Here is a 206,268-nt window from a genome sequence, read left to right as displayed (position 1 = left end):
TCGCCACGCAGTTGCTCAATCTCCCCCAAGTCCACGCCCGCCAGGATGCCCGATGCACAGATCAGGATCAAGCCAAGTTAACGAAGTACTACTAGGGCCGGGTGGGACAAGCCCTGGCCCCTCGGGTCCCCGGCGGCGGCCGCCCGCGCACCGCGCAAGGGTCGGCGGGCGGCCGCCGCACGGGTACGGGCCGGGCTCCGTCACTGCCTCGACGGAGTCCCGGCCCGTTGTGGTGTCCGGCGGGGGCCGGAGGAACGGTCAGCGGCGGGCGGCGCGGGTGCGCCAGGGGAGCTCGACGGTGACCGTGGTCGGCCCGCCGTCCGGGCTCTCCACCAGGAACACCCCGTCCACCGCCCGGATCCGTTCGGCCAGCCCGGCCAGGCCGCTGCCCGGGTAGGCGGCCGCGCCGCCCTTGCCGTCGTCCCGGACCAGCAGCATCAGCTGGTCGCCGGCCCGCCAGGCGTCCACCGTGGCGGAGCGGGCGCGGGCGTGCTTCGAGATGTTGGTCAGCAGCTCGCTGACGGTGAAGTAGGCGATGCCCTCGACCGCCGAGTCCGGGCGCTCCACCGTGCCGTCGGCGGCGGTCAGCTCGACGTGCACCTTGACCCCGTCCGGCACCGTGCAGCGGGCCGCCACCGCGGAGAGCGCCGCGTCCAGCCCCCGGTCGGTGAGCACCGCCGGGTGGATGCCCCGGGCCAGGTCGCGCAGCTCCTGCAGGGCCAGCTTCACCTCGCCGTGCGCGGCGCCGACCATCCGGGCCGCGGCCGCCACGTCCTCGGGCGTCTCGGTCTCGCTCAGCTTCTCCTTGGCCATGCCGAGGTCCATCGCCAGGGCCACCAGCCGGGCCTGGGCGCCGTCGTGCAGGTCGCGCTCGATCCGGCGCAGGTCGGCGGCGGCGGTGTCGATCACCGTGCCGCGGTCGTCCTCCAGCTCCCGCACCCGCTCGGAGAGCGCGCCCGGGTAGAGCAGGACCTCCACCAGCATCCGGTCGATCGCCGCCTGGAAGCGGACCACCCAGGGCAGCACCGGCCAGCCGACGATGACGCAGATCAGCGTCACCGCGAAGCTCAGCAGGCCCCAGGGCAGCAGCAGCACGTTGTAGAGCGCCGAGCGCCAGCTGAGCGGGTCGGTGAGGTAGGCGATCGCGTAGCCGGTGATCCCCGGCCGGTTCCGGCGCACCGGCTCCGGCTCGCGCACCTCGGAGCCGAGCACCGAGCGGGCCCGGCGGCGGGCGAAGGCGCCCAGGAGTCGGCATCCGGCCAGCCCGGCGGCCAGCAGCGGCAGGCCGATCACGGTGATGGAGAGCGCCAGCCCGACGGAGAGCAGGACGACGGTGAAGACGAACCCGGCGAGGCCGAGCGGCAGATTGAGCATCAGCTGCCCGGCCTGCCGCCACATCCGCGCGCCGTACAGCGGGGCGCGCTCGGGGCCCGCGTCCTGCTCCTTGAGGGCATCCGCGGCGCGGCGGTGCAGTGGCTTCATGTCGGATCTACCGTCCCTTGGAGTCGAGCTGGTGATCCAAGCTTCCCCGGTCGGGGGCGCGCGGGGCCATGGGGGTGATACGTCTTCCCGCCCGGGGGTTATCCCCACCCCCGCCCGGGGCGGCCGGCGGGCCCGGTCGTCCACCGAATGTCCATCGGCCGTCTTGCGGATCGGGCGGGATGCGGTGCTCCACGGCCGTGCACTTAGACTCACGCATTGGCGATGGTTATGACCGTGTAAAGAAACGTCGTAGAACTGCCGTGAGGGCGGTTTTCCCAGGCGATGTGGAGGCGAGGGGCATGGAGGGGCAGCCGGCAGCTGCCGTCGCGGCCGACCCGGCCGCCGGCAGCGGCTACTTCGACGCGTACGCCGCGATGGGCCTGCTCGCCGTCGTCGGCGTGCTCTTCGTCGCCGTGGCGTTCACCGCCAACCGGCTGCTGCGGCCGGTGGTGTACTCGCCGGAGAAGCTCCTCGCCTACGAGTGCGGCGTGGACCCGGTGGGAGAGGACTGGGCGCACACCCAGATCCGCTACTACGTCTACGCCTTCCTGTACGTGATCTTCGCGGTAGACGCGATCTACCTGTTCCCGTGGGCGACCGTCTTCGCCGCCGCCGGCTACGGCGCCGGGACGCTGATCGAGATGTTCGTCTTCATCGGCTTCCTCGCGGTCGGGCTGCTCTACGCCTGGAAGAAGGGCGTTCTGGAATGGACGTGACCCACAACCACTCGCACGCGCACGGCGCCGGGGGCGCCGGGGGCCCGGTACCGCTCGGTCTGCCGGACCCGTCGCGCCCCGGTGCGGCCGTCGGGCGGAGCAGCCTCGGCCCGCTCGCCCGGCTGGCGCCGGACCCGGTCAAGGTCGTCCTGAACTGGGGCCGCCGCTACAGCCTCTGGTGCTTCAACTTCGGCCTCGCCTGCTGCGCGATCGAGTTCATCGCCGCGTCGATGGCCAAGCACGACTTCATCCGGATGGGTGTGATTCCGTTCGCGCCCGGCCCCCGACAGGCCGATCTGATGATCGTCTCGGGGACGGTGACCGACAAGATGGCGCCCGCCGTGAAGCGCCTCTACGAGCAGATGCCCGAGCCGAAGTACGTCATCTCCTTCGGCGCCTGCTCCAACTCCGGCGGCCCCTACTGGGACTCCTACTCCGTCACCAAGGGCGTCGACCAGATCATCCCGGTCGACGTCTACGTGCCCGGCTGCCCGCCCCGGCCGGAGGCCCTGCTCCAGGGCATCCTCAAGCTCCAGGAGAAGATCGCCGCCGAGTCGCTGCCCGGCCGGTACGCCGCGCCAGCGAGCGCGCTGCGCCGCCCGCTGGTGGCCGGCCCCGCGCCGTCCGAAGGAGGCGTCTCGTGAGCACCGCCGAGCAGTACGCGGCGTCGGTCGGCGAGTGGGCCACCGGCGCCGAGGCGTACGGGCTGGTCACCGTCGACGTGCCCGCCGAGCACTGGATCGAGGCGCTCACCGCGGCCCGGGACGTCCTGGGCCTGCGGTTCTTCGACTGGCTGAGCGCCGTCGACGAGCTGGCCGAGGGCTTCTCGGTGGTCGCCCACCTGGCCGCCGCGGACGGCCCCGGGGTGCGCCACCTGGCGCTGCGCACCAAGGTGGCGCGGGCGGGGGCCGCCCTGCCGACCGCCGTCGAGGTGTACGCGGGAGCCGGCTGGCACGAGCGCGAGACGCACGAGATGTTCGGCATCGACTTCCCCGGGCACCCCCACCTGGTCACCCTGCTGCTGCCGGACGGCTTCGAGGGGTTCCCGCTGCGCAAGGAGTTCGTGCTCGCGGCCCGGGTCGCCAAGGCCTGGCCGGGCGCCAAGGAGCCGGGCGAGTCCGACCACGGTGACGGACCGGCGCGGCGCAAGATGCAGCCGCCCGGCGTCCCGGACCCGAACGAGTGGGGCCCGCTCAAGGGCACCCTGCCGCCGGTGGCCGAGCGGCCCGCGCGCGGTGCGCGGGCGGCCGGCGCGGCGGCCCGTACGCCCCGGGCCGGTGCGGCCGCCGCAGGTGCGGCCGCCGCTTCGGCCGAGGGCGGGCCCGCCGTCCGGGCCGACCGGCCGCGCCGGACCAGGTCGGTCGACGCGGGCTCGGTGAGCCAGGCCGCCGAGACCGTCGCCGAGGGAACCACCGCCGAGGGAGCCGCCGCCGAGGCGGCGCCGCCGGTGCGGGCCGACCGACCGCGCCGGACCAGGTCCGTCACGGACGGCTCGGCGAGCCAGGCCCCCGCCGGGGAGCCCGTCGTGGAGAGCGCCGAGCCGAAGCCCGGGCGGCCGGCGCCGGCCCGGACCCAGTCCGCGGACGCGCCCTGGCACGCCCCGGTGCCCGCGCACGGCTCCGAGGCCGAGGCCGCACCTAAGGGCACCGCCGCACCCGAGACCGAGACCGAGACCGAGACCGAGGCCGCTGCCGCGCCCGAGGCGCCCGGCGAGGCGGTCGGTGCGACCGGACCGGAGGACGGGAAGCGCGCGGAGGACGGGACGAAGGAGACGCCGGCCGACCCGGCCGACCAGGACGGAGACAGCACGTGAACCTGCTCGACACGCTGCTGCGCTGCGTCGCCACCCTCGTCGTCTTCCTCACCTTCCCCCTGGTCATCGGCCAGACCGAGCACAAGGTGATGGCGCACATGCAGGGCCGGCTCGGTCCGATGTACGCCGGCGGCTTCCACGGCTGGGCGCAGCTCGTCGCCGACGGCGTGAAGTTCGCGCAGAAGGAGGACATCGTCCCGGCCGGGGCGGACCGCAGGATCTTCCAGCTGGCGCCCGCCGTCTCCCTGCTGCCCTACCTGTTCGTGCTGCTCGCCATCCCCGTCGGGCCGGACGGCCTCGTCGGCCAGGCGATCGACGCCGGCCTCTTCTTCGTGCTGGCCGTGATGGGCGTCGGCGTGATCGGCAAGCTGATGGCCGGCTGGGCCTCGGCGAACAAGTTCTCGCTGCTCGGCGGTCTGCGGACGGCCGCGCAGCTGATGTCCTACGAGCTGCCGATGGTGCTCGCGGCCGCCTCGGTGGCGATGGCGGCCGGCACGCTCTCGCTCCCGGGGATCCTGGACGCCTGGCAGTGGTACTGGATCCCGTGGCAGCTCATCGGCGCCTTCGTCTTCTTCACGGCCGGCCTGGCCGAGCTCCAGCGCCCGCCGTTCGACATGCCGGTGGCCGACTCGGAGATCATCTTCGGCGCGTACACCGAGTACACCGGGCTGCGCTTCGCGCTCTTCCTGCTCTCCGAGTACGTCGGGATCCTGGTGGTCTCCGGGCTGACCGCGGTGCTCTTCCTGGGCGGCTGGCACGGTCCGCTGCCGGACGAGCTCGGCTGGCTCTGGACGATCCTGAAGACCTTCGCGCTGGCCTTCGTGGTCATCTGGCTGCGGGTCACCTACCCGCGACTGCGGGAGGACCAGCTGATGCGCTTCGCGTGGCTCGTGCTGATCCCGCTGGCCCTCGTCCAGCTCGCCCTCACCGGCATCATCAAGGTGGCGATCTCATGACCGAGCGCAGCGAGCTCGTGGCCGACAGGCACGCAGGGGCCGACGCCCCGGCCCGGCGGAGCGGGGTGGGCGCATGAGCTTCCCCGGCTCCGGACTGGCCAAGGGCCTGGCCGTCACCCTGCGGACGATGACGAAGAAGACCGTCACCGCGCAGTACCCCGACGTGCAGCCCGCGCTGCCGCCGCGCTCGCGCGGCGTGATCGCGCTGCTGGAGGAGAACTGCACGGTCTGCATGCTGTGCGCCCGCGAGTGCCCGGACTGGTGCATCTACATCGACTCCCACAAGGAGACGCTGCCGGCCGCCGACCCGAACGCCCGCGCCCGGACCCGCAACGTGCTGGACCGCTTCGCCATCGACTTCTCGCTCTGCATGTACTGCGGGATCTGCATCGAGGTGTGCCCGTTCGACGCGCTGTTCTGGTCCCCGGAGTTCGAGTACGCGGAGACCGACATCCTGGAGCTGACCCACGAGCGGGACAAGCTCCGCGAGTGGATGTGGACGGTGCCGGCGCCGCCGGCGCTGGACCCGGCGGCCGAGGAGCCCAAGGAGATCGCCACCGCGCGCAAGGCCGCGGACAAGCTGGCCGCCGCCGCCTCGGCGGCGCCGGAGGAGGGTGACCCGCGATGAGTGCCGCCCTGCTGACCGCGGCCGGGTCGCTGGACCCGGCCGCCCGCTCGTTCCTCTCCCCGACCGGGGTCGAGATCGTCTTCCTGCTGGTCGGCGTCGCCGTGCTGGGCTCGGCCGTGATGGCCGTGACCACCAGGCAGCTGGTGCACGCCGCGCTCTGGCTGGTGGTCGCGCTCGGCGGCCTGGCGGTGGAGTTCCTGCTGCTCACCGCCGAGTTCATCGCGTGGGTGCAGGTGCTGATCTACCTCGGCTCGGTGGTCGTCCTGGTGCTGTTCGGGCTGATGCTCACCCGGGCGCCGATCGGGCGCTCGCCGGACGCCGACTCGGGCAACCGCTGGGTCGCCCTGGTGGTGGCGCTGGCCACGGCCGGGACGCTGGTGACGCTGCTCGTCGACGCCTTCCGGACGTCGTGGATCGACCTCGGCGGGGGCGGCGGTTCGGCGCAGGCGACGGGTACCAGCCTGTTCCGGACCTGGGTGCTGCCCTTCGAGGCGCTCTCGGTGCTGCTGCTGGCCGCACTGGTCGGCGCGATCGTGCTGTCCCGCGGGGCCGGTCGGCGGGTGCCGCCGCCCCGGGCCGCCAAGCTGCGCGCGGGCCGGCCGGTGGGCTCCAACGGGACGGTCGCCGCCACCGCGCCGAAGGCCCCGGCCGAGCCCGCGGCTCCCGCCTCGACGACCTCGGCGGAGGAGAGCTGATGCATCTCGCCTACCCCGTCGTGCTCGCCGCGCTGCTGTTCAGCGTCGGCGTGTACGGCGTGCTCGCCCGGCGCAACGTCGTCCTGGTGCTGATGTCCGTGGAGCTGATGCTCAACGCCGTCAACCTCAACCTCGTCGCCTTCGACGCCTGGCTGCGGGACTCCCTGCACGCCGGCCAGGCACTCACCCTGTTCACCATCACCATCGCCGCCGCCGAGATCGGCCTCGGGCTCGCCATCGTCCTGCTGCTCTTCCGGGCCCGGGGCACCGCGGACATCGACCGGGCCACCGCGCTCGGTGATCCCGCCGAGTCCGCAGAGGAGGCGCCGGCCGGCGCCGGGGCACCGAAGGGCCAGGCCGCCGCATGAACCTCGCCCTGCCCGTCCTCGTCCCCGTCCTGCCCGCGCTCGGATCGGCCGCCACCCTGGCCGTCGGCAGGCGCGCGCCCGGTCTGGCCCGGCCGCTGGCGATCGTGCCGGTCGCCGTCTCGGCCGTGCTCGCCCTGGTGGTCGCCCTCCAGCTGGGCACCGGCCAGGTGCTGGAGGCCGGCACCCGGCTCACCCCGACCGGCGGGCCGGACCTCACGCTCGGCGTCTACCTGGACGGCTACAGCTCGCTGATCTCCGTGCTGGTCGGCCTGGTCGCCACCTGCGTGCAGGTGTACTCGACCGCCTACCTCAAGGACGACCCGCGCTACCCGTCGTACGCGGCGCTGGTCTCGCTGTTCACGGCGGCGATGTTCCTGGTCGTCTACTCGGGCGACCTGATCGTGCTGCTGGTCGGCTGGGAGGTCATGGGCATCTGCTCGTACTTCCTGATCGGCCACCACTGGGAGACCGCGGACGCCCGGTCGGCCTCGCTGAAGGCCTTCCTGGTCACCAAGCTCGGTGACGTGCCGTTCCTGTTCGGCATCTTCCTGCTGGGCGCCGACGCCGGCAGCTTCCGGATCTCTGACGTCCTGGCGGCCGCCGCCGAGGGGCGGCTCGGCCACCCGACGCTGACCGCGCTGCTGCTGCTCGCCGGCGTGGCCGGCAAGAGCGCGCAGTTCCCGCTGCACACCTGGCTCCCGGACGCGATGGCCGGTCCGACGCCGGTCTCCGCGCTGATCCACGCCGCCACCATGGTCGCGGCCGGCATCTACCTGGTCGCCCGGCTGCTGCCGGTCTTCCTGCTCTCCGGCGCGGCGCTGGTGGTGCTCGCGGTGATGGCCGCCGTGACGATGATCGGCTCGGCGCTCTGCGCGCTCGCCCAGGACGACCTGAAGCGGGTACTCGCGTACTCGACGGTCGGGCAGCTCGGCTACATGGCCGGGGCCCTGGCCGCCGGCGACCGCGAGGCCGCCGTCTTCCACCTGGTCAGCCACGGGGCGTTCAAGGCACTGCTGTTCCTCGCGGCCGGTGTGGTGATCCACGCCGCGCACACCAACTCGATCTCCGCGATGTCCCGGATCCCGGGGCTGCGCAAGCGGGTGCCGGACGCCTACTGGACGATGGGCATCGCGCTCGTCGCCCTGATCGGGCTGCCGCCGTTCTCCGGCTTCTTCAGCAAGGAGGCGGTGCTGACCGCCGCCGAGCACGCGGCCAACGGCGAGGCGCTGACCAACGGCCTCGGCCCGGTGTCCGCGGTACCGCAGTCGGCCGGCTGGATCGTGCTGATCTCGGCCGCGCTCACCGCCCTGCTGACCGCGGCGTACGCGGCGCGGCTGTTCCTGGTGGCGTTCCACAGCCCGGCCGCCGCCGGCGCCGCCGCGCCCGCCTCGCCGGCGGACCACGAGGCCGACGCGCCCTACTCGCCCGAGGTGGACGAGGCCGACCCGGCCACCGCCGAGCCGCCCGCGATGCGCTGGCCGCTCTGGGTGCTGGCCGTCCCGACCATGGCCTTCGGCGTGACGAGCCTGCGCTCGGACTGGCTGCCCGCGCTGCTGGACGGCGGCTCGCTGCGGCCCTCGGCCGTCACCGCCGTGACCGGTACCGGCCTCGCCGTGGTCGGCGCGCTGCTGGCGTACGGGGCCTGGCGCTCCGCCACCGCGCGGCTCGGCGCCGGCCAGCCGCCCGCCGCACCGCTGGGCCGGGTGCCCGAGCAGGCCGGCGCCCCGGCCGCCGAGGTGATCGTCGCCGACCCCGGCCGCACCCTGCTCGGTCCGCTGTTCGGCCCGGCCCGGCACGGCTTCGGCGTCGACCGGCTCTACAGCGCGCTGTTCGTCCGGCCGGTGACCGCCGCCGCCCGGCTGGTCCGCTTCCTCGACCGCGAGGTCGTCGAGACGTACGTGCGCGGCAGCGGGACGGCGGCCGGCCTGCTCGGCCGGGCCGTCCGGCTCGCCCAGACCGGGAACGCGCAGACCTACCTCAGCGCGCTGCTCGCCGGCGTCGTCCTGCTGGCCGTCCTGGTGGCGGTGTAGCCGGATGGACCAGAACAGGCAGCCCCGCCGCCCAGCCCCGCCGACCGCAGCCCGTAGGAGCCCCCGATGAACGCAGTCCTCATCGCCCTCCTGGTGCTGCCGCTGGCCGGGGCCGCGCTGACCCTGGTACCGGCGTTCGGCGCCGACCCGGCCGCCGCCGACCGGCGCGCGCTGCGGCTGAACACCGTGGTCACCGGCGCCGTCCTGGTGCTCGGCATCGTCCTCGCGGCGGGCTTCGACCACGACGGGCCCGGCCGGATGCAGGCGACCACCGACGTGTCCTGGATCCCGGCCATCGGCGTGCGCCTCCACCTCGGCGTGGACGGCGTCTCGCTCCCGCTGATCGTGCTGACCGCGCTGCTCACCTTCCTCTGCGCGCTGTACTCGGAGAAGCGGCTGCCGACCGGGGAGGGCGTCCCCTCGGCCCGGGCCTTCACCGGGCTGTTCCTCCTGCTCGAAGTCGGCATGCTCGCCACCTTCGCGGTGCTGGATCTGCTGCTCTTCTTCCTGGCCTTCGAGATCGTGCTGATCCCGATGTACTTCCTGATCGCCCGCTGGGGCACCGGGGCGAAGGTGCCGGCCGCCAACCGGTTCATCCTGTACACGCTGCTCGGCTCGGCGGTGATGCTGCTCGGCTTCCTGCTGGTCGGCAGCAAGGCGGGCACCTTCGACATGCAGGCGCTGGCCGCCGCGCACGGCAGCGGCCTGAGCCACACCACCCAGGTGGTCGCCGCCCTGGCGATCATGGTCGGGCTGGTGGTCAAGGCCCCCGCCTGGCCGCTGCACAGCTGGCTCCCGGACGCGCACACGGCGGCCCCCACGGTCGGCTCGGTGCTGCTCGCCGGCGTGCTGCTGAAGATGGGGACGTACGGCCTGGTCCGGGTCCTCCTGCCGGTCGTCCCGGACGGTACCGCGACGCTCGCCCCCTACCTGGGCGCGTTCGCCGCCGTCGGCATCGTCTACGGCTCGCTGGCCTGCCTCGCGCTGGTCCGGCCCGGGGCCAAGGGCGACCTCAAGCGCCTGATCGCCTACTCCTCCGTCGGCCACATGGGCTTCGTGCTGCTGGGCATCGCCTCCCTCACCCCGGTGGGCGTCAACGGCGCGCTTTTCGCCAACATCGCCCACGGGCTGATCACCGGCCTGCTGTTCTTCGTGGTCGGGGCCCTGAAGGACCGCTACGGCACGGCGGACCTCGACACCCTGGCCGGCTCCACCGGGGCCGCCCTCTACGGACGGGCCCCGCGGATCGGCGCCCTGCTGGCCTTCGCCGCCGTCGCCAGCCTCGGCCTGCCGGGGCTGGCCGGCTTCTGGGGCGAGCTGCTCGCGATGTTCGGCGCGTTCGACCCGGCCGAGGGCCTCTCGCGCCCCGCGTTCGTCACCTACATGGTGCTGGCCGGCCTGGGCACCCTCCTCACCGCCGGGTACCTGCTGATGGTGGTCAAGCGCGTCTGCATGGGCGACCCGAAGCAGCTGGCCCCGGTGGCCGAGCTCGCCGACCTGCGCCCGTACGAGGCCGTCAGCTGGACCCCGCTGGCCGCCCTCACCCTGCTCGCCGGCCTCTGGCCCGCGCTCCTGCTCGGTCTCTCCGACCCGGCCGTCAAGCACCTCCTCGGGGGTGGCTGACATGCTCGGACCCCAGCTCGCCGCACTCGGACCTCACTCCACGGGGCAGCCCACTGTGACCTCCCTCGCCGTAGCTGACCCGGGCAGCCTGATCCAGTCCGTGGACTGGCTGGCGATCGCGCCCCCGCTGATCGCCGCGCTGGCCGCCCTCGCGGTGCTGGTCACCGACCTCTTCCTGCCCGCGCGCCACCGCAAGCTGCTCGGCGCCCTGGCCGTGGGCGGCCTCGCCCTCGCGCTGCTCGCCCTGCTCCCGCTCACCGGCGGCTCGCCCCGGAGCACCTTCTGCGTGCGGGACACCGGCTGCTCCTACGTCGCGGACCACTTCGCGCTGGTCTTCCAGCTGCTCGCGCTCGGCGGCGCGCTGATCGCCGCGCTGCTCTCGATGCACACCGTGGACGGCCCGGCATCGGACGACGGCTCCGCCGCGGGGCTGCCCGGCGGCGAGTACTGGTTCCTGCTGCTCTCCAGCGCCACCGGCGCCGCCCTGCTGCCCGCCTCCCGGGACCTCGCCACCCTGGTGGTCGCCCTGGAGGTGGCCTCGCTGCCGGCCTTCGCCCTGGTCGCGCTGCGCCGGGACGGCCGGGGCGCGGAGGCCGCGCTGAAGTTCTTCCTCTCCTCCGTCACCGCGACCGCGGTGATGCTGCTCGGCATCGGCTTCGTCTACGCCGCGAGCGGCAGCCTGCACCTGGGCGCCGTCGCCGAGGGCCTGGCCCACGCCCCCGCCCAGCTCAAGCCGCTGGCCGAGGCCGGCGCGGTGCTCACCCTGGTCGGCTTCGCCTTCAAGGTCGCCGCCGTCCCGTTCCACTTCTGGGTGCCCGACACCTACGTCGGCGCCCCGCTGCCGGTGGCCGGCTACCTCTCGGTGGTCGGAAAGGCGGCCGGCCTCTCCGGCCTGGCGCTGGTCACCACGATCGCCTTCCGGCCGTACGCGCACACCTGGGGCCTGGTGCTCGCGGTGCTGGCCGCCGTCACCATGACGGTCGGCAACGTGGGCGCGCTGCGCCAGCGGTTCGACACCCGGTACAGCGCGGTGCGGTTGCTCGCCTGGTCCTCGGTGGGCCAGGCCGGGTACCTGCTGGTGCCGCTCGCCGCCGCCGGCTACGCACGGACCGGGGCGGACAGCCTGGGCGCCACCGCCGCGTACGCGCTGATCTACGGCGTGGTGAACCTGGGCGCCTTCGCGGTGGTCGCCGCCGTCGGCCGCCGGGCCGGGACGAGCGTGGACGAGTTCCGCGGCCTGTTCGCCCGGCGCCGCTGGACGGCCCTGGCGCTGGCGTTCTTCCTGCTCTGCCTGGCCGGGCTCCCGCCCGGGGTGATCGGGCTGTTCGGCAAGGTGGTGGTGTTCCGCGCCGCCGTCGACGCCGGGCTGGGCTGGCTGGCCGTGGTGATGGCCGTCAATGTGGTCATCGCGCTGTACTACTACCTGCTCTGGACGGCGCGGCTCTTCGCCCCGGCGCCGTTGCAGGACGCGGTCACCGCCGTCGCCGAGCGCCGGCCGCCGGCCTCGCTGACGGCCACCCTGGGGCTCACCGCCTCGGTGGCCGTGGTGCTCTCGGTGGCCCCGCAGCTGGTCCTCCAGGTGGTCGGCGGCACGCTGTTCTGAGGCCGCCGGCCGGGGCGGGCGGCTGGGCGGTCCGGGTGTAGCGGTGGTCACAAGGGAACAAGGCCGCCGGGCTCGCCCGTTGAGCGGGCAGAGGGACGAGGCAGCGAGGGCTTCCCCACCGCACCATTGGAGGGCCTGCCGTGCACCGCCGGCACAACGGACTGAGGACCGCCGCACTGCTCGGCGGCCTCTCGGCGCTGATCCTGGTGATCGGCAGCTTCTTCGGCCGCACCGGCTTCGTGATCGCCCTGCTGGTCGCGCTCGGGACCAACGCCTACGCGTACTGGAACAGCGACAAGCTCGCCCTGCGCGCCATGCGGGCCCGCCCGGTGAGCGAGATCGAGGCGCCGCGGCTGTACCGGATCGTCCGTGAGCTCTCCACCTCGGCCCGCCAGCCGATGCCGCGGCTGTACATCTCCCCGACCCCGGCCCCGAACGCCTTCGCCACCGGCCGCAACCCGCGCAACGCGGCGGTCTGCTGCACCGACGGCATCCTCCAGCTGCTGGACGAGCGGGAGCTGCGCGGGGTGCTCGGCCACGAGCTGAGCCACGTCTACAACCGGGACATCCTGATCTCCTCGGTCGCCGGGGCGCTCGCCTCGGTGGTGATGTTCCTGGTGAACTTCGCCTGGCTGGTGCCGTTCGGCCGCAGCGACGACGACGACGGCCCCGGGCTCTTCGGGATGCTCGCGATCATGATCCTGGGGCCGCTCGCCGCCTCGCTGATCCAGCTGGCCGTCAGCCGCTCCCGGGAGTACCAGGCCGACGCCGACGGTGCTCGGATCACCGGCGACCCGCTCGCCCTGGCGAGCGCCCTGCGCAAGCTGGACGTCGGCACCCGGCAGCTGCCGCTGCCACCGGAGCCGCAGCTCCAGACGGCCAGCCACATGATGATCGCCAGCCCGTTCCGCCCGGGCGAGGCCGGGACGAAGCTCTTCTCGACGCACCCGCCGATGGCGGAGCGGATCGCCCGACTGGAGCGGATGGCGGGCTACCGGGGCTGACGGGGGCCCGCCTGCCCCGCGCCCCCGCCCGCCCGCTCGCTCGGCGGCCGACCGCGTTCAGCCGGTGAGACCCTCGTAGGCCCGGCGCAGCCGGTGGACGCCCTCGGCGATCCGGGCCGGGCTGTCGACGGCGGCATAGCTCAGCCGCAGGTGGGGCGCCGGGGGCTCGGCGGCGTAGTAGGGGCTTCCGGGGGCGACCAGCACCCCGGCGTGCAGCGCGGCGGTGGCCAGCGCGGCCTCGTCGGTGCCCTCCGGCAGCCGCAGCCAGAGGTGGTAGCCCCCGGGCCGGTGCGGGCCGAGCAGCCCGGGGAGTTCGCGGCGCAGCGCCGCCACCGTGAGCATCCGGCGGTCGCGCAGCTCGGCGCCGAGGGTGCGCAGGTGGCGCGCCCAGCCCGGGTCGGCGACCAGTTCCAGTGCCGCCTCCTGGAGCGGCCGGGGCACGAAGAAGCTGTCCACCACCTGGGTCGCCCGCAGCCGCCGCAGGGCCGGGCCGCGGGCGGTCAGCGCGCCGACCCGCAGATTGGGCGAGGTGGCCTTGGTCAGCGAGCGCAGGTGGACCACCACGCCGTCCGGGTCGTCGGCGGCGAGCGGGCGCGGCAGCGCGGGGGAGTCGGCGTGGACCAGCCGGCGGGCGAAGTCGTCCTCGACGACGAACGCGCCGGCCGTCCGGGCGATCCGCAGCACCTCGGCGCGCCGCTCGGGGGAGAGCACCGCGCCGGTCGGGTTCTGGAACAGCGGCTGGCAGACGAAGACCCGGGCCCGGGTGGCGTCGAAGGCCGCCGCCAGCAGGTCGGTGCGCACGCCGTCCTCGTCCACCGGGACGGGGACCGGCCGCACGCCCGCCGCGCGGGCGACCGCGAGCGTCCCGGGGTAGGTCGGCGACTCCACCAGCACGGGTGCGCCCGGGGCGGCCAGCGCGCGGATCGCGACGGTCAGCGCGCTCTGCCCGCCCGCCGTGACCAGGACGTCGCCCGCGCCCAGCGGCCCGCCGTTGCCGCCGATGTCCCGGGCGAACCAGGCGCGCAGTTCGGTCAGCCCGTCGACCGGCGGGCGCTCCCAGGCGCCGGGCCGCCGGCCGGCCCGGGCCAGGGCGGCGGCCAGCAGCCGCTCCGGCTGGAGCGAGGCGTGCGGGTAGCCGCCGTTCAGGTCGACCACGTCGGGCGGCGGGACGTTCAGGGTGGCGAACAGCGCGCCCGCGCCCCGGTCGCGCGGGCCCGCGTCGGCGCTCAGCGCGAGCTCCTGCCAGGAGAGGTCGCCGGGCCGGGCGGTCGGCGCGGCGAGCGGCGAACCGCCGCCGGTGGTGCCGCCGCCCGCGAAGGCGGCGGCCCGGAAGACCCCGGCGCCCGGCCGGGAGACCACCAGGCCCTCGGCCGCCAGCACGGCGATCGCCCGGGAGACCGTCACCGGGCTGACCTGGTGGCGCTCCATCAGGGCCCGGCTCGACGGCAGCTTGCGTCCCTCCGGGTAGCGCTCGACCTCCCGGCGCAGGCTGTCGGCCAGATCGGTCACGCTGCTACGCTCGTTCATGACGGCACAAGATAGCGCTACCCGCCCGATCGCGATAGCACCGCAGGCACCGATCGGCTCCGCCAGCTCCGCCAGCTCGGGCAGCTCCGGTACGGCCCTGGCGGCCCTCGGCGTCCTCTCCTTCTCCTTCAGCTTCCCCGCGACCGCCTGGGCCCTGTCCGGGTTCGGTCCGTGGACGGCGACCGGCCTGCGCGGCGCCGTGGCCGGGCTGCTCGCCGCGCTCTGCCTGGCGGCCGCCCGCGTCCCGCTCCCCGCGCGCCGGCACTGGCCCGGGCTGCTGGTGGTCTCGGCCGGCTGCGTGCTGGGCTTCCCGCTGCTCACCACGCTGGCGCTGCGGGCCTCCTCGACCGCCCACTCGGCTGTGGTCATCGGTGTGCTGCCGCTCGCCACCGCCGCGTTCTCGGCGCTGCGCACCGGCCGGCGCCCGTCCCGGGCCTTCTGGTGCGCGGCGCTGGCCGGTGCGGCGGCGGTGCTGGCCTTCACCCTGCTGCAGAGCCACGGGCGGCCGACCACCGCCGACCTCTACCTGTTCGCCGCGCTGGTGGTCTGCGCGGCCGGGTACGCGGAGGGCGGGCGGATCTCGCGGGAGCTGCCGGGGTGGCAGGTGATCGCCTGGGCGGTGGTCGCGGCGCTGCCGGTCACCGTGGTGACCACGGCGCTGGCGCTGCCGGGCGAGCCGGCGCACCCGGGGGTGAAGGCGCTGGCCGGGCTGGCGTACACGGCGGCGGTGTCGCAGCTCGGCGGGTTCGTGCTCTGGTACCGGGGGATGGCGGCGATCGGGGTGCCGAGGGCCAGTCAGCTCCAGCTCGCCCAGCCGCTGCTGACGCTGGTCTGGGCGGTGCTGCTGCTGGGCGAGGAGCTGCCGGTGGCGGCGCCGGTCACCGCGGTGGTGGTGCTGGTCTGCATCGCGGTCACCCAGCGCGCCCGCAGCTGAGACGGCCCGCGCCCGTACCGGCGGTGCGGTACGGGCGCGGGGCGGGTCGGTGCGGCCGGTCAGTACACGTCGTCCTCCGGCCGGTAGACGCAGAGCGCCCAGATGATGAAGACGTCCAGGGCGATCACCACGATCGACCAGAGCGGGTAGTACGGCAGGGCCAGGAAGTTGTCCAGGGCGCTCAGCGCGGTGAGGAACACACCGGCCCAGCGGGCCCAGGCGGCGCCCTTGAGGACGAAGGCACCGACCACCGCGACCAGGGCGCCGATGACGATGTGCACCCATCCCCACCCGGTGAGGTCGAAGCGGAAGACGTAGCGCGGGGTCGAGACGAAGATGTCGTCGTCGGCGACCGCCATGATGCCCCGCACCGCCTCCATGAAGCCGTTGATGAGCATCAGCACACCCGCGAACATCACCAGGCCGGGGGCCCAGTCACGGAACCGGTCGGCCGATGGCGGCGGGGGCGGCGCCCCGGTGCCGGAGCGCCAGGGCGGGGGCTGGTCGGGGGTGGGCGACGAGGTGCTCATGACTCCTCCTGGGCCGCAGGCCGGCGTCGTCGGCGGTTCCCGGCCGGAGCCGGACCGACGGCGAACAGGCGCACGGAAAGGGGTACGGACCTCGACCGTCCGCCGCGGCCGGGCGCCGGGCAACCGGACCGCGCCTGTTCGGGTGACCGGCCCCGCGCGCCCCCCGGCGGGGCCGGGCGGCGGCTGGTAGTCGTTGTCCGACTGCTGTCCGGGCCCGGGCCGGCGGGCTCGACCGGGGCCCGGCCCCGAGTACGGAAGGTGCGCCGCGTGACTCTCCTGCCGAAGGACGCCGTGGAGCGGGCTCCGCGCCCGTCGCGCACGCCGCGACTGGACCGTCGGCGGGCGGCCGCGCGCCGACGGCGCGGCCGGGCCCTGGTGGGCTGGCTCACCACCACCGACCACAAGCGGATCGGCACCCTCTACATCACCACCGCGTTCCTGTTCTTCCTGGTCGGCGGGCTGATGGCGATGCTGATGCGGATCGAGCTGGCCCGGCCGGGGCTGCAACTGCTCTCCAACGAGGAGTTCAACCAGCTCTTCACCATGCACGGCACGATCATGCTGCTGATGTTCGCGACCCCGCTGTTCGCCGGCTTCGCCAACTGGATCATGCCGTTGCAGATCGGCGCGCCCGACGTGGCCTTCCCCCGGCTGAACGCGCTCGCCTACTGGCTCTACCTGTTCGGCTCGCTGATCGCCCTCTACGGCTTCGTCACCCCGGACGGCGCGGCCGACTTCGGCTGGTTCGCCTACGCGCCGCTGAACAGCGCCGAGCACAGCCCGGGCCTCGGCGCGGACCTGTGGATCATGGGCCTGGCCTTCTCCGGCTTCGGGACCATCCTCGGCTCGGTCAACTTCATCACCACGATCGTCTGCCTCCGGGCCCCCGGGATGACGATGTTCCGGATGCCGATCTTCGTCTGGAACATCCTGCTCACCGCCGTCCTGGTGCTCTTCGCCTTCCCGGTGCTGGCGGCCGCGCTGCTCTGCCTGGAGTCGGACCGCAAGTTCGGCTCGCACGTCTTCGACGCGGCGAACGGCGGGGCGCTGCTCTGGCAGCACCTGTTCTGGTTCTTCGGGCACCCGGAGGTGTACATCATCGCGCTGCCGTTCTTCGGCATCGTCACCGAGATCATCCCGGTCTTCAGCCGCAAGCCGGTCTTCGGCTACTCCGGGCTGATCGCCGCCACCATCGCCATCACCGGCCTGTCGATCACGGTCTGGGCGCACCACATGTTCGTCACCGGCCAGGTGCTGCTGCCGTTCTTCTCGATCATGACGATGCTGATCGCGGTGCCGACGGGGGTGAAGTTCTTCAACTGGATCGGCACCATGTGGAAGGGCTCGCTGAGCTTCGAGGCCCCGATGCTCTGGACGGTCGGCTTCCTGGTCACCTTCCTGTTCGGCGGGCTGACCGGGGTCCTGCTCGCGGCGCCGCCGATCGACTTCCACGTCTCGGACTCGTACTTCGTCGTCGCCCACTTCCACTACGTGGTCTTCGGCACCGTGGTCTTCGCGATGTTCGCCGGCTTCCACTTCTGGTGGCCCAAGTTCACCGGACGGATGCTGGACGAGCGGCTCGGGCGGATCCACTTCTGGACGCTCTTCGTCGGGTTCCACGCCACCTTCCTGGTGCAGCACTGGCTGGGCGCCGAGGGCATGCCGCGCCGCTACGCCGACTACCTGGCCTCGGACGGCTTCACCACGCTGAACACCGTCTCCAGCATCGGCTCCTTCCTGCTCGGCATCTCCACCCTGCCGTTCCTCTACAACGTCTGGCACACCGCGCGGTACGGCCGCAGGGTCACCGAGGACGACCCTTGGGGGTACGGGCGGTCGCTGGAGTGGGCCACCTCCTGCCCGCCGCCGCGGCACAACTTCGTCACCCTGCCCCGGATCCGCTCGGAGTCCCCGGCCTTCGACCTGCACCACCCCGGGATCGCCGAGCTGGACCGGCGGCAGAACGCCCGTGAGCCGCTGGTCTGAGCGGGCCGGTGGGCGGCCGGGGGCCGGCGGTCGCTCGTTAGGATGAGAGCGCGTCCCGCCGGCTGCGGGGCGCGGCATCCGGAGGGAGCGGCCGTCATGGCAGAGGAGAGGCACGCCCCGGCGGCCGGGGATCCACGGGCCCGCCGGCGAGGCCAGGGCGAGCTGGAGGCCCAGGTGCTGGCGGTGCTCCAGCGGGCGCCCGGCCCGGCCACCGCGGTCTGGGTCCAGGAGCGGCTGGACGGCGGCCTGGCGTACACCACCGTGATGACCATCCTGTCCCGGCTGCACGCCAAGAAGGCCGTCTCGCGGACCCGATCGGGCCGCTCCTACCTCTGGCAGGCGTCCTCCGACGCGGCCGGGCTGGCCGCACTGCGGATGCGCCGGATGCTGGACGGCGAGCCGGACCGGGACGCCGTCCTGGCCAGCTTCGTCACCGCCCTGCTGCCGCACGACGAGGAGCTGCTGCGGACGCTGCTGGACAGCGCCGGTGCCGACCCGGCAGTGGCCGACCACGAGAGCTGACCCGTGGGCGTCTTCGTCTTCCTCCCGCTCATCCTGCCGCTGACCGCCGTCCCGATCGCCCGGCTCACCGAACAGCACCTGCATCCGCGCGGGGCGTCCCGGCTGCTGACCGTGATCAGTGCGGTGATGGCGCTGTGCAGCGCCGTCTGCCTCGGCCTGACCGGGGTGGTGGGCACCGCCCAGATCCCGGGCAACCCGCTGCCGGACAGCTGGTCCGACCCGGAGGTGCGGGCGGCGCTGCCGTACCACGAGACGGTCGGCACGGCGGCGATCTGCGTGCTGGCCGTGGTGGCCGGGGCCTGTCTGCGCACGGTGGTGCGACACCTGAGGATCCGGGCCCGGGCCCGCCGGGCGCTCGGCCGCGACCTCGGCGGCACGACCGGGTACGGACTCGGCGGCACGCCCGGCGGGCTCCCGGACGACCTCGCGGTGCTGCCGGACGACCGGCCCTACGCCTACGCGCTGCCCGGCTCGCCGGGGCGGGTGGTGGTCTCCACCGGGATGCTGGCCGGGCTGGCGGCCGACGAGCGCGAGGCGCTGCTCGCGCACGAGCGGGCGCACCTGGAGCACCGGCACCACCGCTATCTGCTGATCACCCAACTCGCGGGCTGCGTCAACCCGTTCCTGCGGCCCCTGCAGCAGGCGGTGGCGTACAGCGCGGAGCGGTGGGCGGACGAGGAGTCGGCCCAGGCGGTCGGCGACCGGCGGATCACGGCCCGGGCGGTGGCCCGGGCGGCGCTGGTCTCGCACCGGGCGCCCGCTCCCGGCTTCGCCGCCTTCGCCGCGCCGGGGGCCGTGCCCGGCCCGGTGCCGCGCCGGGTGGCCGCGCTGCTCGGCCCGGTGCCGTCCTCGCGGAACTGGCCGCCGGCCCACACCCGGGCGGGCCTCGCGGCCATGGTGGCGGCGATCGGAACGGCCGCGTCGGCGCTCTGCGCGGTCAACGCGGCGGTGGCGCTGCTGCTGGTGCTGAAAGCCGTCACCCCGCTGTAGGGGCCCGGCGCTGTAGGGGCCCGGCACCGGCGGACCGCCCGTGGCGGGCCGGTTCGGCGGTCGGTTCGGTCGTCGGTTCTCCGGTCGGTCCGGCGGGCGGGTCGGCGGGCGGCGGCGTAGACACGGCGGACAGCGGGCATGGCACGTCATAGGGGTCGGCCGTCCGTCGTGAGAGGGTGCCCACCATGAAGGTGATCGAGTTCGTCCTGAACGCCATCTGGCTGATCTTCTGCGGGATCTGGATGGCGCTCGGCTACGTCATCGCCGGCATCATCTGCTGCGTCCTCATCGTCACGATCCCGTTCGGCATCGCCTCGTTCCGGATCGCCGGTTTCGTGATCTGGCCGTTCGGCCGGACGACGGTGGAGAGGCCGGAGGCCGGGGCGGCGTCCTGCGTGGGCAATGTGATCTGGCTGGTGTTCGCGGGCTGGTGGCTGGCGCTGGCGCACATCGCGACGAGCATCCCGCTGTTCGTGTCGATCATCGGGATCCCGTTCGGCTGGGCCAACCTCAAGATGATCCCGATCTCGCTGATGCCGCTGGGGCGCGAGGTGGTACCCACCGACGAGCGGTTCGGCGCGCGCTGAACCGCCCCCGCGGGCCGGTCGTCGGCCCTCCGGCGGTCCCGGCCCCGGTCACTCCACGGCCTCGCGCAGCCGCCGGAACTCCCGCGCCAGCGCGTCCAGCGTGTAGTGCGCGTTGAGCCCGCTCGGGTTGGGCAGCACCCAGACCTCGGTCTCCCCGAGGCCCTCCGGCTGCCGACCGACCGCCGCCGTCCGCCGGCCGAAGGCCGTCCGGTACGCGCCGATGCCGAGCACGGCCAGCGCCCGCGGGCGCAGCGCCAGGACGCGGGCGGCGAGCGCGGCCCCGCCCTCGCGCAGTTCGTCGGCGGTGAGCTCGTCCGCCTTGGCGGTGGCGCGCGGGGCGACGTTGGTGATGCCGAGGCCGAGGTCGAGCAGCTCGCGCTGCTCGTCCGGGCGGAACTGGCGCGGGGTGAAGCCGGAGCGGTGCAGCGCGGGCCAGAACCGGTTGCCCGGCCGGGCGAAGTGGTGACCGGTGGCGCCCGACCAGAGGCCGGGGTTGATCCCGCAGAACAGCACCCGGAGCCCGGGGCCGGCGATGTCCGCGATGGTGCTGTCGCGAGCGGCGAGCAGCTGGTCCTGCGTGGGCTTCCTGGGCGTCTCGGTCACCCGCCCAGTCTGCCGGTGGCGGCCGCCGGCCGGGCACGGGGGTGGTGCGGTCCGCACCCGGCCGGGCGGCGCGGCTACCCCGGTACGGCCACCGCCAGCAGCCGGGCCCGGCGCCGTGCGCGCAGCCACCGCACGCCGTAGACCACAGCCGCCGCGTACGCCCAGCCGGCGAGGACGTCGACGATGAAGTGCTCAGCCCCGTAGATCAGGGTGAACGCCATCGCGAGCGGGTACGCGACCAGCAGCACGCGGACCCACCGCGCGGCCGTCGGCCAGAAGAAGAACAGCAGCATCGCCGGGTACGCGGAGTGCAGCGAGGGCATCGCGGCGACGTCGTTGGCGAACCGGCTGCCGTTCTCGAAGACCGACCCGGCCCGGGGCAGCCCGCTCTGCGTCAGCACGTCCGACACCACCCGGGTGAGCGCCGGCATGTGGCCCTCCTGCGCGGTGAGCCACGGCGGGTCGGCCGGGAACAGGAGGTACGTCGCGAAACCGGCGAAGGTCAGCGCGAGGTAGCAGGTGAGCAGGTGCCGGAACCGGTCGTGGCGGCGCCGCCAGAGCACGGCCAGCACCACGAAGATCATGAAGAAGTGCGACATGTAGACGAGGACCGCCGCGTAGTCGTACCAGTGCGGCGAACCGGCGGTGTAGAGCCCGTGCTGCAGCCGGACCGTCCAGGTCTCACCGAAGCCGAGCAGCTCGTCCGCCCGCAGCTGCGGCCGCCAGTGCGGGGCCCACGGGGTGTGCGCGCCGTACCCGCGCAGCAGCGAGTACGCCCAGACGACGGCCATCACCGGCACCCAGTCGCGCAGCACCAGCAGGAAGCCGCGCGTCCCGTGGCCGCTGTGCACCGCGGCGGCCAGCAGCGCGCCGATCAGCCAGCAGAAGACCACGTCGTTGGAGTACGGCAGGCCGTACGTGCGCACGTACCAGAGCAGGGCGACGAGGTAGAGCGGCCACGCCAGGAGCCGCAGCCGCGTCAGTGCGCTGGCGCGCGCACCGGGCAGCGGCCGGGTCACCGGACGCAGCCGCCCGGCGCTCGCGGGTGGGGGCGGCGCCGGGCGGAGCAGTTTGGTCATGCCAGCCGAAGCTAGCAAGGCATTCTTTGAGAACTCTTCACGCGAACGGCCTGTCGTCCAGCAAAGACTCAGAAAGACGCCGGACAGCGGAACGGCCCGGCCCGCCCGATCGGCCCCGTGCGGCGCGGTGCGGGCGGACTCCGCCGCAGGTCGCGGGGCCGGTCGGCAGTGGTCAGGAGACGGTGGTCAGGAGACGGTGCCCAGCTCGTGGGGCGTGTTGTTGAACCGCCGGCCGCCCTGGTCGGTCACCGTCACGATGTCCTCGATCCGCACCCCGAAGCGGCCGGGCAGGTAGACACCGGGCTCGATCGAGAAGCACATCCCCGGGACGAGCGGCTGCTCCTCGCCCTCGACCAGGTAGGGCGGCTCGTGCGTGGTGATGCCGATGCCGTGCCCGGTGCGGTGGATGAAGTACTCGCCGTACCCGGCCTCGGTGATCACCCGGCGGGCGATCCGGTCGATCTCCTGGCAGGTCACGCCGGGCCGGACCGCCTCGAACGCGGTCTGCTGCGCCTGCCGGACGACGTCGTGCACCGTCCGCACCTCGGCCGGGACGTCCGTGCCGACGTGCACCGTCCGGGTGGTGTCGGAGCCGTAGCCGTCCTTGAGGCCGCCGAAGTCCAGGACGACGGTGTCCCCGGCCTCGATGACCCGGTCACCCGCCTCGTGGTGCGGGTTGGCGCCGTTGGGGCCGGAGCCGACCACGGTGAAGTCGACCTGGCTGTGCCCGTACTGGATGAGCAGGGCGCTGAGGTCGGCGGCCACGTCGGTCTCCCGCCGGCCGGCGAACCGCACCTCCAGGATGCCGCGGTAGGCGGCGTCCGCGGCGCCGCCGGCCGCGGCCAGCCGCTCCAGCTCGTCGGTGTCCTTGACCGCCCGGAGCATCGGCAGCGCCTCGGTGAGCGAGGTCCAGCCGGCGCCCGGCAGGGCGGCCTGGAGGCCGAGCAGGTGCATCGCCCAGGCGTTGTCCGAGACGCCGTAGCGACCGGCGGGGTCGAGCAGCGGGACGGCGGTGTCGTAGGGGCTCTCGCCGTCCGTCCAGTCGAGCAGCAGCAGGCCGGGGGCGCCGGTGGCCCGTTCGGCGTCGGGCCGCTCCAACTTGGGGACGATCAGGGCGGGTTCGCGGCCGTCGGTGAGGAGCAGCGCGGTCAGCCGTTCGGTGATCGCGGTCGGCTGGTAGCCGCAGAGGTAGACCAGGTCGGGGCCGGGGGCGACGACCAGGCCGCTGAGTCCGGCGGCGGCCGCGTCGGCGGTGGCCCGGGCCATCCGGGCGGTGTAGTCCTCGGTGGTGAACGGTCGTGGCATGAGGGTTCCTCTCTGCGTCTGTCCCGTACCGGACGTGCTGCGTCTGCCCCGTACCGGAATTCCGCTTCTGTCCCGTTGGGTCTTCCCCGCTGTCTTTCCCGCTGTCTTCCCCTCTGTCTTCCCCTCTGTCTTCCCCGCCGTCCTTCCCGTTCTGGAACCGGTCCCGGACCGGTGGCCGTCCGGGTCGGGCCGGCCGCCGGGCGCGGGCTGTCGCGCGTACCGAACTCCCTCACGTCCGGGTGGACTCGGCGTAGTGCCGGAGGAACAACGCCTCGACGTGGGCCATGTGTTCGATCTCGCCGGGATCGACGCTCTCGTTGGGCGCGTGGATCAGGCAGCGCGGCTCCTCGACGCCCATCAGGATGATCTCCGCGTCCGGGTAGGTGCGGGCGAACACGTTGCAGAGCGGGATCGAGCCGCCCTGGCCGAGGAAGGAGATCGGCTTGCCGTAGACCTCCCGCATGGCCCGGTCGAGCGCCTGGTACGCCGGCCCGCCGGTGGAGGCCTGGAACGGCGAACCGACGCTCTCCGGCTCGACCGTGACCTGCGCGCCCCACGGCACGGCGGCCTTCAGGTGCGCGGTCAGCGCGTCCTGGGCGGCCCGCGCGTCGGTGCCGGGCGGCACCCGCAGGCTGACCCGGGCGCGGGCGGTGGCCGGGACGGCGGCCGCCGAGCCGACCACCGGGGGGCAGTCGATGCCGAGCACGGTGACGGCGGGCCTGGCCCAGAGCCGGTCGGCGACGGTGCCGGAACCGGTCAGCCGGACGCCCTCCCGGACCCCGGCGTCGGTGCGGAACTGCTGCTCGTCGTAGCCGACGCCGCGCCAGGTGCCGGTGGAGTCCAGGCCGTCGATCCGGGTGCCGCCTTCGGCGTCGCGCAGCGAGTCGAGGGCGCGGATCAGCGCGGCCAGGGCGTCCGGGGCGGGCCCGCCGAACATGCCGGAGTGCACGTCGCCGGCGAGGGTCGAGACGCCGACCACCACGTTGGTGACCCCGCGCAGCGAGGTGGTGGCGGTCGGCACGCCGACCGCCGCGTTCCCGGTGTCGCAGACCAGCAGGGCGTCGGCGTGCAACTCGCCCGCGTGCGGCGGCACGTACGCCTCCAGCCCGCCGGTGCCCTGCTCCTCGGAGCCCTCGGCGACGAACTTGATGCCGACCGGGAGGTCGTCGCCGAGCGCCCGCAGGGCGGTGAGGTGCATGACGATGTTGCCCTTGCAGTCGGCGGTGCCGCGTCCGTACCAGCGGCCGTCGCGCTCGGTGAGCTCGAACGGCGGGGAGGTCCAGGCGGCGTCGTCGAGCGGCGGCTGGACGTCGTAGTGGCAGTAGAGCAGGACGGTCGGGGCGCCGGGCGGCGGCGGGCGGTGGCCGATCACGGCGTGGCTGCCGTCCGGCGTCTCCTCCAGATGGACGTCGCGCAGGCCGGCCCGGGTGAAGGCGGCGGCGACCCACTCGGCGGCCTCGCGGCACTTCTCCGGCGGGTACTGGCGGGGGTCGGCGACGGAGGGGATGGCGACCAGCTCGGCCAGGTCGTCCTTGGCCCGGGGCATCAGGGCGGCGATCCGGCGGGCGAGTTCGTCGGTCATGGGTACGGCTCCTGGGCGATCGGTCGGTTCGGTGGGCTGATCGTCAATTGCGCACGGTGTCACGGAGCTTGAGGTCGTCGATCTTCTGCCGGATGTCGGCGAGCTTGTCCGGGCAGTACACCGAGAGCACGATCGACTCCGCGAACACCACCTCGCGGTCGGAGAGCACCGGCCGCTGCCCGGGACCGCCCGCGCCGTTGGACATCCCGTACTTCCACTGCGCCTGGTTCAGCGCGTCGGCCGGGGTCTCGCAGACCGCGCCGCCGTCCTCGCCCAGGGTGTGCACGATCTGGCTCTGGCTCGGCACCGGGTAGCCGGCCGCCGTCAGCGCGGACGAGAGCTGCTTGGCCTTGTCGTTGGCCTCGTTGGTGCTGTGCAGCTGGGAGTACGTCAGCAGACCGGTGATCAGCATGCCGACCAGCAGGACGATCGCGCCCAGGTAGATCCAGCGGTGGCGGGAGGCCATCATGGTGCCGGTCATGCCGCACCTCCGGTGGTGCCGCGCCGTTCCTCGGCCTCCTGCTCGGCCAGTTCGGCCTGGGCGTCGGGGTTGCGCCAGGAGGGCTTGCGCAGTCTCAGGAACAGGTAGGGGATCACCAGGCCGAGCAGCACCAGGCCACCGCCGACGATCGCGACGTACGACCAGACACTGCCGCTGCCGAACTGCGAGGACGGGACGAACCCGATCGCCATCGCTGCCGCCGAGGCGATCAGGCCGGTCACGCAGACCGGGACCAGCGCCGGGGCGCGGTAGCCGCGGGGGTGGTCCGGCTGGGTGCGGCGCAGCCGGATCGCGGCGGCGAACATCAGCAGGTAGACGATCAGGTAGACCTGCGTGGTGATCACCGAGAAGATCCAGTAGGCACTGGAGACGTTCGGGATCAGGGCGTAGGCGAGGGCGATGACCGTGGTGACCACACCCTGGGTGACCAGCAGGTTCTGCTGGATCCCCTCCTTGTTCAGCCGCTGCAGGAACGGCGGCAGGTAGCCCTCCTGGCGGGAGATCATCAGCAGGCCCTTGGACGGTCCGGCGAGCCAGGTGAGCATGCCGCCGAGGGAGGCGGCGATCAGCGCCACCGCGATCACCGGGGTGAGCCAGCCGATGTGGAAGTACTGGAAGAAGGAGTCGAAGGCCTGCATCACGCCGGCCGTCAGGCTGAGCTGGCTGGACGGCACCACCCAGCTGATCGCCAGCGCGGGCAGGATGAAGATCAGCAGGACCATCCCGGAGGCGGTGAACATCGACCGCGGGAACTCCCGGGCCGGATCGCGGAGCGAGGAGACGTGCACCGCGTTCATCTCCATGCCGGAGTAGCTGAGGAAGTTGTTGACGATCAGCACCAGGCTGGCCAGGCCGGTCCACTGCGGGAAGAGGTGCGCGGCGTTCATCGGGGCGGCCGAGGTGTTGCCCTGGCCGAGGAAGACGAGGCCGAGCACCACGAGCAGCGTGCCGGGGATCAGGGTGCCGATCACCAGGCCCCAGGAGGAGAGGCCGGCCACGGCCTTCGTCCCGCGCGAGGAGACCCAGACGCCGGTCCAGTACAGCACCATGATCACGACGGCGGTGTAGGGCCCGTTGCTGGCCAGCGCCGGGTTGACCACGTACGCGATCGTCGAGGCCACGTACGCGAGCAGCGACGGGTAGTAGAAGATCGTCATCGCGAACTGGCACCAGACGGCGAGGAAGCCCAGCGGCTTCGACAGGCCCTCCGACACCCACCGGTAGACGCCGCCCTCCCAGCCGGAGGCCAGCTCGGCGGAGACCAGCGCGGTCGGCAGCAGGAAGACGATCGCGGGGACGAGGTAGAGGAAGACGCAGGCCAGGCCGTAGACCGCCATGGTCGGCGCGGCCCGGAGGCTGGCCACGGAGCTGGTCGTCATCAGCGCCAGCGTCAGCCAGGACATCCGTGGTGCGCCGGCCATCCGGGTGGCGACCGCGCCGCCGCTCCTGCGGGCGGCGCTCGGGCCGGGGCTGCCCCGGCCGGGCGAGGGTGCCTCCATCGAACTCATGCGTCCTCCTCGGGTGCGGCCCGGGGTACGTCCACCGGGGGTCCGCTCCGGCGGTGGGGTTCGCCCCGGGAGAGCCCCGGGGGCGGGCCGTACCCGGCCAGTTCACCCGGTTGCCGGGGGTGTCGCATGCGGCGTGCGCCCGCTCGGGTGAGTGGCTGTCAGGGATGCGCGGCGGAGGTTTGGCCCGCGGGGCCCCGGTGCCCGGTTCGCCGCCCCGGTCGGCCATCCGGTCGGCCGTCCCGGTCGGTCATCCGGTCGGCCGTCCCGGTGCCTCCGGCGGTCAGGACCGCCTGGTCCGTCCGCGCGGGCCGTCCGCACGCCGCACCGCGGCCTCCGGCGGTCCGATGCGCCCGGGCCGTCCGATACGGGCGCATCGGACGGGCCCCTCCGGGGCGCGGTGCCGCCGCGTCCGGGGCCTGCCCGAAGCCCAGCCCGGGGCCTGCCGCGGGCGCCCGAACCCGGAGCCGTGCCGTCCGGGCCCTACCCGTCCGGGTACGGAATGGTAAATGCCGGGCGGAGTGTCAGTGCCTTGGTTCAGGATGACTGAATGTCGTACGAACTTCAGGCGCTGATCGGTTCGGCGGAGCTGCTCGCGGTGGCCGCCGCGGAGGTCCCGGCCGCCCGTCTCAGTCCGCTGGCCCAGGGGTTGGCCCTGATACCGGCCACCCCCGCCTTCCTGTCCGCGCTCCAGTTCGGCCGCGGTGAGCCCGGGTTCGGCGGTGAGTCCGGTTTCGACTGGTTCCCGGACGGCCTCGAACGCCGGCTCGCCGCGTGGTCCAAGGCCGGTCCGATCGCCTGCGTGGAGGCCGACTACTTCGGTGGCAGCGGCACCCAGCGCGCCGCCGTCTGGGCCGACGGCCGGCTCGACCTGGGCCCGCTCGTCAGCGGCGAGTTCGAACCCAGCCCGCCCGAGGGCACCCCGATCTCCCGCGCCCTGCGGCGCATCGGCGCCCGCGTCGTGGACGCCCACCACCACGACGAGTTCGAGGCGGTCGGCCTGACCGCCCACCGCCGCACCGACGGCTGGGCCGCTCCCGACGGGGCGTGAACCGTTCGGCGTACCCGCGGTGGCTGGGTCAACTGGCTTGCCCCAACGTGTGAATCAGGCATTTCGCCTGATTCGCATCGAGAGGAAGCATCACCCATGCGTGCCACTTGGATGGCCGCCGCGCTGACCGCAGCCATCGCGCTGACCCCGGTCGCCACGGCGTCCGCCACCGCCGCCGGCAACGAAGCCGCGGCCTTCACCCCCGCCAGCTCGCCCCCCGCGTTCCTCGCGGACGTCCCGCTGCCGGTCGGCGTGCCGCCGGTCGCGGCCCCGCCGGTCTCCGCCCCGGCTCCGGCGCTCCCCGCCGCACCCGACCTCGCCGCGGTGCCGGCCGCCGTGCCCGACCCGGCCGCCGCGCTCGGGGCGCTGGGCGGCCTCGGCGACGTCCTCAAGCTGGTCAGCGGCCTGCTCTCGGCCGCCACCCCGCCGACCGGCAGCCCCGACCTCGGCGTCCTCCAGCAGCTGCTCGCCACGCTCGACACGGCGACGAAGGGCCTGCTCGCCCAGCTGCCCGCGGCCCCGGTGGCGGCCCCCGTGCCCGCTCCGGCCCCGCTGGACCAGCAGCCGGCGGCGGAGCCCCCGCGCACCACCACCCCCGCGCTCCCGCCGCTGGCCCTGGAGGACCGGCTCGCCTCGCTCGGGACCAAGGCCAAGGCCCTGGTCGACGCCGCCACGGCCGCCAAGCCGGACCCGGCCGCCGTCCAGCAGGCCGTCACGGCTCTGGCTCCCGACACCGTCGCGACCACCACCGGCACGGTCACCCGCCTCACCGGCCCCTGACCCACCGCCCGACACGACGGCCCCCGGACACCACACGGTGTCCGGGGGCCGTCGCCACTGCGCGTCCCGACGGGACTAGCGGTAGTTCACGTACTGGAGCGCGAAGTCGAGGTCCTTGCCCTTGAGCAGAGCCTGGACGGTCTGCAGGTCGTCGCGGCTCTTCGAGGTCACGCGGAGCTCGTCGCCCTGGACCTGGGCCTTGACGCCCTTCGGGCCCTCGTCACGGATGATCTTCGCGACCTTCTTGGCATCGTCCTGGGAGATGCCCTCCTTCACGTCCGCGAAGATCTTGTACTCCTTGCCGGACAGCTGGGGCTCCTTGGCGTCCAGCGCCTTCAGCGACAGGCCACGCTTGATGAACTTGCTCTGCAGCACGTCCAGAATGGCCTTCACCCGCTCCTCGCCGCTGGCCTTCATCTCGATCGTTTCGCCGGAGCGGCTGATCTCGGCGCCGACGTTCTTGAAGTCGAAGCGGGTGGCGATCTCACGCGAGGTCTGGTTGATCGCGTTGTCGACCTCCTGCCACTCGACCTTCGAGACGATGTCGAAACTGGAGTCGGCCATGGGTGTTGGTCTCCTTGATGCTCTGGCTTCACTGACACGGCCCGCCCCACCGGACGCCCGCAGCCCCAGCCTATCCAGCACCACCCCGCCCCCGCCCCCGACAGCCACGCCACATCCGTTGATCATCACGTGACCAACCAGGTGGCGAACCACCCCCCGGCATCAGGTATCGTTTACGGAGTCGAACGGGGCAAGCCCCGCGAGACACCAAATCCTGGCTGGTTGCCCGAGCGGCCAAAGGGAGCAGACTGTAAATCTGCCGCGTAAGCTACGCAGGTTCGAACCCTGCACCAGCCACTGGATTACCAGACCGGCCCTGAACAGCGGAAACGTTGTTCAGGGCCGGTTTTGTCGTACCCGGGGGCGGGTCTCGGGCGTGGGCGTCCCGGTTCGGCGGTGCCGGGGGGTCAGAAGAGCGTGGGGGCCGGAGGGTCGGGGGTGACGCCGGGGAGGGCGTCCTGCCAGGCGGTGGCCCGGGAGAGCGGGAGGGGTCGCATGCTCGCCTCGCAGAGGAGGAGGGAGCGGCGGTCCCTCTTGTGGTCGTGGATGACGCCGTAGCCGGCCCGGCGGGTGGGCATCAGGGCGACCGGTCGGCCGCAGGCGGGGCACTGGACTCGTGGTGCGCGCATGGGTGAAGCCTGCCCGAGGGGGCCGACATCGGCGGGCGCCCGGTGCGGCTCAGGGGGCGGCCAGGAGGAGGGCGGCCGCCGTGGGGGTGTCGGGGGCGGTGTGGGTGGGGGCGGGGTGGGCCGGGGGGAGCGGCGGAGGTGGGGTGGGGGTGATCCAGATGGAGCGGAGGCCGCAGGCGTGGGCGCCCAGCAGGTCGGTGGCGGGGTTGTTGCCGACCATCCAGGTGTCCGGGGTGAGGGTGCGGCCGAGGCGGGCGGCGGCCAGGCGGAAGATCTCGGGGTCGGGCTTGCGGGCGCCGGCCTCCTGGGAGACGCAGACGGCGTCGACGGCGGGGAGCAGGCCGGTCCGGGTGAGTTTGGCGCGCTGGACGTCGGTGTAGCCGTTGGTGACGACTCCGATGGTCCAGCCGGCTTCGCGCAGGGCGGTGAGGGCGGCGGGGACGCCCGGGATCGGGTGGGTGCGGGCGGCCTCGTGGGCGACGTGTTCCTCCCAGAGGGCCTCGCCGGACTGCCGGAGGCCGTAGCGGGCGGCGATCCCGGCGAAGCCGGCCGGGGAGCGGTCGGCGCGCACCAGCGTGACGACGGTGGGTGCGCTGTCCAGGGGGAGGCCGTGGGCGGTGCAGAACGCGGTGGCCCAGGCGTCGGTGCCGCCGTCGCGTTCGACCAGGGTGTGGTCGAGGTCGATGAGGAGGAGCGGGCTCGCCTGCGGGGAGTGGTGATCCATGCGCGGAGCGTAGCCCGCCGGAGGGGTCGGCATTATTGCGCATTACTTGCAATTGCTTCCTGGGGGCAGCAGAGTGTTCTCCGAGGGGTGGGGCCGGGCCGTTCAGCCTCCCCGCCGAGAAGTTCCGGACGTGCCCAGGTGCGCCGGGAGTCCTCCGTCCGAGCTGATCGTCTTCCCAACCGGCGCCCGCCGGGACATCGGCCCGCCCACCCCGCGCAGAAACCCCCGACGAGGCATCAACGAGGCGTCAAGGGCGCCCGGTGGTGCGTCAGGAACGCGTAGGGAGACCGGGGACGGAGCTCCCGGGCCCGCAGGATCGGAGCAGTACCCGACTGCGGAGGTTCCGTTCGATGTCCAGCGTCACCACCCCGGTCGTCATCGCCGAGCCCGAGCCCTACCCCTCAGCCGAGCCCCCGGCCACCGGCGCGCCCCCGGAGGACCGTCACCGGCTGACCGCGCTGGGCGGGCTGGCGGCGCTGTCCCTGGACGCGATGGCCTCGGTGGCGTACGGCCCGGAGTCGATCGTGCTGGTGCTCACGGTGGCCGGCGCGTACGGGCTGGGCTTCACGCTCCCGGTGACGGCGGCGATCGCGGTGCTGCTGGCCGTGCTGGTGGCCTCCTACCGGCAGGTGATCGCGGCCTTCCCGGACGGCGGCGGCTCGTACGCGGTGGCCAAGGCGCACCTGGGGCGCCGGACCGCGCTGACGGCGGCGGCCTCCCTGGTCATCGACTACGTCTTGAACGTGGCGGTGTCGGTGACGGCCGGGGTGGCGGCGCTGACCTCGGCGGTGCCGGGCCTGTACGGCGACCGGGTCTGGCTCTGTCTCGGGGTGCTCGCCCTGGTGACGGCGGTGAACCTGCGCGGGATCGCCGAGTCCGCCCGCTGGTTCCTGGCGCCGACCGCGGTGTTCGTGCTGTCGATCCTGGCGATCGTCGTGGTCGGGCTGTTCCGGGACGCGCCGGCGAGCACCGAGGCCGCCGCCGGGCACGCGTCCGTGCTGGCCGGCAACGCCACCGCGGTGGGCGCGCTGCTGCTCCTCAAGGCCTTCGCGGCCGGCTGTTCGGCGCTGACCGGCGTGGAGGCGGTGGCGAACGCCGTCCCGTCCTTCCGCACGCCCGGCGTGAAGCGCGCGCAGCACACGGAGGTCGCGCTCGGCGCGCTGCTGGGCGTGATGCTGATCGGACTGGCCGTGCTGATCGGCCGCTTCCACCTCCAGCCGGTCGAGGGCGTCACCGTCCTCGCCCAGCTCGCCGACGCCTCGCTCGGCCACGGCGCCGGCTTCTACCTCGTCCAGTCCGCCACCGTGGTGCTGCTCGGGCTGGCCGCCAACACCTCCTTCGGCGGACTGCCCGTCCTGCTCCACCTGCTCGCCCGCGACAACCACCTGCCGCACGTCTTCGCCCTGCGCGCCGACCGCCAGGTCCACCGCCACGGCGTCCTCTTCCTCGCCGGGGTCTCGGCGGTGCTGCTGGTCGGCTCGGGCGGTGACGTGAACAGCCTGGTGCCGCTGTTCGCGATCGGGGTGTTCGTCGGCTTCACCGTCTGCCAGGTCGGCATGGTCCGGCACTGGTGGCTGGAGAGGCCGGCGCGCTGGCGGGCCAAGGCCGCCCTGAACGGCTTCGGCGCCCTGCTCACCGGGGTGGCCGCCGTCGTCGTCACCGGCACCAGGTTCGCCGAGGGCGCCTGGGGCATCTGCCTGGCCCTGCCGCTGCTGGTGCTGCTCTTCGAGGCGGTCCACCGCGGCTACGCCCGGATCGGCGAGCGCCTGGAGCTCGGCCGCGTCCCCGGCCCGCTCACCCCGCAGCGCAGCCTGGTCGTCGTCCCGGTCACCGCGATCACCCGCCTCACCCGCGACGCCCTCTCCGCCGCGCTCTCGCTCGGCGACGCGGTCATGGCCGTCACCGTGGTCCACGAGCCCGCCGAGGCCGAGGCGCTGCGCCGGGACTGGGAGCTCTGGCAGCCGGGCGTGCCACTGGTGGAGGTCCCGGACGACCACCGCCGGCTCGGTCCGCCGATCGCCGCCCTCGTCAACCGGCTCGCCGCCGAGCACGCCTACGACCGGCTCACCGTGCTGATCCCCGAGGTCGAGCCCGTCCGCCCCTGGCAGCGGGCACTGCAGAACCGGCGCGGCGCCGTCATCGACCGGGCCCTGCGCCGGCACACCGACGCGGTGGTCTGCCGGCTGCGGATGCGGATGTAGCGGCCGGGGAGCGGTGCCTCAGGAGCAGCTCGCGAATGGGGAAATTAAGAGCTTATGTCGTAAATGTCCTATCCGATCGTCATATCTTGACGATGTCTTAACGGCCCCCCTTGACGCCCCCGAAACGCCTCCGAGCCGCTCGGAGCACGCCCCCCATAGCGGCTTCCACCTGCGGGAACACCCCGCCCAAAGGGCGTGTCCGGCGCTCGCGGTACTCCGCTCGGGCCCATGGACGGTCCGTTTTCCGCCCTTACGCTCGCCCATGTGTTCAACCTGCCCCAGGCGCTCAAGCGCCTAGTGATCGGCCGAGCCATGCGCAGCGAGGAGCTGGGCGAGACGCTGCTCCCCAAGCGGCTGGCGCTGCCGATCTTCGCTTCCGACCCGCTCTCCTCGGTCGCCTACGCGACCCAGGAGATCCTGTTGGTGCTCACCGTCGGTGGCACCGCCTTCCTGTACCTGACCCCGTGGGTCGCGGCCGGTGTGGTCGCGCTGATGGCGGTCGTGGTGATGTCCTACCGCCAGGTCGTCCACGCCTACCCGAGCGGCGGCGGCTCGTACGAGGTGGTGTCCCGCAACCTCGGCGCCAACTCGGGCCTGGTGGTGGCGGCTTCGCTGCTGGTCGACTACGTGATGACGGTCGCGGTGTCGGTGGCCTCGGGCGTCGACAACATCATCTCGGCGCTGCCCTCGCTGGCCGACCACCGGGTCGAACTGGCGGTCGCCTTCGTCGTGCTGCTCGCGGCGATGAACCTGCGCGGGGTCCGGGAGTCCGGCAAGGCCTTCGCCGCGCCGACGTACCTGTTCATCGGCGGCATGCTGCTGATGGTGGTCACCGGACTGGTCAAGGCGCTCTTCGGGGAGACCCCGGTGGCGGCCAGCGCCTCGTACGGGATCCTGCCGGTGGACGGCAAGGACACCCTGGCCGGCCTCGGTCTGCTGATGCTGGGCCTGCGGGCGTTCGCCTCGGGCTGCACGGCGCTGACGGGCGTGGAGGCGATCTCCAACGGCGTACCGGCCTTCCGGGCGCCCAAGTCGAGGAACGCCGCCGCCACGATGGCCGTGATGGGCACCACGGCCGTGGTCATGTTCGTCGGCATCACCGCGCTGGCGCTGATGTCCAAGGTCCACATCGCCGACGACGCCTGCACGTTGACCGGCTTCGCGGGGGACTGCCACACCGCGCCGCAGCAGACCGTGATCGCCCAGCTGGCGGCCGCGATCTTCGGTGGCGACCGGAGCTTCCTCTTCTACTTCATCCAGGCCGTCACCGCGCTGGTGCTGATCCTGGCGGCCAACACCGCCTTCAACGGCTTCCCGCTGCTGGCCTCGATCCTGGCCGAACACCGCTACCTGCCCCGGCAGATGCACACCCGCGGCGACCGCCTCGCCTTCTCCAACGGCATCATCGCCCTCGCGGTGGTGGCCGGCGGGCTGCTCTGGCTGTACGAGGCGGACGTCACCAGCCTGATCCACCTCTACATCCTGGGTGTCTTCACCTCCTTCACGCTCTCCCAGATCGGCATGGTGAAGCACTGGAACCGGGTGCTGCGCACCGAGACCGAGCCGGGCGTGCGCGGCCCGGCCCAGCGCGCCCGGGTGATCAACGCCTTCGGCGCGGTCACCACCGCGCTGGTGCTGGTCATCGTGCTGCTCACCAAGTTCACCCAGGGCGCCTGGCTGGCCGTGGTCGCGGCGGTGGTGCTCTGGGTGATGATGCGGGGCATCCGCCGGCACTACGACCGCGTCGCCGAGGAACTGGCTGTGGACGACCCGGAGGCCGACTCGGTGCGCCCCTCCCAGGTGCACGGGATCGTACTGGTCTCCAAGCTGCACAAGCCCACCCTGCGGGCGCTCGGCTACGCCGAGGCGTTCCGGCCGGACTCGCTGGAGGCGCTGACCGTGGCGGTGGAGCGGGAGGCCACCGGCGAACTGGAGCGGCAGTGGGGCGAGCTGGACGTCCGGGTGCCGCTGAAGGTGCTGGACTCGCCGTACCGGGAGATCACCAAGCCGGTGGTGGCGTACGTGCGCGAGTACCGCCGGACCAGGCCCCGGGACGCGGTGGCCGTCTTCATCCCCGAGTACGTGGTCGGGCGCTGGTGGGAGCACCTGCTGCACAACCAGTCGGCGCTCTGGCTGAAGAGCAGGCTGCTCTTCACCCCGGGCGTGATGGTGATCAGCGTGCCGTGGCAGCTGACCTCCTCCAGCAAGGCGCACCACCCGTCCCGCCGGGCCCCCGGCGCGGTCCGCCGCGGCGAGCCGGCGACGCGGTCGGAGTACGAGCGGCTGCCGGCGCCCGAGAACGCCTGAGGCGTCGCCGCCGAGAGCCCCGGACCACGCCGGAGCCCCGGACCACGCCGAGAGCCCCGGACCACGCCGGAGCCCCGGACCACGCCGAGAGCCCCGGTCCCGGCCGGAGCCCCGATCCCACGCCGGGAGCCCCGGACCACGCGGTCCGGGGCTCCCGGCGTATCCGCGCGGCCGTCCCGAGGGACGCCCGGCAGCGCGACGGGCGAGGCGTGAAGGGCAGCGCGGGGAGTCACCGTATGGAGCCCGTCAACAATCGAACGGGCGCCGTATGGAGGGCGTCAAGAACGGCGGTGACGGTCCGTGGGCGCGGTTGGCTGGCGAGGCCGGCCCACCGCCGGTGCCGCGTCGACCGCCCGCAGGGGCCGGGCCGCGGCCACCTCCGAACCACTGTGGTGGAGCCCATGTCCGATCTCATCCACGTCGGTGTCACGGTCGCCGTGTTCGCCGTCATCGCCCTGATCGCGCGGGGGGTGGAGAAGCTGTGAGCGCCGAGAACGTCGCAGGTCTCCTCGTGGCCGTCGCCCTCGTCGGCTACCTCGTCGTCGCGCTGATCTACCCGGAGAAGTTCTGACATGGGTTCCGTTCTCGCGGGCTGGTCGCAGGTCGTCGCCCTGGTGGGCGCGCTGGCCCTGTGCTACCGGCCCCTGGGCGACTACGTCGCCCGGATCCTGACCACGTCCAAGCACCTCAGAGCCGAACGCGGCCTGTACAAGGTCATCGGGGTGGACGGCGACGCCGACCAGCGCTGGCCGGTCTACCTGCGCTCGGTGCTGGCCTTCTCGGCCGTCTCGGTGCTCTTCCTCTACGGCCTGATCCGGCTCCAGGGACACCTGCTGCTGAGCCTCGGGGTCCCGCAGATGTCGGGGCACCAGGCGTGGAACACCGCGATCTCCTTCACCGCCAACACCAACTGGCAGTCCTACAGCGGCGAGTCCGCGATGGGGCACCTGGCGCAGATGGCGGGCCTGGCGGTGCAGAACTTCGTCTCCGCCGCCGTCGGCATCGCCGTGGTGGCCACGCTGATCCGGGGCTTCACCCGCAACCGGACGGACCGGGTGGGCAACTTCTGGGTCGACCTGACCCGGATCACGCTGCGGCTGCTGCTGCCGGTCTCGATCGTCTTCGCGCTGGTCCTGGTGGCGAACGGGGTGGTGCAGAACTTCCACGGGTTCCACGAGGTGACCACCCTGGCGGGCGACCCGCAGGCGGTCCCGGGCGGGGCGGTGGCCTCGCAGGAGGTCATCAAGCTGCTGGGCACCAACGGCGGCGGCTTCTACAACGCCAACTCGGCGCACCCGTTCGAGAACCCCACCGGGTTCACCAACCTGCTGCAGGTCTTCCTGATCCTGCTGATCCCCTTCGCGCTGCCGCGCGCCTTCGGGAAGATGGTGGGCGACCACCGGCAGGGCTACGCGATCGTCGCGGTGATGGGCCTGTTCTGGGTCGCCTCGGTCGCGCTGATCACCCTCTCCGAGGCCCGGCACTCCGGTACCGCGATGCAGGCGGCCGGCGGCGCGATGGAGGGCAAGGAGCAGCGGTTCGGCATCGCGGCGTCCAGCCTGTTCGCGGCCTCGACGACGCTCACCTCGACCGGCGCGGTGAACTCCTTCCACGACTCGTACTCGCCGTTCGGCGGCGGGCTGACGATGTTCAACATGATGCTGGGCGAGATCGCGCCCGGCGGCACCGGTTCGGGCCTGTACGGGATGCTGGTGCTGGCGATCGTCGCGGTCTTCGTGGCCGGGCTGATGGTCGGCCGCACCCCGGAGTACCTGGGCAAGAAGCTGGGCGGGCGGGAGATGAAGTTCGCCTCGCTCTACATCCTGACCACGCCGACGCTGGTGCTGGTCGGCACCGGGGTGGCGATGGCGCTGCACGGTGAGCGGGCCGGGATGCTCAACTCCGGTGCGCACGGCTTCTCCGAGGTGCTGTACGCGTTCACCTCGGGCGCGAACAACAACGGTTCGGCGTTCGCCGGGATCACGGTGAACACCGACTGGTACGACACCGCGATCGGACTGGCGATGGTGTTCGGCCGGTTCCTGCCGATGGTCTTCGTCCTGGCGCTGGCCGGCTCGCTCGCGAGCCAGCAGCCCGTCCCCGCCACCCCGGGCACCCTGCCCACCCACAAGCCGCTGTTCGTGGGCCTGCTGTCGGGCGTCGTCCTGATCGTCGTCGGTCTCACCTACTTCCCGGCCCTGGCTCTCGGGCCGATCGCGGAAGGTCTCTCCTGATGTCCTCCACCCTTACCGACAAGCCGGCCGCGCAGCCGCAGGCGCCCGCGGCGGCGCCGCACAGGGTCTCCGGCGGACTGCTGGACCCGAAGCTGATCGTCTCGTCGCTGCCCGACGCGGTGAAGAAGCTCGATCCCCGGGTGATGGTCAGGAATCCGGTGATGTTCGTGGTCGAGGTCGGCTCGGTCGTGACCACGATCGCCGCGATCGCCGACCCGTCCGTCTTCGCCTGGTCGATCACCGTCTGGCTCTGGCTGACCACCGTCTTCGCCAACCTGGCCGAGGCGGTGGCCGAGGGCCGCGGGAAGGCGCAGGCGGACACCCTGCGCAAGACCAAGACGGACACCATGGCCCGCCGCCTCACCGACTGGCCGGCGAGCCGGGCCGAGGAGGAGGTGCCGGGGACGGCGCTGTGCCTGGGCGACCACGTGGTGGTCGAGGCCGGGCAGATCATCCCCGGTGACGGCGACGTCGTCGAGGGGGTCGCCTCGGTGGACGAGTCGGCGATCACGGGCGAGTCCGCGCCGGTGATCCGCGAGTCGGGGGGTGACCGCAGCGCGGTCACCGGCGGCACCAAGGTGCTCTCCGACCGGATCGTGGTGAAGATCGCCTCCGAGCCCGGCAAGTCGTTCATCGACCGGATGATCGCCCTGGTCGAGGGCGCGGCCCGGCAGAAGACGCCGAACGAGATCGCGCTCAACATCCTCCTGGCCTCGCTGACGATCGTCTTCCTGATCGCGGTCGTCACGCTCCAGCCGATGGCCACCTACGCGGGTGCGCCGCAGTCGATGATCGTGCTGGTGGCGCTGATCGTGGCGCTCATCCCGACCACCATCGGCGCGCTGCTCTCGGCGATCGGCATCGCGGGCATGGACCGGCTGGTCCAGCGCAACGTGCTGGCGATGTCCGGCCGGGCCGTCGAGGCCGCCGGCGACGTCAACACCCTGCTGCTCGACAAGACCGGCACCATCACCCTCGGCAACCGCCAGGCCGCCGAGTTCCTGTCCGCCACGGGCGTCTCCACCGAGCGGCTCGCGGACGCCGCCCAGTTGTCGTCCCTCGCGGACGAGACCCCGGAGGGCCGCTCGATCGTCGTCCTCGCCAAGACCGGCTACGGCCTGCGGGCCCGTGCCCAGGGCGAGTTGACGCACGCCACCTGGGTGCCGTTCACCGCGCAGACCCGGATGTCCGGCGTCGACCTGGACGAGGCCGACGGGGTCCACCAGATCCGCAAGGGCGCGGCCGCCGCGGTCACCCACTGGGTCACCGGCCACGGCGGCACGGTCACCGACGAGGTCTCCGCCCTGGTCGACGGCATCTCGGCGGCCGGCGGCACACCGCTGGTGGTGGCGACGCGCACGGCCTCGGCCCCGGCCCGGGTGCTGGGCGTCATCCACCTCAAGGACGTCGTCAAGGAGGGCATGCGGGAGCGGTTCGACGAGCTGCGCCGGATGGGCATCAAGACCATCATGATCACTGGCGACAACCCGCTGACCGCCAGGGCGATCGCGGAGGAGGCGGGCGTGGACGACTTCCTCGCCGAGGCCACCCCCGAGGACAAGATGGCCCTGATCAAGAAGGAGCAGGCGGGCGGCAAGCTGGTCGCGATGACCGGCGACGGCACCAACGACGCCCCCGCCCTCGCCCAGGCCGATGTCGGCGTCGCGATGAACACCGGGACCATGGCGGCCAAGGAGGCCGGCAACATGGTCGACCTGGACTCCAACCCCACCAAGCTGATCGAGATCGTCGAGATCGGCAAGCAACTCCTGATCACCCGCGGCGCGCTCACCACCTTCTCGATCGCCAACGACGTCGCGAAGTACTTCGCGATCATCCCGGCGATGTTCGCGGCGGTCTACCCGGGCCTGGACAGGCTCAACATCATGGGCCTGCACAGCCCGCAGTCCGCGATCACCTCGGCGATCGTCTTCAACGCCCTGGTCATCGTCGGCCTGATCCCGCTCGCCCTGCGCGGGGTCAAGTACCGCCCTTCGGACGCGAGTTCCCTGCTGCGCCGCAACCTGGGGGTCTACGGCTTCGGCGGTCTGGTCGTCCCCTTCGTCGGGATCAAACTGATCGACCTCGTCGTCCAGTTCGTCCCCGGCCTGAGCTGAGAGAGGAGAACCCAGATGTCCAAGCCCCTGCCCACCACCGTGCGCACGCACCTCACCGCACTGCGGATGCTGCTGGTGATGACGGTGATCCTCGGCCTCGCCTACCCGCTGCTGGTCACCGGCATCGGCCAGGTCGCCTTCGCCGACAAGGCCGACGGCTCGATCGTGAAGACCGCCGACGGCAAGGAGGTCGGCTCCAGTCTGCTGGGCCAGACCTACGACCTGCCCAAGCGGAACCCCGGCGACGAGAACGAGGCGGCCCGGCCGGACCCGAAGTGGTTCCAGCCCCGGCCCTCCGCCGGCGGGTACGACCCGAAGAGCTCCGGCGCCTCCAACCTGGGCCCGAACAGCGAGGACCTCGCCAAGGCGATCGAGGACCGCCGCGCCGCGGTCGCCGCGTTCGACGGCGTCGACCCGGCGAAGGTGCCGGTGGACGCGGTCACCGCCTCCGGCTCGGGCCTCGACCCGCACATCTCGGTCGCCTACGCCGAGGAGCAGGCCGCCCGGGTCGCCGGGGCCCGGAACCTGCCGGTGGAGACGGTGGAGAAGCTGATCGACAGGTACACCGAGGGCCGCTCGCTGGGCTTCCTCGGCCAGCCGGGAGTCAACATCGTCCTTCTCAACACGGCTCTGGCACACCAGAAGTGACGGCCAGGCAGGCAGCGCCGTGAGACAGGCCGACCCGGGCCGGGGCTCCACCCCGCGCCCGGGTCGGCCGCCGTACGCCCCGACCCCCGTACGACGACGAAAGCACCACGCCCCGACCCCGTACGAAGACGAAAGACGTAATTCCCGACCCCCGTACGAAGACGAAAGAGCAGCGCCCATGGCCCGCGACCTCGCCCCCGGCACCGGCCTCCGCCGCGGCCGGCTGAGGGTGTACCTCGGTTCCGCCCCCGGTGTCGGCAAGACCTACCGGATGCTGGACGAGGCCAGGCGCAGACAGGACCGCGGCGCGGAGGTGGTGGTCGGCTACATCGAGTGCCACGGCCGCCGCCACACCGAGGCCATGCTCGACGGCCTGGACGTCGCACCCCGGGCCCGACGGCTCTACCGGGACGCCGAGTTCGAGGAGATGGACCTCGACGCGCTGCTCGCCCGCCGCCCCTCCCTGGTGCTGGTGGACGAGCTCGCGCACACCAACGTCCCCGGCGGCCGGCACGCCAAGCGCTGGCAGGACGTCGAGGAGCTGCTGGCCGCCGGGATCGACGTCATCACCACCGTCAACGTCCAGCACCTGGAATCGCTGAACGACGTCGTCCAGAAGATCACCGGCATCCCCCAGCGCGAGACCGTCCCGGACGAGGTGGTCCGCCGGGCCGACCAGATCGAACTCGTCGACATGGCCCCCCAGGCGCTGCGCCGCCGGATGGCCCACGGCAACGTCTACCGGGCGGAGAAAGTGGACGCCGCGCTCTCGAACTACTTCCGGGTCGGCAACCTCACCGCCCTGCGCGAGCTCGCCCTGCTCTGGGTGGCCGGGCGGGTCGACGAGGGGCTGCGCGACTACCGGGCCAGCCACCGCATCGACCGCGTCTGGGAGACCCGCGAGCGGGTGGTGGTCGCCCTCACCGGCGGCCCCGAGGGCGAGACGCTGATCCGCCGCGCCGCCCGGATCGCCGACCGCACGGCGGGCGGCGACCTGCTCGCCGTGCACGTCACCCGCAGCGACGGCCTGGCCGGGGCGTCCTCGGGGGCGCTCGCCCAGCAGCGGCAGCTGGTGGAGGCGCTGGGCGGCAGCTACCACGTGGTGGTCGGCGACGACATCCCCACCGCGCTGCTGGCCTTCGCCCGCGCCCACGACGCCACCCAGCTCGTCCTCGGCACCAGCCGGCGCGGCCGGATCACCCGGCTCCTCACCGGCCCCGGCATCGGCGAGACCACCGTGGACGGCTCCGAGGACACCGACGTCCACATGGTCACCCACGCGTTCACCGGCCGCGGCCGGCTGCCCCCGCTCGGCCGCCGCCACTCCAGGCGCCGCACCGTCGCCGGCTACGCCGCCGGACTCGTGCTGCCCTGGCTGCTGACGGCCGGCCTCTCGCAGTCCCGCGGCACCGTCAACCTGACCACCGACGCGCTGATCTTCCAGCTGGGCGTGGTCGTCGTCGCCCTGCTCGGCGGCGCCACCTCGGCCCTGCTGGCCTCCCTCGTCGCCTCGCTGCTGCTGAACTACTTCTTCATCCCGCCCCTGCACACCCTGACCATCGGCGAGACCAACAACCTCGTCGCCCTGCTGGTGTTCGCCGCCGTCGCGCTCACCGTCTCCACCGTGGTCGACCACGCGGGCCGGCTCACCACCCGGGCCGCCCGGGCCACCGCCGAGGCCGAGACCCTCTCCACCCTGGCCGGCAGCGTACTGCGCGGCGCCGACGCCCTGCCCGCCCTGCTGGAGAAGTCCCGGACGGCCTTCGGGATGGACTCCGTCGCCCTGCTGGAACGCACCGGCGGCGCGGTGCTGGCCCGCTGCGACGGCGGGGGCGGGCCCGCCGGGCCCGGCGAGACCACCGAGGTCCCGGTCGGCGCCGACGCCCTGCTGGCGCTCACCGGCCGCCGGCTGCCCGCCGCCGACCAGCGCGTCCTGACCGCGTTCGCCGCCCACGTGGCCGCCGCGCTGGAACGCGACCGGCTCGCCGTGGTGGCCGCCGAGGTCGAACCGATCAGGGCCGCCGACCGGATGCGCACCGCCCTGCTCGCCGCCGTCAGCCACGACCTGCGCACCCCGCTGGCCGCCGCCCTGGCCTCGGTCGGCTCGCTGCGCAGCCCCGACGTCGAGTTCTCCGCCGAGGACCGGGCCGAACTCCTGGCCACCGCCGACGAGTCCCTGGTCAAGCTCACCCGGCTGGTGGACAACCTGCTCGACATGAGCCGCCTCCAGGCCGGGGCCCTCACCCTCCACCTCGCCGAGACCCACCTGGACGAGATCCTGCCCCGGGCCCTGGACACCCTCCCCGACCCGTACGCGCCGGTACGGCCGCTCGACCTCACGTTCGACATCGAGGAGGGCGTCCCGGCCGTCCTGGTCGATCCGCCGCTGCTGGAGCGCGTCCTGGCCAACGTCATCGCCAACGCCCTGCGCCACACCGCCCCCGGCACCCCGGTCCTGGTCGCCGCCAGCCACCTCGGCGACCGGGTCGAGGTCAGGGTGATCGACCGCGGCCCCGGCATCGCCGCCGAGGACCGCGACCGCGTCTTCCTGCCCTTCCAGCGCCTCGGCGACACCGACAACACCACCGGCGTCGGCCTCGGCCTCGCCCTCTCCCGCGGCCTCGCCGAGGCCATGGGCGGCGGCCTGGAGGTCGAGGACACCCCCGGCGGCGGCACCACCATGCTGCTCACCCTGCCCGCCGCCCACCCGGGAGGAGCGCCCGCATGAGCGAGATCCTGGTCGTCGACGACGAACCGGCGCTGCTGCGTACCCTGCGGATCAACCTGAGCGCCCGCCGGTACGCCGTCCGGACGGCCGCCAGCGGCGGCGAGGCCCTGGACCGCGCCGCCCGGACCTCGCCCGACGCCGTCCTGCTCGACCTGGGCCTGCCCGACCTGGACGGCCTGGACGTCATCCGGGGCCTGCGCAGCCGCAGCGCCGTACCGATCATCGTGCTCTCCGGCCGCACCGGCGCGGCCGACAAGGTGGGCGCCCTGGACGCCGGCGCCGACGACTACCTCACCAAGCCGTTCCTGATGGAGGAACTGCTGGCCCGGCTGCGCGCCGTCCTGCGCCGTCCGCCGGGCGGCCCGGCCCCGGCCGCGCGGGTGATCGGCGCCCACACCGTCGACCTCGCCGCCACCACCGTGACCGGCCCGGACGGCCCGGTCCGGCTCACCCCCACCGAGTGGCGGATCCTGGCGCTGCTGCTCGCCGACCCCGGCCGCCTGGTGCCCGGCCGGCGGATCCTGCGCGAGGTCTGGGGCCCGGCGCAGGAGGGGCGCGGCAACTACCTGCGGGTCTACCTGGCGGGGCTGCGCCGCAAGCTGGAACGCGATCCGGCCCGGCCGCGCCACCTGATCACCGAGCCCGGTCTCGGCTACCGGTACGAGCCCTGACGCCGGGACGGCGGCGGCGCCCCGACGGCCGCGCGTCAACGGAGCGTCAAGGGTGGGCCGCCGGGCGACAGGAGGGCGTCAGGACGGGCCGGACGGGGCGGTCGGCGGGCGTAGCGTCGTCGGTGAGCGAGCGGCCCTGCTCCATGTGGGGGATGCCGGGACCGCTCCGCCGCCTCGGCGGCCGACCGGTGGGGGAGGGGCGCGCGATCAACGACGCGCGCCCCTGTCACCCGCTCAGCCCTGCTCGGCCGCCCCGCTCGGCCCTGCTCAGCCGCCCCGGTCGGGCCGCCGCCGGCCCGCCGCTCAGCCCCCGCCCGTGCTCCCCGACTGCCGCGGCAGCGCCAGCGCCACCGTGTCGGCGAACTCCCGCACGGCACTCGTCCGGCTGACGATCCGCCCGCTGTGCACCACCAGCCGGCTGTGCCCGCCCGCGAGCGCCCCCGCCAGGCTGTCCCCGCGCACCGCCAGCAGCTCCGCCGGGAACCCGGCGTCCACCCGGACCGGCGGCAGCCCGAGCGCCGCCCGGGCCTGGTTGGCCACCGCGTCGTACGCCTCCTCCACGTCCAGCGCCCCGCTCGCCGCCAGCAGGTAGGCGGCCTCCAGCGGATCGGCCCGGCCCACCGGGTTGGCCGGGTCCCGCAGCGAGCCGCTGCCGGCCGAGAGCGGTACCCGGGCCTGCGCCAGCTCCCGCGGCAGCCCCGGCCGCATCCCGGCGGCCCGGCCCTCCAGACCGCTGCAGCCGCCGTTCTGCGGCAGGCAGACCACCCGGACGCCGCTGCTGGCCAGCACCGCCGGCCCGCCCGGCGCCAGGGCGCCGCACGGGCCGAGCACCACCCGGGGCCGCAGCGGGGCGAGCGCGCTCGCCAGCCGGGCGAGCTGCGCCGCGTCGGCCCCGGTGGTGTGCAGGTCCACCGGGCAGTCCGCCTCCCGGGCGGCCTCCAGCAGCACCTGGACGTACCCGGCCGGGTCAGGGTCCAGCTCCGGACAGCCGCCGGCCGCGGTGGCGCCGAGCTTGAGCGCGTCGCGCAGCTGGGCCCGGCCGTCCGCGCCGGCCAGACCGGTGAGCAGCCGGGGCATCGCGACCGCCTGCAGCTCCGCCAGGCCGCGCAGCGCCTGCCGGGCGGTGAGCACCGCCTCCAGCCGGCGCAGCCCGTGCACGTCGCCGATCCGGACGTGGGTGCGCTGCGCCGTGGCGCCGTAGCCCAGCGAGGTGAGCGCGGCCTCGGTGACCCGGCGGGTCAGGTCGCCGGAGGTCTCCGGCGGCGGTGCGGGCAGCGCGGCCGAGAAGGCGACGTCGTAGTGGGCGTGTGCCTCGGCGGGGGCCGGCAGCAGCAGATAGCCCTTGAGGTCGATCCGGGCCCCGGTGGTCGTGGTGGGGGCACCGGGCAGGGCCGGCAGCGGGCCGAGGCTGCCGGTGGTTCCAACGGCCTGGATCCGGTCGCCGCTGATCCGTACGTCCACCACCCGGCCGTCGGCGAGCCGGGCGTCGGTGAGCAGCAGGACGGGGCCGTGCCCCAGCGGGTTGGCGGCCGGCCCGGACCCGGGGTGGGGCCCGTCGGAGGGTGCGCTGTCCATCGCCCGGTTCCTCCCTCGCGCCGGCCGGTGCGGATCCCCGGCCCGTCCCGATCAATGAGCGACGAGCCTATGGCGCGGGGGCACGGGGTGCGGGGACGCGGGCAATAGTCGTATCGGGTCGGGCCGCGCCCCACCGGGGCCGATCGAACGCCCTGCCTTCGATCGCTCGCCCGTGCACCTCGCCCACCTGCGGTCTTCGCGCCGGGATACGGATTTCACCTCTGGGCGCGGAACGTGTAATCTCTTCCTCGTTCGCCCCTATAGCTCAGTCGGTAGAGCGTCTCCATGGTAAGGAGAAGGTCTGCGGTTCGATTCCGCATGGGGGCTCTGGTGAGAAGGAGTCGGCTTCGGCTGTGCTCCGGATCACTGTGGCGGTGTAGCTCAGTTGGTAGAGCAAGCGGCTCATAATCGCTGTGTCACCGGTTCAAGTCCGGTCACCGCTACCCCGCGTAGTCGGTCGGGAGATCGCACTCCCGGTCGGCTACTCTTGTTGTGTTCTTATTCAATGTCCAAGGAAGGCACTCCCGTGGCTGCCACCGATGTCCGCCCGAAGATCACGCTGGCCTGCGTGGAGTGCAAGGAGCGGAACTACATCACCAAGAAGAACCGGCGTAACGACCCGGACCGTCTTGAGATGAAGAAGCACTGCCCCCGCTGCAACTCGCACACCGCGCACCGCGAGACCCGCTGACCCTGTCGCGTGTCCGCGGGCCTGTGTGATCACAGGTCTACGACTCCGGGCCGTACCCCTCACAGGGTGCGGCCCGGAGTCTTTTCGTCATTCACCGCGCTCTTGAGGAGCTGCCATGGCACTCGACCCCTCCTTCATCGGGCGGACGTACCCGCCCACCGAGCCGTACGAGGTCGGCCGGGAGAAGATCCGCGAGTTCGCCGTCGCCGTGGGCGACGCCAACCCGGCGTACACCGACCCGGAGGCGGCCAAGGCGTTCGGCCACCCGGACGTCATCGCCCCGCCGACCTTCCCGTTCGTGCTCACCTACCGGGCCGCCGGCCAGGTGGTGGAGGACCCGCAGCTGGGCCTGGACTACAGCCGCGTGGTGCACGGTGACCAGAAGTTCGTCTACACTCGCCCGGTGCGGGCCGGCGACCGGCTCTCCGTCGCGGTGACCATCGACAACATCAAGTCGCTCGCGGGCAACGACGTGCTCACGGTGCGCGGCGAGGTGACGGACGCGACCGGCGAGCACGTGGTGACGTCGGTCATGACCCTGGTGGCCCGGGCCGCCGACGAGGCGGGGGAGTAACACCATGGCGATCAGCTACGACGAGGTCGCGGTCGGCACCGAGCTGCCGGCGCGGTCCTTCCCCGTGACGCGCGCCACGCTGGTGCAGTACGCGGGCGCCTCCGGGGACTTCAACCCGATCCACTGGAACGAGAAGTTCGCGCTGGAGGTCGGCCTGCCCGACGTCATCGCGCACGGCATGTTCACCATGGCCGAGGCGGTCCGGGTGGTCACCGACTGGGTCGGCGACCCGGGCGCGGTGGTCGAGTACGGCGTGCGCTTCACCCGGCCGGTGACGGTGCCCAACGACGGCGTCGGCTCCGTGATCGAGGTGACCGGCAAGGTCGCCAAGCTGCTGGACGACCGGAAGGTGCAGGTCGACCTGCTGGCGACCTTCGGCGGCCTGAAGGTGCTGGGCATGTCCCGCGCCGTCGTCCGGCTGGCCTGAGCGCCCGGAGCCTGAGCGCCCGGCGGGGAGGGGCGGACCGGCCCCTCCCCGTACGCTGGGGGCGTGCTGGTAGAACTCGACGCCCCCCTCGCCCCGCTGACCACCCTGCGGCTCGGCGGTCCCGCCCGCCGGCTGGTGACCGCGCAGACCGACGAGGACGTGATCGCCACCGTCCGGGAGGCCGACGCGGCCGGCGAGCCGCTGCTGGTCCTCGGCGGCGGCTCCAACCTGGTGATCGGCGACGCCGGCTTCGCCGGGACGGTGCTGCGGATCGCCACCACCGGCTTCGTGCTGGACGGCACCACCCTGGAACTCGCGGCTGGTGAGGTGTGGGCCGACGCGGTGACCAGGACCGTGCTGGAGCACGGCCTGGCCGGGATCGAGTTCCTGGCCGGGATCCCCGGCTCGGCCGGTGCCACCCCGGTCCAGAACGTGGGTGCGTACGGCCAGGAGGTCGCCCAGTCGATCACCGAGGTGGTCGCCTACGACCGCCGGAGCGACCGGGTGGTCACCCTCACCAACGCCGAGTGCGGCTTCTCCTACCGGCACAGCCGCTTCAAGGCCGACCCGGACCGCTACGTCGTGCTCCGGGTCCGCTTCGGCCTGGAGGACGGCGGCGGGCTCTCCACCCCGGTCGCCTACGCCGAGACGGCCCGGCACCTGGGCGTGCTGCCGGGTGAGCGGGTCGACCTCACCACCGCCTGGAACGCCGTGCTGACGCTGCGCGCGGGCAAGGGCATGGTGCTCGACGCGGCCGACCACGACACCTGGTCGGCGGGCTCCTTCTTCACCAACCCGGTGCTGACCGCCGAGCAGTACGCCGCCTTCCTGGCGCTGGCGGCCGCGCGCGAGCTCACCGCCCCCGCCTACCCGGCGCCGGACGGCCGGACCAAGACCTCGGCGGCCTGGCTGATCGACAAGGCCGGCTTCGGCAAGGGATACGGCAGCGGCCCGGCCACCCTCTCCACCAAGCACACCCTGGCCCTGACCAACCGCGGCGCGGCCACCGCCGAGGACCTGCTGGCGCTGGCCCGCGAGATCCGCGACGGCGTCCGGTCCGCGTTCGGCGTGGAGCTGGTCAACGAGCCGGTGATGGTGGGCGTCGAGCTCTAGCCGGCGGCGCGGCCCGGGTGCTGGGCGGCCGGGAAGCCCCGGGCGGCCGCCACCCCCGGGGTGGTGCCGTCCCCGAGCCAGCCGTCGACGTCCGCCAGCAGCTCCTTGCGGACGCTGTCCGGCGCGCGTGAGCCGCGCACCGACTGGCGGGCCAGCTCGGCGAGTTCGGCGTCGGAGAAGCCGAGCACGTCGCGGGCCAGCTCGTACTGGGCGGCCAGCCGGGTGCCGAACAGCAGCGGGTCGTCGGCGCCCAGCGCCAGCGGGACGCCCGCGTCGAACAGTCGCCGCAGCGGGACGTCCTCGGCCCGCTCGTAGACGCCCAGCGAGACGTTGGAGGACGGGCAGACCTCGCAGGTGACCTGCCGGTCGGCCAGTCGCTGCATCAGTCGGGGGTCCTCGGCGGCCCGGACGCCGTGGCCGATCCGGCCGGCGCCCAGGTCGTCCAGGCAGTCCCGGACCGACTCGGGCCCGGCCAGTTCGCCGCCGTGCGGGGCGGCCAGCAGCCCGCCCTTGCGGGCGATGTCGAAGGCCCGGTCGAAGTCCCGGGCAAGGCCGCGCCGTTCGTCGTTGGAGAGGCCGAAGCCGACCACCCCCCGGTCGGTGTAGCGGACGGCCAGCCGGGCCAGCGTCCGGGCGTCCATCGGGGACTTCATCCGGTTGGCCGCGACCAGCACCCGGATCCCGACGCCGGTCGCCCCGGCGGCCTGCTCCACCGCGTCCAGGATCAGTTCGAGGGCGGGGATCAGACCGCCCAGCCGGGGCGCGTACGAGGTCGGGTCGACCTGGATCTCCAGCCAGCGCGAGCCGTCCCGCCGCTCGTCCTCGGCGGTCTCCAGCACCAGGCGGCGGATGTCGGACTCGTCGCGCAGCACCGAGCGGGCGGTGTCGTAGAGGCGCTGGAAGCGGAACCAGCCGCGTTCGTCGGTGGCCCGCAGCCTGGGCGGCTCGGCGGAGCTGAGCGCCTCCGGCAGCCGGACGCCGTGCTTGTCGGCCAGCTCCAGCAGGGTGGCGGGGCGCATCGACCCGGTGAAGTGCAGGTGCAGGTGGGCCTTGGGGAGGTCCCTGACGTCTCGCGGATTCAGCAGGCGTTCCATTCGCCGATACTGCCGTATCGGGCCCCGATACGGGAACCGCCCCCTTCCCGTCCCCCGAAGGGGTGAAAAGGGGGCGGTCCGCGGTGGAGCGGGACGGTCGGGACCGTCAGGCGGTGGCCTCGGCGAGCAGCTTCTGCATCCGGCCGACGCCCTCGACCAGGTCGGCGTCGCCGAGCGCGTAGGAGAGCCGCAGGTAGCCCGGGGTGCCGAAGGCCTCGCCGGGGACGACCGCGACCTCGACCTCGTCCAGGATCAGCGCGGCCAGCTCGGCGGAGCTCTGCGGACGGGTGCCGCGGATCTCCTTGCCCAGCAGGCCCTTGACCGACGGGTAGACGTAGAACGCGCCCTCGGGCTCGGGGCAGAGGACGCCCTCGATCTCGTTCAGCATCTTCACGATGGTCTTGCGGCGCCGGTCGAAGGCGGTGCGCATCTCGTGCACGGCGGCGAGGTCACCGCTGACGGCGGCGAGCGCGGCGCGCTGCGCGACGTTGGAGACGTTCGAGGTGGCGTGCGACTGCAGGTTGGTCGCGGCCTTGACGACGTCCTTGGGGGCGATCAGCCAGCCCACCCGCCAGCCGGTCATGGCGTAGGTCTTGGCCACGCCGTTGACCACGATGGTCTTGTCCGCCAGCTCGGGCAGCAGGGCCGGCAGCGAGGTGAACTTCGCGTCGCCGTAGACCAGGTGCTCGTAGATCTCGTCGGTCAGCACCCAGAGGCCGTGCACCAGGGCCCACTCGCCGATGGCCCGGGCCTCGGCCTCGGTGTAGACCGCGCCGGTCGGGTTGGACGGCGAGACGAAGAGCACCACCTTGGTGTTCTCGGTGCGGGCGGCCTCCAACTGCTCGACCGAGACCTTGTAGCCGGTGGTCTCGTCGGCCACGACCTCCACCGGCACACCGCCGGCCAGCTGCACCGACTCCGGGTAGGTGGTCCAGTACGGGGCCGGGACGATGACCTCGTCGCCCGGGTCGAGGATCGCGGCGAAGGCCTCGTAGATCGCCTGCTTGCCGCCGTTGGTCACCAGCACCTGGGAGGCGTCCACCTGGTAGCCGGAGTCGCGCAGCGTCTTGGCGGCGATCGCGGCCTTCAGCTCCGGCAGGCCGCCCGCCGGGGTGTAGCGGTGGTTCTTCGGGTCGCGGCAGGCCTCGACGGCGGCTTCGACGATGTAGTCCGGGGTGGGGAAGTCCGGCTCGCCGGCGCCGAAGCCGATGACCGGCCGGCCGGCCGCCTTGAGGGCCTTGGCCTTGGCGTCCACGGCGAGGGTCGCGGACTCGGCGATCGCGCCGATCCGGGCGGAGACCCGGCGGTCGGCGGGGCGGACGGAACTGTCGGGCTGCGGGGTGGAAGCGCTCATGCCTGCATGGTCGCAGAACCGGGACGGACCGGGCATGGGGGTTTCACCATATGTACGGGCTCGTCCGGATGGTGGCCCGAAGCGGGGCCGGTCCGTGGTCGTCGGGCGGCCGGTTCGGTGGTCGGACGTGAAAGAAGAGGTTCGACCAAACGCCTCTCGACCACGTACACTCACTCCTCGACGGCCACCGAGAAGCCACGCTTCCACCGCCTGTGCATGCAGCGGCGGGAGATGCGGTAGGTTGGTGGTCGCTACAGGGGCCGAGAGGCACCGTAGGGCAATAGCTCAATTGGTAGAGCACCGGTCTCCAAAACCGGCGGTTGGGGGTTCAAGTCCCTCTTGCCCTGCTGCTTGATCCGTATTCAGCCCGTTCGCTCCACAGAGCGAGCGGGCTTGATGCGGAGAGGGCTCCGAACAGCACCGCTTTAGCCGGCCGCTCGTGCCCTCTCGGGCACGCAGGTGATGCTCGGCAGGACCCGGATTCAGGTGAGGACGAGTGACGGAGACCACGGGCTCCACCGCAACGCCTGAGAGCGGCAACCCCGAGGGTGCCGACGGCGCTGACGAGACCACGCCTGCCGAGGGCGGGGACGAGGGGCAGTCGCGCCGCGACCGCAAGCGGGCAGGCCGCGCGGACAAGAAGTCCGGCAAGCGTGCCAAGAAGGGCGCCTTCGCCCGGCTCGCGCTGTTCTACCGCCAGATCATCGCGGAGCTGCGCAAGGTCGTCTGGCCCTCCCGCAACGAGCTGGTCAACTACACCACCGTGGTGGTCGTGTTCGTCGTGGTCGTGATGGCGTTCGTCGCCGGCCTCGACTACGGCTTCTCGAAGCTCAGCCTCTGGGTCTTCGGCTGACCGAGCGGTCCCACCTTCGAAACAGCTTCCCGACCCGGGCCGATTCTTCGGCCCGGGTCGAGCTGTCGGCGCCGGACGTACGAGGCCGCTACCGTTGACTCGGTACTGTTGAAGTCTCCGAGTCATCTCCTGGCGCCCGTGTGAAGCAGAGCGGCGCCGGAAAGGTCCCGGAGCGCGCCACCTTCACCATCTCCAGGAAAGAAGCAGCCACCGTGTCTGAGTCCCCCCTGTACGACGCCGACGAGACCGTCCGCGAGGCGGATGTCGCCGCCGAGCTGGACGCGGCCGAGCTGGCTGACGAAGCCGAGGCCGCCGAGCAGATCGTGGACGCCGCGGACAGCGACGAGGACGAGGTCGCGGCGGACGACGAGGCCGAGGCCGGCGAGCCCGCCGAGGAGGCCGCGCTGCACGCGGAGTCCGCCGAGGAGCTCGACGCCGAGGCCGCCGAGGACCAGGACGAGGACGAGGCGGCGGACGAGGCCGGCGCCGAGGCGGCGGCCGAGGAGGAAGCCCCCGAGGAGGCCGTCGAGGTCGACCCGGTCGCCAAGTTCCGCGAGGACCTGCGCTTCATGCCCGGCGAGTGGTACGTGATCCACACCTACGCCGGCTACGAGAACCGGGTGAAGCAGAACCTGGAGCAGCGCGCGGTCTCCCTCAACGTCGAGGAGTACATCTTCCAGGCCGAGGTGCCGCAGGAGGAGGTCGTCCAGATCAAGAACGGCGACCGCAAGACCATCCGCCAGAACAAGCTCCCCGGCTACGTGCTGGTGCGCATGGACCTCACCCCGGAGTCCTGGGGCGTCGTGCGCAACACCCCCGGTGTCACCGGCTTCGTCGGCAACGCCTACGACCCGTACCCGCTGACGCTGGACGAGGTCGTCAAGATGCTCGCCCCCGACGTCGAGCGCCAGGCGGCCAAGGACGCCGGCAAGCCGTCGCCGGTCAAGCCCAGCGAGATCCAGGTCCTGGACTTCGAGGTCGGCGACTCGGTCACCGTCACCGACGGCCCCTTCGCCACCCTCCAGGCGACGATCAACGAGATCAACCCGGACTCGAAGAAGGTCAAGGGCCTGGTCGAGATCTTCGGCCGGGAGACCCCGGTCGAGCTCTCCTTCGACCAGATCCAGAAGAACTAGTACGGCGCGGGGACTCGGACGAGTCCTCGGGTTCGGGGCGGGGCTTCGGCTCCGCCCCGAAGTCGTTTTGGTCCAGCGGCGCATCCGCGTTAGCCTGGTCCGATGTGTGTGCTGGCGGCTGGGTGTCGCCCCGGTTCCGCACGCACCAGCAATCACCTCTCGGAAGGACCCGGAGAGAAATGCCTCCCAAGAAGAAGAAGGTCACGGGGCTTATCAAGCTCCAGATCAACGCCGGTGCGGCCAACCCGGCGCCGCCGGTCGGCCCCGCGCTGGGTCAGCACGGCGTCAACATCATGGAGTTCTGCAAGGCCTACAACGCCGCGACCGAGTCGCAGCGCGGCATGATCGTGCCGGTGGAGATCACGGTCTACGACGACCGTTCCTTCACCTTCATCACGAAGACGCCGCCGGCCGCGCGCCTCATCCTGAAGGCCGCGGGCGTGGACAAGGGCTCGGCCGAGCCGCACAAGACCAAGGTCGCCAAGCTCACGGCCGCCCAGGTCCGCGAGATCGCCACGGTCAAGCTCCCCGACCTGAACGCCAACGACCTGGACGCCGCGTCCAAGATCATCGCCGGCACCGCCCGGTCGATGGGCATCACGGTCGAGGGCTGATCACCCTTCTCGTCCTTGTGGTAGGGCCTGCGCGGCCCGTCCATACCACGACTCCATTCCCCATTCAGGAGCAGCAGTGAAGCGCAGCAAGGCTCTGAAGGCCGCGGACGCACAGGTCGACCGCGAGCGCCTTTACGCCCCCCTCGAGGCCATCCGCCTCGCCAAGGCGACCAGCACCACCAAGTTCGACGGCACCGTCGAGGTCGCCATGCGTCTGGGCGTCGACCCGCGCAAGGCCGACCAGATGGTCCGCAGCACCGTGATCCTCCCGCACGGCACCGGTAAGACCGCTCGGGTCCTGGTCTTCGCGACCGGCGAGCGTGCCGAGGCCGCGCGTGCTGCGGGCGCCGACATCGTCGGCTCCGACGAGCTCATCGACGAGGTCGCCAAGGGCCGCCTCGACTTCGACGCCGTCGTCGCCACCCCGGACCTCATGGGCAAGGTCGGCCGCCTGGGCCGCGTGCTCGGTCCCCGTGGCCTGATGCCGAACCCGAAGACCGGCACCGTGACCCCGGACGTGGCCAAGGCCGTGAACGAGATCAAGGGCGGCAAGATCGAGTTCCGCGTCGACAAGCACTCGAACCTGCACTTCATCATCGGTAAGGCCTCCTTCACCGACGAGCAGCTGGTCGAGAACTACGCCGCCGCGCTGGACGAGGTGCTCCGCGCCAAGCCGTCCGCCGCCAAGGGTCGCTACATCAAGAAGACCGCGATCAGCACCACGATCGGCCCCGGCATCCTGGTGGACCCGAACCGCACCCGCAACCTCCTGGTCGAGGAGGACCCGGCCTCCGTCTGAGCCCTGAGCTCCGACCGGTAGCCGCGTCCTGGGCGCAGCAGCAGTCCGCACGACGGGCCCGTACCCCCTCTCCGGGGGTGCGGGCCCGTCGTCGTGTCCGGATCGAGATCCCGGCGGTGGGGAACTCCCGGGCGGCTCGTCGTACGCTCGGCCGGTCCGATCATCTGATCGATGCCCGACCGAAGCCGACCGCCGGAGTGTGCCGTGCCGCCCGCCCTTCGCCCCGCCGCCTGGGGGGCGGCCCTCCTGGTGCTCGCCAGCGGCCTGACGGCGTGCAGCCTGCTGGCGGTCTCGGGGGACCGCACGCCGCTGGGCGCACCCGCGACGGTCCGCCCGCCCAAGCAGGTGCTGCTCTCGGCCGCCCAGACACTGGACGACACCGGCGGCGCGCGGGTGCGGACGGTCGAGGAGGGCCCGGCCGGGCGGCGCACCGCCGCCGGCACCGTGGTCTGGGGCCCCCGGGACGCGGCCGAGCTGACCGTCACCGACGAGCGGGGCACCGGCCGGCTGCGCAGCCAGGACGGCACGGTCGACCTCGGGTACGAGGGGGCGGCGCCGCTGCGGGCCGAGCGGGCCGAGGCCGAGTCGCTCGACCCGCGAGCCGTCCCGGGCGCGGGCGGCTACGCGGGCGGCTGGATGACCGGGCTGATATCCAACCCGGGCGACTCGGCGCACACCATGGCACTGGCCGGCCGGCTCACCTCGCTCGGCGGGGAGGAGCTCGCCGGCACCACCGTGGCGCACTACCAGGGGAGCGCGCCGGTGGCCGAGTACTTCGCCGCGGACCAGGGCCTCACCCCCGAGCGGCTCGCGGTGGTCCTCGGCTACTACCGGGAGCGCGGCGTGACCGCCATCGGGTACGACGTCTGGATCGCGCCCGGCGACCGCCTGCTGCGGCTGCGCGCCACCGCCGTGGGCAGCGCCGGAACCGTGGTCACCACGACGGACGTCTCCGAGCTCGGGACGGGCACCGAGAGCCCGGCCCCCGCGGGCTAGGCGGCGCCACCGCACGCGGTGGGGAAGGCGCCCGGTGATCCATTAGAGTCCGCTGGGTATTTTCTGATGATCAGGTCTTTGGGGGGCTCCTTATGCGCGTTCTGCGCCATGCGTGCGTCACGGTCGCGGCGACCGTCCTGGCCGCCGGGCTGGCGGCCTGCGGCAGCGACGGTACGACCGGCACCAAGGCGGCCGGTGACGCCGTGGCCGGCGCCGCGGCGGGACTCGACCCGCGGGCGGCGCTGGCCGCCTCGGCCGTGGTGATGCAGCGGGCCGGCAACGGCTCGCTCGCGCTGACCGCGGAGGCCGGCCCGATGGCCGGTACCGCCGAATGGCAGCAGCGGACCGTCGTCGACGTCGCGGCCAAGACCGAGTCGGGCACCAGGGCGAGGATCATCGGTGACGAGGTCTACCTCGGCGGCGGCCTGCAGACCACGGCCGTGCTGGGCGGGAAGCACTGGGCCAGGATCGAGCCGAAGGACCCGGTCGTCGGCTCGATGTCGGTGATGTTCCTGACCGTGGCGCAACTGACGAACCCGGTCCTCCAGTTGTCGGCGGCGGCCCAGGGCGGCAAGCTCACCAAGGTCGGCGCGGAGGCGGTCGGCGGGGTCCAGACCACCCACTACCGCGCCGTCGAGGAGGTCGCCAAGCTGGCCGACAGCCTGAGCGCGCTCGGCGGCGACCAGCGCGCGGCCGTCCGCCAGACGCTCGACACCGGCGGCAGCACGCTGACCGTGGACTTCTGGATCAACGACAAGCAGGAGCTCGTCCAGCTCCGGGAGTACGGCGACAAGGGCGGCGAGTCCTCGGCCGTCACCGTCACCTACTCGGGCCTCGGCGCCGCGCCCAGGATCGAGGCACCGGCCGCGGGCGACGTCGGCAAGGGGGCCGACTTCGCCAAGGTCTTCCGCAGCTGACCCCACCGGGCGCCGGCGACACCGCCCGACGGGCCGAGGGGGTCGCCGCAGGTCGGTCCGGTCCCTGGTGGCAAGGTGGCTGGAACAGCACGGCCGGTCCACGGCGGCCGGGGACGGGGCGGCCCGCAGCGGGACCGCCGCAGTGGTGACCGGACGGAAGGAGAGGGGGCATGGCGGTGCGGCAGCGACTGGCGGCCATCACGGCCGCGGTGCTCCTGGCGAGCGGTCTCACCGCGTGCGGCAGCGGCGGGGGCGCCTCGCCGGTGCCGTCCGGCACCCCGTCGCCGAGCACCGTCGCCGCGACCGGGCCGGCCAAGCCCACCGACCGGTCGCCGCACGGCGTCCTGCTCTCCGCCCAGCTCACCATGCAGACCGCCCGCCGGGCCAAGGTCAGCTACCGGCTGGGGGCGGACGCCGGCTCCGGCCCGCTGTTCTGGCAGCCGAAGACCGCGCTCCAGGTCAAACGTTCCACTTCGGCCGAGGCCGAGCAGCTGATCGTCGTGGACACCGTCGCGTACCAGGGCGGTGACGCGGCCACCGCGGCCCGGCAGGCCGGCCGGCACTGGGAGCGGTTCTCCGTGGCGCCGACCGCGGACGGCCACCGGGAGATCCCCTACGCCGGGCTGATCGACCTGCTGAACCCGGTCGAGGCGCTGGCCGCCGCGACCGCCGACGGGATCGAGGCGCAGTACCTCGGCGAGGAGAAGTTCGAGGACTCGGCGGTCGAGCACTTCCGGGTCACCACCGACGCCGAGCGCTACGCGGCCGCCCAGGTCCAGCTGGGCCAGGCCCGCCGGGACGGCCTGCGGGCCGCGCTGGCCCCCGGCGGCTCGGTCTCGCTGACCCTGGACCTGTGGCTGAACGACAAGGACCAGCTGGTCCGGCTGCAGCGCACGGGCACCGGGGCGAGCGGCCGGGCGGACGACGCGGTGCTCTACAGCGACTTCGCCGGCACCCTCTCGGTGCAGGCCCCGGCCGAGGCGGACACCGTGGACGTGGGCACCCGAAGCATCTCCCCGCTGGCCCGCTGAGGGCCCCGGGTGGGCGATTTGCCCCGGACGGACGAGTCCGGCTAGTGTTACCGAAGCCAAAGACCGCCGGTTGTCGCCGTGCACTCGCAAGAGGCGCGGGGACCGAAGGATCTGCGATTCGTCGCAGGCAGCCCGCGCAGGATTGTTTGGAGCTTGGACTTCCGGGACCCGCGTGTTCGCACGTGGACCCGTCGAGGTCGAACTGAGCCCCGTGCGCCTGCGCACCGGGGCTCATCTGCTTTTCCGCAGGAGCTTTCCTTCCGTCCGGTGGTCCGAGGTTCGAATGGTCGACTTTCGCGGTCGGCCTGACTTCGACATCACGGAAGGAGGCGTAAGCCTATGGCTAGGCCCGACAAGGCTGCCGCCGTCGCCGAGATCACGGAGCAGTTCCGTGCCTCGAGTGCGGCCGTGCTGACCGAGTACCGCGGTCTGACGGTGAAGCAGGTTAAGACCCTGCGTCGCTCGCTGGGTGACAACGCCCAGTACGCCGTGGTGAAGAACACGCTGACCAAGATTGCGGCCAATGAGGCCGGGATCACGGAGCTCGACGACCTGTTCGCCGGTCCGACGGCTGTCGCCTTCGTCACCGGTGACCCGGTGGAGTCGGCGAAGGCTCTGCGTGACTTCGCCAAGGAGAACCCCGCTCTCATCATCAAGGGCGGTGTCCTTGACGGTAAGGCGCTGACCGCCGATGAGATCAAGAAGCTCGCGGACCTCGAGTCCCGCGAGGTGCTGCTCGCCAAGCTGGCCGGCGCGCTGAAGGGCAAGCAGTCCCAGGCTGCCGCGCTCTTCCAGGCCCTGCCGTCGAAGCTCGTCCGCACTGTGGACGCGCTGCGCGACAAGGTCGAGCAGGGCGGTGCCGGTACGCCGGCTCCCGCCGCCGAGGACGAGGCCGCGGAGTAATTCCGCAGGCTCACGCCTCGCTGCGGGCCCGTACGCCCGCCAACCCGTACATACGGCACCACCTGCCGAATTAGTGGAAGGACGCCAATCATGGCGAAGCTGACCCAGGACGAGCTGCTCGCGCAGTTCGAGGAGCTCACCCTCATCGAGCTCGCCGCCTTCGTGAAGGCGTTCGAGGAGAAGTTCGACGTCACCGCTGCCGCTCCGGTCGCCGTTGCCGCCGCCGGTGGCGCTGCCCCGGTCGAGGCTGTTGAGGAGCAGGACGAGTTCGACGTCATCCTCGACGGTGCCGGCGACAAGAAGATCCAGGTCATCAAGGAGGTGCGCACCCTGACCTCCCTCGGCCTGAAGGAGGCCAAGGACCTCGTTGACACCGCTGGTGCCAAGGTCCTGGAGAAGGTTGCCAAGGACGTTGCCGAGAAGGCCAAGGCCGCCCTCGAGGCCGCTGGCGCCAAGGTCACCGTCAAGTGACTCCTCCCCGGCCCTGAGGGCCGGGAGGCAGCCGCACGCCCTCACTGAGGGCGGAGGATGCCACGGGCCGGGCCGATCACCCTCGCGGGTGGTCGGCCCGGCCTTTTTCGTGTTCCCGGGCCCCGGGAGGGTCCGGACCGGGCGCCGGCGCCGGGGGCCGGGCAGAGGCGTCCGGAGCGGGCCCTCCCGGGGCCCCGCGGCGGCCCCCGCGGCCCGGCGGCACCGGAGTGGCCGAGAGCGCACTCGGCACCGTCGGTGCGGGCGGGTATGGTGATCGCTGTCATCGAGCGTGGCCCTCACCACGGCTTCTGTAACGCCGGGCGGGTCCAGGGCGATGGACGGGTCGAGGTCCGTGCCGGAGGCGGGCTCTTGACGAACCGGGCGCGGCGCGCGATTCTCGTGGCGCGAGTCCGCCCCGGTTGGTTCGCTGGTGGATGCATAACCAGCGGCTCCGGAGGGAAGTGACTCCACGTGAGTCGAGGCGGCCCGGCGGTGTCCGGGCCAGTGCAGTACCCGGCGGGCGTTCGCGTTCGCCGGCTACCGGGAGGAGTCTCCGATTCGGTTTCCGAATCAGAGCTGGACAGCAGTGTGCCGTTTGGCTACACTGTCCCTTTGCGCTGCCTGTTAGCTGCTCCGTGACTCGTCGCCCGGAGTTTGCGTTGCCCTGAAGGGGTCTGGCACCGCCTCCGCAAAACGGCTCTGACCTCGGGTTTCACGACCCGGCAGAGGCCAGTGGCGAGGGAGGTGGGACCAAGCCTTTCCAGGCCCGGCCGGTACGCGCGCAGTGAGCTCCGAGCCCTCGGAAGGACCCCCCTCTTGGCCGCGCCGCGCAACGCCTCGAACAATTCCGCCGCATCCACCGCCCCGCTCCGCGTTTCGTTCGCGAAGATCAAGGAGCCCCTCGAGGTCCCGAACCTCCTGGCCCTGCAGACCGAGAGCTTTGACTGGCTGCTCGGCAACGCGGCCTGGAAGGCCCGGGTCGAGGCGGCCCTGGAGAGTGGTCAGGACGTCCCCACCAAGTCCGGTCTGGAGGAGATCTTCGAAGAGATCTCGCCGATCGAGGACTTCAGTGGGTCGATGTCGCTGACCTTCCGCGACCACCGTTTCGAGCCGCCGAAGAACTCCATTGACGAGTGCAAGGACCGCGACTTCACGTTCGCGGCCCCGCTCTTCGTCACGGCCGAGTTCACCAACAACGAGACCGGTGAGATCAAGTCTCAGACGGTCTTCATGGGCGACTTCCCGCTCATGACCCACAAGGGCACGTTCGTGATCAACGGCACCGAGCGTGTCGTCGTCTCGCAGCTCGTCCGCTCCCCGGGTGTGTACTTCGACTCCACCCTGGACAAGGTGTCCGACAAGGACATCTACTCCTGCAAGGTCATCCCCTCGCGTGGTGCCTGGCTGGAGATGGAGATCGACAAGCGCGACATGGTCGGCGTCCGCATCGACCGCAAGCGCAAGCAGTCCGTCACCGTGCTGCTCAAGGCGCTCGGCTGGACCAACGAGATGATTCTCGAGGAGTTCGGCGAGTACGAGTCGATGCGCGCCACCCTGGAGAAGGACCACACCCAGGGCCAGGACGACGCGCTGCTCGACATCTACCGCAAGCTGCGCCCGGGCGAGCCGCCCACCCGCGAGGCCGCGCAGACGCTTCTGGAGAACCTCTACTTCAACCCGAAGCGCTACGACCTCGCCAAGGTCGGCCGTTACAAGGTCAACCGCAAGCTGGGCAACGCCGAGTCGCTGGACTCCGGCGTGCTCACCGAGCCCGACATCATCGGTGCGATCAAGTACCTGGTGAAGCTGCACGCGGGCGAGACCGAGTGGCGTGACACCGAGGGCCGCGACATCGTGGTCGAGGTCGACGACATCGACCACTTCGGCAACCGTCGTCTGCGCAACGTCGGCGAGCTCATCCAGAACCAGGTCCGTACGGGTCTCGCCCGTATGGAGCGCGTCGTGCGCGAGCGCATGACCACCCAGGACGTCGAGGCGATCACGCCGCAGACCCTGATCAACATCCGGCCGGTCGTCGCCTCCATCAAGGAGTTCTTCGGCACCAGCCAGCTGTCGCAGTTCATGGACCAGACGAACCCGCTGTCGGGCCTGACCCACAAGCGCCGTCTGTCCGCCCTCGGTCCCGGTGGTCTCTCCCGTGAGCGCGCCGGCTTCGAGGTCCGTGACGTGCACCCCTCGCACTACGGGCGCATGTGTCCGATCGAGACCCCGGAAGGCCCGAACATCGGTCTGATCGGGTCGCTGGCCTCGTACGGCCGGGTCAACGCGTTCGGCTTCATCGAGACCCCGTACCGCAAGGTCATCGAGGGTGTCGTCACCGAGCAGGTCGACTACCTCACGGCCGACGAGGAGGACCGCTACGTCATCGCGCAGGCCAACGCCCCGCTGACGGCGGAGCTGACCTTCGCCGAGCCGCGTGTCCTGGTCCGCCGCCGTGGCGGCGAGATCGACTACATCCCGGGCACCGAGATCGACTACATGGACGTCTCGCCGCGCCAGATGGTGTCGGTCGCGACCGCCATGATCCCGTTCCTCGAGCACGACGACGCCAACCGCGCGCTCATGGGCTCGAACATGATGCGCCAGGCGGTGCCGCTGCTGAAGAGCGAGGCTCCGCTGGTCGGCACCGGCATGGAGTACCGCTGCGCCGTCGACGCCGCGGACGTCATCACCGCCGAGAAGGCCGGTGTCGTCCAGGAGGTCTCGGCCGACTACGTCACCGTGGCCAACGACGACGGCACGTACACCACGTACCGCGCCGCCAAGTTCACCCGCTCCAACCAGGGCACCGCCTTCAACCAGAAGGTGCTCGTGGACGAGGGCGCCCGGGTCGAGGTCAACCAGGTGCTGGCCGACGGCCCGTGCACCGACGAGGGCGAGATGGCCCTCGGCAAGAACCTGCTCGTGGCGTTCATGTCGTGGGAGGGTCACAACTACGAGGACGCGATCATCCTGTCGCAGCGCCTCGTGCAGGACGACGTCCTCTCCTCGATCCACATCGAGGAGCACGAGGTCGACGCCCGTGACACCAAGCTCGGCCCCGAGGAGATCACCCGGGACATCCCGAACGTCTCCGAGGAGGTCCTCGCCGACCTCGACGAGCGCGGCATCATCCGGATCGGCGCCGACGTCGTCACCGGTGACATCCTGGTCGGCAAGGTCACGCCCAAGGGTGAGACCGAGCTGACCCCGGAGGAGCGCCTGCTCCGCGCGATCTTCGGTGAGAAGGCCCGTGAGGTCCGCGACACCTCGCTGAAGGTGCCGCACGGTGAGTCCGGCAAGGTCATCGGCGTGCGCGTCTTCGACCGCGAAGAGGGCGACGAGCTGCCCCCGGGCGTCAACCAGCTGGTCCGCGTCTACGTGGCCCAGAAGCGCAAGATCACCAACGGTGACAAGCTCGCCGGCCGTCACGGCAACAAGGGCGTCATCTCGAAGATCCTGCCGGTCGAGGACATGCCGTTCCTGGAGGACGGCACCCCGGTCGACATCATCCTCAACCCGCTGGGTGTCCCGTCCCGAATGAACCCGGGACAGGTCCTGGAGATCCACCTCGGGTGGCTCGCCAAGCAGGGCTGGGACGTCTCCGGCCTCGCCGACGAGTGGGCCCAGCGCCTCCAGGCGATCGGCGCCGACACCGTCCAGGGCGGCACCAACCTCGCCACCCCGGTCTTCGACGGCGCCCGCGAGGACGAGATCACCGGCCTGCTGGACAACACCACCCTCACCCGTGACGGTGAGCGCCTGGTGAACTCCACCGGTAAGGCCCGGCTGTTCGACGGCCGCTCCGGCGAGCCGTTCCCGATGCCGGTCTCGGTCGGCTACATGTACATCCTCAAGCTGCACCACCTGGTCGACGACAAGCTGCACGCCCGTTCGACCGGCCCGTACTCGATGATCACCCAGCAGCCGCTGGGTGGTAAGGCGCAGTTCGGTGGTCAGCGCTTCGGTGAGATGGAGGTGTGGGCCCTTGAGGCGTACGGCGCCGCCTACGCGCTGCAGGAACTCCTCACCATCAAGTCCGACGACGTTCTCGGCCGCGTGAAGGTCTACGAGGCCATCGTCAAGGGCGAGAACATCCCCGAGCCCGGCATTCCCGAGTCCTTCAAGGTGCTCATCAAGGAAATGCAGTCGCTCTGCCTCAACGTGGAGGTGCTGTCCTCGGACGGCCAGTCCATCGAGATGCGGGACTCCGACGAGGACGTGTTCCGCGCCGCCGAGGAGCTCGGCATCGACCTGTCCCGGCGCGAGCCGAGCAGCGTCGAAGAGGTCTGACGGAGGCAGGGCCGGCTCTTCACCACTGGGAGCCGGCCCGCCCCCAGGCCCCCCTCAGACCACATGAACGACTCTCGACTTACGAAAGAGGGCTTGACGACCAGTGCTTGACGTCAACTTCTTCGACGAGCTCCGCATCGGCCTGGCCACCGCCGACGACATCCGCCAGTGGTCGCACGGCGAGGTCAAGAAGCCGGAGACCATCAACTACCGCACCCTGAAGCCCGAAAAGGACGGACTCTTCTGCGAGAAGATCTTCGGTCCGACCCGGGACTGGGAGTGCTACTGCGGTAAGTACAAGCGCGTCCGCTTCAAGGGCATCATCTGTGAGCGCTGCGGCGTCGAGGTGACCCGCGCCAAGGTGCGCCGTGAGCGGATGGGCCACATCGAGCTGGCCGCCCCGGTCACCCACATCTGGTACTTCAAGGGTGTCCCGTCCCGCCTGGGCTACCTGCTCGACCTGGCGCCGAAGGACCTCGAGAAGGTCATCTACTTCGCCGCCTACATGATCACCTGGGTGGACGACGAGCGTCGCCAGCGCGACCTCCCGTCCCTGGAGGCGCACGTCTCGGTCGAGCGCCAGCAGATCGAGAACCGCCGCGACTCCGACCTCGAAGCCCGCGCCAAGAAGGCCGAGACCGACCTGGCCGAGCTGGAGGCCGAGGGCGCCAAGGCCGACGTGCGCCGCAAGGTGCGCGAGGGTGCCGAGCGCGAGATGAAGCAGCTGCGCGACCGCGCGCAGCGCGAGCTCGACCGCCTCGACGAGGTGTGGGCCCGCTTCAAGAACCTCAAGGTCCAGGACCTGGAGGGCGACGAGCTGCTCTACCGCGAGCTGCGCGACCGCTTCGGCACCTACTTCTCCGGCTCGATGGGCGCGGCGGCCCTCAAGGACCGCCTCGAGACCTTCGACCTGGCGGAGGAGTCCGAGCGCCTGCGCGAGATCATCCGCACCGGCAAGGGCCAGAAGAAGACCCGTGCGCTGAAGCGCCTCAAGGTCGTCTCCGCGTTCCTGCAGACCACCAACAAGCCCAACGGCATGGTGCTGGACTGCGTCCCGGTCATCCCGCCGGACCTGCGTCCGATGGTGCAGCTGGACGGTGGCCGCTTCGCGACCTCCGACCTGAACGACCTGTACCGCCGCGTGATCAACCGCAACAACCGCCTGAAGCGCCTTCTCGACCTCGGTGCCCCCGAGATCATCGTGAACAACGAGAAGCGCATGCTCCAGGAGGCCGTCGACGCGCTGTTCGACAACGGCCGTCGTGGTCGCCCGGTCACGGGCCCCGGCAACCGCCCGCTGAAGTCCCTCAGCGACATGCTGAAGGGCAAGCAGGGTCGTTTCCGTCAGAACCTGCTCGGCAAGCGAGTCGACTACTCGGCCCGTTCGGTCATCGTCGTCGGCCCGCAGCTCAAGCTGCACCAGTGCGGTCTGCCCAAGGCCATGGCGCTGGAGCTCTTCAAGCCGTTCGTGATGAAGCGCCTGGTGGACCTGAACCACGCGCAGAACATCAAGTCGGCCAAGCGCATGGTCGAGCGTGCCCGCCCGGTCGTGTGGGACGTGCTCGAAGAGGTCATCGCCGAGCACCCGGTGCTGCTGAACCGCGCACCCACCCTGCACCGCCTCGGCATCCAGGCCTTCGAGCCCCAGCTGGTCGAGGGCAAGGCCATCCAGATCCACCCGCTCGTCTGCACCGCGTTCAACGCGGACTTCGACGGTGACCAGATGGCCGTCCACCTGCCGCTCTCCGCGGAGGCGCAGGCCGAGGCCCGCATCCTGATGCTGTCCTCGAACAACATCCTGAAGCCGGCCGACGGTCGCCCCGTCACCATGCCGACCCAGGACATGGTGCTGGGTCTGTTCTTCCTGACCTCGGACCGCGACAACGTCAAGGGCGCCGGCCGCTCCTTCTCCTCGACCGCCGAGGCCGTCATGGCCTTCGACGCCAAGGAGCTGGACGTCCAGGCCGTCATCGACATCCGCCTGCCGATCGGCACCGTCCCGCCCCGTGGCTGGACCCCGCCGGTCGACGAGGACGGTCAGTCGAACTGGTTCGAGGGCGAGTCCTTCCGCCTGAAGACCACCCTGGGCCGCGCGCTCTTCAACGAGCTGCTGCCCGAGGACTACCCGTTCGTCGACTACGAGGTGGGCAAGAAGCAGCTCTCCGCGATCGTCAACGACCTGGCGGAGCGCTACCCCAAGGTCGTCGTCGCGGCGACCCTGGACAACCTGAAGGCGGCCGGCTTCCACTGGGCCACCCGCTCGGGTGTCACGGTCTCGATCTCCGACGTCGTCGTCCCGCCGAGCAAGCCCCAGATCCTCGAGGGCTACGAGGCGAAGGCGGAGAAGGTCCAGCGTCAGTACGAGCGCGGCCTGATCACCAACGACGAGCGCAAGCAGGAGCTCATCGGCATCTGGACCCAGGCGACCAACGAGGTCGCCGAGGCCATGAACGCGAACTTCCCGAAGACGAACCCCATCTTCATGATGGTCGACTCGGGTGCTCGTGGAAACATGATGCAGATGCGTCAGATCGCCGGTATGCGTGGTCTGGTGTCCAACGCCAAGAACGAGACGATCCCGCGTCCCATCAAGGCGTCGTTCCGTGAGGGCCTCACCGTTCTCGAGTACTTCATCTCGACCCACGGTGCCCGTAAGGGTCTGGCCGACACCGCGCTGCGTACCGCCGACTCCGGCTACCTCACCCGTCGTCTGGTCGACGTCTCCCAGGACGTCATCATCCGCGAGGAGGACTGCGGCACCGAGCGCGGCCTCAAGCTGGCGATCGGCACGGTCGAGAACGGCGTCCTGCGCAAGACGGACGACGTCGAGACCAGCGTCTACGCCCGCATGCTGGCCGAGGACATCACGGTGGACGGCAAGCTCCTCGCCACCGCCAACACCGACCTCGGTGACGTGCTGATCGACGAGCTGATCCGCCACGGCATCAGCGAGGTCAAGACCCGCTCGATCCTGACCTGTGAGTCGGCCGTCGGCACCTGTGCCTTCTGCTACGGCCGCTCGCTGGCCACCGGCAAGCTGGTCGACATCGGTGAGGCGGTCGGCATCATCGCCGCCCAGTCCATCGGTGAGCCCGGTACCCAGCTGACCATGCGTACCTTCCACACCGGTGGTGTGGCCGGTGACGACATCACGCAGGGTCTGCCCCGTGTCGTCGAGCTCTTCGAGGCCCGTACCCCCAAGGGTGTGGCCCCGATCTCGGAGGCGCAGGGCCGGGTCCGCATCGAGGACACCGAGAAGACCCGCAAGCTGGTCGTCACGCCGGACGACGGCACCGACGAGATCGCCTACCCGGTCTCGAAGCGTGTGAAGCTGCTCGTCAGCGAGGGCGAGGCGGTCGAGGTCGGCCAGAAGCTGACCATGGGTGCCACCAACCCGCACGACGTGCTGCGGATCATGGGCCAGCGTGCCGTCCAGATCCACCTGGTCGCCGAGGTCCAGAAGGTCTACAACTCGCAGGGCGTGTCGATCCACGACAAGCACATCGAGATCATCATCCGGCAGATGCTGCGCCGCGTGACGATCATCGAGTCGGGCGACGCCGAGCTGCTCCCGGGCGAGCTCGTCGAGCGCGGCCGCTTCGAGACCGAGAACCGTCGTGTGGTCTCCGAGGGCGGTCACCCCGCCTCCGGCCGTCCGCAGCTGATGGGTATCACCAAGGCCTCGCTGGCCACCGAGTCCTGGCTGTCGGCCGCCTCCTTCCAGGAGACGACCCGGGTCCTCACCGACGCGGCGATCCACGCCAAGTCGGACCCGCTGCTGGGCCTCAAGGAGAACGTCATCCTCGGTAAGCTCATCCCGGCCGGTACGGGTCTGCCCCGCTACCGCAACATCCGGGTCGAGCCGACCGAGGAGGCCAAGGCCGCGATGTACTCGGCCGTCGGCTACGACGACTACGACCTGTCGCCCTTCGGCGCCGGCTCCGGCCAGGCGGTGCCGCTGGACGACTACGACTACGGCCCCTACACCGGCTGAGTCGACGGTCCCTGAACCGCCGGGCGGTCACCCCTCACGGGGGTGGCCGCCCGGCGGCGTTTCCGGGGGCCTTCCGGGGGCCTTCCCGGGGGCCGGCGGGGTCGGAGAGGACGCGGCGGGGGCTCCGCACCGGCTCCACGGGGCCGTTGGCGGGGGCGAATATCAAAGCGATTAGGTTCCCCGGACGAAGTCGCGTAGAGTCGTGTTTACCGACGCGGGGTGGAGCAGCTCGGTAGCTCGCTGGGCTCATAACCCAGAGGTCGCAGGTTCAAATCCTGTCCCCGCTACACAGTGAAGGGCCCGAAGGCATTCAGCCTCCGGGCCCTTCGGCGTTCCCGGGTGGCCCGGCTCCCTCGCGCGGGGGAGCCGGGGGAACCGCTCGGGAGGGCGAGGCGCCGGCCGGGGGCGGCGGGGGAGGCTGGGCGGCGTCGGAACGACGGACGTGGAGGGGAGCCGGCGATGAAGCGGGTACTGGGTGCGATGGCGGTCACCGGGGCGGTGCTGGCCGGGGTGTCGGGCTGTCTGCCGGGCGACGAGCGGCGGCGGGACGTCGGCTACGGCGTGGACGGGCCGGTGCGGGAGCTGGTGGTCGAGGGGCGCACCGGCGGGGTCACGATCCGCGGCGGCGGGGAGGCGTTGCGGGTCACCGAGCACCAGAACTACCGGGGCGCGGCGCCGACGAGCAGCCACGAGGTCCGGGACGGCACCCTGACGCTGCGCTACGACTGCGACGACTGCGGGGTCGGGTACGAGGTGGACGTGCCGGCCGGCACCCGGGTGCGGGTCGGCACGGAGACCGGCGGGGTGCGGCTGACCGGGCTGGCCGCCGAGGTGGAGGTGAAGGCCGGCACCGGTGGTGTGGAGGCGAGCGGGATGACCTCGCCGGTGGTGCGGCTGAGCACCGGGACGGGCGGGATCGAGGCCTCCTTCGCGGGGAGCCCGACCACCGTGGAGGCCCGGGCGCGTACGGGCGGGGTCCGGGTCCGGGTGCCGGCGGGGCAGGCGTACGCGGTGGACGCGAGCGCCGGGACGGGCGACGTCTCGGTGGAGGTGCCCCGCGCGGCGGGGGCGGCGCGCAGCATCACGGCGCGGGCCGAGACCGGCGGCGTGACGGTCGGCGGTGCCTGACGAGCCGGTGCCCACGGTGCTGCCGGTAGGGCATGATCTTCTCCGCGGGGGCGGGGTCCCCGGGTACGGGGGGTACGTGGACGAGGACCGGTTCGTGCCGGGGCGGGCCTGGCGGGCGCGGTTCGCCGGGGTAAGCCCCTACGTGCTGGACACCCTGCTGGCCGTCGGATCGGCCGGGGTCTCGTTCTGGGCGGTGTACCACGACGACGTCACCCGGCCCTGGTGGGTCTATCTGCTGGCGCTCGGCACCGCGCTTCCGCTGCCCTGGCGGCGGCGGGCCCCGCTCGCCGTGATGGCCGTCAGCGGCGGGGTGTCGGCGGTGCTCTCGGTGGTGGCGCACCCGGTGATGCCGCAGCTGCCGCTGTACGCGGTGATCACCGTGTACACGGTGGCCGAGCGCGCGCCGGACCGGCAGCGCTGGGCGGTGCTGGCCGTGGTGGTGGCGGCCAACGTGGTGGGGACCCACTCGCTCAACGGCATGCTGTTCTCGCTGCTGACCTCGGTCGGTGCCTTCGTCTTCGGCTCGCTGGTGCGCGAACTGCGCCGGCTGGCGCAGGTGGAGGCGGAGCGGGCCCGGGAGGCCGGCCGGCGGGCGGCCAGCGACGCGGCGCGCGCGGTGGCGCAGGAGCGCGGCCGGATCGCCCGGGAGATGCACGACATCCTGGCGCACGCCGTGTCGCTGATGGTGATCCAGGCGGAGGCCGGCCCGCTGGTGGTGCACAAGGACCCGGAGCGGGCGATCAGGACCTTCGACACCATCGCCGACTCCGGCCGGGACGCCATGGTGCAGCTGCGGCGGGTGCTCGGGGTGCTGAAGGAGGACGGCGCGGCTCCGGAGCTGGCGCCGCAGCCGCGGCTGGCCGAGCTCGCGGGCCTGGTCGAGCGGGTCCGCGGGGCGGGACTGCGGGTGGAGCTGGAGCTGGACCCGGAAGGCTCGCCGGGCCCGCTGCCCGCGGACGTGGAGGCGGCCGCCTACCGGATCGTGCAGGAGGCGCTGACCAACACGGTCAAGCACGCCGGGGCGGACCGGGCGGCCGTGCGGGTGGTCCGCTCGGGCCGGGTGCTGGAGGTCGTGGTGTCCGACAACGGGCGCGGGGTGCGCCGGCCGGCGGACCGTGCGGCGGACTGGTCCGGCGGGCGCGGGCTGGTCGGCATCCGGGAGCGGGCCGCGGCCTGCGGCGGGCGGGCCGAGGCCGGGCCGGGACCGGAGGGGAACGGCTTCCTGGTGAGTGCCAGGCTGCCGCTGGGCGAGGGTGCGTCGAGGGAGGGGGTGGGCCGGTGAAGCCGATCCGGGTGGTCGTCGCGGACGACCAGGAGCTGGTGCGGGCCGGGTTCGGGATGATCCTGGACGCACAGCCGGACATCGAGGTGGTCGCGGAGGCGCGCGACGGCGCCGAGGCGGTCGAGGCGGTGCGCGAGCACGGCCCGGACGTCCTGCTGCTGGACGTCCGGATGCCGGTGATGGACGGCCTGGAGGCGGCCCGCCGGGTCTGCGCGGACCACCCGGAGACGAAGGTGATCATGCTGACCACCTTCGACATCGACGACTACGTCTTCGACGCGCTCTACGCCGGGGCGAGCGGGTTCCTGCTCAAGGACGTCCGCCGGGACGACCTGGCGCACGGCGTGCGGATGGTGGCCTCGGGCGAGGCGCTGCTGGCGCCGTCGGTGACCCGCCGGCTGATCGGCGAGTTCGCCGCCCGCCGGCCGGGCGGGGCCAGGCCGCCCGCGCAGGGCGTCCGGGCGCCGTCCCGGCTGCTGGAGCAGCTGACCCTGCGGGAGCGGGAGACGCTGCGGCTGCTGGCCCGTGGGCTCTCCAACGCGGAGATCGCCGCCGAGCTGGTGGTCAGCGAGCACACCGTGAAGACGCACGTCAGCAATGTGCTGAGCAAGCTGGGGCTGCGGGACCGGGTGCACGCGGTGGTGTTCGCGTACGAGGCGGGAGCGGTCGTCGCGGGGGAGGGCTGACGGCGGCCCGGCCCGGGGGAGTCCCCCGCGCGGGGGAGCCGGCGGGATCGCCGGTGCGGGTGATCCGCGACGAGGGGCCCGGCGGACAGCATCCGGAGTGTCGGAAACGCACTCGCGGAGCGGAGAACACCCATGACCGTCACCAGGCTCGACCGCCTCACCCCGATCGCCGCCGTCGGCGCCCCCGTCCTGATGGCGCTGTACGGCGGTGTCCGGCTGCTGGAGGGCTCACGGGAGCCCGGCCCCGGCTGGACGGCGGGCCACGCCCTGATGCTGGCGGGGCTGCTGCTGTTCGGTCCGCTGCTCGCCGCGCTGCGCGGGCTGCTCGCGCCGCGCCGTCCGGCCGGCCGGATCGCCGCGAACGCGGCCACGGCGGTGGCCTTCGCGGGACTGGCGGCCTCGGTGGTCCAGATCGGGATCGACCTGTACGTGGGGGCGGTCGCCGTGGACAAGGCCGACCAGCACCGGCTGTTCGACGGCATCCAGAGCCGGCCGGGCGTGCTGCCGGCCTTCTACTCGGTCGGGCCGCTGCTGTTCTACGTCGGCCTGCTGGCGCTGCTGGTCGCCGCCTCGGCCGGGGCGACCCGGGCGCTGCGGTGGTGGAGCCCGGTGCTGGTGCTGGTCGGGACGGCGATGACGGCCGCCGACCTGGCGCTGATCCCGCCGGCCGCCGCGCTCTACCTGGCGGCGCTGGCACCGCTGGCGGGGTTCGGCGGGGTGCGTCGCCCGGTCGCGGCCTGAGCGGGCGGGCCGTTCGCAGGGGGGGTGGGGCGGCCGGCCCGTCGTGCCCGGGGAATTCCGGTGGCGGCGCGCGGCGGCGGGCCCGTAACGTCCCGGGCATGACCGCCAAGCGCCCGCTGATCGCCGTTCTCACCGGCGCCGGCGTCTCCACCGACTCCGGCATCCCCGACTACCGCGGCCCGAACGGCCTCTGGCAGCGCGATCCGCGGGCCCAGGAACTCGTCACCATCGGCCCCTACCTGGCCGATCCGGACGTCCGCCGCCGGGCCTGGCTGCTGCGCCGGGACACCGGCGCACTGGCCGCCGAGCCGAACGCCGGCCACCTCGCGCTGGTCGAGCTGGAGCGCAGCGGTCTGCCGGTGCGGGTGCTCACCCAGAACGTGGACGGCCTGCACCAGCGGGCCGGGCTGCCCGCCCGCAAGGTGCTCGAACTGCACGGCACCGCGCGGGAGGTGGAGTGCGTGCGCTGCCACGTCGTCGGCCCGACGGCCGAGGCGCTGGAACGCGTCGCCGCCGGTGAGCCGGACCCGGCCTGCCGGGCGTGCGGCGGGGTGCTCAAGCCCCGCACGGTGATGTTCGGCGAGGCGCTGGACCCGGTGGTGCTCCAGCGGGCCGACGCCGTGGCCCGGGCCTGCGACCTGTTCGTCGCCGTCGGGACCAGCCTCCAGGTGTACCCGGTGGCCGCCCTCCCGCAGATCGCGCTGGAGTCCGGTGCCCGGCTGGTCGTCGTCAACGGCGAGCCCACGCCGTTCGACGCGGCGGCGGACGAGGTGATCCGGGAGCCGATCTCCACCGCGCTCCCCGCCCTGGTCCGCCGGCTGGTGGCCGAGCAGGCCTAGTGGACCGGACCGGCCGCCTGCGTACGATGATCACCCCGGCTCCCCCTCACGGCCAGGAGTGATCGACCGATGACGACGACGGCGAAGTTCGACCCCTGGTCGGCGGCGTTCGTGGCCCACCCCTACGACGCGTACACCGAGCTGCGCGAGCACGCCCCGGTGACGTACTACGAGCCGACCGGACAGTGGCTGGTGTCCCGCCACGAGGACGTCAGCGCGCTGCTGCGGGACCGGCGGCTGGGGCGGACGTACACCCACCGCTTCACCCACGAGGAGTTCGGCCGGCCCGCGCCCGACCCGGCGCACGAGCCGTTCCACACCCTCAACGACCACGGGCTGCTCGACCTGGAGGCGCCGGACCACACCCGGATCCGGCGGCTGGTCTCCAAGGCCTTCACCCCGCGCATGGTCGAGGGGTTGCGCCCGACCGTCCGGCGGCTCGCCGCGGAACTCGTGGACGGGCTGCTCGCGGCCGGCGGCGGCGACCTGGTCGCCGCCGTCGCCGAGCCGCTGCCGGTCGCGGTGATCGCCGAGATGCTGGGCGTACCGGAGGGCGACCGGCACCTGCTGCGGCCGTGGTCCGCCGACATCACCGGCATGTTCGAGCTCAACCCGACCGAGGAGGCCGCCCGCCGGGCCGTCACCGCGAGCACCGAGTTCTCGGACTACCTGCGCGCCCTGATCCGCGAGCGCCGGACCGAGCCCGGTGGCGACCTGATCAGCGCGCTGATCCAGGCCCAGGAGGGCGCCGACGCGCTCAGCGAGCAGGAGATGGTCTCCACCTGCGTGCTGCTGCTGAACGCCGGCCACGAGGCGACCGTCAACACCACCGGCAACGGCTGGTGGGCGCTGTTCCGCAACCCCGGTGAACTCGCCCGCCTGCGCGGCTCGGTGGACGAGCTGCTCCCCCCCGCGGTCGAGGAACTGATGCGCTGGGACACCCCGCTCCAGATGTTCGAACGCTGGGTGCTGGAGGACATCGAGGTCCGCGGCGTCACCGTCCCGCGCGGCTCCGAGGTCGCGCTGCTCTTCGGCTCCGCCAACCGGGACCCGGCCCGGTTCGCCGACCCGGACCGGCTCGACCTCGGCCGTGCCGACAACCCGCACGTCACCTTCGGCGCCGGAATCCACTTCTGTCTCGGCGCCCCGCTCGCCAGACTGGAGCTCACCGAGTCCTACGGCGCACTGCTGCGCCGGGCGCCCGGCCTGCGGCTGGTCCGCGAGCCGCGATGGCGCCCGGGCTACGTGATCCGGGGGCTGGAGGAACTGCTGGTCGAGATCTGAGGGGGAGCCGTGGACAAGGCGACCGGAACACTGCTGGGCCTGGCGCTCGGCGACGCCCTGGGGCGGATGACCGAATTCCGCACGATCGAGCTGATCGCCGCCCACGACCCCGACTGGCTGCTGCCCGACGACCCGGTGGCCGCCGTGCGCCGGGCCGCCTGAGGGCGAGGGAGCCGGTCGGGCGGGGGAACCGGTCCGGCGGGCGCCGCGTCGAACCGCCATGACGAGTCGCACGCGCAGCACCCGCAGTCGCACCCGCCGCCGCCCGGCGGCCCCGCTCCTCGCCCCGGTCCTCGTCGCCGCGCTCGCCGCACCGCTGCTCACCGGCTGCGGCAGCACCGGCGTCGCGGACCAGGTCGTCCGGGCCCCCGCACCCACCTCCGCCCCGCCGACCGACCCGGCTCAGGTCGCGGCGACCGCCGCCGCCACCAACGCCTTCGGCCTGGACCTGCTGCACACCCTCACCGCCACGCCCGACGGGACCGGCCGCAACCTCGTGCTCTCGCCGTCCGGCCTGGCCACCGTGCTCGCCATGGTGCTGCCCGGTGCCCGCGGCGCCACCGCCGACGAGCTCGCCAGGGCCCTGCACACCGGGCTCACCCCGCAGCAGTACGCCCTCGCCACCGGCGCCCTGAACCGGACCGGCCCGCCCACCGACGGCCTGACCCTGCGCCAGGCGGACGACCTCTGGGTCCAGCAGGGCTTCCCGCTCGACCAGGGCTACCTGGCCACCCTCGCCGCCGCCTTCGGCACCGGCGTGCACACCGCCGACTTCCGCAAGGACCCGGAGAGCGCCCGCAGGACCGTCAACGCGACGGTGGAGAAGGCGACCGAGGGCCGGATCAAGGACCTCTTCGCCGAGCGGACGATCAACCAGGACACCCGCCTGGCGCTCACCGACGCGCTCTACCTGAAGGCGAGGTGGGCCACCCCGTTCAAGGCCTCGCAGACCTCCGACCGGCCGTTCCACCGGCCGGACGGCTCGACCCCGTCCGTCGCCACGATGGCCCGGACCGGCACCCTGCGCTACGCCGACGGCTCCGGCGGGATCCTCGGCCAGCCCTGGCAGGCCGTCGAACTGCCCTACGCGGACGGCGGGATGGCGATGGACCTGCTGGTGCCCGCCCAGGGCGGGTTCGAGGCCTTCCGCAAGGGCCTGGACCAGGCCCAGCTCACGATGATCCTCGACTCGCTCACCGAGCGCTCGGTCGACCTCACCCTGCCGCGCTTCCACTTCGAGACCGCCAACGAGCTGACGCCGACCCTGCGGGCGCTCGGGGTCGCCGCGGCCTTCGACGCCGCGGACCTCGGCGGCATCCCCGGACCGGGGACGGACGAGCGGCTGAAGGTCGGCACGGTGGTGCAGAAGGCTACCGTGCAGGTGGACGAGGACGGCACGGTGGCCGCCGCCGGAAGCGGCGTCGGGATCGAGGCGGCGGCCGGGGCGGTCCCCAAGAGGGCCGAGGAACTGCACATCGACCGGCCGTTCCTGTTCCTGATCAGGGACACCACGACCGGCCGCCCGCTCTTCCTCGGCCAGGTCACCGACCCGCAGGCCGGGTGACCGGCGCCGTCGGCGCCGCCGCCGGGGCCGTGCGGCGGCCCGCCCGCCCGGTCACCAGGCCCGCCCGGGTCACCAGGCCGGGTAGCGCCCGTCCAGGGCCGGGTGGGTCGGCTCGCGGCTGCCGAACAGCACCAGCAGGTCGTCCGCCACCCGCAGCAGCGTCTCCGTGCCCTCGACCGCCTCGGTCCAGGCCGTCGGCAGGGCCGCCGCGCCGTACGCCGCGCCCACCAGGTTGCCGCAGACCGCGCCGGTGGAGTCGCTGTCCCCGGAGTGGTTCACCGACAGCAGCAGCGCCGTCCGGGCCGGGTCCGGCCCGGACGCGGCGGCCAGCAGGCAGTACACCGCGATCGCCAGGCACTCCTCGGCGATCCAGCCGAGCCCGACCCGCTCCACCGCCTCCGCCGAGGGCTCGGCCTCCTCGGCCACCCGCACCGCCCGGTGCAGCGCCAGGACGGTCTCCTTGGAGCCCGGCCAGTCCCGGGTCTGCTCGACGACCTGCCCGACCGCCGTCCACGGCTCGACCCCGTCCACCAGCCGCTCGACCAGCGACGCGAACGCGCCCGCCGCCAGGTAGCCGGTCGGGTGCCCGTGGGTGAGCTGCGCGCACTGCGCGGCCAGCCCGAAGGACTGCTCGACGCCCAGCCGGGCCAGCCCGAACGGCGCTGAGCGCATCACCGTGCCGCACCCCTTGGAGTGCGCGTTGATCGGCCCCGGCTGCCCGAACGGCGCCGGTGCCCGGAACTCCGGGTGGTACGACACCCCGCTCAGGCAGGCGTTGCCCGGCGCCCGCCGCGCGTACAGGAACGGCTGCCGCAGCAGCCAGCCGTCGTACGGGCGGGGGAGCGGGCCCTGGTCCGGAGCGCCCTGCTGCTGCGTCAGCAGCCAGCGCCGGTAGGCGCCGTGGACGGCCTCCGGCACCGATCCGCCGCCGCCCGACCAGCCCCGGACGAAGCCGCGGATCAGCCCCTCGGCGGTGAACAGCGTCATCTGGGTGTCGTCGGTGACCTCGGCGATCCGGCCGCCACCGGGCAGCCCGGTCACCCCGGCCCGGCCGTACTGCTCCCGGATCTGCTGCAGCTGCTGGAACTCCACCGGCCAGCCCAGGGCGTCGCCGACGCCCCCGCCGAGCAGCGCCCCGCGTACCCGGTCGGCATACCCCGACTCCGTCACCGCCACCGTCGCTCCCCCTTGCTCCCGGGGCCCGCCCGGCCGGTCGGGCCGAGGCCGGACCGGCCGGACCGGCCCTGCCGACGTCCGTTCTATCAGGCCCGACCGCTACCGCCGGATCTCCCCGGCCCGGCCGTGCAGGGCGGCCCGGTCGGCCGCCGCCCGGCCCGCCACCCAGCCCTCGCCGTCGCTCACCCGGACCCGCTGCGAGACCAGCTTCGGGAACATCCGCCCGACCTGCTGGTCGACCGCCTCGGTCCGGGCCGCCAGCGCCGGCAGCAGCCGCTCGTCCGGCACCAGCTGCTCCTCGGTGCCGTCCTCGCGCAGGTGCCGGCCGGCCGCCGCGTCGCTGGTGGCCTGCTCGGTCGCGGCGGTCAGCCGCTCACGGATCCGCGCCGCGTACGCGACCAGGAAGGAGTGCCGGAACGCCTTGGTGCGCGAGGCGCCGTCCAGGTGCTGGCGCGAACCGGCCTTGTTCATCGCGTGCGTCGCCTGCACCAGCAGCGAGGTGTAGAGCAGCTCGACGCCGTCCAGGTCGCCGTCGAAGCCGATGATGGTGCAGAAGCCGAACTCCTTCGCCCAGACCACCCGGCACCGGTTCGCCGCCGCCACCGCGTCCAGCAGCATCGTCTTCGGGACCTCGTAGGGGTTGTCCACGCCGATCCGCAGCGCCGCCGGGGCGTCGCGGTCCTCGCCGCCGACCGCCAGCAGCGCGTCGTCGATGCTGTGCTGGGCCATCAGCTGCTGGGCCTTGGCGGTCAGCGCCTCGGCCTCCTCCGGGTACTCGGTGGACTCGGCCTTCGCCAGCAGCGCCCGGATCCGGGACAGCATCCGCGGCTCGCCCGGCACCGGGCCCGCGGCCCGCCGCTCCGTCCGGGGGGCCTGCCCGCCCGGCCCGGGAGCCGGGCCGACCGGGGCGATCGGGGGCAGCCGGCCCCAGCTGCGCAACAGCTCCAGCACGTTGGTGGCCAGCGCGAACCGGTCCAGCCGGTGGCGGTCGGCGAAGGCACCCAGGTACGCCTCGTCGCCCGGCCACCACACCGCGGTCTCCAGCTCGCGCAGCTGCTCCTGCCAGCGCCGGTCGGTGGTGGCCGCCGGGTGGCGGCGGTTCTCGGCGGCGATGAGGTCCACCGCGAGGGCCAGGTGCACCGGCTTCAGCTCCCGCCGCACCACCCGGGCCAGGTCGGCCGGCCGCCAGCCCGCCGACCAGCAGCGCCCGACCGCCGTGTCCGCGTACCCGAGCAGTGCCCGGCTCACCGCCGGCCACTGGGCGGGGGAGGCGGCCAGCAGCGAGGCGCCGGTGTCCAGGGCGAGGTCCAGCCCCTCGTCCGGTGCGGTCAGCACCGCTCGCACCGCCTGCTCCAGTAGCGGTCCGGCGCTCCCGTCCGCCCCGGTCCCGCCCTGCTGCCTGCGCTTGCCCACGGTGTCGCCTGCTCTCGTCGTGCCCGTCCCGCGGTCGGGGCGGCCTCCGCCCATGATGCCGGAGCGCCCGGCCCCGACGACGGGGACCGGGCGCTCGCGGGGGTGTCCGACGGGCTGGCCGTCAGCGTTCGACGGCCTTGGCCAGGATCTCCGGGGCACGCTCCAGCAGGCGGCCGGCGGCCAGCCGGATGCCGAGGAAGGCGACCAGCGCGCCGTACAGCGGGCCGAGCGCCAGCACCGGCCAGGCCGGGCCGTCGGAGAGCAGCGCCCAGCCGAGGTAGCCGGAGACCGGCAGGCTGAGCAGCGCGGCGCCGAACATCGAGCCGAAGCTGTTGAGCATCACCAGCCCGCCCTGGCCGGGGGCGGCGTTGCGCATCGGGTTGTTGTCGGACGGCATGGTGTACGGGGCCAGCACGCTGAGCACCGCGCCGATCGCGATGCCGCAGCCGAGCAGGCCGAGCGCCAGGCCGAACGCCGGCGCCAGACCGGCCCAGTCACTGGTGACGGCGGCCAGCAGCAGCGCCAGCACCAGGGTGACCGGCACCGCGTAGGAGAGGATCGCGAACGCCCGCCCGCGCAGCTCCTCGCGGGCGTCGGCGGGGGTCAGCAGGGTCGCGGCGACCATCCAGAACGCCGAGCCGTCCATGCCGAACAGGTTGAGCATCTGCAGACCGAGGAACATCCCGGTGGCGGCCACCAGGTAGACGGTCGACCAGCCCTGGACCACCGAGAGCACGCAGATCACCACCGTCATCCCGATGCTGGTGAAGACGGCGGCCTTGGCGCGCGGCTCCCGCCAGGCGTAGCGCAGGTGGCGCTGCATCACCGCGCCGGTCCGGCCGGCGGGCAGGAAGCCCCAGCCGCGCGAGGCCTGCACGCCGCGCGCCACCTCCAGGGTGGAGGCGTCGGCGGTGACCATCAGTTGCTGGAGGCTGGCCCGCCACCAGCGCAGCAGCAGTGCCAGCACGACGGCCGTGGAGGCCAGCTGGAGCAGCGCCAGCCCGTACCGCCCCTCACCGGCGGTGCGTCCGGCGTCCGCCGCGCCGACCGGCGGCACCCAGCGCAGCACCGAGGCGATCGGTGCCAGCGGGCTGAGGTCGAGGCCGTCCTTCCCCGGCTTGCCGAAGACGCTCTGCGAACCGACGTTGGCGACCTGGATGAGCAGCGCGAAGAGCAGACCGCCGAAGATCGCGAAGTCCTTGCCGCGCCGGCTGGAGAGCAGCCGGGCGTTGCCCGCCGCGACCGCGCGGGAGAGCGTCACCAGGGTGAGCACCGTCAGCGGGACGCCGACCACCGCGGCCGCCGCCGAGGCGGCGCCGTCCGCGCCGGACAGCGCCGCGCCGGTGACCAGCACCAGGGCGACCAGCGGGCCGGGCCCGAGCAGCGCGGCCAGCGCCGAGCCGCGCAGCAGCGGGCCGGGGCGCAGCGGCAGCATGGTGAGCCGGGTCGGGTCGGCGCTCTCGTCGCTGGCGAAGAGGAACAGCGGCAGCGCGGCCCAGCTGATGGTGAGGGCGCCGACCAGCATCACGCCCGCGTCGCCGGCGCCGGCGTGCCCGTTCAGCAGGGCCAGCAGGAACGCGATCAGCGAGGCGAACAGCAGGCCGGCCACCGTGCCGACGACGTAGAGCACGGCGCGTCCGCGGCTGCGCCGCAGGCCGTTGCGGAGCAGCCGCAGCTTGAGCGACACCAGGGTGCGGACGACCACGCGCCCGTCGGGCACGGTCGCGCGGGCGGTGCGGACCCCGGTGTCGGCGCGGGTGGAGCTCACCGCTCGCCCCCGAGCCAGCCGAGGGCCTGGCCGTCGTCCTCGCGGACGCCGATCAGGTCCAGGAACGCCTCGTGCAGGCTGCGGTCGCCGCGCACGGTGTCCAGCGGGCCCTGGGCGATCACCCGGCCGGCGTTGACCACGGCGACCCAGTCGCAGAGCTGCTCGACGAGTTCCATGACATGGCTGGAGAAGATGACGGTGGAGCCGGCCGCGGCGTAGCGCTTGAGCACGCCGCGGATGGTCTGGGCGGAGACCGGGTCGACGCCCTCGAAGGGCTCGTCCAGGAAGAGCACGTCGGGGTTGTGCAGCAGCGCGGCGGCCAGGCCGATCTTCTTGCGCATCCCGGTGGAGTAGTCGGCGACCAGCTTGTCGGCGTCACCGGCGAGGTCCAGGACGGCCAGCAGCTCCTCGGCGCGGCGGTCCACCTCGGCCCCGGGCAGGCCGCGCAGCCGGCCGTTGTACTGCAGCAGTTCGCGGCCGCTGAGCCGTTCGAACATCCGCAGGCCCTCGGGCAGGATGCCGATCCGGGCCTTCGCGGCGACCGGGTCGGCCCAGACGTCGGCGCCGTGCACCAGGACGGTGCCCTGGTCGGGCCGGAGCAGGCCGGTGACCATGGAGAGCGTGGTGGTCTTGCCGGCGCCGTTCGGGCCGACCAGGCCGATGAACGCGCCGGCCGGCAGCTCCAGGCTCAGTCCGGCGACGGCCGCCTGGCTGCCGAAGTGCTTCCACAGCCCCTGGATGCTGACGGCGGCGGGGACCGGGGACGCGGGGACCGGGGACGGCGGTGCTGACGCCTGCATGGCGGCCTTCTCTGCTGGGAAACGGGTGAATGTCCAGGCCAGCCTGCCATCGCCCGGGGCGGGCTGTCGTCCGGATTGATGATCTTGGGCTGGGCTGGGCCGAACGGGTGAGTGTGAGGTGCTCCTCGGGGCCGCCGAGGCAGGTCGCGGAAAGTGGCAACTACTCAGGCCCCCTGTTCGTCCTGCACTATGAAGGCCAGTGAGCGCGCACGGCGCGCCGGGGTGTCGGAGGTGGCGGATGGCCGTTCAACCGTGGGGCGAGCAGGGCCCCGGGTACGGAGGACGGCCGCCCCAGGTACCGGCCAAGCCGTACGCGCAGCCGCAGCCGTACGCCCAGTCCTACGCGCAGCCGGCGCCGATGCCGCAGTCGGCGATGCGGGCGGCCCACACCGACCGGGACCGCACCGTCGACGTGCTGAAGGCCGCGTACGCCGAGGGCCGGCTCTCCGCCGACGAGTACGGCCAGCGCTTCGACGCGGCGAGCGCCGCGCAGACGTACGGCGAGCTGGCCCGGCTGGTGGCCGATCTGCCCTCCGGCCCGATGGTGACGCCGATGCCGCCGATGACGGCGGTCGGCCAGCCGGTGCCGCAGACCTTCCTGCTGCCGCCCCCGCCGGTGCCGACCCGCCCGACCAACAGCACGGCCGTGGCGTCGATGGTGCTCGGCCTGATGGGGCTCGGGCTGCCGGCCGTGATCACCGGGCACATCGCCAAGGCCCAGATCAGGGAGCGCAACGAGGAGGGCGACACCATGGCCACGGTCGGCCTGGTCTTCGGCTACCTGGCCAGCGCCGTCTACACCCTGCTGATGCTGGCCCTGATCGCCTGATCGCCTGATCGCCTGAGCGCCTGAGCGCCTGAGCGCCCTCGCCCGCCCGGCCCCCCCGGCCGGCGCCCGCCCCGGTGGCGGCGCCCGCCGGGGTGTGGTAGAGCGGCAGAAGAGCGGTTCGTCACCGGGAAGTCGTGCGCGCGACACCCCGGCGCCGCCCGGCCACCGCCGCGACCTGCGGCGTTGCATTTGTTTTGACCGAGCCCGATGCGCTAGGTACGCTCTGACCTTGTGCCTGGGGTGTCCCCGGGTCCTTGTGCGTGCATGCACACCGGCCGCCGCGCCGAGCCGGAGCGCCTCCCAGCGCTCCGCGCGTTGAGCGCCGTCGCTGTACATCAGCTCATGGGATTCCGTGTCGGAATAAGCCCAACACACCCGACCGCGTGGGTCGACCACGGGGTCGTGTGCGATGGAGACACCGCAGGTTAGTTTTACCAAGCCTTGGCACACAGAAAACGGAGAAACGGTGCCTACGATCCAGCAGCTGGTCCGAAAGGGCCGGCAGGACAAGGTCGAGAAGAACAAGACTCCCGCGCTGAAGGGCTCGCCCCAGCGCCGCGGCGTCTGCACGCGTGTGTACACGACCACCCCGAAGAAGCCGAACTCGGCGCTTCGTAAGGTCGCCCGTGTGCGCCTCACCAGCGGGATCGAGGTCACCGCTTACATCCCGGGCGAGGGCCACAACCTGCAGGAGCACTCCATCGTGCTGGTGCGCGGTGGTCGTGTGAAGGACCTTCCTGGTGTCCGCTACAAGATCATCCGCGGTTCGCTCGACACCCAGGGTGTCAAGAACCGCAAGCAGGCTCGCAGCCGCTACGGCGCCAAGAAGGAGAAGTAAGAATGCCTCGTAAGGGCCCCGCCCCGAAGCGCCCGGTCATCATCGACCCGGTTTACGGCTCCCCGGTCGTCACCCAGCTGGTCAACAAGATCCTGCTGCACGGCAAGCGCTCCACCGCCGAGCGGATCGTCTACGGCGCCCTTGAGGGCGTCCGCGAGAAGACCGGCTCCGACCCCGTCGTGGCGCTGAAGCGCGCGCTGGAGAACGTCAAGCCGGCTCTTGAGGTCAAGTCCCGCCGTGTCGGTGGCGCGACCTACCAGGTTCCGGTCGAGGTCCGTCCGGGCCGCGCCAGCACCCTGGCGCTGCGCTGGATGGTCGGTTACTCCCGCGCCCGTCGCGAGAAGACCATGACCGAGCGCCTGATGAACGAGATCCTCGACGCCAGCAACGGCCTGGGCGCTTCCGTGAAGCGTCGCGAGGACACCCACAAGATGGCCGAGTCCAACAAGGCCTTCGCGCACTACCGCTGGTAGTCCGAACCCCGTCACTAGACAGAGAGAGAACGAGCCACCATGGCTGCAACCTCCCTTGACCTCGCCAGGGTCCGCAACATCGGGATCATGGCGCACATCGACGCGGGCAAGACCACCACCACCGAGCGGATCCTGTTCTACACCGGTGTCTCGTACAAGATCGGTGAGGTCCACGATGGCGCTGCCACCATGGACTGGATGGAGCAGGAGCAGGAGCGCGGCATCACGATCACGTCGGCCGCGACGACCTGTCACTGGACGCTCGACGGCGTCGACAACACCATCAACATCATCGACACCCCGGGTCACGTCGACTTCACCGTCGAGGTGGAGCGTTCGCTGCGCGTCCTCGACGGTGCCGTCACGGTGTTCGACGGTGTCGCCGGCGTGGAGCCCCAGTCCGAGACCGTGTGGCGGCAGGCTGACCGCTACGGCGTCCCGCGCATCTGCTTCATCAACAAGCTGGACCGCACGGGCGCGAACTTCTTCTTCTGCGTCGACACCATCGTGGAGCGCCTCGGCGCCACCCCGCTGGTGATGCAGCTCCCGATCGGTGCCGAGGCGGACTTCCAGGGCGTCGTCGACCTGGTCCGCATGAAGGCGCTGGTCTGGACGGCCGAGGCCGCCAAGGGCGAGATGTACGACATCGTCGACATCCCGGCCGACCTGGTGGACCAGGCCGAGGAGTACCGCGAGCAGCTGCTGGACACCGTGTCGACCGTCAGCGACGAGGTGATGGAGCTCGCCATGGAGGGCGAGGCCGTCCCCGAGGAGCTCCTGATCGCCGCGATCCGCAAGGGCACGCTGAACTCGGACTTCACGCCGATCTTCTGCGGCACCGCCTTCAAGAACAAGGGCGTTCAGCCCCTGCTCGACGCGGTCGTCAACTACCTGCCGTCGCCGCTGGACATCGAGTCCATCGAGGGCACCAAGCCCGGCGACGACACGGTCAAGATCTCCCGCAAGGCGTCGGACGACGAGCCGCTCGCGGCTCTGGCGTTCAAGATCATGTCCGACCCGCACCTGGGCAAGCTCACCTTCGTCCGGATCTACTCCGGGCGCCTTGAGGCCGGCACCGCCGTCCTCAACGCGGTGAAGGGCCGCAAGGAGCGCATCGGCAAGATCTACCGCATGCACGCGAACAAGCGTGAGGAGATCGAGTCGGTGGGCGCCGGCGACATCGTCGCCGTCATGGGTCTCAAGCAGACCACCACCGGTGAGACCCTGTCCGACGAGAAGCACCCGGTCATCCTGGAGTCCATGGACTTCCCGGCCCCGGTCATCCGCGTCGCGATCGAGCCGAAGTCCAAGGGCGACCAGGAGCGGCTCGGTACCGCCATCCAGCGCCTGGCCGAGGAGGACCCGTCCTTCCAGGTCAACACGGACGAGGAGACCGGCCAGACCATCATCGCGGGTATGGGCGAGCTGCACCTCGAGGTGCTGGTCGACCGTATGAAGCGTGAGTTCAAGGTCGAGGCCAACGTCGGCAAGCCGCAGGTCGCGTACCGCGAGACGATCCGCAAGGCCGTCGAGCGCATCGACTTCACGCACAAGAAGCAGACCGGTGGCTCCGGCCAGTTCGCGAAGATCCAGATCGCGATCGAGCCGATCGAGTCCGGCGAGGGCTACGAGTTCGTCAACAAGGTCACCGGTGGCCGCGTGCCGAAGGAGTACATCCCTTCGGTCGACGCCGGTTGCCAGGAGGCCATGGAGTTCGGCGTGCTCGCCGGCTACCCGCTCCAGGGTGTCCGCGTGACGCTGCTCGACGGTGCCTCGCACGACGTCGACTCCTCCGAGCTCGCGTTCAAGATCGCCGGCTCGATGGCATTCAAGGAGGGCGCCCGCAAGGCCTCTCCGACCCTGCTGGAGCCGATGATGGCCGTCGAGGTCACCACGCCCGAGGACTACATGGGCGATGTGATCGGCGACATCAACTCTCGCCGTGGCCAGATCCGGTCCATGGACGAGCGTTACGGTGCCCGCGTCGTTTCGGCGCTGGTGCCCCTCTCCGAGATGTTCGGCTACGTCGGTGACCTGCGCAGCAAGACCTCTGGTCGCGCAAGCTACTCGATGCAGTTCGACTCGTACGCCGAGGTTCCGCGGAACGTGGCGGACGACATCATCGCCAAGGCCAAGGGCGAGTAAGGACCGGCGCGAGCCGAGTCCTTGCCCGAGCTCGCAGGACATCCCGACATTCGGGACGATTGCGAACCCTTAGGCTATTAGGAGGCGAACCCGGGGGAACCCACTCGGATTCCCCCGGGGGCCTCCGCCCCCACCCGCGGGACGGCATGGGGCGCACTCCAGCGCCGCATACCCAACCCGATCAAAGACCAACTGACGTCAGCACGGCGTACAGAACTGTCCTCAGGAGGACTGCAGTGGCGAAGGCGAAGTTCGAGCGGACGAAGCCCCACGTCAACATCGGCACCATCGGTCACATCGACCACGGTAAGACGACCCTTACCGCGGCCATCACCAAGGTGCTGCACGACGCGTACCCGGAGATCAACCCCTTCACGCCGTTCGACCAGATCGACAAGGCGCCGGAGGAGCGGCAGCGCGGTATCACCATCTCGATCGCGCACGTCGAGTACCAGACCGAGGCGCGTCACTACGCCCACGTCGACTGCCCGGGTCACGCGGACTACATCAAGAACATGATCACCGGTGCGGCCCAGATGGACGGTGCGATCCTCGTCGTCGCCGCCACCGACGGCCCGATGCCGCAGACCAAGGAGCACGTCCTCCTGGCCCGCCAGGTCGGCGTCCCCTACATCGTCGTCGCCCTGAACAAGGCCGACATGGTGGACGACGAGGAGATCCTGGAGCTCGTCGAGCTCGAGGTCCGTGAGCTCCTCTCCGAGTACGAGTTCCCGGGCGACGACCTGCCGGTCGTCCGCGTCTCCGCGCTGAAGGCGCTGGAGGGCGACAAGGAGTGGGGCGAGAAGCTCCTCGGCCTGATGCACGCGGTCGACGAGGCCATCCCGACCCCGGCCCGCGCCGTGGACCAGCCGTTCCTGATGCCGATCGAGGACGTCTTCACGATCACCGGTCGTGGCACCGTCGTCACCGGTCGTATCGAGCGTGGCATCCTCAAGGTCAACGAGACTGTCGACATCATCGGCATCAAGGAGACCAAGACCACCACCACGGTCACCGGTATCGAGATGTTCCGCAAGCTGCTCGACGAGGGCCAGGCCGGTGAGAACGTCGGTCTGCTCCTCCGTGGCATCAAGCGCGAGGATGTCGAGCGCGGCCAGGTCATCATCAAGCCCGGTTCGGTCACCCCGCACACCGAGTTCGAGGCCCAGTCCTACATCCTGTCGAAGGACGAGGGTGGCCGTCACACCCCCTTCTTCAACAACTACCGCCCGCAGTTCTACTTCCGTACCACGGACGTGACCGGCGTCGTGACCCTCCCCGAGGGCACCGAGATGGTCATGCCGGGCGACAACACCGCCATGACGGTCGTGCTGATCCAGCCGATCGCCATGGAGGAGGGCCTGAAGTTCGCCATCCGTGAGGGTGGCCGCACCGTCGGCGCCGGCCAGGTCACCAAGATCCTCAAGTAATCGAGGCTCTGGACCTGCCTGTGTCACACAGGTGAAGTCCGAAGGGCCCCGCACACCTCGGTGTGCGGGGCCCTTCGGCGTGTCGCGCGGAGCGCGCGGGGGTCCTGTGCGTAGGGCGATCGCGCTGCGGATAGACTGAGCCACCCGCAGCCGTCGCCAGGGCGAGGCTGACCGAGGCTCTCCGCCCCACTCGCTGAAAGCGCTCCGGAATGACCTCTGCCCCCCTTCTCACGAAGCCCTCGCTTCTCCGGCGCCGTTCGGCCGCGCGCGGGGGCCAGTCGCCCGACGGTCGCGCCAAGCGCCCGCGGCTGTACGCGCTCGACGGGATGCGTCTCTTCGCGGCCCTGAGCGTGCTCTCCTTCCACTGGACCGCCTACGTCGGCATCTCCGGGGTGTGGCAGGGCGTCACTCCGAAGGACGTACTGCCGACGGTGAACCGGATGGCGGCCTACGGCTGGCTCGGGGTGGAGCTGTTCTTCGTCATCAGCGGCTTCGTGATCTGCATGAGCTGCTGGGGGAAGCGGCCGGGGGAGTTCTTCGTCTCCCGGGTGGTCCGGCTGTACCCCGGCTACTGGGCGGGCATAGCGCTCACCAGCCTGGTGGTGCTGAACCTCAAGCAGTTCGCCCGTTCGGGGGCCGGTGACGGGCTCAACGCCGGCACCATCCTCGGCAACCTGACCATGCTTCAGACTCCGCTGGGGATGCGGCACGTCGACGGCGTCTACTGGACGCTCTGGGTGGAGATGCGGTTCTACCTGCTCTTCGCGATCGTCGTGGCGACCGGCCTCACCTACCGCAAGGTGGTGGCGTTCTGCGGGATCTGGACGATCCTCGCGGTGCTCGCCCCGCAGGCGGACCTCCCGCTGCTGACCACCCTCGCCATGCCGAACGAGTCGCCGTTCTTCATCGCCGGCGTCGGCATGTTCCTGATGTACCGCTTCGGTCAGAACCTGCTGCTCTGGGGGATCGTCGGATTCTCCTGGATCCTCGCGCTGACCCGCCTGACCTCCATCCAGGAGGTGTACGTCAACGTTCTCGGCCACCCCCTTTCGTGGAACGTCATGGCCGGTGCGGTGACGGCCGCGTTCGCCCTGGTGCTGGGTGCCGCGCTGGGCGTGTTCGACTGGGTGCAGTGGAAGTGGCTGACGGTCGCCGGTGCGCTGACCTACCCGCTCTACCTGATCCACCAGGAGATCGGCTGGACGCTGATCCACTGGCTGCTCACCAAGGACTTCGGTGTCCGGGCGGCCCTGGGGACGACCCTGCTCGCGGTGATGGTGGCGGCCTGGCTGATCCACCGGTTGGTCGAGCGGCCGGTCTCGAAGATGATGAAGAACGCCTTGGACCGTTCGATGGCGACCCTGCGCCGGGCCTCGGACGAACCCGCGCCGGTGAAGCACTGACAATGCAGGGGGACGCGTGAATTCGGCGTCCCAAGAATCATTCATGCAATCGCAAAATCCTGCTGCTAGCCTGGCCGCCATCACGGGGTGGACCCAGGCCGCGCACCCCTCCTTCGCAACCATCAGCTCGGTCGTCCGGGCCACCCGGCCGCACTCCGGGATCGATCGATCGTTCTCAAAGACATAAGGGACAGGCGACAACTGATGTACAACGCAGCAGTATCGGCAGAGCAGGCCGTCCCGCCGGCGCCGCTGTTGTCGGTCGTGATGCCGATCTACAACGAGCAGGAGGCCCTGCCGTTGACGGTCCAGCGCCTGCGCCCGATCCTGGACGAGCTGGGGATCGACTACGAGGTCGTCGGTATCGACGACGGCAGCACCGACGCCACCCCGGCGATCATGCAGAAGATCCACCAGGACTGGCCGGAGTTCCGGATCGTCCGCTTCGCGCGCAACTCCGGTCACCAGGCGGCGCTGACCGCGGGCATCCACCGGGCCTACGGCGACTACGTGGTGTCCATCGACGCCGACCTCCAGGACCCGCCGGAGAAGATCCCCGAGATGCTCGCGCTCGCCCGCGAGAAGAACCTCGACATCGTCTACGGCGTGCGCGGCGACCGCGGCACCGACACCTTCTTCAAGCGGCGTACGGCCGGCGCCTACTACTGGCTGATGCGCAAGCTGGTCGGCAAGAACATGCCGAACCAGGCCGGTGACTTCCGCCTGCTCAGCCGCGCCGCGGTGGACGCGCTCAAGGCGATGCCCGAGCACCAGCCGGTCTACCGCCTGCTGGTCCCGTGGCTGGGCTTCCCCAGCGGCGAGGTCGTCTACGTCCGCGAGGAGCGGGTCGCGGGCAGCACGCACTACCCGCTGTCCAAGATGGTCCGTCTCGCCATCGACAGCATCACCAACTTCTCCGCCAGCCCGCTGCGGCTCGCCACCTGGCTCGGCCTGCTGAGCTTCGTGCTCTGCTTCTGCCTGGGGATCTACACCACGGTCGAGTACGCGCTCGGCAAGACCGTGCCCGGCTGGTCCTCGCTGTTCGTCGGCATGCTCTTCCTCGGTGCCGTCCAGCTGGTCTGCATCGGTCTGCTGGGCGAGTACGTCGGCCGGATCTACTCGGCGGCACAGGCCCGCCCGGCCTACTTCGTCGGGTACGACTCGGCCGAGGACCGCGCGAAGGCGGCGAAGGTCTCCGAGTACGCGGTGTGACCCCCCGGTCCGTCCCGCGGCGCCGGCCGCCGCGGGACGGACCGGCCGCCGACCGCCAGGAAGCCGACGCACAGCCCGCAGGAGAAGAAGAGCGATGGGCACTACCGACAGCACCGCGCCCGCCCTGGGCACGCCGACCCCGCCCGCGGGGCGGACCGGCAGTTCCGCGCCGGACGCCGGCGGTGCCCCGCTGAGCCCGCGCGACCGGGTGGTGGCGTTCCTGCCCGCGCTCGCGGCCTACCTCTTCCTGGTCGTCCTGCTGCTGGCCGCCGACACCTCGGTCAGTGACATCGCGCGGTACACCTTCTACGTGCTGTGGGGCGTCATGCTCCCGGGCACGCTGGTCTTCCGCCTGCTGCGGCGCCGTCCGCACACGCTGGTCGAGGACCTGGCCTTCGGCGCCGTGGTCGGCCTGGTGCTGGAGCTGGCCGCCTGGGCCGTCCTGGTCGGGCTCGGCCTGCAGTCGGTGGCCACGGCCTGGCCGCTGGCGGTGGTGATCCCGTTCGCCGCCGTGCCGGGGCTGCGGCGGCTCTGGCGGCCGCGCGGCTACCGCCGCACCTCGCCGGGCTGGTCCTGGTCGGTCGCCGGCACCGTCGCGTTCACCAGCGCCTACATGTACGGGGCGGTGCTCAGCCGGAACCCGGTCGTGCCGGACAGCGAGACCACCCGGCAGTACATCGACCTGCCCTACCTGCTGTCGCTGGCCGGGAACGCCAAGCACAACTTCCCGCTGACCTTCCCGCAGGCCGCCGGGGAGCCGCTGCACTACCACTGGTTCACCTTCGTCCACATGGCGATGACCGACCTGGTCGGGCACATCGACCTGACCGTGGTCCAGATGCGCCTGATGGTCCCGGCGCTCGCCGCCCTGGCCATGGTGATCACCGCCGTGGTGGCGCACCGGCTGACCGGGCGGCCGTGGGCCGGGCCGGTCGCCGCCCTGCTGATCTTCGCGGTCGGCGAGTTCAACGCGATCTACCCCAACAACGTCGGCCACTGGACCTTCGGGGCTCCGGCGGTACCGCTGATGTCCTGGGCGAGCCTCTCGCTGACGTACAGCCAGCCGCTGCTGATGGCCCTGATCGGGGTGGTCGGTGACGCCCTGCGCGCGCGCGGCGGCGAGGCGCGCGCCGAGGAGGACGGGCCCGCCCGGATCCCGGCGCTCGGTCGGGGCGCGTTCGTCCTCACCGCGCTGTTCGCGGTGGCCTCCAGTGCGGCGAAGGCGAGCTCCCTGCCGGTGACGCTGGCCGCGCTGGCCTTCGCCGGTCTGATGGTGCTGATCGGCACGCGGCGCATCCCGTGGACCATCGTCGGCCTCGGCGCGGTCATCGCCGGCGCCCAGGTGTTCGCCACCGCGGTGCTGTTCCGCTTCGAGAGCTACGGCCTCGAAGTGGTGCCCTTCGGCAACATCGAGAAGTACTGGGCCGATCCGCAGCAGAGCCGGACGGCGGTGACCCAGAGCGTGGTCGTCGCCGCCACGCTGATCGCGTTCCTGCTCAACCACCAGCTTCGGATGGTCGGCATGATCCCGCTCCTGTGGCGCCGCCGGCTCCGCCTGGAGCAGACCCAGTGGTTCCTGCTCGGCGGGGCCATCGCCGGCCCGGCCGTCTACCTGGTGGTCAACGGCTTCAACGCCAGCTACTTCACCCTCGCCGGCCTCTCCTTCGGCGTGCTGCTCTCGGCCTGGGGCTACTGCGAGGTCTTCGAGCGGGCCGCGCTGCCCACCCGGGGCAAGTTCGCGCTCGGCGCCGGCACGGTGGCCTTCGTCCTCCTGCTCACCCTCGGCATCTACCACTACGCGGACGACTGGGCGGCCTTCGCGCTCAAGGCGGTCGGCGACGCCGACGGCACCGAGTCCTACACGGCGCTGGTGCCGGCGCTGGCCGCGGCGGCGGCGCTGGCCGGGGCCGCGGCGGTCTGCGGCCTGCTCTGGTGGGTGGCCGGCCGGGCGCTGCCGGCGCTGCGCGGCCGCGGCGCCGTGGTGCTGCTCACCGCGGCGCTGGCGGCCGGCGCCCCCTCCCTGCTGCTCGACGTCCAGCAGTCCCGGCAGGTCCCGTGGGACGGCGCGTGGCCGCTCCCGGCCAGTCAGGTGGAGGCCGCGCGCTGGGTCCGCGCGCACAGCGACCCGACCGACGTCCTGGTGACCAACGGCCACTGCCGGTCGGAGAGCGACTACACCGTCCCCGGGGAGAACTGCTGGAACTCCCTGTCCTTCTACCTGAGCGCCTACTCCGAGCGCTCGGTGCTGGTGGAGGGCTGGGCCTACTCGCCGCGGCTGATGTCGGCGAAGTCCGCGTCCTTCTGGGACCAGGAGCTGCTCAAGCTCAACGAGGACTCCGTCTACCGGCCGACGGCCGCTATCCTCGACCGGCTGAGCGAGCGGCACCACGTCCGCTACGTGGTGGTGAACCGCAAGGTGGCGCCGGAGTCGCCGGACCTGAAGACCCTCGCCAAGCCGGTCTTCGACAACGGCCGGATGGCCGTGTACGAGATTTCCTGAACCGCCGAACCGATCGCATGGGTGCTCACATGGTTTCCACCGACCAGCCGACCGAAGCGGCCGAGGTGCCGCCGGCCGGCCAGGGCCCGCGGCCCTCCGACACCGGGACGGCCAAGCGCCAGGTCCCGTCCTTCCTGGTGATCGGGGTCCTGAGCACCCTCTTCTACCTGCTCCTCTACGTGGTGGCCCGGCGCTTCGTCGACCCCCAGGCGGCCAATCTCATCGCGCTCGCGGTCAGCGCGGTCGCCAACACCGCGGCCAACCGCCGGTTCACCTTCGGGATCACCGGCAGTGAGGGCGCGCTGCGTCACCAGCTCCAGGGCGCGGTGGCCTTCCTCATCGGCCTCGGTCTGAGCTCCGGGGCGCTGGCGCTGCTCGACCTGGCCGCGCCGAACGCCTCGAAGGCGGTCGAGGTGGCCGGGCTGATCGCCGCGAACGGTCTGGCGACGGTGGTCCGGTTCCTGCTGATGAAGATCTGGGTCTTCAGGGAGAAGTGACCCCGGGCGGCTTCGGCGGCGGCCGGGACGGCGTCCGGGGCTGCCGCGGCGGTGCCGGGGGCCGGGGCCCGCGCCCGGCGGCCCGCCGCCGCTGCCCCGGGATCCAGGACCGCAGCCGCAGCGCGGGCGCCTCGACGAGGTGCCAGGAGAGCGCCGCCAGCAGACCGGTCACGGCCAGCGCGCCGGCCAGGAAGCCGAGCGGACCGGAGCGGGCCGCGCCGGTCAGTGCCAGCGCCTGCTCGACGGGGAAGCCGAAGACGTACACGCCGTACGAGTAGTCGCCGCGCACGCCGATCGCCCGCCAGCGGCGGGGGAGCGCCGACGCGGCCCAGAACAGCAGATAGACCAGCGCGGGGACGCCGAGCACCGCGAAGCCGCCCCAGCGGGCCGAGCCGGTCAGGACGAGCGCGGCGGTCAGCGCCAGGGCGTCGTGGAGCGGGATCCGCTCGGCGTAGAGCCGCAGCACGCCGCCGATCAGGAAGGCCAGGCCGAGGGTGGCGGCGAGGTGGAAGGTGACCAGGCCCAGCAGCGGGAGCGCCACCCCGGGCCCGCCCGCCGGGGGCACCTCGGCCGGGAGGTCCACGGCGCCGCTCGCGACCAGGAGCCAGAGCGCGAGCGCCGCCGAGGCGACGAACGCCCGCCGGCGCAGTAGCCCCAGGGCGGCCAGCAGCCCCGCCGCCAGGTAGCAGAGCAGCTCGTACTTGAGCGACCAGAGGGCGCCGTTGAGGCTCCGGTCGAAGTTGGTCCCGCTGCGGACGCCCTCGGCGATCACGCCCGAGACGTCCCAGCCGGTGGTGGGCGCGGCACTGCCGAGGCTGGTCAGATAGCTCAGCGGACCGTCCGGGCGGGTCCAGAAGCCGCCCAGGGTGCCGTGCTGCCACCAGTACAGGGCGGGCATCAGGACGGCGGCCGAGAACAGCAGCGAGCCGCCGAGGCCGGGCCCGATGCGCAGGGCCCGGTGCCAGAGGTAGCGGCCGGGCGGGAGCCGTCGGGCGCTCTCGGTGATCACGAATCCGGAGAGTGCGAAGAACCCGAGGACGGCGGCCTTGCCGAGGTCGGTCTGCCGGCCGCTCCAGAGCCAGAGCGGATCGGGGTGTCCCCAGCCGAGCGGGAAGACGTGCGAGACGACGACGGTGGCGGCCAGCAGGAGGCGGAGCGCGCCGAGCCCGTTCGCCCGGTCGTCGAGGATCCGCGCGAGGGTGCCGCGCGGGCGGAGCACTGCTGGTCGGCTGATGGCTCCCCCGGCGGATCGGCCGGGCGGCGCCCGCGGTCGTCGCGGACGCCGCCCCGTGGTGGCGTGCGGTGCTCGTCGGACGCGGGCCGGGGCCCTACGCCTGCGGAGCGGCGATCTGGGCCTCCCAGAGGTCGCGGACGGCCTCGCGCAGGGTGCGCCGGGGCTCCCAGCCGAGCCGCTCGCGGGCGACGGTGATGTCGAGCTGCTGCCACTCCGTCTCCGGGCCGGTGCCGTCCGGCGCGGGGACCTCGGTGATCTCGGTGGGCACCCCGCTCTCCTCGATCAGCAGCTCGACCAGCAGCCGGGCGGAGGACGCGGCGCCGGTGCCGATGTTGACCACCGGCGGCACGTCCGGGCGGACGGCGGCGAGCAGCACGGCGTCCAGGGTGTCGCCGAGGTCGACGAAGTCGCGCTGGGCGGTGAGCGGCTGCAGCGAGAGCTGAGCGGTCTCGCCGGCCCGGCGGGCGGCGTCCAGCTTGGCGGCCATCACACCGAGCAGGCTGTGACCGGGCTGGCCGGCGCCGACCACGTTGCCGAGCCGCAGCGACACCGCGTCCAGCCGGCCGGCCTCGACGGCGCGGACGACGGCCTCGGTGGCGGTGAGCTTGAGCTTGCCGTACTCCATCACCGGCGCGGCGGGGTCGCTCTCGCGCTGGCTGGTGCCGACCGGCGCCATGCCGTACTCGTGCACGGTGCCGAGGTGGACCAGGCGGGCGGGGGAGGCCATCGCGCAGACGGCCTCGATCAGGCGGTCCACCAGGACCACGTTGGCCTGGTACATCTGCTCGTCGTTCAGGCCCCACATGCCGCCGGCCGCGTTGACGACGGTGTCGATCCGCTCGCGGTCGAGCAGCGCGGTGAGGTCGGCGGCGGCGTCGGAGGAGATGTCGAAGGCGACGAACCGGCCGGGCGCCGGCACGGCCGGGGCCTTGCGGGCGAGGCTGACGACCTCGGTGCCCTGCTCCAGCAGGCGGGCGCCGACCACGCGGCCGATGAAGCCGGTGCCGCCGAGGACGGCGACCCGGGAGGGGGCCGGGTGCGGTGCGGTCATGTGCGGTGACTCCCTGGGGCGGTGATGGGCCCGGGGCGGTGACGGGCCCGGGACGGTGGCGGCTGGGTCAGCGGGGGCGGGCGGCGGTGCTGGTGGCGTTGCGCAGCAGGGCCTTCGCCCCGTCCCACTGGCCGGCGCGCATCGCGCCCGGGACCAGGGTGAGGGCGTGGATCCGGGCCGAGAGGTGCATCCGGGAGGCCTTGGCGGCCCGCGGCCAGCCGTGCGCGTCCAGGCGGTCGGCGGCGTCCAGGAAGTACCGGCGGGCCTCGGTGAACCGGGTGCCGCTGTAGGCGGACTTCGAGGAGATGCTGACGGTGTGCCGGCGGTACTGGAACGCCCGGACGTCGTCGACGACCATGTGCTCGCCGGCCTGGAGCAGGTCGATGACGAGCGCGAGGTCCTGGATGATCTCCAGGTTGTCGCGGAAACCGGTGGTCCGCACGGCCTCGGTGCGCCAGCAGATCGACGGGAAGTACAGCCAGTTGCCCTTGAGCAGGCTGACCGCGAGCTCCTCGCCGCCCCGCAGGGTGCGGCCCTGCTGCTTGGGCGCGTAGATCCGGCGCTTGGCCTCGTCGGCCAGCGAGCTGGTCGGCTTCCCGTCGCCGTCGATCACCTGGACGCCCGGCTGGATCATCGCGACGCCGGGGTACTGGGCCAGGATCGCGCGGATGGTGGCGACGTAGTTGGGCAGCATGATGTCGTCGGTGCCCATGAACATCATGTACTCGTACTCGGCCATGCCCAGGCACTTGCGGTAGTTGCCGGTGACGCCGAGGTTCTGCTCGTTCCGGAAGTACCGCACCCGCGGGTCGCCGAGCTCGGCGAACCACTCCGGGACGCCGGGCTCCCGGCCGTCGTCGACGACGGTCAGCCGCCAGTCGGGATCGCTCTGCGCCAGCACGCTGCGGACCGCGGCCTGCATCAGCGCGACGTCGCCGTAGTACGGAAGCAGGATTTCCAGAGTGGTCATGGTGGAGGGCACATCCGCTGGTCTGAGTCGGGGCCGAGTGCGGGGCGAGGACCCCGCGGCGGGCCCATCATACTGAGCCGGTCGGCGGCTCCCGCCGGGGCGGACGACGATGCCCGGGCCCGCGCCGGAGGGCGGCGGGCCCGGGCATCGGGCGGTTCAGCGGGTGCGCAGGCTCTCGGTGAAGGCGAGGCACTTCTCGTAGTCCGGCAGCAGGCCGGTGGCGAGCGCCTCGGCCAGCGAGGGCGCGGCGTCGTCCCGGGCGGACAGCTGCGGGGCGTCGGTGGGCCACTCGATCCCGAGGTCCGGGTCCAGCGGGTGCACCGCGTGCTCACCGGTCGGGTTGTAGGTCTCGGAGCAGACGTAGGACAGCGTGGCGTCGTCGGTCAGCGCGCAGAAACCGTGGCCGAGGCCCTCGGGGATGTAGACCGACCTGCGCTCGGCGTCGTCCAGCCGGACGAACTCCCAGCGGCCGAAGGCGGGGGAGCCCACCCGCAGGTCCACGATCACGTCGAGCACGGCGCCGCGCACGCAGCTGACGTACTTGGCCTGGCCGGGCGGGACGTCGGCGAAGTGGATGCCGCGCACGACGTCCTTGGCGGACACCGACAGGTTGCCCTGGGCGAACTTCAGCGGGTGGCCGACCACCTCTTCGAGCCGGTCGAAGCGGTACCACTCCATGAACAGGCCGCGCGGGTCGCCGTGCTGCTGCGGGGTGACCTCGAAGGCGCCGGGGATCGAGAGCTCACGGAACTTCACCGGGCCGCCTCCTCTTCGAGCAGCGCGATCAGGTAGTCGCCGTAGCCGCTCTTGCACAGCGGCTCGGCCAGCTCGCGCAGCTGCGCGTCGTCGATCAGGCCGGCCCGCCAGGCCGCCTCCTCGATGCAGCCGATCTTGAAGCCCTGGCGCTCCTCGATGACCCGGACGAACTCGGAGGCCTGCACCATCGACACGAACGTGCCGGTGTCGAGCCAGGCGGTACCGCGGTCGAGGATGGTGACGTGCAGCTCACCGGTCTTGAGGTACTCCTCGTTGACCGCGGTGATCTCCAGCTCGCCGCGCGCGCTCGGGCGCAGGCCGGCCGCGATCTTGACCACGCGGTTGTCGTAGAAGTACAGGCCGGGCACCGCGTAGCGGGACTTGGGCTGGGTGGGCTTCTCCTCGATGGAGATGACCTGGCCGTTGTCGTCGAACTCCACCACGCCGTACGCGGTCGGGTCGGCGACCGGGTAGGCGAACACCATGCCGCCCTGCGGCGCGGTGCGCTGCGCGAGCCGGGTGCCGAGGCCGCTGCCGTGGAAGATGTTGTCGCCGAGGATCAGCGCGACGGGCTCGTCACCGATGAAGTCGGCACCGAGCACGAAGGCCTGGGCGATGCCCTCCGGCTTCTCCTGGACGGCGTACTCCAGCTTGAGGCCGAACTGGGAGCCGTCGCCGAGCAGCCGCTGGAACTGCTCCTGGTCCTGCGGGGTGGTAATGATCAGGATCTCGCTGATGCCCGCCATGACCAGGGTCGACAGCGGGTAGTAGATCATCGGCTTGTCGAAGACGGGGAGGAGCTGCTTCGAGACTGCTCGGGTCAGCGGCCACAGTCGTGACCCGGTGCCGCCCGCCAAGAGGATTCCACGCATGCGCGCAGCTTATGTGAGGTTCGGAGCCCGCCGCTGACCCGGGGCGAGGGCCCCGGGGCACACCGGTAGACTGCCCGCACTATGCGCATCCTCGTCACCGGCGGCGCCGGCTTCATCGGTTCAGAGTTCGTCCGCCAGCTGCTCGGCGCCGACGCAACGGATCAGATCACCGTCTTCGACAAGCTCACCTACTCGGGCGTCGAGGCCAACCTGGCGCCCGTCGCCGGTCACAGCGGCTACTCCTTCGTGCGTGGCGACATCTGTGACGCGGAGGCCGTCGACCAGGTCATGCCCGGCCACGACGTGGTCGTCCACTTCGCGGCCGAGTCGCACGTGGACCGCTCCATCGAGGGCGCCGGCCCGTTCGTGGTCACCAACGTCCTGGGCACCCAGGTGCTGCTGGACTCGGCCAAGAAGCACGGCGTCGGCCGCTTCGTCCACGTCTCCACCGACGAGGTCTACGGCTCCATCTCCGAGGGCTCGTGGACCGAGGAGTGGCCGCTGGCGCCCAACTCCCCGTACTCGGCCTCGAAGGCCGGCTCGGACCTGCTGGCGCTCGCCTACCACCGCACCCACGGCATGGACGTGGTGGTCACCCGCTGCTCCAACAACTACGGGCACTACCAGTTCCCGGAGAAGGTCATCCCGCTGTTCACCACCAACCTGCTGGACGGCAGGAAGGTGCCGCTCTACGGCACCGGCGGCAACATCCGGGACTGGCTGCACGTCTCCGACCACTGCCGCGGCATCGAGCTGGCCATGCGCAAGGGCCGCTCCGGCGAGGTCTACAACATCGGCGGCGGCACCGAGATCACCAACAAGGAGCTCACCGAGCTACTGCTCCAGGCGGCCGGCGCCGACTGGTCGATGGTCGAGCCGGTCGCCGACCGCAAGGGCCACGACCTGCGCTACTCGCTGGACATCACCAAGATCAGCGAGGAGCTCGGCTACGCCCCGCAGGTCCGCTTCGAGGACGGCCTCGCCGCCACCATCGCCTGGTACCGCGAGAACCGCGCCTGGTGGGAGCCGCTGAAGGCCAAGGCCACCCTGCGATGACGAACCCGGTGGCCAAGCTGCTGGGGGCGCTGCCCCCCGGTGTGCGGCTCGTCGCGGGGGGCACCGTGGTCCTCGGTGTCTCCTCGTACATCTTCCTGGCCCTGGCCGGGCACAGCTTGGACACCACCCAGGTCGCCGGCGTCTCGATGCTCTGGACCGTGGTCATGTCCGTCGGGTACGGGCTGTTCTCCCCGGTCGAGCTGGAGCTGACCCGCCTGGTGGCCGCCCGTGACGTGGCGGGACAGGGCCCCGGACCGGCGATCCGGCGGGTCCTGCTGGTCACCGCCGGGGTCCTGGTGGCTGTGCTGGCCGTGATCGCGGCCGCCGCCCGGCCGATCGCGGACCGCTTCTTCTCCGGCGACCTCGGCCTGGTGGCCGGCCTGGGCGGCGCCCTGGTCGGCCTGGCCGTGAGCTCGGTGGCCCGCGGGGCACTGGCCGGCCTGGGCAACTTCGGCGCGTACGGCATGCAGCTCGCCGTCGACGGCGGGCTGCGGATCGGGCTCGCCGCGCTGATCCCGGTGTTCGGCGCGCACTCCGCGTTCGCGTTCGCGCTGATCCTGGTCGCCGCACCGCTCGCCGCCTCGGCGATCGGGATGCGTTCGGTCCTCGCGGACCGGCGCGGCGGTCCGGCCCCGGTCTGGCGCGACGTCGTCACCGGGCTCGGCCTGCTGACCGGTTCGACGCTGCTGGCCCAGCTGATGGTCAACGCGGCCGTGGTCAGCGTCGGCGTGCTCTCGCCGTCCTCCAAGGCGCTGATCGCCGCCCTGCTGAACGCCGTGGTGCTGGCCCGGGTGCCGCTCTTCGCCTACGCGGCGATCCAGGCCTCCCTGGTCTCCTCGCTCTCCGGCGCCGCCGCGGCCGGCAACCACGGGGAGTTCCGCAAGGTCCTGCTGCGCACCGGCGGCATCGTGGTGCTGATGAGCGCCGCGGCCGGCCTGCCGACGGTGATCCTCGGCCCCTGGGCGATCCGGCTGTTCTTCAAGGCGCAGGACGTGCTGGGTTCGGTGGACTTCCTCTGGCTGGCCCTCGGCACGCTCTGCTACATGCTGGCGACCGTCTTCGGCCAGGCCCTGCTCGCGCTCGGGCGCCACCAGCGCCAGCTGCTCTCCTGGCTGGCCGGTTCCGTGGTGCTGGTGGCCGTCACCCTGGTACCCGGGGCGATCGCCACCAGGGTCGAACTCGCCTACCTGGCTGGTGCGGCGGTCAGCGCTGCTGCCATGCTGTGGGCGCTGGCCCGCTCGCTGTCCGCCCCGGCCCGGCCCGTGGCGGAACACCGGGCACCACTGGCGGCACACCAGTCGTCGGAGGTATGACGCCCGTTCGCCGGGCCCACAGCCGGCGGCGGCGGGACGTTCACGCCGCGCCTTTAATATGTGATTACCCTTGGCCACGCCACTGCCGCTGAAAGGCGCCTCCAGTCGTGCATCTCACCGTCATCACTTCGATCACCGGCGTGCTGGTGCTCGTCTACATCCTGGAGTTGCTGCGCCGACAGCAGCTCCGGGAGAAGTACGCGGCTATCTGGCTCGCGATCGGCGTCGTCGTGGCGCCGCTCGGGTTCTTCCCGACGATCCTCGACTCGACCGCCCGCCGGCTCGGCATCGCCTCCGGCGTGAGCCTCGTGCTCTTCGCGGGCTTCGTCCTGGTCCTGATGGTCTCGCTGCACCTGAGCTGGGAGGCCTCCCGGCTGGAGGCGGAGACCCGGACCCTGGCCGAGGACGTCGCCATGATGCGGGCCCACCTGGCCGAGCACCACGGGTACCCGATCGCACGCAGCAGCAACGACGCCGGCAAGGCGACGGACTCCGGGGTGACGGCATGATCGACGGCAAGCGGGTTCTGATCATCCTCCCCGCCTGGAACGAGGCGGAGGGTCTGCCCAAGATCCTCCACGAGATCCAGCAGAAGCTCCCCGGCGTGGACACCCTGGTGGTCGACGACGGCTCCGTGGACAACACCGCCGCCGTGGCCGCCGCGGCCGGCTCCCGGGTCGCGCAGCTGCCGTACAACCTCGGTGTCGGCGGCGCCATGCGGTTCGGCTACCGCTACGCGCACCTGCACGGCTACGACGTCGCCATCCAGTGCGACGCCGACGGCCAGCACGACCCCGCGTACGTGCCGGCGCTGCTGGAGAAGCTCCAGGAGGCCGACCTGGTCATCGGCGCCCGGTTCGCCGGCCAGGGCAGCTACAAGGTGCGCGGCCCGCGCAGCTGGGCGATGAAGCTGCTCTCGGTGGTGCTGTCGAGGGTCACCCGGACCCGCCTCACCGACACCACCTCGGGCTTCAAGGCCTGCAACAAGCCGATGATCGAGTTCTTCTCGCAGTGGTACCCGGTCGAGTACCTGGGCGACACCATCGAGAGCATGGTCGGCGCCGCCCGCTGCGGCTTCGTCATCCGGCAGGTCCCGGTGGCGATGCGCGAGCGGACCACCGGTACGCCCAGCGCCTCCCCGATCAAGGCGACGATCTACCTGGCCCGCGCCGGCCTGGTGCTCCTGCTCGCGATGATCCGCCGGATGCCCAAGCACCTGAAGACCATCGAGCCCGCCACCCGTACGGCGGCGGCGAACCGGCGCGAGCTGGTCGGCAAGGCCTAGCGGCACCGCGATCGACACGACTCCGGCGGTCGGCCCCACGGGCCGGCCGCCGGTGGTCGTCGGGGCACCTCCGCCGCGTGCCGCTAGGCTGAGCGCTGCGCGGAGTGTGCTATGGGTGCCGGGTCCACCGCAGCGGTGAGGTCCCGGCACGTGCCGCGGGCCGGGGCGCCCGGGCACGGGCCCTCCGCGAGTTGTTAGCGTGACCTCCACCATCGAACGGGCCGGGCGGCCTGCCGGATCCACCTCAGAGCCGGGCTACCAGGGGAAGAGTCGGAGTTCAGTGCAGACTTCAGCAGAGACCGTCGACGAGCAGCTGGACGGTGTCCAGGGGACGAGACGGGTCGGCGCCTCGCGCTCGGCGGGTCTGGCGGCCCGGGCGGTGCGGCGGTTCGAGGAGGCCCGCGGGCGGCGCTGGTTCTGGCCGGCCGCGCTGGTGGCCGGGTACGCCGCGGAGGTGCTCTTCCGGCTCGTCCTCGTCCGGCACATGAGCTACCCCTCCGTCCACGCGGACGAGGACGGGTACCTGGTGCTGGCCCGCGTGCTGGCCGGCCGGCCGACCACCGAGATGCCGGTCGGCGTGGTGATCCCGGGCGGCTACCCGCTGCTGATCTCCCCGGCGTTCCGGATCGCCGACGACCCGGTCACGGCCTATCACCTGATCATGGGGATCAACGCGCTGCTGAACGCGCTGGTCTTCCCGCTGGCCTACCTGGCGCTGCGCCGGCTGGGCCTGCGCCGGCTGCTGGCGTACGTCTTCGCGGGGGCCACCGCGCTGCTGCCGCCGGTGATCTTCTACTCCGAGTTCGTCATGTCGGACACCGTGCTGCCGGTGCTGATCCTGGCCTGGCTGCTCTGCATGCACGGCTGGCTGAGCGAGGGCCCGGTCAAGCACCGCTCCTGGTGCGCGGCCGGCACCGGCGCGGCCGCCGCGTACACGATGGCCACGCACGACCGCGGCGGTGTCGTGGTGGCGCTCACCGGAGTGGTCCTCGTCGGCGTCCTGGTGCTGCGCTGGGCCCCGTGGCGCACCACGCTGGTCGGCCTGGGCGCGCTCGCCGTCGGTTCGGTCGGCGCCAAGGCGCTGTCCTGGTGGCTCGACCGCCAGTTCACCGTCGAGCCGAGCAAGGTCGGCAGCTACCTGATCGACGGCCTGAAGAACCCCGACATCCTGCAGCGCACGCTGACCAGGACCACCGGGCAGATCTGGTACTTCATCGTCTCCACCTGGGGGATCGGCGGCCTGGCGGTCGTGGTCTGCCTGTTCGCGCTGTTCAGCGGCCGCTTCCCGCGCCCGCACCGGATCGTCGGCGGCGTGATGGTGGCCCTGCTGGTCGGCACCGCGCTCGCCTCGGCCGCCGCCCTGCCGGACGACGCCCGCATCGACAACTGGGTCTACGCCCGCTACGTGGCCTACCTCGTCCCGGTGGCCTTCGTGGCCGGGGTCGCGGTGCTCGCCCGGTTCAGCCTGCGCAACGTCGTCCTGACGGTGGCGGGCTCGGTGGCGCTCACCCTCGTCCTCGCCAAGCTGGTGATCTGGTCCGCCGGCAAGCTGCTCCACACCCAGGTCTTCATCGGCTGGGGCATGCCGGACGTGACCTTCCTGGCCGCCGACTGGTCCAGGCTGAACATGATGCGCTCGACCGCCGCGGCGTTCATCATCCTCGGCGCCGTCGCCCTGATGCTGGTGGCCGGCGGGCGCCGGGTGCTCTGGGCGGTCGGCCTCTCGCTCGCGCTGTTCGCCGGATTCGCCACCGCGACCATCACCGAGCAGGTCGCCTACCCGCACTCGGACTGGCGCAAGCCGCTCGCGACGGGCTTCACCAAGGCCGCCGGGATCAAGCCCAAGGACAACCTGGTGCTCGCCTGGGACCTCGACGGAAGCCTGCGGATGGCCCAGGCCTTCGAGGTCTACGACGGCCGGGTCTGGTACCTGGACCCGCGCTGGCAGCCCGTCCCGGCCGCGGCGACCGCGATCGTCACCCCGCTCGCCGAGGAGGGGAAGGCGCCGGAGTCCTACTGGAAGGAACATCCGGACGAGTGGTACGTGGAGCGGACCAACAAGCAGCAGGGCTGGATGATCTGGCGCAAGCGCTGAGCGACCGGGCGCACCGGGTGACCGGACGCGCCGGTTGACCGGGACGGACCCCATCGGGGCCGGCGGGGGAGATCCCCGCCGGCCCCGATTGGCTTTGTCGCTGCTCCATGTGGCAGTATGTCCAAGTTGCTCGGTTGAGTGCCGATGCTACGCGCCTCCCGCCGGGAGGACTGGAAGCGAGTCCCATGTACTCGTCGTTCCCGTGATGGCCGTTCATGTGTTCACGTGAGGTATGTGGACGCAGTGGTGTGAAGGCGACACCGCGGCAGCTGCGGGGCGGACGTACGGGAATCTTCCGGGAAGCGTGGGCGGGGCCTCGATCCGGCGCCTGGTGGATGCAAGACCTCACCGATCCGTAGGAAAATCCGCAGAGGGAAACCTCTTCGCGGACTTTTTGCAAGCGACAGGGCGACACGCCCGACCGCGTGGGTCGGAGGAAGCCATCCACAGGCACCACCGGACACAGTCCACCTGGATGAATCCGGCCGTAGAAGCAGCAGACGACACAAAGGACTACTGAGTAGCCATGGCGGGACAGAAGATCCGCATCCGGCTCAAGGCCTACGACCACGAGGTGATTGACTCCTCGGCGAAGAAGATCGTCGAGACCGTCATTCGCACTGGTGCGCAGGTCGCGGGCCCGGTGCCGCTGCCCACTGAGAAGAACGTGTACTGCGTCATCCGCTCGCCGCACAAGTACAAGGACTCGCGCGAGCACTTCGAGATGCGCACTCACAAGCGTCTGATCGACATCCTCGACCCCACGCCGAAGACGGTTGACTCGCTGATGCGTCTCGACCTGCCGGCTGGTGTCGACATCGAGATCAAGCTCTGAGAGGCACACCGAAGATGGCTAAGCAGATTAAGGGCATCCTGGGCGAGAAGCTCGGCATGACCCAGGTCTGGGACGAGAACAACCGGATCGTTCCGGTGACCGTCGTCAAGGCTGGGCCCAATGTCGTGACCCAGGTCCACACCGCCGACAGCCCGGCCGGCTACGACGCCGTCCAGATCGGCTTCGGCGAGATCGACCCCCGCAAGGTGAACAAGCCCCTCGCGGGTCACTTCGCCAAGGCCGGTGTCACCCCGCGCCGGCACCTGGTCGAGCTGCGTACCACGGACGCGTCCGAGTACACGCTGGGCCAGGAGATCACCGCCGAGCTGTTCGAGGCGGGTGTCAAGGTCGACGTGACCGGCACCTCCAAGGGCAAGGGCTTCGCCGGTGTCATGAAGCGCCACAACTTCCGGGGCCTCGGCGCCGGTCACGGTGTGCAGCGCAAGCACCGCTCGCCCGGCTCGATCGGTGGCTGCGCCACCCCGGGTCGTGTGTTCAAGGGCGTACGGATGGCCGGCCGGATGGGCCACGAGCGCGTGACCACCCAGAACCTGACCATCCATGCCGTTGACGCGGAGAAGGGGCTGCTCCTGATCAAGGGCGCAATCCCGGGCCCGAACGGCGGCCTCGTCCTCGTCCGCACCGCGGCGAAGGGGCTGTGAGGATATGAGCACCATTGACATCCTGTCGCCCTCGGGCGACAAGACCGGCAGCCTTGAGCTGCCGGCCGAGATCTTCGACGCGAAGGTCAGCGTTCCGCTGATGCACCAGGTCGTCGTGGCGCAGCTCGCTGCGGCCCGTCAGGGCACCCACAAGACCAAGACGCGTGGCGAGGTCCGCGGTGGCGGCAAGAAGCCGTACCGCCAGAAGGGCACCGGCCGCGCCCGTCAGGGCTCGACCCGCGCGCCGCAGTTCGCCGGCGGTGGCGTCGTGCACGGTCCCGTGCCGCGCGACTACTCGCAGCGGACCCCGAAGAAGATGATCGCCGCCGCCCTGCGCGGTGCGCTCACCGACCGGGCCCGCCACAACCGCATCCACGTCATCACCGACGTGACCGCGACCGAGGCGCCGTCGACCAAGGCCGCCAAGAGCCTGTTCGGCAAGATCACCGAGCGCAAGAACGTCCTCCTGGTCGTCGAGCGCGCGGACGAGCTGGGCCTCAAGTCCGCTCGTAACCTGCCGCACGTGCACATCCTGGACGCCGGCCAGCTGAACACCTACGACGTGCTCGTCTCCGACGATGTGGTCTTCACCCAGGCCGCCTTCGAGCGTTTCGTGGCGGGTCCCGCCGCGTCCGCCAAGGCCGTGGCTGCTGAGGGCGAGCTCGAAGGGAGCGCCGCCTGATGGCTGCAGAGATCACGAGCAAGACGTTCACGGACCCCCGTGACGTCCTGGTGAAGCCGGTCATCTCGGAGAAGAGCTACTCGCTCCTCGACGAGAACAAGTACACGTTCGTCGTGTCGCCCGGTGCCAACAAGACCCAGATCAAGCAGGCCGTCGAGTCGGTCTTCTCGGTCAAGGTCGAGTCCGTCAACACGCTCAACCGTCAGGGCAAGCGCAAGCGCTCCAAGACGGGCTTTGGCAAGCGCAAGGACACCAAGCGCGCCATCGTGACGCTGGCTGAGGGCAACCGCATCGACATCTTCGGTGGTCCGGTCTCCTAACGGAGATCGTGATCGTCGATAAGGACGAGGACGAGAGAGCCAAATGGGCATCCGCAAGTACAAGCCGACTACGCCGGGCCGTCGTGGCTCCAGCGTGGCCGACTTCGTAGAGATCACGCGGTCCACGCCGGAGAAGTCGCTGGTTCGCCCCCTGCACAGCAAGGGCGGCCGTAACAACGCCGGTCGGATCACCGTTCGCCACCAGGGTGGCGGTCACAAGCGCGCCTACCGCGTGATCGACTTCCGTCGTCACGACAAGGACGGCGTGCCGGCCAAGGTCGCGCACATCGAGTACGACCCGAACCGCACCGCGCGCATCGCGCTCCTGCACTACGCGGACGGCGAGAAGCGCTACATCATCGCGCCGCGCGGCATCGCGCAGGGCGACCGGGTCGAGAACGGCCCTGGCGCCGACATCAAGCCCGGCAACAACCTGCCGCTTCGCAACATCCCGGTCGGTACCACCATCCACGCGGTGGAGCTGCGTCCCGGCGGCGGTGCCAAGATGGCCCGCTCCGCCGGTGCCGGCATCCAGCTGCTGGCGCGTGAGGGCAAGATGGCGCACCTGCGCATGCCCTCCGGTGAGATCCGCCTGGTCGACGCGCGCTGCCGCGCGACCGTCGGCGAGGTCGGCAACGCCGAGCAGTCGAACATCAACTGGGGCAAGGCCGGCCGTATGCGCTGGAAGGGCGTTCGCCCGACCGTGCGTGGTGTGGCCATGAACCCGATCGACCACCCGCACGGTGGTGGTGAGGGTAAGACCTCCGGTGGTCGCCACCCGGTCTCGCCGTGGGGCCAGAAGGAGGGTCGTACCCGTCGCCCGAAGAAGGCGTCGGACGCTCTCATCGTGCGCCGCCGCAAGACCAACAAGAAGCGCTAGGAGCAGGTCAGATGCCGCGCAGTCTCAAGAAGGGCCCCTTCATTGACGGCCACCTTCTCAAGAAGGTGGACGCTCAGAACGAGGCGGGTACCCAGAACGTCATCAAGACCTGGTCCCGTCGCTCCGTGATCTTCCCGGCCATGCTCGGCCACACGATCGCGGTGCACGATGGCCGCAAGCACGTCCCGGTGTTCGTCACCGAGTCGATGGTCGGCCACAAGCTCGGCGAGTTCGCGCCGACGCGTACCTTCCGCGGTCACGTCAAGGACGACCGCAAGTCGAAGCGTCGCTAGTCGCCAGCGAGATTACCGACTCAATGACTTACACCAGCAAGGGGACAACCATGGAAGCCAGGGCCCAGGCGCGGTACATCCGCGTCACGCCCATGAAGGCCCGCCGCGTGGTGGACCTCATCCGTGGCCTGAACGCCACGGAGGCCCAGGCGGTCCTGCGTTTCGCTCCGCAGGCCGCTACCGTGCCGGTCAGCAAGGTGCTCAACAGCGCCATTGCCAACGCCGCGCACAACTACAACCACTCCAACGTGGACGACCTCGTCATCAGCGAGGCGTACGTTGACGAGGGCCCGACCCTGAAGCGGTTCCGTCCGCGTGCCCAGGGCCGTGCCTACCGGATCCGCAAGCGGACCAGCCACATCACCGTGGTCGTCAGCAGCAAGGAAGGGACCCGGTAATGGGCCAGAAGGTTAACCCGCACGGGTTCCGCCTCGGCATCAGCACGGACTTCAAGTCCCGCTGGTACGCCGACAAGCTGTACAAGGACTACGTCAAGGAAGACGTCGCCATTCGTCGCATGATGACGAAGGGCATGGAGCGCGCCGGCATCTCGAAGGTTGAGATCGAGCGCACCCGCGACCGCGTCCGCGTCGACATCCACACCGCGCGCCCCGGCATCGTCATCGGTCGCCGTGGCACCGAGGCCGACCGCATCCGCGGCGACCTGGAGAAGCTGACCGGCAAGCAGGTCCAGCTGAACATCCTCGAGGTCAAGAACCCCGAGCTGGACGCCCAGCTCGTGGCTCAGGGCGTCGCGGAGCAGCTGTCCTCCCGCGTCTCCTTCCGCCGTGCCATGCGCAAGTCGATGCAGGGCACCATGAAGTCCGGCGCCAAGGGCATCAAGGTCCAGTGCTCCGGTCGTCTCGGCGGCGCCGAGATGAGCCGTTCGGAGTTCTACCGCGAGGGCCGTGTGCCGCTGCACACCCTGCGCGCGAACGTCGACTACGGCTTCTTCGAGGCCAAGACGACCTTCGGCCGTATCGGCGTGAAGGTCTGGATCTACAAGGGCGACGTCAAGAACATCGCCGAGGTCCGCGCTGAGAACGCCGCTGCCCGCTCGGGCAACCGTCCGGCCCGTCCCGAGGGTGGTCGTCCCGCCCGCGGTGGCGAGCGCCGTGGTGGCGAGCGCGGTGGCCGTGGCCGTCGTCCCGCCGGCACCGAGGCTCAGGCCCCGGTCGCCGCCGAGACCCCGGCTGCCGAGAACACCGGAACGGAGGCCTGACCCAAATGCTGATCCCCCGTCGGGTCAAGCACCGCAAGCAGCACCACCCGAAGCGCCGCGGCGCCTCCAAGGGTGGCACCGAGCTCGCCTTCGGCGAGTACGGCATCCAGGCCGTTACCCCGGCCTACGTGACGAACCGGCAGATCGAGTCCGCTCGTATCGCCGTCACCCGTCACATCAAGCGTGGCGGCAAGGTCTGGATCAACATCTACCCGGACCGTCCGCTGACCAAGAAGCCGGCCGAGACCCGCATGGGTTCCGGTAAGGGTTCGCCCGAGTGGTGGATCGCGAACGTGCACCCGGGTCGGGTCATGTTCGAGCTGTCGTACCCCAACGAGAAGGTGGCTCGTGAGGCGCTGACCCGCGCAGCTCACAAGCTCCCGATGAAGTGCCGGATCATCCGGCGCGAGGCAGGTGAGAGCTGATGTCGGCCGGCACCAAGGCTGCTGACCTCCGCGAGCTGGACAACGAGGGTCTCGTTGCCAAGCTCCGTGAGGCCAAGGAGGAGCTGTTCAACCTCCGCTTCCAGGCGGCGACCGGGCAGCTCGACAACCACGGACGGCTCAAGCTCGTCCGTAAGGACATCGCGCGGATCTACACCCTGATGCGCGAGCGCGAGCTGGGCATCGAGACGGTGGAGAACGCCTGATGACTGAGAACACCAACGAGACGCGCGGTTTCCGCAAGACCCGTGAGGGCCTCGTCGTCAGCGACAAGATGGACAAGACCGTCGTCGTCGCCGTCGAGGACCGCGTCAAGCACGCTCTGTACGGCAAGGTCATCCGCCGTACGAACAAGCTGAAGGCGCACGACGAGGCGAACGCCTGCGGCATCGGCGACCGGGTCCTCCTCGCGGAGACCCGCCCGCTGTCCGCGACGAAGCGCTGGCGCGTCGTCGAGATCCTCGAGAAGGCCAAGTAACGAAGTCGATGTGGTACGGCCGTATGTGCAACGGGTCCCTCGCGGGCGCCGGTGTGAGCAGCGGCCGGCCCGTCAGCTCTCGTTGACGATCAGGAGAAAGCTGTGATCCAGCAGGAGTCGCGACTGCGTGTCGCCGACAACACGGGCGCGAAGGAAATCCTTTGCATCCGCGTTCTCGGTGGTTCCGGTCGCCGCTACGCCGGTATCGGGGACGTCATCGTCGCGACCGTCAAGGACGCGATCCCCGGCGGTTCGGTCAAGAAGGGTGACGTCGTCAAGTGCGTCGTCGTCCGTACCGTGAAGTCGCGCCGCCGTCCCGACGGTTCGTACATCCGGTTCGACGAGAACGCCGCCGTGGTTCTCAAGAACACCGATGGTGACCCCCGCGGTACCCGCATCTTCGGCCCGGTGGGCCGCGAGCTGCGCGACAAGAAGTTCATGAAGATCATCTCGCTGGCGCCGGAGGTGCTCTAACCCATGGCGAACAGCATGAAGATCAAGAAGGGTGACCTGGTCCAGGTCATCACCGGCAAGGACCGCGGCAAGCAGGGCAAGGTCATCCAGGCCATGCCCGCCGAGAACAAGGTCCTGGTCGAGGGTGTCAACCGGGTCAAGAAGCACACCAAGCCGGGCCCGGGTACTCAGGGTGGCATTGTCACCGTCGAGGCCCCGGTGCACGTCTCCAACGTCCAGCTGGTCGTGGAGAAGGACGGCAAGAAGGTCGTCACCCGCGTTGGCTACCGCTTCGACGACGAGGGCAACAAGATCCGCGTTGCCAAGCGAACCGGTGAGGACATCTGATGTCTGAGACGTCTGTTGAGAAGGTGACCCCCCGTCTCAAGGAGCGTTACAACTCCGAGATCAAGGGTCAGCTGCAGGAGCAGTTCTCGTACGAGAACGTCATGCTGACGCCCGGCCTGGTCAAGGTCGTCGTCAACATGGGTGTCGGCGAGGCCGCCCGTGACAGCAAGCTGATCGAGGGCGCGATCCGCGACCTGACCGCGATCACCGGTCAGAAGCCGGCCGTGACCAAGGCTCGTAAGTCCATCGCGCAGTTCAAGCTGCGCGAGGGCCAGCCGATCGGCACCCACGTCACCCTCCGTGGTGACCGCATGTGGGAGTTCCTGGACCGTCTGGTGTCGCTGGCTCTGCCGCGTATCCGTGACTTCCGTGGTCTCTCCCCCAAGCAGTTCGACGGCCGTGGCAACTACACCTTCGGTCTGACCGAGCAGGTTATGTTCCACGAGATCGACCAGGACAAGGTCGACCGTCAGCGCGGTATGGACATCACCGTCGTGACCACCGCTCAGACCGACGACGAGGGCCGGGCGCTCCTGCGCGCTCTGGGCTTCCCGTTCAAGGAGGCGTGAGCCAATGGCGAAGAAGTCCCTCATCGCAAAGGCCGAGCGGAAGCCGAAGTTCGGCGTCCGGGCCTACACCCGGTGCCAGCGCTGCGGTCGCCCGCACTCGGTGTACCGCAAGTTCGGCCTCTGCCGTGTGTGCCTCCGTGAGATGGCGCACCGCGGCGAGCTGCCGGGCGTGACCAAGAGCTCCTGGTAGTCCTCTTCCCTTAGAGGGCAACCGCTCTAGTCGCATCACGCGAAGCAGGGTGCCCGATCCCACATCGCCCGTTTTTGGGCTCCCGTACGGAATCCCGTAAGGTAGTGGGGTCGGGCCCCCTGTCACGGTCGCTCCGTAGCGGCCGCTGACCCTCTTCGAGGGCTCGCACCCAGACTTACTACGTCGCAGGTCCCCTGCGCCTGTGCCCCGTGTTCCTCAGGAACACGGGGGACCTGGTGCGGAGAAACCACGGCGAGAGAGGCCTGAGGCCATCATGACCATGACCGACCCCATCGCAGACATGCTCACGCGTCTGCGTAACGCTAACTCGGCGTACCACGACTCCGTGGCGATGCCGGCCAGCAAGATCAAGGCGCACGTCGCCCAGATCCTGCAGCAGGAGGGGTACATCTCCTCCTACAAGGTTGAGGAGCCCGTCGAGGGCGAGGTCGGCAAGAAGCTGACCATCGAGCTCAAGTTCGGTCCCAACCGTGAGCGCTCGATCGCTGGCATCAAGCGGATCAGCAAGCCGGGCCTGCGGGTCTACGCAAAGTCCACCAACCTGCCGAAGGTGCTCGGCGGCCTGGGCGTGGCGATCATCTCCACGTCCTCCGGTCTCCTCACCGACAAGCAGGCAGCCAAGAAGGGCGTAGGCGGAGAAGTTCTCGCCTACGTCTGGTAATTCGGGAAACGGAGGTACAGCAATGTCGCGCATTGGACGGCTGCCCATCCCGGTTCCCGCCGGCGTGGACGTCACCATCGATGGCCAGGCGGTCTCGGTGAAGGGCCCCAAGGGCTCCCTCACCCACCATGTCGCCGCGCCGATCGAGATCGGCAAGGGCGAGGACGGCACGCTGCTCGTCACCCGCCCCAACGACGAGCGTCTGTCGAAGGCCCTGCACGGCCTTTCCCGCACGCTGGTGGCGAACATGATCACCGGCGTGACCGCGGGCTACCGCAAGTCGCTGGAGATCAGCGGTGTTGGCTATCGAGTCCTGGCGAAGGGCTCCAACATGGAGTTCCAGCTCGGCTACAGCCACCCGATCCTGGTCGAGGCCCCGGAGGGCATCACCTTCGTCGTCGAGTCGGCCACCAAGTTCCACGTGGACGGCATCGACAAGCAGAAGGTCGGCGAGGTCGCCGCGAAGATCCGCAAGCTGCGCAAGCCCGACCCGTACAAGGCCAAGGGCGTCAAGTACGCGGGCGAGGTCATCCGCCGCAAGGTCGGAAAGAGTGGTAAGTAAGCGATGAGCGTCTCTGTCAAGATCGGCAAGGGCAACGCCTACAAGAGCGCCGCTCGCAAGCGCCGCGCGATCCGCGTTCGCAAGCGCGTCGTCGGCACCGAGGTGCGTCCGCGCCTCGTTGTGACGCGCTCGAACCGTCACATGGTCGCCCAGGTCATCGACGACGCCAAGGGTCACACCCTGGCGTCGGCGTCCACCCTCGACGTGTCCATCAAGGGCGTCGAGGGCGACAAGACCGAGCTGGCCAAGAAGGTCGGGAGCCTGGTCGCCGAGCGCGCCAAGGCCGCCGGCATCGAGTCGGTCGTCTTCGACCGCGCGGGCAACCGGTACGCAGGCCGCATCGCCGCTCTGGCCGATGCTGCCCGTGAGGCCGGGCTCGACTTCTAAGCCGCTCGTCGGCTCAGTCGACGGACGTAATCGAGAGAGGTAATTCCAATGGCTGGACCCCAGCGCCGCGGTAGCGGCGCCGGCGGCGGCACCGGCGGTGGCGAGCGGCGTGACCGTAAGCGTGACGACCGGGGCAATGCCCCCGCCGTCGAGAAGACCGCTTACGTCGAGCGCGTCGTTGCGATCAACCGTGTCGCCAAGGTTGTCAAGGGTGGTCGTCGTTTCAGCTTCACCGCGCTGGTCGTGGTGGGCGACGGTGACGGCACCGTAGGTGTCGGTTACGGGAAGGCGAAGGAGGTTCCGGCCGCCATCGCCAAGGGTGTTGAGGAGGCCAAGAAGAACTTCTTCAAGGTCCCCCGTATCCAGGGCACCATCCCTCACCCGATCCAGGGCGAGAAGGCTGCCGGTGTCGTGCTCCTGAAGCCGGCTGCCCCCGGTACCGGTGTTATCGCCGGTGGCCCGGTGCGTGCCGTGCTCGAGTGCGCCGGTATCCACGACATCCTGTCGAAGTCGCTCGGCTCCGACAACGCGATCAACATCGTGCACGCCACGGTGGCCGCTCTGAAGGGCCTCGTGCGCCCCGAGGAGATCGCCGCCCGTCGTGGCCTGCCGCTGGAGGACGTGGCTCCCGCCGCTCTGCTGCGGGCTCGTGCTGCAGGGGTGAGTGCCTGATGGCTCGCCTGAAGATCACGCAGACCAAGTCCTACATCGGCAGCAAGCAGAACCACCGCGAGACGCTGCGCTCGCTGGGTCTGAAGCGCATGCACGATGTGGTCGTCAAGGAGGACCGTCCCGAGATCCGCGGGATGGCCCAGACCGTGCGTCACCTCGTCACGGTCGAGGAGGTGGACTGATTATGGGCGACTCGCCGATCAAGGTTCACAACCTGCGTCCCGCCCCGGGTGCCAAGACCGCCAAGACCCGTGTCGGTCGTGGTGAGGGCTCCAAGGGTAAGACCGCCGGTCGTGGTACCAAGGGCACCAAGGCCCGCTACCAGGTTCCGCAGCGCTTCGAGGGTGGCCAGATGCCGCTCCACATGCGCCTGCCGAAGCTGAAGGGCTTCAAGAACCCGTTCAAGATCACGTTCCAGGTTGTCAACCTCGACAAGCTGGCCGAGCTCTACCCGCAGGGTGGCGAGGTCACTGTCGAGGACCTGATCGCCAAGGGCGCGGTTCGCAAGAACTCCCTCGTCAAGGTGCTCGGCACCGGCGAGATCTCGGTCGCGCTGCAGGTGACGGTCGACGCCGTCTCCGGCTCCGCCGCCGAGAAGATCACCGCCGCCGGCGGTACCGTCACCGAGCTCGTCTGAGCCCGCTGACTCCCCACGAGCCCCGCACCTCCTTCACGGAGGTGCGGGGCTCGTGCGTTGTCCCGGTGGTCCGTAGCCGCACTCAAGTGGGTACGGGCCTCGTTCTTTTGTGTGGCAAACCCGGGCATCCCGTACCCCGTGAGTGGGGGAGGGGCCGTACGCGCTTCTTTCGAGCGGCCGCGCACTGTTAGAGTCCGTGGAGTTCCCTTGTAGGCTGCGCGTAGGCTCGCCTGTGCCGTCTGTACGGGGGCCCGAACCGCAAACTCCCCATTCAGGACCGACCCTCCCGCCGACGACGCGCGGGAGGCGCAGGAGGCACCGTGCTCAGTGCGTTCGCGCGGGCGTTCCAGACGCCCGACCTGCGCAAGAAGCTGCTGTTCACGCTGGGCATCATGGTGCTGTTCCGGCTGGGCTCCCACGTCCCGGTACCCGGGGTCAGCTTCCAAGCTGTCAACGAATGTGTGAAGGACACCAAGAGCAGCGGATTGTTCGGGCTCGTCAACCTGTTCAGTGGTGGCGCGCTCCTCCAGCTCACGATCTTCGCGCTCGGCATCATGCCGTACATCACGGCCAGCATCATCCTCCAGCTCCTCACCGTCGTGATCCCGCGGCTCGAGGCGCTGAAGAAGGAGGGGCAGGCCGGTACCGCGAAGATCACCCAGTACACGCGCTACCTGACCATCGCGCTCGCCGTGCTCCAGGGCACCGGCATCGTGGCGACGGCCTCCAGCGGCGCGCTGTTCTCGGGTTGCGTCTACGCCAACCAGATCGTGCCGGACCAGTCGGTGTTCCGGATCGCCGTCATGGTGATCACGATGACCGCCGGCACCACGTTCATCATGTGGCTGGGTGAGCTGATCACCGACCGCGGCATCGGCAACGGCATGTCGATCCTCATCTTCACCTCGATCGCCTCGGGCTTCCCGGGCTCGATGTGGGCGATCAAGACCTCCGGCACCATCGGCGGCGGCTGGGTCGAGTTCCTCTCCGTGGTCGCGGTGGGCGTCATCGTTGTGATGCTGGTCATCTTCGTGGAGCAGGCGCAGCGCCGGATCCCGGTGCAGTACGCGAAGCGGATGATCGGGCGCCGCGCCTTCGGCGGCACCTCGACCTACATCCCCCTCAAGGTGAACCAGGCCGGTGTCATCCCGGTCATCTTCGCCTCGTCGCTGCTGTACATCCCCGCCCTGGTGGTCCAGCTGACCAGCAGCCAGGCCGGCTGGGCGACGTGGATCAGGACCAACTTCGTCAAGGGTGACCACCCGGTCTACATGGCCACCTACTTCCTGCTGATCGTCTTCTTCGCCTTCTTCTACGTCGCCATCTCCTTCAACCCCGAAGAAGTTGCCGACAATATGAAGAAGTATGGTGGGTTCATCCCGGGCATCCGGGCCGGCCGGCCGACGGCCGAGTACCTGAACTACGTGCTCACCCGCATCACGTGGCCGGGTTCGCTCTACCTGGGCCTGATCGCGTTGATCCCGATGATCGCCCTGGTGGCCTTCGGGCAGCAGACCAACTTCCCGTTCGGCGGCACCAGCGTTCTCATCGTCGTCGGCGTCGGACTCGAAACTGTGAAGCAGATCGAGAGCCAGCTCCAGCAGCGCAATTACGAAGGGTTCCTCCGCTGATGCGTATCGTCCTCGTCGGACCTCCCGGGGCCGGGAAGGGTACTCAGGCGCACCTGCTCGCCAAGACCCTGTCCATTCCCCACATCTCCACCGGCGACCTGTTCCGCGCCAACATCGGTCAGGGCACCCCGCTGGGGCTCGAGGCCAAGAGCTTCATGGACGCGGGTCGCCTGGTACCGGATGAGGTCACCATCGGGATGGCCAAGGACCGCATGCTCCAGCCCGACGCCGGCAACGGCTTCCTGCTCGACGGCTTCCCGCGCAACCTTGGCCAGGCCAAGGCGCTGGACGAGTTCCTGGCCGAGCAGGGCATCGCGCTGGACGGCGTGCTGGACCTGGAGGTTCCCGAGGACGAGGTCGTCCGCCGGATCGCCGGCCGTCGCCTGTGCCGCAACGACGGGGGCCACGTGTTCCACGTGGACTACAACCCGCCGAAGGCCGAGGGCGTCTGCGACGAGTGCGGCGGCGAGCTGTACCAGCGCTCGGACGACACCGAGGAGAAGGTGCGGACGCGGCTGGAGGTCTACCACACCGAGACCGAGCCGATCATCGACTACTACGCCCAGCAGGGCCTGGTGGCGACGATCCCCGCGCTCGGCAAGGTGGACGAGGTGACCCAGCGCGCGATCGAGGCGCTGAAGCAGGACAACTGACATTACCGAGCGACGCCGTACGGCCGCGCCGCCCCTCGCCGGGGCAGCGCGGCCGTACGGCGTCGTACGGTGGAACGAGTGCACGGCCGTCCGGCAAGGACCGGGCGGGAACCCTAGGAAGGCGTGACCAGATGGTGGAGATCAAGACCCCCGAGCAGATCGCGAAGATGCGAGTGGCCGGGCTGGTCGTCGCCGAGGCGCTCAAGGCCTGCCGGGAGGCGGTCGCTCCGGGGGTGACCACCCAGGAGCTCAACGACATCGCGGACAAGGTCATCACCGACCACGGCGCCACCTCGAACTTCCGCGCCGACCACGGCGGGCTCTGGTTCCCCGGGGTGATCTGCGCCTCGGTGAACAACGAGGTCGTGCACGGCATCCCCGGTGACCGGGTGCTCCAGGAGGGCGACGTCATCTCGATCGACTGCGGCGCCATCGTGGACGGCTGGCACGGCGACGCGGCGATCACCGTGGCGGTCGGCGAGGTCCGCCCCGAGGTGGAGATGCTCAGCCGGGTCACCGAGGGCTCGATGTGGGCCGGCATCGCCCAGATGAAGAAGGGCAACCGCCTGGCGGACGTCTCCAAGGCGATCGAGGGCTTCATCCGGCGCCAGCCGCTCCCGCCGAAGGGCAAGTGGGGCATCACCGAGGGCTACGGCGGCCACGGCATCGGCACCGCGATGCACATGGAGCCGCACGTGCTGAACTACGTCGAGCGGGGGCGCGGCAAGGGCCCCAAGCTGATCCCCGGCACCGTGCTGGCGATCGAGCCGATGGTCTCGCTGGGCACTCCGCACACCACCGTGCTGGAGGACGACTGGACCGTCGTGACCACCGACGGCACCTGGGCCTCGCACTGGGAGCACTCGGTGGCCGTCACCGAGCAGGGCCCGCTGGTCCTGACGGCCTTCGACGGCGGCCGCGCCGAACTCGCGAAGCTGGGCATCACCGCAGCTCCGGACCCCCTCGGGTAGTCGCGGAGGCGGTCAACTACCGCGTCCGACAACGGATCAGAGCCCTGGGGGTTTGGACCTCCAGGGCTTTTGTCCTATTTTTATCGGCTGGCAGTGGCTTCACTGGCTTCAGCGGCTTCGATCAAGCAGGAGAGTGCAGTGCTCAAGGGATTCCGCGACTTCATGATGCGCGGCAACGTGGTCGACATGGCCGTCGGTGTCGTCATCGGTGCGGCCTTCACCGGCGTGGTGACCGGCTTCGTGTCGGCCTTCCTCACCCCGCTGGTCGGCGTGGTGGTCGGTGCCGCCGGGGACTTCAGCTCCTACAAGGCCAACCTGGGCGGGGTCATCTTCCCGTGGGGGCAGTTCCTCAACGTGCTGATCGCGTTCCTTATGACCGCCGCGGTGCTGTACTTCTGCGTCGTGCTGCCGGTGACCAAGGCCACCGCCCGCTACCTGCCGAAGAAGCCGAAGTCCCCGAAGCGCCCCTGCCCCGAGTGCCTGACCGAGATACCGCAGGCCGCGCGCCGCTGCAGCGCCTGCACCGCCCACGTCGAGCCGCTGGTGGTCAGCCCCGGCCTGTGACGGCCGGACGGGCGGCGCCGGCCGCGTCCGGCGGCCTCGTTTTGGCCCATCGGGCGCACTGGCGTAGGATGGACCGTCGGCTCACTCGTAGCGTGCTCCAGCACGCCCTCTTCCCTCTCGGGGGACGGGGTGGACCCAGGTTCGCACGAGCGTGCCGCATACGGTAGCCGGTCCCGGAAGGTGGATCTCGCAGTTCATGGCTAAGAAGCAAGGCGCCATTGAGATCGAGGGCACCGTGATCGAGTCTCTTCCGAACGCGATGTTCAAGGTCGAGCTGCAGAACGGTCACAAGGTCCTCGCGCACATCAGCGGCAAGATGCGCATGCACTACATCCGCATCCTGCCGGACGACCGGGTCGTGGTGGAGCTCAGCCCCTACGACCTCACGCGCGGCCGGATCGTCTACCGCTACAAGTAAGAACGTCAGATCTAGACCCGGAGAACCTGAAGCATGAAGGTCAAGCCGAGCGTCAAGAAGATCTGCGACAAGTGCAAGGTGATCCGCCGTCACGGCCGGGTCATGGTGATCTGCGACAACCTGCGCCACAAGCAGCGCCAGGGCTGATCAGTTCTCCCCAGCATTTCTCGTAGTACTTCGCGCGACGCGAAAACGTCATAAGCGGGCTACCCGATCCGCCCTTCGCAGGGCGGACTGCCACCCCCGGTCAGAGGCCGGGGCTCCCACACCGTGAGGTGTCGGAGTAGGTAGCACGCAAGACCTCTGAAGAAACACAGGAGCCTTGAATGGCACGCCTCGCCGGCGTTGATCTCCCCCGTGAGAAGCGGATCGAGATCGCCCTTACCTACGTGTACGGCATCGGTCGTACCCGCGCCCAGCAGACCCTGGCCGAGACCGGTGTCAGCCCGGATGTCCGCGTTCGCGACATCTCCGAGGAAGACCTCGTCAAGCTGGGTCAGTACATCGACGCCAACTACACGGTCGAGGGTGACCTCCGCCGTGAGGTGGCCGCCGACATCCGCCGCAAGGTCGAGATCGGCTGCTACGAGGGTCTGCGTCACCGCCGCGGCCTGCCGGTCCGCGGTCAGCGCACCCACACCAACGCGCGTACCCGCAAGGGCCCGCGTCGCGCGATCGCCGGCAAGAAGAAGCCGGGCAAGAAGTAGTCCGTCCCGTCACCGGACATCCCTCCGGCCCGCGGGTCAGCGGACCGACCACCTCAGTAGGAGAACAGACTTATGCCCCCCAAGGGTCGTCAGGCTGCCGGCGCGAAGAAGATCCGCCGCAAGGAAAAGAAGAACGTCGCTCACGGCCACGCGCACATCAAGAGCACGTTCAACAACACCATCGTTTCGATCACCGACCCCGCGGGCAACGTGATCTCCTGGGCCTCCGCCGGCCACGTCGGCTTCAAGGGCTCGCGCAAGTCCACCCCGTTCGCCGCGCAGATGGCCGCCGAGGCCGCTGCCCGTCGCGCGCAGGAGCACGGCATGCGCAAGGTCGACGTCTTCGTCAAGGGTCCGGGCTCCGGCCGTGAGACCGCGATCCGCTCGCTCCAGGCCACCGGCCTGGAGGTGGGCTCGATCCAGGACGTCACCCCCACCCCGCACAACGGCTGCCGTCCGCCGAAGCGCCGCCGCGTCTGACGCAGCGCCTTCGGGCACTGGTGTTCGCTTGACACCGCGTACGGGGTCCCGGTTCGTCCGGGACCCCGTACGCTGGTTCTGTTCGGCATCAAATAGTGGGTGCCGAAGACAACTGGAGGATCTGAAAACATGCTGATCGCTCAGCGTCCCTCGCTGACCGAAGAGGTCGTCGACGAATTCCGCTCGCGGTTCGTGATCGAGCCGCTGGAGCCGGGCTTCGGCTACACCCTCGGCAACTCCCTTCGCCGCACGCTCCTCTCCTCGATCCCCGGTGCCGCTGTCACCAGCATCCGGGTCGACGGCGTCCTGCACGAGTTCACCACCGTGCCGGGCGTCAAGGAGGACGTCACCGACCTCATCCTCAACATCAAGCAGCTGGTCGTCTCCTCGGAGCACGACGAGCCGGTCGTGATGTACCTGCGCAAGCAGGGCCCGGGTGTGGTCACCGCCGCCGACATCGCGCCGCCGGCCGGTGTCGAGGTGCACAACCCCGAGCTGGTCCTCGCCACGCTGAACGGCAAGGGCAAGCTGGAGATGGAGCTGACCGTCGAGCGCGGTCGCGGCTACGTCTCCGCCGTGCAGAACAAGGCTTCCGGCCAGGAGATCGGCCGCATCCCGGTCGACTCGATCTACAGCCCCGTGCTGAAGGTCACCTACAAGGTCGAGGCGACCCGTGTCGAGCAGCGGACCGACTTCGACAAGCTGATCGTCGACGTCGAGACCAAGCCCGCCATGCGCCCGCGCGACGCCATGGCCTCGGCCGGCAAGACCCTGGTGGAGCTGTTCGGTCTCGCCCGCGAGCTGAACATCGACGCCGAGGGCATCGACATGGGCCCGTCCCCCACGGACGCCGCCCTGGCCGCCGACCTGGCGCTGCCGATCGAGGAGCTCGAGCTCACCGTTCGGTCGTACAACTGCCTCAAGCGCGAGGGCATCCACACCGTGGGTGAGCTCGTCGCCCGCTCCGAGGCCGACCTGCTCGACATCCGCAACTTCGGTGCGAAGTCGATCGACGAGGTCAAGGCGAAGCTGGCCGGCATGGGCCTGGCCCTCAAGGACAGCCCGCCCGGGTTCGACCCGACCGCCGCCGCCGACGCCTTCGGCGCCGACGACCTGGACGACGCGGGTTACGCGGAGACCGAGCAGTACTAAGAGTTTGCTGGTGGGGGCGGTTCCCCGGAGCCGCCCCCGTCATCATGAAAGCCGTACGGGCACCGTGCCCGTACGCCCGCTGCGGTACCTGGTACGGCCGCAGTCGGAGATTCAAGGAGTAATTCCATGCCGCGTCCCACCAAGGGTGCCCGCCTCGGCGGCGGCCCCCACCACGAGCCGCTGCTGCTGGCCGGCCTGTGCCGGGAGCTGTTCCAGTACGGCCGCATCACCACGACCGAGGCCAAGGCCCGTCGGATGCGCCCGCTGGCGGAGAAGCTGATCACCAAGGCGAAGAAGGGCGACATCCACAACCGTCGTCTGGTTCGCAAGACGATCACCGACATCTCCGTGCTGCACACCCTCTTCACCGAGATCGCGCCGCGCTACGAGAACCGCCCGGGTGGCTACACCCGTATCACCAAGATCGGTCCCCGTCGTGGCGACAACGCCCCGATGGCCGTGATCGAGCTGGTCGAGGCGCTGACCGTCGCGCAGACCGCCGTCGGCGAGGCCGAGGGTGCCACCAAGCGCGCCGTCAAGGAGGCCGAGGCCAAGGTCGAGGAGACCAAGGTCGAGGACACCAAGGCCGACGAGGCCGAGGCCGAGCAGGCCTGACGCCTTTGGGTGCAGTGCGGGCCCGCTCTCCCATTCCGTGGGGGAGCGGGCCCGTTCCTTCTGTCTGGAGTGAAGCAGTGATCGACGATTGCGCCGAGCGTCCGCCGGTGAAGGACGGCCCGGCCGACGGGTACGTCCGGGTCCGGCTCGACCTCGCCTACCAGGGCGCGGAGTTCTCCGGCTGGGCCCGCCAGCGCGGTGGCCGCCGCACGGTGCAGGAGGAGATCGAGAGCGCGCTGCAGATCGTCACCCGCAGCACCGAGCTGTACCCGCTGACGGTCGCCGGACGGACCGACGCCGGCGTGCACGCGCGCGGCCAGGTCGCGCACGTCGACCTGCCGGCCGAGCTGTGGGCCGCGCACCGCGAGAAGCTGCTGCGCAGGCTGGCCGGGCGGCTGCCCGGGGACGTCCGGATCTACCGGATCGGCGAGGCGCCGGCCGGCTTCGACGCCCGTTTCTCGGCGATCTGGCGCCGCTACGCCTACCGCGTCGCCGACCACCCCGGCGGGGTGGACCCGCTGCTGCGCGGCCATGTGCTCTGGCACGACCGGCCGCTGGACGTCGAGCGGATGAACGCGGCCGCGGCGCTGCTGCTGGGGGAGCACGACTTCGCCGCGTACTGCAAGAAGCGCGAGGGCGCGACGACCATCCGCACGCTGCTGGAACTGCGCTGGGACCGCGTCCCGGTCGACTCCTACGCCTCGCAGGAGGGCTCGCTGGCGGTCGCCACCGTCCGCGCCGACGCCTTCTGCCACAACATGGTGCGGGCCCTGGTCGGCGCGATGCTGCTGGTCGGCGACGGGCACCGGCCGGTGGAGTTCCCCGGCGAGGTGCTGGCCGGCGGGGTGCGCAACTCCGCGGTCAACGTGATCCGGCCGTACGGGCTGACGCTGGAGGAGGTCGGCTACCCGGCCGACGACCAGCTCGCCGAGCGCAGCCGGCTGGCCCGCCGGATCAGGACGCTGCCGGGACAGCCGGTGGTCGGCTAATCCGTTTTGGTCCTGGGCCGCGGCTTGGGAGAATCGTCCGCATGGGACACGTCGAGATTTCGCACCTTGAGTACTACCTGCCGGACGGGCGGGTGCTGTTCGACGACGCGTCCTTCCGGGTCGGCGAGGGCTCCGCGGTCGCCCTGGTGGGCGCCAACGGCGCCGGCAAGACCACCCTGCTGCGCATGATCGCGGGCGACCTCCAGCCGCACGGCGGCTCGGTCACGATCAGCGGCGGCCTCGGCGTCATGCGCCAGTTCGTCGGCACCACCGGGCGCGAGGCGAAGCAGGACGACGAGGACCGGCAGGGCCCGGCCCCGCTGGCCGCCGACGCCTCCGTCCGCGACCTGCTGGTCTCGGTGGCCCCCGAGCGGATCGCCGTCGCGGCCCGCGCGGTCGACGCCGCCGAGCTGGCGATGATCGCCCAGGACGACGAGAAGACGCAGATGGCCTACGCCCAGGCGCTCTCCGACTGGGCCGACGTCGGCGGCTACGACTACGAGACCGACTGGGACGTCTGCACCACGGCGGCCCTCGGGATGCCCTTCGACAAGGCCCAGTGGCGCGGGCTGAACACGCTCTCCGGCGGGGAGCAGAAGCGCCTCGTCCTGGAGGCCCTGCTGCGCGGCCCCGAAGAGGTGCTGCTGCTGGACGAGCCGGACAACTACCTGGACGTCCCCGGCAAGCGCTGGCTGGAGGAGGCGATCAAGGCCACCTCCAAGACCGTGCTCTACATCTCGCACGACCGCGAACTGCTCTCCCGTACCGCCGAGAAGATCATCAGCGTCGAGTCCGGCGCGGCCGGCAGCAGCGTCTGGGTGCACGGCGGCGGCTTCGACTCCTTCCACGAGGCCCGCAAGGACCGCTTCGCCCGCTTCGAGGAACTCGGCCGGCGCTGGGACGAGGAGCACGCCAAGCTCAAGAAGCTGGTGGTCACCCTGCGCCAGGCCGCCTCGGTCAGCCACGCGCTGGCCACCCGCTACGCCGCGGCGCAGACCAGGCTGAAGAAGTTCGAGGAGGCGGGCCGCCCGGAGGAGCCGCCCCGCGAGCAGAACATCACCATGCGGCTCAAGGGCGGCCGGACGGGCGTCCGGGCCTTCACCATGGAGCAGCTGGAGCTCACCGGCCTGATGAAGCCGTTCGACCTGGAGGTCTTCTACGGTGAGCGGATCGGCGTGCTGGGCTCCAACGGCTCGGGCAAGTCGCACTTCCTGCGGCTGCTCGCCGGCGACGGGACGGTCGCCCACACGGGTCAGTGGAAGCTCGGCGCCCGTGTCGTGCCGGGCCACTTCCGGCAGACCCACGCCCACCCGGAACTCTTCGGCCGCACGGTGCGCTCGATCGTCGAGGAGGAGCACGCGCTCAGCCGCGGCGCCGCGATGGGGGCGCTGCGGCGCTACGAGCTGGACCGCCAGGAGGAGCAGAAGTTCGAGTCGCTGTCCGGCGGCCAGCAGGCACGGCTGATGATCCTCAAGCTCGAACTGGACGGCGTGACGGCGCTGTTGCTGGACGAGCCGACCGACAACCTGGACCTGGAGAGCGCCGAGGCGCTGCAGGCCGGCCTGGAGGCCTTCGACGGCACCGTGTTGTGCGTCACGCACGACCGGTGGTTCGCCAAGACCTTCGACCGCTTCCTGGTCTTCGGCGCGGACGGCCGTGTGTACGAGTCCGCGGACCCGGTCTGGGACGTCACCCGGGTCGAGCGCGAGCGCTGACCGGAGCCCCGCCCGGGCGGTGCGGGAGCACCGATCGGGGGCCGTCCGGGCCGCTTTCCGGCCCGGACGCCGAGGGGGGATTTTGACCGACCCCGGCGCGCCCGGTAGCCTGGGGGCTTGTTGTGCGTATTGGCTCGCTCTATCTCACGTGAGAGGTCGGTACGCCGGAGATATCAGGTCGACGACCCAGCGGCTCCCCTTGAATTGCGTCCAAGGCGGCCAGGCTGATGCCCTCGACCGGGTGCTCCTGTCAGGACTCACTCACTGAAAAGCAGAGGCTACGACCGTGCGTACGTACAGCCCCAAGCCCGGCGACGTCCAGCGTCAGTGGCACGTCATCGACGCGACCGACGTCGTGCTCGGCCGCCTGGCCTCCCAGGCCGCCAACATCCTCCGGGGTAAGCACAAGGCGATCTACGCGCCGCACGTTGACACCGGTGACTTCGTCATCATCATCAACGCGGACAAGGTGCACCTGTCGGGTAACAAGAAGACCCAGAAGCTGGCGTACCGCCACAGCGGCTTCCCGGGCGGTCTCCGCTCGGTCCGCTACGACGACCTCCTGGCGAACAACCCGGAGAAGGCCGTCGAGAAGGCCATCAAGGGCATGATCCCCAAGAACACCCTGGGTCGCCAGATGCTCTCGAAGCTGAAGGTCTACTCGGGCGACCAGCACCCCCACGCTGCGCAGCAGCCGGTGCCGTTCGAGATCACCCAGGTCGCGCAGTAACTCCGGCCACCTAGCCCCCCAACACTGAAAAGAGCTGAGGAACACCGTGGCCGAGACCACTGAAACCCTTGAGGTCGACTTCGACGAGACCGTCGTCGAGGGCGAGTTCACCTCCGAGGAGAGCTACACCTCCGAGTCGCTGGCCGGCCGCTTCGGCGAGGCCGTCCCCGGCGCCGGCCTTGGCCGCCGCAAGGAGGCGATCGCCCGCGTGCGCATCGTCCCGGGCACCGGCGTCTGGAAGATCAACGGTCGCACCCTGGAGAACTACTTCCCCAACAAGGTGCACCAGCAGACCGTGAACGAGCCCTTCAAGCTGCTGGAGCTGGACGGTCGTTACGACGTCGTCGCCCGCATCTCGGGTGGCGGTACCTCCGGTCAGGCCTACGCGCTGCGCCTCGGCGTGGCCCGCGCACTGAACGAGGCCGACGTGGACAACAACCGCGCCGCCCTCAAGAAGGCCGGCTTCCTGATGCGTGACGCGCGTGCCGTCGAGCGCAAGAAGGCCGGTCTCAAGAAGGCCCGTAAGGCCCCGCAGTACAGCAAGCGCTAGTCGCGCCCGAGGGGGTGTGTGCCGCCCTGGTGGTGCACACCCCCGGTTGCGCTCTCACGCCCCGGAGTACCCCGTGTACTCCGGGGCGTCGTGCTCCCCGCGCATGGTGCGAAGGCCGGGGATTCGATCGAATGGACTGCCGGGTTTACCTGCCAGCAGCGGTGATGGAGGACGGGACAGTGGGACGACTCTTCGGTACGGACGGCGTACGCGGTGTGGCCAACGTGGGGCTGACGGCGGAGCTGGCGCTCGGGCTGTCCGTCGCGTCGGCGCACGTCCTCGGTGAGGCGGGGGCCTTCGACGGCCACCGGCCGGTCGCGGTGGTCGGCCGCGACCCGCGCGCCTCGGGCGAGTTCCTGGAGGCCGCGGTCATCGCCGGCCTGGCGAGCGCGGGCGTCGACGTACTGCGGGTCGGCGTGCTGCCGACCCCGGCGGTGGCCTACCTCACCGGCGCCCTCGGCGCCGACTTCGGCGTGATGCTCTCCGCCAGCCACAACGCGATGCCGGACAACGGCATCAAGTTCCTCGCCCGGGGCGGCCACAAGCTGGACGACCGGATCGAGGACGCCATCGAGGCGCACTACCGCGCCCACGCCGTCGGCGGCGAGGAGTGGAAGCGCCCGACCGGCGAGGCCGTCGGCCGGGTCCGCGAGTACACCGAGGGCTTCGACAAGTACGTCGCCCACCTGATCGGCGTGCTGCCCAACCGCCTGGACGGCATCCGGGTCGTCATCGACGGCGCGCACGGCGCGGCCGCCTACGTCGCCCCCGAGGCGTTCGCCCGGGCCGGCGCCGAGGTCGTCCACACCCTGGGGGCGGAGCCCACCGGTCTCAACATCAACGACGGCGTCGGCTCCACCCACCTGGACCGGCTGCAGGCCGCGATGAAGGAGTACCGGGCCGACCTCGGCATCGCGCTCGACGGCGACGCCGACCGCTGCCTGGCCGCCGACGCGGAGGGCAACGAGGTCGACGGCGACCAGATCATCGCGATCCTGGCCGTCGCCATGAAGGAGGCCGGCACCCTGCGCGGCAACACCGCCGTCGCCACCGTGATGTCCAACCTGGGCTTCAAGCTGGCGATGGAGCGCGAGGGCGTGGACCTGGTGCAGACCGCGGTCGGCGACCGCTACGTGCTGGAGGCGATGAAGGAGCACGGCTTCGCGCTCGGCGGCGAGCAGTCCGGCCACGTCATCCTGCTGGACCACGCCACCACCGGTGACGGCACCCTGACCGGTCTGATGCTGGGCGCCCGGCTGGCCGCCACCAAGCAGCCGCTGGCCGACCTGGCCGCCGTGATGACCCGGCTTCCGCAGCTGCTGATCAACGTCAAGGGCGTGGACAAGGGCCGGGTGAACTCCTGCGTCGAGCTGTCCGCGGCGGTCGCCGAGGCCGAGGCCGAGCTGGGCTCCACCGGCCGGGTGCTGCTGCGCCCCTCGGGCACCGAGCCGCTGGTCCGGGTGATGGTCGAGGCCGCCGACCAGGTGCAGGCCAAGGCCGTCGCCGAGCGGCTGGCCGAGGCCGTCCGCACGTACCTGGGCTGACGCCCGCTCAGCGTGTGAGCAGGGCCCCCGCCGTGACGAACGGCGGGGGCCCTGCGGCGTTCTGTCGGGGCGGCCCAGGTCAGAGCTTGCGCAGCAGCGCGCGGCGGACCTTGTGGTCCTGGCCCTTCTGCAGGACGAGGGTCGCGCGGCCGCGGGTGGGCAGCACGTTCTCCAGCAAGTTCGGCTTGTTGATGGTGCGCCAGACCTGGCGGCCGTACTCCATCGCCTCCTCCTCCGGCACCTCGGTGAAGCGGCGGAAGTAGGAGTTCGGGTCCTGGAAGGCGGTCTGCCGCAGCTTGCGGAAGCGGTCCAGGTACCAGTTCTCGATGTCGTCGGTGCGGGCGTCGACGTAGATGGAGAAGTCGAAGTAGTCGGTGACCGCGAGCCTGGTCCGGCCGTCCGTTCCGGGCAGGGCCGGCTGGAGCACGTTCAGGCCCTCGACGATGAGGATGTCCGGACGCTCCACGGTCAGCCGCTCGTCGGGCACGATGTCGTACACCAGGTGCGAGTACACCGGCGCGGTGACCAGCTCCTTGCCGGCCTTCACGTCCGCCACGAAGCGCATCAGCGCACGGCGGTCGTAGGACTCCGGGAAGCCCTTGCGGGCCATCAGACCGCGCCTGCGCAGCTCGGCGTTGGGCAGCAGGAACCCGTCGGTGGTGACCAGCTCGACCCGGGGGTGCTCGGGCCAGCGGGCCAGCAGCGCCTGGAGCAGACGGGCGGTGGTGGACTTGCCGACCGCGACGGAGCCGGCCACGCCGATGATGAACGGCGTGCGGGTGCGTTCGGTGTCCGGCGTGTCCAGGAAGGTGCCCAGCGCGCCCCGCAGGTCGTGGGTGGCGTGGATGTAGAGGTTCAGCAGGCGGGACAGCGGCAGGTAGACGTCACGGACCTCGTCCAGGTCGAGGGCGGTGCCGAGACCGCGCAGCCGTTCCACCTCCTCGGCGGTCAGCGGCAGCGGCGTACGCTCGCGCAGCGCGCTCCACTCGGCCCGGCTGAGGTCCACGTAGGGGGACGGCGACGGGCCGGGCGTGGCGGCGCCCCGCGTACAGAGTTCGGTCAGCACATGCTCCATTGTGGGCCGTAGCGGCGTTCACGGTGGCTGTGGTGTCGGTCACGCACGGTGGGGGAAGGGTGCGAATGGGGCGTCCCGGGCGCCCTTATGCTGGCACGCATGTGCGGAATCGTTGGATACGTGGGCTCTCAGCCCGCCCTTGATGTAGTAATCGCAGGCCTGCAGCGACTGGAGTACCGGGGCTACGACTCGGCCGGTGTCGCGGTGCAGGTGCAGGGCTCCGACGGGCAGTGGAGCCTCGCCACCGACAAGCGGGCGGGCAAGCTCGCCAACCTGGAGAAGTCGCTCGCCGAGACCCCTCTTCCCGGCGGCACCACCGGCATCGGCCACACCCGATGGGCCACCCACGGCGGCCCGACGGACGCCAATGCCCACCCCCACCTGGACGACGCCGTCCGGGTGGCCGTGGTCCACAACGGCATCATCGAGAACTTCGCCCAGCTGCGGGCGGAGCTGACCGAGCGCGGCCGGACGCTGCGCTCCGAGACCGACACCGAGGTCGTCGCGCACCTGCTGGCCGAGGTGTACGAGGGCGACCTCGCGGAGGCCATGCGGATCGTCTGCCGCCGGCTGGACGGCGCGTTCACCCTCGTCGCCGTGCACGCCGACGCGCCGGACGTCGTGGTCGGCGCGCGCCGCAACTCGCCGCTGGTGGTCGGGCGCGGCGAGGGCGAGAACTTCCTCGCCTCGGACGTGGCCGCGTTCATCGCCCACACCCGTGAGGCGATCGAGCTCGGTCAGGACCAGGTCGTCGAGCTGCGCCGGGACGGCGTCACGGTGACCGACTTCGACGGCAACCCGGCCGAGGTGCGCGAGTACCACGTCGACTGGGACGCCTCGGCCGCCGAGAAGGGCGGCTACGACTACTTCATGCTCAAGGAGATCGCCGAGCAGCCGAAGGCCGTCGCCGACACCCTCCTCGGCCGGATCGGCACCGACGGTCGGCTCACCCTCGACGAGCTGCGGATCTCCGACGCCGACCTGCGCTCGGTGGACAAGGTCGTCATCGTCGCCTGTGGCACGGCCTTCCACGCCGGCATGATCGCCAAGTACGCGATCGAGCACTGGACCCGCATCCCCTGCGAGGTCGAGGTGGCCTCGGAGTTCCGCTACCGCGACCCGATCATGGGCCCGGGCACGCTGGTCATCGCGATCTCGCAGTCCGGCGAGACCATGGACACCCTGATGGCGCTGCGGCACGCGCGCGAGCAGGGCGCCAAGGTGCTGGCGATCTGCAACACCAACGGCTCGACCATCCCGCGCGAGTCGGACGCGGTGCTCTACACGCACGCCGGCCCGGAGGTGGCGGTCGCCTCCACCAAGGCGTTCCTGACCCAGCTGGTCGCCTGCTACCTGGTCGCGCTCTACCTGGGCCAGGTGCGCGGCACCAAGTGGGGCGACGAGATCTCCGCGGTCATCAAGGAGCTCGGCGACGCGCCCAAGCAGGTCGAGCAGGTGCTCCAGACCATGGAGCCGGTGCGCGAGCTGGCGCGTTCGCTGGCCGACGCCAAGTCCGTGCTGTTCCTCGGCCGGCACGTCGGCTTCCCGGTTGCCCTGGAGGGCGCGCTCAAGCTCAAGGAGCTGGCGTACATGCACGCCGAGGGCTTCGCGGCGGGCGAGCTGAAGCACGGGCCGATCGCGCTGATCGAGGAGGGGCTGCCGGTCGTGGTGGTCGTGCCGTCGCCGCGCGGGCGGTCGATCCTGCACGACAAGATCGTCTCCAACATCCAGGAGATCCGGGCCCGCGGTGCGCGCACCATCGTCATCGCGGAGGAGGGCGACGAGGCGGTCGTCCCGTACGCGGACCACCTGATCCGCATCCCCGTGACGCCGACCCTGCTGCAGCCGCTGGTCTCCACCGTGCCGCTGCAGGTCTTCGCCTGCGAGCTGGCCACGGCCAAGGGCCACGAGGTCGACCAGCCGCGCAACCTGGCGAAGTCGGTCACCGTCGAGTAGCCGATCGCCGTTCTGACTCGGGTGGTGCCCCTGCGGTGGTTGCGTCCCACCGCAGGGGCACCGTGTCGAGCTGCGGGGGGAACGGGGCGGGTCGATCAGCTTCGCTGAACGGGCGTAGCGTCGGCGGTAGTCGTTGCCGAGGGTCAGCCGAGGGTTAGGGGCTTGCGCATGCGCCGTGCTCACCGTGTCGAACAGGTCCGGGCCGCCGAGGCCGAACTGATGGCCCGGCTGCCCGAGGGCACCCTGATGCAACGGGCCGCCGCCGGTCTCGCCGCCACCTGCGCCCGGCTGCTGACGCGCCGTCGCGGCCGGGTGTACGGGAGCCGGGTGGTGGTGCTCGCGGGCAGCGGGGACAACGGGGGTGACGCGCTGTACGCCGGCGCGGCACTGGCCCGGCGGGGCGCGCGGGTGACGGCGGTACTGCTCGCGCCCGAGCGCGCGCACGTGGACGGGCTGGCCGCGCTGCGGGCCGCGCGCGGGCTGGTCGTACTGGAGCAGGAAGTCGGCCTGGCCGACTTCTCGCGCGCGGACCTGGTGCTGGACGGCATCGTCGGCATCGGCGGCCGGGGCGGGCTGCGCCCCGAGGCGGAGCCGTACGCACGGGCGGCGCGTCGGGGTGTGGTGGTCGCGGTGGACGTGCCCAGCGGTGTGGACGCCGACACCGGTGAGGTGGCGGGAGTGGCGCTGCGGGCGGACGTCACGGTCTGCTTCGGCACCCACAAGCCCGGGCTGTTGATCGATCCAGGAGCCTCCTACGCCGGTGCGGTGCAGCTGGTGGAGATCGGGTTGGAGCTGCCGACGGCCGACGTGGAGGCCCTGCAGCACGCCGAGGTGGCGGCGCTGCTGCCGGTCCCGGGAGCGGAGAGCGACAAGTACCGGCGCGGCGTCGTCGGGGTGGCGGCCGGCTCGGCGACGTATCCGGGGGCCGCACTGCTGGCGGTCGCCGGGGCGCTGCGCGGTGGCGCGGGGGCGGTGCGGTACGTCGGCACGGCGGCCGAGGAGGTGGTGCGACGGTTCCCCGAGGTGCTGGTCACCGAGGGCGGACCGGCCGGGGCCGGGCGGGTGCAGGCCTGGGTGGTCGGCCCGGGTGGCGGGGACGGAGCCCGGCAGGCGCTCGGCGAGGCGCTGGCGAGCGACGTGCCCGTGCTGGTGGACGCGGACGGGCTCACCGAACTGGGCCGACTCGGCCCGCAGGCCCTGACCGGGCGGACGGCGCCCACGCTGCTCACCCCGCACACCGGTGAGGCGGCCCGGCTGCTGGCGGGGGCGGGGGCTGCGGGCACCGCACCGCCGCCCGCCGACGACCTGGCCGCCGCCCGGCTGACCACCGCGCGCCGACTCGCCGCCGCGTACCGGGCGACGGTCCTGCTGAAGGGCTCCACCACGGTGATCGCGGACCCGGGAGGCGCGGTGCGGGTCAACCCGACCGGCACCCCGTGGCTGGCGACGGCCGGGAGCGGCGACGTCCTCGCAGGCCTGGCCGGCGCCCTGCTGGCGGCCGGCCTGTCCGCGCTGGACGCGGCATCGGTGGCGGCGTACCTCCACGGCCTGGCCGGCCGCCGCGCAGCGGGGTTGGCGGGGGGTGTTGGCGCAGGTGTCGGCGTGGCGAGCGACGAGGGGGCGCTGGGCGTGCCGGGTGCGCCAGTCACCGCGTTGCAGGTGGCGGACGCCCTGTCGGCAGTCTGGCGCGATGTGCGGGCGTCCGCGGGGGCTGGCGAGGAATAGGTTGACCGGTCTACATAGTGGGCGGATTGCGTGCGCTGGCCTCGCCCGGAGCGGAGTGGGAAGTCGGCCGGGCCGACTTCTCGTGCAGGTGGGCGGAGAGTGACTGAATATGTAGACCGGTCTAAATGTTTGGTCGGCGGATGCCTGAGAGCCTCTGAAGAGCGGGGGCCGGAGTGGGAAGTCGGCCTGGCCGACTTCCTACTCCCACGCAGGTTCAAGCCCGGCCGCCCCGCCCGCCCCGGCGGCGCCCGCGCCCCCGTGCCGCAGGTGCCGCGGGTGCTCCGGCCCTGGCGGGAACCGGTGGTGCTTCGGGGGCGTCGGGGACGAGGTGGCGGGGTGTAGGGGCGGGTCGGCGGGTGGGGGCCGGGCCGCCGCGCCGACGGGCCGTTCGGCGAGGACCATGAGACGTCTGGGAGACTGACCCTGATGACAACTGCGAACACGACCGGCACGGCCACTCTCACCGACGGCGTACGGGCTGAGGCGACCATCGATCTGGCCGCCCTGCGCGGCAACCTCGCCGCGTTGCGCGAGCGCGTCGGCGCCGCCACGGTGATGGCCACGGTCAAGGCGGACGCCTACGGCCACGGCGCGGTCCGCTGTGCCCGCGAGGCGGTCGCCGCAGGCATCGGCTGGCTCGGCACCGCCCTCCCGCAGGAGGCGCTGGCTCTGCGCGCCGCCGGGATCCGCCCCGACGAGGCCCGCATCCTCTGCTGGCTCTGGACGCCGGGCGGCCCCTGGCGCGAGGCGCTGCTCGCCGACATCGACGTCTCCGTCAGCGCCCAGTGGGCGCTGGACGAGCTGCTCGCCGCCGTCCGCGCGACCGGTGTCCCGGCCCGGGTGCATCTGAAGGCCGACACCGGCCTCGGCCGCAACGGCTGCCAGCCGCACGACTGGCCGGAGCTGGTCGGCGCGGCGCGCCGCGCCGAGGCCGAGGGCCTGCTCACGGTGGTCGGCGTCTGGTCGCACTTCGCGGCGGCGGACGAGCCCGGCCACCCGTCCATCCAGGCCCAGCTGGACGCGTTCCGCGAGGCGCTCGCGTACGCGGAGGCGGCCGGGCTGCGCCCCGCGGTGCGGCACCTCGCCAACTCCCCGGCCACCCTGCTGCTCCCGCAGTCGCACTACGACCTGGTCCGTACCGGCCTGGCGATGTACGGGCTCTCGCCCGTCCCGGAGGTCGGCTCGCCGGCCGACTTCGGGCTGCGTCCGGTGATGGCGCTGACCGCCCGGCTGGCCCTGGTCAAGCACGTGCCCGGCGGGCACGGCGTCAGTTACGGCCACCACTACACCACGCCTGGCCCGACCACCCTGGGGCTGGTGCCGGTGGGCTACAGCGACGGCATCCCCCGGCACGCCAGCGGCACCGGCCCGGTGCAGATCGCGGGCAAGTGGCGCACGGTGGCCGGTCGGGTGGCGATGGACCAGTTCGTCGTCGACCTCGGCGGCGACACCCCCGCGGTCGGCGACGAGGTGCTGCTGTTCGGCAACGGCGAGCAGGGCGAGCCGACCGCCGAGGACTGGGGCCGGGCCTGCGGCACCATCTCCTACGAGATCGTGACCCGGATCGGCGCCCGGGTGCCGCGCCGCTACCTGGGCGCGACCGCCGAGGCCCCGACGGCCGACGCCCCTGCCGCGGAGGGCGTGCCGACGGCGGGCGCGGCGACCGAGGGCACGAGCGTATGAGCGAGGAGGCCGGCTCCGGTCCGGTCGCGGCGGTGGCCAAGGCGGCCGGTGCGGCCTCCGGGGTGAGCCGGGCCGGTCTGATCGGGATCTCGGTCGGCGTGGTCGCGGCCGGCGCGGCCGCCGGTGTGGCGATCGAGCGGCTGACCGTCGGCCGGGCCACCCGCCGCCGGGCCCGCGCGGAGCTGGACGCCAACGCCCCGTACGGCTCGCTCCGCGGGCGCCCGTGCACGGTGACCGCCGCCGACGGCACCGAGCTGTACGTCGAGCTGGACGGCACCGGCTGGCCCGAGCCCGTCAGCGTCCGGCCCGAGGAGGGCGCGGAAGAACGCCCGGACGACGAGGTCGTCGCAGCCCCAGGCCCAGGCCCAGCCCCCGGTACCAGTGCCGCCGCCCGCCGCGGCTGGTTCGTCCGCCGCCGGACGGACGGCCCCGGCACCGCTACCGGCTCTGGCGCCGGCACCGCTACCGGCACCGGCGACGGACCGGTCGACCGGAGCGGGCTGCCCGGTCTGCTGGGCGGCTCCGGCGCGCTGGTGCGGGCCGGCCGACGCTCGGGCCTCGGCCCCGCCGCCGCCGTCGGGCGGCGCGAACCGCTGACCGTGGTGTTCTGCCACGGCTACTGCCTCAACCAGGACAGCTGGCACTTCCAGCGGGCCGCGCTGCGCGAGGGCATGCGCCTGGTCTTCTGGGACCAGCGCAGCCACGGCCGGTCCGAGCGCTCCCGCTCGTTCCTGGCCGGTGAACTCGCGAGCATCGACCAGCTGGGCGGGGACCTCAAGGCGGTGATCGACGCCGTCGCGCCGACCGGCCCGCTGGTCCTGGTCGGCCACTCGATGGGTGGGATGACGGTGATGGCGCTCGCCGACCAGGAGCCGGAGCTGTTCCGGGAACGGGTCGCCGGGGTCGCGCTGATCGGCACGCTGGCGGGGGACTGGGAGGCCGTGACGCTCGGTCTGCCGGCGGTCGGCGCCAAGCTGTTCAAGAAGGTCGCACCCGGCGTGATGAAGCTGCTCGGCCGCCAGGTCGAGCTGGTGGAGGCGACCCGGCGGCTCGGCGCGGACGTCAGCGCCGTCTTCTACCGGAAGTTCTCCTTCGGGGGGAAGGACGTCGACCCGGGCGTGGTGCGGTTCGCCGAACAGTTGCTCGACGCCACGCCGATCGACGTGGTGGCCGAGTTCTACCCGGTGTTCGGCGCGCACGAGAAGACCGCCGCGCTGGCGGCCCTGCGGGGCATCCCCACCCTGGTGCTCGCCGGCACCAAGGACCTGCTGACCCCGCCCGCGCACAGCGAGGCGATGGCCGAGCAGCTGCCCGGTGCCGAGCTGCTCCTGGTGGAGGACGCCGGGCACCTGGTGATGCTGGAGCGCCCGGACCTCGTCGACCAGCGGCTGGTCGCGCTGCTCAAACAGGCGGTCGACTACCACGGCGCGGCGCCGCTGCCCTCCTCGGTGGGCGAGACGCCGTAGCGGCCCAGGGCCACCGGCGCACGCCCGGCCGGGGATGTGGCACCGTAGCGGAGGCGCCCGGCGGTCGGTGCGCCGCAGTACGGATCGAAGGGCTTGAATCGCGCATGGGCTCGCACGCCACTCTCACCGTCGCCACTCCCGAGCGGATGGGCCGACTCGGCCGGGAGCTGGCCGCGCTGCTGCGGCCGGGGGACCTGGTGCTGCTCTCGGGGGAGCTGGGGGCCGGGAAGACCACGCTCACCCGGGGCCTGGGGGAGGGCCTCCAGGTGCGCGGGGCGGTCACCTCGCCGACCTTCGTGATCGCCCGGGTGCACCCGTCGCTGGTCGGCGGCCCGGCGCTGGTGCACGTGGACGCGTACCGGCTGGGCGGGGACCTGGACGAGATGGAGGACCTCGACCTGGACGTCTCGCTGCCGGAGTCGGTGGTCGTGGTCGAGTGGGGCGAGGGCAAGGTCGAACGGCTCGCCGAGAGCCGGCTGGAGGTCCGGATCGAGCGCGCCATCGGCGCCGAGGCGGACGACGACGATCTGGACCCGCGCCGGGTGCTGCTGAACGGGATCGGGTCGCGCTGGACCGGGGTGGAGCTGGCCGCGCTGGCCTGAGCCGACGAGCGCCGGCGGGCCCGGACACGGGCCGATACCGACGGTTGCCGACAGGCTGTCGGCAAAGTGTTGCGGGCGGGGTGCCGGGCGTGATGGGATGGGTGTCGCGGTTAGGTCTGCCTAACTAGGGAGGCGCCATGTCGAGCACCACCCCCGCCCCGGAGCGCGCGCCGCGCGGTACCGGGGCCGGAGAGCCCGCCCGCAGCGTCCAGGGCGCGCCGATGCGGGCCCTGCTGGCCGCGTGTGCGGCCGCGGAGGCGGTCTCCACTCCGCCGGAGCGCCGGGAGAGCGCGGCACCGGCCGAACCGGTGGCCGACACGCCCCGCGCGGCCTGACACTCGGCACCCGCCCCGAACCGGGGGCCGCACCCGAGCCGGATACCGCCTCGGGCCCGCCGCCCGCCCCGGCCTGCGGGTCGCGCGTCCTCAGGCGATCACGACGACCTTGGTGCCGCTCGGCGCGAAGTCCCAGAGCAGCTGCCCCTCCGCCCGACCGCTGCGGATCCCGCCGGTCTTGGTCTTCGGGTCGGCGGCGGGGGTGGCGCCGTCCACGGCCGCACTGAAGCCGAACACCACGCCGTTCTGCTGGGCGAAGCGCACCACGTGCTCGATCTGCCGTCCGTCCGTGCCCGTGCTGGTGGCGGCCCGGCTGTACACCGGGTAGCTGCCGGGGGTCGGCTCCACCGATCCCGGGGTGACCGCGAAGGAGGCCACCACCTGCGGGTTCTTCTTGGGGTCGACCAGCCAGACGTAGTGGCTGCCGGCCGAGTAGACGACCCGCAGACCGGCCCCCGAGGTGGTCGGGAGCGCGGGGACGGTCGGGGTGGCCGAGGCGGTCGGGGTGGCCGACGCGGACGGTCCGCCGGACGAGGCGGTGGTGCTCGCGGTCGGCCCGGTGGCGCCTGCGCGGTCCTGTGCGCCGTTGGCCTGGAAGGCCAGCAGGCTCACCACCGCCAGGGCCCCCAGGGTCAGCCCCGTGACCACCACTCCAGGACCCATCTTCGCCACGTGTCGCTCCCACCGCCGTCCCAAAACCCGTCGGCCCCATCGTGCCAGGTCCGCTCGTTCCCGCCCGCACCCCGTAGGACGTGTGTTCCGAACCAGGACACCTTGTCGATCGGGCGGACCAGGACCGGAGGCGGTCCACGGCTCCGACCGGTCTAACCTTGACCCGTGCTGCTGCTCGCGTTCGACACCGCTACCCCCGCCGTCACCGCCGCCGTCCACGACGGCACGGCCGTCCTCGCCGAGACCGACCAGGTCGACGCCAGGCGCCACGGTGAACTGCTCCTCCCCGCCATCGACCGGGTGCTGCGGGAGGCCGGTGTCGACAAGCACCGGCTGACCGGCATCGCGGTGGGCGTCGGCCCCGGCCCCTACACGGGCCTGCGGGTCGGCCTGGTGACCGCCGCCGCGCTCGGCCACGCCCTGGGCGTCCCGGTGCACGGCGTCTGCACCCTGGACGCGATCGCCCACCGGGCGCGCGCCGAGGGCCTCGCCGGGCAGCCGTTCACGGTGGCCACCGACGCGCGCCGCAAGGAGGTCTACTGGGCCTCGTACGACGCGGCCGGCCGTCGCGCCGAGGGCCCCGCCGTGGACCGCCCGGCCGAGCTGACGCCGCGGCCGCGGGCCGTCGGCGCCGGTGCGCTGCTGTACCCGGAGGCCTTCCCCGGCGCGCACGGGCCCGAGCACGTCTCGGCCGGCGCGCTGGCCGACTTCGCCGCCGCCGAGCTGGCCGCCGGGCGCGAGCTGCTGCCCAACGTGCCGCTGTACCTGCGCCGCCCGGACGCCCAGGTGCCCGCCGGCTACAAGGCGGTGCTCCCGGCGTGACCGGCCCGAACGGCGCGCACGGCCTGAACGGCGCGCACGGCCCGAACGGCCCGAACGGCGCGCACGGCCTGAACGGCGCGCACGGCCCGAACGGCCCGAACGGCCTGAACGGCGCGCACGGCCCCGACGGACCGGGCCACGGCACCACGCTGCGCCCGATGCGCTGGTGGGACATCGCGCCGGTGATGGAGCTGGAGCTGGCGCTCTTCCCCGAGGACGCCTGGTCGACCGGGATGTACTGGTCCGAGCTGGCCGAGGCCCATCGCGGCGGCACCCGCCACTACACCGTGGCCACCACCCCGGACGGCGCGATCGTCGGCTACGCCGGGCTGATGGCGGTGGCCGGCGAGGGCGATGTGCAGACCATCGCCGTCGACACGCGGCACCAGGGCACCGGCCTCGGCGCGCTGCTGCTCACCGACCTGATCCGGGAGGCCGCCCGGCGCGACTGCGCGGAACTGCTGCTGGAGGTGCGGGTGGACAACCCGCGCGCCCAGCGGCTCTACGAGCGCTTCGGCTTCGAACCCGTCGGCATCCGGCGCAACTACTACCAGCCGGCCGGCATCGACGCGCTGGTGATGCGCCTCGACCACCCCAGTACTGACCCGAAGGACCTGAAGGAAGACCGCCATGGCTGACGAACCGCTCGTCCTCGGTATCGAGACCTCCTGCGACGAGACCGGCGTCGGCATCGTGCGCGGCACCACCCTGCTCGCCGACGCGGTGGCCTCCAGCGTCAACGACCACGCCCGGTTCGGCGGTGTGGTGCCCGAGATCGCCAGCCGCGCGCACCTGGAGGCGATGGTCCCGACCATCCAGCGCGCCCTGGACACCGCCGGCATCAAGGCGAGCGACCTCGACGGCATCGCCGTCACCGCGGGCCCCGGCCTGGCGGGTGCGCTGCTCGTCGGCGTGAGCGCCGCCAAGGCCTACGCCTGGGCGCTGGACAAGCCGCTCTACGGGGTCAACCACCTGGCCTCGCACATCTGCGTGGACCAGCTGGAGCACGGCCGCCTGCCCTCGCCGACGATGGCCCTGCTGGTCTCCGGCGGGCACTCCTCGCTGCTGCTCAGCGAGGACATCACCCGTGACGTCCGCCCGCTCGGCGCGACCATCGACGACGCGGCCGGCGAGGCCTTCGACAAGGTCGCCCGGGTGCTCGGCCTCGGCTTCCCCGGCGGTCCGGTGGTCGACCGCACCGCCCGTGAGGGCGACCCCAAGGCGATCGCCTTCCCCCGGGGCCTGAGCGGCCCGAAGGACCCGGCGTACGACTTCTCGTTCTCCGGCCTGAAGACCGCCGTCGCCCGCTGGGTGGAGGCCAAGCGCCGGGCCGGCGAGGAGGTGCCGATCGCGGACGTCGCGGCCTCGTTCCAGGAGGCGGTGACCGATGTGCTGACCCGCAAGGCGGTCAAGGCCTGCAAGGAGAACGGCGTCGACCACCTGATGATCGGCGGTGGCGTGGCGGCCAACTCCCGGCTGCGCGAGATGGCCCAGCAGCGCTGCGACAAGGCGGGCATCCGGCTGCGGGTGCCGCGTCCGGGCCTGTGCACCGACAACGGGGCGATGGTCGCCGCGCTGGGGTCCGAGATGGTCTGGCGCGACCGCGCGCCCTCGTCCTTCGACCTGTCGGCCGACTCCTCGCTGCCCGTCACCGAGGTGCACGTCCCGCACACGGACGTGCACGGCCAGGCGTACCAGGCGCTGGGCGGCGGTCGGTGACCACCACCGCCGCGATGTGGGAGGCGCGGGCCGCCGACGGCCGCGGGGCCGAGCTGTCGGCCTGGGTCCGCGAGGTCGCGCTGCCCGCGCTGCGCGGCTCGGCCGGTCTGGTCCGCGCCGAGCTGTTCGGTGCGCCGGGCGACCGGGTGCTGCTGATCACCTGGTGGACGGCGGAGCCGGTGCCCGTCCCCGAGCCGCCCGCCGCACTGATCGGCCGCCCGGTGCACCGCTGGTCCTTCGCCAGCGAGCACCTGGAGTCCAGCGAGTACCCGGAGTCCAGCGAGCACCCGGAGACCGGGGCGGGCCCGGAGACCTGCGCGAACCCGGCGTCCGGGCCGGACCCGGAGTAGCGAGCTGCCGGGCCTGTCCGGGAACCGAACGGCCGCCCACTACCGTGCATAGCTGAGAGCATGCTGGACGGTAGCTGGGAGCGCGGCGCGGTGGAGCGGTACGGGCGGGGCAGGACGAGGACGTACGCGGTGGGGGCGCTGGCGCTGCTGGCCGCCGCCACCGGCTGTGGCAGCGGCGGCACGGGCGCCGGGCCCGCGGCGACCGCCGCGACGACGCCGGCGGTCGGGCAGCGGCCGTCCGCCGCGGCGAGTCCGACTCCCACGGCGACGCCCGCCGCGGTGCCCGCCGCCGGGGACGCGGCGGCCTGGGCGAAGTGGAACCTCAAGCCGCTGCCGCCCGCCCCGCCGGCGCCGGCCGACAAGCCGGTCAAGCTCGAACGGACCGGCCCCGTACCGGTGTTCAGTGAGGTGAAGACCACCGACAAGGTCGTCTTCGTCACCATCGACGACGGCGCCGAGAAGGACCCGAAGTTCGTCGAGATGCTGACCGACCTCAAGGTGCCGGTCTCGATGTTCCTGACCCGGGACATCGTCAAGGACGACTACGGCTACTTCAAGCCGCTCCAGGCGCTCGGCAACCACATCCACAACCACACCGTCGACCACGCCCAGATGAGCAAGGTCGCGCCGGAGAAGCAGAAGTCCGAGATCTGCGACGCCCAGTCCGCGCTGACCCAGCAGTACGGCACCGCGCCGCTGCTGTTCCGCCCGCCGTACGGGGACGGCGCCAACACCCCGGCGCTGAACACCTCGGTGCAGCAGTGCGGGCCGCGCGCGATCGTGCTCTGGCGCGAGTCGATGCAGATCCACGACATGCAGTACCAGGCGGCGGACAAGAAGCTGCGGCCCGGCGACATCGTCCTCGCCCACTTCCGGGGGCCCAAGGACCTCAAGGGCGAGACGATGACGCAGATGTTCGGGGAGCTGCTGGCCCGCATCCAGGAGCAGGGTTTCGCGGTGGCCCGGCTGGAGGACTACATCCGGCCGCCCGCCGGCTGACCGGGAGTCCGCCTACGGGAGCGCCACCGGCCGGCCGAGCATCATCAGCGGGCCCTGGTCGGTGCGGCAGAGGATCACGGTGACGCTGTTCGGCCCGCTCGGCTTCAGCTGGCGGCGCAGCTCCTCCGGGGTGATCGCCATCCCCCGCTTCTTGATCACCACGGCGCCGACGGCCCGCTCGCGCAGCAGCGCCTTCAGCTTCTTGATGTGGAACGGCAGCACGTCGGTCAGCTCGAAGGCGTGCGCGTACGGGGTGGCGACCAGCCGGTCCGAGGTGAGGTAGGCGATCTTCGGGTCGATCAGCCGGCCGTGCACCCGCTCGGCCACCTCGGCGACCAGGTGGGCCCGGATCACCGCGCCGTCCGGCTCGTAGAGGTAGCGGCCGACCGGTCCGGCCGGCGGGTCGGGCAGGTCGCCGCCGGTCAGCGAGTCGCCGTGCGGCAGCAGGGTGGCGCGGTGCGGGCGGTCGGCCCCGGTGCCGAACCAGAGCACCGCCTCCTTGACGTCGCCGTGGTCGGAGACCCACTCGGCCTCCGCGTCGCCCGGCACGGCCGTGTGCGGGATGCCGGGGGCCACCTTGAGCGCGCCGATCGGGGTGCGCCGGCCGGCCTCGATCGCCCAGGACAGCGGCGGGGCGTACGCCTCGGGGTCGAACACCCGGCCGCGCGAGGTGCGGCGGGCCGGGTCGGTGAAGACCGCGTCGTAGCCGGTGACGTCGACGTCGGCGACGTCCGCGCAGCGCACCTCGACCAGGTCCGCCAGGCCCAGTGCGGCGGCGTTGGCGGCGGTCGCCGCGCAGGCCGCCGGGTCCCGGTCCACGGCGAGCACCTCGATCCCGGCCCGGGCCAGCGCGAGGACGTCGCCGCCGATCCCGCAGCAGAGGTCGGCCAGCCGCCGCACGCCCAGCTCGGCGAAGCGCCGTGCCCGCCACTCGGCGACGCTGCGCCGGGTGGACTGCTCGACGCCGTTGGGCGTGAAGTACATCAGGTCGGCGTCCGCGCCGAACTTCGCCCGCGCCCGCTGCCGCAGCCGGGCCTGCCCGAACGCCGCCGAGACCAGCTCCGCCGAGTGCTCCCGGCGCAGCCTGGTCGCCAGCGCCAGCTCCTCCTCGGGCGCGAACTCGCGCAGCTCGGCGAGCAGGGACTGCCCCTCGGGGGTCAGCAGGGGCTGCAGGTTCTCGGTGTCCACCCGCTCATTCTCCCCGGTCGGCGCGGCGGGCCGCCCGGGGCCGGCCCGCCCGGGGCGGAGGGGAGAGCGCACTGGTGGAGTGGGCCCTGATCGGACGCACGCGCGTGCGGATCATCGGCGGCGTCGTACGGGAGTGCGGCCCGGCAGCCGCCCGCGAGAACCGTTTCGGGCGCGCCGTTGGCACTCTGGTTGACTGAGTGCTAACCGCGGCCTATGGTCGTCCTTGGCACTCACCACCAGGAGAGTGCTAACGCGAAGAAGCGTGTCTGACCCCCGCGACGGCAGGCCCGTAGGTTCGCCACTACCCGTTAGACAACCCCGTAATCTCCGAAGGGGAGCTCGGACGTGACCACCAGCAGCAAGGTTGCCATCAAGCCGCTCGAGGACCGCATCGTGGTCCAGCCGCTCGACGCCGAGACCACCACGGCCTCCGGCCTGGTTATCCCGGACACCGCCAAGGAGAAGCCCCAGGAGGGCGTCGTCCTGGCTGTCGGCCCGGGCCGCTTCGAGGACGGCCAGCGTCTGCCGCTCGACGTCGCCGTCGGTGACATCGTCCTGTACTCGAAGTACGGCGGCACCGAGGTGAAGTACCAGGGCGAGGAGTACCTCGTCCTCTCGGCGCGCGACGTTCTCGCCATCATCGAGAAGTAAGCAGCACCGAGAAGTAAGACGTTCCAGCCCGCCCCGGATCCGTGTCCCAGTGACAGGGGCCCGGGGCGTGGTTGTTGGTTCACGTAGTCCGGTGGCCGGCGTGCCGGTCGCAGCCCCGAGGGAATAGGGAACATGGCGAAGATCCTGCAGTTCGACGAGGACGCCCGCCGCTCGCTGGAGCGCGGTGTCAACAAGCTGGCCGACACCGTCAAGGTGACCATCGGCCCCAAGGGCCGCAACGTCGTCATCGACAAGAAGTTCGGTGCGCCGACCATCACCAACGACGGTGTCACCATCGCCCGTGAGGTCGAGCTCGACGACCCGTACGAGAACCTTGGCGCGCAGCTCGTCAAGGAGGTCGCCACCAAGACCAACGACGTCGCGGGCGACGGCACCACCACCGCCACCGTGCTGGCCCAGGCCCTGGTCAACGAGGGTCTGCGCAACGTCGCCGCGGGCGCCGGCCCGGCCGCCCTGAAGAAGGGCATCGACAAGGCCGTCGCCGCGGTCTCCGAGCACCTGCTGTCCATCGCCCGCGAGATCGAGGGCAAGGACGACGTCGCCGCCGTCGCGTCCCTCTCCGCGCAGGACACCCAGGTCGGCGAGCTCATCGCCGAGGCGATCGACAAGGTCGGCAAGGACGGTGTCATCACCGTCGAGGAGTCCAACACCTTCGGCGTGGAGCTGGACTTCACCGAGGGCATGCAGTTCGACAAGGGTTACCTGTCGCCGTACTTCGTCACCGACGCGGAGCGGCAGGAGGCGGTCCTGGAGGACCCGTACATCCTGATCAACCAGGGCAAGATCTCCTCCATCCAGGAGCTGCTCCCGCTGCTGGAGAAGATCCTGCAGGGCGGTGCCTCGAAGCCGCTGCTGATCATCGCCGAGGACGTCGACGGCGAGGCGCTGTCCACCCTCGTGGTGAACAAGATCCGCGGCACCTTCAACGCGGTCGCCGTCAAGGCCCCGGGCTTCGGTGACCGCCGCAAGGCGATCCTGGGCGACCTGGCCACCCTGACCGGTGCCACCGTCATCTCCGAGGAGGTCGGCCTCAAGCTCGACCAGGCCGGTCTGGACGTGCTGGGCACCGCCCGCCGCGTGACCATCACCAAGGACGAGACCACCGTCGTCGACGGTGCCGGTGACACCGAGGCCGTCGCCGGCCGCGTCGCCCAGATCAAGGGCGAGATCGCCAACACGGACTCCGACTGGGACCGCGAGAAGCTGCAGGAGCGCCTGGCCAAGCTGGCCGGCGGCGTCTGCGTCATCAAGGTCGGCGCCGCCACCGAGGTGGAGCTGAAGGAGCGCAAGCACCGCCTGGAGGACGCCATCTCGGCGACCCGTGCCGCGGTCGAGGAGGGCATCGTCGCCGGCGGTGGCGCCTCCCTCGTCCACGCCGCCAAGGTGCTGGAGGGCGGCCTGGGCCTGTCGGGCGACGAGGCGACCGGTGTCGCGGTCGTCCGCAAGGCGCTCGCCGAGCCGCTGCGCTGGATCGCCCAGAACGCCGGCCTCGAGGGCTACGTCATCACCCACAAGGTCGCCGAGCTGGAGGCCGGTCACGGCTTCAACGCCGCCACCGGTGAGTACGGCGACCTGCTGAAGGCCGGCGTCATCGACCCGGTCAAGGTCACCCGCTCCGCGCTGGAGAACGCCGCGTCGATCGCCTCCCTGCTGCTCACCACCGAGACCCTCGTGGTGGAGAAGAAGGAAGAGGAGGCCGACAACGGCCACTCGCACGGCGGCCACGGCCACTCCCACTGACGCCTGATCAGTGACCGCAGGCCCGGTCCGCGCCCCTCGGGGTACGGGCCGGGCCTGCGGCGTGTGGGGCGTTTGACTCTTCAACTATCAGTTGAATTTTGCATAAAGCAAAGATTGCCTTATAACTGAGGCATGATCGAGGCCCGCCACCTGCGCGTTCTGCGTGCCGTCGCCCGCACCGGCTCCTTCTCCGCCGCCGCCCGTGAGCTGGGCTGTACGCAGCCCGCCATCAGCCAGCAGATGAAGGCCCTGGAGAAGTCCGTCGACACCCCGCTGGTGGTCCGTTCGGGGCGCGGCATGCAGCTGAGCGAGGCCGGGCGGGTGCTCCTCAAGCATGCCACCGGCATCCTGGCCGGGCTCTCCGCCGCCGAGGAGGAGGTCGCGGCGATCGCCGGACTGCGGGCCGGACGGGTGCGGCTGGTCTCCTTCCCCACCGCGAGTTCCACCCTGGTGCCGCCGACCGTCGCCCGGCTGCGGGACAGCCATCCGGGGGTGCGCGTGTCGCTGGTCGAGGCCGAACCGCCGGAGTCGCTGGCGATGCTGCGCGGCGGCGAGTGCGAGATCGCGCTGGCCTTCAGGTATCCGCAGGCCCCCGGCGGCGCGCCGACGCCCCTTCCGGCGTCCGCCCCCGGGCACGGCACGCCGCGCGAGGCGCGGGCCGAGGCCAATCTGGAGGCCCAGCAGCTCAGCGCCACCACCGACTGGTCCGACCTGGTGGTCACCCCGCTGCTCGACGACCCGATGGTCGGCCTGCTGCCCGCCGCGCACCCGCTGTCGGGGCGCGGCGACGGGCGCGAGCCGGTGGAACTCGCCGAACTGGCGGGGGAGCAGTGGATCGCGGGCTGCCCGCAGTGCCGGGGGCACCTGGTGGAACTCTGCGCGGGGGCGGGCTTCGAGCCCCGGATCGACTTCGCGACCGACGACTACCCGGCGGTGGTCGGCCTGGTGGCGGCCGGGCTCGGGGTGGCGGTGCTGCCGGGGCTGGCGCTGGAGTCGGTGCGCCCCGACGGCGTGTCGGCGGTGCCGGTGCGGACCGCCTCGGGGGCGCCGGCGGTGCGGCAGGTGGTCGCCCTGACCCTGCCGGACCTCGCCGAGGTGCCAGCGGTGGCGCTGATGCTGGAGCGGCTGGCGGGCGCGGCGGCCGGGCGCTGACCGGGCGTTCGCCCGGGCGCACCGGCGGCTCGAAGCGCCATGAAGAAACGTTTCTTCATGGCGCGGAGCGGGTGCGTGCCTAGCGCGGCAGCCCCGTCGGCGCGACCAGCGGTACTTCCACGAGGCGGTTGCGCGAGCGGCCCATCATCTCCTCGCGCTCATCCTCGGTCAGGCCTCCCCAGACGCCGTACGGCTCGCGGACGGCCAGTGCGTGCGCCGCGCATTCGGTGCGTACCGGGCAGCGCATGCAGACCTCCTTGGCGCTCGCCTCACGCGAACTCCGCGCGGCGCCGCGCTCCCCTTCGGGGTGGAAGAAGAGCGAGCTGTCCACGCCGCGGCAGGCCGCGGAGAGCTGCCAGTCCCAGAGATCGGCGTTGGGGCCGGGGAGGCGGGAGAAATCTGCCATGGCTCATTCCCTTCAGAGGCTCGCGGCCGCGGACCGGCCATCGGCGGGCGGGGCTGCACGGCACGGCGAGGCATCGATGCGCTGGTGTGGACACCTGGAAATATGACTTACGGCAACTCCATGGACAAGTCACCCACAGAGTGGCACAACAGTCAATGACCATACAAAAGCTATAAAAACGGGCAAAGTGGGCATGGAGTTCGGCGGGCGCAGACGTGGCAATCGGGTGGCCGACGGGCGCGCGACGATCCGTGCCGGTGTGCGGGTGGTGCGCCCACCGCGCGCGAGCTGCACAAAAGAGCGGCGTGTGCACCGCGAGGTAGCTGATCGGTAACGGGTTGGCCACGTACAGTGGTGGAGATGGCCCTGAAAGCCGTAACTCATTCGAGTGACGGTCGTTGGAAGTGCGGAGGCGGTTAGCGGGCGCCGGACGTCGGGAACGATCGCGGGGAAGTTCAGGCGATCGGCACGGAGTCCGTCGCCAATCGGCCGTGTCGGAGAGATTCGTACCAGCCAGGAGGCTCAACGTGACGCGGATCAGCTGCGGAGGACGACGGTCATGACTTCCGTTCTCGTTTGCGACGATTCCCCGCTCGCCCGCGAGGCGCTTCGCCGCGCGGTCGCGACCGTACCCGGCGTCGACCGGGTCACCACCGCGACGAACGGGGAGGAGGTCCTCCGCCGCTGGGTGGCCGACCGCTCCGATCTCGTTCTGATGGACGTCCGGATGCCCGGCCTCGGCGGGGTCGAGACGGTCCGGCGGCTGCTGTCCGCCGACCCGGGCGCGCGGATCATCATGCTCACCGTCGCCGAGGACCTCGACGGCGTCGCCCTCGCGGTGGCCGCCGGTGCCCGCGGGTACCTGCACAAGGACGCCTCGCGCGCCGAGCTGCGGGCGACCGTCACCCAGGCCCTCGCCGACCCGACCTGGCGGCTCGCCCCGCGTCGGCTGCGCAGCCCCGACATGGGCGCCGCGCCGACGCTGACGGCGCGTGAGATCCAGGTGCTGGAGGGCATGAGCCACGGCCGCAGCAACGCCGAGATCGGCCGCGAGCTCTTCCTCTCCGAGGACACCGTGAAGACCCACGCCCGACGGCTGTTCAAGAAGCTCGGCGCCTCGGACCGCGCGCACGCGGTGGCCCTGGGCTTCCGGTGGGGCCTGGTCCGCTGACCACCGCCGGCTCCGCCGGCTGCGGCGCGCTCGTCGCGGTTCCCCCCGCAGGGGCGTGTGACGTTACGGTCCCGAGGTTGCACCATGGAGGTGTGGAGCACCTCGGGGACCAGCGGACAGGCACTGCGGCGAACCACGGAGCCGCAGCGCATTCGGCGGACGGCGCGACGGACGGGACCACCGACGGCAGCGGGGCGGGAGGTGGCACGGTGCAGGAGGGGCCGGTGGTGCGCGACGGCGCGGTGCCCGGCGTCGCACCGCATAACGTTCCGGTGCACAACTCCGGACGCGGTGCCGCGTTTTCCCGTTCGACCAGGCACCATGGACCGATGCGTGACGACGTTGCCGGTACTCCCGGCGAGGCTGACCCGGTGGAGGCCGAGCCCTCCGGTCCGGGCCGCGGTCCGTCGTACGCGGATCTCGGTGGCGGCGAGCCGGACCACGGCTCCGGCCAGGGCCCCGAACACGGTCCCGACGACATCGGCCCCGGCCGCCCCCCGGTGCTCGGCACCGGCAGCTCCCCGTTGGTCGGCGAGCTGGTCGCGGCCGCCGTCCGGGGCGAGGGCCCGGCGATCGACGCGCTGCTCGCCTACGTCCACCCGCTGGCACTGCGCTACTGCCGCGGCCGGCTGGTCCGGCTGCCGGGCGGGGCCCGGCACCACGTGGACGACGTCGCCCAGGAGGTCTGCGTCGCGGTGCTCTGCGCACTGCCGCGCTACCGGGACCAGGGCCGCCCGTTCGAGGCCTTCGTCTACGGCATCGCCGCGCACAAGATCGCCGATCTGCAGCGGGCCGCGATGCGCGGTCCCGGCTCGACGGTCGTCCCGCAGGACGACCTGCCGGAGGTGCCGGACGAGGCGCTCGGCCCCGAGGAGCGGGCGCTGCTCAGCAGCGACGCGGCCTGGGCCAAGGAGCTGCTCTCCAACCTGCCGGCCCGTCAGCGTGAGCTGGTGCTGCTGCGGGTGGCCGCCGGGCTGTCGGCGGAGGAGACCGGCGAGATGCTCGGGATGTCGCCCGGCGCGGTCCGGGTCGCCCAGCACCGGGCGCTCAGCCGGCTGCGGGCGCTCGCGGAGGAGTCCTCCTGATCGTCCGCCCTGGTGGGGGGCCGGAATGGCCCATGGGCGGTCGGTGTTGTCAAGGGCACACGAGGACACATTCGCGGTGCCAGTACCATGGGGTATCGGCGCCTGGGCGGGTCGCCAAAGTTCCGTGGGTGCGAGCGGGGTTTCCCTGGAGGTTCCTCCAATGGCACCGAGCTTTCGGCGGCCTGAGCGAGTGAGCGATGGAGTGCGCCCCCACCCTCAGGGCGCGAGCGGATTAGGCCGGCCACGGAAGGTACCCCCAAATGTCCTACAACGCCGCAGGCGTACCCGAGAAGTTCGCGATGCTCGGGCTCACGTACGACGACGTGCTGCTGCTGCCCGGGGCCTCCGAGGTGCTGCCGAACCAGGTCGACACCTCCTCGCGGGTCTCCCGGAACGTGCGCGTCAACATCCCGCTGCTGTCCGCGGCGATGGACAAGGTCACCGAGGCGCGGATGGCGATCGCGATGGCCCGGCAGGGCGGCGTCGGCGTCCTGCACCGCAACCTCTCGGTCGAGGACCAGGCCAACCAGGTCGACCTGGTGAAGCGCTCCGAGTCCGGCATGGTCACCGACCCGATCACGGTCGGCCCGGAGACCACCCTGGCCGAGGCGGACGCGCTCTGTGCCAAGTTCCGGATCAGCGGCGTGCCGATCGCGGACGAGTCGGGTCGGCTCCTCGGCATCGTCACCAACCGTGACATGGCCTTCGAGTCGGACCGCACCCGCCAGGTCCGCGAGATCATGACCCCGATGCCGCTGATCACCGGCAAGGTCGGCATCTCCGGTGAGGACGCGATCGGGCTGCTGCGCCGGCACAAGATCGAGAAGCTCCCGCTGGTCGACGACGAGGGCCGAATCAAGGGCCTGATCACCGTCAAGGACTTCGTCAAGGCCGAGAAGTACCCGAACGCCGCCAAGGACGCCGAGGGCCGGCTGCTGGTCGGTGCCGCCGTCGGCGCCAGCGCCGAGGCGTTCGACCGGGCCCAGGCCCTGGTCGAGGCCGGCGCGGACTTCCTGGTCGTGGACACCTCGCACGGCCACAGCCACAACGCGCTGGCCTGGATCGCCAAGATCAAGGCCGCCGTCGGCATCGACGTGGTCGGCGGCAACGTCGCCACCCGTGACGGCGCCCAGGCGCTGATCGACGCCGGCGTGGACGGCGTCAAGGTCGGCGTCGGCCCCGGCTCCATCTGCACCACCCGCGTGGTCGCCGGCATCGGTGTCCCGCAGGTCACCGCCATCTACGAGGCCGCGGTCGCGTGCCAGGCGGCCGGCGTGCCGGTGATCGGTGACGGCGGCCTGCAGTACTCCGGCGACATCGGCAAGGCGCTCGCCGCCGGTGCCGACACCGTGATGCTGGGCTCGCTGCTGGCCGGCTGCGAGGAGTCCCCGGGCGAGCTGCTGTTCATCAACGGCAAGCAGTTCAAGTCCTACCGCGGCATGGGCTCGCTGGGCGCCATGCAGTCCCGCGGCCAGGGCCGCTCGTACTCCAAGGACCGCTACTTCCAGGCCGAGGTGGCCTCGGACGACAAGCTCGTCCCCGAGGGCATCGAGGGCCAGGTGCCCTACCGCGGGCCGCTGTCCGCGGTGCTGCACCAGCTGGTCGGCGGCCTGCGCCAGACCATGGGCTACGTCGGTGCGGCCACCATCGCCGAGATGGAGAGCAAGGGCCGGTTCGTCCGGATCACCTCGGCGGGCCTCAAGGAGAGCCACCCGCACGACATCCAGATGACCGTCGAGGCACCGAACTACACCAGCCGCTGACACCGCCCGACACCGAGGGACCCACCGCCACCCGGCGGTGGGTCCCTCGCGCTTGTCCGGGGTGCGGACCGGTGCCGCAGGGGCGCGCCCCGCTGCTGCCTGCCCGAGCCCCGGCCGAACCGACCCCCACCGAGCCGAAGGGGCGCGCCGGTGCCGAAAGGGAGGAGCGAGGACGACCCGGCCCGCCCCGAGCCGAAGGGGCGCGCCGGTGCCGAAAGGGAGGAGCGAGGACGACCGAGGTACGAGGGCGTTGGAGTGACGAGTGTCGGCGCCGGGTCGAGCGCCCCGGAGGCGAGCGGGCGAAGATGCGGGGGGCGTTGGAGTGACGAGTGTCGGCGCCGGGTCGAGCGCCCCGGAGGCGAGCGCGCGACCACCACGGTGTGCGGGATACTGGGGGCGGCCGGGGTGACCCGGCGGGTATGAGCAACAAACCAGAAGGGCTCGAACGAAGTGACTGAGATCGAGATCGGGCGAGGCAAGCGCGGCCGCCGGGCGTACGCATTCGACGACATCGCCGTCGTCCCCAGCCGCCGCACCCGGGACCCGAAGGAGGTCTCGATCGCCTGGCAGATCGATGCCTACCGCTTCGACCTGCCGTTCCTGGCCGCCCCGATGGACAGCGTGGTTTCCCCGCAGCAGGCCATCGCGATCGGCCGCCTCGGCGGTCTGGGCGTGCTCAACCTGGAAGGCCTCTGGACCCGCTACGAGGACCCGCAGCCGCTGCTGGACGAGATCGCCACGTTCACCGACGAGGCCGCCGCCACCCGCCGCCTGCAGGAGATCTACGCCGCGCCGATCCAGGCCGACCTGATCAAGCAGCGGATCCAGGAGGTCCGCGACTCCGGCGTGGTCACCGCCGCCGCGCTCTCCCCGCAGCGCACCGCCGAGTTCTCGAAGGCCGTCGTGGATGCCGGTGTCGACGTCTTCGTCATCCGCGGCACCACCGTCTCCGCGGAGCACGTCTCCAGCGGCGCCGAGCCGCTGAACCTCAAGCAGTTCATCTACGAGCTGGACGTCCCGGTCATCGTCGGCGGCTGCGCCACCTACACGGCCGCGCTGCACCTGATGCGCACCGGTGCGGCCGGCGTGCTGGTCGGCTTCGGCGGCGGCGCCGCCCACACCACCCGTGGCGTCCTCGGCATCCAGGTGCCGATGGCCACCGCCGTCGCCGACGTCGCGGCCGCCCGCCGCGACTACATGGACGAGTCCGGCGGCCGCTACGTGCACGTGATCGCGGACGGTGGGGTCGGCTACAGCGGCGACATCCCCAAGGCCGTCGCCTGCGGCGCCGACGCGGTGATGATCGGCGCGGCGCTGGCCCGCGCCACGGACGCCCCGGGCAAGGGCTTCCACTGGGGCATGGAGGCCGTCCACGAGGAGCTGCCGCGCGGCAAGCGGGTCAACCTCGGCACCGTCGGCACCACCGAGGAGATCCTCACCGGTCCGTCGCACACCCCTGACGGCACCATGAACCTGTTCGGCGCGCTGCGCCGCGCGATGGCCACCACCGGCTACACGGAGCTCAAGGAGTTCCAGCGGGTCGAGGTGACGGTCAACCCGGCGCTCAACCACCGCTGAGCCGCCCCGCTGTGCGGGAGGCCCCCGCCGGAACGCGTCCGGCGGGGGCCTCCCGCGTTCAGTCCCGGGCGGCCGCGCGGCGGGTGAGCAGGAAGCCGCCGATCAGCGCGATGCCGTAGAAGACGGCGTCCAGCGGGTGGCGGTCGGCGCGCCAGTGGGCGAGGGCGTCCCGGAGCAGCGCGTCGTACGGACCGGTCGGCCCGGGCAGCCGGCGGGCCTCGCCGATCAGCTGGCCGAGGAAGAGCGCGCCGGCGGCGAGCAGCGCGCCCAGCGGGGGCAGGGTGTGGCCGCGGCCGCCGAGCCGGCCGAGCGGCAGGGCGACGGCGGCGGCCGGGGCGATGGCCAGCCAGCCGACGGTGCTCGCCGCCCGCGCCGGGGCGAGACCGTAGGCCAGCGCGCCGGCCAGCATCGCGGCGACGGCGAGGGCGATCGCGACGGTGGTGCGGCCGCCCCGGCCGCCCCGGCGGCCCCGGCGCCGCCGGCCGTGCGGAGCGGGCTCGGGCGCGGGGGCGGGGTGGTAACCGGCCACCGGGGCCCCGGGCATGCCCGGGGCGACATAGCCCTCGGGGGTCTCCGGTTCCGGTGCGACGGAGTAGTGCGTGGCCGTACGCGGCCGGTCCGACCGGCCGTCAGTGCCCGGTGCGGGTGCGGTCATGGGCGTCGAATCCCCCCGGGAAAGACGGTGAGCTGCCGAACGCTAGCAGCGCCCGGGGGCGGCCGGACAGAGTTTTCGATCACAGATCGGGCACGGAGCGCCGGGGCCGTTCCGGTCCGTCTCCAGGCTGGCCGGGGGCCGGGTGGTCGCGGGCCCTCGGGACAGGGGATGATGGAGGCTTGGCGTTCGGGCCCGCGCCGGGCCGACGCGCCGTCACCTCGACCGCCAGCAGCACATGGGGGAACGTTCCGAATGACCCAGGCGCAGGGCTCCACCGGCCGCCTCCTGGCCGGACGCTACCGGCTGGACGCGGTGCTCGGGCGCGGCGGCATGGGCACCGTGTGGCGTGCCGAGGACGAGATGCTGGGCCGGATCGTCGCGGTCAAGGAACTGCGGATGAACGGCAGCGTCGACGAGGACGAGAAGCACCGGCTGATCGTCCGGACACTGCGCGAGGCCAAGGCCACCGCCCGGATCCGGCACAGCTCGGCCGTCACCGTCTTCGACGTCGTCGAGGAGGACGACCGGCCGTGGATCGTCATGGAGCTGGTGGAGTCCCGCTCGCTGGCGGACGTGATCAAGGAGGACGGGCCGCTGTCGCCCGGCCGGGCCGCCGAGATCGCGCTGGACGTGCTGGGGGTGCTCGTCGCCGCGCACGCGCACGGCATCCTGCACCGTGACGTGAAGCCGTCGAACGTGCTGATCGGCGAGGACGGCCGGGTGGTGCTCACCGACTTCGGCATCGCCAGCGTGGAGGGCGACGCCTCGGTGACCTCGACCGGCATGCTGGTCGGCGCGCCCTCGTACATATCCCCGGAGCGGGCCCGCGGGCAGAAGCCCGGGCCGCCGGCCGACCTCTGGTCGCTGGGCGGCACGCTGTACGCGATGGTCGAGGGCCGGCCGCCGTACGACCGGGGTTCGGCGCTCGCCACCCTGACGGCGGTGATGACGGAGGAGCTCGGCACGCCGTTCAACGCCGGGCCGCTGCGGCCGGTCATCGAGGGGCTGCTGGCGAAGGACCCGGCCGAGCGGCTGGACGCCTCGCAGACCCGCTCGCTGCTCAAGCGGGTGGTGGCCGACGCGACCACCCGGGCGGAGTCGACCACCGAGCACGCGATGCCGGTGAAGGCGGCCGCCGGGGAGCCCGCGGCCGACGAAGCCGGGGGAGGCGACTCCGAGGGCGGCGCCACGGCGAAGCCGACGGGCGGGGAGACCTCCCGGCGCACGATCGGCGGGCTGCTCGGCACCGTCCGGGTGGGCAGCCGGGCCAAGGACGCCGAGCCCGCCGAGGACAGCGCGAAGCCCGCCGCCGGGGCCGCCGCCGCGCCCGCGGCGGAGCCGATCCGGCCGGTGACCAGCGAGTGGACCCTCGGGGCGACCCAGGCCGCCGGCGCCGATCCGCGCAAGGGCCGGCGGCGGCTCGCCGTGGTGACCGTCGTGGTGGTGCTGCTGCTGATCGCCGGGGCGGTGGCGATGGTCCGGGCCTTCGGCGACGCCGACGGCGGCGCGGCCAACGGCGCGGGCGCCACCTCCCCGGCCGCCGTGACCGGTTCCTCTGCACCCGACACTCCGGCGGCCGCCACCGCGGGGCCCGGCAGCGCCGCGCCGGGTACGCCGGCGCCGGGGGCACCGGCCGCGACGACCCCGGCGGGGAGCGGGGCGGCTCCGGCCGAGACCACTCCGGCCGCCGCGCCCGCGACCCAGCCCGCCGCCGTGCCGCCCGCCCCGGCGGCTCCCGGCGCGGCGGTACCCGCCGGGTACCACGAGTACAAGGACCCGACCGGCTTCTCGATCGTCCTGCCGGACTGGCTGCAGCCCGCCGGCTCGGAGTCCATCCGCCGGGTCTTCAAGGGCAACGGCAGCACCCTGAAGATCGAGTGGACCACCACCCCGGGCCCGAGCGCGGTCGCCGACTGGCAGGAGTCCGAGCCGGGGCTGCGCGCCCAGGTCAGCAACTACCAGCGGGTGCAGCTGCAGGCCATCACCTACCGGGACTGGGCCAACTCCGCCGACTGGGAGTGGACCAACGGCACGCCCAGGATGCACTCGCTCAACCGGGGCTTCGTGACCGGCACTCCGGCCAAGTACGGGTACTCGATCTACTGGATCACCCCGGACGCGGACTGGGGCACGCCGGCGAGCGTGCAGGCCCGTCAGGTCGCCTTCGACACCTTCCAGCCCGCACCGTAGGCGGCTCCGCCGGCCGGGCCCGAGGCCGGGCCCGGCCGGCGGTGGTCAGCCGATCAGGCGCTGCTTGGCGCGGCTGAACTCCTCGTCGGTGAGCGCCCCCGCGGTGTGCAGGGCGGCCAGCCGTTCCAACTGGTCCAGCAGCTCGGTGCCGGAGGCGGCCGGCGCGACGGCCGGGGCGCCGGCGGGTGCGGCCGGGGACTTCGCCGCGGCCTCGCGGACCAGCCGGGCGGTGGCCCGGATCTGCTCGGCGAACACCTCGGCCTTGACCACGTCCTCGAAGCGGTGCGAGCCGGTGAGCGCGACCACCAGCAGCACCTCGCCGTTGAGCCTGCTCCGGTTGACGGTCGCGTCCGTCACCGCGGAGAGCGGAACCGGGACGGGCGGCTTGCCGTCCTTCAGGAAGAGCAGCCGCTGGGTGGTGAGGACCAGTACGCCCTTGCGGAAGTGGTCGGGGTGGCGCCCGGCCGTGGAGGCGACCGGCTTCTCGTCGGGCACGACGTTCGCCTCGACGGTGCGCAGGGCCTCGGCCCGGTTGTCACGGTTGCTGTTGCCGGCCACGTCGAAGGCCGCGTCGATCAGATCGGTCCAGTCCATGGAACGAGCGTAATGCGGTCGTCGACGCGGCCCCGTTGGGCCGGTCGCCGCGCACCCGGCGAGGTTCGGCCGGTCAGGGCCTAGGCTGGGCGGTGAGCGAGAGGAACACCCATGCGAGCGGGTCCGGGTCAGGTACTGGCGGGGCGTTACCGACTGACGGACCGTCCGGAGGCGCTGCGGGCACTCGCGGTGGACGAGCGGACGGGAGCCACCGTCCTGCTGCGCGCGCTGGAGCTTCCCGCGCTGCTGACGAGCGGTCACGACTCGGACGATCCGGACGGCCCGATGCCCGAGCAGAGCGAGCGGCTGGTCCGCCGGGTGGCCGAGGTCGGTTCGGCCGCGCCCGTGCACCCGAGGCTGCTGCAGGGCGTCGGCGCGTTCGTCGAGGGTGACCTGCTCCGGACGGTCGAGGAGTGGCCGGCCGGGGTGCTGCTGGCCGACCTGGCCGCCGCCGGACCGGTCGCGCCGTACCGGGCGGCCGAGTTGGCGGCGGACCTGGCCGGCGCGCTGCGGGCGCTGCACGAGGCCGGGCTCACGCACGGCAACCTGACCGCCGAGTCCGTCCTGGTCTGCGAGGACGGTGCGGCCCTGCTGGGCGGGCTGCTCCCGGGGGTGGCGGAGGAGGCGCTGGCGGAGGAGCTGGGCGGGCCCGGCGGCCGCCGCCGGTACGAGGTCCGGGCCACCCTGGTCGGTGCGGTGGCGGAGCGCTGGCCGCTGGACGGCGGCCCGGCCGGGGACTGCTGGGCGCTCGGCGTGCTGCTGCACCGGCTGGTGACGGGCCGCTCGCCGTACCCCGACCAGGGGGTGCCCGAGTTGGTGACCGCGGTGCGCGACGGCCGGCGGGAGCCGTCGACGGTCTGCGGGCCGCTGGCGCCACTGGTCGAGCGGCTGCTGCAGCCCGATCCGGCGCTGCGGCCGGGGGCGGAGGGGATCCGGCGGGAGCTGGCGGACCTGCTGGCGGGTGCCCCGGAGCCGGTCGACGAGGAGCGCGCGGCCCGGGCGCTCGAACTCCGGCCGGAGGGACCGCTGGTACCGCTGAACCCGCGCCGGCGCGGCCGCGGCGCCCCGCGCCCGGAGGCGGCGCCCGACGCCGGTCCGCCACCCGCCCGGAAGCCGTTGCTGCCACCCGCCCTGCTGGGCCCGGTCCTGGTCGGCGGGGTGTTCCTGCTGCTGGTGCTCGGGGTGGCCGCCGTGGTGATGTTCGCAGGCTGACGGTGCCCGCCGGGCCGCCCCCGTCCCTCCTGCGGCCGGGGGAGGTTACCGGGGGCCGGGCGGTGCGCCTAGGGTGTGCCGTGAGAGCTGTTCGAAATGTGGTCTGTACCGGGCCCTCCGTCGCGGTGACGGCAGGTGGAGGAGGGGGAGCGGTCGCCGATGGGCGTGCAGGACCGGCCGGGGACGGCCGAGGGTGAGCGGCTGCTGGCCGGGCGCTACGAGCTGGGCGACCGGCTCGGCCGGGGCGGCATGGGCACGGTCTGGCGGGCCTGGGACCGGATGCTGGACCGCGAGGTCGCGGTCAAGGAGCTGACCGTCAGCCACCTCCCCGAGGAGGAGCTGCAGATCCTGAACGCCCGGATGAAGCGCGAGGCCAGCGCCGCCGCCCGGATCAAGCACCCCGGCGTGATCACCGTCCACGACGTGCTGGAGCAGGACGGCAAGCCGTGGATCGTGATGGAGCTGGTCGACGGCCGCTCACTGGCCGATGTGATCAGCCAGGACGGCACCCTCTCGCCGCGCGCCGCCGCCGAGGTCGGCGGCCAGGTGCTGGCCGCGCTGCACCGCGGGCACCAGCTGGGCGTGCTGCACCGGGACGTGAAGCCGGCCAACGTGCTGCTGGAGCGCGGCACCGGGCGGGTGGTGCTGCTGGACTTCGGCATCGCGACCTTCGAGGGCTCGACCGAGCTGACCCGGCCGGGCGACCTGGTCGGCTCGCCGGACTACCTGGCGCCGGAGCGCGCCCAGGGCGAGCGGCCGGGCCCGGCCTCCGACCTGTGGGGCCTCGGGGCGACGCTGTACGCGGCCGTGGAGGGCGACTCGCCGTTCCGCCGGACCTCGCCGCTGACCACGCTGGCCGCGGTGGTCGGCGAGCCGCTGCCGGAGCCGCGGCGGGCCGGGGCGCTGGGGCCGGTGCTGGCCGCGCTGATGGCCAAGGACCCGGCCGAGCGGCCGAGCGCGGACGAGGCGGCCCGGATGCTGGCCGAGGTGAAGGCCGGGCACACCATGGGCTTCAAGCCCGTCGCGCCGGTCAAGACGCCCACCCAGTCGGTGCCGGTGGTCGACCGCACCGACGCGCCGGCCGGGCCGGTCCCGGCCGTCGACTCCGAGGGGCCGACCACGCCGCAGCCACCGGTACACGCCGCGGTGGACGCCGAGCGGCCGGGTACGGGGCCGCTGGGGCCCGCCGGACCGGCCGTGCTGTCCGGGGCGCACGCCGCCACGCCCATGTCGGGAGCGCACGCCGCCACCCCCATGTCGGGAGCGCACGCCGCCACGCCCACGCCGGGAGCGCACTCCGTTTCGCCCGCGCGTGGCCCGGCGAGGCGCCGGGCCGTGCTGCGGGTCGTCGCGATCGCCCTGACCGTCGCGGTGGTGGCCGCCGGGGCGACCTTCCTCGCGACCCGTGACCGGGGAGCCCCGGAGCCCGGTCCCTCCCCGACCGCCACCGGCTCCGGGACGCCGCAGCCCACCGCGTCCGGCGACACCGATCCCCCGCCCACCGGCTACCGCTGGGTGGACGACCCGGCGGGCTTCCGGTTCCCGCTGCCGGTGGCCACCCCGGCCTGGCAGCGCAGCACCGACACCGCGAACCAGATCTTCTACAGCCCGGACAACAAGACCCACTACCTCCAGTTCGCCGTCACCGTCGGCCAGTCGGTCAAGCCGCTGGAGCACCTGCGGCAGATGGAGACCACGGTCTCGAAGCTGAAGGAGTACCGCCAGCACAAGCTGACCAGCGTCCTGGTGAACGGCCACGACGCGGCGGTCTGGGAGTTCAGCTACGCGGCCAAGGAGGGCGGCCGGCGGCGGGCGATAGAGGCGGAGTTCATCGACCGCGACGGGACGGGCTACGCCATCTACCTCTCCAGCCCGGACACGGACAAGGACTGGCCGGAGGGGGAGCAGCGGTTCAACGCGGTGCTCAAGGACTTCACGCCCACCCGCTGAGCCGTCGCCCCACCGGGTCGGCGGGCTCCCGGCCGCGCCGCGGCGCGCCGACATTCTTGTTACCGACGGGTACCGAACCGGCCGCCGAGCGCCTAGGCTGCGCCCCATGACGGACCTCACAGCAGATGCCACGGTCTCCGAGCAGCCCGGCGCCGGCGCCGCGGACCGCAACCCCGCCGCCCCCGGCGGCGGCCGTACCGTCGCCACGGCCGTTCCGCCCTCCCTGGTCACCCGCCTCGCCGCCGGGGTCACCGCGGCGGGCGAGCCGGACCTGGTGGAGACCGTCGCCCCGCTGACCGGTGAGCCGCTGGCCGCCCTGCCGCGCTCGACCCCGGCCGACGTCGAGGTCGCCTACGAGCTGGCCCGGCGCGCCCAGCCGGTCTGGGCCGCGCTGCCGGTCCGCCGCCGCGCCGCCGTCCTGCTGCGCTTCCACGACCTGCTGCTCAAGCGCCAGGAGGAGGTCCTGGACCTCATCCAGGCGGAGACCGGCAAGGCCCGGCTGCACGCCTTCGAGGAGGTGCTGGCCGTCGCCATGGCGGCCCGGCACTACGGGCGCGCCGCGCACGGGTACCTGCGCGACAAGCGGCACGGCGGGGCGCTGCCGGTGCTCACCCGGGCGGTCGAGGCCCGCCGCGCCAAGGGCGTGATCGGGCACATCTCGCCCTGGAACTACCCGCTGGAGCTGTCCATCGGCGACGCGTTGCCCGCCTTCGTGGCGGGCAACGCGGTGGTCAACAAGCCGGACACGCAGACCGCGCTGACCGCGCTCTGGGCCCGCGAGCTGCTGATCGAGGCCGGGCTGCCGGCCGACCTCTGGCAGATCGTGATCGGTGACGGCCCGGTGGTCGGGCCGGCCGTCGTCGAGCACGCCGACTACGTCTCGTTCACCGGCTCCACCCGCACCGGCCGCGAGGTCGCCCAGCGCGCCGCCGCCCGGCTGGTCGGCGCCTCGCTCGAACTCGGCGGCAAGAACGCCATGCTGGTGCTCGCCGACGCCGACCTCGACCGGGCCGCCGAGGGCGCCGTCCGGGCCTGCTTCTCCTCCGCCGGCCAGCTCTGCATCTCGATCGAGCGGCTGCTGGTGCACCGCTCGGTGGCCGACGCGTTCCTGGCGAAGTTCGCCGCGCGCACCCGTGCGCTGCGGCTGGGCGGCGGCCTCGCCTACGGCGCGGACATGGGGTCGCTGGTCTCGGTGCGACAGCTGGACGCCACCACCCGGCACGTGGAGGAGGCGGTCAAGGCCGGCGCCACGGTGGTGGCCGGTGGCCGCGCCCGGCCGGACCTCGGCCCGTTCTTCCACGAGCCGACCATCCTGGACGGGGTCACGCCGGAGATGGCGGTCTGCTCCGAGGAGACCTTCGGCCCGGTGGTCTCGGTGTACCGCTTCGACACTGAGGACGAGGCGGTGGCCATCGCCAACTCCACGCCGTACGGGCTCAACTCCAGCGTCTGGACGAAGGACGGCCGGCGCGGCCGGGCGATCGCGGCGCGGCTGCGTACCGGCACGGTCAACGTCAACGAGGGCTACGCGGCGGCGTACGGCTCGGTCGGCTCGCCGATGGGCGGGATGGGCGAGTCCGGGCTCGGCCGGCGGCACGGTGCCGAGGGCATCCTGCGGTTCACCGAGGCGCAGACCATCGCCAGCCAGCGGGTGATGCCGCTCGCGCCCGCCTTCGGCCTGGACGACCGGCAGTTCGCCGCGGTGTTCACCGGCGGGCTGCGGGTCCTGAAGGCGCTGCGGTTCAAGTAGTCCCCTCCGGTCCGGCCCGAGGGCCGGACCGACCGGCGGAGCCGCCCGGCCCGGGCGCCCGGCCCCGAAGTCCGTTCGTATCCCGAAGGAGCAGTGGCACATGGTGGCGTCCCGCGACGAGGCGGACTTCGACTACGACGTGGTCGTGATCGGCTCGGGCTTCGGTGGTTCGGTCTCCGCGCTGCGGCTGACCGAGAAGGGCTACCGGGTCGCCGTCCTGGAGGCCGGGCGGCGCTTCGAGCGCGACGAACTGCCCCGGAACTCCTGGGACCTCGCCAAGTACCTGTGGGCGCCCAGGCTCGGCCTGTACGGCATCCAGCGGATCCACCTGCTGGCCAATGTGATGATCCTGGCGGGCGCCGGGGTCGGCGGCGGCTCGCTGAACTACGCGAACACCCTGTACGTGCCGCCGAAGGCGTTCTTCGAGGACCGCCAGTGGCGCCACATCACGGACTGGCAGGAGGAGTTGGCGCCGTTCTACGACCAGGCGCAGCGGATGCTCGGGGTCCGGCTCAACCCGACCGTCACCCCGTCCGACGTCCATCTGAAGGCGGCCGCCGAGAAGATGGGCGTCGGGGACACCTTCCACCTGGCCCCGGTCGGGGTCTTCTTCGGCGACGGGAAGGACTCCGACGGCGCGGTCGGGGCGGCGCCCGGCGAGGAGGTGGCCGATCCGTACTTCGGCGGGGCCGGCCCGGCCCGGCGGGCCTGCGTGGAGTGCGGCGAGTGCATGACCGGGTGCCGGCACGGGGCCAAGAACATGCTCACCGAGAACTACCTGTACCTGGCCGAGCGCGGTGGCGCCGAGATCCACCCGCTCACCACGGTGGCCCGGATCCGCGAGCACGGAGAGGGCTTCGCGGTGGACGTCCGCCGGACCGACGCCCGCTCCACGACCGACCGGGTCAAGGCGGGCGCGCGGACGATCACCGCCGCCCGGGTGGTGGTCGCGGCCGGCACCTACGGCACCCAGTCGCTGCTGCACCGGATGCGCGACGGCGGCCACCTGCCGCGGCTCTCCGCCCGGCTCGGCGAGCTGACCCGGACGAACTCCGAGGCGCTGGTCGGCGCGCAGACGACCGACCGGCGCTACGGCAGCCGGGCGGACTTCACGAAGGGCGTCGCGATCACCTCCTCGATCCACCCGGACGCGAACACCCACATCGAGCCGGTGCGCTACGGCAAGGGCTCCAACGCGATGGGCGCGCTGTCCATCATGCAGGTCAAGGGCGGCGGGAAGGGCCCCCGCTGGCTGCGCTACCTGGGCACGGCGGCCCGCCACCCGGTGACCTTCGCGCGGTCGATGAACCAGCACCGCTGGTCGGAGAAGACCATCATCGGCCTGGTGATGCAGTCGCTGGACAACTCGATCACCGTCTCGCTGAAGACCAAGGGCCTCGGCAAGGGCCAGCTGACCTCCACCCAGGGCCACGGCGCGCCCAACCCGAGCTGGATCCCGGCGGCCGAGCAGGGCGCCCAGGCGCTGGCCGCCGAGATCAACGGGTTCGCGGGCAGCACCGTCGGCGAGATCTTCGACATCCCGATGACCGCCCACTTCCTCGGCGGCTGCCCGATCGGCGACTCCGCCGAGACCGGCGTGGTCGACCCGTACCACCGGCTCCACGGCCACCCCGGGATCAGCGTGGTGGACGGTTCCGCGGTCTCCGCCAACCTCGGGGTGAACCCCTCGCTGACGATCACCGCGCAGGCCGAGCGGGCCATGTCGATGTGGCCCAACAAGGGCGAGGCGGACGGCCGCCCGGCTCCGGGCGAGGCCTACCGGCGGGTCGCGGCGGTGGCGCCGGTGCGTCCGGCCGTGCCGGCCGAGGCCTTCGGTGCGCTGCGACTGCCGCTGCTCGCCGTTCCGGTGGTGCCCAAGAAGGGTGACCCGGAAGTCTCCTGACGCTCCGCCGGTCCGAGTGGCAGCCGTGGCCGGTGCCGGTTGACAGCCGTCCGGGCACGATGGGATAAACGGGCTCCCTGGGGGGACCAGGGAGCAACCGTTCACGGGGGGTTCGGGGTCCATGGCCATCTGCGCATCGTGCGGCGCGGCTTCGGGGGAGGGGGCGCTCGGCTGTGCCTCGTGCGGGCGGCCGCTGCTGCCGCCGCCCCCGCCGCCGCCCGCCCCGCCCGCGGCACCGCCCGCCGGGTTCACGCCTCCGCCGCCCGCCGCACCACCGGCCCCGCCCGCCTTCGCGCCGCCGGCGGTGGGCAGTTGGGGCACCGGCCGGCCCTACGACCCGGCCACCGCGCGCCCGGCCGTCCTGCGGGGGCTGACCGGCGCGGACTGGCGGCCGGCGTTCAAGGTGATGGTCGCGCCGACCGCGGTGCTGTTCCTGGCGGCGCTGATCGCGGCGGTCCCGGACGACTACACCTTCTTCTACCTGTTCCGGGCGCCGTCCTTCGGCGAGCGCTTCGGTGGTGCGCTGGCCCTCGCGCTGGCCGCCCTCGGCGCACCGTTCGAGTTGGGCTTCACCGGCGGGGGCCGGTACGGGGACGGTGGCGGCGAGGCGCTCGTCCGGGCGGTGCCGATGACGGTCACCGCGCTCTGGCTGCTCGCGCTCTGGATCGGTCTGCGGTCCGCCGCGCGCCGTCGCCAGGCCGGTACCGGTGAGCAGTGGACCAGCCGGCAGGCGGCCGCCGAGGCGCTGCGGACCGCGGTGGCCGCGGCGGCGGTGACCCTGCTGATCGGCCTGGTCGCCGGCGCCGACTGGCACCCGGGGACCTCCGACGGCCGGTTCGACGTGGACGACTACGCCGGCTCGTTGGGCGGTGTGACGTACTCGGCCGACTCCGGCTGGCTCCAGGCGGTCGGCTGGACGGCGCTGCTGGCCGGGCTGGTGGCGTTCGCCGTCCACGGGACGGACGCGCTGCGCTGGGCGGCCTGGCGCAACCGGGCGGTACGCGGCTGGGCGGTGGCCGCGCTGGCGGCGGGCCGTGCGCTGACGATGACGATCGGACTCGCCTCGCTGGTCGGCTTCGTGCTGATCGCCGTCCAGGGCGAGGGCGGCGAGGCCGGCGCCTCGCTGGCCGTGCTGCCGAACGTCGGTCTGCTGCTGCTCGGCCTGGGGTCGGCGGCGACGCTGAAGGTGGACAGCGGTGGGAGCCCCTCCACCGCGGACCCGGACTGGGAGTCCGGCTCGCGTGACAACGGCGAGTTCTCCTTCTTCGACCTGCACGGGGAGAGCGCCGACTGGCGGTGGACCGGCCTGCTCGCGCTGGCCGCGGTGGCCTTCCTCGGGTGGACGGCGTACCGGCGGCGGCTGGACGCGGCCGACCGGCTCCGGCTGGCGGTGGTGTACGCGGCGGGACTCAGCCTGCTGATGGCGATCGCCGGCGCGGTGGTCTCGACGAGTTCCACCACGACGTACTCCGGGCGGCAGCGGGAGTTCGGCGCCGAGTACGCGGTGGGGCTGGCCTTCGCCACCGTGCTGGCGGTCAATGTGATCTGGGCGGCGATCGGCGCGCTGGCGGTGCCGCCCTTGCTGGCGGCCACGGGCGGCGGCCGGGCCCAGGCGGTGCCCGGCGCGGCGCCGCAGGACGCGCCGTACCAGGGGGCGCCCGCTCCGGCCCGCGCGCCGCAGGAGTCGGGGATCGCGCCGGCACCCGATCTGCGGCCGGGGGTGAGCGAGGTGATCGGTTCGCACGAGGAGCCGCCGGCGACGCCGTCCGGCGGGGTGCCGCCCGCGCGGTCGCCGGGCGAGGACGAGCCGGTCGACCCGAGCGTCTGGCGCAAGCAGCAGTAGCGGTCGAGGGGCGCGTGGCCAGCAGCCGCGCGCCCCTCACGTGTCCGTGCGGCTCGGCCGACCGCCGCCGGAACGCGGTCGCGGGCCGGCGGCGGTGGCGTGGCCGGCAGCGGTGGCGCGGCCGGAGCGGTGCGGAACCGGGCGCTCCGCCCCCGAACAGGGCAAAGGGCCCCGCGGGGGAACGGGGCCCTTTGTCGCTCAGCACTCGGCGTCAGGGCTGCGCCGGTGCTGGGGGTGACGGCGCCGGGGGAGGAGCGCCGTCGCGTCGAATGGCTTCTGGGTGGTGCCGGCGCGGCACCGGCATGAGGTGGGCCGGTCGCGCAGGGCGGGTACGCACGCGGCGGGGCGGGCCGGCGCGCATGCCTGCACCGGACTCTCGCTCACGGAGCGTGAGGTGATAATCGTTGCCATCGCGGGGCTCGGAGGCATCGGGACGGCACTCCGCGGGGGCCTTCGGTTGCCGGGAGAACCTCTTCCAAGCAGCATCGTGCTGGACGAAGGGCTTGCTCTGCAACCGATTCGGCATGATTCGGCACAGTCCATTTTCGTCCCGGCCGGGGCGCGGCGGCCGTTCGGACCGGCTCGGCGGTCCGCCGGGAGGCGCGGGGCAGGCGCTGTCGATGATCACCGTGCGTAGTGGTGGTGCTGCAGCGCACAGGGAAGCGCACGGTGGCGCGGGGACGGTGAACGGTGCGCGCCCGGGGCGCGCCGGGGTGCGGCGGCCGGTACCCGGGCGTCCCCGGGGCCGGCCGCCCCACCTCCTTGGGTGTCCAGTCACGGCCGGGGTCGCTGTCCCCTGCTGGCCGGCCGCTGCACCCGCGCGCGGTCCCACGGCGCAGCGCTCCCGGCGGGGCCGGGACAGCGGCTGCGCCACGCGCGCCGGTGGACTGGGATGAGCTCCACGCGTGGTCCTGCTAGCCCGCACGGCGGCGCCCCTGCCGGGGCGGAGGCGGCGCACCTGGCGGGCGCGGCGCGGTCGTGCGTTCGTCAGATGCAACGAAGCGGCCGCCCGGCCGGTCACGGTCTCCTGGACGTGCAGACGAGTGAAACCGGCCAGCCCGGTAGACTCGTGCCCAGACCCCCGCCCGTCGCCGCCGTCCCTCCGGGGGCGTGCTCCGCGACACCTCTAGATACCGCTGCCGGAAGGCCGTCCGTGTCCTCTGCTATTCCCGACCAGTCCGCGCCTGAGACCGACACCGTCCTGGTCGTCGACTTCGGTGCCCAGTACGCCCAGCTCATCGCCCGTCGGGTGCGTGAGGCCCGGGTCTACAGCGAGATCGTGCCGAGCAGCATGCCGGTCGCGGAGATGCTCGCCAAGAACCCGAAGGCGATCATCCTCTCCGGCGGTCCCTCGTCGGTCTACGAGCAGGGCGCGCCGCAGCTCGACCGCGCGATCTTCGAGGCCGGGGTGCCGGTCTTCGGCATGTGCTACGGCTTCCAGCTGATGGCCAAGACGCTCGGCGGCACCGTCGACAACAGCGGTGCGCGTGAGTACGGCCGCACCCCGCTGACGGTCTCCCGCACCGGCTCGACCCTGTTCGAGGGCGTCCCGGCGCAGCACTCGGTGTGGATGTCGCACGGCGACGCCTGCTCCGCCGCGCCCGAGGGCTTCACCGTCACCGCCTCCACCGGGGTGGTCCCGGTCGCGGCCTTCGAGAACGACGAGGCCCGCCTCTACGGCGTGCAGTACCACCCCGAGGTGCTGCACTCCGACCACGGCCAGCAGATCCTGGAGCACTTCCTCTACCGCGGCGCCGGCATCGCGCCGACCTGGACCACCGGCAACGTGGTCGACGAGCAGGTCGCGCTGATCCGCGCCCAGGTCGGCGACAAGCGCGCCATCTGCGGCCTCTCCGGCGGCGTGGACTCCGCGGTCGCGGCCGCCCTGGTCAACAAGGCCATCGGCACGAAGCTGACCTGCGTCTACGTCGACCACGGCCTGATGCGCAAGGGCGAGACCGAGCAGGTCGAGAAGGACTTCGTCGCGGCCACCGGTGTGCAGCTGAAGGTCGTCGACGCGCAGGAGCGCTTCCTGAACGCGCTGAAGGGCGTCAGCGACCCGGAGGAGAAGCGCAAGATCATCGGCCGGGAGTTCATCCGGGTCTTCGAGCAGGCCCAGGCCGAGATCGTTGCCGAGGCCGGCGAGCACGGCGAGTCCGTGGACTTCCTGGTCCAGGGCACCCTGTACCCGGACGTGGTGGAGTCCGGCGGCGGTACCGGCACCGCCAACATCAAGTCCCACCACAACGTCGGCGGCCTGCCCGAGGACCTGCAGTTCCAGCTGGTCGAGCCGCTGCGCAAGCTCTTCAAGGACGAGGTCCGGATGGTCGGCCAGGAGCTCGGCCTGCCGGAGGAGATCGTTCAGCGCCAGCCGTTCCCGGGCCCCGGCCTGGGCATCCGGATCGTCGGCGAGGTCACCGAGGAGCGCCTGGACCTGCTCCGCGAGGCCGACGCGATCGCCCGCGAGGAGCTGACCGCGGCCGGCCTGGACCGTGAGATCTGGCAGTGCCCGGTGGTGCTGCTCGCGGACGTCCGCAGCGTCGGCGTCCAGGGCGACGGCCGGACGTACGGCCACCCGATCGTGCTGCGCCCGGTCTCCTCCGAGGACGCCATGACGGCGGACTGGTCGCGCCTGCCGTACGACGTGCTGGCGAAGATCTCCACCCGGATCACCAACGAGGTCGCCGATGTGAACCGCGTGGTGCTGGACTGCACCAGCAAGCCGCCGGGCACCATCGAGTGGGAGTAGGCACTCCCCGCCGGCCCTGAACCGGCGTTGAACGGCCGCGCCGTCGTTCCCGTACACAAGGGAGCGACGGCGCGGCCGTTCGCGGTGGCGGACCGGGGCACCGGGCGCCCGCCGGGTGGGATCTCCCACCGAAAGCGCTCACGAGCGTGCAGAATGCGGACCGGACCTGTCAGGTGATGGCGGGCCGTGAAGGAAGGTGTGAGGGATGTCGGAGGCCAGCAGCTCCGTGGCGACCAGCAGCTCCACGGCGGCGGGCGACTCCACGGTGACCGGCGCGGTGGCGGCGGGCGGCGGCAGGGCCGGGCGACTGGCCCAGCGCAAGGCGGCCGCCTCCCGGTACGCGCTGCTGCCGCTGCGGATCTTCCTGGGCGTCACCTTCGTCTACGCGGCGCTGGACAAGCTCGCCGACTCGCACTACCTGGCCGGCGCGGGCGACCCGGCGTCGTTCGTCTCGCAGACCCAGGCGGCCAAGGGCTCCAGCCCGATCTCGTTCCTGCTCGGAGCCGCGCTCGACGCGCCGACCCTGTTCGCGCTCGCCGTCGCCTTCGGCGAGCTGGCGGTCGGCCTCGGCACCCTGCTCGGCCTCTGGGGCCGGGTCGCGGCGCTCGGCGGCGCGCTGATCAACCTGAGCCTCTGGCTGACCGTCAGCTGGAACGTCTCGCCGTACTACCTTGGCAACGACCTGGCCTACCTGATGGCCTGGACCCCGCTGGTGCTGGCCGGCACCCCGTACCTCTCGCTGGACGGCTACCTGGCCCGGCGGGCCGCCCGGGACCGCGAGCGCGGGCTGCGCGAGCAGCACGTCCGGCGGCGGGCCCTGATGGACGGTGGGATCGCGGCCGTCGCGATCGGCGGCGCCGGGCTGCTCACCGGCTCGCTGACCGCCACCTTCGGCCGGGACAAGAAGGCCGTCGGCCCCTCGGCCGCGCCGGCGCCCGCCGGACCGCCCGTCTCGGTGGACGCCGCGAGCGTCCCGGTCGGCGGCTCGGCCCAGGTCAAGGACCCGGCCACCGGTGACGCGGTCTACATCGTCCAGCCCAAGGCCGGCCAGTACTGCGGGCTCTCCTCGATCTGCACGCACTCCGGCTGCGCGGTCGACGCGCCGAAGAACGGCCAGTTCTACTGCCCGTGCCACGGCTCCCGGTTCGACGCGGCCACCGGCGCGGTGGTCAACGGCCCGGCCACCAAGCCGCTGCCCCGGTACGGGGTCACCAAGGACGGCGACAAGCTGAACCTCGGGCCGCTGCAGAGCTGAGCTGCGCGGCCCCCGCCGGGGCGCGCCCGTCAGGGCGCGTCCTGGTCCCGCGGCTCCGGACGGCCGCGCCGCACCGCCGCCGCGACCGCCCCGGCCAGCCCGCCGACGCCGAGCACGATGAAGGTCACCGGGATGACGATCCGGCCGTTCACGGAGACGTCGTTGATCGCCGCCACCAGGTAGAGCACCGCGATCACGGTGAACAGGCCTCCCGCGATCAGCGAGAACAGGTCGAGCTGGTGCTTCCTCACGACTGGACCACCTTGATGTCGCCGAGCCCGACCCTCAGCGAGAGGACGAGCGTGCCCTTGGATGCCTGACCGTTCACCGGGTGCAGTTGGAAGCCGCGGGAGCTGTTGCCGCTGACCTCGTCCGACCCGGGCACCTTGACGTTGCCCAGCCCGACCCTGGTGTCCAGGCTCACCGTCACGTCCGGCGGCACCACCACGGTGAGCTGCCCCGCGCCGAGGTCGACGGTGCTGTGCAGGGTGGCACCGGCCGGGTCCAGCCCGCTGAGGTCCAGCCGGCCGTTGCCGAGTCCGAGCGTGTACCGGTCGTCCAGGTCGCCCGCCGAGACGACCGTCCAGTCGCGGTCGCCGACGGCGTTCTGGACCGAGAACGACGAGCCGTGGGTGAACGCCAGCGCCAGGGTGAGCAGCAGGCCCGGGACGACCAGCCGGCGGGCCCGGCCGAACTTGGCGGCCACCAGCAGGGTCAGCCCGACCACCAGCAGCGCGGTGGCCAGTACCGTGCCGGTCACCACTTCGGCGCCGCCGTGGGCGGAGGCCGACCAGACCGCGCTGGCCGCGCCGACCGCCAGGAGCAGCCCGATCAGGCCGAGCGGCGAGCGCTCGTGCCGGCGGTGCACCACCACCGGCCGCGGCGGCGCCGGGGCGGCCGGACCGCCCTTGCGCAGCGGGTCGCCCTCGGGCAGGTCGGGGCGCTGCCACCAGGGCTGCGCGGGGCCGCCGGGAGGAGGCGTGGCGGTTGCGCCGTACGGGTTGCGCTCGGGGTGGCGGGGGTCCCACAGGTAGCCGCTCGGGCCCGCGTGCGGGGTGTCGGCCGGCACCGTGCCGGATGCCCGCTCCCGGGCGTGCCGCTCGCGGGCCCGCTCGCCCTCGTCGGTGCGCGGCCAGGAGTGGTCGGCGGGGGCCGGCTCGGCCTCCGGGAACCACCGGTCGTACGGGCCGTGCCGCCGGTCCCGGCCGCGCCGGCGCCCGCGCGGCCGGCCGTGGCGCCGCTCCGGGTCGTAGCGGACCGCCAGGAAGACCAGGGCCCCGAGCAGCAGCAGCGGGAACATGGTGTCCCCGTCGCCCATCGAGGCGAAGAAGACGCCGGTGCCGATCACGGTCAGCAGCACCGCGCCGATCGACTGGCCGTCCACCCGGCCGGTGAGCACCCGCTGGAGCTCGGTGCGGCCGCCCTTGCTGCCGCCCCGGCCGTCCGGGACCGGCTCGGTCGGGATGATCAGCCAGGCCAGCCCGTACAGGAAGAGCCCGAGGCCGCCGGAGAGGCAGAGCACGACCGTCACCACCCGGAAGACCACCGGGTCGATGTCCAGGTGCCGGCCCAGACCGCCGCAGACCCCGGCCACCACGCGGTGGTGCTCGGTGCGGTTCAGCGGCGGGCGGTCGGGTGCCGGCGGGGCGCTCGTCCCGGTCTCCTGGATGCGGTGGTCCTCGGTCATGCCCACCATCCTGGTGGCTCCGGCGGCGCCGCCCAACCGGTGCGAGCCCTGTCCGTACCCTGACTTGTCCCTGAGAGGGATGGGGGCTCCACCCTGATGCGCCCGGGCCCGCGTGCGTGGAACCATCGGTGCCGTGGCAGCACCCGGTACCGATCCCCGCCCCCTCGTCCCCGACCCCGTGTCGGCGGCCGTCGCCGACCCGGCCGTGCCCGGCAGCGAGCGCCCGCCGTACCGGCGGCTCTACCGGAGCCCCCAGGGCCGGATGCTCGGCGGCGTCGCGCACGGGCTCGCGGTGCACCTCGGGCTGCCGGTCGCCTGGGTCCGGGTCGCCTTCGTGCTGCTCTTCTTCGCGCAGGGGATCGGCGCACTGCTGTACGCGGCGTTCTGGTTCGTGGTGCCGATCGGCATCGGCGAGCCCGCGCAGCGCGGCGGCGCGCACTGGGTCTACGTCAACGGCGCCTTCGTGCCGGCCGGCTCCTGGCAGGCCTCCGGGGCGTCGGGGGCGGAGCTGAGCAAGGGTCGGCGCGGCTGGATCGGCCGGCTGCGCGAACTGCTGCAGCACGCGCTGCAGGGCGAGCCCGCCACGGCGGTGGCCGAGCCGGGCGGGGAGCCCGCCCCGGGGCGGGCCGGGCGGCGCCAGGGCGGTCTGGGGCAGCTCGCCGCGCTGGTCATGGTGGTGATCGGGCTGATCGCCCTGCTGAACGCGCTCGGCGTGCAGACCGCCCGGCCGTACACCTGGCCGCTGCTGGCGATCGGCGTCGGTGTCGCGCTGGTCTGGCGGCAGGCCGACGACTCCCGCTGGCAGCGCTGGTTCGGCCTGGAGGAGGGCGAGAAGCGGCGCGGGGCCTACACCCGGGTCGGCGGCGGTGTGCTGCTGGTGGTGGCCGGCACCATCGCCTTCCTCGCCATGCAGGGCAGCGGCTCCACGCTCGGCTCGGTGGTGGAGGCCTCGCTGGCGGTGCTGGCCGGCGTCCTGGTGCTGGTGGGCCCGTACGCGCTGCGGATGTGGCAGGACCTCGGCGCCGAGCGGACCGCCCGCATCCGCGCGCAGGAGCGCGCCGAGATCGCGGCCCACGTCCACGACTCGGTGCTGCACACCCTGACCCTGATCCAGCGCCGGGCCGAGGACCCGAAGGAGGTGCTGCGGCTCGCCCGGGCCCAGGAGCGCGAGCTGCGGCTCTGGCTCTACCGCCCGGAGGCGGTCGCCGAGGACGCGCCGGACACCATGGCGGAGAGCCTGCGCGCGGTGGTCGCCGAGGTCGAGGACCGGCACGGCGTCCCGGTCGAGCTGGTCGTGGTCGGCGACTGCCCGATGGACGAGCGGATCGCCGCGCAGATGCAGGCCGCGAGGGAGGCGACGGTCAACGCGGCCAAGTACGGTGGCGGGGGACCGGTCCAGGTCTACGCCGAGGTGGAGGGAGAGACGGTGTCGGTGTTCGTACGCGACCACGGCCCCGGCTTCGACCCCGACACGGTGCCCGAGGACCGGATGGGTGTCCGCGAGTCGATCATCGGCCGGATGAAGCGCAACGGCGGCACCGCACGGGTGCGGCCCGCGCCGGACGGCGGCACCGAGGTCGAGCTGGAGATGGAGAGAACGAATGACTGACGCAGCGCCGACGGGAGGGACCCCGGCCGAGGGCGGGGGGAGGGTCGCGCGGGTCGTACTGGTCGACGACCACCGGATGTTCCGGACGGGGGTGCGGGCCGAGATCGGGCGCACCGAGGTCACCGGCATCGACGTGGTCGGCGAGGCCGACGACGTGGAGTCGGCGGTCCGCGTGGTCGCCGAGACCAGGCCCGACGTGGTGCTGCTCGACGTCCACCTGCCGGGCGGCGGCGGGGTCGAGGTGCTGCGCCGCTCGGCCGGGCTGATGGGCGAGCAGGTGAAGTTCCTGGCGCTGTCCGTCTCGGACGCCGCCGAGGACGTCATCGGCGTGATCCGCGGCGGTGCCCGCGGCTACGTCACCAAGACGATCACCGGCACGGACCTGGTCAACGCCGTCTTCCGGATCGCCGACGGCGACGCGGTGTTCTCGCCGCGGCTGGCCGGCTTCGTGCTGGACGCCTTCGCCGCCACGGACACCCCGCCGGTGGACGAGGACCTCGACCGGCTGACCCAGCGCGAGCGCGAGGTGCTGCGGCTGATCGCGCGCGGCTACGCGTACAAGGAGATCGCGAAGCAGCTGTTCATCTCGGTGAAGACGGTGGAGAGCCACGTCTCGGCCGTGCTGCGCAAGCTCCAGCTGAGCAACCGGCACGAGCTGACCCGGTGGGCCACCGCCCGCCGCCTGGTCTGACGGCCCTCGCGACGCCGCTCGCGCCAGGGCCGACGGCCCTCGCGAGGCCGCCCGCCCGACCCGGATTCCTCCGGGCCGGGCGGGCTTGTCAGTGCGGGGCCATAGACTCGGAGTGCCATGAGTAGCCTCTTTGACGACCTCCCGCTCCCCGGTTTCGAGGCCCCCGCCGCCGGGTCGAAGCAGCAGCCCGCCGCCGCCCCGACGACGCAGGAGCCGCCGCCGTTCGAGGACGACGTCCCGTACGACGCGTACGAGGAGGCGATCCCCGAGGGGCTGTTCCAGACCGACCACGCGGCCCAGGCCGAGCGGGACGCCTTCTACCGCAACGGCGCCGCCCGCCCGGTGGTTGACCCGGCCCAGCTGCTGGAGGGGATGAACGACCCGCAGCGCGAGGCGGTCCTGCACGCGGGCTCGCCGCTGCTCATCGTGGCCGGCGCCGGCTCCGGCAAGACGCGCGTGCTGACCCACCGGATCGCCCACCTGCTGGGCGCCCGCGGGGTGCAGCCGGGCGAGATCCTGGCGATCACCTTCACCAACAAGGCGGCCGGCGAGATGCGCGAGCGCGTCGAGCAGCTGGTCGGGCCGCGGGCCCGGGCGATGTGGGTGTCCACCTTCCACAGCGCCTGCGTGCGGATCCTGCGCCGGGAGAGCAAGCTCCTCGGCTTCACGTCCTCGTTCTCGATCTACGACTCGGCCGACTCGCAGCGGCTGATGTCCCTGGTCTGCCGGGACCTCGACCTGGACCCGAAGCAGTTCCCGCCGAAGTCCTTCACGGCCAAGGTCAGCAACCTCAAGAACGAGCTGATCGACGAGGAGACGTACGCCGACCAGGCGGCCAACCCGATGGAGAAGAAGCTGGCCGAGGCCTACTTCCTCTACCAGCGGCGGCTGCGCGAGGCCAACGCGCTCGACTTCGACGACATCATCATGACGACGGTGAACCTGCTCCAGGCCTTCCCCGACGTCGCGGAGCACTACCGGCGGCGGTTCCGGCACATCCTGGTCGACGAGTACCAGGACACCAACCACGCCCAGTACATGCTGGTCCGGGAGCTCAGCGGGGGCTCCGCCGCGACCGCGCCGAAGCGCACCGTGGACGGCGACTACGTGGACCCGGCCGCCGGACGGCTGGCCGAGGTGCCGCCGGCCGAGCTGTGCGTGGTCGGTGACGCGGACCAGTCGATCTACGCCTTCCGCGGTGCGACGATCCGCAACATCCTCCAGTTCGAGGAGGACTACCCGAACGCGACCACGATCCTGCTGGAGCAGAACTACCGCTCCACGCAGACCATCCTGAGCGCCGCCAACGCCGTCATCGAGCGGAACACCAGCCGCCGCGAGAAGAAGCTCTGGACGGCCGGCGACCACGGCGAGAAGGTCGTCGGCTACGTCGCGGACGACGAGCACGGCGAGGCCCAGTTCATCGCCGACGAGATCGACCGGCTGACCGACCGGGGCGAGGCCAAGCCCGGCGACGTCGCGATCTTCTACCGGACCAACGCCCAGTCCCGGGTGTTCGAGGAGGTGTTCATCCGGGTCGGCCTGCCGTACAAGGTGGTCGGCGGGGTGCGCTTCTACGAGCGCAAGGAGGTCCGGGACGCCCTGGCGTACCTGCGGGTGCTCTCCAACCCGGAGGACACCGTGCCGCTGCGCCGGATCCTCAACGTGCCCAAGCGCGGCATCGGCGAGCGGGCCGAGGCGATGATCGACGCGCTCGCCGGGCGCGAGCGGATCTCCTTCGCGCAGGCGCTCCAGCGGGTCGACGAGGCGTACGGCATGGCCGCCCGCTCGGCGAACGCGGTGAAGAAGTTCAACGCCCTGATGGCCGGGCTGCGGCAGGTCGTCGAGTCGGGTGCCGGGCCCGCCGCGGTGCTGGAGGCGGTGCTGGAGGAGACGGGCTACCTCGCCGAGCTGCAGTCCTCCACGGACCCGCAGGACGAGACGCGGGTGGAGAACCTCCAGGAGCTGGCCTCCGTCGCCCTGGAGTACGAGCAGGACCCGGGCGAGCGGCCCGACGCGGGGGAGGACGACGCGCCGCCGGTCGGCTCGCTGGCCGACTTCCTGGAGCGGGTCGCGCTCGTCGCGGACTCGGACCAGATCCCGGACGAGGACGAGGAGGGCCGGGGCGTCATCACGATGATGACCCTGCACACCGCCAAGGGGCTGGAGTTCCCGGTGGTCTTCCTGACCGGCATGGAGGACGGCATCTTCCCGCACATGCGGGCGCTCAACCAGGTCAAGGAGCTGGAGGAGGAGCGCCGGCTCGCGTACGTCGGCCTCACCCGGGCGCGGGAGCGGCTCTACCTGACGCGTTCGGTGCTGCGCAGTGCCTGGGGGCAGCCCTCGTACAACCCGGCCTCGCGGTTCCTGGAGGAGATCCCGGACACGCTGGTGGAGTGGAAGCGGACGGGCGCGGCGTCGGTGCCGGCCTCGCGCGGGTACTCCTCGGGGTCGTCCTGGGGCGGGAAGTCCGCCGGTTCGGGCGGCTCCTCCCGGGGCGCGTCGCGCGGTGCGGCGGCGACGGCCTCACCGAAGGCGGGCTGGGGGCAGTCGGCCCGGCGGCCCGGTGCGGCGGTCGAGCGCGAGGTCGTGGCCCTGGCGGTGGGGGACCGCGTCACCCACGACACCTTCGGCCTGGGCACCGTGGTGGCCACCGCCGGTGTCGGCGACAAGGCGCAGGCCACGGTGGACTTCGGGACGGAGGGGCGCAAGCAGCTGCTGCTGCGGTACGCGCCGGTGGAGAAGCTGTAGGGCCCGGCGGCGCGGGCCCGGGGTTCCACCCGGGTCCGCGCCGCGCCGGGGTGGGCGCGACCGGCCCGGCGGGGCGGGCCGGGGTCGGGGTGGCCGGCTTGGCGGGTCGGGGTGGGTGCGGCCCGGCGGGGCGCGGTCAGCGGGGGTCGACGCCCTGGGCGAGGAACCACGGCAGCGGGTCGACGGGCGCGCCGCCGCCGGCCGGGCGGATCTCGAAGTGCAGGTGCGGGCCGGTGCTGTTGCCGCTGCTGCCGACGAAGGCGATGACGTCGCCCGCCTTCACGGTCCCCTTGCGGATCTTGTACGACCGCAGATGGCAGTACCAGGCCTCGGTGCCGTCGGCCATCTTCAGTATCGACATGTAGCCGTACGACGGGTTCCACTGCGTGCGGATGACGCCGTCCGTGACCGCCATGACCTGGGTGCCGCCGTCGACGGGGAAGTCGATGCCGGTGTGGCGGGCCGCCCAGTGCGTGCCGGACGCACCGAACATCTCGCCGAGCCCGCGCTGGGCGACCGGGAGGATGACCTTCGGGAGCTCGGGCTCCGGCGCCGGAGCGGCGAGCGCCGTCCCGCCCGCCGGGCCGGCGGGCTGGGTGCCGGAGAGCGGAGCGCGGGCGTCGCCGCGGGATGCCTGGTCGGCCTCGCCCGCGGCGAGGACCTGCTGGGCGGCGGCCCTGGCGGGCGCGGTGTCCGGGGCCTCGGCGGCCTGCTCGGGGGCCCGGCCGGCCGCCTGCGCACGCTGCTGGTCGGCCTCGCCCTGGACGGTCGCGGCGGCTGCCCCGGCCACTCCGAGGGCGGCCATCGACGGCAGCGCGACGCGCAGCAGGGCGGTCCGGGTGGCGGCCTTGGCGGCGCCGCGGCGCTGGGCGCGCGACTGCTCGCGGGCGGCCACCCGCAGCTCCGCACGGGTCGGGCGGGCGGCTGCGTCGGGAGCCATCGGGGGCTGCCTCCTCGGTGGACCTCGGGCACATCGTCGGGCGAGGGGAAGGGCGAGGGGAGGGACGGACGGAAAGGCGAGGGGAAAACAGCCGAGACTGTAGCCGTAACGCCGGGATCCGGACAAAAGTCCGTATGTCAAGAGGGGAGTTGGCGGTCTGCGGACGGAGCCGTCGGGGTATACCCGTCGGTAGCAAGGGGTGGGCCTGTGATTTTGCCCTCCTCTTGAGGGGCGGCACGGTCAGTCCGCCCGGGTGACGCTAACCTCCCCTCAGGTTGTTATTGCTGGTTAACCGCGCCCGTGCCCGACGAGGTCCGGTGGGTGGTGGACGACGAAGTCCAGGAGGCAGTGATGGGTGTGTCAGGCCCGATCCGTGTGGTGGTCGCCAAGCCCGGGCTCGACGGTCACGACCGCGGCGCCAAGGTCATCGCGCGTGCCCTGCGTGATGCCGGTATGGAGGTCATCTACACCGGCCTGCACCAGACGCCCGAGCAGATCGTCGACACCGCGATCCAGGAGGACGCGGACGGCATCGGGCTGTCGGTCCTGTCCGGGGCGCACATGACGCTCTGCGCGCGGGTGCTGGAGCTGCTGCGGGAGCGCGAGGCGGAGGACATCAAGGTCTTCTGCGGCGGCATCATCCCGGAAGAGGACATCGTCGAGCTCAAGGCGATGGGCGTCGCGGACATCTTCACCCCGGGGACGCCGACCCGGGACGTGGTGGCCTGGGTCGAGGCGAACCTGCGGGCCGCGAGCTGACCCCTCGGGCGGAGGTGTTCCGCGGGGCGCGCGCCTGCCGGGTACGCGGCCGCCGAAGTGCGCGCCTGCCGTAGCGCGCCCGCTGCGGGCGAGCGGCTGCTTCCACCGTGCGCCTGCTTCGACCGTGTGCCAGCCGGGTGCGTGCCCGAGGGGTGCGCGCCGGTGGGGTGCGCCTGCCGAGTGCTGGGTCGGGCCGGTACGGGACACCCCCGTACCGGCCCGGTCGCGTTCCGGCGCGGGCGGTCAGACGCCGAGTTCGGCGAGCATCGCCTCCCGGAAGCGCAGGGTGCCGGCCAGCCGGGAGAAGGTCTCGGCCCAGGCGCCGGCGGGCGCCGCCTCGGCGGCCAACTCCTCGACGGCGGTGGCCGTTGCGGGGGAGAGCGCGCGCTCCGTCATGCCGAGCACCCCGCTGTGGCTCCACGGGTACGCCCCGGAGGCGGCCGCCCGGGCGAGCGCCGCGACGACGGCGGTGGACAGCGGCGGGGTCCACGGAGCCGCGCAGGCCCCGAGCAGTTGGAAGGCCTCGCCGAGGCCGTGCACCTCGATGAACGCGGCCGTCCAGACGGCGCGTTCGGTGGGCGGGAGGACGGCGAGCAGCTTGGCGGGGGCTCCGGTGCTCCGGGGGGCACGGGCGGCGCGGCCGCCGCGGGACCCCGGTGCGGGGGCCGGGGCGGGGCCCAGCAACGCCCGTGCCCAGTCGGCGTCCTGCTGGCGGACGGCGGCCCTGGCCCAGGCCTCGCGCAGGTCGTCGGCCCAGCTGCTGTCGCTCTCGTCGAGGCTGTCGCCCACCCGGAGCCCGAGCAGCCGGCCCGGCGTCAGACCGGTGGACTCCGGCCACAGCGAGAGCGGCGTGGCGGCGATCACCTCGCCGAACCACCAGGCCCGCTCGCCGCGCCCGGTGGGCGACTTGAGTGGTACGCCGTCGCGCTGCATCGCGGTGTCGCACTCGGTGGGCGGGGTGACGAGCAGGTGCGTGCCGCGCTCGGAGAGGCGGACGGCGGCCCGGGCGCGCTCGGCCATCCGGTGGGCGAGCGTGGAGCCGGGGAGGGTGGAGAGCAACTCGGCGGCGGTGGCCCGGACGTTCTTGCTGCGATCGCCCAACGCGGCTTCGAGGAAGGGCTCGTCGGCGAGCGAGAGGCCGTCCTGGAGGGCGTCCAGGAAGAGCAGCCGGTCCTCGGCGCGCTCGGTGGGCCAGGTGCTCACCAGCAGGGCGAGGCCAGCGGCGGGGTCGCTCCGGCGCAGTGCGGTCAGATGGGTGACGCGCTCGGCGAAGAGCCCCTCGTGCCAGAGGTGGTGGTCCCCGGGAGCGGCGGCCGCCGCTCCGTCGGGTCCGTCCGGTCCGCCGGGTCCGTCCGGTCCGCCGGGCGCGTCCGTGGTGGTGCGGAGGACGAAGCGCCAGTCGGCGTTCCGGGCGGCGAGCCAGCGGCCCAGGGGGCCGGCCAGCGCCACGGCGTCGGGGCGCAGCTCGGTCCGGCCGCGGGCGGCGTCCAGCAGGGCCGGTACGGCGGCGGCGGGTGGGCGGAAGCCCCGGGCGCGGGCGGTGGCGAGCCACTGCGGGAGCAGTTCGGTGAGGTTGGCGAGGGTGCCGGGGGATCCGGCGCCCCGGCTGCCGAGCAGGAGGGTGAGCCGGCGGGCCGCGGGGGTGGGCAGTTCGGGCCGGTGGTCCTCGGGGGCGGGGGCGGCGAGCAGGGCGGTGACGGCCTCGCCGGCGGGGGCCGGGCGGGCTCCGGCGCGGCGGCGGACGGTCTCCAGGGCGGCGAGTTCGAGCAGGGCGGTGGCCGGGTCGGTGCGGTCGACGGCCAGGTGGGCGGCGGAGTCACCGGCGGCCGTGGGCGGCAGGGGGCGGCGGTCGGTGCCGAGGAGGGCGGTGGTGTGGAGGGACTCCCAGGGGTCGGTCGGGGTCGGGGCGGTGGGCGGCACGCGGGGCTCCTGCGGGTCGGTGGGTGCTGGTCGGAGGCTCTCGGGCGGGTGGGGCGCCGGAGCCCGCGGCGGGCCCGTGGGCCGCGCGGGCCGGTCCCCGCTTCGGGGGCCTACCCGGTGGTGAGGTCGATCGGGCGGTGGTCCGCGCCCCAGGCGGTGACCGGGGCGAAACCGTGGTGGCCCTGCTCGCCGAAGACGGTGAGGGGGCGGCCGGTGGAGACGGCCGCGAGGCGCCAGAGGGCCGCTTCGGGGGTGGCACCACGGTGGACCGGGAGCGTGTGCCGGCCGTCGGTGAGCTGCCAGCCGTCGGGGGTGAGGACCGGGACGACGCCGGTCAGGACGGCCGGCCAGGCGTCGAGCCAGGGATCGTCCGCGACGGCGTCGCCGTAGGCGGCGACCGCTTCGGCGGGGGTGAGCCCGGGCGGCGGGGCGGCGGGGCCCTGGCCGGGGGCGTCGTAGCGGGTGCCGAGGGCGGCGCGCAGGGGGCGGGCCCCGGGGTGGAAGGCGAGTTCGGCCTCCAGCAGGTGGCCGGTGGGGAGGGCGAGGTCGGGGGCCCGGCCGGGGCGGCCGAAGGCGAGGAGCAGGGCGGCCCGGCCGGTCTTCGCGCCGCGCAGCCAGAGCCGGCGGGTGGTGAGGCGTTCGTCCGCTGCGCCGTCCAGCGGGGAGGTGCGGCTGCCGAGGACGTACCAGCGGTCGCGGACGGTGGGGCCGGCCAGTACCTCGGCGGCGTCGGTGGTGTAGCCGACCCGGGCCCGGACGGTGGCGGCCAGCGGGGCGGGCAGGTCGTCGATCCGGGTGGCGGCGGTGGCGAGCAGATGGAGCATGGCGTACTCCTCCAGGAGGTCGGGCCCGGTGACGGCGTCGAGTTCGCGGACGCGGGTGGCGAGGCCGGGGGCCTGGGCGTCGACCATCCGGGCGGCGACCTCCTCCCAGGGGCCGGCGGCGGACGGGTCCGCGAGGCCGTGGCGGACCCGGTCGGCCAGCCGCAGACGCAGCTCACCGGCGCCGGCGGCCACCCGGGCGTGGCGCTTCTCGGCCCGGCGGAGGGCGGCGGCCGGGTCGGCCGCGGCGGTGGCGCCGGTCGCCCGCCGCTCGGCGCGGTCGCGGCGCTCGGCCAGCCAGTCGGACGCCCAGTCGGAAGGCTCGCCGGCCGGGACGGCCTCGGGGGTGCCGCTCCAGAGCAGCAGCAGCCCGAGCGCGTGCTTGCAGGGGAACTTCCGGCTCGGGCAGGTGCACGAGTAGGCGGGCGTGGCCAGCTCGACGGCGGTGCGGTAGGGCGTCCGGCCGCTGCCCCTGCACTCGCCCCAGAGCGCGGCGCCGTCGGTGCCCGTGGCCGACCAGGGCGCGGGCGAGGAGAGCTTGCCCGCGGCCTTCTGCGAGCTCGCGTCGGGTGCCAGGGACAGGACGTGTTCGGTGCTCCAGCGTTCCTCCATGCCGACGACGGTAGGCGGAGGGACTGACAGGCCGGGTGGTCGAACTGAGGTCCGGTCAGGATTGTCAGTGGTCCGGTGCAGGGTGGTTCCCACAGGCCGGGACGCCGACCTGGCTCCCCCCGATCACCTCGCCGCCCGCCACCGGTGTGTCCGGCGGCCGACCCGAAGGAGCCCCCTGATGACCGACGTTCTGCGGCAGCACGCGGAGGACGCCTTCGCGGCGGAACTGGCCGCGCTGGCCGCGCAGGACGACCGCCCGCGTCCCGAGCGCTGGAAGCTCTCGCCGTGGGCCGTCGCCACCTATCTGCTCGGTGGCGAGCTGCCGGACGGCACCGTGGTCACCCCCAAGTACATCGGCCCGCGGCGGATCGTCGAGGTCGCCGTGACGACGCTGGCCACGGACCGGGCGCTGCTGCTGCTCGGCGTGCCCGGCACCGCGAAGACCTGGGTGTCGGAGCACCTCGCGGCGGCGATCAGCGGCGATTCGACCCTGCTGGTGCAGGGGACGGCCGGTACGCCGGAGGAGGCCGTCCGGTACGGCTGGAACTACGCCCAGCTGCTGACCAACGGTCCGAGCCGGGCGGCGCTGGTGCCCTCGCCGCTGATGCGGGCGATGGCGGACGGGAAGATCGCCCGGGTCGAGGAGCTGACCCGGATCCCGGCGGACGTCCAGGACAGTCTGATCACCATCCTGTCGGAGAAGACCCTGCCGATACCGGAGCTGGGCGGCGAGACGCAGGCCGTGCGCGGGTTCAACCTGATCGCCACGGCGAACGACCGGGACCGCGGCGTCAACGAGCTGTCGAGCGCCCTGCGCCGACGGTTCAACACCGTGGTGCTGCCGCTCCCCGGCTCGCTGGAGGAGGAGGTGGACATCGTCACCCGGCGGGTCGACCAGCTCGGCCGCTCGCTGGAGCTCGCCCCACTGCCCGGTGGAGCCGAGGAGATCAGGCGGGTGGTGACGGTCTTCCGGGAGCTGCGGGCCGGCCTCACGGTGGACGGCCGGACGAAGGTGAAGACGCCGAGCGGCACGCTGTCGACGGCCGAGGCCATCTCGGTGGTGACCAACGGTCTGGCGCTGGCCACCCACTTCGGGGACGGCGTGCTGCGGGCCGGCGACGTCACGGCCGGCATCCTCGGCGCCGTCGTCCGGGATCCGGTGGCGGACCAGGTGGTCTGGCGCGAGTACGTCGAGGGCGTGCTGCGCGAGCGGGACGGCTGGAAGGACTTCTACCGCGCCGCCCGGGAGAACGCCCGCTGACGCCATGGCAGTTCATGGCGGTCTAAGGCAGTTCGCGGCAGTTCAAGGCGGTCCAAGGCAGTTCAGAGCAGTGCTGAGCAGTTCGATTCAGTCCGAGTCAGTTCGAGGCACGAGGAGGGAGGGCGCGATGAGCGCGGAGGTGACGCTGCTGGGCGTACGGCACCACGGTCCCGGCTCGGCCCGCGCGGTGGCCGCCGCACTGGAGCAGTTGCGGCCGGACGCGGTGCTGATCGAGGGCCCGCCGGAGGCCGATCCGATCGTCGGGCTGGCGGCCGAGAAGGACATGGTGCCACCGGTCGCCCTGCTCGCCCACGTCGTGGACGACCCGGCCAGGGCCGCTTTCTGGCCCTATGCCGAGTTCTCCCCGGAGTGGGTGGCGATCCGGTACGGACTCGACGCCGGTGTACCGGTCCGCTTCATCGACCTCCCGGCGGCCTACGGCCTCGCCGAGGAGCGGGAGCAGCCGGAGCAGGGGGAGCAGCCGGAGCGGGCGGGGGACCCGATCGGGATGCTCGCCGAGGCCGCCGGCAGCGACGACCCGGAGCGCTGGTGGGAGGACGTGATCGAGCACCGCTCGCCCGGTACCGACGCGCTGGCCCCGTTCGCCGCGGTCGCCGAGGCGATGGCGGCGCTGCGCGAGGACGTCGCGCCCGGCGGGCCCGTCCGGCGCGACGACCTGCGGGAGGCGTACATGCGCCAGCAGATCCGGGCCGCCAAGCGGGCCGGGCACCGGCGGATCGCCGTGGTCTGCGGGGCGTTCCACGTCCCGGCGCTGGCCGCGCTGCCGACCGTCGCGCACGACCGGGCGGTGCTGGCCGGCCTGCCGAAGAAGGTGCGCACCGACATCACCTGGGTGCCGTGGACGCACCGCCGGCTCTCCCAGCAGAGCGGTTACGGCGCCGGGATCGTCTCGCCGGGCTGGTACCACCACCTGTTCACCACCACGGGTGATCCGGTGCCGCTCTGGTTGACCAGGGCCGCCGACCTGCTGCGGGCCGAGGACCACCCGGTCTCCTCGGCGCACGTGATCGAGGCCGTCCGGCTGGCCCGGACGCTGGCGGTGATGCGCGGCCGCCCGCTCGCCGGCCTGACCGAGACCCTGGACGCCGTCCGCTCGGTGATGTGCGACGGCTCGGACGTCGCGCTGGCGCTGGTGCACGACCGCCTGGTCACCGGGAACGTCCTCGGTGGGGTGCCGGACGGCGCTCCGGCGGTGCCGTTGCAGCGGGACCTGACCCGGCTGCAGCGCTCGCTGCGGCTGAAGCCGGCGGTCGAGCCGCGGGAGTTGGACCTGGACCTGCGCAAGGAGAACGACGCGGCCCGCTCCCGGCTGCTGCACCGGCTGCGGCTGCTCGGCATCGACTGGGGCGTGCCGAGCCGCTCCGCCGTCACCTCGACGGGCACCTTCCGGGAGAGCTGGCGGCTCTGCTGGCAGCCCGAGTTCGCCGTCCGGATCGCCGAGGCCGCCCAGTGGGGCACCACCGTCGAGGAGGCGGCGACCGGCCGGGCGGTCGGCGCGGCGCGGGCCGCGGTGGAGCTCGCCGAGCTGACCGCCCTGGTCGAGACCTGCCTGCTGGCCGGGCTGGCCGACGCGCTGCCCGCCGTGATGCGGATCCTCGCCGACTGCGCCGCGCTCGACACCGACGTCGCCCAGCTGGCCGGGGCGCTGCCGGCGCTGGTCCGCGCGCTGCGCTACGGCGACGTCCGCGGCACCGACCACCGTGCGCTCCGTGAGGTCGCGACCGGCCTCGCCGACCGGATCTGCGTCGGGCTGCCGCCCGCCTGCACCGGGCTGGACGCGGCCGGCGCGGAGGCGGTGCGCGGCCGGCTCGACGAGGTGCACGGCGCGATCGGCCTGCTGGAGCCGGGCAGCGGGCTCGTCGACCGGTGGGCCGGGACGCTGCGGGCGCTCGCCCGCCGCGAACCGGTCGGCGGTCCGGCCACGGGCGTGCCCGGCGTGCTGCGCGGGCGCGCCGTCCGGCTGCTGCTGGACGACGGACGGCTCGACTCCGAGGAGGCCGGCCGCCGGATGGGCCTCGTCCTCTCGGCGGCCAACGCCCCGGCGGACGCGGCCGGCTGGGTGGAGGGCTTCCTCAGCGGCGGCGGCGCCCTGCTGCTGCACGATCCCCGGCTGCTCGGCCTGCTCGACGGGTGGCTGACGGCGGTGCCGGCCGAGGTCTTCACCGATGTGCTGCCGCTGCTGCGCCGCACCTTCTCCGCGCTGGAGGCGGGCGTCCGCACCACCGTCGGCAGCAGGGTCGCGGCCGGTCCGCTGGGCACCGAGCCGGTGGCGGCGGCGGGCACGGGCCCCGAGCTGGATCCGGCCCGCGCCGACGCGGCGCTGCCCGTGGTCGCCCTGCTGCTCGGCCTGCCCGGCTGCCCCGTCCACCCCGCGGGGCCGCCGCGGATCCCCCGACAGGCCGAGGGCCGCGACACCTGACCCCGCACCCGACGCGCCCGACCCGACGCACCCGACCCGACGACGCACCTGACCCGATGGACCGGAAGGAGCACCCGATGGCAGAGGCCACCACCCCCGCCGCTCCCGTCACCCTCGCCGCCGAGGAGCGGCTGCGCCGCTGGCGTCTGGTGCTCGGCGGCGAGGCGGACGGCACCGGCAGCGCGCTGCGCGGCCGGGACGCCGCGATGGACGGCGCGCTCGCCGCGCTGTACCGGGGCACGCCGCAGGAGGGCCGGGCCGGGCGGTCCGGCCGGCGCACCGCGGGGCTGGGCGGTTCGGCGCCGCAGGTGGCCCGGTGGCTCGGGGACATCCGCGAGTACTTCCCCACCAGCGTCGTCCAGCTGATGCAGCAGGACGCCATCACCCGCCTCGGCCTGGACCGCCTGCTGCTGGAGCCGGAGATGCTGGAGGCCGTCGAGCCCGACGTCCACCTGGTCGCCACCCTGCTCTCGTTGAAGCACGCGCTGCCCGAGACGACCCGGGAGAGCGCCCGCGCGGTGGTCGGCAAGGTGGTCGCGGAGCTGGAGCGCCGGCTCGCCGACCGCACCCGGGCCACCCTGGGCGGCGCGCTGGACCGCAGCGCCCGGGTGAACCGCCCGCGCCACCGCGACATCGACTGGGACCGCACCATCCGGGCCAACCTGAAGAACTACCTGCCCGAGCACGGCACCGTCGTCCCCGAGCGGCTGGTCGGCTACGCCCGGGCGCAGCGCGCGGTGAAGAAGGACGTCATCCTCTGCGTCGACCAGTCCGGCTCGATGGCCCCCTCGGTGGTGCACTCGGCGGTGTTCGGCGCGGTGCTGGCCTCGATGAGGACGCTGGACACCCGGCTGGTGGTCTTCGACACCTCGGTGGTCGACCTCACCGAGCAGCTCGGCGACCCGGTGGACGTCCTGTTCGCGACCCAGCTCGGCGGCGGCACCGACATCAACCGCGCGCTGGCCTACTGCCAGTCGAGGATCACCCGCCCGTCCGAGACCGTCGTGGTGCTGATCAGCGACCTCTACGAGGGCGGCATCCGGAACGAGATGCTCAAGCGGGTGGCGGCGATGAAGGCGGCCGGCGTCCAGTTCGTCGCGCTGCTCGCGCTCTCCGACGAAGGGGCGCCCGCGTACGACCACGCGCACGCGGCCGCCCTGGCCACGCTCGGCGCCCCCGCGTTCGCCTGCACGCCGGACGCGTTCCCGGACGTCATGGCGGCGGCGATCGAGAAGCGGTCGATCCCCGTCCCGCCGCAGGGCGGGTAGCGACCGGGTGCGCGGGTTCACCCGGACGAGCGAACCCGGGCCCGGCCCCACCGCTGATCTGCGCACCTGCTGAGCAGGGCGCGCGGCAGCCGGTCGGGGCCTGGCTGTGACGGTTCTCACCCAAGCCGGGCCGGTCCCGGGCGAAACACGCCTGCCGTCCGGGGATAACCTGCCAGACGGACGTGACGCGCGTGTTGATTGACGTGTGCGCCCGTGGCTGTGTGGGCCGCAAGGCCGTACCTCTGCGTACCCGCACCGCCCCGACGACCCGCAGCGAAGATCCTGCCGTGGCACGCTCGTAGAGACACAATCCGCGACCACGAACAAGGACAAACACGTGGACCTGTTCGAGTACCAGGCGAGGGACCTCTTCGCCAAGCACGGGGTTCCCGTGCTTGACGGTGATGTCATCGAGACCGCCGCAGACGCTGCCGCCATCGCGGAGCGCTTCGGCGGCCGCGCCGTCGTCAAGGCTCAGGTGAAGGTGGGCGGCCGAGGCAAGGCCGGTGGCGTGAAGCTCGCCGCCGACCCGGCGGACGCCGTCGCCAAGGCCGAGGCGATCCTCGGGATGGACATCAAGGGCCACACCGTTCACAAGGTGATGCTGGCCCAGACGGCGGACATCAAGGAGGAGTACTACGTCTCCTTCCTGCTGGACCGCACCAACCGCACCTTCCTGGCCATGGCCAGCGTGGAGGGCGGTGTGGAGATCGAGGTCGTCGCGGAGGAGAACCCCGAGGCGCTCGCCAAGATCCCGGTCGACGCCAACGAGGGCTGCACCCCGGAGAAGGCCGCCGAGATCGTCGCCGCCGCGAAGTTCCCGGCGGAGATCGCGGACCAGGTCGCCGATGTCCTGCAGAAGCTCTGGGTCGTCTTCATCAAGGAGGACGCCCTCCTCGTCGAGGTCAACCCGCTGATCAAGTCCGGCGACGGCAAGATCATCGCGCTCGACGGCAAGGTCTCCCTGGACGAGAACGCCGAGTTCCGCCAGCCCGAGCACGAGGCGCTCGAGGACAAGGCCGCCGCCAACCCGCTGGAGGCGGCGGCGAAGGCCAAGGGCCTGAACTACGTCAAGCTCGACGGCCAGGTCGGCATCATCGGCAACGGCGCGGGTCTCGTCATGAGCACCCTCGACGTGGTCGCCTACGCGGGCGAGAGCCACGGCGGCGTCAAGCCCGCCAACTTCCTCGACATCGGTGGCGGCGCGTCTGCCGAGGTCATGGCGAACGGCCTGGAGATCATCCTGGGCGACCCCGACGTCAAGTCGGTCTTCGTCAACGTCTTCGGTGGCATCACCGCGTGCGACGCCGTCGCGAACGGCATCGTGCAGGCCCTGGCCCTGCTGGAGTCCAAGGGCGAGAACGTCTCCAAGCCGCTGGTCGTCCGCCTGGACGGCAACAACGCCGAGCTTGGTCGCAAGATCCTCGACGACGCCAACCACCCGCTGGTGCAGCGCGTCGACACCATGGACGGCGCCGCCGACCGTGCCGCCGAGCTGGCCAACAAGTAAGGAAGGGGACTTAACACCATGGCTATCTTCCTTACCAAGGACAGCAAGGTCATCGTCCAGGGCATGACCGGCTCCGAGGGCATGAAGCACACCCGCCGCATGCTCGCCTCGGGCACCCAGATCGTCGGTGGCGTGAACCCGCGCAAGGCCGGCACCACGGTCGACGTCGACGGCACCGACGTGCCCGTCTTCGGCTCCGTCGCCGAGGCCATCGAGAAGACCGGTGCCGACGTCACCGTCATCTTCGTGCCGCCGAAGTTCACCAAGGACGCCGTCGTCGAGGCCATCGACGCCGAGATCGGCCTCGCGGTCGTCATCACCGAGGGTGTCCCGGTCCACGACTCGGCCGCCTTCTGGGCGTACGCGGGCTCGAAGGGCAACAAGACCCGGATCATCGGCCCGAACTGCCCGGGCCTGATCAGCCCCGGACAGTCCAACGCCGGCATCATCCCGGCGGACATCACCCAGGCCGGCAAGATCGGCCTGGTGTCGAAGTCCGGCACCCTGACCTACCAGCTCATGTACGAGCTGCGGGACATCGGCTTCTCCTCGGCCGTGGGCATCGGCGGTGACCCGGTCATCGGGACCACCCACATCGACGCTCTCAAGGCCTTCCAGGAGGACCCGGAGACCGAGCTCATCGTCATGATCGGTGAGATCGGTGGCGACGCCGAGGAGCGTGCCGCGGCCTACATCGCCGAGCACGTCACCAAGCCGGTCGTCGGCTACGTCGCGGGCTTCACCGCCCCCGAGGGCAAGACCATGGGCCACGCCGGCGCCATCGTCTCCGGCTCCTCGGGCACCGCGCAGGCGAAGAAGGAGGCCCTGGAGGCCGCCGGCGTCAAGGTCGGCAAGACGCCGTCCGAGACCGCCCGCCTGGCGCGTGAGCTGATCAACGGCTGACGCTCGCCCCGCGCATCGAGCGCCCCGTCCGGATCTCCGGGCGGGGCGCTCGCCGTTGTGGCGGGGCCTCCGGCCGGGAGAGCGGCGGCCCCACCGCCCGCCGATCCGGCCGCGGCTCCGGCCGTCGCCGGTGAGGTGTGCCCCGGCGCCCCGGCGCCCCGGCGTCCGACCTGGCCCGGGTCGGACGCCGGGGACTCCGCCGGCGGGCCGCTCAGCGGTCCGCCGGGCAGGGGAGGAGCGACCAGCGGGTGCAGGCCCCCGGCCCGCCCGCCGAGCCGGGCGGGGGCAGGGCCGCCGCGGCGCGCGCGGCGGCCGGCAGCTCCCACAGCTGCGCCCGGGGCGGCGGCGGGTCCGCCACGACCGGCTCGACCCCGGGCGCCGGACTGCACCAGAGGCTGCGGATGCCCGTCGGCGGACCGTCCGGGACGAGCGGCACGGCGGAGCCGTTGACCGCGCCGCAGACCGCCTGCTTCGGCGGTTCGGGGGCCCGGTGGAACAGCGACCCCGGGCCGCTGCCGGCCAGTGTCGCCGCCGCCGCGCCGCCGACCGCCACCGTGATCAGCACCGCCGCCCCGGTCCGGGTGGCGTTCGCCAGTCGGTGCCGGGCGCGCAGCACCGGCACCGGAGGCCGCTGCGGCTCCGGGCAGCCGCGGACGGCGGCCCGGTGCAGCAGTCCGGCGAGCCCGTCGGCGAAACCCTCGGCGGCCGGATCGGGCCCGACCAGGTCCGGTACCCACTCCGCCAACGCCGCCCGGGCGGCCCACACCCGGCCCTCGGCGGCCGCCACGGTCGACTCCACCTCGACGGCCACGGCGGCGGCGGGCAGGCCCAGGCCGTCGTGCAGCACCAGCGCCCGGCGCTGCGGGCGGGAGAGCCGCTTGAGCGCCTTGAGCAGTGCGCGGTCCCGGTCGGTGAGCCGGTCGTGGTCCGGCAGTACGGCCTGCGACTCGTCGGCCGGGCGGACCTTGATCCGCCGGTGCGGCAGCCGCCAGACGTGCGTCCGCCGCGGACCGCCCCGGTGCCACGGCGAGAGCGCCGCCTCACAGGCCCGCGCCCGCACCCAGCCCTCCGGATCGGCCCCGGCCGCCACCTCGTCCCAGTGCCGGCGCGCCTCGCCGAAGGCCAGCCGCACGCAGTGCACGGCGCGGTGCTTGCAGGAGGTGAGCAGGAAGACCTGTTGGACCAGGCGGGTGTGGGCGGCCTCGTACAGCTCCTCGAAGGACGGTACGGGTACGGCGTCCAGGTGCTCCGAGGGCGCACCTGCCGCGTTCGCGGCGGCCAGCGCGGCGGTGGCGGGCCCGTGGTCGTTCGGCTCGGGGGCGCTCCCGCCGTCGGTGCGAGGCGACCCGGCGGGTGCGGGGCCGTCGGCGGGGTCCGTCCGGGCGGGCGGCTTCGCGGCGGTGCCGGCCGGCCTGCCGCCGTTCGGCCGCGGCGGCGCGCCTGACGCCGGTCCGCTCCGGGGGGCGGTGCGGCCGTCGGTGCGGGGCGTCCCGGAGGCGGCGGCGGGGGTGTTCACCGCGCCGGTGGCCGGGGCGTCGGGTGTGCCGTCGTCGGTGCGGGGCGCCCCGGAGGCGGCGGGGGTGTGCGCGGCACCGGCCTTGCCGCCGTTCGGCCGGGGTGTCCCGGGGCGCGTGGGGTTCGGGTCGGCGGCGGGTCGCGGCGTGGGGGCCTCCTCCCCGGGGCGCGGGGCTCCGTGGGGGGCGGCGTCGCCCGGGCCGGTCGGCCGGGCCTTGGCGTGCCCGCGCCGTTCCCGCCCGGCCGGTTGCTCCACCGGGGTGCCGGACCCCGGCGTGTCCGGCGGGCCCGCCGGACCGCCGGAGGCGCCCTGAGCGGGGCTCAGCAGTGCGGCGAAGGCGACGATCTCGGCGTGGGTCCGCGTGCCGAGCTTGCGCATGGCCCGGTGCTGGTAGCTGCGCGCGGTGGCCGGGGTGACGCCGAGCGCCGCCGCCGACTGGGCGAGGTCCCGGCCCGCCGCGAGGTGGGCGAGGGCCTGGGCTTCACGCGGCGTCAACTGCCGCAGCAGCCGGAGCGCCTCGCTCTGGTCTCCGGCCGGCCCGTTCGCCCCGGTGGCCCGGCCGGGCCCGGCGGCACCCGCGGCACCGGTGACACCCGCAGCACCTGCGGCGGCCTGCGCCCCCCGGCCCCGTTCGGTCCGGCCCTTTCCGGGGCGTTCCTTCCCAGGGCGTCCCTGGGGTGCCGGGGGGTCGGCGGATCCGGCGGTCCGGGCGGGGTGGTTGGCGGCGGTGGCGTCGGCCGGGCGCTCGGCGGTCGGCGGCGTGGTCATCAGACGCTCCGGGCCGGAGCGGCGGCGACGGCATGAGGGCAGGGTCTGAAAATGCGCATAAGCCAATAATCTGGGACACGACGGTGGTTTGCCTCTTCACGGAGCATGGCGAGTCGCCTTGGCACCATGAGGCGCATGACGCAGCTGATGGGCCGTCCGATCCTGGAAGTGCCGGGCGAGCTGGGCGCCAGACCCGTCCTGGCCGACGTGCTCACCGGGGTGCGGACGGCGCTGCTCGGCCTGGCGGTGGTCGCCGTCCCGGTCCTCGGGCTCTGGGTGGTGACCCCGTACGCGGACGACGGCGCGGCCGGCGCCGTCCGGCTGGCCGGGGCGCTCTGGCTGCTCGGGCACGGTGCGCCGGCGCTCCGCGGCGCCCTGGACGCCCCGCTGACCGTGACTCCGCTGCTGCTCGGCCTGCTGGCGGTGGGCCAGCTCCACCGCGCGGGTGCCCGGGCGGCGGCCCGGCGCCGGCTGCGGCCGCGCTGGAGCGGTCCGTTGGCGGTGTGGTCCGGCTACTGCGCCGTCGCCGTGGTGGTGGTCGCGCAGTGTTCGGGCGCGGGCCTGTTCCGCGCGCGGGTGCTGCCGGACGTCCTGGTGGTGGCGCTGGTGGCGGCCGTCGCGACGGCCGCCGGCGCCCGGGCGACCGGGGCGCCCTCGCCGAGGTCCGGACCGGCGCCCTGGCGGGTGCTCCGGCAGCGGGCGCTGGACGGGCTGCCCACCTGGGCCCGCCTGGACGGGGGCGCGGCGGTGATCCGGTCGGCGGCGCTGGCCGCCGGTGCGGGGCTGGTGGCGGCGGGTGCGGCGGTGGTCGCGGTGGCGGCGCTGCTGGACGCGGTGACCGGGGGCGGCCACGGCACGGTGGCGCTCGCGCAGGGCCCGGCCGCGGTCGCCGGACTGCTGCTGCTCAGCGTGGCACTGCTGCCGAACGCGGTGCTCTGGGGGACGGCCTACGCACTGGGCCCGGGGTTCGCGGCGGGTGCGGGGACGGTGGTGGCGCCGTCCTGCACGGTGCGGGGGCCGGTGCCGGACTTCCCGCTGTTCGCCCTGCTGGCGGAGCCCGGCGCGGGCGGTTGGCGGCAGCTGGTCTGCCTGCTGCCGGCCCTGGCCGGGGTGGTCCCGGCCGTACTGATCGGCCGTGCGGCGGCCGGGGCCCGGTACCCGGGCGGCGCGGACCGGACCATCCGGCAGCGGGAAGAGCCGGCGCCGGCCCGGCCCGGTGCGTGGCGGCCGGCGGGGACGGCCGTCGCCGTGCTGGCGGTGGCCCTGCTGACCGGTGCGGCCGCCGCGGTGCTCGGCTGGCTCTCCGGCGGGGCGCTGGCCGGCGGCCGGATGGCGGAGCTGGGCCCGGTGCCGTGGCGGACGGGGCTGGCGGCGGCGGGCTGGATCGCCGCGGTGGCCGTCCCGGGCGCCCTGCTGACCCGGGTCCGGGTCGCGGCCCGGGCGTCGGCCACCACGGCGGCGGCCGGTGCGGACACCGGACTCGATACCGACGCGGTCGGCCTGCCCCGGGGCGGGACTGTCGGCGTCCCCGGAACCGTCGGCGTGCCCGGGGCCGTCGGCGCCCCCGGGAGCGGCGCGATCGCCGGCCGCGCGCGCCGGGGCGTGCTGTGGCTGCGCGCCCGCGCGTACGCCGTGGTGCTGTGGCTGGGTCGGTCGGCCGACGGCGCGGAGGCGGCCGCGGAGGACGCGACCGGCCTGGACGAGCTGGACTGACGGCGCCGCCGTCCGTCCGCTACCCGCTACTCGCTCTTCGAGGTGATGTCCACGTACCACTTCGGCGCGAGGCGCTCGCAGTTGTCCGCGCCGGTCGAGGTGAGCGAGTCCCGGACGCAGGTCACGTAGTCGTTGTAGTAGAGGCTGAGGCCGATCACCGAGGAGACGAAGACCACCGTCATCGCGCCGGTGAGCACCCCGGCGAGGGCGGCCGGGGTCAGCGGGTTGGGGGCGGCGGACTCGCCGGCGGCGGGTGCCGCCCCGCCGGTCGCGGTCGCGGCGGCCGGCTTGGGGGCCCGCATCGCGGCGACTCCCCAGACGATGGCCAGCGCGCCCACGAACAGCGCGACGTAGTGCAGCGAGGCGAACGCGCAGACCAGCGCGCCCATACCGGCCAGCGCGGCGTTGCGGGCCTTGCGCTGCGCCGGGTCGCTCGGGTCGAGCTTGGGCGGCTGCGGGGCGGGCGGGCGGGGGTGCCAGCCGCCGCCCTGGTAGCCGGGGCTCCACGGGTGCGGCGGCGGGACCTCGGGCCGCTCGTCCGGGTTCCCGCCGCCGTCGGTGCCGTCGGCACCGTTGGAACCGTCCGAACCCCCGGCGTGCCCGGGGTTGCGGGGCTGCCACGGCTGGTCCGGGGCATCCGCCGGCGGCGGCGCGAAGGGGTTGCGCTCGCCGGTGTTGTCACCGCTGCTCATGGTTCAGCCATTCCTTCTCGGTCGGTGGGGCGGACGCCCGCGCCACCCTATGATCCCGCAGTCGCCCGTGGAGCCTTCGGCGGCCTGCCTTCGGGGCGCGTTCCACCGCACCGGCGAACCCGCGAGGGCCCGCCCGCCCGGCCGCACCCGACGTCCCGCCCCCGGGCCCGCCGCCCCACTCCGCCGGCGCCCCGCCCCGCCCGGCCGGCCACCGCCGGCAGCTCCGCACCACCCCGTCGCTGCCGTCGGCCCGCCGTCCGCGCACGGCCGGCGGGCGGACGCCGGGCCGACGGCGGGTGAACGGCGCCCCGATGGAGATCCCCGTCTCAACTACGCGCGTAGCGCCGCCAGGGCGTTTCAAGGGCCGTCCGACCAGCCGTTATCGTGGTGACGGTCAGCAGCTCAGATAGGTTCCCCGGGCCCGCATCGCGGCGGGTTCCTCCGGTGTTCCCCCTCGCTCGACCTGCCGTTCGTAGTGGCCCCACCGCCGGTGGATGTACCAGCGGGCGGCGCCCGACCTACGGAGAATCGCGCAGTGGCCGCCGCCCCCGCTCAACTCTTCCCGCCCCGCACTCCCGGCCCGGCCCGGCTGGTGGTGCTGGTCTCCGGCTCCGGCACCAACCTACAGGCGCTGATCGACGCCGTGGCCGATCCCGCCTTCGGCGCGGAGATCGTCGCCGTCGGTGCCGACCGTGACGGCATCGCGGGCCTGGAGCGTGCCGAGCGGGCCGGGCTGCCGGTCTTCGTGCACCGCCTGAAGGACTTCGCCGACCGCGCCGCGTGGGACGGCGCGCTGACCGCCTCCGTCGCGGAGCACCGGCCGGACCTCGTGGTCACGGCGGGCTTCATGAAGATCCTCGGCCCCGCGTTCATCGCGGCCTTCGCCGGGCGGATCATCAACACCCACCCCGCACTGCTGCCCGCCTTCCCCGGCGCCCACGGCGTCACCGACGCGCTCGCGTACGGGGTGAAGGTCACCGGCTGCACCGTCCACCTGGTCGACGCCGGGGTGGACACCGGGCCGATCATCGCGCAGGGCGTCGTCGAGGTCACCGACGCCGACCACGCCGATGGCGGCGAAGCGCTGCACGAGCGCATCAAGACTGTCGAGCGAAAGCTGCTCGTCGACATCGTGGGCCGGCTGGCCCGCGAGGGTCACCGCATCGAGGACCGAAAGGTATGGATCCCGGCATGAGCGCCGCCCCCAGCACCACGTCCCCCGTCACCGCCCCCCTCGACGAGGAGAGCGGCGTCCGCCCGATCCGTCGCGCGCTGATCAGCGTGTACGACAAGACCGGTCTGGAGGAGCTGGCCCAGGGCCTGCACGCCGCCGGGGTCGCCATCGTCTCCACCGGATCCACCGCCGGCCGGATCGCCGCCGCGGGCGTCCCGGTGACCGAGGTCTCCGAGCTGACCGGCTTCCCCGAGTGCCTCGACGGGCGCGTGAAGACGCTGCACCCCCGCGTGCACGCCGGTGTGCTCGCCGACCTGCGGCTGGAGTCGCACCGCGCGCAGCTCGCCGAGCTGGGCGTCGAGCCCTTCGAGCTGGTCGTGGTGAACCTCTACCCGTTCAAGGCCACCGTCGCCTCCGGCGCGAGCCCGGACGAGTGCGTCGAGCAGATCGACATCGGCGGCCCGAGCATGGTCCGCGCCGCGGCCAAGAACCACCCGTCGGTCGCCGTCGTGGTGGACCCGGCCCGCTACGGCGACGTGCTGAAGGCCGTCCAGGAGGGCGGCTTCGACCTGGCCACCCGCAAGCGCCTGGCCGGTGCCGCGTTCGCGCACACCGCCGCCTACGACGTCGCGGTGGCCTCCTGGTTCGAGGCCGGCTACGCGGCCGGCGACGTCGAGGGCTTCCCGGAGTTCCTGGGCGCCACCTACGAGCGCCAGAACGTGCTGCGCTACGGCGAGAACCCGCACCAGGGCGCCGCGCTCTACAGCGACGGCACCGGCGGCCTGGCCGGCGCCGAGCAGCTGCACGGCAAGGAGATGTCGTACAACAACTACGTCGACACCGATGCCGCCCGTCGCGCCGCGTACGACCACGCCGAGCCGGCCGTCGCGATCATCAAGCACGCCAACCCGTGCGGCATCGCCACCGGCGCGGACGTCGCCGAGGCGCACCGCAAGGCGCACGAGTGCGACCCGGTCTCCGCGTACGGCGGCGTGATCGCGGTCAACCGCCCGGTGACCGTCGAGCTGGCCGAGCAGATCGCCCCGATCTTCACCGAGGTCGTCGTCGCCCCCGGGTACGAGGACGGCGCCGTCGAGGTGCTGGCGCGCAAGAAGAACCTGCGGGTGCTGGTCGCCCCCGAGGCGCCGGCCAACCGCCAGGAGGTGCGCCCGATCTCCGGTGGCGTGCTGCTCCAGGACGCCGACCGGATCCACGCCGCGGGCGACGACCCGGCGAGCTGGACGCTGGCCACCGGCGAGGCGCTCCCCGCGGCCGAGCTGGCCGAGCTGGCGTTCGCCTGGCGGGCCTGCCGGGCCGTCAAGTCCAACGCGATCCTGCTGGCCAAGGGCGGTGCCTCGGTGGGCGTCGGGATGGGCCAGGTCAACCGGGTCGACTCGGCGAAGCTCGCCGTGGAGCGGGCCGGCGAGCGGGCCCGGGGCTCCTACGCGGCCTCCGACGCCTTCTTCCCGTTCGCGGACGGCCTGCAGATCCTGCTCGACGGCGGCGTCAAGGCCGTGGTGCAGCCGGGCGGTTCGATCCGGGACGAGGAGGTCGTCGCGGCCGCCGCCGCGGCCGGCGTGACGATGTACTTCACCGGTACCCGCCACTTCTTCCACTGACGCCGACGCCGGTGCCGGGCCGGGCGGATCCTGTTCCCGCACCGGCGGTGTGACGGTACGACGGAGCGGCCCGGTCCCCTCGGGAAGGGGACCGGGCCGCTCCGCTGTCGCCGGTGGGCGCTACTTCTTGATCACCAGGGTGCCGGCGGCACGGTCGTGCCAGCCCTGCAGCTTCCCGGAGTTGTCGAAGAACGGGGACAGGTAGACCAGCGCGGCGCCGATGTAGCAGAGGAACGCGCCGACGATCGGGATGATGAAGCGGATGAAGCCGCCGCCCAGGCCGGGGACCTGGCCGTTGCTCTCCTTGACGACGCGCAGGCCCAGGGCCATCTTGCCGAGGGTGGCGCCCGCGAAGGAGACCATCAGCCACTCGTACAGCAGGTTGAACACCGAGAGCACGCCGACCATGATCAGCATGGTGACGAAGAAGCCCGCGGCGGCGTCGTTGTTGGCGTTCAGGCAGTCGTAGTACGCCGAGTTGGAGCCGCCGTAGGTGTACTTGCCGCTGCAGTCCTGGGTGTCCTTGGCGATGCCGAGCGCGCTGGCCAGGCCGAGCGCCATCACCAGGGCGACGACCGCGCCGATCGCGAGGCCGTCGATCAGGCGGGCCAGGAAGCGCTGGCCCATGGTGGCGATCTTCACCGTGCCCAGCTGGGCGATGTTGATGTAGCCGTTGTTGGCCTGGAGGGTGCCCGGCATCGGCGCGTACCCGTACGCCGGCTGCTGCGGCACACCGTACTGCGGGGCCTGCGGCGGCTGCTGCGGGTAGCCGTACCCGGCGGCCGGCGGGGCCTGCTGGGGGTAGCCGTAGCCCTGCTGAGGGGGCTGCTGGCCGTACGGGTTGTTCGGGTCGGGCGGGTAACTCATCGATGCCTCCGGGCAGGGATGTGGGGACGTGGGACGGGACAGCGCTGGGTCCGGAACGCACCGGCGGGGCGAACTGCCGAGCGGACGGGACGATAGCGGAGCGCGGTGACAACGGGGGCGGACACGGTCCGGCGCCCGCCGGCACGGGCTGGCTCAGGAACGTGGGTGGCGCCGGTCCGGCGCGAACGGGAGCATCGACGGCTGCGGTCCTGGCAGCACGCGGCCGTGGCGGTCGGGCGGCACGGTGTGGTGTGGTCGGCTCACTCTGTTCTTCCCCCGGGTACGCCCCGCCGGTGTCCGTCGGCCCGTCACCGGGCCGGAGGCGGCAGGGAATGCCCGCTTATCGTCGACCGGGCGGCCCGGCGCTGTCCAGCCGCGCCCGCGCGGCGGACCGGACTGTGGCGCAACCGCAACGTGGTCCGAACGGTTTTCGAGCCGCCGGGGCTCCCCGGCACCGCTGTCGCCGGGGGCTGGCGCCGTCCGCCTCCGGCATCCGGGAGAATGGGGTCATGACTGCCCAGATTCTCGATGGCAAGGCCACCGCCGCCGCGATCAAGTCCGAACTCGCCGCCCGTGTGGTGGCCCTTCGTGCCAAGGGCGTCACGCCCGGTCTCGGCACCGTCCTGGTCGGCGACGACCCCGGCAGCCGCTGGTACGTCAACGGCAAGCACAAGGACTGCGCCGAGGTCGGCATCGCCTCCATCCAGCGCGAACTGCCCGCCACCGCCACCCAGGAGGACGTCGAGAACGTCGTCCGCGAGCTGAACGCCGACCCGGCCTGCACCGGCTACATCGTCCAGCTCCCGCTGCCCAAGGGCCTGGACCAGAACCCCGTCCTGGAGCTGATGGACCCGGACAAGGACGCCGACGGCCTGCACCCCACCTCGCTCGGCCGGCTCGCGCTGGGCATCGAGGGCCCGCTGCCCTGCACCCCGCTCGGCATCGTCGAGCTGCTGCGCCGCCACGACGTGGCGATCGACGGGGCCGAGGTGGTCGTGATCGGCCGCGGTGTCACCGTCGGCCGCTCGATCGGCCTGCTGCTCACCCGCCGCAGCGAGAACGCCACCGTGACCCTCTGCCACACCGGCACCCGGGACCTCGCCTACCACCTGCGCAAGGCCGACATCGTGGTCGCCGCCGCCGGGGTGCCGCACCTGGTCAAGCCGGAGGACGTCAAGCCCGGCGCGGCCGTGCTGGACGTCGGCGTCAGCCGCAGCGAGGGCAAGATCGTCGGTGACGTCCACCCGGGCGTGGCCGAGGTGGCCGGCTGGATCTCCCCGAACCCGGGCGGCGTCGGCCCGATGACCCGCGCCATGCTGCTGAACAACATCGTCGTGGCGGCCGAGCGCCGCGCCGGCCTCTGAACGACCGCGATCCGACTCCGGAAGGACGGCGAGCTATGAACGGGCGGACCGAGCGAAGGCCGGCGAGCCGCGCGTTTCGCGACGCGGCGGCCGAGCGGGGCGGGGTGGGCGGATGAGCGGGCCACGGCCGGCGAGCCCCCGGCGCAGGCCGGTGAAGACCACCGGAACGCTGCCCCCCGAGGGCTCGGCGGCGGCGTTGGGGCGTGACCACGCCCTGCCGGTGCGCCAGTGGCCGATAACCCTCGTCCTGCTGGTGGTCGGCGCCGGGCTCGCCGTCACCTGGTTCGCCGACTTCAAGGACGGCTTCAAGTACGGGCTGCTGATCCTCGGCGGCGGCGTGCTGCTCGGCGCGCTGCTGCGGCTGGTGCTGCCCGAGGTCGGCATGCTGGCGGTGCGCAGCCGGTTCACCGACGTGATCGTGCTGACCTTCCTGGGCGTCTCGATCGTGCTGCTGACCCTGGTGGCCCAGCCCAACCCGTGGCTGGAGATCCCGCTGCTGGACAACGTCGGCGAGCTGGTCGGGCGGCCGAAGCACTGACCCGCCCGGCCCGCCCGCCCGCCCGGCCCGCCTGCCCGGCCCGATCGGCCCCCGCCCGCGCCGTCGGGACGGGGGCCGTCATCGTCTGTGACCAATCAGCCACGACGGCACCCGCGGCATACGCTTCGCTTTGCGATAACCTGACGCCGGTCTCTCGATGTCGAGAGATCATCCTCGGCTCCAGTGCGCCGGTGTGCCTGGGGCACCTGGCGATTTGCTGGAGAAGGTAGAAATGACCCGCACCCCCGTCAACGTCACCATCACCGGAGCGGCCGGCCAGATCGGCTACGCGCTGCTCTTCCGCATCGCCTCGGGCCACCTGCTCGGCGCCGACGTGCCGGTGAACCTGCGCCTCCTGGAGATCCCGCAGGGCCTGAAGGCCGCCGAGGGCACCGCGATGGAGCTTGTCGACTGCGCCTTCCCGCTGCTGCGCGACATCAAGATCACCGACAACGCCAACGAGGCCTTCGACGGCGCCAACGTCGCGCTGCTGGTCGGCGCCCGTCCGCGCACCGCCGGCATGGAGCGCGGCGACCTGCTGCAGGCCAACGGCGGCATCTTCGGCCCGCAGGGCAAGGCCATCAACGACCACGCCGCGGACGACATCAAGGTCCTGGTCGTCGGCAACCCGGCCAACACCAACGCCCTGATCGCCCAGCGCAACGCCCCGGATGTGCCGGCCGCGCGCTTCACCGCGATGACGCGCCTGGACCACAACCGCGCGCTCGGCCAGCTGGCCGCCAAGACCGGTGCCGCCGTGTCGGAGATCAAGAAGGTCACCATCTGGGGCAACCACTCGGCGACCCAGTACCCGGACATCTTCCAGGCCGAGATCGCCGGCAAGCCGGCCTTCGAGGCCGTCGGCGCCGACCAGGCGTGGCTGGAGGGCGACTTCATCCCGACCGTCGCCAAGCGCGGCGCGGCCATCATCGAGGCCCGTGGCGCCTCCTCGGCCGCCTCGGCCGCCAACGCCGCCATCGACCACGTGTACACCTGGGTCAACGGCACCCCCGAGGGCGACTGGACCTCCATGGGTGTCGTCTCCGACGGCTCCTACGGCGTTCCGGCCGGTCTGATCTCCTCCTTCCCGGTCACCACCAAGGACGGCGAGTTCCAGATCGTCCAGGGCCTGGAGATCTCCGACTTCTCCCGCGGCCGCATCGACGCCTCGGTCCAGGAGCTGGTCGAGGAGCGCGACGCCGTCACGGAGCTCGGCCTCATCTGAGCCCGTTCCCGGCAGGACCTTCGACGGCCCGCCGCCTCCTTGACCGGAGGCGGCGGGCCGTCGCCCTACACTGACCCGCTGTGAACGAAACCCTGGAGGACGCGGCCCTCGTCCTCGTCTTCATCATGCTGGGTGGCCTGTTCAACGTCGCCGAGATCTCGCTGATCTCGCTGCGCGAGGGCCAGATCAGGTCACTGGAGGGGCGCGGGACCCGGCGCGCGGCCCGCGCCGCACACCTGGCCGCCGACCCGAACCGCTTCCTGGCCGCCGTGCAGGTCGGGGTGACCTGCATGGGCTTCCTGTCCGCCGCCTTCGGCGCGGACACCCTGGCCGGCAAGGTGGCGCCGCTGTTCGTCCGGGCCGGGCTGTCCGCGGGCGTCGCCGACGCGCTCGCCCTGGTCGGCCTCACCCTGCTGATCAGCTACGCCTCGCTGGTGCTCGGCGAGCTCACCCCCAAGCGGATCGGCCTCCAGCGCGCCGACTCCATCGCCGTCCTCGCCGCCCCGGTGGTGGACGTGATGTCGGTGGCGCTGCGCCCGGTGATCTGGCTGCTCGGCCACTCCACCAACCTGATGGTCCGCCTGCTCGGCGGCGACCCGGCGGCCGGGCGCGGCTCGATGAGCTCCGAGGAGCTCCGCGGCCTGGTAGCCACCAACACCGAACTCGGAAGCGACGAGCGGGCGTTGATCGCCGACGTGTTCGCCGCGGGGGAGCGCCAGCTGCGCGAGGTGATGGTCCCGCGCACCGAGGTGACCTTCCTGGACGCCGAGCGCCCGCTCGCCGAGGTCCGCGAGCAGGCCGACTCCTCGCCGCACTCGCGCTATCCGGTGGTCGAGGGCAGCTACGACGCGGTCACCGGCTTCGTCCACGTCCGCGACCTGTACGGTGCCCGCGGCGAGCAGGCGGTGAAGGTGCGCGACCTGGCCCGCCCGATCAAGCTGCTGCCCGGCACCAAGCGGGTGCTGGCGGCGATGGGCGAGATGCGCCGGGAGGGCCACCACCTGGCCATCGTGGTGGACGAGTACGGCGGCACCGCCGGCATCGTCACCCTGGAGGACCTGGTCGAAGAGGTGATCGGCGAGATCCGTGACGAGTACGACTCCCAGGAGCCGAGCACCACCCGCCGGCTGGCCGGCGGCGCCATGGAGCTGGACGGCCTGCTGAACCTCGGCGACTTCACCGAGGAGACCGGCGTCACCCTGCCCGAGGGCCCGTACGAGACGGTGGCCGGCTGCCTGGTGGCCGCGCTCGGCCGGCTACCGGTCGACGGTGACCAGGTCCGGATCCCGATCGGCGCCGAGGAGGTCCGGCTGACGGTGGCCAAGCTGGAGGGCCGGCGGATCGCCCGGGTCGGGGTGAGTGCGGTCACACTGTCGGAACCTCCGGGGGCAGAGGTTTCCTGACCGGTCGGTGGAACTGGAACAATGGCCCGCATGGTCAACGCAGCGGTCACTGGTCCGGTCAAGGACCGTCCCCGGGTACTCTCCGGCATCCAGCCCACCTCCGGCTCGTTCCACCTGGGCAACTACCTCGGTGCCGTCCGCCAGTGGGTCGATCTCCAGGAGGCCAACGACGCCTTCTACATGGTGGTCGACCTGCACGCGATCACCGTGGAGCAGGACCCGGCGACGCTGCGCCAGAACACCCGGGTCTCCGCCGCCCAGCTGCTCGGCGCCGGCCTGGACCCGGAGCGCTGCACCCTGTTCGTCCAGTCCCACGTGCCCGAACACGCGCAGCTCGGCTGGGTGATGAACTGCCTCACCGGCTTCGGCGAGGCCTCCCGGATGACCCAGTTCAAGGACAAGTCCGCCAAGCAGGGCGCCGCGAGCACCTCGGTCGGCCTCTTCACCTACCCGATCCTGCAGATCGCCGACATCCTGCTCTACCAGGCGGACGCGGTGCCGGTCGGCGAGGACCAGCGCCAGCACGTGGAGCTCACCCGGGACCTCGCGGAGCGCTTCAACACCCGCTACAGCCCGACCTTCACCGTCCCGAAGCCGTACATCCTCAAGGAGACGGCGAAGATCCAGGACCTCCAGGACCCGGGCATCAAGATGAGCAAGTCGGCCTCCTCGGCCAAGGGCCTGGTCAGCCTGCTGGACGAGCCGAAGGTCAGCGCCAAGAAGTTCAAGAGCGCAGTCACCGACACCGGCACCGTCGTCTCCTACGACGAGGAGGAGAAGGCCGGCGTCTCCAACCTGCTGCGCATCCACTCCGCGCTCAGCGGCCAGTCGGTCGACCAGTTGGTGGCGCACTTCGAGGGCAAGATGTACGGCGCCCTGAAGACCGAGCTGGCCGAGCTGTTCACCGAGTGGGTGACGCCCTTCCAGGAGCGCACCCGCACCTTCCTGGACGACCCGGCCGAGCTGGACCGGGTGCTGGCGATCGGTGCGGAGAAGGCCCGCACGGTGGCGTCGCAGACGCTGGAGACGGTGTACGACCGGATCGGCTTCCTCCCGGCCGCCAAGCGGTGACAGCCCTGACGAGCCTGCCCGATGGTGACGATCTCCCCGAGCTCGTCACCATCGGCGTGTCCGTGAGCGTCCCGGATCCGTACGGCTCGGCGATCCAGGACGCGCGGGCCGGGTTCGGCGATCCGCTGGCCCGGTCGATACCCACGCACGTCACCCTGCTGCCGCCGACCGAGGTGGCGGCCGCCGAGCTGCCGAAGATCGAGGAGCACCTGGCGGCGGTGGCCCGGGCGCACCGGCCGTTCCGGATGCTGCTGCGCGGCAGCGGGACCTTCCGGCCGGTCTCGCCGGTGGTCTTCGTCCGGGTCGAGGGGGGCGCCCAGGAGTGCCGGCTGCTGGAGGCGGACATCCGCTCCGGCCCGCTGGCCCGGGAGCTGGCCTTCCCGTACCACCCGCACGTCACGGTGGCGCACGGGCTGGCGGAGGACGTGCTGGACCAGGCGTACGGGCAGACCCGTGGCTTCCGGGCGGCCTTCGCGGTGCCGGGCTTCGGCCTGTCCCGGTTCGACGCCGACGAGGTCTGGCGCCCCTGGCGCTCCTACGACTTCGGCTGACCCGCGCCGCCGCCGGCGGCCGCGCGGCCGCCGGGCCGCGGTGCCCCGTGCCCGCCCGCCCGGCCGAGGTCGAGCATCCGGTCGACCACCCGGCGCGCGGCCCCGCCGTCCTCCAGCCCGCAGTGCGTGGCGCGGAACGCGCGGTAGCGCTCCCGGTACCCGGGCGGCGGGCCGGAGCCGTCGTCGGCGAGCCCCCGCAGTGCGTCGAGCAGCCCGGCCGAGTCGGGAATGAGCGGGCCGGGGGCCTGCGCCTCGAAGTCGAAGGAGAAGCCGCGCAGCGTGTCGCGGTAGTGCGCCAGGTCGTAGGTGAAGAAGAGCACCGGGCGGCCGGTGATCGCGAAGTCGAACGTGATCGAGGAGTAGTCGGTGACCAGCACGTCCGCGATCAGCAGCAGTTCCTGGACGTCGGGGTAGTCCCCGCAGTCGAGGACGAAGCCGTCCCCGGCGCCGGGCAGCGGCTCGCGGACGTGCGCGTGCGGGCGGATCAGCAGGACGTGGTCGTGGCCGAGGGCGCGCCGGGCCCGGTCCAGGTCGATCCGCAGGTCGAGGCGGAATCCCTCGCCGTCGCCGCGCCGCTGGTCCTCCCGCCAGGTCGGGGCGTAGAGCACCACGCGCCTGCCGTCGGGGATGCCGAGCCGGCGCCGGACGGCCGCCGCCCGCCCGGCGTCCGGCCGGGCCAGCACGTCGTTGCGCGGGTAGCCGGACTCCAGGACCTCGCCCCCGAAGCGGAACGCCCGGCGCAGCAGCGGGGTGGCGAACGGGCTGGGCGAGAGCAGCAGGCTCCACTGCGGGGTCTCCCGGTCGAGCGCCGCCAGGTAGCCGTGGTCGGCGAGCCAGGGGTTCTCGACGTCGTGCGCGATCCGCTTGAGCAGCGAGCCGTGCCAGGTCTGGACGACCACCTGGCCGTCCCGGCGGTCCAGGAAGTCGGGGAAGTGCGTGTTGCCGACCAGGTACCGGCTGGTGGCCAGCGCGCGGTACCACTCGGGGCTCCAGACCCGTACCGCACGGACGCCGGCGGGCAGGTCGGCCTGGGCGTCGTCGACCGCCCAGAGGTGCTCCAACGGCTCGCCGCGCCGGGCGAGTTCGGCGTGCACCGCGCGCGGTGAGTCGGCGTACCCGCGGCCGCCGAACACGTCGTACAGCACGGCGTCGCGCAGCGGCTCCCGGCGGGCGGCCGGGTACCCGTCGGCGCGCTGGCGGGCCTGGCTCCAGGCGCTGCGCTCGGCGGGCGAGAGGACGGGGGTGGAGTCCACCAGCAGGGTGTCGTGCCAGCGGCGTTGGAGCAGGATCCGCTTGCCGCCGGCCCCGGTGGCGGCCGGCAGCGCGGGGAGCGCCGCGGGGGCGGCGATCAGCGGCCGGGGCGCTCCCGGCCGGCCGGCCGGGAGCAGCGAGGCCTCCCAGACGCCCTTGCGCAGCGGCAGCGCGGTGCCGTCGGAGCCGGTGCGGGTGGCGGGCAGCCGGACGGTGAAGCGGCCGTCCGCCCCGCGGTCGACCCGGTGGCGGACCTCGCCGGCCGTCCCGGTGTGCCGCAGGACGAGGTCGAGCGGCTCGCGGCCGGGGCAGTGCCCGGTGAGCTCGAAGCCGCCGGCCCGCACCGCGATCCGCTCGACGTAGCCGGCCGCGGGCTGGACGCAGAACTGCAGCCGGCCGTCGGCGAGGTGCTTCAGGTAGAGCGCCCGATCGAGGGTGCCGGGCAGCGCGTGCTGACCGGCCACCGGGCCGCCGCGCTCGTCCAGGGTCAGCTGCTCGGTGGAGCCGTCCGGGCGCAGCAGTTCGGCGTCCCAGTGCTCCAGGTGGCCGGCGCCGCGCCCGTCGGCGGTGAACGGCCGGTACGGCAGGTGGAGGGCGAAGGTGTTGCCGGTCCGGGCGACCGGCCGCAGCAGGACGGCGTCGCTCTCCCGGTGGCGCAGCCGCAGCGCGGTGCCGGGCGGGCAGTGCCCGGCGGTGCCGCGCAGGTCGAGGCCGTCCGGGGCGGGGGCGGCGTGGGTGAGCCGGACGCCGGGGCGTTCGAGCCGCAACCGCAGCCGGCCGTCGGCGAAGTGCGGCTGGAGGCGGACGTCGTGGTCGACCCAGCGGGCCGGCGGGTACTCGCCGGAGCCGCACCAGTGCGGGGCGAGGGCGCCGTACTGGCGGCGCAGCCGGGTGGGCCGGGGGCGGGTGAACAGGGTGGCCCCGATCCGCCAGTCGCCGAGCAGCCACTCCTCGGCCCGCCGCAGCCGGCGCGGTTCGACCAGGGCGGTGAAGCCGGACCAGTCGTGGTTGTGGTCGGGCTGGGCGCTGTCGTCGGTGATCTCGGGCAGCCGGCGCGGCCGGGACCGGAGGTGGAGGGGCGGTTCGGCGTCGTCCCGGAGCAGGGTCAGCCAGGTCCAGGCCGAGCCGGGGCGGGCGGTGTCCAGGTGGTCGGGGCGGGCGAAGCCGGTGAGTTCGAGGCCGCGGGCGTTCCAGCGGGCGCGCAGCAGGCCGAAGGCGACGCCCTCGTCGGCGGCGGGCGGGTCGTCGTGCGAGTGGGGGGCGGCCTGCGGGAGGACGAACCGTGTGAGGACAGGCATGGGGTGGCCCTTCGGCAACGGGATCCCGGCCCATGGCGGCGGTCCGGGGCGGCATTCGTACCGGGGGAGCGGACGAAGCCGATTCAATATCGAATACCGAAATGACACCCGGGGTCAACTGAGAAATCCGGAGGAATAGCTGAGAAATCCGTCGGCGAAACATGGGTTCGATTGAATTGTTCATATGAATCTTCGGTGACTCCCGGAAAGCGTCCAGAAAAGTCCGGAAAGCTGTCCGGAGCGGCCCGGAGGGCAGCCGGGAGAGCCGCCCGGAGCCGTCTGAAGCGGCCCGGAAGACACGGAGGCGCCCGACGCGGGATTCGCGTCGGGCGCCTCCGGGGCGGTACCCGTTACTGCTGGCGGAGCATGCCGTCCACCACGCGGGCCGCGGCCTGGCCGTCGTCCAGGTCGCAGTACGCCTCGCGGAACGCCGTGTACTTCTCGGCGTACTCACCCGTCAGCTCGTCAACCCGGCCCAGCGCCGCGACCAGCTCCTCGGAGGTGGCCAGCAGCGGGCCGGGCATCTCCGCCTCGTAGTCGAGGCTGAAGCCGCGCAGGTTGTCGCGGTAGTGCTCCAGGTCGTGCGTGAAGAACAGGACCGGCTTGCCGGTGGTGGCGAAGTCGAACACCGTCGCCGAGTAGTCGGTGACCAGGACGTCCGCGATCAGCAGCAGCTCGGCCATGTCGGGGTAGCTGCCGACGTCCCAGATGTAGCCGTTGCCGGCACCGGGGATCTGACCGCACATCACGCTGTGCCGGCGGACCAGCAGCACCTGGTCGTCGCCGAGCGCCGCCTTGGCCGCCTCCAGGTCGATCCGCAGGTCGATCTGGTAGCCGCCGTTCGGGCGGCGGCGGTCCTCACGGAAGGTCGGCGCGTAGAGCACGACCTTCTTGCCCTCGGGCAGCCCGAGCCGCTCGCGGACCTGCTCGGCGGTCTTCTCCCGGTCGGGGGCGAACAGCAGGTCGTTGCGCGGCGCGCCGCTCTCCAGGATCTCGCCCTTGAAATCGAACGCGCGGCGCAGCACCGGAGCCGACCAGCTGTTGCCGGCCACCAGCATGCTCCAGTTCGGGACCTCCTTGACGACGCCCTTCAGGTAGTTGGCGTCGGTGAACCAGACCTTCTCGAAGTCGTACCCGATCTGCTTCAGCGGGGTGCCGTGCCAGGTCTGCACGACCACCTGGCCGGGGCGCCGGACGAAGAAGTCCGGCAGGTGCGCGCTGGTGACGATGTACTTGGCGGTGGCCAGCGTCTCGAACCACTCGGGGCTCCAGAGCCGGATCGCGCCCGCCGTCTGCGGCAGTTCGGCCTGCAGGTCGTCGCTGCCCCAGAGGTGCTCCAGCGGCAGGCCGCGGCGGACCAGCTCCTCGTGGATCGCCCGCGGCGAGTCCGCGTAGAGGCCACCCAGCGCGACGTTGTAGAGCACGGTGTCGCGCAGCGGGAGCCGGCGGGCCGACGGGTAGTCGGTGGTGCGCAGCTGGCGCTGCCGGAAGCCGCTGCGCTCCTCGGGCAGCAGCGCGGAGTGCGACTCCAGCGAGAGGCCGTCGTAGTGGCGGCGCTCCAGCACGATCCGCTTGCCGCGCGACTCCACCTCCAGCGGCAGGGTGGCGAAGCACTCCGGGGCGATCAGCGCGTAGCGGGTCGCCAGGGTCTCGACCGGCTCGCCGGGCGGGCGGAAGAAGACGTCCCAGGTGCCCTGGGCGAGCGGCACCCGGCCGGCGAAGGAGGCCGTCGGCACCGCCGGCAGCGCGGCCCGGAACCCGCCGTCCGCGATCTCCACGGGGTAGACGTGCTCCTCCTCGCGCCAGTTGTGCCGCACGACGAGCTCCCAGCGGTGCGTGCCGGGCAGCGGGAAGGTGCCGCTGAGCAGGTAGCCGTCCGCGCCGCGCGAGGCGAGCTCGGTCACCACCGGCTGCAGCAGCTGGTCGGAGAGCTGGAGGTAGCCGCCGGGGGAGGGCTTCGAGTACAGCGCGCGGCGCTCGTCGACCGGGGCGTCCGGGTTCAGCGGCAGGTGCAGCTGCTCGGGTGCGTTGCGGTCGTCCCAGGCCACCGGCACGGTGCTGCCGTCGGCGAGCAGTATGGCGGTGTCCCAGCGGTCCCGGGCCCGCTCCGGGGCGACCGGGTCCAGCTCGGCCCAGGCCTCGCGGACGGCCGTCAGCTCGTCGACCGGGGCGGTGACGGTGAACGGCTGGAGGGTGCCGACCGGGGCGGTGAGCTCCAGCGGGTAGACCACCTCGCGGTCCGACTCGACGTGGGTCAGCTTGAAGCGGGCCCCGGCGAGGTTCGGGCCGGAGCGGGCGGCGCCGGAGATCTCCAGCCGGCCGTCCCGCACGGCGAGCCCGGTCACCCTGGTCCGGACCGTCTCCACCCGCAGGTAGACGCTGCCGTCGCGGACCCACGGCACGATCCGCACGTCCGGCTCGACCCAGTGCGCGGGGAGGTACTGGGCGGTGTCGCTCCAGCCCGCCGAGATCCGGCCCTTGTAGACGCCGCCCTTGCCGGCGCCGGCCACCAGGACGCGCCAGTTGCCGTCCTTCCACTGGCCCCGGTGCTTGAGCCGCTTGGGGTCGATGGCGGCGGTGAAGCCGGCCCAGTCGCAGTTGTACAGGTCGTGGTGGCAGCTGGCGGTCGCCTCCGGGCTGTACTGCGTCCTGGTGGGCACGGCCAGCACGCGCCTGCCCTTGGTCTCGCGGAGCACCAGCACCCGGACCATGTCGTGCCGGTTCTCGGCGCCCAGCTGCTCCGGGTACGCGTGCCCGGTCAGCTGCAGCTTGCCGCCCTCCCAGGCCGACTCGTACAGCCGGCTGCGCATCACCAGCGAGTTGTCCAGCTTGAGGATGCCGGCCGGCACGCTCTTGCGGCCGCCGCGCAGGAACGGGTAGTCGGCGTACGGGCGCAGCAGGCCGCGCGCGGCGACGCCGCCGTTGCTCTCGCCCTCGTACTTGATCTGCTCGACGAACTCGTCGATCCGGCCCGCCAGGGTCAGGTGGTACTTCAGCCGCAGCGGCGCGCGCAGCTTGCGGACCTGCTCGGGGCCGATCGACCGGAGCAGCCGGCCGACGTTCTTCTGGTAGGCGTCCCGGTACTCCTTGTCGCCGTCCACGACGGACCAGAAGAACATCGGGATCTCCTCGACGAGGGTGTTCTCGTCGTAGGAGCGCAGGTACTCGGCGAAGCGCGGGTCGGTCTGCTTCTTCAGCCAGGTGCGGACCAGCTCCACCGAGGTGACGCGGTCGACCAGGCCCTTGGGGTTGGTCCGCATCTGTGTGATCGACATCTCGCCGACCTCGCGCTCGCGCCAGTGGTAGATCGGCTCGGAGAGCACGTCCACGCTCGTGGCGAGGTAGTGGTGCGGCACGCTGACCGGGGCGTCCTCGTACAGGATGCCCTCGGGGTAGAGGATGCCGGCCGCGTCGAAGAAGGAGCGGCGGTACACCTTGTTCCACGCCGTGCGGTCGGTGACCAGCGCGGGGATCTCGGTGATGTGGGTCTTGAGCCTGGTCTCCTTGAACGGCCGCGAGTGCCCGCCGGACTGGTAGTAGCCCACCGCGCGGAACCGAAGCACGTTGCCGGTGGCGAAGTCCGAGCCGGTCTCGTCGAGCGTGTTGATCATCAGCTCGTAGGCGCTCGGCGGCATCGAGTCGTCGGAGTCGACGAAGCAGAGGAACTCGCCGTCCGGGTCGATGTGGCGGATGCCGGTGTTGCGGGCCGCGCCGAGGCCCTTGTTCACCTGGCGGACCAGCCGGAACCGGGAGTCCTTGGCGGCGTACGCCTCGGCGAGTGCCGCGCTGCCGTCCTTCGAACCGTCGTCGACCATGACGCACTCGAAGTCCGTGAAGGTCTGGGCGGCGATCGAGTCGAGGCATTCCACGAGGTAGCGCTCGACGTTGTAGATCGGAACGACGATGGAGAGGCGGGGAGCCATCGGCTACGCAGGCCTTTCTTGGGAAGGAGCGTGGCAGCCCGGTCGGGGTCTGGCCGCACTTTGAACCGGTGCGTACGTGCCCACCGATCCTACCGTCCGGTCCCGGGGACCCTCCGGGGCCTTCGGGCCGCCCGCGGGCGCCCGGGTGCCCGGGCGCGGTGGGTCCGGCCGTCCGGGGGGCCACTACTCTGTGGCCATGCCCCGCTTCAGCGTCATCGTCCCCGTCCACAAGGTCGAGGAGTACCTTCCCGAGTGCCTCGACTCGGTGCTCGGCCAGGGCGGTCCGGACTTCGAACTGATCGCGGTGGACGACCGCTCCCCGGACGGCTGCGGCGCGATCCTCGACGACGCCGCCGCCCGCGACCCGCGCGTGCGGGTGCTGCACCTGGCGGAGAACGTCGGCCTCGGCCGGGCCCGCAACGCCGGCCTGGCGGTCGCCACCGGCGACTACGTGATCTTCCTGGACAGCGACGACACGCTCACCCCCGGCCTGCTCAAGGCCGTCGACGACCGGCTGGCGGCCGGCGGCGACCCGGACGTCCTGGTCTACGACTACGCCCGCACCTACGCCGACGGCCGGATCACCAAGGCCGCCTCGGCGCACGTCTTCGGCGCCGACTCCCCGGACGTCTTCGACCTCGACCGCCGCCCCGACCTGCTGGACCTCCTCCAGGTGGTCTGGAACAAGGCCTACCGCCGCGGCTTCGTCGCCGAGCAGGGCCTCACCTTCCCCGCCGGGTACTACGAGGACACCCCCTGGACCTACCCGGCGCTGCTCGCCGCCGGGAGCATCACCCTGCTCGACCAGGTCGGCGTGCACTACCGCCAGCGCCAGGAGGGCGGCAACATCCTCGCCACCGCCTCGCGCAAGCACTTCGACGTCTTCGCCCAGTACGACCTGGTCTTCGCCTTCCTGGACGGCCGCCCGGACCTCGACCGCTGGCGCCCGGTGGTCTACGGCCGGATGCTGCACCACCTGAACACCGTGGTCTCCAAGCCCGGCCGGGTCCCGCCCCGCGACCGCCGCGAGTACTTCCGCCGGGCCGCCGAGCACTGCGCCCGGCTGCGCCCGGCCGGCTACACGCCGCCCGCCGGGGTGGCGGGGGTGCGCACCGAGCTGCTGAGCCACGGCCGGTACGGCGCCTACCGCACGGTCCGGGTGCTGGCCGTGGCCCGCCGTCTGCTGAAGCGCTGACCGCGGCGGCCGCGGTACCCGTCGAACCCCTTGTCGCCCGCCGAGCCTGACGGCCGTTCGGGCGAACGGCCGGTATAACCGGACAGGTGGACTTCCTCACCCGGCTCCCGGTCATCGGCCCGCTCGTGGCGCGGGTCCTGCGCAGCCACCCGTACCGCGTGTACGAGCACTTCACCGCCGCGCGCGGCAACCGGCTGGCGGGCGCGGTCACCTTCTTCGGCTTCCTGGCGCTCTTCCCGCTGCTCACCGTGGCGCTGGCGATCGCGGTCGCCACCCTGACCGACTCCCGGGTCGACGAGATCCAGAAGCACATCTCCGACCAGCTGCCGGGGATCTCGGACGCGCTCAACCTCAACTCGCTGGTGGCCAACGCGGGCGCCGTCGGCCTGGTCAGCGGCGTGCTGCTGCTGATCTCCGGCCTCGGCTGGGTCGACACCATGCGCACCTCGATCCGGGACGTCTGGCAGCTCCCGGAGGAGGAGGGCAACCCGATCCTGCGCAAGGCCTGGGACTGCCTGGTGCTGGGCGGCCTGGGCCTGGTCTCGCTGTTCTCGCTGGCGGCCTCCGCCGCCGGGACGACGCTGGCCGGCCGGATCGCCGGCTGGATCGGCCTGGGGACGGGCGGGCCCGGCGGCTACCTGCTGACCGGCGTCGGCCTGCTGATCGCCGTCGCCTCCGACATGGTGCTCTTCGCCTACCTGCTGGCGCCCTTCCCCCGGATCGGTGGCCAGCACCGGTGGGACGTGGTGCAGGGCGCGCTGATCGGCGGGGTCGGCTTCGAGCTGCTGAAGATCCTGCTCGCCTCCTACCTGGGGTCGGTCGCGGGCAAGAGCCTCTACGGGGCCTTCGGGGTGCCGGTGGCGCTGCTGCTCTGGATCAACTTCGTCTCCCGGCTGCTGATGTACTGCGTCGCCTGGACGGCGCTGGCCGACCCG

General features: G+C 72.6%; 185 protein-coding genes and 5 tRNA genes. 150 read left to right on the top strand and 40 right to left on the bottom strand.

Annotated features, from left to right (window positions below):
- Nucleotides 1-258: 258 nt before the first annotated feature.
- Complete coding sequence (locus ACZ34W_RS11710; protein WP_465603347.1) at nucleotides 259-1,482, bottom strand: sensor histidine kinase; 1,224 nt, start codon at nucleotides 1,480-1,482, stop codon at nucleotides 259-261.
- Nucleotides 1,483-1,781: 299 nt separating this feature from the next.
- Here ACZ34W_RS11710 and ACZ34W_RS11705 point away from each other — a divergent pair, with 299 nt between their 5' ends.
- The 11 genes from ACZ34W_RS11705 to htpX all read left to right on the top strand — a co-directional run bounded on the left by ACZ34W_RS11705 (nucleotide 1,782) and on the right by htpX (nucleotide 12,918).
- Complete coding sequence (locus ACZ34W_RS11705; protein ID WP_329488224.1) at nucleotides 1,782-2,198, top strand: NADH-quinone oxidoreductase subunit A; 417 nt, start codon at nucleotides 1,782-1,784, stop codon at nucleotides 2,196-2,198.
- Nucleotides 2,189-2,842: an NADH-quinone oxidoreductase subunit B gene (locus tag ACZ34W_RS11700; RefSeq protein ID WP_465603344.1), complete on the top strand. Its 654-nt coding sequence runs from the start codon at nucleotides 2,189-2,191 to the stop codon at nucleotides 2,840-2,842. The genes ACZ34W_RS11705 and ACZ34W_RS11700 overlap by 10 nt, the downstream gene beginning before the upstream one ends.
- Entirely contained in the window at nucleotides 2,839-4,011 is a 1,173-nt protein-coding gene (locus tag ACZ34W_RS11695; RefSeq protein WP_465603342.1) for an NADH-quinone oxidoreductase subunit C, read from the top strand. The genes ACZ34W_RS11700 and ACZ34W_RS11695 overlap by 4 nt, the downstream gene beginning before the upstream one ends.
- A gap of 2 nt (nucleotides 4,012-4,013) precedes the next feature.
- Complete coding sequence (nuoH, locus tag ACZ34W_RS11690; RefSeq protein ID WP_329492143.1) at nucleotides 4,014-4,967, top strand: NADH-quinone oxidoreductase subunit NuoH; 954 nt, start codon at nucleotides 4,014-4,016, stop codon at nucleotides 4,965-4,967.
- Between the two features lie 73 nt (nucleotides 4,968-5,040).
- Nucleotides 5,041-5,595 (top strand): NuoI/complex I 23 kDa subunit family protein, encoded by a 555-nt coding sequence (locus tag ACZ34W_RS11685; protein ID WP_329488219.1) that lies wholly within the window; start codon nucleotides 5,041-5,043, stop codon nucleotides 5,593-5,595.
- Entirely contained in the window at nucleotides 5,592-6,290 is a 699-nt protein-coding gene (locus tag ACZ34W_RS11680) for an NADH-quinone oxidoreductase subunit J family protein (protein WP_329488218.1), read from the top strand. The genes ACZ34W_RS11685 and ACZ34W_RS11680 overlap by 4 nt, the downstream gene beginning before the upstream one ends.
- Entirely contained in the window at nucleotides 6,290-6,658 is a 369-nt protein-coding gene (gene nuoK, locus ACZ34W_RS11675; protein ID WP_329488217.1) for an NADH-quinone oxidoreductase subunit NuoK, read from the top strand. Before ACZ34W_RS11680 ends, nuoK begins: the two co-directional genes overlap by 1 nt.
- On the top strand, nucleotides 6,655-8,688 hold the full coding sequence (locus ACZ34W_RS11670) for an NADH-quinone oxidoreductase subunit 5 family protein (protein WP_465603338.1): 2,034 nt from the start codon (nucleotides 6,655-6,657) through the stop codon (nucleotides 8,686-8,688). The genes nuoK and ACZ34W_RS11670 overlap by 4 nt, the downstream gene beginning before the upstream one ends.
- A 66-nt stretch (nucleotides 8,689-8,754) precedes the next feature.
- Nucleotides 8,755-10,311: a complex I subunit 4 family protein gene (locus ACZ34W_RS11665; protein WP_465603336.1), complete on the top strand. Its 1,557-nt coding sequence runs from the start codon at nucleotides 8,755-8,757 to the stop codon at nucleotides 10,309-10,311.
- Between the two features lies 1 nt (nucleotide 10,312).
- Nucleotides 10,313-11,914, top strand: a complete 1,602-nt coding sequence (locus tag ACZ34W_RS11660; RefSeq protein WP_465603334.1) for an NADH-quinone oxidoreductase subunit N — start codon at nucleotides 10,313-10,315, stop codon at nucleotides 11,912-11,914.
- A 140-nt stretch (nucleotides 11,915-12,054) separates the two neighbouring features.
- Nucleotides 12,055-12,918, top strand: coding sequence for a zinc metalloprotease HtpX (htpX, locus tag ACZ34W_RS11655; protein WP_329488213.1), 864 nt, complete (start codon nucleotides 12,055-12,057; stop codon nucleotides 12,916-12,918).
- 57 nt (nucleotides 12,919-12,975) lie between these two features.
- On the opposite strand, the gene ACZ34W_RS11650 is transcribed toward htpX, so the two are convergent.
- A complete protein-coding gene (locus ACZ34W_RS11650; RefSeq protein WP_465603331.1) occupies nucleotides 12,976-14,445 on the bottom strand; it encodes an aminotransferase-like domain-containing protein in 1,470 nt (489 codons plus the stop codon).
- Here ACZ34W_RS11650 and ACZ34W_RS11645 point away from each other — a divergent pair.
- Nucleotides 14,444-15,379, top strand: a complete 936-nt coding sequence (locus ACZ34W_RS11645; protein ID WP_465603329.1) for a DMT family transporter — start codon at nucleotides 14,444-14,446, stop codon at nucleotides 15,377-15,379. The two genes, ACZ34W_RS11650 and ACZ34W_RS11645, sit on opposite strands and share 2 nt — an antisense overlap.
- 59 nt (nucleotides 15,380-15,438) lie before the next feature.
- Here ACZ34W_RS11645 and ACZ34W_RS11640 read toward each other — a convergent pair whose 3' ends face one another.
- A complete protein-coding gene (locus tag ACZ34W_RS11640; protein ID WP_352286288.1) occupies nucleotides 15,439-15,909 on the bottom strand; it encodes a DUF7144 family membrane protein in 471 nt (156 codons plus the stop codon).
- Nucleotides 15,910-16,236: 327 nt separating this feature from the next.
- On the opposite strand from ACZ34W_RS11640, the gene ctaD reads away from it, so the two are divergent.
- From ctaD to ACZ34W_RS11620, 4 genes are all read left to right on the top strand, one after another.
- On the top strand, nucleotides 16,237-17,895 hold the full coding sequence (gene ctaD, locus ACZ34W_RS11635) for an aa3-type cytochrome oxidase subunit I (protein ID WP_329492142.1): 1,659 nt from the start codon (nucleotides 16,237-16,239) through the stop codon (nucleotides 17,893-17,895).
- A 96-nt stretch (nucleotides 17,896-17,991) separates the two neighbouring features.
- Nucleotides 17,992-18,417 (top strand): BlaI/MecI/CopY family transcriptional regulator, encoded by a 426-nt coding sequence (locus ACZ34W_RS11630; RefSeq protein WP_329488209.1) that lies wholly within the window; start codon nucleotides 17,992-17,994, stop codon nucleotides 18,415-18,417.
- Nucleotides 18,418-18,420: 3 nt separating this feature from the next.
- Nucleotides 18,421-19,407 (top strand): M56 family metallopeptidase, encoded by a 987-nt coding sequence (locus tag ACZ34W_RS11625; protein WP_465603327.1) that lies wholly within the window; start codon nucleotides 18,421-18,423, stop codon nucleotides 19,405-19,407.
- A 185-nt stretch (nucleotides 19,408-19,592) separates the two neighbouring features.
- Nucleotides 19,593-19,994, top strand: a complete 402-nt coding sequence (locus tag ACZ34W_RS11620; RefSeq protein ID WP_329488206.1) for a YccF domain-containing protein — start codon at nucleotides 19,593-19,595, stop codon at nucleotides 19,992-19,994.
- A 48-nt stretch (nucleotides 19,995-20,042) separates the two neighbouring features.
- Here ACZ34W_RS11620 and mug read toward each other — a convergent pair whose 3' ends face one another.
- The 6 genes from mug to ACZ34W_RS11590 form a co-directional block, all read right to left on the bottom strand.
- Nucleotides 20,043-20,597 (bottom strand): G/U mismatch-specific DNA glycosylase, encoded by a 555-nt coding sequence (mug, locus tag ACZ34W_RS11615; protein WP_329488205.1) that lies wholly within the window; start codon nucleotides 20,595-20,597, stop codon nucleotides 20,043-20,045.
- 74 nt (nucleotides 20,598-20,671) lie between these two features.
- On the bottom strand, nucleotides 20,672-21,676 hold the full coding sequence (locus ACZ34W_RS11610; RefSeq protein WP_465603324.1) for a phosphatase PAP2 family protein: 1,005 nt from the start codon (nucleotides 21,674-21,676) through the stop codon (nucleotides 20,672-20,674).
- Nucleotides 21,677-21,862: 186 nt separating this feature from the next.
- Nucleotides 21,863-22,981 carry an aminopeptidase P family protein gene (locus ACZ34W_RS11605; protein WP_465603322.1) on the bottom strand — a complete coding sequence of 373 codons (1,119 nt, stop codon included), beginning with the start codon at nucleotides 22,979-22,981 and terminating at the stop codon, nucleotides 21,863-21,865.
- A gap of 229 nt (nucleotides 22,982-23,210) precedes the next feature.
- Nucleotides 23,211-24,563 carry a M20/M25/M40 family metallo-hydrolase gene (locus tag ACZ34W_RS11600; protein ID WP_465603320.1) on the bottom strand — a complete coding sequence of 451 codons (1,353 nt, stop codon included), beginning with the start codon at nucleotides 24,561-24,563 and terminating at the stop codon, nucleotides 23,211-23,213.
- A gap of 43 nt (nucleotides 24,564-24,606) precedes the next feature.
- A complete protein-coding gene (locus ACZ34W_RS11595) occupies nucleotides 24,607-25,044 on the bottom strand; it encodes a hypothetical protein (protein WP_465603318.1) in 438 nt (145 codons plus the stop codon).
- Nucleotides 25,041-26,573: an APC family permease gene (locus tag ACZ34W_RS11590; protein WP_465603316.1), complete on the bottom strand. Its 1,533-nt coding sequence runs from the start codon at nucleotides 26,571-26,573 to the stop codon at nucleotides 25,041-25,043. Before ACZ34W_RS11590 ends, ACZ34W_RS11595 begins: the two co-directional genes overlap by 4 nt.
- A 547-nt stretch (nucleotides 26,574-27,120) precedes the next feature.
- Here ACZ34W_RS11590 and ACZ34W_RS11585 point away from each other — a divergent pair.
- A complete protein-coding gene (locus tag ACZ34W_RS11585; RefSeq protein WP_359803380.1) occupies nucleotides 27,121-27,621 on the top strand; it encodes a hypothetical protein in 501 nt (166 codons plus the stop codon).
- A 96-nt stretch (nucleotides 27,622-27,717) separates the two neighbouring features.
- On the top strand, nucleotides 27,718-28,401 hold the full coding sequence (locus tag ACZ34W_RS11580; protein WP_465603313.1) for a hypothetical protein: 684 nt from the start codon (nucleotides 27,718-27,720) through the stop codon (nucleotides 28,399-28,401).
- Nucleotides 28,402-28,476: 75 nt separating this feature from the next.
- Here ACZ34W_RS11580 and ACZ34W_RS11575 read toward each other — a convergent pair whose 3' ends face one another.
- Complete coding sequence (locus ACZ34W_RS11575) at nucleotides 28,477-28,965, bottom strand: YajQ family cyclic di-GMP-binding protein (RefSeq protein WP_329488198.1); 489 nt, start codon at nucleotides 28,963-28,965, stop codon at nucleotides 28,477-28,479.
- Nucleotides 28,966-29,181: 216 nt separating this feature from the next.
- Here ACZ34W_RS11575 and ACZ34W_RS11570 point away from each other — a divergent pair.
- Nucleotides 29,182-29,262 (top strand) — tRNA-Tyr (locus tag ACZ34W_RS11570).
- 110 nt (nucleotides 29,263-29,372) lie between these two features.
- Here ACZ34W_RS11570 and ACZ34W_RS11565 read toward each other — a convergent pair.
- A complete protein-coding gene (locus tag ACZ34W_RS11565) occupies nucleotides 29,373-29,594 on the bottom strand; it encodes a hypothetical protein (protein ID WP_329488197.1) in 222 nt (73 codons plus the stop codon).
- A 49-nt stretch (nucleotides 29,595-29,643) separates the two neighbouring features.
- Complete coding sequence (locus tag ACZ34W_RS11560) at nucleotides 29,644-30,318, bottom strand: HAD family hydrolase (RefSeq protein WP_465603310.1); 675 nt, start codon at nucleotides 30,316-30,318, stop codon at nucleotides 29,644-29,646.
- Nucleotides 30,319-30,668: 350 nt separating this feature from the next.
- On the opposite strand from ACZ34W_RS11560, the gene ACZ34W_RS11555 reads away from it, so the two are divergent.
- From ACZ34W_RS11555 to ACZ34W_RS11520, 8 genes are all read left to right on the top strand, one after another.
- On the top strand, nucleotides 30,669-32,519 hold the full coding sequence (locus ACZ34W_RS11555) for an APC family permease (protein ID WP_465603308.1): 1,851 nt from the start codon (nucleotides 30,669-30,671) through the stop codon (nucleotides 32,517-32,519).
- 228 nt (nucleotides 32,520-32,747) lie between these two features.
- Nucleotides 32,748-34,826, top strand: coding sequence for an APC family permease (locus ACZ34W_RS11550; protein ID WP_465603306.1), 2,079 nt, complete (start codon nucleotides 32,748-32,750; stop codon nucleotides 34,824-34,826).
- A gap of 481 nt (nucleotides 34,827-35,307) precedes the next feature.
- On the top strand, nucleotides 35,308-35,397 hold the full coding sequence (gene kdpF / locus ACZ34W_RS11545; RefSeq protein ID WP_465603304.1) for a K(+)-transporting ATPase subunit F: 90 nt from the start codon (nucleotides 35,308-35,310) through the stop codon (nucleotides 35,395-35,397).
- Between the two features lies 1 nt (nucleotide 35,398).
- Nucleotides 35,399-37,060, top strand: coding sequence for a potassium-transporting ATPase subunit KdpA (kdpA, locus tag ACZ34W_RS11540; protein ID WP_465603302.1), 1,662 nt, complete (start codon nucleotides 35,399-35,401; stop codon nucleotides 37,058-37,060).
- Entirely contained in the window at nucleotides 37,060-39,177 is a 2,118-nt protein-coding gene (kdpB, locus tag ACZ34W_RS11535) for a potassium-transporting ATPase subunit KdpB (protein ID WP_465603300.1), read from the top strand. The genes kdpA and kdpB overlap by 1 nt, the downstream gene beginning before the upstream one ends.
- 15 nt (nucleotides 39,178-39,192) lie before the next feature.
- Nucleotides 39,193-39,825, top strand: coding sequence for a potassium-transporting ATPase subunit KdpC (gene kdpC, locus ACZ34W_RS11530; RefSeq protein ID WP_465603298.1), 633 nt, complete (start codon nucleotides 39,193-39,195; stop codon nucleotides 39,823-39,825).
- 178 nt (nucleotides 39,826-40,003) lie between these two features.
- Entirely contained in the window at nucleotides 40,004-42,553 is a 2,550-nt protein-coding gene (locus ACZ34W_RS11525; protein WP_465603296.1) for an ATP-binding protein, read from the top strand.
- Nucleotides 42,550-43,224 (top strand): response regulator, encoded by a 675-nt coding sequence (locus ACZ34W_RS11520; RefSeq protein WP_329488182.1) that lies wholly within the window; start codon nucleotides 42,550-42,552, stop codon nucleotides 43,222-43,224. Before ACZ34W_RS11525 ends, ACZ34W_RS11520 begins: the two co-directional genes overlap by 4 nt.
- Nucleotides 43,225-43,527: 303 nt before the next feature.
- Here the strand turns inward: ACZ34W_RS11520 and ACZ34W_RS11515 are convergent, their stop codons facing one another.
- A complete protein-coding gene (locus tag ACZ34W_RS11515) occupies nucleotides 43,528-44,799 on the bottom strand; it encodes an amidohydrolase family protein (protein WP_329488181.1) in 1,272 nt (423 codons plus the stop codon).
- Nucleotides 44,800-45,053: 254 nt separating this feature from the next.
- Between ACZ34W_RS11515 and ACZ34W_RS11510 the strand changes: the two genes are divergently transcribed.
- From ACZ34W_RS11510 to ACZ34W_RS11485, 6 genes are all read left to right on the top strand, one after another.
- Nucleotides 45,054-45,126: transfer RNA gene (locus ACZ34W_RS11510), tRNA-Thr, on the top strand.
- A gap of 43 nt (nucleotides 45,127-45,169) precedes the next feature.
- Nucleotides 45,170-45,242, top strand: a tRNA-Met gene (locus tag ACZ34W_RS11505).
- Between the two features lie 83 nt (nucleotides 45,243-45,325).
- Complete coding sequence (gene rpmG / locus ACZ34W_RS11500) at nucleotides 45,326-45,490, top strand: 50S ribosomal protein L33 (protein ID WP_006604855.1); 165 nt, start codon at nucleotides 45,326-45,328, stop codon at nucleotides 45,488-45,490.
- A gap of 115 nt (nucleotides 45,491-45,605) precedes the next feature.
- Nucleotides 45,606-46,064, top strand: a complete 459-nt coding sequence (locus ACZ34W_RS11495; protein WP_329488179.1) for a MaoC family dehydratase N-terminal domain-containing protein — start codon at nucleotides 45,606-45,608, stop codon at nucleotides 46,062-46,064.
- A 4-nt stretch (nucleotides 46,065-46,068) separates the two neighbouring features.
- The gene (locus tag ACZ34W_RS11490) at nucleotides 46,069-46,491 is read left to right on the top strand and encodes a MaoC family dehydratase (protein WP_329488178.1); all 423 of its coding nucleotides are present in this window, start codon (nucleotides 46,069-46,071) and stop codon (nucleotides 46,489-46,491) included.
- Nucleotides 46,492-46,554: 63 nt separating this feature from the next.
- Entirely contained in the window at nucleotides 46,555-47,604 is a 1,050-nt protein-coding gene (locus tag ACZ34W_RS11485; RefSeq protein ID WP_329488177.1) for a UDP-N-acetylmuramate dehydrogenase, read from the top strand.
- On the opposite strand, the gene ACZ34W_RS11480 is transcribed toward ACZ34W_RS11485, so the two are convergent.
- Both ACZ34W_RS11480 and ACZ34W_RS11475 read right to left on the bottom strand, forming a co-directional pair.
- On the bottom strand, nucleotides 47,601-48,698 hold the full coding sequence (locus ACZ34W_RS11480; protein WP_465603292.1) for an adenosine deaminase: 1,098 nt from the start codon (nucleotides 48,696-48,698) through the stop codon (nucleotides 47,601-47,603). The two genes, ACZ34W_RS11485 and ACZ34W_RS11480, sit on opposite strands and share 4 nt — an antisense overlap.
- A 106-nt stretch (nucleotides 48,699-48,804) precedes the next feature.
- Nucleotides 48,805-50,052, bottom strand: a complete 1,248-nt coding sequence (locus ACZ34W_RS11475; RefSeq protein ID WP_465603290.1) for a pyridoxal phosphate-dependent aminotransferase — start codon at nucleotides 50,050-50,052, stop codon at nucleotides 48,805-48,807.
- A 274-nt stretch (nucleotides 50,053-50,326) separates the two neighbouring features.
- Here ACZ34W_RS11475 and ACZ34W_RS11470 point away from each other — a divergent pair.
- The 21 genes from ACZ34W_RS11470 (at nucleotide 50,327) to ACZ34W_RS11370 (ending at nucleotide 73,583) form a co-directional block, all read left to right on the top strand.
- Nucleotides 50,327-50,399: transfer RNA gene (locus ACZ34W_RS11470), tRNA-Trp, on the top strand.
- Between the two features lie 149 nt (nucleotides 50,400-50,548).
- Nucleotides 50,549-50,905, top strand: a complete 357-nt coding sequence (gene secE, locus ACZ34W_RS11465; protein WP_329488174.1) for a preprotein translocase subunit SecE — start codon at nucleotides 50,549-50,551, stop codon at nucleotides 50,903-50,905.
- 212 nt (nucleotides 50,906-51,117) lie between these two features.
- Nucleotides 51,118-52,041 carry a transcription termination/antitermination protein NusG gene (gene nusG / locus ACZ34W_RS11460; RefSeq protein ID WP_465603288.1) on the top strand — a complete coding sequence of 308 codons (924 nt, stop codon included), beginning with the start codon at nucleotides 51,118-51,120 and terminating at the stop codon, nucleotides 52,039-52,041.
- 179 nt (nucleotides 52,042-52,220) lie between these two features.
- Nucleotides 52,221-52,655, top strand: a complete 435-nt coding sequence (gene rplK, locus ACZ34W_RS11455; RefSeq protein WP_148644356.1) for a 50S ribosomal protein L11 — start codon at nucleotides 52,221-52,223, stop codon at nucleotides 52,653-52,655.
- A gap of 76 nt (nucleotides 52,656-52,731) precedes the next feature.
- Nucleotides 52,732-53,454: a 50S ribosomal protein L1 gene (rplA, locus tag ACZ34W_RS11450; RefSeq protein ID WP_329488172.1), complete on the top strand. Its 723-nt coding sequence runs from the start codon at nucleotides 52,732-52,734 to the stop codon at nucleotides 53,452-53,454.
- A 204-nt stretch (nucleotides 53,455-53,658) separates the two neighbouring features.
- Nucleotides 53,659-54,450: an SCO4651 family lipoprotein gene (locus ACZ34W_RS11445; protein WP_465603285.1), complete on the top strand. Its 792-nt coding sequence runs from the start codon at nucleotides 53,659-53,661 to the stop codon at nucleotides 54,448-54,450.
- Nucleotides 54,451-54,542: 92 nt separating this feature from the next.
- Nucleotides 54,543-55,367 (top strand): SCO4651 family lipoprotein, encoded by an 825-nt coding sequence (locus ACZ34W_RS11440; RefSeq protein WP_465603283.1) that lies wholly within the window; start codon nucleotides 54,543-54,545, stop codon nucleotides 55,365-55,367.
- Nucleotides 55,368-55,537: 170 nt separating this feature from the next.
- Nucleotides 55,538-56,398 (top strand): SCO4651 family lipoprotein, encoded by an 861-nt coding sequence (locus tag ACZ34W_RS11435; protein ID WP_329488168.1) that lies wholly within the window; start codon nucleotides 55,538-55,540, stop codon nucleotides 56,396-56,398.
- Between the two features lie 339 nt (nucleotides 56,399-56,737).
- Entirely contained in the window at nucleotides 56,738-57,301 is a 564-nt protein-coding gene (gene rplJ, locus ACZ34W_RS11430; protein ID WP_352286328.1) for a 50S ribosomal protein L10, read from the top strand.
- 90 nt (nucleotides 57,302-57,391) lie between these two features.
- Nucleotides 57,392-57,772, top strand: coding sequence for a 50S ribosomal protein L7/L12 (gene rplL, locus ACZ34W_RS11425; protein WP_329488166.1), 381 nt, complete (start codon nucleotides 57,392-57,394; stop codon nucleotides 57,770-57,772).
- A gap of 816 nt (nucleotides 57,773-58,588) precedes the next feature.
- A complete protein-coding gene (gene rpoB / locus ACZ34W_RS11420) occupies nucleotides 58,589-62,065 on the top strand; it encodes a DNA-directed RNA polymerase subunit beta (protein WP_329488165.1) in 3,477 nt (1,158 codons plus the stop codon).
- A gap of 103 nt (nucleotides 62,066-62,168) precedes the next feature.
- Nucleotides 62,169-66,059, top strand: a complete 3,891-nt coding sequence (locus ACZ34W_RS11415) for a DNA-directed RNA polymerase subunit beta' (protein WP_329488164.1) — start codon at nucleotides 62,169-62,171, stop codon at nucleotides 66,057-66,059.
- Nucleotides 66,060-66,272: 213 nt separating this feature from the next.
- Nucleotides 66,273-66,346 (top strand) — tRNA-Met (locus ACZ34W_RS11410).
- A gap of 172 nt (nucleotides 66,347-66,518) precedes the next feature.
- Nucleotides 66,519-67,187 carry a DUF4097 family beta strand repeat-containing protein gene (locus ACZ34W_RS11405; protein ID WP_465603278.1) on the top strand — a complete coding sequence of 223 codons (669 nt, stop codon included), beginning with the start codon at nucleotides 66,519-66,521 and terminating at the stop codon, nucleotides 67,185-67,187.
- 76 nt (nucleotides 67,188-67,263) lie between these two features.
- Nucleotides 67,264-68,469, top strand: a complete 1,206-nt coding sequence (locus ACZ34W_RS11400; protein WP_465603276.1) for a sensor histidine kinase — start codon at nucleotides 67,264-67,266, stop codon at nucleotides 68,467-68,469.
- Entirely contained in the window at nucleotides 68,466-69,155 is a 690-nt protein-coding gene (locus tag ACZ34W_RS11395; RefSeq protein ID WP_329488160.1) for a response regulator transcription factor, read from the top strand. Before ACZ34W_RS11400 ends, ACZ34W_RS11395 begins: the two co-directional genes overlap by 4 nt.
- Before the next feature lie 132 nt (nucleotides 69,156-69,287).
- Complete coding sequence (locus ACZ34W_RS11390) at nucleotides 69,288-69,896, top strand: hypothetical protein (RefSeq protein ID WP_465603274.1); 609 nt, start codon at nucleotides 69,288-69,290, stop codon at nucleotides 69,894-69,896.
- Nucleotides 69,897-69,994: 98 nt separating this feature from the next.
- Nucleotides 69,995-70,735, top strand: coding sequence for an SIR2 family NAD-dependent protein deacylase (locus tag ACZ34W_RS11385; RefSeq protein WP_465603272.1), 741 nt, complete (start codon nucleotides 69,995-69,997; stop codon nucleotides 70,733-70,735).
- A 69-nt stretch (nucleotides 70,736-70,804) separates the two neighbouring features.
- Complete coding sequence (locus ACZ34W_RS11380) at nucleotides 70,805-72,019, top strand: cytochrome P450 (protein ID WP_465603270.1); 1,215 nt, start codon at nucleotides 70,805-70,807, stop codon at nucleotides 72,017-72,019.
- 9 nt (nucleotides 72,020-72,028) lie between these two features.
- Complete coding sequence (locus ACZ34W_RS11375; protein ID WP_359803458.1) at nucleotides 72,029-72,181, top strand: hypothetical protein; 153 nt, start codon at nucleotides 72,029-72,031, stop codon at nucleotides 72,179-72,181.
- Between the two features lie 58 nt (nucleotides 72,182-72,239).
- Nucleotides 72,240-73,583, top strand: a complete 1,344-nt coding sequence (locus tag ACZ34W_RS11370) for a serpin family protein (protein WP_465603268.1) — start codon at nucleotides 72,240-72,242, stop codon at nucleotides 73,581-73,583.
- 69 nt (nucleotides 73,584-73,652) lie between these two features.
- Here the strand turns inward: ACZ34W_RS11370 and ACZ34W_RS11365 are convergent, their stop codons facing one another.
- The 4 genes from ACZ34W_RS11365 to ACZ34W_RS11350 all read right to left on the bottom strand — a co-directional run bounded on the left by ACZ34W_RS11365 (nucleotide 73,653) and on the right by ACZ34W_RS11350 (nucleotide 78,740).
- A complete protein-coding gene (locus ACZ34W_RS11365) occupies nucleotides 73,653-74,759 on the bottom strand; it encodes an ADP-ribosylglycohydrolase family protein (protein ID WP_359803462.1) in 1,107 nt (368 codons plus the stop codon).
- Between the two features lie 99 nt (nucleotides 74,760-74,858).
- Nucleotides 74,859-76,172 (bottom strand): DUF2786 domain-containing protein, encoded by a 1,314-nt coding sequence (locus tag ACZ34W_RS11360; RefSeq protein ID WP_329488153.1) that lies wholly within the window; start codon nucleotides 76,170-76,172, stop codon nucleotides 74,859-74,861.
- Between the two features lie 121 nt (nucleotides 76,173-76,293).
- Complete coding sequence (locus ACZ34W_RS11355; protein WP_465603265.1) at nucleotides 76,294-77,940, bottom strand: GumC domain-containing protein; 1,647 nt, start codon at nucleotides 77,938-77,940, stop codon at nucleotides 76,294-76,296.
- Nucleotides 77,937-78,740 (bottom strand): ABC transporter ATP-binding protein, encoded by an 804-nt coding sequence (locus tag ACZ34W_RS11350; RefSeq protein WP_329488150.1) that lies wholly within the window; start codon nucleotides 78,738-78,740, stop codon nucleotides 77,937-77,939. The genes ACZ34W_RS11355 and ACZ34W_RS11350 overlap by 4 nt, the downstream gene beginning before the upstream one ends.
- A 238-nt stretch (nucleotides 78,741-78,978) precedes the next feature.
- On the opposite strand from ACZ34W_RS11350, the gene ACZ34W_RS11345 reads away from it, so the two are divergent.
- The 9 genes from ACZ34W_RS11345 (at nucleotide 78,979) to ACZ34W_RS11305 (ending at nucleotide 90,067) form a co-directional block, all read left to right on the top strand.
- Nucleotides 78,979-79,569, top strand: coding sequence for a DUF1707 and DUF4190 domain-containing protein (locus ACZ34W_RS11345; RefSeq protein WP_329488149.1), 591 nt, complete (start codon nucleotides 78,979-78,981; stop codon nucleotides 79,567-79,569).
- A gap of 466 nt (nucleotides 79,570-80,035) precedes the next feature.
- Nucleotides 80,036-80,407: a 30S ribosomal protein S12 gene (gene rpsL / locus ACZ34W_RS11340; protein ID WP_014144289.1), complete on the top strand. Its 372-nt coding sequence runs from the start codon at nucleotides 80,036-80,038 to the stop codon at nucleotides 80,405-80,407.
- A 2-nt stretch (nucleotides 80,408-80,409) separates the two neighbouring features.
- The gene (rpsG, locus tag ACZ34W_RS11335; protein WP_148644378.1) at nucleotides 80,410-80,880 is read left to right on the top strand and encodes a 30S ribosomal protein S7; all 471 of its coding nucleotides are present in this window, start codon (nucleotides 80,410-80,412) and stop codon (nucleotides 80,878-80,880) included.
- Nucleotides 80,881-80,919: 39 nt separating this feature from the next.
- Nucleotides 80,920-83,025 carry an elongation factor G gene (fusA, locus tag ACZ34W_RS11330; RefSeq protein WP_329488147.1) on the top strand — a complete coding sequence of 702 codons (2,106 nt, stop codon included), beginning with the start codon at nucleotides 80,920-80,922 and terminating at the stop codon, nucleotides 83,023-83,025.
- A 236-nt stretch (nucleotides 83,026-83,261) separates the two neighbouring features.
- On the top strand, nucleotides 83,262-84,455 hold the full coding sequence (gene tuf / locus ACZ34W_RS11325; protein WP_329488145.1) for an elongation factor Tu: 1,194 nt from the start codon (nucleotides 83,262-83,264) through the stop codon (nucleotides 84,453-84,455).
- 209 nt (nucleotides 84,456-84,664) lie between these two features.
- On the top strand, nucleotides 84,665-85,858 hold the full coding sequence (locus ACZ34W_RS11320; RefSeq protein WP_329488144.1) for an acyltransferase family protein: 1,194 nt from the start codon (nucleotides 84,665-84,667) through the stop codon (nucleotides 85,856-85,858).
- A 204-nt stretch (nucleotides 85,859-86,062) separates the two neighbouring features.
- Complete coding sequence (locus ACZ34W_RS11315) at nucleotides 86,063-87,070, top strand: glycosyltransferase family 2 protein (protein WP_329488142.1); 1,008 nt, start codon at nucleotides 86,063-86,065, stop codon at nucleotides 87,068-87,070.
- Nucleotides 87,071-87,164: 94 nt separating this feature from the next.
- Nucleotides 87,165-89,570 (top strand): hypothetical protein, encoded by a 2,406-nt coding sequence (locus tag ACZ34W_RS11310; protein ID WP_465603260.1) that lies wholly within the window; start codon nucleotides 87,165-87,167, stop codon nucleotides 89,568-89,570.
- A gap of 29 nt (nucleotides 89,571-89,599) precedes the next feature.
- Nucleotides 89,600-90,067, top strand: a complete 468-nt coding sequence (locus tag ACZ34W_RS11305; RefSeq protein ID WP_329488140.1) for a GtrA family protein — start codon at nucleotides 89,600-89,602, stop codon at nucleotides 90,065-90,067.
- Here ACZ34W_RS11305 and ACZ34W_RS11300 read toward each other — a convergent pair.
- The 5 genes from ACZ34W_RS11300 to rfbA form a co-directional block, all read right to left on the bottom strand.
- Nucleotides 90,054-91,286, bottom strand: a complete 1,233-nt coding sequence (locus ACZ34W_RS11300) for an acyltransferase family protein (protein WP_465603258.1) — start codon at nucleotides 91,284-91,286, stop codon at nucleotides 90,054-90,056. The genes ACZ34W_RS11305 and ACZ34W_RS11300 overlap by 14 nt on opposite strands.
- Nucleotides 91,287-91,395: 109 nt before the next feature.
- Nucleotides 91,396-92,352 (bottom strand): NAD-dependent epimerase/dehydratase family protein, encoded by a 957-nt coding sequence (locus ACZ34W_RS11295; RefSeq protein ID WP_465603256.1) that lies wholly within the window; start codon nucleotides 92,350-92,352, stop codon nucleotides 91,396-91,398.
- A 67-nt stretch (nucleotides 92,353-92,419) separates the two neighbouring features.
- Entirely contained in the window at nucleotides 92,420-93,322 is a 903-nt protein-coding gene (locus ACZ34W_RS11290; protein WP_465603254.1) for a glycosyltransferase family 2 protein, read from the bottom strand.
- Between the two features lie 156 nt (nucleotides 93,323-93,478).
- Nucleotides 93,479-94,078 carry a dTDP-4-dehydrorhamnose 3,5-epimerase gene (gene rfbC / locus ACZ34W_RS11285; RefSeq protein WP_329488135.1) on the bottom strand — a complete coding sequence of 200 codons (600 nt, stop codon included), beginning with the start codon at nucleotides 94,076-94,078 and terminating at the stop codon, nucleotides 93,479-93,481.
- Nucleotides 94,075-94,950 carry a glucose-1-phosphate thymidylyltransferase RfbA gene (gene rfbA, locus ACZ34W_RS11280; protein WP_329488133.1) on the bottom strand — a complete coding sequence of 292 codons (876 nt, stop codon included), beginning with the start codon at nucleotides 94,948-94,950 and terminating at the stop codon, nucleotides 94,075-94,077. Before rfbA ends, rfbC begins: the two co-directional genes overlap by 4 nt.
- 81 nt (nucleotides 94,951-95,031) lie before the next feature.
- Between rfbA and rfbB the strand changes: the two genes are divergently transcribed.
- From rfbB to glmM, 41 genes are all read left to right on the top strand, one after another.
- Nucleotides 95,032-96,006: a dTDP-glucose 4,6-dehydratase gene (gene rfbB / locus ACZ34W_RS11275; protein WP_329488132.1), complete on the top strand. Its 975-nt coding sequence runs from the start codon at nucleotides 95,032-95,034 to the stop codon at nucleotides 96,004-96,006.
- Nucleotides 96,003-97,319 carry a lipopolysaccharide biosynthesis protein gene (locus ACZ34W_RS11270; protein ID WP_329488131.1) on the top strand — a complete coding sequence of 439 codons (1,317 nt, stop codon included), beginning with the start codon at nucleotides 96,003-96,005 and terminating at the stop codon, nucleotides 97,317-97,319. The genes rfbB and ACZ34W_RS11270 overlap by 4 nt, the downstream gene beginning before the upstream one ends.
- Before the next feature lie 107 nt (nucleotides 97,320-97,426).
- Complete coding sequence (locus ACZ34W_RS11265; RefSeq protein ID WP_329488130.1) at nucleotides 97,427-97,828, top strand: DUF2304 domain-containing protein; 402 nt, start codon at nucleotides 97,427-97,429, stop codon at nucleotides 97,826-97,828.
- Nucleotides 97,825-98,604, top strand: coding sequence for a glycosyltransferase family 2 protein (locus ACZ34W_RS11260; RefSeq protein ID WP_329488129.1), 780 nt, complete (start codon nucleotides 97,825-97,827; stop codon nucleotides 98,602-98,604). The genes ACZ34W_RS11265 and ACZ34W_RS11260 overlap by 4 nt, the downstream gene beginning before the upstream one ends.
- A gap of 280 nt (nucleotides 98,605-98,884) precedes the next feature.
- On the top strand, nucleotides 98,885-100,699 hold the full coding sequence (locus ACZ34W_RS11255; RefSeq protein WP_465603249.1) for a hypothetical protein: 1,815 nt from the start codon (nucleotides 98,885-98,887) through the stop codon (nucleotides 100,697-100,699).
- 526 nt (nucleotides 100,700-101,225) lie between these two features.
- Entirely contained in the window at nucleotides 101,226-101,534 is a 309-nt protein-coding gene (gene rpsJ / locus ACZ34W_RS11250; RefSeq protein WP_012785157.1) for a 30S ribosomal protein S10, read from the top strand.
- A gap of 14 nt (nucleotides 101,535-101,548) precedes the next feature.
- The gene (gene rplC, locus ACZ34W_RS11245; RefSeq protein WP_327677876.1) at nucleotides 101,549-102,196 is read left to right on the top strand and encodes a 50S ribosomal protein L3; all 648 of its coding nucleotides are present in this window, start codon (nucleotides 101,549-101,551) and stop codon (nucleotides 102,194-102,196) included.
- Between the two features lie 4 nt (nucleotides 102,197-102,200).
- Nucleotides 102,201-102,878, top strand: coding sequence for a 50S ribosomal protein L4 (gene rplD, locus ACZ34W_RS11240; protein WP_329488126.1), 678 nt, complete (start codon nucleotides 102,201-102,203; stop codon nucleotides 102,876-102,878).
- Entirely contained in the window at nucleotides 102,878-103,198 is a 321-nt protein-coding gene (gene rplW / locus ACZ34W_RS11235; protein WP_442906803.1) for a 50S ribosomal protein L23, read from the top strand. The genes rplD and rplW overlap by 1 nt, the downstream gene beginning before the upstream one ends.
- Nucleotides 103,199-103,241: 43 nt before the next feature.
- Nucleotides 103,242-104,078, top strand: coding sequence for a 50S ribosomal protein L2 (gene rplB / locus ACZ34W_RS11230; RefSeq protein ID WP_327677872.1), 837 nt, complete (start codon nucleotides 103,242-103,244; stop codon nucleotides 104,076-104,078).
- Between the two features lie 11 nt (nucleotides 104,079-104,089).
- Complete coding sequence (gene rpsS, locus ACZ34W_RS11225) at nucleotides 104,090-104,371, top strand: 30S ribosomal protein S19 (RefSeq protein WP_030055821.1); 282 nt, start codon at nucleotides 104,090-104,092, stop codon at nucleotides 104,369-104,371.
- Nucleotides 104,372-104,421: 50 nt separating this feature from the next.
- The gene (rplV, locus tag ACZ34W_RS11220; RefSeq protein WP_329488124.1) at nucleotides 104,422-104,769 is read left to right on the top strand and encodes a 50S ribosomal protein L22; all 348 of its coding nucleotides are present in this window, start codon (nucleotides 104,422-104,424) and stop codon (nucleotides 104,767-104,769) included.
- Nucleotides 104,769-105,593, top strand: a complete 825-nt coding sequence (gene rpsC / locus ACZ34W_RS11215; protein WP_327677868.1) for a 30S ribosomal protein S3 — start codon at nucleotides 104,769-104,771, stop codon at nucleotides 105,591-105,593. The genes rplV and rpsC overlap by 1 nt, the downstream gene beginning before the upstream one ends.
- 5 nt (nucleotides 105,594-105,598) lie before the next feature.
- Nucleotides 105,599-106,018: a 50S ribosomal protein L16 gene (gene rplP / locus ACZ34W_RS11210; RefSeq protein WP_030393299.1), complete on the top strand. Its 420-nt coding sequence runs from the start codon at nucleotides 105,599-105,601 to the stop codon at nucleotides 106,016-106,018.
- Nucleotides 106,018-106,242: a 50S ribosomal protein L29 gene (gene rpmC / locus ACZ34W_RS11205; RefSeq protein WP_063348970.1), complete on the top strand. Its 225-nt coding sequence runs from the start codon at nucleotides 106,018-106,020 to the stop codon at nucleotides 106,240-106,242. The genes rplP and rpmC overlap by 1 nt, the downstream gene beginning before the upstream one ends.
- Complete coding sequence (rpsQ, locus tag ACZ34W_RS11200; protein WP_030055826.1) at nucleotides 106,242-106,514, top strand: 30S ribosomal protein S17; 273 nt, start codon at nucleotides 106,242-106,244, stop codon at nucleotides 106,512-106,514. The genes rpmC and rpsQ overlap by 1 nt, the downstream gene beginning before the upstream one ends.
- 102 nt (nucleotides 106,515-106,616) lie before the next feature.
- Nucleotides 106,617-106,988: a 50S ribosomal protein L14 gene (gene rplN, locus ACZ34W_RS11195; protein ID WP_030393301.1), complete on the top strand. Its 372-nt coding sequence runs from the start codon at nucleotides 106,617-106,619 to the stop codon at nucleotides 106,986-106,988.
- 15 nt (nucleotides 106,989-107,003) lie between these two features.
- Nucleotides 107,004-107,315: a 50S ribosomal protein L24 gene (gene rplX, locus ACZ34W_RS11190; RefSeq protein ID WP_030055828.1), complete on the top strand. Its 312-nt coding sequence runs from the start codon at nucleotides 107,004-107,006 to the stop codon at nucleotides 107,313-107,315.
- Nucleotides 107,315-107,884, top strand: a complete 570-nt coding sequence (rplE, locus tag ACZ34W_RS11185) for a 50S ribosomal protein L5 (RefSeq protein ID WP_030300393.1) — start codon at nucleotides 107,315-107,317, stop codon at nucleotides 107,882-107,884. The genes rplX and rplE overlap by 1 nt, the downstream gene beginning before the upstream one ends.
- Nucleotides 107,885-107,888: 4 nt before the next feature.
- The gene (locus ACZ34W_RS11180; protein WP_030393303.1) at nucleotides 107,889-108,074 is read left to right on the top strand and encodes a type Z 30S ribosomal protein S14; all 186 of its coding nucleotides are present in this window, start codon (nucleotides 107,889-107,891) and stop codon (nucleotides 108,072-108,074) included.
- Between the two features lie 274 nt (nucleotides 108,075-108,348).
- On the top strand, nucleotides 108,349-108,756 hold the full coding sequence (gene rpsH, locus ACZ34W_RS11175; RefSeq protein WP_031063036.1) for a 30S ribosomal protein S8: 408 nt from the start codon (nucleotides 108,349-108,351) through the stop codon (nucleotides 108,754-108,756).
- Nucleotides 108,757-108,778: 22 nt separating this feature from the next.
- Nucleotides 108,779-109,318, top strand: coding sequence for a 50S ribosomal protein L6 (rplF, locus tag ACZ34W_RS11170; protein WP_329488120.1), 540 nt, complete (start codon nucleotides 108,779-108,781; stop codon nucleotides 109,316-109,318).
- A gap of 3 nt (nucleotides 109,319-109,321) precedes the next feature.
- Nucleotides 109,322-109,705, top strand: a complete 384-nt coding sequence (gene rplR, locus ACZ34W_RS11165; RefSeq protein ID WP_209414075.1) for a 50S ribosomal protein L18 — start codon at nucleotides 109,322-109,324, stop codon at nucleotides 109,703-109,705.
- Nucleotides 109,706-109,753: 48 nt separating this feature from the next.
- A complete protein-coding gene (rpsE, locus tag ACZ34W_RS11160) occupies nucleotides 109,754-110,377 on the top strand; it encodes a 30S ribosomal protein S5 (protein WP_030055834.1) in 624 nt (207 codons plus the stop codon).
- On the top strand, nucleotides 110,377-110,559 hold the full coding sequence (gene rpmD, locus ACZ34W_RS11155) for a 50S ribosomal protein L30 (RefSeq protein WP_030300409.1): 183 nt from the start codon (nucleotides 110,377-110,379) through the stop codon (nucleotides 110,557-110,559). Before rpsE ends, rpmD begins: the two co-directional genes overlap by 1 nt.
- 2 nt (nucleotides 110,560-110,561) lie before the next feature.
- A complete protein-coding gene (gene rplO / locus ACZ34W_RS11150) occupies nucleotides 110,562-111,014 on the top strand; it encodes a 50S ribosomal protein L15 (protein ID WP_380382401.1) in 453 nt (150 codons plus the stop codon).
- A gap of 320 nt (nucleotides 111,015-111,334) precedes the next feature.
- On the top strand, nucleotides 111,335-112,645 hold the full coding sequence (secY, locus tag ACZ34W_RS11145; RefSeq protein WP_329488118.1) for a preprotein translocase subunit SecY: 1,311 nt from the start codon (nucleotides 111,335-111,337) through the stop codon (nucleotides 112,643-112,645).
- Nucleotides 112,645-113,298, top strand: a complete 654-nt coding sequence (locus tag ACZ34W_RS11140) for an adenylate kinase (RefSeq protein WP_329488117.1) — start codon at nucleotides 112,645-112,647, stop codon at nucleotides 113,296-113,298. Before secY ends, ACZ34W_RS11140 begins: the two co-directional genes overlap by 1 nt.
- Before the next feature lie 131 nt (nucleotides 113,299-113,429).
- Nucleotides 113,430-114,269, top strand: a complete 840-nt coding sequence (gene map, locus ACZ34W_RS11135; protein WP_329488116.1) for a type I methionyl aminopeptidase — start codon at nucleotides 113,430-113,432, stop codon at nucleotides 114,267-114,269.
- A gap of 138 nt (nucleotides 114,270-114,407) precedes the next feature.
- Nucleotides 114,408-114,833, top strand: coding sequence for a large conductance mechanosensitive channel protein MscL (gene mscL / locus ACZ34W_RS11130; RefSeq protein ID WP_329488115.1), 426 nt, complete (start codon nucleotides 114,408-114,410; stop codon nucleotides 114,831-114,833).
- Between the two features lie 196 nt (nucleotides 114,834-115,029).
- Nucleotides 115,030-115,251, top strand: a complete 222-nt coding sequence (gene infA / locus ACZ34W_RS11125) for a translation initiation factor IF-1 (RefSeq protein ID WP_003956442.1) — start codon at nucleotides 115,030-115,032, stop codon at nucleotides 115,249-115,251.
- A gap of 33 nt (nucleotides 115,252-115,284) precedes the next feature.
- On the top strand, nucleotides 115,285-115,398 hold the full coding sequence (rpmJ, locus tag ACZ34W_RS11120; RefSeq protein ID WP_003956441.1) for a 50S ribosomal protein L36: 114 nt from the start codon (nucleotides 115,285-115,287) through the stop codon (nucleotides 115,396-115,398).
- Nucleotides 115,399-115,577: 179 nt separating this feature from the next.
- A complete protein-coding gene (rpsM, locus tag ACZ34W_RS11115) occupies nucleotides 115,578-115,958 on the top strand; it encodes a 30S ribosomal protein S13 (protein WP_329488114.1) in 381 nt (126 codons plus the stop codon).
- 72 nt (nucleotides 115,959-116,030) lie between these two features.
- Nucleotides 116,031-116,438, top strand: a complete 408-nt coding sequence (gene rpsK, locus ACZ34W_RS11110; RefSeq protein ID WP_030232513.1) for a 30S ribosomal protein S11 — start codon at nucleotides 116,031-116,033, stop codon at nucleotides 116,436-116,438.
- A 129-nt stretch (nucleotides 116,439-116,567) separates the two neighbouring features.
- Nucleotides 116,568-117,590 (top strand): DNA-directed RNA polymerase subunit alpha, encoded by a 1,023-nt coding sequence (locus ACZ34W_RS11105; RefSeq protein ID WP_030232516.1) that lies wholly within the window; start codon nucleotides 116,568-116,570, stop codon nucleotides 117,588-117,590.
- Between the two features lie 126 nt (nucleotides 117,591-117,716).
- Nucleotides 117,717-118,205 (top strand): 50S ribosomal protein L17, encoded by a 489-nt coding sequence (gene rplQ / locus ACZ34W_RS11100; RefSeq protein ID WP_329488111.1) that lies wholly within the window; start codon nucleotides 117,717-117,719, stop codon nucleotides 118,203-118,205.
- Nucleotides 118,206-118,282: 77 nt separating this feature from the next.
- Entirely contained in the window at nucleotides 118,283-119,194 is a 912-nt protein-coding gene (truA, locus tag ACZ34W_RS11095; RefSeq protein WP_329488110.1) for a tRNA pseudouridine(38-40) synthase TruA, read from the top strand.
- A gap of 41 nt (nucleotides 119,195-119,235) precedes the next feature.
- On the top strand, nucleotides 119,236-120,909 hold the full coding sequence (locus ACZ34W_RS11090; RefSeq protein WP_329488108.1) for an ABC-F family ATP-binding cassette domain-containing protein: 1,674 nt from the start codon (nucleotides 119,236-119,238) through the stop codon (nucleotides 120,907-120,909).
- 286 nt (nucleotides 120,910-121,195) lie between these two features.
- The gene (gene rplM / locus ACZ34W_RS11085; protein WP_329488106.1) at nucleotides 121,196-121,639 is read left to right on the top strand and encodes a 50S ribosomal protein L13; all 444 of its coding nucleotides are present in this window, start codon (nucleotides 121,196-121,198) and stop codon (nucleotides 121,637-121,639) included.
- A gap of 46 nt (nucleotides 121,640-121,685) precedes the next feature.
- The gene (rpsI, locus tag ACZ34W_RS11080; RefSeq protein WP_329488104.1) at nucleotides 121,686-122,189 is read left to right on the top strand and encodes a 30S ribosomal protein S9; all 504 of its coding nucleotides are present in this window, start codon (nucleotides 121,686-121,688) and stop codon (nucleotides 122,187-122,189) included.
- Between the two features lie 179 nt (nucleotides 122,190-122,368).
- On the top strand, nucleotides 122,369-123,733 hold the full coding sequence (gene glmM, locus ACZ34W_RS11075; protein WP_465603240.1) for a phosphoglucosamine mutase: 1,365 nt from the start codon (nucleotides 122,369-122,371) through the stop codon (nucleotides 123,731-123,733).
- A 79-nt stretch (nucleotides 123,734-123,812) separates the two neighbouring features.
- Here the strand turns inward: glmM and coaA are convergent, their stop codons facing one another.
- On the bottom strand, nucleotides 123,813-124,808 hold the full coding sequence (gene coaA, locus ACZ34W_RS11070; RefSeq protein ID WP_329488101.1) for a type I pantothenate kinase: 996 nt from the start codon (nucleotides 124,806-124,808) through the stop codon (nucleotides 123,813-123,815).
- Between the two features lie 99 nt (nucleotides 124,809-124,907).
- On the opposite strand from coaA, the gene glmS reads away from it, so the two are divergent.
- The 6 genes from glmS (at nucleotide 124,908) to ACZ34W_RS11040 (ending at nucleotide 132,575) form a co-directional block, all read left to right on the top strand.
- A complete protein-coding gene (glmS, locus tag ACZ34W_RS11065) occupies nucleotides 124,908-126,764 on the top strand; it encodes a glutamine--fructose-6-phosphate transaminase (isomerizing) (protein ID WP_329488100.1) in 1,857 nt (618 codons plus the stop codon).
- Nucleotides 126,765-126,932: 168 nt separating this feature from the next.
- A complete protein-coding gene (locus ACZ34W_RS11060) occupies nucleotides 126,933-128,489 on the top strand; it encodes an NAD(P)H-hydrate dehydratase (RefSeq protein WP_465603237.1) in 1,557 nt (518 codons plus the stop codon).
- A gap of 426 nt (nucleotides 128,490-128,915) precedes the next feature.
- Nucleotides 128,916-130,172: an alanine racemase gene (gene alr / locus ACZ34W_RS11055; protein WP_465603235.1), complete on the top strand. Its 1,257-nt coding sequence runs from the start codon at nucleotides 128,916-128,918 to the stop codon at nucleotides 130,170-130,172.
- Nucleotides 130,169-131,638, top strand: coding sequence for an alpha/beta fold hydrolase (locus tag ACZ34W_RS11050; RefSeq protein WP_465603233.1), 1,470 nt, complete (start codon nucleotides 130,169-130,171; stop codon nucleotides 131,636-131,638). Before alr ends, ACZ34W_RS11050 begins: the two co-directional genes overlap by 4 nt.
- 104 nt (nucleotides 131,639-131,742) lie before the next feature.
- Nucleotides 131,743-132,240, top strand: coding sequence for a tRNA (adenosine(37)-N6)-threonylcarbamoyltransferase complex ATPase subunit type 1 TsaE (tsaE, locus tag ACZ34W_RS11045; protein ID WP_352291294.1), 498 nt, complete (start codon nucleotides 131,743-131,745; stop codon nucleotides 132,238-132,240).
- 137 nt (nucleotides 132,241-132,377) lie between these two features.
- Entirely contained in the window at nucleotides 132,378-132,575 is a 198-nt protein-coding gene (locus ACZ34W_RS11040; protein ID WP_380382418.1) for a hypothetical protein, read from the top strand.
- A 90-nt stretch (nucleotides 132,576-132,665) separates the two neighbouring features.
- Here the strand turns inward: ACZ34W_RS11040 and ACZ34W_RS11035 are convergent, their stop codons facing one another.
- A complete protein-coding gene (locus ACZ34W_RS11035) occupies nucleotides 132,666-133,238 on the bottom strand; it encodes a hypothetical protein (protein WP_329492136.1) in 573 nt (190 codons plus the stop codon).
- A gap of 174 nt (nucleotides 133,239-133,412) precedes the next feature.
- On the opposite strand from ACZ34W_RS11035, the gene tsaB reads away from it, so the two are divergent.
- The 5 genes from tsaB to ACZ34W_RS11010 all read left to right on the top strand — a co-directional run bounded on the left by tsaB (nucleotide 133,413) and on the right by ACZ34W_RS11010 (nucleotide 137,137).
- On the top strand, nucleotides 133,413-134,069 hold the full coding sequence (gene tsaB, locus ACZ34W_RS11030; protein WP_465603230.1) for a tRNA (adenosine(37)-N6)-threonylcarbamoyltransferase complex dimerization subunit type 1 TsaB: 657 nt from the start codon (nucleotides 133,413-133,415) through the stop codon (nucleotides 134,067-134,069).
- 158 nt (nucleotides 134,070-134,227) lie between these two features.
- Nucleotides 134,228-134,707 carry a ribosomal protein S18-alanine N-acetyltransferase gene (rimI, locus tag ACZ34W_RS11025; RefSeq protein WP_329492135.1) on the top strand — a complete coding sequence of 160 codons (480 nt, stop codon included), beginning with the start codon at nucleotides 134,228-134,230 and terminating at the stop codon, nucleotides 134,705-134,707.
- The gene (gene tsaD, locus ACZ34W_RS11020; RefSeq protein WP_329488090.1) at nucleotides 134,700-135,788 is read left to right on the top strand and encodes a tRNA (adenosine(37)-N6)-threonylcarbamoyltransferase complex transferase subunit TsaD; all 1,089 of its coding nucleotides are present in this window, start codon (nucleotides 134,700-134,702) and stop codon (nucleotides 135,786-135,788) included. Before rimI ends, tsaD begins: the two co-directional genes overlap by 8 nt.
- The gene (locus ACZ34W_RS11015) at nucleotides 135,785-136,138 is read left to right on the top strand and encodes a hypothetical protein (RefSeq protein WP_465603228.1); all 354 of its coding nucleotides are present in this window, start codon (nucleotides 135,785-135,787) and stop codon (nucleotides 136,136-136,138) included. The genes tsaD and ACZ34W_RS11015 overlap by 4 nt, the downstream gene beginning before the upstream one ends.
- A 60-nt stretch (nucleotides 136,139-136,198) precedes the next feature.
- Nucleotides 136,199-137,137, top strand: a complete 939-nt coding sequence (locus ACZ34W_RS11010) for a polysaccharide deacetylase family protein (RefSeq protein ID WP_465603226.1) — start codon at nucleotides 136,199-136,201, stop codon at nucleotides 137,135-137,137.
- Nucleotides 137,138-137,149: 12 nt separating this feature from the next.
- On the opposite strand, the gene ACZ34W_RS11005 is transcribed toward ACZ34W_RS11010, so the two are convergent.
- Nucleotides 137,150-138,325, bottom strand: coding sequence for a THUMP-like domain-containing protein (locus ACZ34W_RS11005; RefSeq protein WP_465603224.1), 1,176 nt, complete (start codon nucleotides 138,323-138,325; stop codon nucleotides 137,150-137,152).
- Between the two features lie 345 nt (nucleotides 138,326-138,670).
- On the opposite strand from ACZ34W_RS11005, the gene groES reads away from it, so the two are divergent.
- The 3 genes from groES (at nucleotide 138,671) to ACZ34W_RS10990 (ending at nucleotide 141,889) form a co-directional block, all read left to right on the top strand.
- On the top strand, nucleotides 138,671-138,976 hold the full coding sequence (groES, locus tag ACZ34W_RS11000; protein WP_014136232.1) for a co-chaperone GroES: 306 nt from the start codon (nucleotides 138,671-138,673) through the stop codon (nucleotides 138,974-138,976).
- A 132-nt stretch (nucleotides 138,977-139,108) separates the two neighbouring features.
- Complete coding sequence (gene groL / locus ACZ34W_RS10995; protein WP_352291288.1) at nucleotides 139,109-140,737, top strand: chaperonin GroEL; 1,629 nt, start codon at nucleotides 139,109-139,111, stop codon at nucleotides 140,735-140,737.
- A 132-nt stretch (nucleotides 140,738-140,869) separates the two neighbouring features.
- Nucleotides 140,870-141,889, top strand: a complete 1,020-nt coding sequence (locus ACZ34W_RS10990; protein WP_465603222.1) for a LysR family transcriptional regulator — start codon at nucleotides 140,870-140,872, stop codon at nucleotides 141,887-141,889.
- Between the two features lie 79 nt (nucleotides 141,890-141,968).
- Here the strand turns inward: ACZ34W_RS10990 and ACZ34W_RS10985 are convergent, their stop codons facing one another.
- Nucleotides 141,969-142,295: a WhiB family transcriptional regulator gene (locus ACZ34W_RS10985; RefSeq protein ID WP_329488083.1), complete on the bottom strand. Its 327-nt coding sequence runs from the start codon at nucleotides 142,293-142,295 to the stop codon at nucleotides 141,969-141,971.
- 559 nt (nucleotides 142,296-142,854) lie between these two features.
- Here ACZ34W_RS10985 and ACZ34W_RS10980 point away from each other — a divergent pair.
- From ACZ34W_RS10980 to ACZ34W_RS10965, 4 genes are all read left to right on the top strand, one after another.
- Nucleotides 142,855-143,466: a response regulator transcription factor gene (locus ACZ34W_RS10980; RefSeq protein ID WP_014136228.1), complete on the top strand. Its 612-nt coding sequence runs from the start codon at nucleotides 142,855-142,857 to the stop codon at nucleotides 143,464-143,466.
- A 500-nt stretch (nucleotides 143,467-143,966) separates the two neighbouring features.
- Entirely contained in the window at nucleotides 143,967-144,551 is a 585-nt protein-coding gene (shbA, locus tag ACZ34W_RS10975; protein ID WP_329492134.1) for an RNA polymerase sigma factor ShbA, read from the top strand.
- 260 nt (nucleotides 144,552-144,811) lie between these two features.
- Nucleotides 144,812-146,314, top strand: a complete 1,503-nt coding sequence (gene guaB / locus ACZ34W_RS10970; RefSeq protein ID WP_329488081.1) for an IMP dehydrogenase — start codon at nucleotides 144,812-144,814, stop codon at nucleotides 146,312-146,314.
- Between the two features lie 450 nt (nucleotides 146,315-146,764).
- Nucleotides 146,765-147,892 (top strand): GuaB3 family IMP dehydrogenase-related protein, encoded by a 1,128-nt coding sequence (locus ACZ34W_RS10965; RefSeq protein WP_329488079.1) that lies wholly within the window; start codon nucleotides 146,765-146,767, stop codon nucleotides 147,890-147,892.
- A 58-nt stretch (nucleotides 147,893-147,950) separates the two neighbouring features.
- Here the strand turns inward: ACZ34W_RS10965 and ACZ34W_RS10960 are convergent, their stop codons facing one another.
- Nucleotides 147,951-148,547, bottom strand: a complete 597-nt coding sequence (locus ACZ34W_RS10960) for a hypothetical protein (RefSeq protein ID WP_465603218.1) — start codon at nucleotides 148,545-148,547, stop codon at nucleotides 147,951-147,953.
- Between the two features lie 252 nt (nucleotides 148,548-148,799).
- Here ACZ34W_RS10960 and ACZ34W_RS10955 point away from each other — a divergent pair, with 252 nt between their 5' ends.
- Nucleotides 148,800-150,737, top strand: coding sequence for a serine/threonine-protein kinase (locus ACZ34W_RS10955; RefSeq protein ID WP_465603216.1), 1,938 nt, complete (start codon nucleotides 148,800-148,802; stop codon nucleotides 150,735-150,737).
- Between the two features lie 45 nt (nucleotides 150,738-150,782).
- Here ACZ34W_RS10955 and ACZ34W_RS10950 read toward each other — a convergent pair whose 3' ends face one another.
- On the bottom strand, nucleotides 150,783-151,331 hold the full coding sequence (locus ACZ34W_RS10950; RefSeq protein WP_465603214.1) for an SHOCT domain-containing protein: 549 nt from the start codon (nucleotides 151,329-151,331) through the stop codon (nucleotides 150,783-150,785).
- Nucleotides 151,332-151,442: 111 nt separating this feature from the next.
- Here ACZ34W_RS10950 and ACZ34W_RS10945 point away from each other — a divergent pair, with 111 nt between their 5' ends.
- The 7 genes from ACZ34W_RS10945 (at nucleotide 151,443) to ACZ34W_RS10915 (ending at nucleotide 163,993) form a co-directional block, all read left to right on the top strand.
- A complete protein-coding gene (locus ACZ34W_RS10945) occupies nucleotides 151,443-152,543 on the top strand; it encodes a protein kinase (RefSeq protein ID WP_465603212.1) in 1,101 nt (366 codons plus the stop codon).
- A 159-nt stretch (nucleotides 152,544-152,702) separates the two neighbouring features.
- Nucleotides 152,703-154,493, top strand: a complete 1,791-nt coding sequence (locus ACZ34W_RS10940; RefSeq protein ID WP_465603210.1) for a serine/threonine-protein kinase — start codon at nucleotides 152,703-152,705, stop codon at nucleotides 154,491-154,493.
- 106 nt (nucleotides 154,494-154,599) lie between these two features.
- The gene (locus ACZ34W_RS10935; protein WP_465603208.1) at nucleotides 154,600-156,243 is read left to right on the top strand and encodes a succinic semialdehyde dehydrogenase; all 1,644 of its coding nucleotides are present in this window, start codon (nucleotides 154,600-154,602) and stop codon (nucleotides 156,241-156,243) included.
- A gap of 100 nt (nucleotides 156,244-156,343) precedes the next feature.
- A complete protein-coding gene (locus ACZ34W_RS10930; RefSeq protein ID WP_465603206.1) occupies nucleotides 156,344-158,146 on the top strand; it encodes a GMC oxidoreductase in 1,803 nt (600 codons plus the stop codon).
- 121 nt (nucleotides 158,147-158,267) lie between these two features.
- Nucleotides 158,268-159,989, top strand: a complete 1,722-nt coding sequence (locus ACZ34W_RS10925; protein WP_465603204.1) for a hypothetical protein — start codon at nucleotides 158,268-158,270, stop codon at nucleotides 159,987-159,989.
- Nucleotides 159,990-161,142: 1,153 nt separating this feature from the next.
- Nucleotides 161,143-162,738, top strand: a complete 1,596-nt coding sequence (guaA, locus tag ACZ34W_RS10920; protein WP_465603202.1) for a glutamine-hydrolyzing GMP synthase — start codon at nucleotides 161,143-161,145, stop codon at nucleotides 162,736-162,738.
- 205 nt (nucleotides 162,739-162,943) lie between these two features.
- A complete protein-coding gene (locus ACZ34W_RS10915; protein ID WP_329488063.1) occupies nucleotides 162,944-163,993 on the top strand; it encodes a Rieske 2Fe-2S domain-containing protein in 1,050 nt (349 codons plus the stop codon).
- 29 nt (nucleotides 163,994-164,022) lie between these two features.
- Here the strand turns inward: ACZ34W_RS10915 and ACZ34W_RS10910 are convergent, their stop codons facing one another.
- On the bottom strand, nucleotides 164,023-164,244 hold the full coding sequence (locus tag ACZ34W_RS10910; RefSeq protein ID WP_329488061.1) for a hypothetical protein: 222 nt from the start codon (nucleotides 164,242-164,244) through the stop codon (nucleotides 164,023-164,025).
- The gene (locus tag ACZ34W_RS10905; protein WP_465603199.1) at nucleotides 164,241-165,680 is read right to left on the bottom strand and encodes a PspC domain-containing protein; all 1,440 of its coding nucleotides are present in this window, start codon (nucleotides 165,678-165,680) and stop codon (nucleotides 164,241-164,243) included. Before ACZ34W_RS10905 ends, ACZ34W_RS10910 begins: the two co-directional genes overlap by 4 nt.
- 262 nt (nucleotides 165,681-165,942) lie before the next feature.
- Between ACZ34W_RS10905 and ACZ34W_RS10900 the strand changes: the two genes are divergently transcribed.
- The 3 genes from ACZ34W_RS10900 (at nucleotide 165,943) to pcrA (ending at nucleotide 170,731) form a co-directional block, all read left to right on the top strand.
- The gene (locus tag ACZ34W_RS10900; RefSeq protein ID WP_329492133.1) at nucleotides 165,943-167,289 is read left to right on the top strand and encodes a PspC domain-containing protein; all 1,347 of its coding nucleotides are present in this window, start codon (nucleotides 165,943-165,945) and stop codon (nucleotides 167,287-167,289) included.
- A complete protein-coding gene (locus tag ACZ34W_RS10895) occupies nucleotides 167,282-167,980 on the top strand; it encodes a response regulator transcription factor (protein ID WP_329488057.1) in 699 nt (232 codons plus the stop codon). Before ACZ34W_RS10900 ends, ACZ34W_RS10895 begins: the two co-directional genes overlap by 8 nt.
- Before the next feature lie 117 nt (nucleotides 167,981-168,097).
- On the top strand, nucleotides 168,098-170,731 hold the full coding sequence (gene pcrA, locus ACZ34W_RS10890; RefSeq protein WP_465603196.1) for a DNA helicase PcrA: 2,634 nt from the start codon (nucleotides 168,098-168,100) through the stop codon (nucleotides 170,729-170,731).
- A 136-nt stretch (nucleotides 170,732-170,867) separates the two neighbouring features.
- On the opposite strand, the gene ACZ34W_RS10885 is transcribed toward pcrA, so the two are convergent.
- Nucleotides 170,868-171,671, bottom strand: a complete 804-nt coding sequence (locus tag ACZ34W_RS10885; RefSeq protein WP_465603194.1) for a M23 family metallopeptidase — start codon at nucleotides 171,669-171,671, stop codon at nucleotides 170,868-170,870.
- A gap of 351 nt (nucleotides 171,672-172,022) precedes the next feature.
- On the opposite strand from ACZ34W_RS10885, the gene ACZ34W_RS10880 reads away from it, so the two are divergent.
- Nucleotides 172,023-172,430 (top strand): cobalamin B12-binding domain-containing protein, encoded by a 408-nt coding sequence (locus tag ACZ34W_RS10880; RefSeq protein ID WP_329492132.1) that lies wholly within the window; start codon nucleotides 172,023-172,025, stop codon nucleotides 172,428-172,430.
- A gap of 243 nt (nucleotides 172,431-172,673) precedes the next feature.
- Here ACZ34W_RS10880 and ACZ34W_RS10875 read toward each other — a convergent pair whose 3' ends face one another.
- Nucleotides 172,674-174,350, bottom strand: coding sequence for a DUF5691 domain-containing protein (locus tag ACZ34W_RS10875; RefSeq protein WP_465603192.1), 1,677 nt, complete (start codon nucleotides 174,348-174,350; stop codon nucleotides 172,674-172,676).
- A 110-nt stretch (nucleotides 174,351-174,460) separates the two neighbouring features.
- The gene (locus ACZ34W_RS10870; RefSeq protein WP_396485587.1) at nucleotides 174,461-175,783 is read right to left on the bottom strand and encodes an SWIM zinc finger family protein; all 1,323 of its coding nucleotides are present in this window, start codon (nucleotides 175,781-175,783) and stop codon (nucleotides 174,461-174,463) included.
- 178 nt (nucleotides 175,784-175,961) lie between these two features.
- Here ACZ34W_RS10870 and ACZ34W_RS10865 point away from each other — a divergent pair, with 178 nt between their 5' ends.
- The 5 genes from ACZ34W_RS10865 (at nucleotide 175,962) to sucD (ending at nucleotide 183,165) form a co-directional block, all read left to right on the top strand.
- Complete coding sequence (locus ACZ34W_RS10865) at nucleotides 175,962-177,044, top strand: ATP-binding protein (RefSeq protein ID WP_329488051.1); 1,083 nt, start codon at nucleotides 175,962-175,964, stop codon at nucleotides 177,042-177,044.
- Nucleotides 177,045-177,171: 127 nt separating this feature from the next.
- Complete coding sequence (locus tag ACZ34W_RS10860) at nucleotides 177,172-179,484, top strand: DUF5682 family protein (RefSeq protein WP_465603189.1); 2,313 nt, start codon at nucleotides 177,172-177,174, stop codon at nucleotides 179,482-179,484.
- Nucleotides 179,485-179,561: 77 nt separating this feature from the next.
- On the top strand, nucleotides 179,562-180,752 hold the full coding sequence (locus tag ACZ34W_RS10855; RefSeq protein ID WP_465603187.1) for a VWA domain-containing protein: 1,191 nt from the start codon (nucleotides 179,562-179,564) through the stop codon (nucleotides 180,750-180,752).
- A 337-nt stretch (nucleotides 180,753-181,089) separates the two neighbouring features.
- Nucleotides 181,090-182,262, top strand: coding sequence for an ADP-forming succinate--CoA ligase subunit beta (gene sucC / locus ACZ34W_RS10850; RefSeq protein WP_329488047.1), 1,173 nt, complete (start codon nucleotides 181,090-181,092; stop codon nucleotides 182,260-182,262).
- Between the two features lie 18 nt (nucleotides 182,263-182,280).
- Nucleotides 182,281-183,165 carry a succinate--CoA ligase subunit alpha gene (sucD, locus tag ACZ34W_RS10845; protein WP_329488045.1) on the top strand — a complete coding sequence of 295 codons (885 nt, stop codon included), beginning with the start codon at nucleotides 182,281-182,283 and terminating at the stop codon, nucleotides 183,163-183,165.
- Nucleotides 183,166-183,376: 211 nt separating this feature from the next.
- Here sucD and ACZ34W_RS10840 read toward each other — a convergent pair whose 3' ends face one another.
- Complete coding sequence (locus tag ACZ34W_RS10840; RefSeq protein ID WP_465603184.1) at nucleotides 183,377-185,449, bottom strand: LuxR C-terminal-related transcriptional regulator; 2,073 nt, start codon at nucleotides 185,447-185,449, stop codon at nucleotides 183,377-183,379.
- A gap of 135 nt (nucleotides 185,450-185,584) precedes the next feature.
- Here ACZ34W_RS10840 and ACZ34W_RS10835 point away from each other — a divergent pair, with 135 nt between their 5' ends.
- Nucleotides 185,585-187,162, top strand: a complete 1,578-nt coding sequence (locus ACZ34W_RS10835) for a cell division protein PerM (RefSeq protein ID WP_465603182.1) — start codon at nucleotides 185,585-185,587, stop codon at nucleotides 187,160-187,162.
- 26 nt (nucleotides 187,163-187,188) lie between these two features.
- Here the strand turns inward: ACZ34W_RS10835 and ACZ34W_RS10830 are convergent, their stop codons facing one another.
- The gene (locus ACZ34W_RS10830) at nucleotides 187,189-187,854 is read right to left on the bottom strand and encodes a hypothetical protein (RefSeq protein WP_329488041.1); all 666 of its coding nucleotides are present in this window, start codon (nucleotides 187,852-187,854) and stop codon (nucleotides 187,189-187,191) included.
- 535 nt (nucleotides 187,855-188,389) lie between these two features.
- On the opposite strand from ACZ34W_RS10830, the gene purN reads away from it, so the two are divergent.
- Nucleotides 188,390-189,049: a phosphoribosylglycinamide formyltransferase gene (purN, locus tag ACZ34W_RS10825; protein WP_329488039.1), complete on the top strand. Its 660-nt coding sequence runs from the start codon at nucleotides 188,390-188,392 to the stop codon at nucleotides 189,047-189,049.
- A complete protein-coding gene (gene purH, locus ACZ34W_RS10820; protein WP_359803545.1) occupies nucleotides 189,046-190,647 on the top strand; it encodes a bifunctional phosphoribosylaminoimidazolecarboxamide formyltransferase/IMP cyclohydrolase in 1,602 nt (533 codons plus the stop codon). The genes purN and purH overlap by 4 nt, the downstream gene beginning before the upstream one ends.
- 120 nt (nucleotides 190,648-190,767) lie before the next feature.
- Here the strand turns inward: purH and ACZ34W_RS10815 are convergent, their stop codons facing one another.
- Complete coding sequence (locus ACZ34W_RS10815) at nucleotides 190,768-191,514, bottom strand: RDD family protein (protein WP_329488037.1); 747 nt, start codon at nucleotides 191,512-191,514, stop codon at nucleotides 190,768-190,770.
- Between the two features lie 509 nt (nucleotides 191,515-192,023).
- On the opposite strand from ACZ34W_RS10815, the gene ACZ34W_RS10810 reads away from it, so the two are divergent.
- The 6 genes from ACZ34W_RS10810 (at nucleotide 192,024) to ACZ34W_RS10785 (ending at nucleotide 197,666) form a co-directional block, all read left to right on the top strand.
- Nucleotides 192,024-192,878, top strand: a complete 855-nt coding sequence (locus ACZ34W_RS10810) for a bifunctional methylenetetrahydrofolate dehydrogenase/methenyltetrahydrofolate cyclohydrolase (RefSeq protein ID WP_329488036.1) — start codon at nucleotides 192,024-192,026, stop codon at nucleotides 192,876-192,878.
- Nucleotides 192,879-193,029: 151 nt separating this feature from the next.
- Entirely contained in the window at nucleotides 193,030-193,416 is a 387-nt protein-coding gene (locus tag ACZ34W_RS10805) for a DUF3017 domain-containing protein (RefSeq protein ID WP_329488035.1), read from the top strand.
- A 232-nt stretch (nucleotides 193,417-193,648) separates the two neighbouring features.
- On the top strand, nucleotides 193,649-194,641 hold the full coding sequence (locus ACZ34W_RS10800; protein WP_465603178.1) for a malate dehydrogenase: 993 nt from the start codon (nucleotides 193,649-193,651) through the stop codon (nucleotides 194,639-194,641).
- 80 nt (nucleotides 194,642-194,721) lie between these two features.
- Entirely contained in the window at nucleotides 194,722-196,044 is a 1,323-nt protein-coding gene (locus tag ACZ34W_RS10795; RefSeq protein ID WP_329488033.1) for a hemolysin family protein, read from the top strand.
- A gap of 30 nt (nucleotides 196,045-196,074) precedes the next feature.
- A complete protein-coding gene (gene trpS, locus ACZ34W_RS10790) occupies nucleotides 196,075-197,115 on the top strand; it encodes a tryptophan--tRNA ligase (protein ID WP_329488032.1) in 1,041 nt (346 codons plus the stop codon).
- Nucleotides 197,116-197,177: 62 nt separating this feature from the next.
- Nucleotides 197,178-197,666, top strand: coding sequence for a 2'-5' RNA ligase family protein (locus ACZ34W_RS10785; protein ID WP_352291259.1), 489 nt, complete (start codon nucleotides 197,178-197,180; stop codon nucleotides 197,664-197,666).
- Here the strand turns inward: ACZ34W_RS10785 and ACZ34W_RS10780 are convergent.
- Both ACZ34W_RS10780 and ACZ34W_RS10775 read right to left on the bottom strand, forming a co-directional pair.
- Complete coding sequence (locus tag ACZ34W_RS10780) at nucleotides 197,651-200,215, bottom strand: CDP-glycerol glycerophosphotransferase family protein (RefSeq protein WP_465603175.1); 2,565 nt, start codon at nucleotides 200,213-200,215, stop codon at nucleotides 197,651-197,653. The genes ACZ34W_RS10785 and ACZ34W_RS10780 overlap by 16 nt on opposite strands.
- Nucleotides 200,216-200,565: 350 nt before the next feature.
- Nucleotides 200,566-204,138: a bifunctional glycosyltransferase/CDP-glycerol:glycerophosphate glycerophosphotransferase gene (locus ACZ34W_RS10775; protein WP_465603173.1), complete on the bottom strand. Its 3,573-nt coding sequence runs from the start codon at nucleotides 204,136-204,138 to the stop codon at nucleotides 200,566-200,568.
- A 196-nt stretch (nucleotides 204,139-204,334) separates the two neighbouring features.
- Between ACZ34W_RS10775 and ACZ34W_RS10770 the strand changes: the two genes are divergently transcribed.
- Both ACZ34W_RS10770 and ACZ34W_RS10765 read left to right on the top strand, forming a co-directional pair.
- Entirely contained in the window at nucleotides 204,335-205,333 is a 999-nt protein-coding gene (locus ACZ34W_RS10770; protein ID WP_465603171.1) for a glycosyltransferase family 2 protein, read from the top strand.
- An 86-nt stretch (nucleotides 205,334-205,419) separates the two neighbouring features.
- The coding region (locus ACZ34W_RS10765) for a YihY/virulence factor BrkB family protein (RefSeq protein WP_465603170.1) at nucleotides 205,420-206,268 on the top strand (849 nt) is incomplete at its 3' end.

This window comes from Kitasatospora sp. NPDC022856, assembly GCF_055561235.1.
This window is presented reverse-complemented; position numbering and strand designations above follow the sequence as displayed.

Bases quoted from the DNA above. Each gene is read 5' to 3' on its own strand.
- ACZ34W_RS11710 (WP_465603347.1), bottom strand. From the start codon at position 1,482: ATGAAGCCACTGCACCGCCGCGCCGCGGATGCCCTCAAGGAGCAGGAC.
- ACZ34W_RS11705 (WP_329488224.1), top strand. From the start codon at position 1,782: ATGGAGGGGCAGCCGGCAGCTGCCGTCGCGGCCGACCCGGCCGCCGGC.
- ACZ34W_RS11700 (WP_465603344.1), top strand. From the start codon at position 2,189: ATGGACGTGACCCACAACCACTCGCACGCGCACGGCGCCGGGGGCGCC.
- ACZ34W_RS11685 (WP_329488219.1), top strand. From the start codon at position 5,041: ATGAGCTTCCCCGGCTCCGGACTGGCCAAGGGCCTGGCCGTCACCCTG.
- ACZ34W_RS11680 (WP_329488218.1), top strand. From the start codon at position 5,592: ATGAGTGCCGCCCTGCTGACCGCGGCCGGGTCGCTGGACCCGGCCGCC.
- nuoK (WP_329488217.1), top strand. From the start codon at position 6,290: ATGCATCTCGCCTACCCCGTCGTGCTCGCCGCGCTGCTGTTCAGCGTC.
- ACZ34W_RS11670 (WP_465603338.1), top strand. From the start codon at position 6,655: ATGAACCTCGCCCTGCCCGTCCTCGTCCCCGTCCTGCCCGCGCTCGGA.
- ACZ34W_RS11665 (WP_465603336.1), top strand. From the start codon at position 8,755: ATGAACGCAGTCCTCATCGCCCTCCTGGTGCTGCCGCTGGCCGGGGCC.
- ACZ34W_RS11660 (WP_465603334.1), top strand. From the start codon at position 10,313: ATGCTCGGACCCCAGCTCGCCGCACTCGGACCTCACTCCACGGGGCAG.
- ACZ34W_RS11645 (WP_465603329.1), top strand. From the start codon at position 14,444: ATGACGGCACAAGATAGCGCTACCCGCCCGATCGCGATAGCACCGCAG.
- ACZ34W_RS11650 (WP_465603331.1), bottom strand. From the start codon at position 14,445: ATGAACGAGCGTAGCAGCGTGACCGATCTGGCCGACAGCCTGCGCCGG.
- ACZ34W_RS11640 (WP_352286288.1), bottom strand. From the start codon at position 15,909: ATGAGCACCTCGTCGCCCACCCCCGACCAGCCCCCGCCCTGGCGCTCC.
- ACZ34W_RS11630 (WP_329488209.1), top strand. From the start codon at position 17,992: ATGGCAGAGGAGAGGCACGCCCCGGCGGCCGGGGATCCACGGGCCCGC.
- ACZ34W_RS11620 (WP_329488206.1), top strand. From the start codon at position 19,593: ATGAAGGTGATCGAGTTCGTCCTGAACGCCATCTGGCTGATCTTCTGC.
- ACZ34W_RS11610 (WP_465603324.1), bottom strand. From the start codon at position 21,676: ATGACCAAACTGCTCCGCCCGGCGCCGCCCCCACCCGCGAGCGCCGGG.
- ACZ34W_RS11605 (WP_465603322.1), bottom strand. From the start codon at position 22,981: ATGCCACGACCGTTCACCACCGAGGACTACACCGCCCGGATGGCCCGG.
- ACZ34W_RS11600 (WP_465603320.1), bottom strand. From the start codon at position 24,563: ATGACCGACGAACTCGCCCGCCGGATCGCCGCCCTGATGCCCCGGGCC.
- ACZ34W_RS11595 (WP_465603318.1), bottom strand. From the start codon at position 25,044: ATGACCGGCACCATGATGGCCTCCCGCCACCGCTGGATCTACCTGGGC.
- ACZ34W_RS11590 (WP_465603316.1), bottom strand. From the start codon at position 26,573: ATGAGTTCGATGGAGGCACCCTCGCCCGGCCGGGGCAGCCCCGGCCCG.
- ACZ34W_RS11585 (WP_359803380.1), top strand. From the start codon at position 27,121: ATGTCGTACGAACTTCAGGCGCTGATCGGTTCGGCGGAGCTGCTCGCG.
- ACZ34W_RS11580 (WP_465603313.1), top strand. From the start codon at position 27,718: ATGCGTGCCACTTGGATGGCCGCCGCGCTGACCGCAGCCATCGCGCTG.
- ACZ34W_RS11575 (WP_329488198.1), bottom strand. From the start codon at position 28,965: ATGGCCGACTCCAGTTTCGACATCGTCTCGAAGGTCGAGTGGCAGGAG.
- ACZ34W_RS11565 (WP_329488197.1), bottom strand. From the start codon at position 29,594: ATGCGCGCACCACGAGTCCAGTGCCCCGCCTGCGGCCGACCGGTCGCC.
- ACZ34W_RS11560 (WP_465603310.1), bottom strand. From the start codon at position 30,318: ATGGATCACCACTCCCCGCAGGCGAGCCCGCTCCTCCTCATCGACCTC.
- ACZ34W_RS11555 (WP_465603308.1), top strand. From the start codon at position 30,669: ATGTCCAGCGTCACCACCCCGGTCGTCATCGCCGAGCCCGAGCCCTAC.
- ACZ34W_RS11550 (WP_465603306.1), top strand. From the start codon at position 32,748: ATGGACGGTCCGTTTTCCGCCCTTACGCTCGCCCATGTGTTCAACCTG.
- kdpA (WP_465603302.1), top strand. From the start codon at position 35,399: ATGGGTTCCGTTCTCGCGGGCTGGTCGCAGGTCGTCGCCCTGGTGGGC.
- kdpB (WP_465603300.1), top strand. From the start codon at position 37,060: ATGTCCTCCACCCTTACCGACAAGCCGGCCGCGCAGCCGCAGGCGCCC.
- kdpC (WP_465603298.1), top strand. From the start codon at position 39,193: ATGTCCAAGCCCCTGCCCACCACCGTGCGCACGCACCTCACCGCACTG.
- ACZ34W_RS11525 (WP_465603296.1), top strand. From the start codon at position 40,004: ATGGCCCGCGACCTCGCCCCCGGCACCGGCCTCCGCCGCGGCCGGCTG.
- ACZ34W_RS11520 (WP_329488182.1), top strand. From the start codon at position 42,550: ATGAGCGAGATCCTGGTCGTCGACGACGAACCGGCGCTGCTGCGTACC.
- ACZ34W_RS11515 (WP_329488181.1), bottom strand. From the start codon at position 44,799: ATGGACAGCGCACCCTCCGACGGGCCCCACCCCGGGTCCGGGCCGGCC.
- ACZ34W_RS11495 (WP_329488179.1), top strand. From the start codon at position 45,606: ATGGCACTCGACCCCTCCTTCATCGGGCGGACGTACCCGCCCACCGAG.
- ACZ34W_RS11490 (WP_329488178.1), top strand. From the start codon at position 46,069: ATGGCGATCAGCTACGACGAGGTCGCGGTCGGCACCGAGCTGCCGGCG.
- ACZ34W_RS11480 (WP_465603292.1), bottom strand. From the start codon at position 48,698: ATGGAACGCCTGCTGAATCCGCGAGACGTCAGGGACCTCCCCAAGGCC.
- ACZ34W_RS11475 (WP_465603290.1), bottom strand. From the start codon at position 50,052: ATGAGCGCTTCCACCCCGCAGCCCGACAGTTCCGTCCGCCCCGCCGAC.
- rplK (WP_148644356.1), top strand. From the start codon at position 52,221: ATGCCTCCCAAGAAGAAGAAGGTCACGGGGCTTATCAAGCTCCAGATC.
- ACZ34W_RS11440 (WP_465603283.1), top strand. From the start codon at position 54,543: ATGCGCGTTCTGCGCCATGCGTGCGTCACGGTCGCGGCGACCGTCCTG.
- ACZ34W_RS11435 (WP_329488168.1), top strand. From the start codon at position 55,538: ATGGCGGTGCGGCAGCGACTGGCGGCCATCACGGCCGCGGTGCTCCTG.
- rplJ (WP_352286328.1), top strand. From the start codon at position 56,738: ATGGCTAGGCCCGACAAGGCTGCCGCCGTCGCCGAGATCACGGAGCAG.
- rplL (WP_329488166.1), top strand. From the start codon at position 57,392: ATGGCGAAGCTGACCCAGGACGAGCTGCTCGCGCAGTTCGAGGAGCTC.
- ACZ34W_RS11405 (WP_465603278.1), top strand. From the start codon at position 66,519: ATGAAGCGGGTACTGGGTGCGATGGCGGTCACCGGGGCGGTGCTGGCC.
- ACZ34W_RS11390 (WP_465603274.1), top strand. From the start codon at position 69,288: ATGACCGTCACCAGGCTCGACCGCCTCACCCCGATCGCCGCCGTCGGC.
- ACZ34W_RS11385 (WP_465603272.1), top strand. From the start codon at position 69,995: ATGACCGCCAAGCGCCCGCTGATCGCCGTTCTCACCGGCGCCGGCGTC.
- ACZ34W_RS11380 (WP_465603270.1), top strand. From the start codon at position 70,805: ATGACGACGACGGCGAAGTTCGACCCCTGGTCGGCGGCGTTCGTGGCC.
- ACZ34W_RS11370 (WP_465603268.1), top strand. From the start codon at position 72,240: ATGACGAGTCGCACGCGCAGCACCCGCAGTCGCACCCGCCGCCGCCCG.
- ACZ34W_RS11350 (WP_329488150.1), bottom strand. From the start codon at position 78,740: ATGCAGGCGTCAGCACCGCCGTCCCCGGTCCCCGCGTCCCCGGTCCCC.
- ACZ34W_RS11345 (WP_329488149.1), top strand. From the start codon at position 78,979: ATGGCCGTTCAACCGTGGGGCGAGCAGGGCCCCGGGTACGGAGGACGG.
- rpsG (WP_148644378.1), top strand. From the start codon at position 80,410: ATGCCTCGTAAGGGCCCCGCCCCGAAGCGCCCGGTCATCATCGACCCG.
- fusA (WP_329488147.1), top strand. From the start codon at position 80,920: ATGGCTGCAACCTCCCTTGACCTCGCCAGGGTCCGCAACATCGGGATC.
- ACZ34W_RS11320 (WP_329488144.1), top strand. From the start codon at position 84,665: ATGACCTCTGCCCCCCTTCTCACGAAGCCCTCGCTTCTCCGGCGCCGT.
- ACZ34W_RS11315 (WP_329488142.1), top strand. From the start codon at position 86,063: ATGTACAACGCAGCAGTATCGGCAGAGCAGGCCGTCCCGCCGGCGCCG.
- ACZ34W_RS11310 (WP_465603260.1), top strand. From the start codon at position 87,165: ATGGGCACTACCGACAGCACCGCGCCCGCCCTGGGCACGCCGACCCCG.
- ACZ34W_RS11305 (WP_329488140.1), top strand. From the start codon at position 89,600: ATGGTTTCCACCGACCAGCCGACCGAAGCGGCCGAGGTGCCGCCGGCC.
- ACZ34W_RS11295 (WP_465603256.1), bottom strand. From the start codon at position 92,352: ATGACCGCACCGCACCCGGCCCCCTCCCGGGTCGCCGTCCTCGGCGGC.
- ACZ34W_RS11290 (WP_465603254.1), bottom strand. From the start codon at position 93,322: ATGACCACTCTGGAAATCCTGCTTCCGTACTACGGCGACGTCGCGCTG.
- rfbA (WP_329488133.1), bottom strand. From the start codon at position 94,950: ATGCGTGGAATCCTCTTGGCGGGCGGCACCGGGTCACGACTGTGGCCG.
- rfbB (WP_329488132.1), top strand. From the start codon at position 95,032: ATGCGCATCCTCGTCACCGGCGGCGCCGGCTTCATCGGTTCAGAGTTC.
- ACZ34W_RS11270 (WP_329488131.1), top strand. From the start codon at position 96,003: ATGACGAACCCGGTGGCCAAGCTGCTGGGGGCGCTGCCCCCCGGTGTG.
- ACZ34W_RS11260 (WP_329488129.1), top strand. From the start codon at position 97,825: ATGATCGACGGCAAGCGGGTTCTGATCATCCTCCCCGCCTGGAACGAG.
- rpsJ (WP_012785157.1), top strand. From the start codon at position 101,226: ATGGCGGGACAGAAGATCCGCATCCGGCTCAAGGCCTACGACCACGAG.
- rplC (WP_327677876.1), top strand. From the start codon at position 101,549: ATGGCTAAGCAGATTAAGGGCATCCTGGGCGAGAAGCTCGGCATGACC.
- rplD (WP_329488126.1), top strand. From the start codon at position 102,201: ATGAGCACCATTGACATCCTGTCGCCCTCGGGCGACAAGACCGGCAGC.
- rplW (WP_442906803.1), top strand. From the start codon at position 102,878: ATGGCTGCAGAGATCACGAGCAAGACGTTCACGGACCCCCGTGACGTC.
- rplB (WP_327677872.1), top strand. From the start codon at position 103,242: ATGGGCATCCGCAAGTACAAGCCGACTACGCCGGGCCGTCGTGGCTCC.
- rpsS (WP_030055821.1), top strand. From the start codon at position 104,090: ATGCCGCGCAGTCTCAAGAAGGGCCCCTTCATTGACGGCCACCTTCTC.
- rplV (WP_329488124.1), top strand. From the start codon at position 104,422: ATGGAAGCCAGGGCCCAGGCGCGGTACATCCGCGTCACGCCCATGAAG.
- rpsC (WP_327677868.1), top strand. From the start codon at position 104,769: ATGGGCCAGAAGGTTAACCCGCACGGGTTCCGCCTCGGCATCAGCACG.
- rplP (WP_030393299.1), top strand. From the start codon at position 105,599: ATGCTGATCCCCCGTCGGGTCAAGCACCGCAAGCAGCACCACCCGAAG.
- rpmC (WP_063348970.1), top strand. From the start codon at position 106,018: ATGTCGGCCGGCACCAAGGCTGCTGACCTCCGCGAGCTGGACAACGAG.
- rpsQ (WP_030055826.1), top strand. From the start codon at position 106,242: ATGACTGAGAACACCAACGAGACGCGCGGTTTCCGCAAGACCCGTGAG.
- rplX (WP_030055828.1), top strand. From the start codon at position 107,004: ATGAAGATCAAGAAGGGTGACCTGGTCCAGGTCATCACCGGCAAGGAC.
- rplE (WP_030300393.1), top strand. From the start codon at position 107,315: ATGTCTGAGACGTCTGTTGAGAAGGTGACCCCCCGTCTCAAGGAGCGT.
- ACZ34W_RS11180 (WP_030393303.1), top strand. From the start codon at position 107,889: ATGGCGAAGAAGTCCCTCATCGCAAAGGCCGAGCGGAAGCCGAAGTTC.
- rpsH (WP_031063036.1), top strand. From the start codon at position 108,349: ATGACCATGACCGACCCCATCGCAGACATGCTCACGCGTCTGCGTAAC.
- rplF (WP_329488120.1), top strand. From the start codon at position 108,779: ATGTCGCGCATTGGACGGCTGCCCATCCCGGTTCCCGCCGGCGTGGAC.
- rplR (WP_209414075.1), top strand. From the start codon at position 109,322: ATGAGCGTCTCTGTCAAGATCGGCAAGGGCAACGCCTACAAGAGCGCC.
- rpsE (WP_030055834.1), top strand. From the start codon at position 109,754: ATGGCTGGACCCCAGCGCCGCGGTAGCGGCGCCGGCGGCGGCACCGGC.
- rpmD (WP_030300409.1), top strand. From the start codon at position 110,377: ATGGCTCGCCTGAAGATCACGCAGACCAAGTCCTACATCGGCAGCAAG.
- rplO (WP_380382401.1), top strand. From the start codon at position 110,562: ATGGGCGACTCGCCGATCAAGGTTCACAACCTGCGTCCCGCCCCGGGT.
- ACZ34W_RS11140 (WP_329488117.1), top strand. From the start codon at position 112,645: ATGCGTATCGTCCTCGTCGGACCTCCCGGGGCCGGGAAGGGTACTCAG.
- map (WP_329488116.1), top strand. From the start codon at position 113,430: ATGGTGGAGATCAAGACCCCCGAGCAGATCGCGAAGATGCGAGTGGCC.
- infA (WP_003956442.1), top strand. From the start codon at position 115,030: ATGGCTAAGAAGCAAGGCGCCATTGAGATCGAGGGCACCGTGATCGAG.
- rpmJ (WP_003956441.1), top strand. From the start codon at position 115,285: ATGAAGGTCAAGCCGAGCGTCAAGAAGATCTGCGACAAGTGCAAGGTG.
- rpsM (WP_329488114.1), top strand. From the start codon at position 115,578: ATGGCACGCCTCGCCGGCGTTGATCTCCCCCGTGAGAAGCGGATCGAG.
- rpsK (WP_030232513.1), top strand. From the start codon at position 116,031: ATGCCCCCCAAGGGTCGTCAGGCTGCCGGCGCGAAGAAGATCCGCCGC.
- ACZ34W_RS11105 (WP_030232516.1), top strand. From the start codon at position 116,568: ATGCTGATCGCTCAGCGTCCCTCGCTGACCGAAGAGGTCGTCGACGAA.
- rplQ (WP_329488111.1), top strand. From the start codon at position 117,717: ATGCCGCGTCCCACCAAGGGTGCCCGCCTCGGCGGCGGCCCCCACCAC.
- ACZ34W_RS11090 (WP_329488108.1), top strand. From the start codon at position 119,236: ATGGGACACGTCGAGATTTCGCACCTTGAGTACTACCTGCCGGACGGG.
- coaA (WP_329488101.1), bottom strand. From the start codon at position 124,808: ATGGAGCATGTGCTGACCGAACTCTGTACGCGGGGCGCCGCCACGCCC.
- glmS (WP_329488100.1), top strand. From the start codon at position 124,908: ATGTGCGGAATCGTTGGATACGTGGGCTCTCAGCCCGCCCTTGATGTA.
- ACZ34W_RS11060 (WP_465603237.1), top strand. From the start codon at position 126,933: ATGCGCCGTGCTCACCGTGTCGAACAGGTCCGGGCCGCCGAGGCCGAA.
- alr (WP_465603235.1), top strand. From the start codon at position 128,916: ATGACAACTGCGAACACGACCGGCACGGCCACTCTCACCGACGGCGTA.
- ACZ34W_RS11050 (WP_465603233.1), top strand. From the start codon at position 130,169: ATGAGCGAGGAGGCCGGCTCCGGTCCGGTCGCGGCGGTGGCCAAGGCG.
- tsaE (WP_352291294.1), top strand. From the start codon at position 131,743: ATGGGCTCGCACGCCACTCTCACCGTCGCCACTCCCGAGCGGATGGGC.
- ACZ34W_RS11040 (WP_380382418.1), top strand. From the start codon at position 132,378: ATGTCGAGCACCACCCCCGCCCCGGAGCGCGCGCCGCGCGGTACCGGG.
- ACZ34W_RS11035 (WP_329492136.1), bottom strand. From the start codon at position 133,238: ATGGGTCCTGGAGTGGTGGTCACGGGGCTGACCCTGGGGGCCCTGGCG.
- rimI (WP_329492135.1), top strand. From the start codon at position 134,228: ATGCGCTGGTGGGACATCGCGCCGGTGATGGAGCTGGAGCTGGCGCTC.
- tsaD (WP_329488090.1), top strand. From the start codon at position 134,700: ATGGCTGACGAACCGCTCGTCCTCGGTATCGAGACCTCCTGCGACGAG.
- ACZ34W_RS11010 (WP_465603226.1), top strand. From the start codon at position 136,199: ATGCTGGACGGTAGCTGGGAGCGCGGCGCGGTGGAGCGGTACGGGCGG.
- groL (WP_352291288.1), top strand. From the start codon at position 139,109: ATGGCGAAGATCCTGCAGTTCGACGAGGACGCCCGCCGCTCGCTGGAG.
- ACZ34W_RS10990 (WP_465603222.1), top strand. From the start codon at position 140,870: ATGATCGAGGCCCGCCACCTGCGCGTTCTGCGTGCCGTCGCCCGCACC.
- ACZ34W_RS10985 (WP_329488083.1), bottom strand. From the start codon at position 142,295: ATGGCAGATTTCTCCCGCCTCCCCGGCCCCAACGCCGATCTCTGGGAC.
- ACZ34W_RS10980 (WP_014136228.1), top strand. From the start codon at position 142,855: ATGACTTCCGTTCTCGTTTGCGACGATTCCCCGCTCGCCCGCGAGGCG.
- guaB (WP_329488081.1), top strand. From the start codon at position 144,812: ATGTCCTACAACGCCGCAGGCGTACCCGAGAAGTTCGCGATGCTCGGG.
- ACZ34W_RS10960 (WP_465603218.1), bottom strand. From the start codon at position 148,547: ATGACCGCACCCGCACCGGGCACTGACGGCCGGTCGGACCGGCCGCGT.
- ACZ34W_RS10955 (WP_465603216.1), top strand. From the start codon at position 148,800: ATGACCCAGGCGCAGGGCTCCACCGGCCGCCTCCTGGCCGGACGCTAC.
- ACZ34W_RS10950 (WP_465603214.1), bottom strand. From the start codon at position 151,331: ATGGACTGGACCGATCTGATCGACGCGGCCTTCGACGTGGCCGGCAAC.
- ACZ34W_RS10945 (WP_465603212.1), top strand. From the start codon at position 151,443: ATGCGAGCGGGTCCGGGTCAGGTACTGGCGGGGCGTTACCGACTGACG.
- ACZ34W_RS10940 (WP_465603210.1), top strand. From the start codon at position 152,703: ATGGGCGTGCAGGACCGGCCGGGGACGGCCGAGGGTGAGCGGCTGCTG.
- ACZ34W_RS10935 (WP_465603208.1), top strand. From the start codon at position 154,600: ATGACGGACCTCACAGCAGATGCCACGGTCTCCGAGCAGCCCGGCGCC.
- ACZ34W_RS10930 (WP_465603206.1), top strand. From the start codon at position 156,344: ATGGTGGCGTCCCGCGACGAGGCGGACTTCGACTACGACGTGGTCGTG.
- ACZ34W_RS10925 (WP_465603204.1), top strand. From the start codon at position 158,268: ATGGCCATCTGCGCATCGTGCGGCGCGGCTTCGGGGGAGGGGGCGCTC.
- ACZ34W_RS10915 (WP_329488063.1), top strand. From the start codon at position 162,944: ATGTCGGAGGCCAGCAGCTCCGTGGCGACCAGCAGCTCCACGGCGGCG.
- ACZ34W_RS10905 (WP_465603199.1), bottom strand. From the start codon at position 165,680: ATGACCGAGGACCACCGCATCCAGGAGACCGGGACGAGCGCCCCGCCG.
- ACZ34W_RS10900 (WP_329492133.1), top strand. From the start codon at position 165,943: ATGCTCGGCGGCGTCGCGCACGGGCTCGCGGTGCACCTCGGGCTGCCG.
- ACZ34W_RS10895 (WP_329488057.1), top strand. From the start codon at position 167,282: ATGACTGACGCAGCGCCGACGGGAGGGACCCCGGCCGAGGGCGGGGGG.
- pcrA (WP_465603196.1), top strand. From the start codon at position 168,098: ATGAGTAGCCTCTTTGACGACCTCCCGCTCCCCGGTTTCGAGGCCCCC.
- ACZ34W_RS10885 (WP_465603194.1), bottom strand. From the start codon at position 171,671: ATGGCTCCCGACGCAGCCGCCCGCCCGACCCGTGCGGAGCTGCGGGTG.
- ACZ34W_RS10880 (WP_329492132.1), top strand. From the start codon at position 172,023: ATGGGTGTGTCAGGCCCGATCCGTGTGGTGGTCGCCAAGCCCGGGCTC.
- ACZ34W_RS10870 (WP_396485587.1), bottom strand. From the start codon at position 175,783: ATGGAGGAACGCTGGAGCACCGAACACGTCCTGTCCCTGGCACCCGAC.
- ACZ34W_RS10865 (WP_329488051.1), top strand. From the start codon at position 175,962: ATGACCGACGTTCTGCGGCAGCACGCGGAGGACGCCTTCGCGGCGGAA.
- ACZ34W_RS10860 (WP_465603189.1), top strand. From the start codon at position 177,172: ATGAGCGCGGAGGTGACGCTGCTGGGCGTACGGCACCACGGTCCCGGC.
- ACZ34W_RS10855 (WP_465603187.1), top strand. From the start codon at position 179,562: ATGGCAGAGGCCACCACCCCCGCCGCTCCCGTCACCCTCGCCGCCGAG.
- sucD (WP_329488045.1), top strand. From the start codon at position 182,281: ATGGCTATCTTCCTTACCAAGGACAGCAAGGTCATCGTCCAGGGCATG.
- ACZ34W_RS10840 (WP_465603184.1), bottom strand. From the start codon at position 185,449: ATGACCACGCCGCCGACCGCCGAGCGCCCGGCCGACGCCACCGCCGCC.
- ACZ34W_RS10835 (WP_465603182.1), top strand. From the start codon at position 185,585: ATGACGCAGCTGATGGGCCGTCCGATCCTGGAAGTGCCGGGCGAGCTG.
- ACZ34W_RS10830 (WP_329488041.1), bottom strand. From the start codon at position 187,854: ATGAGCAGCGGTGACAACACCGGCGAGCGCAACCCCTTCGCGCCGCCG.
- purH (WP_359803545.1), top strand. From the start codon at position 189,046: ATGAGCGCCGCCCCCAGCACCACGTCCCCCGTCACCGCCCCCCTCGAC.
- ACZ34W_RS10815 (WP_329488037.1), bottom strand. From the start codon at position 191,514: ATGAGTTACCCGCCCGACCCGAACAACCCGTACGGCCAGCAGCCCCCT.
- ACZ34W_RS10810 (WP_329488036.1), top strand. From the start codon at position 192,024: ATGACTGCCCAGATTCTCGATGGCAAGGCCACCGCCGCCGCGATCAAG.
- ACZ34W_RS10800 (WP_465603178.1), top strand. From the start codon at position 193,649: ATGACCCGCACCCCCGTCAACGTCACCATCACCGGAGCGGCCGGCCAG.
- trpS (WP_329488032.1), top strand. From the start codon at position 196,075: ATGGTCAACGCAGCGGTCACTGGTCCGGTCAAGGACCGTCCCCGGGTA.
- ACZ34W_RS10780 (WP_465603175.1), bottom strand. From the start codon at position 200,215: ATGCCTGTCCTCACACGGTTCGTCCTCCCGCAGGCCGCCCCCCACTCG.
- ACZ34W_RS10775 (WP_465603173.1), bottom strand. From the start codon at position 204,138: ATGGCTCCCCGCCTCTCCATCGTCGTTCCGATCTACAACGTCGAGCGC.
- ACZ34W_RS10770 (WP_465603171.1), top strand. From the start codon at position 204,335: ATGCCCCGCTTCAGCGTCATCGTCCCCGTCCACAAGGTCGAGGAGTAC.